179 protein-coding genes, 2 tRNA genes, 2 pseudogenes and 1 riboswitch are annotated in these 178,319 nt (G+C 61.7%); of the genes and pseudogenes, 89 read left to right on the forward strand and 94 right to left on the reverse strand.

What is annotated here, in order from left to right:
• Genes V8P77_RS26255 through metG form a run of 3 tightly spaced genes read right to left on the reverse strand, consistent with a single transcriptional unit; the run spans position 1 to position 3,161 of the window.
• Positions 1 to 819: an MBL fold metallo-hydrolase gene (locus tag V8P77_RS26255; RefSeq protein WP_335914915.1), complete on the reverse strand. Its 819-nt coding sequence runs from the start codon at positions 817 to 819 to the stop codon at positions 1 to 3.
• A 4-nt stretch (positions 820 to 823) separates the two neighbouring features.
• Positions 824 to 1,606, reverse strand: a complete 783-nt coding sequence (locus V8P77_RS26260) for a TatD family hydrolase (protein WP_335914916.1) — start codon at positions 1,604 to 1,606, stop codon at positions 824 to 826.
• Between the two features lie 4 nt (positions 1,607 to 1,610).
• Positions 1,611 to 3,161, reverse strand: coding sequence for a methionine--tRNA ligase (metG, locus tag V8P77_RS26265; RefSeq protein ID WP_335914917.1), 1,551 nt, complete (start codon positions 3,159 to 3,161; stop codon positions 1,611 to 1,613).
• A 234-nt stretch (positions 3,162 to 3,395) separates the two neighbouring features.
• On the opposite strand from metG, the gene V8P77_RS26270 reads away from it, so the two are divergent.
• Positions 3,396 to 4,184, forward strand: a complete 789-nt coding sequence (locus tag V8P77_RS26270) for a sulfite exporter TauE/SafE family protein (protein ID WP_335914918.1) — start codon at positions 3,396 to 3,398, stop codon at positions 4,182 to 4,184.
• Positions 4,185 to 4,264: 80 nt separating this feature from the next.
• Here V8P77_RS26270 and V8P77_RS26275 read toward each other — a convergent pair whose 3' ends face one another.
• The 4 genes from V8P77_RS26275 to V8P77_RS26290 all read right to left on the reverse strand — a co-directional run bounded on the left by V8P77_RS26275 (position 4,265) and on the right by V8P77_RS26290 (position 8,470).
• Positions 4,265 to 5,290: a DNA polymerase III subunit delta' gene (locus tag V8P77_RS26275; RefSeq protein ID WP_335914919.1), complete on the reverse strand. Its 1,026-nt coding sequence runs from the start codon at positions 5,288 to 5,290 to the stop codon at positions 4,265 to 4,267.
• 8 nt (positions 5,291 to 5,298) lie between these two features.
• Positions 5,299 to 5,979: a dTMP kinase gene (gene tmk / locus V8P77_RS26280; RefSeq protein WP_335914920.1), complete on the reverse strand. Its 681-nt coding sequence runs from the start codon at positions 5,977 to 5,979 to the stop codon at positions 5,299 to 5,301.
• Positions 5,980 to 6,110: 131 nt separating this feature from the next.
• Entirely contained in the window at positions 6,111 to 7,304 is a 1,194-nt protein-coding gene (locus tag V8P77_RS26285) for a D-alanyl-D-alanine carboxypeptidase family protein (RefSeq protein WP_335914921.1), read from the reverse strand.
• A gap of 71 nt (positions 7,305 to 7,375) precedes the next feature.
• Positions 7,376 to 8,470, reverse strand: a complete 1,095-nt coding sequence (locus tag V8P77_RS26290; protein ID WP_132609413.1) for a septal ring lytic transglycosylase RlpA family protein — start codon at positions 8,468 to 8,470, stop codon at positions 7,376 to 7,378.
• A gap of 403 nt (positions 8,471 to 8,873) precedes the next feature.
• Here V8P77_RS26290 and V8P77_RS26295 point away from each other — a divergent pair, with 403 nt between their 5' ends.
• Positions 8,874 to 9,077 (forward strand): hypothetical protein, encoded by a 204-nt coding sequence (locus V8P77_RS26295; RefSeq protein ID WP_221952143.1) that lies wholly within the window; start codon positions 8,874 to 8,876, stop codon positions 9,075 to 9,077.
• 98 nt (positions 9,078 to 9,175) lie between these two features.
• Here the strand turns inward: V8P77_RS26295 and V8P77_RS26300 are convergent, their stop codons facing one another.
• Positions 9,176 to 9,502, reverse strand: coding sequence for a GYD domain-containing protein (locus V8P77_RS26300; protein WP_335914927.1), 327 nt, complete (start codon positions 9,500 to 9,502; stop codon positions 9,176 to 9,178).
• A gap of 270 nt (positions 9,503 to 9,772) precedes the next feature.
• Here V8P77_RS26300 and V8P77_RS26305 point away from each other — a divergent pair.
• Positions 9,773 to 9,862 (forward strand) — tRNA-Ser (locus tag V8P77_RS26305).
• Positions 9,863 to 10,010: 148 nt separating this feature from the next.
• On the opposite strand, the gene V8P77_RS26310 is transcribed toward V8P77_RS26305, so the two are convergent.
• Both V8P77_RS26310 and V8P77_RS26315 read right to left on the reverse strand, forming a co-directional pair.
• Positions 10,011 to 10,325, reverse strand: a complete 315-nt coding sequence (locus tag V8P77_RS26310; RefSeq protein WP_151343389.1) for a hypothetical protein — start codon at positions 10,323 to 10,325, stop codon at positions 10,011 to 10,013.
• Positions 10,322 to 10,696 carry an HNH endonuclease gene (locus tag V8P77_RS26315; RefSeq protein ID WP_335914928.1) on the reverse strand — a complete coding sequence of 125 codons (375 nt, stop codon included), beginning with the start codon at positions 10,694 to 10,696 and terminating at the stop codon, positions 10,322 to 10,324. Before V8P77_RS26315 ends, V8P77_RS26310 begins: the two co-directional genes overlap by 4 nt.
• A 558-nt stretch (positions 10,697 to 11,254) precedes the next feature.
• Between V8P77_RS26315 and V8P77_RS26320 the strand changes: the two genes are divergently transcribed.
• Entirely contained in the window at positions 11,255 to 11,980 is a 726-nt protein-coding gene (locus V8P77_RS26320) for a 3-keto-5-aminohexanoate cleavage protein (RefSeq protein ID WP_335914930.1), read from the forward strand.
• Positions 11,981 to 12,464: 484 nt separating this feature from the next.
• Here the strand turns inward: V8P77_RS26320 and V8P77_RS26325 are convergent, their stop codons facing one another.
• Together V8P77_RS26325 and V8P77_RS34905 are read right to left on the reverse strand one after the other, a co-directional pair.
• Positions 12,465 to 13,607 (reverse strand): hypothetical protein, encoded by a 1,143-nt coding sequence (locus V8P77_RS26325; protein WP_335914932.1) that lies wholly within the window; start codon positions 13,605 to 13,607, stop codon positions 12,465 to 12,467.
• A gap of 67 nt (positions 13,608 to 13,674) precedes the next feature.
• On the reverse strand, positions 13,675 to 13,803 hold the full coding sequence (locus V8P77_RS34905) for a DUF3024 domain-containing protein (protein ID WP_444965443.1): 129 nt from the start codon (positions 13,801 to 13,803) through the stop codon (positions 13,675 to 13,677).
• Between the two features lie 352 nt (positions 13,804 to 14,155).
• Here V8P77_RS34905 and V8P77_RS26335 point away from each other — a divergent pair, with 352 nt between their 5' ends.
• Complete coding sequence (locus V8P77_RS26335) at positions 14,156 to 14,545, forward strand: hypothetical protein (RefSeq protein WP_335914934.1); 390 nt, start codon at positions 14,156 to 14,158, stop codon at positions 14,543 to 14,545.
• A 41-nt stretch (positions 14,546 to 14,586) separates the two neighbouring features.
• Here the strand turns inward: V8P77_RS26335 and V8P77_RS26340 are convergent, their stop codons facing one another.
• The gene (locus V8P77_RS26340) at positions 14,587 to 16,011 is read right to left on the reverse strand and encodes an MFS transporter (RefSeq protein WP_335914935.1); all 1,425 of its coding nucleotides are present in this window, start codon (positions 16,009 to 16,011) and stop codon (positions 14,587 to 14,589) included.
• A 145-nt stretch (positions 16,012 to 16,156) separates the two neighbouring features.
• Here V8P77_RS26340 and V8P77_RS26345 point away from each other — a divergent pair, with 145 nt between their 5' ends.
• Together V8P77_RS26345 and V8P77_RS26350 are read left to right on the forward strand one after the other, a co-directional pair.
• Positions 16,157 to 17,047, forward strand: coding sequence for a LysR family transcriptional regulator (locus V8P77_RS26345; protein ID WP_335914937.1), 891 nt, complete (start codon positions 16,157 to 16,159; stop codon positions 17,045 to 17,047).
• A 106-nt stretch (positions 17,048 to 17,153) separates the two neighbouring features.
• The gene (locus V8P77_RS26350; protein ID WP_335914939.1) at positions 17,154 to 17,375 is read left to right on the forward strand and encodes an alkylphosphonate utilization protein; all 222 of its coding nucleotides are present in this window, start codon (positions 17,154 to 17,156) and stop codon (positions 17,373 to 17,375) included.
• A gap of 55 nt (positions 17,376 to 17,430) precedes the next feature.
• On the opposite strand, the gene V8P77_RS26355 is transcribed toward V8P77_RS26350, so the two are convergent.
• The 3 genes from V8P77_RS26355 to V8P77_RS26365 form a co-directional block, all read right to left on the reverse strand.
• Positions 17,431 to 18,258 carry a transglutaminase-like domain-containing protein gene (locus V8P77_RS26355; protein ID WP_207158410.1) on the reverse strand — a complete coding sequence of 276 codons (828 nt, stop codon included), beginning with the start codon at positions 18,256 to 18,258 and terminating at the stop codon, positions 17,431 to 17,433.
• Between the two features lie 156 nt (positions 18,259 to 18,414).
• Positions 18,415 to 19,287: a transglutaminase family protein gene (locus V8P77_RS26360; protein WP_027667423.1), complete on the reverse strand. Its 873-nt coding sequence runs from the start codon at positions 19,285 to 19,287 to the stop codon at positions 18,415 to 18,417.
• Between the two features lie 480 nt (positions 19,288 to 19,767).
• Positions 19,768 to 19,923 carry a hypothetical protein gene (locus V8P77_RS26365; RefSeq protein WP_018445292.1) on the reverse strand — a complete coding sequence of 52 codons (156 nt, stop codon included), beginning with the start codon at positions 19,921 to 19,923 and terminating at the stop codon, positions 19,768 to 19,770.
• 785 nt (positions 19,924 to 20,708) lie between these two features.
• Between V8P77_RS26365 and V8P77_RS26370 the strand changes: the two genes are divergently transcribed.
• Positions 20,709 to 20,963 carry a GlsB/YeaQ/YmgE family stress response membrane protein gene (locus tag V8P77_RS26370; RefSeq protein ID WP_020050024.1) on the forward strand — a complete coding sequence of 85 codons (255 nt, stop codon included), beginning with the start codon at positions 20,709 to 20,711 and terminating at the stop codon, positions 20,961 to 20,963.
• 101 nt (positions 20,964 to 21,064) lie between these two features.
• Here V8P77_RS26370 and V8P77_RS26375 read toward each other — a convergent pair whose 3' ends face one another.
• Positions 21,065 to 21,346: a hypothetical protein gene (locus V8P77_RS26375; protein ID WP_025394620.1), complete on the reverse strand. Its 282-nt coding sequence runs from the start codon at positions 21,344 to 21,346 to the stop codon at positions 21,065 to 21,067.
• A 219-nt stretch (positions 21,347 to 21,565) separates the two neighbouring features.
• On the opposite strand from V8P77_RS26375, the gene V8P77_RS26380 reads away from it, so the two are divergent.
• Genes V8P77_RS26380 through V8P77_RS26400 form a run of 5 tightly spaced genes read left to right on the forward strand, consistent with a single transcriptional unit; the run spans position 21,566 to position 27,024 of the window.
• Positions 21,566 to 23,458: a peptidylprolyl isomerase gene (locus tag V8P77_RS26380; protein ID WP_335914949.1), complete on the forward strand. Its 1,893-nt coding sequence runs from the start codon at positions 21,566 to 21,568 to the stop codon at positions 23,456 to 23,458.
• 8 nt (positions 23,459 to 23,466) lie between these two features.
• On the forward strand, positions 23,467 to 24,483 hold the full coding sequence (gene trpD / locus V8P77_RS26385; RefSeq protein ID WP_335914950.1) for an anthranilate phosphoribosyltransferase: 1,017 nt from the start codon (positions 23,467 to 23,469) through the stop codon (positions 24,481 to 24,483).
• Positions 24,484 to 24,492: 9 nt separating this feature from the next.
• Positions 24,493 to 25,305, forward strand: a complete 813-nt coding sequence (gene trpC, locus V8P77_RS26390; protein WP_335914951.1) for an indole-3-glycerol phosphate synthase TrpC — start codon at positions 24,493 to 24,495, stop codon at positions 25,303 to 25,305.
• 1 nt (position 25,306) lies between these two features.
• Positions 25,307 to 25,804, forward strand: coding sequence for a cyclic pyranopterin monophosphate synthase MoaC (moaC, locus tag V8P77_RS26395; RefSeq protein ID WP_335914952.1), 498 nt, complete (start codon positions 25,307 to 25,309; stop codon positions 25,802 to 25,804).
• The gene (locus V8P77_RS26400) at positions 25,801 to 27,024 is read left to right on the forward strand and encodes a molybdopterin molybdotransferase MoeA (RefSeq protein ID WP_335914953.1); all 1,224 of its coding nucleotides are present in this window, start codon (positions 25,801 to 25,803) and stop codon (positions 27,022 to 27,024) included. The genes moaC and V8P77_RS26400 overlap by 4 nt, the downstream gene beginning before the upstream one ends.
• Before the next feature lie 9 nt (positions 27,025 to 27,033).
• On the opposite strand, the gene V8P77_RS26405 is transcribed toward V8P77_RS26400, so the two are convergent.
• The 6 genes from V8P77_RS26405 to V8P77_RS26430 form a co-directional block, all read right to left on the reverse strand.
• Positions 27,034 to 27,699 (reverse strand): class I SAM-dependent methyltransferase, encoded by a 666-nt coding sequence (locus tag V8P77_RS26405; protein ID WP_335914954.1) that lies wholly within the window; start codon positions 27,697 to 27,699, stop codon positions 27,034 to 27,036.
• A 25-nt stretch (positions 27,700 to 27,724) separates the two neighbouring features.
• A complete protein-coding gene (locus V8P77_RS26410) occupies positions 27,725 to 28,159 on the reverse strand; it encodes a GNAT family N-acetyltransferase (protein ID WP_335914955.1) in 435 nt (144 codons plus the stop codon).
• Positions 28,160 to 28,224: 65 nt separating this feature from the next.
• Positions 28,225 to 30,165, reverse strand: a complete 1,941-nt coding sequence (locus V8P77_RS26415; protein WP_335914956.1) for a DEAD/DEAH box helicase — start codon at positions 30,163 to 30,165, stop codon at positions 28,225 to 28,227.
• A gap of 99 nt (positions 30,166 to 30,264) precedes the next feature.
• On the reverse strand, positions 30,265 to 32,121 hold the full coding sequence (locus V8P77_RS26420) for a CHASE2 domain-containing protein (RefSeq protein WP_335914958.1): 1,857 nt from the start codon (positions 32,119 to 32,121) through the stop codon (positions 30,265 to 30,267).
• Between the two features lie 5 nt (positions 32,122 to 32,126).
• Positions 32,127 to 32,645, reverse strand: a complete 519-nt coding sequence (locus V8P77_RS26425) for a FecR domain-containing protein (RefSeq protein WP_335914959.1) — start codon at positions 32,643 to 32,645, stop codon at positions 32,127 to 32,129.
• Positions 32,646 to 32,798: 153 nt separating this feature from the next.
• Positions 32,799 to 33,944 carry a citrate synthase gene (locus V8P77_RS26430; RefSeq protein WP_335914961.1) on the reverse strand — a complete coding sequence of 382 codons (1,146 nt, stop codon included), beginning with the start codon at positions 33,942 to 33,944 and terminating at the stop codon, positions 32,799 to 32,801.
• Positions 33,945 to 34,028: 84 nt separating this feature from the next.
• On the opposite strand from V8P77_RS26430, the gene V8P77_RS26435 reads away from it, so the two are divergent.
• Positions 34,029 to 35,117, forward strand: a complete 1,089-nt coding sequence (locus tag V8P77_RS26435) for a citrate synthase/methylcitrate synthase (RefSeq protein WP_335914963.1) — start codon at positions 34,029 to 34,031, stop codon at positions 35,115 to 35,117.
• Positions 35,118 to 35,159: 42 nt separating this feature from the next.
• Here V8P77_RS26435 and V8P77_RS26440 read toward each other — a convergent pair whose 3' ends face one another.
• The 5 genes from V8P77_RS26440 to V8P77_RS26460 form a co-directional block, all read right to left on the reverse strand.
• Positions 35,160 to 35,630: an SRPBCC family protein gene (locus V8P77_RS26440; protein WP_335914965.1), complete on the reverse strand. Its 471-nt coding sequence runs from the start codon at positions 35,628 to 35,630 to the stop codon at positions 35,160 to 35,162.
• Positions 35,631 to 35,802: 172 nt separating this feature from the next.
• Complete coding sequence (gene pyrG / locus V8P77_RS26445; RefSeq protein ID WP_335914967.1) at positions 35,803 to 37,431, reverse strand: CTP synthase; 1,629 nt, start codon at positions 37,429 to 37,431, stop codon at positions 35,803 to 35,805.
• A 143-nt stretch (positions 37,432 to 37,574) separates the two neighbouring features.
• The gene (gene secG / locus V8P77_RS26450) at positions 37,575 to 38,117 is read right to left on the reverse strand and encodes a preprotein translocase subunit SecG (RefSeq protein ID WP_335914969.1); all 543 of its coding nucleotides are present in this window, start codon (positions 38,115 to 38,117) and stop codon (positions 37,575 to 37,577) included.
• Between the two features lie 131 nt (positions 38,118 to 38,248).
• Positions 38,249 to 39,019, reverse strand: coding sequence for a triose-phosphate isomerase (tpiA, locus tag V8P77_RS26455; protein ID WP_132609359.1), 771 nt, complete (start codon positions 39,017 to 39,019; stop codon positions 38,249 to 38,251).
• Between the two features lie 126 nt (positions 39,020 to 39,145).
• Complete coding sequence (locus V8P77_RS26460; protein ID WP_335914974.1) at positions 39,146 to 40,045, reverse strand: alpha/beta hydrolase; 900 nt, start codon at positions 40,043 to 40,045, stop codon at positions 39,146 to 39,148.
• A 219-nt stretch (positions 40,046 to 40,264) separates the two neighbouring features.
• On the opposite strand from V8P77_RS26460, the gene parE reads away from it, so the two are divergent.
• The 3 genes from parE (at position 40,265) to V8P77_RS26475 (ending at position 45,053) form a co-directional block, all read left to right on the forward strand.
• Positions 40,265 to 42,367: a DNA topoisomerase IV subunit B gene (parE, locus tag V8P77_RS26465; protein WP_335914976.1), complete on the forward strand. Its 2,103-nt coding sequence runs from the start codon at positions 40,265 to 40,267 to the stop codon at positions 42,365 to 42,367.
• Between the two features lie 197 nt (positions 42,368 to 42,564).
• Positions 42,565 to 43,719, forward strand: a complete 1,155-nt coding sequence (locus tag V8P77_RS26470) for an esterase-like activity of phytase family protein (protein WP_335914978.1) — start codon at positions 42,565 to 42,567, stop codon at positions 43,717 to 43,719.
• A gap of 116 nt (positions 43,720 to 43,835) precedes the next feature.
• Positions 43,836 to 45,053 (forward strand): AI-2E family transporter, encoded by a 1,218-nt coding sequence (locus V8P77_RS26475; protein WP_335914979.1) that lies wholly within the window; start codon positions 43,836 to 43,838, stop codon positions 45,051 to 45,053.
• 19 nt (positions 45,054 to 45,072) lie between these two features.
• Here V8P77_RS26475 and V8P77_RS26480 read toward each other — a convergent pair whose 3' ends face one another.
• On the reverse strand, positions 45,073 to 45,531 hold the full coding sequence (locus V8P77_RS26480) for a GNAT family N-acetyltransferase (RefSeq protein WP_335914981.1): 459 nt from the start codon (positions 45,529 to 45,531) through the stop codon (positions 45,073 to 45,075).
• Positions 45,532 to 45,660: 129 nt separating this feature from the next.
• On the opposite strand from V8P77_RS26480, the gene V8P77_RS26485 reads away from it, so the two are divergent.
• Positions 45,661 to 46,080, forward strand: coding sequence for a hypothetical protein (locus V8P77_RS26485; RefSeq protein WP_335914982.1), 420 nt, complete (start codon positions 45,661 to 45,663; stop codon positions 46,078 to 46,080).
• A gap of 57 nt (positions 46,081 to 46,137) precedes the next feature.
• Here the strand turns inward: V8P77_RS26485 and V8P77_RS26490 are convergent, their stop codons facing one another.
• The 5 genes from V8P77_RS26490 to V8P77_RS26510 form a co-directional block, all read right to left on the reverse strand.
• On the reverse strand, positions 46,138 to 46,431 hold the full coding sequence (locus V8P77_RS26490; protein ID WP_335914984.1) for a type II toxin-antitoxin system RelE/ParE family toxin: 294 nt from the start codon (positions 46,429 to 46,431) through the stop codon (positions 46,138 to 46,140).
• A complete protein-coding gene (locus tag V8P77_RS26495; protein WP_335914986.1) occupies positions 46,428 to 46,736 on the reverse strand; it encodes a type II toxin-antitoxin system RelB/DinJ family antitoxin in 309 nt (102 codons plus the stop codon). The genes V8P77_RS26490 and V8P77_RS26495 overlap by 4 nt, the downstream gene beginning before the upstream one ends.
• Before the next feature lie 135 nt (positions 46,737 to 46,871).
• Positions 46,872 to 47,999 (reverse strand): DUF2336 domain-containing protein, encoded by a 1,128-nt coding sequence (locus V8P77_RS26500; protein ID WP_335914987.1) that lies wholly within the window; start codon positions 47,997 to 47,999, stop codon positions 46,872 to 46,874.
• Between the two features lie 131 nt (positions 48,000 to 48,130).
• A complete protein-coding gene (locus V8P77_RS26505; RefSeq protein ID WP_335914988.1) occupies positions 48,131 to 48,742 on the reverse strand; it encodes a flavin reductase family protein in 612 nt (203 codons plus the stop codon).
• Entirely contained in the window at positions 48,742 to 49,326 is a 585-nt protein-coding gene (locus tag V8P77_RS26510) for a nitroreductase family protein (protein ID WP_335914989.1), read from the reverse strand. Before V8P77_RS26510 ends, V8P77_RS26505 begins: the two co-directional genes overlap by 1 nt.
• 113 nt (positions 49,327 to 49,439) lie before the next feature.
• Between V8P77_RS26510 and V8P77_RS26515 the strand changes: the two genes are divergently transcribed.
• Positions 49,440 to 50,537 (forward strand): RgsD C-terminal domain-containing protein, encoded by a 1,098-nt coding sequence (locus tag V8P77_RS26515; protein WP_335914990.1) that lies wholly within the window; start codon positions 49,440 to 49,442, stop codon positions 50,535 to 50,537.
• 3 nt (positions 50,538 to 50,540) lie between these two features.
• Here the strand turns inward: V8P77_RS26515 and V8P77_RS26520 are convergent, their stop codons facing one another.
• The 5 genes from V8P77_RS26520 to V8P77_RS26540 all read right to left on the reverse strand — a co-directional run bounded on the left by V8P77_RS26520 (position 50,541) and on the right by V8P77_RS26540 (position 55,004).
• Complete coding sequence (locus V8P77_RS26520) at positions 50,541 to 51,398, reverse strand: lysophospholipid acyltransferase family protein (protein WP_335914991.1); 858 nt, start codon at positions 51,396 to 51,398, stop codon at positions 50,541 to 50,543.
• Positions 51,399 to 51,504: 106 nt separating this feature from the next.
• A complete protein-coding gene (gene thrS, locus V8P77_RS26525; RefSeq protein WP_335914992.1) occupies positions 51,505 to 53,490 on the reverse strand; it encodes a threonine--tRNA ligase in 1,986 nt (661 codons plus the stop codon).
• A gap of 124 nt (positions 53,491 to 53,614) precedes the next feature.
• On the reverse strand, positions 53,615 to 54,142 hold the full coding sequence (locus V8P77_RS26530; protein WP_062944392.1) for a DUF1697 domain-containing protein: 528 nt from the start codon (positions 54,140 to 54,142) through the stop codon (positions 53,615 to 53,617).
• A gap of 5 nt (positions 54,143 to 54,147) precedes the next feature.
• Positions 54,148 to 54,552: a membrane protein insertion efficiency factor YidD gene (yidD, locus tag V8P77_RS26535; RefSeq protein WP_335914994.1), complete on the reverse strand. Its 405-nt coding sequence runs from the start codon at positions 54,550 to 54,552 to the stop codon at positions 54,148 to 54,150.
• 5 nt (positions 54,553 to 54,557) lie between these two features.
• Positions 54,558 to 55,004: an iron-sulfur cluster assembly scaffold protein gene (locus tag V8P77_RS26540; RefSeq protein WP_180695080.1), complete on the reverse strand. Its 447-nt coding sequence runs from the start codon at positions 55,002 to 55,004 to the stop codon at positions 54,558 to 54,560.
• A 309-nt stretch (positions 55,005 to 55,313) separates the two neighbouring features.
• Between V8P77_RS26540 and folE the strand changes: the two genes are divergently transcribed.
• From folE to V8P77_RS26555, 3 genes are all read left to right on the forward strand, one after another.
• A complete protein-coding gene (folE, locus tag V8P77_RS26545; protein WP_335914996.1) occupies positions 55,314 to 55,928 on the forward strand; it encodes a GTP cyclohydrolase I FolE in 615 nt (204 codons plus the stop codon).
• Between the two features lie 25 nt (positions 55,929 to 55,953).
• Entirely contained in the window at positions 55,954 to 56,406 is a 453-nt protein-coding gene (gene hisI / locus V8P77_RS26550) for a phosphoribosyl-AMP cyclohydrolase (RefSeq protein WP_168290180.1), read from the forward strand.
• A gap of 117 nt (positions 56,407 to 56,523) precedes the next feature.
• Positions 56,524 to 57,486: a patatin-like phospholipase family protein gene (locus tag V8P77_RS26555; RefSeq protein WP_335914998.1), complete on the forward strand. Its 963-nt coding sequence runs from the start codon at positions 56,524 to 56,526 to the stop codon at positions 57,484 to 57,486.
• A gap of 30 nt (positions 57,487 to 57,516) precedes the next feature.
• Here V8P77_RS26555 and V8P77_RS26560 read toward each other — a convergent pair whose 3' ends face one another.
• Entirely contained in the window at positions 57,517 to 57,978 is a 462-nt protein-coding gene (locus V8P77_RS26560) for a MarR family winged helix-turn-helix transcriptional regulator (RefSeq protein ID WP_335914999.1), read from the reverse strand.
• Positions 57,979 to 58,174: 196 nt separating this feature from the next.
• On the opposite strand from V8P77_RS26560, the gene V8P77_RS26565 reads away from it, so the two are divergent.
• From V8P77_RS26565 to V8P77_RS26580, 4 genes and pseudogenes are all read left to right on the forward strand, one after another.
• The gene (locus tag V8P77_RS26565; RefSeq protein ID WP_335915000.1) at positions 58,175 to 59,005 is read left to right on the forward strand and encodes a p-hydroxycinnamoyl CoA hydratase/lyase; all 831 of its coding nucleotides are present in this window, start codon (positions 58,175 to 58,177) and stop codon (positions 59,003 to 59,005) included.
• Positions 59,006 to 59,059: 54 nt separating this feature from the next.
• Positions 59,060 to 60,652: an AMP-binding protein gene (locus tag V8P77_RS26570; RefSeq protein ID WP_335915002.1), complete on the forward strand. Its 1,593-nt coding sequence runs from the start codon at positions 59,060 to 59,062 to the stop codon at positions 60,650 to 60,652.
• A gap of 94 nt (positions 60,653 to 60,746) precedes the next feature.
• On the forward strand, positions 60,747 to 62,030 hold the full coding sequence (gene mhpT, locus V8P77_RS26575; protein WP_335915003.1) for a 3-(3-hydroxy-phenyl)propionate transporter MhpT: 1,284 nt from the start codon (positions 60,747 to 60,749) through the stop codon (positions 62,028 to 62,030).
• A gap of 210 nt (positions 62,031 to 62,240) precedes the next feature.
• Positions 62,241 to 62,453 (forward strand): annotated as a pseudogene (locus tag V8P77_RS26580) (aldehyde dehydrogenase family protein); the annotation flags it as partial.
• A gap of 121 nt (positions 62,454 to 62,574) precedes the next feature.
• On the opposite strand, the gene V8P77_RS26585 reads toward V8P77_RS26580, so the two are convergent.
• Complete coding sequence (locus V8P77_RS26585) at positions 62,575 to 63,009, reverse strand: CBS domain-containing protein (RefSeq protein WP_025394659.1); 435 nt, start codon at positions 63,007 to 63,009, stop codon at positions 62,575 to 62,577.
• 93 nt (positions 63,010 to 63,102) lie between these two features.
• Positions 63,103 to 63,891 carry a rhomboid family intramembrane serine protease gene (locus V8P77_RS26590; protein ID WP_335915005.1) on the reverse strand — a complete coding sequence of 263 codons (789 nt, stop codon included), beginning with the start codon at positions 63,889 to 63,891 and terminating at the stop codon, positions 63,103 to 63,105.
• Positions 63,892 to 64,156: 265 nt separating this feature from the next.
• On the opposite strand from V8P77_RS26590, the gene V8P77_RS26595 reads away from it, so the two are divergent.
• The 7 genes from V8P77_RS26595 to V8P77_RS26625 all read left to right on the forward strand — a co-directional run bounded on the left by V8P77_RS26595 (position 64,157) and on the right by V8P77_RS26625 (position 70,861).
• Positions 64,157 to 64,801 (forward strand): PAS domain-containing protein, encoded by a 645-nt coding sequence (locus V8P77_RS26595; protein WP_335915006.1) that lies wholly within the window; start codon positions 64,157 to 64,159, stop codon positions 64,799 to 64,801.
• A gap of 123 nt (positions 64,802 to 64,924) precedes the next feature.
• A complete protein-coding gene (locus tag V8P77_RS26600) occupies positions 64,925 to 65,536 on the forward strand; it encodes a PilZ domain-containing protein (RefSeq protein WP_003539887.1) in 612 nt (203 codons plus the stop codon).
• A 283-nt stretch (positions 65,537 to 65,819) separates the two neighbouring features.
• The gene (gene pip / locus V8P77_RS26605; RefSeq protein ID WP_335915007.1) at positions 65,820 to 66,785 is read left to right on the forward strand and encodes a prolyl aminopeptidase; all 966 of its coding nucleotides are present in this window, start codon (positions 65,820 to 65,822) and stop codon (positions 66,783 to 66,785) included.
• Positions 66,786 to 67,169: 384 nt separating this feature from the next.
• Complete coding sequence (locus V8P77_RS26610; protein ID WP_221943432.1) at positions 67,170 to 67,775, forward strand: transglutaminase-like cysteine peptidase; 606 nt, start codon at positions 67,170 to 67,172, stop codon at positions 67,773 to 67,775.
• 202 nt (positions 67,776 to 67,977) lie between these two features.
• Entirely contained in the window at positions 67,978 to 68,763 is a 786-nt protein-coding gene (locus V8P77_RS26615) for a hypothetical protein (protein WP_335915009.1), read from the forward strand.
• 134 nt (positions 68,764 to 68,897) lie between these two features.
• The gene (locus tag V8P77_RS26620) at positions 68,898 to 70,472 is read left to right on the forward strand and encodes a serine hydrolase (protein ID WP_335915010.1); all 1,575 of its coding nucleotides are present in this window, start codon (positions 68,898 to 68,900) and stop codon (positions 70,470 to 70,472) included.
• A gap of 113 nt (positions 70,473 to 70,585) precedes the next feature.
• On the forward strand, positions 70,586 to 70,861 hold the full coding sequence (locus V8P77_RS26625; RefSeq protein WP_003539905.1) for a hypothetical protein: 276 nt from the start codon (positions 70,586 to 70,588) through the stop codon (positions 70,859 to 70,861).
• 89 nt (positions 70,862 to 70,950) lie between these two features.
• On the opposite strand, the gene V8P77_RS26630 is transcribed toward V8P77_RS26625, so the two are convergent.
• Positions 70,951 to 71,388 carry a DUF1489 family protein gene (locus tag V8P77_RS26630; protein ID WP_335915011.1) on the reverse strand — a complete coding sequence of 146 codons (438 nt, stop codon included), beginning with the start codon at positions 71,386 to 71,388 and terminating at the stop codon, positions 70,951 to 70,953.
• Positions 71,389 to 71,449: 61 nt separating this feature from the next.
• Positions 71,450 to 72,853 (reverse strand): L-serine ammonia-lyase, encoded by a 1,404-nt coding sequence (locus V8P77_RS26635; RefSeq protein ID WP_335915013.1) that lies wholly within the window; start codon positions 72,851 to 72,853, stop codon positions 71,450 to 71,452.
• Positions 72,854 to 73,202: 349 nt separating this feature from the next.
• On the opposite strand from V8P77_RS26635, the gene V8P77_RS26640 reads away from it, so the two are divergent.
• Positions 73,203 to 73,640, forward strand: a complete 438-nt coding sequence (locus V8P77_RS26640; protein WP_335915014.1) for a VOC family protein — start codon at positions 73,203 to 73,205, stop codon at positions 73,638 to 73,640.
• 1 nt (position 73,641) lies between these two features.
• Here the strand turns inward: V8P77_RS26640 and V8P77_RS26645 are convergent, their stop codons facing one another.
• The 6 genes from V8P77_RS26645 to V8P77_RS26670 all read right to left on the reverse strand — a co-directional run bounded on the left by V8P77_RS26645 (position 73,642) and on the right by V8P77_RS26670 (position 80,611).
• Positions 73,642 to 74,841, reverse strand: coding sequence for an acyltransferase family protein (locus V8P77_RS26645; protein ID WP_335915016.1), 1,200 nt, complete (start codon positions 74,839 to 74,841; stop codon positions 73,642 to 73,644).
• A gap of 146 nt (positions 74,842 to 74,987) precedes the next feature.
• A complete protein-coding gene (locus tag V8P77_RS26650; RefSeq protein ID WP_335915018.1) occupies positions 74,988 to 76,622 on the reverse strand; it encodes an FGGY-family carbohydrate kinase in 1,635 nt (544 codons plus the stop codon).
• A 52-nt stretch (positions 76,623 to 76,674) separates the two neighbouring features.
• Positions 76,675 to 77,403, reverse strand: coding sequence for an SDR family oxidoreductase (locus V8P77_RS26655; protein ID WP_335915020.1), 729 nt, complete (start codon positions 77,401 to 77,403; stop codon positions 76,675 to 76,677).
• Positions 77,404 to 77,424: 21 nt separating this feature from the next.
• Entirely contained in the window at positions 77,425 to 78,675 is a 1,251-nt protein-coding gene (locus V8P77_RS26660; RefSeq protein WP_335915021.1) for a sugar ABC transporter permease, read from the reverse strand.
• Positions 78,672 to 79,490 carry an ATP-binding cassette domain-containing protein gene (locus V8P77_RS26665; RefSeq protein ID WP_335915022.1) on the reverse strand — a complete coding sequence of 273 codons (819 nt, stop codon included), beginning with the start codon at positions 79,488 to 79,490 and terminating at the stop codon, positions 78,672 to 78,674. The genes V8P77_RS26660 and V8P77_RS26665 overlap by 4 nt, the downstream gene beginning before the upstream one ends.
• A 74-nt stretch (positions 79,491 to 79,564) precedes the next feature.
• The gene (locus V8P77_RS26670; protein WP_025394674.1) at positions 79,565 to 80,611 is read right to left on the reverse strand and encodes an ABC transporter substrate-binding protein; all 1,047 of its coding nucleotides are present in this window, start codon (positions 80,609 to 80,611) and stop codon (positions 79,565 to 79,567) included.
• A gap of 283 nt (positions 80,612 to 80,894) precedes the next feature.
• On the opposite strand from V8P77_RS26670, the gene V8P77_RS26675 reads away from it, so the two are divergent.
• From V8P77_RS26675 to V8P77_RS26685, 3 genes are all read left to right on the forward strand, one after another.
• Positions 80,895 to 81,941 carry a LacI family DNA-binding transcriptional regulator gene (locus tag V8P77_RS26675; RefSeq protein WP_335915023.1) on the forward strand — a complete coding sequence of 349 codons (1,047 nt, stop codon included), beginning with the start codon at positions 80,895 to 80,897 and terminating at the stop codon, positions 81,939 to 81,941.
• 191 nt (positions 81,942 to 82,132) lie between these two features.
• Positions 82,133 to 82,897: a DUF599 domain-containing protein gene (locus V8P77_RS26680; RefSeq protein WP_335915024.1), complete on the forward strand. Its 765-nt coding sequence runs from the start codon at positions 82,133 to 82,135 to the stop codon at positions 82,895 to 82,897.
• On the forward strand, positions 82,897 to 83,886 hold the full coding sequence (locus tag V8P77_RS26685; RefSeq protein WP_335915025.1) for a heparan-alpha-glucosaminide N-acetyltransferase: 990 nt from the start codon (positions 82,897 to 82,899) through the stop codon (positions 83,884 to 83,886). The genes V8P77_RS26680 and V8P77_RS26685 overlap by 1 nt, the downstream gene beginning before the upstream one ends.
• Before the next feature lie 24 nt (positions 83,887 to 83,910).
• On the opposite strand, the gene V8P77_RS26690 is transcribed toward V8P77_RS26685, so the two are convergent.
• Both V8P77_RS26690 and mgtE read right to left on the reverse strand, forming a co-directional pair.
• A complete protein-coding gene (locus tag V8P77_RS26690; protein ID WP_129422434.1) occupies positions 83,911 to 84,303 on the reverse strand; it encodes a MerR family transcriptional regulator in 393 nt (130 codons plus the stop codon).
• Positions 84,304 to 84,367: 64 nt separating this feature from the next.
• Entirely contained in the window at positions 84,368 to 85,783 is a 1,416-nt protein-coding gene (gene mgtE, locus V8P77_RS26695) for a magnesium transporter (protein ID WP_335915027.1), read from the reverse strand.
• A gap of 244 nt (positions 85,784 to 86,027) precedes the next feature.
• On the opposite strand from mgtE, the gene V8P77_RS26700 reads away from it, so the two are divergent.
• The 3 genes from V8P77_RS26700 to V8P77_RS26710 all read left to right on the forward strand — a co-directional run bounded on the left by V8P77_RS26700 (position 86,028) and on the right by V8P77_RS26710 (position 87,817).
• Positions 86,028 to 86,522, forward strand: coding sequence for a peptide deformylase (locus V8P77_RS26700; RefSeq protein ID WP_335915028.1), 495 nt, complete (start codon positions 86,028 to 86,030; stop codon positions 86,520 to 86,522).
• Between the two features lie 96 nt (positions 86,523 to 86,618).
• Positions 86,619 to 87,137, forward strand: a complete 519-nt coding sequence (locus tag V8P77_RS26705) for a BON domain-containing protein (RefSeq protein ID WP_132609323.1) — start codon at positions 86,619 to 86,621, stop codon at positions 87,135 to 87,137.
• 314 nt (positions 87,138 to 87,451) lie between these two features.
• The gene (locus V8P77_RS26710) at positions 87,452 to 87,817 is read left to right on the forward strand and encodes a hypothetical protein (protein WP_025394680.1); all 366 of its coding nucleotides are present in this window, start codon (positions 87,452 to 87,454) and stop codon (positions 87,815 to 87,817) included.
• Between the two features lie 93 nt (positions 87,818 to 87,910).
• Here V8P77_RS26710 and lipB read toward each other — a convergent pair whose 3' ends face one another.
• Complete coding sequence (gene lipB / locus V8P77_RS26715) at positions 87,911 to 88,630, reverse strand: lipoyl(octanoyl) transferase LipB (protein WP_335915030.1); 720 nt, start codon at positions 88,628 to 88,630, stop codon at positions 87,911 to 87,913.
• 181 nt (positions 88,631 to 88,811) lie between these two features.
• Between lipB and V8P77_RS26720 the strand changes: the two genes are divergently transcribed.
• The 8 genes from V8P77_RS26720 to sugE all read left to right on the forward strand — a co-directional run bounded on the left by V8P77_RS26720 (position 88,812) and on the right by sugE (position 94,795).
• Positions 88,812 to 88,896 (forward strand) — tRNA-Leu (locus V8P77_RS26720).
• Positions 88,897 to 88,993: 97 nt separating this feature from the next.
• Complete coding sequence (locus V8P77_RS26725; RefSeq protein ID WP_335915031.1) at positions 88,994 to 89,944, forward strand: DMT family transporter; 951 nt, start codon at positions 88,994 to 88,996, stop codon at positions 89,942 to 89,944.
• Between the two features lie 97 nt (positions 89,945 to 90,041).
• Positions 90,042 to 90,746 (forward strand): hypothetical protein, encoded by a 705-nt coding sequence (locus V8P77_RS26730; RefSeq protein ID WP_335915032.1) that lies wholly within the window; start codon positions 90,042 to 90,044, stop codon positions 90,744 to 90,746.
• A gap of 75 nt (positions 90,747 to 90,821) precedes the next feature.
• Positions 90,822 to 92,843 (forward strand): acetyl-CoA carboxylase biotin carboxylase subunit, encoded by a 2,022-nt coding sequence (locus tag V8P77_RS26735; protein ID WP_335915033.1) that lies wholly within the window; start codon positions 90,822 to 90,824, stop codon positions 92,841 to 92,843.
• Positions 92,844 to 93,008: 165 nt separating this feature from the next.
• Complete coding sequence (locus V8P77_RS26740) at positions 93,009 to 93,242, forward strand: hypothetical protein (protein WP_197569382.1); 234 nt, start codon at positions 93,009 to 93,011, stop codon at positions 93,240 to 93,242.
• Between the two features lie 118 nt (positions 93,243 to 93,360).
• Positions 93,361 to 93,834: a GNAT family N-acetyltransferase gene (locus V8P77_RS26745; RefSeq protein WP_077978240.1), complete on the forward strand. Its 474-nt coding sequence runs from the start codon at positions 93,361 to 93,363 to the stop codon at positions 93,832 to 93,834.
• Between the two features lie 10 nt (positions 93,835 to 93,844).
• Positions 93,845 to 94,312: a YaiI/YqxD family protein gene (locus tag V8P77_RS26750; protein WP_025394687.1), complete on the forward strand. Its 468-nt coding sequence runs from the start codon at positions 93,845 to 93,847 to the stop codon at positions 94,310 to 94,312.
• A 168-nt stretch (positions 94,313 to 94,480) separates the two neighbouring features.
• Positions 94,481 to 94,795, forward strand: a complete 315-nt coding sequence (sugE, locus tag V8P77_RS26755) for a quaternary ammonium compound efflux SMR transporter SugE (RefSeq protein ID WP_025394688.1) — start codon at positions 94,481 to 94,483, stop codon at positions 94,793 to 94,795.
• Positions 94,796 to 94,837: 42 nt separating this feature from the next.
• On the opposite strand, the gene V8P77_RS26760 is transcribed toward sugE, so the two are convergent.
• From V8P77_RS26760 to crcB, 7 genes are all read right to left on the reverse strand, one after another.
• Positions 94,838 to 95,230 (reverse strand): DoxX family protein, encoded by a 393-nt coding sequence (locus tag V8P77_RS26760; protein WP_335915036.1) that lies wholly within the window; start codon positions 95,228 to 95,230, stop codon positions 94,838 to 94,840.
• 139 nt (positions 95,231 to 95,369) lie between these two features.
• Positions 95,370 to 96,902: an acyl-CoA carboxylase subunit beta gene (locus tag V8P77_RS26765; RefSeq protein WP_335915037.1), complete on the reverse strand. Its 1,533-nt coding sequence runs from the start codon at positions 96,900 to 96,902 to the stop codon at positions 95,370 to 95,372.
• 50 nt (positions 96,903 to 96,952) lie between these two features.
• Positions 96,953 to 97,411 carry a calponin homology domain-containing protein gene (locus V8P77_RS26770; protein WP_129422445.1) on the reverse strand — a complete coding sequence of 153 codons (459 nt, stop codon included), beginning with the start codon at positions 97,409 to 97,411 and terminating at the stop codon, positions 96,953 to 96,955.
• A 67-nt stretch (positions 97,412 to 97,478) separates the two neighbouring features.
• On the reverse strand, positions 97,479 to 98,264 hold the full coding sequence (locus V8P77_RS26775) for an ATP12 family chaperone protein (protein WP_335915038.1): 786 nt from the start codon (positions 98,262 to 98,264) through the stop codon (positions 97,479 to 97,481).
• A 9-nt stretch (positions 98,265 to 98,273) separates the two neighbouring features.
• Positions 98,274 to 98,927 (reverse strand): HAD-IA family hydrolase, encoded by a 654-nt coding sequence (locus tag V8P77_RS26780; RefSeq protein WP_335915039.1) that lies wholly within the window; start codon positions 98,925 to 98,927, stop codon positions 98,274 to 98,276.
• Positions 98,924 to 99,916 (reverse strand): RluA family pseudouridine synthase, encoded by a 993-nt coding sequence (locus tag V8P77_RS26785; protein WP_020050085.1) that lies wholly within the window; start codon positions 99,914 to 99,916, stop codon positions 98,924 to 98,926. Before V8P77_RS26785 ends, V8P77_RS26780 begins: the two co-directional genes overlap by 4 nt.
• Before the next feature lie 94 nt (positions 99,917 to 100,010).
• Positions 100,011 to 100,388, reverse strand: a complete 378-nt coding sequence (gene crcB, locus V8P77_RS26790; RefSeq protein WP_003539962.1) for a fluoride efflux transporter CrcB — start codon at positions 100,386 to 100,388, stop codon at positions 100,011 to 100,013.
• A gap of 121 nt (positions 100,389 to 100,509) precedes the next feature.
• Between crcB and V8P77_RS26795 the strand changes: the two genes are divergently transcribed.
• Positions 100,510 to 100,776 (forward strand): hypothetical protein, encoded by a 267-nt coding sequence (locus tag V8P77_RS26795; protein WP_017960595.1) that lies wholly within the window; start codon positions 100,510 to 100,512, stop codon positions 100,774 to 100,776.
• Between the two features lie 72 nt (positions 100,777 to 100,848).
• Here the strand turns inward: V8P77_RS26795 and V8P77_RS26800 are convergent, their stop codons facing one another.
• Together V8P77_RS26800 and V8P77_RS26805 are read right to left on the reverse strand one after the other, a co-directional pair.
• Positions 100,849 to 101,862: a copper chaperone PCu(A)C domain-containing protein gene (locus tag V8P77_RS26800; RefSeq protein WP_335915040.1), complete on the reverse strand. Its 1,014-nt coding sequence runs from the start codon at positions 101,860 to 101,862 to the stop codon at positions 100,849 to 100,851.
• 72 nt (positions 101,863 to 101,934) lie between these two features.
• Positions 101,935 to 102,315 (reverse strand): hypothetical protein, encoded by a 381-nt coding sequence (locus V8P77_RS26805; RefSeq protein ID WP_335915041.1) that lies wholly within the window; start codon positions 102,313 to 102,315, stop codon positions 101,935 to 101,937.
• Between the two features lie 156 nt (positions 102,316 to 102,471).
• A riboswitch (glycine riboswitch) is annotated at positions 102,472 to 102,564 on the forward strand.
• Positions 102,565 to 102,720: 156 nt separating this feature from the next.
• On the opposite strand from V8P77_RS26805, the gene gcvT reads away from it, so the two are divergent.
• The 3 genes from gcvT to gcvP are packed head-to-tail and all read left to right on the forward strand — an operon-like array spanning position 102,721 to position 107,107.
• The gene (gcvT, locus tag V8P77_RS26810) at positions 102,721 to 103,857 is read left to right on the forward strand and encodes a glycine cleavage system aminomethyltransferase GcvT (RefSeq protein WP_335915042.1); all 1,137 of its coding nucleotides are present in this window, start codon (positions 102,721 to 102,723) and stop codon (positions 103,855 to 103,857) included.
• Between the two features lie 23 nt (positions 103,858 to 103,880).
• Positions 103,881 to 104,243, forward strand: coding sequence for a glycine cleavage system protein GcvH (gene gcvH / locus V8P77_RS26815; RefSeq protein ID WP_003539971.1), 363 nt, complete (start codon positions 103,881 to 103,883; stop codon positions 104,241 to 104,243).
• Positions 104,243 to 107,107: an aminomethyl-transferring glycine dehydrogenase gene (gene gcvP / locus V8P77_RS26820; RefSeq protein WP_335915045.1), complete on the forward strand. Its 2,865-nt coding sequence runs from the start codon at positions 104,243 to 104,245 to the stop codon at positions 107,105 to 107,107. Before gcvH ends, gcvP begins: the two co-directional genes overlap by 1 nt.
• Before the next feature lie 263 nt (positions 107,108 to 107,370).
• Here gcvP and V8P77_RS26825 read toward each other — a convergent pair whose 3' ends face one another.
• On the reverse strand, positions 107,371 to 108,339 hold the full coding sequence (locus tag V8P77_RS26825; protein WP_335915047.1) for an SDR family NAD(P)-dependent oxidoreductase: 969 nt from the start codon (positions 108,337 to 108,339) through the stop codon (positions 107,371 to 107,373).
• A gap of 95 nt (positions 108,340 to 108,434) precedes the next feature.
• Between V8P77_RS26825 and V8P77_RS26830 the strand changes: the two genes are divergently transcribed.
• The 3 genes from V8P77_RS26830 to V8P77_RS26840 all read left to right on the forward strand — a co-directional run bounded on the left by V8P77_RS26830 (position 108,435) and on the right by V8P77_RS26840 (position 110,735).
• Positions 108,435 to 109,058 (forward strand): TetR/AcrR family transcriptional regulator, encoded by a 624-nt coding sequence (locus V8P77_RS26830; protein WP_335915048.1) that lies wholly within the window; start codon positions 108,435 to 108,437, stop codon positions 109,056 to 109,058.
• A gap of 166 nt (positions 109,059 to 109,224) precedes the next feature.
• Positions 109,225 to 110,265, forward strand: coding sequence for a glycoside hydrolase family 25 protein (locus V8P77_RS26835; protein WP_335915050.1), 1,041 nt, complete (start codon positions 109,225 to 109,227; stop codon positions 110,263 to 110,265).
• Positions 110,266 to 110,429: 164 nt separating this feature from the next.
• Complete coding sequence (locus V8P77_RS26840) at positions 110,430 to 110,735, forward strand: flagellar basal body rod protein FlgC (protein WP_335915052.1); 306 nt, start codon at positions 110,430 to 110,432, stop codon at positions 110,733 to 110,735.
• 58 nt (positions 110,736 to 110,793) lie between these two features.
• Here V8P77_RS26840 and sufA read toward each other — a convergent pair whose 3' ends face one another.
• The 8 genes from sufA to V8P77_RS26880 all read right to left on the reverse strand — a co-directional run bounded on the left by sufA (position 110,794) and on the right by V8P77_RS26880 (position 118,317).
• Entirely contained in the window at positions 110,794 to 111,186 is a 393-nt protein-coding gene (gene sufA, locus V8P77_RS26845) for a Fe-S cluster assembly scaffold SufA (protein WP_025394706.1), read from the reverse strand.
• Between the two features lie 93 nt (positions 111,187 to 111,279).
• Positions 111,280 to 111,660, reverse strand: coding sequence for an SUF system Fe-S cluster assembly protein (locus V8P77_RS26850; RefSeq protein WP_003559708.1), 381 nt, complete (start codon positions 111,658 to 111,660; stop codon positions 111,280 to 111,282).
• 12 nt (positions 111,661 to 111,672) lie between these two features.
• Positions 111,673 to 112,914, reverse strand: coding sequence for a cysteine desulfurase (locus V8P77_RS26855; protein WP_335915068.1), 1,242 nt, complete (start codon positions 112,912 to 112,914; stop codon positions 111,673 to 111,675).
• Between the two features lie 12 nt (positions 112,915 to 112,926).
• Entirely contained in the window at positions 112,927 to 114,201 is a 1,275-nt protein-coding gene (gene sufD, locus V8P77_RS26860) for a Fe-S cluster assembly protein SufD (RefSeq protein WP_335915070.1), read from the reverse strand.
• A gap of 25 nt (positions 114,202 to 114,226) precedes the next feature.
• Positions 114,227 to 114,982: a Fe-S cluster assembly ATPase SufC gene (sufC, locus tag V8P77_RS26865; protein ID WP_335915072.1), complete on the reverse strand. Its 756-nt coding sequence runs from the start codon at positions 114,980 to 114,982 to the stop codon at positions 114,227 to 114,229.
• A gap of 102 nt (positions 114,983 to 115,084) precedes the next feature.
• Positions 115,085 to 115,426 (reverse strand): GIY-YIG nuclease family protein, encoded by a 342-nt coding sequence (locus tag V8P77_RS26870; protein ID WP_335915074.1) that lies wholly within the window; start codon positions 115,424 to 115,426, stop codon positions 115,085 to 115,087.
• Between the two features lie 62 nt (positions 115,427 to 115,488).
• The gene (gene sufB, locus V8P77_RS26875; RefSeq protein WP_335915076.1) at positions 115,489 to 116,958 is read right to left on the reverse strand and encodes a Fe-S cluster assembly protein SufB; all 1,470 of its coding nucleotides are present in this window, start codon (positions 116,956 to 116,958) and stop codon (positions 115,489 to 115,491) included.
• 192 nt (positions 116,959 to 117,150) lie between these two features.
• The gene (locus V8P77_RS26880; protein ID WP_335915078.1) at positions 117,151 to 118,317 is read right to left on the reverse strand and encodes a cysteine desulfurase family protein; all 1,167 of its coding nucleotides are present in this window, start codon (positions 118,315 to 118,317) and stop codon (positions 117,151 to 117,153) included.
• A 217-nt stretch (positions 118,318 to 118,534) separates the two neighbouring features.
• Here V8P77_RS26880 and V8P77_RS26885 point away from each other — a divergent pair, with 217 nt between their 5' ends.
• Both V8P77_RS26885 and V8P77_RS26890 read left to right on the forward strand, forming a co-directional pair.
• Positions 118,535 to 119,212: an alpha/beta hydrolase gene (locus tag V8P77_RS26885; RefSeq protein ID WP_003559715.1), complete on the forward strand. Its 678-nt coding sequence runs from the start codon at positions 118,535 to 118,537 to the stop codon at positions 119,210 to 119,212.
• A 143-nt stretch (positions 119,213 to 119,355) separates the two neighbouring features.
• Positions 119,356 to 120,531: an acyltransferase family protein gene (locus V8P77_RS26890; protein WP_335915082.1), complete on the forward strand. Its 1,176-nt coding sequence runs from the start codon at positions 119,356 to 119,358 to the stop codon at positions 120,529 to 120,531.
• Here V8P77_RS26890 and V8P77_RS26895 read toward each other — a convergent pair.
• Together V8P77_RS26895 and V8P77_RS26900 are read right to left on the reverse strand one after the other, a co-directional pair.
• Positions 120,528 to 121,052 carry a GNAT family N-acetyltransferase gene (locus V8P77_RS26895; protein WP_335915084.1) on the reverse strand — a complete coding sequence of 175 codons (525 nt, stop codon included), beginning with the start codon at positions 121,050 to 121,052 and terminating at the stop codon, positions 120,528 to 120,530. The two genes, V8P77_RS26890 and V8P77_RS26895, sit on opposite strands and share 4 nt — an antisense overlap.
• Entirely contained in the window at positions 121,049 to 122,167 is a 1,119-nt protein-coding gene (locus V8P77_RS26900; RefSeq protein WP_335915085.1) for an anhydro-N-acetylmuramic acid kinase, read from the reverse strand. The genes V8P77_RS26895 and V8P77_RS26900 overlap by 4 nt, the downstream gene beginning before the upstream one ends.
• A gap of 134 nt (positions 122,168 to 122,301) precedes the next feature.
• Between V8P77_RS26900 and tyrS the strand changes: the two genes are divergently transcribed.
• Complete coding sequence (gene tyrS, locus V8P77_RS26905) at positions 122,302 to 123,558, forward strand: tyrosine--tRNA ligase (RefSeq protein WP_335915142.1); 1,257 nt, start codon at positions 122,302 to 122,304, stop codon at positions 123,556 to 123,558.
• 60 nt (positions 123,559 to 123,618) lie between these two features.
• Here tyrS and V8P77_RS26910 read toward each other — a convergent pair whose 3' ends face one another.
• Entirely contained in the window at positions 123,619 to 123,939 is a 321-nt protein-coding gene (locus V8P77_RS26910) for a hypothetical protein (protein WP_335915086.1), read from the reverse strand.
• Between the two features lie 222 nt (positions 123,940 to 124,161).
• Between V8P77_RS26910 and V8P77_RS26915 the strand changes: the two genes are divergently transcribed.
• Positions 124,162 to 125,823, forward strand: a complete 1,662-nt coding sequence (locus tag V8P77_RS26915) for an alpha-amylase family protein (protein WP_335915088.1) — start codon at positions 124,162 to 124,164, stop codon at positions 125,821 to 125,823.
• A 47-nt stretch (positions 125,824 to 125,870) separates the two neighbouring features.
• Here V8P77_RS26915 and V8P77_RS26920 read toward each other — a convergent pair whose 3' ends face one another.
• Positions 125,871 to 129,269 (reverse strand): YhdP family protein, encoded by a 3,399-nt coding sequence (locus V8P77_RS26920; protein ID WP_335915090.1) that lies wholly within the window; start codon positions 129,267 to 129,269, stop codon positions 125,871 to 125,873.
• Between the two features lie 125 nt (positions 129,270 to 129,394).
• Between V8P77_RS26920 and V8P77_RS26925 the strand changes: the two genes are divergently transcribed.
• The 5 genes from V8P77_RS26925 (at position 129,395) to V8P77_RS26945 (ending at position 134,252) form a co-directional block, all read left to right on the forward strand.
• A complete protein-coding gene (locus V8P77_RS26925; RefSeq protein WP_012757610.1) occupies positions 129,395 to 129,868 on the forward strand; it encodes a peroxiredoxin in 474 nt (157 codons plus the stop codon).
• Positions 129,865 to 130,692, forward strand: coding sequence for a ferritin-like domain-containing protein (locus tag V8P77_RS26930; protein WP_335915094.1), 828 nt, complete (start codon positions 129,865 to 129,867; stop codon positions 130,690 to 130,692). The genes V8P77_RS26925 and V8P77_RS26930 overlap by 4 nt, the downstream gene beginning before the upstream one ends.
• Positions 130,693 to 130,796: 104 nt before the next feature.
• The gene (locus V8P77_RS26935) at positions 130,797 to 132,116 is read left to right on the forward strand and encodes a peptidoglycan DD-metalloendopeptidase family protein (RefSeq protein ID WP_335915096.1); all 1,320 of its coding nucleotides are present in this window, start codon (positions 130,797 to 130,799) and stop codon (positions 132,114 to 132,116) included.
• 138 nt (positions 132,117 to 132,254) lie between these two features.
• Positions 132,255 to 133,820, forward strand: a complete 1,566-nt coding sequence (locus V8P77_RS26940) for a DEAD/DEAH box helicase (RefSeq protein ID WP_222029916.1) — start codon at positions 132,255 to 132,257, stop codon at positions 133,818 to 133,820.
• 6 nt (positions 133,821 to 133,826) lie between these two features.
• Entirely contained in the window at positions 133,827 to 134,252 is a 426-nt protein-coding gene (locus V8P77_RS26945) for an NUDIX domain-containing protein (protein WP_335915099.1), read from the forward strand.
• Here V8P77_RS26945 and V8P77_RS26950 read toward each other — a convergent pair whose 3' ends face one another.
• Together V8P77_RS26950 and V8P77_RS26955 are read right to left on the reverse strand one after the other, a co-directional pair.
• Positions 134,253 to 134,570 (reverse strand): TfoX/Sxy family protein, encoded by a 318-nt coding sequence (locus V8P77_RS26950; protein ID WP_335915100.1) that lies wholly within the window; start codon positions 134,568 to 134,570, stop codon positions 134,253 to 134,255.
• 46 nt (positions 134,571 to 134,616) lie between these two features.
• Positions 134,617 to 135,111: a flavin reductase gene (locus V8P77_RS26955; protein ID WP_335915101.1), complete on the reverse strand. Its 495-nt coding sequence runs from the start codon at positions 135,109 to 135,111 to the stop codon at positions 134,617 to 134,619.
• A 182-nt stretch (positions 135,112 to 135,293) separates the two neighbouring features.
• Here V8P77_RS26955 and V8P77_RS26960 point away from each other — a divergent pair, with 182 nt between their 5' ends.
• The 5 genes from V8P77_RS26960 (at position 135,294) to purB (ending at position 139,751) form a co-directional block, all read left to right on the forward strand.
• Complete coding sequence (locus V8P77_RS26960; protein ID WP_335915102.1) at positions 135,294 to 136,376, forward strand: ABC transporter substrate-binding protein; 1,083 nt, start codon at positions 135,294 to 135,296, stop codon at positions 136,374 to 136,376.
• A gap of 61 nt (positions 136,377 to 136,437) precedes the next feature.
• Positions 136,438 to 137,115 carry a ribulose-phosphate 3-epimerase gene (rpe, locus tag V8P77_RS26965; RefSeq protein ID WP_335915104.1) on the forward strand — a complete coding sequence of 226 codons (678 nt, stop codon included), beginning with the start codon at positions 136,438 to 136,440 and terminating at the stop codon, positions 137,113 to 137,115.
• Positions 137,112 to 137,837, forward strand: coding sequence for a DUF2259 domain-containing protein (locus V8P77_RS26970; protein ID WP_335915105.1), 726 nt, complete (start codon positions 137,112 to 137,114; stop codon positions 137,835 to 137,837). The genes rpe and V8P77_RS26970 overlap by 4 nt, the downstream gene beginning before the upstream one ends.
• Positions 137,838 to 137,884: 47 nt before the next feature.
• On the forward strand, positions 137,885 to 138,370 hold the full coding sequence (locus V8P77_RS26975; RefSeq protein ID WP_335915106.1) for a hypothetical protein: 486 nt from the start codon (positions 137,885 to 137,887) through the stop codon (positions 138,368 to 138,370).
• Positions 138,371 to 138,443: 73 nt separating this feature from the next.
• Positions 138,444 to 139,751, forward strand: a complete 1,308-nt coding sequence (purB, locus tag V8P77_RS26980; RefSeq protein ID WP_018072252.1) for an adenylosuccinate lyase — start codon at positions 138,444 to 138,446, stop codon at positions 139,749 to 139,751.
• Positions 139,752 to 139,834: 83 nt separating this feature from the next.
• On the opposite strand, the gene V8P77_RS26985 is transcribed toward purB, so the two are convergent.
• Both V8P77_RS26985 and V8P77_RS26990 read right to left on the reverse strand, forming a co-directional pair.
• Complete coding sequence (locus tag V8P77_RS26985) at positions 139,835 to 140,314, reverse strand: low affinity iron permease family protein (protein ID WP_335915143.1); 480 nt, start codon at positions 140,312 to 140,314, stop codon at positions 139,835 to 139,837.
• Between the two features lie 120 nt (positions 140,315 to 140,434).
• Complete coding sequence (locus tag V8P77_RS26990; RefSeq protein WP_335915107.1) at positions 140,435 to 141,241, reverse strand: DUF2189 domain-containing protein; 807 nt, start codon at positions 141,239 to 141,241, stop codon at positions 140,435 to 140,437.
• Between the two features lie 176 nt (positions 141,242 to 141,417).
• Here V8P77_RS26990 and V8P77_RS26995 point away from each other — a divergent pair, with 176 nt between their 5' ends.
• The 6 genes from V8P77_RS26995 to V8P77_RS27020 all read left to right on the forward strand — a co-directional run bounded on the left by V8P77_RS26995 (position 141,418) and on the right by V8P77_RS27020 (position 146,925).
• Positions 141,418 to 141,975 (forward strand): RBBP9/YdeN family alpha/beta hydrolase, encoded by a 558-nt coding sequence (locus V8P77_RS26995; protein WP_026265268.1) that lies wholly within the window; start codon positions 141,418 to 141,420, stop codon positions 141,973 to 141,975.
• Positions 141,976 to 142,067: 92 nt separating this feature from the next.
• Positions 142,068 to 144,365: a bifunctional diguanylate cyclase/phosphodiesterase gene (locus V8P77_RS27000; RefSeq protein WP_335915109.1), complete on the forward strand. Its 2,298-nt coding sequence runs from the start codon at positions 142,068 to 142,070 to the stop codon at positions 144,363 to 144,365.
• Positions 144,366 to 144,659: 294 nt separating this feature from the next.
• Positions 144,660 to 145,424 (forward strand): phosphoribosylaminoimidazolesuccinocarboxamide synthase, encoded by a 765-nt coding sequence (gene purC, locus V8P77_RS27005; protein WP_003540062.1) that lies wholly within the window; start codon positions 144,660 to 144,662, stop codon positions 145,422 to 145,424.
• A 15-nt stretch (positions 145,425 to 145,439) separates the two neighbouring features.
• Positions 145,440 to 145,682, forward strand: a complete 243-nt coding sequence (gene purS, locus V8P77_RS27010) for a phosphoribosylformylglycinamidine synthase subunit PurS (RefSeq protein ID WP_335915110.1) — start codon at positions 145,440 to 145,442, stop codon at positions 145,680 to 145,682.
• Between the two features lie 92 nt (positions 145,683 to 145,774).
• A complete protein-coding gene (gene purQ, locus V8P77_RS27015) occupies positions 145,775 to 146,446 on the forward strand; it encodes a phosphoribosylformylglycinamidine synthase subunit PurQ (RefSeq protein ID WP_335915112.1) in 672 nt (223 codons plus the stop codon).
• An 83-nt stretch (positions 146,447 to 146,529) separates the two neighbouring features.
• Positions 146,530 to 146,925, forward strand: coding sequence for a hypothetical protein (locus tag V8P77_RS27020; protein ID WP_335915146.1), 396 nt, complete (start codon positions 146,530 to 146,532; stop codon positions 146,923 to 146,925).
• Between the two features lie 124 nt (positions 146,926 to 147,049).
• On the opposite strand, the gene V8P77_RS27025 is transcribed toward V8P77_RS27020, so the two are convergent.
• Positions 147,050 to 147,307: a DUF1127 domain-containing protein gene (locus V8P77_RS27025; RefSeq protein ID WP_335915113.1), complete on the reverse strand. Its 258-nt coding sequence runs from the start codon at positions 147,305 to 147,307 to the stop codon at positions 147,050 to 147,052.
• Positions 147,308 to 147,388: 81 nt separating this feature from the next.
• Here V8P77_RS27025 and V8P77_RS27030 point away from each other — a divergent pair, with 81 nt between their 5' ends.
• The 4 genes from V8P77_RS27030 to V8P77_RS27045 all read left to right on the forward strand — a co-directional run bounded on the left by V8P77_RS27030 (position 147,389) and on the right by V8P77_RS27045 (position 152,094).
• A complete protein-coding gene (locus V8P77_RS27030; protein ID WP_335915114.1) occupies positions 147,389 to 148,807 on the forward strand; it encodes an aminotransferase-like domain-containing protein in 1,419 nt (472 codons plus the stop codon).
• A 121-nt stretch (positions 148,808 to 148,928) separates the two neighbouring features.
• Positions 148,929 to 149,489 (forward strand): acyloxyacyl hydrolase, encoded by a 561-nt coding sequence (locus V8P77_RS27035; protein ID WP_335915115.1) that lies wholly within the window; start codon positions 148,929 to 148,931, stop codon positions 149,487 to 149,489.
• 117 nt (positions 149,490 to 149,606) lie between these two features.
• A complete protein-coding gene (gene purL / locus V8P77_RS27040; RefSeq protein WP_335915116.1) occupies positions 149,607 to 151,841 on the forward strand; it encodes a phosphoribosylformylglycinamidine synthase subunit PurL in 2,235 nt (744 codons plus the stop codon).
• Positions 151,842 to 151,860: 19 nt separating this feature from the next.
• Positions 151,861 to 152,094: a BolA/IbaG family iron-sulfur metabolism protein gene (locus V8P77_RS27045; protein WP_003540079.1), complete on the forward strand. Its 234-nt coding sequence runs from the start codon at positions 151,861 to 151,863 to the stop codon at positions 152,092 to 152,094.
• A gap of 36 nt (positions 152,095 to 152,130) precedes the next feature.
• Here V8P77_RS27045 and V8P77_RS27050 read toward each other — a convergent pair whose 3' ends face one another.
• The gene (locus tag V8P77_RS27050; RefSeq protein WP_335915147.1) at positions 152,131 to 153,312 is read right to left on the reverse strand and encodes a hypothetical protein; all 1,182 of its coding nucleotides are present in this window, start codon (positions 153,310 to 153,312) and stop codon (positions 152,131 to 152,133) included.
• Between the two features lie 164 nt (positions 153,313 to 153,476).
• On the opposite strand from V8P77_RS27050, the gene V8P77_RS27055 reads away from it, so the two are divergent.
• From V8P77_RS27055 to V8P77_RS27070, 4 genes are all read left to right on the forward strand, one after another.
• Positions 153,477 to 153,710 (forward strand): hypothetical protein, encoded by a 234-nt coding sequence (locus tag V8P77_RS27055; protein WP_335915119.1) that lies wholly within the window; start codon positions 153,477 to 153,479, stop codon positions 153,708 to 153,710.
• Positions 153,711 to 153,961: 251 nt separating this feature from the next.
• A complete protein-coding gene (gene grxD / locus V8P77_RS27060) occupies positions 153,962 to 154,297 on the forward strand; it encodes a Grx4 family monothiol glutaredoxin (protein WP_017960646.1) in 336 nt (111 codons plus the stop codon).
• Positions 154,298 to 154,434: 137 nt separating this feature from the next.
• Complete coding sequence (locus V8P77_RS27065) at positions 154,435 to 155,640, forward strand: multidrug effflux MFS transporter (RefSeq protein ID WP_032991645.1); 1,206 nt, start codon at positions 154,435 to 154,437, stop codon at positions 155,638 to 155,640.
• A gap of 35 nt (positions 155,641 to 155,675) precedes the next feature.
• A complete protein-coding gene (locus V8P77_RS27070; protein ID WP_335915120.1) occupies positions 155,676 to 156,956 on the forward strand; it encodes a multidrug effflux MFS transporter in 1,281 nt (426 codons plus the stop codon).
• A gap of 189 nt (positions 156,957 to 157,145) precedes the next feature.
• On the opposite strand, the gene V8P77_RS27075 is transcribed toward V8P77_RS27070, so the two are convergent.
• The 10 genes from V8P77_RS27075 to V8P77_RS27120 form a co-directional block, all read right to left on the reverse strand.
• Complete coding sequence (locus V8P77_RS27075) at positions 157,146 to 157,970, reverse strand: inositol monophosphatase family protein (protein ID WP_335915122.1); 825 nt, start codon at positions 157,968 to 157,970, stop codon at positions 157,146 to 157,148.
• A gap of 40 nt (positions 157,971 to 158,010) precedes the next feature.
• On the reverse strand, positions 158,011 to 158,838 hold the full coding sequence (locus V8P77_RS27080; RefSeq protein ID WP_335915123.1) for an inositol monophosphatase family protein: 828 nt from the start codon (positions 158,836 to 158,838) through the stop codon (positions 158,011 to 158,013).
• Positions 158,839 to 158,885: 47 nt separating this feature from the next.
• The gene (gene ttcA, locus V8P77_RS27085) at positions 158,886 to 159,755 is read right to left on the reverse strand and encodes a tRNA 2-thiocytidine(32) synthetase TtcA (protein WP_335915124.1); all 870 of its coding nucleotides are present in this window, start codon (positions 159,753 to 159,755) and stop codon (positions 158,886 to 158,888) included.
• Between the two features lie 60 nt (positions 159,756 to 159,815).
• On the reverse strand, positions 159,816 to 160,745 hold the full coding sequence (locus tag V8P77_RS27090) for a glutaminase (RefSeq protein WP_335915125.1): 930 nt from the start codon (positions 160,743 to 160,745) through the stop codon (positions 159,816 to 159,818).
• Between the two features lie 102 nt (positions 160,746 to 160,847).
• Positions 160,848 to 161,465: a 30S ribosomal protein S4 gene (gene rpsD, locus V8P77_RS27095; protein WP_003540107.1), complete on the reverse strand. Its 618-nt coding sequence runs from the start codon at positions 161,463 to 161,465 to the stop codon at positions 160,848 to 160,850.
• A 224-nt stretch (positions 161,466 to 161,689) separates the two neighbouring features.
• A complete protein-coding gene (locus V8P77_RS27100; protein WP_335915127.1) occupies positions 161,690 to 163,204 on the reverse strand; it encodes a helicase HerA domain-containing protein in 1,515 nt (504 codons plus the stop codon).
• A gap of 180 nt (positions 163,205 to 163,384) precedes the next feature.
• Positions 163,385 to 164,185, reverse strand: a complete 801-nt coding sequence (murI, locus tag V8P77_RS27105) for a glutamate racemase (RefSeq protein WP_335915129.1) — start codon at positions 164,183 to 164,185, stop codon at positions 163,385 to 163,387.
• Positions 164,166 to 164,996 carry an RNA methyltransferase gene (locus V8P77_RS27110; RefSeq protein ID WP_335915130.1) on the reverse strand — a complete coding sequence of 277 codons (831 nt, stop codon included), beginning with the start codon at positions 164,994 to 164,996 and terminating at the stop codon, positions 164,166 to 164,168. The genes murI and V8P77_RS27110 overlap by 20 nt, the downstream gene beginning before the upstream one ends.
• 4 nt (positions 164,997 to 165,000) lie before the next feature.
• A complete protein-coding gene (locus V8P77_RS27115) occupies positions 165,001 to 167,040 on the reverse strand; it encodes an FUSC family protein (RefSeq protein ID WP_335915148.1) in 2,040 nt (679 codons plus the stop codon).
• 107 nt (positions 167,041 to 167,147) lie between these two features.
• Positions 167,148 to 167,675 carry a hypothetical protein gene (locus tag V8P77_RS27120; RefSeq protein WP_335915131.1) on the reverse strand — a complete coding sequence of 176 codons (528 nt, stop codon included), beginning with the start codon at positions 167,673 to 167,675 and terminating at the stop codon, positions 167,148 to 167,150.
• A gap of 298 nt (positions 167,676 to 167,973) precedes the next feature.
• Here V8P77_RS27120 and V8P77_RS27125 point away from each other — a divergent pair, with 298 nt between their 5' ends.
• From V8P77_RS27125 to V8P77_RS27135, 3 genes are all read left to right on the forward strand, one after another.
• On the forward strand, positions 167,974 to 169,185 hold the full coding sequence (locus V8P77_RS27125) for an NADP-dependent isocitrate dehydrogenase (protein ID WP_003540122.1): 1,212 nt from the start codon (positions 167,974 to 167,976) through the stop codon (positions 169,183 to 169,185).
• Positions 169,186 to 169,256: 71 nt separating this feature from the next.
• The gene (locus V8P77_RS27130; protein WP_025394756.1) at positions 169,257 to 169,703 is read left to right on the forward strand and encodes a GNAT family N-acetyltransferase; all 447 of its coding nucleotides are present in this window, start codon (positions 169,257 to 169,259) and stop codon (positions 169,701 to 169,703) included.
• 76 nt (positions 169,704 to 169,779) lie between these two features.
• Positions 169,780 to 170,406, forward strand: coding sequence for a glutathione S-transferase family protein (locus tag V8P77_RS27135; RefSeq protein WP_335915132.1), 627 nt, complete (start codon positions 169,780 to 169,782; stop codon positions 170,404 to 170,406).
• Between the two features lie 72 nt (positions 170,407 to 170,478).
• Here the strand turns inward: V8P77_RS27135 and V8P77_RS27140 are convergent, their stop codons facing one another.
• Positions 170,479 to 171,330, reverse strand: a complete 852-nt coding sequence (locus V8P77_RS27140; RefSeq protein ID WP_335915133.1) for an AraC family transcriptional regulator — start codon at positions 171,328 to 171,330, stop codon at positions 170,479 to 170,481.
• Positions 171,331 to 171,458: 128 nt separating this feature from the next.
• On the opposite strand from V8P77_RS27140, the pseudogene V8P77_RS27145 reads away from it, so the two are divergent.
• Positions 171,459 to 172,080, forward strand: a pseudogene (locus tag V8P77_RS27145) (LysE family translocator).
• Between the two features lie 94 nt (positions 172,081 to 172,174).
• Here the strand turns inward: V8P77_RS27145 and alaS are convergent.
• Positions 172,175 to 174,829 (reverse strand): alanine--tRNA ligase, encoded by a 2,655-nt coding sequence (gene alaS, locus V8P77_RS27150; RefSeq protein WP_335915134.1) that lies wholly within the window; start codon positions 174,827 to 174,829, stop codon positions 172,175 to 172,177.
• Positions 174,830 to 174,983: 154 nt separating this feature from the next.
• Positions 174,984 to 176,078, reverse strand: coding sequence for a recombinase RecA (gene recA / locus V8P77_RS27155; protein WP_003540131.1), 1,095 nt, complete (start codon positions 176,076 to 176,078; stop codon positions 174,984 to 174,986).
• Between the two features lie 229 nt (positions 176,079 to 176,307).
• On the opposite strand from recA, the gene V8P77_RS27160 reads away from it, so the two are divergent.
• Both V8P77_RS27160 and V8P77_RS27165 read left to right on the forward strand, forming a co-directional pair.
• Complete coding sequence (locus V8P77_RS27160; protein ID WP_335915138.1) at positions 176,308 to 177,252, forward strand: carbohydrate kinase family protein; 945 nt, start codon at positions 176,308 to 176,310, stop codon at positions 177,250 to 177,252.
• Between the two features lie 87 nt (positions 177,253 to 177,339).
• A complete protein-coding gene (locus tag V8P77_RS27165) occupies positions 177,340 to 178,266 on the forward strand; it encodes a pseudouridine-5'-phosphate glycosidase (protein WP_335915140.1) in 927 nt (308 codons plus the stop codon).
• Positions 178,267 to 178,319: the final 53 nt, after the last annotated feature.

The raw sequence follows: 178,319 nt of genomic DNA on the forward strand, positions 1-178,319 counted from the left end.
TTAGAGCCTGACCTCGGTCTCGAAGCTCATCTGGTCATACGCCGGCACCACATGGTCCGGCGTCTCAGCCATCACCACGTCGTAGTCGAGCGGCGTGTGCATGTGGGTGAGGATCGCCTGTTTCGGCTTCAGCCGGCCGATCCAGTCGAGCGACTGTTCCAGCGACAGATGGCTCGGATGGTAGGTATATTGCAGCGCGTCGATGATCAGCATGTCGAGGTTCTGAAGCTTCTCGACGGTCTGCGGCGGGAAATCGCTGATATCGCTGCAATAAGCCACATCGCCGATGCGGAAGCCGAGCGAGTGGATATCCCCGTGCTGCTGGATATGCGGATGGAAGGCGATCGTTCCGCCAGGACCATGGATTTCGACGGGCGCGTCTAGGTTTTCGATGACGATCGGCAGCACGATCGGCGGGTAATTGCTGCCCGGCGGCGTTTCCAGGCAATAGCCGAAGGCTTCCCGCAGCCTGTCCATGGTAAATTGGTCGGCAAAGATCGGCACCCGCCGGCGTGTATTGTGAAAATAGCCGCGCAGATCGTCGATGCCGTGAATATGATCGGCATGCGGATGGCTGTAGAGCACGGCATCGACATGGTCGGCCCCTGCCCTGATCATCTGCTCGCGAAAATCCGGCCCAGTGTCGATGACGACGGTGGTGACACCGCCATTGGGTGCGAATTGCTGCACCATGAAGGCAGCGCGCGTGCGCCGGTTCTTCGGATTGTCGGGATTGCAGGCACCCCAGTCGCCGGTGATGCGTGGCACGCCCGGTGACGACGAACAGCCGAGAATGGTGAAACGCCGCCGGTAGAGCACGCCGCTAGATCCTCGGCATCTTTGAGAACAGGCGGAAAGCGTTCTCCGTCGTGATCCGCGCGACCTCTTCGGTGGCAAGGCCGATCGTATCGGCGAGCACTTCGGCCGTGTTGACGACATAGGACGGCTCATTGCGCTTGCCGCGCCAGCGCTTCGGCGCCAGATAGGGCGCGTCCGTTTCCACCAGCAGTCGATCAAGCGGGATCGTCTTGGCGATCTCGCGCAGCTCTTCCGACTTCGGGAAGGTCAGGATGCCCGAGAAGGAGATATAGCCGCCGAGTGCGACGCCGGTCTTGGCAAGTTCCGGGCCTGCGGAGAAGCAGTGGAGAATGAAGGGGAAGGCCCCCTTCCCGCTTTCCTCGGTCAGGATGTCTGCCATGTCCTCGTCGGCGCTGCGGCTGTGGATGACGAGCGGCAGCTGGGTCTCGCGCGCCGCCGCGATGTGGCGGCGAAAGCCGGTCTGTTGATCCTCAGGCTTTTGTGTGTCGTAGAAATAGTCGAGACCGGCCTCGCCGATCGCGACTACCTTCTCATGGGCATTGGCGAGACGCACCAGTTCATCCGTCTCAATATCCAGCTCTTCGTCGGCATTGTTCGGATGCGTGCCGACCGAGCAGAACACCGAAGGATATTTCTCCGTGATGGCAAGCAGCGCGCCGAGCTTGCGCACCCGCGTCGAGATCGTCACCATCTGCGCGACGCCAGCCCGATGGGCGCGCGAGACGATCTCGTCCCGCTCCGCCTCGAAGTCGGCGAAATCAAGATGGCAATGCGTATCGATCAGCACGGCCTCAAGCCTCCGGAGCCACGTAGCGCGGGAAGACCGGCGCCGGCGCTTCGAGCGCCGTTCCGGCAATGAGACGTCCGGCTTGCCCAAGAGCGGCGAAATCGCGCTTGTCGGCAGGTGCCGCGACCAGATCGAGCAGCTTGGCCGATGATTCCGGCATGAAGGGCTGCAGCAGAATCGCGATCTGGCGCACGACTTCGGCAGTCACATAAAGCACCGTGCCCATACGCTCCGGATCGGTCTTCTTCAGCGCCCACGGCGCCTGGCCGGCGAAATAACGGTCGGTTTCGGAGACGGCCGAAATAATCGAGGCAAGCGCCCGGTGGATCTGCTGCTTGCCCATATCCTCGCGGGTCGAGGCATGCAGCGCGTCGACCTCAGCCAGCATCGCCTTGTCCTCGTCGCTGAGCGCGCCGCATTCCGGGATCTTGCCGTCGCAATTCTTGACGATCATCGACAGCGAGCGGCTGGCGAGATTGCCGATGCCGTTGGCGAGGTCGGAATTGATGCGGGTGCCGATCGCCTCTTCGCTATAGCTGCCGTCCTGGCCGAAGGAGACTTCACGCAGGAAGAAGTAGCGCACCTGGTCGAGGCCGAAATGGTTCACCAAATTGACCGGATCGACGACGTTGCCGAGCGACTTCGACATCTTCTCGCCCTTATTGAGCAGGAAGCCATGGGCAAAGACCCGCTTCGGCAGCGGCAGCTTCGCCGACATCAGGAAAGCCGGCCAGTAGACGGCGTGGAAGCGGATGATGTCCTTACCGATGATGTGCACGTCGGCCGGCCAGTATTTCGCCCGCGGGCCGTTCCTGTCCTCGATATAGCCAGTCGCGGTGATGTAGTTGGTCAGCGCGTCGACCCAGACATACATGACGTGGGCCGGATCGTCCGGCACCTTGATACCCCAGTCGAAGGTCGTGCGCGAGACCGAGAGGTCCTTGAGCCCCGACTTGACGAAGGAGATCACCTCGTTGCGGCGCTCTGCCGGGCCGATGAAGTCGGGGTTCGCCTCGTAATGCGCAAGCAGCTTCTCCTGATATTCGGAGAGCTTGAAGAAATAGCTTGCCTCTTCCACCCACTCGACCGGCGTGCCCTGCGGCCCGTAGCGCACGCCGTCGGCGCGCAGTTCTGTCTCGTTCTCCTGGTAATAGGCCTCGTCGCGCACCGAATACCAGCCGGCATAGCTGTCCTTGTAGATGTCGCCATTGTCGGCCATCATCTTCCAGATGTTGCGCGACGTCTCGTGATGACGCTCCTGCGTGGTGCGGATGAAATCATCGTTCGAGGCGTTGAGCAGCGTCGCCATCGTCTGGAATTCGCCAGAGTTGCGGTCGGCAAGCGCTTGCGCAGTGATCCCCTCGGCGCGCGCCGTCTGCTGCATCTTCTGGCCGTGTTCGTCGGTGCCGGTCAGGAAGAACACATCCTTGCCGTCGAGGCGCTGGTAGCGCGCCATCGCATCCGTGGCGATCAGTTCATAGGCATGGCCGATATGCGGCTTGCCGTTGGGGTAGGAAATCGCGGTGGTGATGTAGAAGGGTGTCTTGTCTGTCATGGCGGCCAATGTCCGGCTAACTCTATAAAAATGGTCAGCCGCTCTTAGCGCATGTCACCGTCAAGCGAAACCTCAACTTTCCAGTTGTCGATGATTTACGGCACGATAGCGTCGTGAACTTGACTCAGCTTCTCACCCCATCTACCCGTCATGGGACAGAGGGCGGGACAAGAACAAAGTGCCAGTTTTCATCTACCGGAATGGTCGTGGCCGCGCGCCGTCGGGGGCGCTTGCTTGACATTCGAGCCGCTCTATTCACTGTCCGGCCTGTTCGTCGGCGCCCTCGTCGGCATCACCGGCGTTGGCGGCGGTTCGCTGATGACGCCGCTGCTGGTGCTGCTCTTCGGCGTCCATCCCGCCACCGCCGTCGGCACCGATCTTCTCTATGCGGCGATCACCAAGACGGCAGGTACCGCCGTTCACGGCATGCACGGGCGCGTCAACTGGAAGATCGTCGGCAGCCTCGCGGCCGGCAGCCTGCCGGCCGCCCTGCTGATGCTCTGGCTGCTGGCCGGCGTCGATCGCAAGAGCATCGGCGTGACCAATACCATCACCACCGCGCTTGGCTGGCTTCTCGTCATGACTGCGATCATGCTGGTCTTCCGGGGCCAGATCCTGGAATTGGCGCGCCGCGCCATGGGCGATCGCACGCCGCCAAAGCCGACGACCATTCTCGCCCTCACCGTCATTCTCGGATTCGTTCTCGGCGTCCTCGTCACCTTGACCTCGGTCGGCGCCGGTGCGCTGGGGGTGACGATCCTGCTGGTCCTCTATCCCAGGCTCAATGTGCGCGAGATCGTCGGTTCCGACATCGTCCATGCGGTACCGCTGACCTTGATCGGTGGCACGGGCTATTGGCTGATCGGCGAGATCGACTGGCCGATGCTGTTTGCCCTGCTGATCGGCTCTATCCCCGGCATCATCATCGGCAGCCTTCTGGCGCCGAAGCTGCATGAACGCACCATCCGCATCGTACTTGCCGCCACGCTTGCCGTCGTCGCACTGAAGCTGCTGACCGGCTGACAATGCATGTCGCCCAAAAGTGTTCGGCGGTTTTGGGATAACGACATGCATAGATCAGAGAATTAAAGCGCGTTCGCGCTTTAAAAGCCTGGCTGCTTGATATCGGCAAGAATGCTGATGATCGTCTGCTTTCGATCAAGGTTGTAGCCATCGGAAATGGTCAGCCGCTCGGTGATCTCGGAATAGAGCCGCGCCAGCCGCTCCGCCGCGGCGATCTGTCCCTCGCCCGCTGCCGCGCGCGCCCGGTTCATGATGTCGTCGCCGACATGGCTGACGAAGAAGTCGAAGATCGTGTCGCTTTCCCGGCCGGAAAGCGCATCGGCCAGCCGATGCATCGCCTTGCGGGCTGTCGGCCCCTCGGCGGAAAGCATCTCGTCATAAGCGGCAATGATCTCGCCGCCGCCGTAGTTCAGGAGTTTCAGCGCCTCGCCGACGCTGCCCTTGGCGGCCGAAAGCACCGCCCCGCCCTCGCCTGAAATGCCGAGATGGGCAAGGGCCGCGACGAGTTCATCATCGACAAGCGACGCCAGTTTCAGCGGCAGGCAACGCGAGCGGATCGTCGGCAGTAGCCGTCCCGGCGCATGCGAGAGCACCAGGAATAGCGCTCGCTTCGGGGGTTCTTCCAGGATCTTCAGGATGGCGTTGGCCGCATTGCGGTTCATGTCGTCGGCCGGATCGATGATGACGATCCGCCAGTTGCCGGTGCCTGATGTCTGCGAGAAGAACTTGCCGGCGCGGCGCACCTCGTCGACGGTGATCGCCGATTTCACCTTGCCGGTCTTTTCGTCCACCGGCCGGGCAAGGTGCAGCAGATTATGCGAGGCGCCCGACGCGATCTGCCGGCTGACGGGCGAGGCAGGATCCGGATCGCCGATCGTCTCTGGCGCTCCATCGGGATCGGGATGCGAGAGCACGTGATTGGCAAAGCGGAAGGCGAGCGTCGCCTTGCCGATGCCTTCCGGCCCCTCGATCAGGATGGCGTGGTGGCCCTTGCCGGACCGGTAGGATTGCGCAAGGAAGGCTTCCGCCTCCGCATGACCGAACAGCCTGGTATTTTCCCCCGGCCAGATGGCGCCGTCGAGCAGTCCGGGCCTTTCCTCACTCATGATGGGCTTCACTCATGATGGGCGGCTTCCGGCATTCGGGCACGGCCTGCCGGCGACAGCAGCTGTTGGACGATCGCCAGGATCTCGGCGGCGATCGCCTCCTCGCTCTGCATGGCGTTGACCACGTGGCAGCGCTCCGGTTCGCGGGCGGCGATATCGAGAAAGGCCTCGCGCCGTTTCTCGTGCGTCTCCAGCCGCTCCTTCTCGAATCGATCGGGAGCATCGGCCGCGGCGCGCTTCTGCGCCCGTTCCAGCCCGACCTTGGCGGGGATATCGAGGATCACGGTGCAATCCGGCATGACGCCGTTGATGGCGATGCGCTGCAGCGTCTCGACGAAATCGGGCTCGAGATTGCCGGTGATGCCCTGGTAGACGCGGGAGGAATCCATGAAGCGGTCGCAGAGCACAACCTTGCCTGATGCGAGCGCCGGCCGTATCACCTCTTCGACATGGTCGTTGCGGGCCGCGGCAAAGAGGATCGCCTCCATCCGCGTGCCGAAGGCTTCGGCAGCCCCCGACAGCAGCACATGGCGCACGGCCTCCGCGCCCGGCGATCCACCCGGTTCGCGCGTCATCAGCACATCGTGACCTTCGCCCTTCAGCGCCTCGGCGAGGCGGCGGATCTGCGTGGATTTCCCAGCACCTTCCCCGCCTTCAAACGTAACGAACAATCCCGTACCGGATGACAATGACAATTTCCCGCATTCCAGGCGCCGCACGCGCCCCGCTCCTTCTATCTATCCGAAGATATCAGGGAGGAAAACCTTTCGCCGCGGCGACATATTCACCTTTCCCGCCAAATTGCGTTGGAAACGGCTCGTCAGACGGGCGCGGGCTTGTCCCAGAGCCAGGAGAAGAACAGTGATTCGCCGAGTTCCAGCATGGCGTCGACCGCCCGGCTGCTGAGCGAGCCTTCGCCGACCGCCTGCACGGTATAGAGCGGCACTTCCCTGAGCAGCCGGCTGCCGGCGAAAATCCTCAGCGTGCCTGCCTGGGTATCCGCCTTGACCGGCGCCGTCAGCGGCCAGCGATAGATGATGCGCGCCGACAGCCGGTCGGGATTGCTGATCGGAATATAGACGCTGACCGGCGCCTTGGCGACGAGATCGACGGTGCGCGTCGTGCCGCCATAGACGCTGGCAGCACCGATCACTTCCTTCTCGCCGAAGATCTGCCGGTTCTCGAAGGCCGTCAGTCCCCATTCGAGCACCCGCTTGGCCTCCTCCGTCCGCTCTTTGTCGGAAGCGATGCCGGCAAGCGCCACAAACAGCCGCCTGCCGTCGCGCTCAACCGAAGCGACGATCGAATAGCCCTCGCCCTCGGTAAAGCCGGTCGCAAGCCCATCGGCGCCGAGATCGAGCCCGAGCAGCGGATTGCGGTTGCGCTGGAAGATCTTGTTCCATTCGAAATCCGGCTGCGCGAAATAGGGATAGAGGTTCGGATAGGTCTGCTGGAGGGCGGCGGCGAGCGTCACCATCTCACGTGCCGTCACCTTGCTCTTGCCGTCGGGAAGGCCGGTGGAATTGCCGAACTCGGCCTTCTCCATGCCGAGTTCGCGGGCGCGGCGCGTCATCGACACGGCAAATTGCTGCTCGCTTCCGGCCATGCCCTCGGCGAGGATGATGCAGCTGTCATTGGCGCCCTGGATGGCGACACCTTTGATCAGGTCCTCGACGCGGACGCGCGATTTGAGGCTGGCAAACATCGTCGCCGTCCGCGACGGCGCGCCACCCGTCCGCCAGGCATATTCGGAAACGGGATATTCGGTGTCGAGCGTGATCTGGCCCTTGGTCAGCGCCTCGAAAACGAGGTCCATCGTCATCAGCTTGGCGAGCGAGGCCGGCGAAAAGCCCTGATCCTCGTTCTTGGCGAGAAGCACCGTGCCGGTGGTAGCCTCGATCATATAGGCCTGCGCCGCCTTGGTGGCGAAGCCGGCGGCACCGCCATCGGCTGCAAAGGCGCCGGTGGCGAACGGCATCAGGCATGCAAGCAGGCGAAGCGCGGGCTTCAGCATCGCAATTTCCATTGATCGAGCGGCGTATTTCAGGAGGTTAGAACGCGAGGAAATCCGATGCAATTGCCAGTTCAGCGCGCGGCGACGTTTGTCTGCCGGCGCTTGGCCGAGGCCAGGATGGACGCTTGGGTCAGCCCGTCATTGCGCACCATCACCGCGTCGAAGGCGAGATCGACGGTCACCGTCTTCACCTCTTCGTTCTGGTAGCCGAGCGCCAGCGAATTCTGGGGCCGCTCGTAGGGCATCGGACCGATCTCCGGCAGCACGACCATCTGGTCCATCGCCTGCGTGCCATTGTTGAAGGACGGTGCCGATGGCGCGACCAGAACATGGGCCGCTGGTGCAGGGGCCGGTGCCGCATTGTTGCGGGCGCTCGGCGTCGAGCCGGCATAGGAGGTGGCCGACCTCGGCACCGGCACGTTGGCCGGCGTCTCGTAGTCTTCCGAGCTCTGCAGCTGGTCGCGGGTGATCTTGCGGCTGTTGGAGGCGACCATCACGCCGGTTGCGATCTGGCCTTCAGGATTGACGCCGGGAATACGGCTGCCCTTCGGCGCGTAGGAGGCCATCAGATAGGGCATGTCATGGCCGTCCATGCGGGCGCGGCCGACATATTGCACACGCACTTTGCCGGTGCCGCTGTGCTGCAGGTCCAGCATGTCGGCCGTCTTGTTGGAAAGATCGATGATGCGGCCTTCGTGATAGGGACCGCGATCGTTGACGCGCACGATGACGGAAGAACCGCTTTCGAGATTGGTAACGCGCGCATAGCTTGGCAGCGGGAAGGTGGGATGGGCGGCGGAAAGATGCATCTGGTCGTAGACTTCGCCGTTCGCCGTCAGGCGCCCATGAAAGGCCGAGCCATACCAGGAGGCGACGCCGACCTTGTTATAAGCGAAATCTTCCTTCGGGTAATACCGCTTGCCCTTCACCTCGTAGGGCTTGCCGACGATGTAGCGGCCGCCGCCCTTGGGAATGTTGTTGCCGGTGGCGACCCGCGGGCTCGCCTTCACGCCATATTCGGATTCTGAGAAATATTCTTTGCCGTGGGCTTTTTTCTTCGGCACCGCCTGCGTCGTGCCGCAAGCCGCAACCGTCGCACACATCGCCGAGATCGCCAGCCACCGTGCTGCCGTTGCGAAAGACGCCGCCCCGTAATCCAGTTTCATATGCCCCACGCCGCTCAAAGATCGTTATGGTTAAGGAACCCTGCCCCATACTGGAGCAATAGCGCCTTATTCCCGCCCGCCTAACGAGGCTTTAATCTTGTTAAGTTCGTGGCAAATTTACGAACGATTTCGCAGCGATAGCGACAATTCTAATGATTATGGTTTATAAATCACTAACGATAGCCCTTTCCGCCCGCCCTTCTGCCACCGCAATGAGCCCCGAAGTCATCGTGCCGATGCGGGGCATATGGTGAACATCCGGGTACTTCCGGACGCCCCAAAAGCTCCATATTGAAACATGGTCTGCGCGTATTTGATGAGCGGCAGCGGACGGCGCTTCCTTCTGTATGGGAACGAATTGTCCGCCGCGGGCTTTGATGGTTTAGACCTTTGGAGGATCACCATGAACGATGAAACCCTGACGCAGCTCGACACGGTCAGCCAGCAGTTGCACGCTCGATCTCGCGCACTTTCCCAGCCGGATAAAGACAACGACATCGCAATCCTGATGTCGGCCCTCGCCGTGACGATGGAGGCGGTTCGATCTCTCGGCGAGGATATGAACCAACTCAACGGTCCGAAGGGCCTTGGATCTGACGGAAGCTAAGTCTGTCATGTCTCTGGCGCAATTCACAGAAAGCTTGCGCCGGAACGAGAAGCGCAAAGCGCTCATCTCGACGTGGATGGGGAGCCGTGGGCCGCCGCCTATGCTGCCGGTGGACGATAGTGTACCGACTTCGCCTTTTCCAAGGCTTCGATCGTATCCTCGACGCTGAGAAGGACAGTGGTCTCCATGGAGCTGAGCGCGCCTCCTGCGCCGATCGCCAGTGCGACCGCCGCCATCGATACGTTATCAGGCGCCTCCCACAGATTCCAACCATCATGCTCGCCGAAGGCATACCAGAACCCATGCAGCTTTCCGCCCACCGATTCAATGTAACTGCGTGCCGCCTCTCGGCGATCCTCGGGGTTTTCGATCATCCGCGCCCAGGTCTCGGGCGTGTAGCTGAATCGTGTGAGATACATGGCCATGGTTTGTTTCCTCCGCCAGAACAACACAGTAAACGCTCAAGCCTGGGAGAACGCGAGTCATTTCGAATGTGCGGAATAGGCCTGCCTCGCTCACGCTCGAATTCGTTCGCACGTCATGCAAAGGATACCGGCAAATGCTGCAGAGCAAGTTGACGCTGCTATCAAAGCTGCTAAAAAGCCAGCCATCGAGCGATTGGGTAGCAAATCGGTAGCAATGGCCGGTTCGTAGACATCGACAGAATGTTGATGTCTCAACCTTTTCAATCAGATGGAAGAGTGTCCGAGTGGTTTAAGGAACCGGTCTTGAAAACCGGCGTGCGGGAAACCGTACCGTGGGTTCGAATCCCACCTCTTCCGCCATATTATATTGATTTTGTCGCACAATTTCCGCTTTCCGCGCGAGAATTGCACGCTTATCGTAACCCCGCTTCTGGTATAAAAACCGCCGGCAGGTGAGGCCGGCGGCGCATTTGTTGATCACCAAGGTTGGTTTCCGTGGCACTGCCGGCTAAAAATCGAAATAGACGGTCACACCTGACCGACGACGATAGGGTTGATAGTCGCGATAGCCGTAATAGTCGCGACTGCCGTAATACCGCGGACGATAGCACGAGCCGTAATACCGACAGTCGCGGTAAGCGTACCGGTGTTTCTTCCGGTGGCCATACGCATGTCCATTACCGTGGCGACGGTGTTTGACCTGCTCGACGTCGGGGGTGTGCATATGTACTGCGTTCGGCACGACGATCGGCGCGGCGTTCAGCGGCAGGGCGAAAGATGCAGACAAGATCATGGCTGCAAGTGAGGAAAAAAGCATCTTCATCGGCGCATCCTTTCAGGCTGCGATTCTGGGTTAATAAGCATTAACCTCCGATGAACGGCTGCGAGCATCCCAGAAAACACCGGCTGGCGCGCCGCTGGTGTGGTTGCTTGTGGTGATCGCGCCGGCCTATGGTGTTGGTCCCGCCGCCGATGCGCACAGGGCGGCGCGTATTCGATTAGTTCCCAAATCTCGCCGCGTCGGTAGCTCGTATACAGGAGCCAGTCCATGCCGCCGCGCTCTTCGTTGCAACGCTTGCACGCCAAAGCGATGTTGTCTCGATTGTTGCTGCCGCCATCAGAGCGGCCCCGCAGGTGCACAAGGGTTTCGGCATTCCGCGGCTGCTTATGTGGCGGTTTGTCACTCAGAACCATAGGCTGGAGGCAGTAGCAGCAGCGGCCGCCCTGTTTCTCGCGTATCTTGATGCGGTTCTGAATGTGGCGGGTCAGGATCAGCCGGTGATGGGTTCGATGGCCGGGCCAACGACTGTTCGCCGCTGCCTGCGGTGAGCTGAGCTAAGAATTTCGATGTCGTAGAGTTCGCAACGCTACCGCCATCCGTCGTTTTCCGAAAATTGCGGTTTTGTACCTCAAGAAGGTTGGCCTTCCCCGAGGGCAATAGATGAGGTTTCGCGCCTCCTCCTTTGCGTTGACGATAAGATGATATACAGGCAGCAACAGGACGCGACCGCCATTAACTTAAGAATGGGGTCGGGCGGCAGATTGACGTCACGTCGCTGCCACGAGATCACGTGGCCGTCCTCTGGTCGGCGTGCGCGCAGCTTGACCCTGCACGAGAGCGGCAGTCGCCTATCTCGACTGATTTGATATTATTGGGCTGCAACGGCAAGGGAAATGACTTTGTCGGCAGCGCCCCTAAGTTTTCAGGTTTCCAAATGTGGTATGCGGCCCAACAAACGCTAGGCTCCTTTTATGATCGTTCAAGCTTGCATCAACGGCGCGCGGCCGAGCGATTTCCATCCCCTCCTTCCCCTGGCGATCGATGCCATGGTGCGTGATGCCACGGCTTCGGTCGCTGCCGGCGCTGCGGAGCTCCACGTCCATCCGCGCGGAGCCGATGGCAAGGAAAGCCTTGCCGCCGTCGACGGCACTGTCGGCGCGATCCGCCGTGTCTGTCCGGGAACGCTGATCGGTGTGTCCACCGGCGTCTGGATCGAAGGTGATCGGGAGAAAACGCGGGAAGCCATAAGCCACTGGGATGTCCTGCCGGATTATGCCTCGGTGAACCTGTCGGAAGACGATGCGCCTGGTGTCATGCAGCTGCTGCGGCAGAAGGGTGTCGGCGTTGAAGTCGGACTGGCATCGGTCGCCGATGCGGACCGCTACATCGGCCTCGATGATCATGAGCGGGTCTTTCGCGTGCTCATCGAGCTCGATAATGAACAGGATTTGCAGCGCGCATGCGGCATCGCGGACGGCATTATCAAGGTGCTCAGGGATAGCCGGGTCAATCGGCCCATTCTTCTGCACGGTTTCGACGACACCGTGTGGCCCTTCGTCAGGTTGGCGCGTGAGCGGCGCTACTCCACCCGTATCGGCCTGGAAGATGGAAAGCACCTCCCGGATGGGACACTTGCCAACGACAATGCCGAGTTGGTCACTGCGGCCGTTGCGATCTTCCGTGGCCACTCGATCTGATCCCGATGTGTCGGCTGCCAGACGGCAGTTCGGAATCTCTGCGGCGCCATCGGCCGGCATCGTCAAGGCGCAGAATGTTTCGAAATGCGGGCTCGGCGATGCGGCCAAGTGCACGAAGATATGGAAGCGCGCCGAGCGCGCGCGGTTCAATCATTCTCATTCCATGATGCCAATGCAGCCCCATGAAGCCGGATGCCCTGGTCGAAATCTTGACCGTCGCTCATATCGGTAGATAAGCGGGTCGCGGCCGACCTCAGTCGGTAATTGCCGAACAGCCATCACGAGAAGTACGCGTATATCAGGACGCCAATAGAGCCCCAGAAAACAAGCGGCGCCAGGATCATCCCCGCAACGATCATTTTAGTCACAGCAAAACTCCGACACCTCCACGCATGCCGAAGCAACCTATTGCATCGATTGGAAGTTGCCATGGGCACGAAGTCCGGGATGGATCGGACCTTGGTCTGAGCTGCGCTGGCACCGACTAACCGAAAACGTTCAGCCGCTCGATGAAGCGCCCCTTCTGAGCGTGGCGTTCACGGATCGAATGCAGGCGGCGGGTGAAATCGGCCGTGCCGCCATTTTGTTCGGCGATCGTCTTCAGGTCGGCGAGCAGGCTGGCGGCCTTGTCATAGCCGGAAGCGTTGCGGCGCTCGATCTCGGCCTCGATCTCGCGCCAGACAGCCTCGCCCCGCTGGATGATGGCGTTGAGCCGTGTGCGGCGGGCGCGGGCCTCTTCCGCCTCCTGCTTTTTTCGTTCCGCCGCCAGCCGCTCGTTTTCCTTGCGCTCGCGGACATCGCGAATCGCGCCGGCATGGGCTTGCAGTTCCGCGACCGTGGGCGGGGCGGCGGCCGGCTTGGCTGCGGAGGCCATAGCCGAGAAGCTCCGGGCGCTTTTCTGCAACTCGCCGGCCACATACGGATCGCCCTCGATCAGACGCATGAGCATCTCCGTCTTCTCGCCGTTGGACATGGAAGCGATGAAGCTTCGGACGGCATCCGATGCCATCGAGCCGGCCAATGTCGTTTCGGCCGGGCGTTCGGCGGCGGCCGCAACGAGGTCGGCATCGAGACGGAAGAATTGTGCGAAGGCTTCAAGCTCATCGGTCATCGGGCCTATCCCGGGCAGTGGCGCCACCACCTCCGGCCCGAGCGTTTCCGCCTGGACCGCCATCAGCCACAGCAGATAGAAGAGCCTGAGATCACCGCCGAGCACCGCCGCGCGCAATGGCGTCAGCGCCGCGAGCCAGCCCGGCCCCTCTTCCCAATCATCCTCGGATTCCACTTCCTCGCATATGATATCGAGGATCAGGTTTTCACCTGAGGTGGTGAGTTCGGCGCCATCGACCGCGCTGAGAAATCCGTCGAGGCGTTGCCGGTCGACGAGCCGCTTCGGAAAGCGGATCATCAGGCGCCTCGTTCCCCAATTGGCGAGATAGAGGTGCAAGTCGAACCAGCGCCCAATGAGCTCGGCCGGATCACCTTTGAAATCGCCCCATTCGTAGGAATTGGTGAAGCTCGTGGAGGTGATCCGCGCCCGGGTCGATAACTCCCGGAGGGAGCGGCGATCCGCGTCGCTGAGGGGGCGGTCGATCGCTTGAAATTCGTAATATTGATATTCGCTCATGGCCGTGGTGGTCGAGATGTCATCGTGGACGAAGGCGGTTCCAGTCTGCCGCGCCGTTCTGTCTTGATCAGACCGGATGCAGCATGCCGTCAGTTTCGAGGATTCGCAGCGCCTCGGCAAGCGTCACCCCGGAATGGAGCCGCCACCATTTGCCTGTGTGCCGCATCCAATAGATATCGAACCGGTCTGGTCCCATGCGGTCGATGCGGGCGAAGGGGGCATCGAACTCCTCGCCGTGATGTCCTCAAAGCCGGATCTGTAGCGCTGCATGAACCGATATCGATTTCCCGCCCACGAGCCTCTGATATCGACGACGTAGTTCCACTCGGTCGGCCGGATTTCAGGCAGGAAACGCGGCTTCAGAATATCGCGAATGAAGGCCTCGCAGGCTGCGATAATCGCCTGCTTCTCAAGATTGTCGACCGGAGCCGGCTTCTCGCTCCGTGTCATGATCCATTGTCTCTTGCTCGCCATATGCTCACCGAACTTTACCCCACGAATTAGGCTGGATAATAGAATAGCAAACCACTGAAAAGCGAGCAGCGACAATGAAATTAGGCTGGCAACCACGGAAATGGCTCGAGAAAAAGAGCAAGCGCGGTAACCGCGGCTACCCCATGGGTACGATCGCATATTATGGGCCTGACAACCGCCGCGCCAGCAAGGCTGCCGTCAGCATCATCCCGGCGCTGCATGCGGATCCGGCCGATCTGCGCCGATGGTTTGCCGAAACCGGCGATCTCAGGATGGACGAGACCGTGATCGCCGAGATCGCCGCATTCCTGCGCGAGAATGAGGTGAAGTCGGTAGTGATGGTGGACGCAATCATCGGCTGCCCTCACGAGGAGGGAATCGACTATCCGAGCGGCGAGGCGTGCCCGGAGTGCTCATACTGGAAGGGACGAAACCGCTGGACCGGCAAACTCGAGTCCAGTTGAATTCTCGGCGGCTTTGCTCGCATGTCCATACCGGGCGCTGATCATGCTTCGGAATTGGTTCGGCGTCGATAAATCCCGGCCGCGATGGCGAGCGCGGCGATAACCAGTGCTGCCGCGACGGCAAAGGTCATCCGCATGCCTGAGGCAATGGCCTCGGGATGCGCCGCCGTGATATCGGGTGTTCCCGAAGAGAACGCGAAGACGGCGCCCATCACGGATGCGCCGGTAATCAGCCCGAGATTGCGCGACAGGTTGAGCATGCCCGAGATGACGCCCCGCTGGTCCGGGTGGACGTCCGCCATGACGGCAGTGTTGTTGGCCGCCTGGAACAGCTGATAGCCGGGTGTCAGCATGGCAATGGCGGCGATGTAGCCTGATATCCCGGGAAGTACGGCCATGGCGACGGAGGCTGCCGCCATGGCGAGGAGCCCTGCGACGACCACGAATGGTGCGTCCAGACGGTCGACCAGGCGACCGGCCGGGACCCCGCTCAAGATGGAGATCACGGGGCCGATCGACATGACGATGCCGACGAAAGTTTGATTGAGCCCCAGCGCATGGGAGAGGTAGAACGGCGCCACGACCAGCGTCGCCATCATCACAGTCGAAACCAGCATGTTCATCGCCAGGCTGGCGGCGAGCACGCGATTGCGGAACACCGTCAACTGGATCAGCGGCGATGCCGCTCTCGCCTCGGCGAAGACGAGCAAACCGGTGCCGAAGACGGCAGCCAGCAGCAGGGCGACGTTCAGCAGGCCAAAGCGGTCGTGCCCGATCGTCATCGCCAGCGCATAGGCCGAAAGCGTCAGCGCAAGCAGCAGTGTGCCCGCCATGTCGAAGCCCTTCCGATCCGTCTTCCCCTTGCCGATATCGGCGGGCAGATGGCGATAGGCGAGAACGAAGGTCAGAACGCCGAGCGGCACGTTGACGAGAAAGATTGCCGGCCAGCCGAGCCCGGCGATCAGCAGGCCACCGAGCGAGGGCCCAAGAGCGGTACCGATCGCCGACATCGTTCCGAGCAGCCCCATGGCGCTTCCGGTTCGTTCTTTCGGCACGGTTTCGCCGACAAAGGCCATGGTGAGCGCCATCATGATGGCCGCACCCAGGCCCTGCACAGCGCGCGCGGCAATCAACAGCCATAACGTCGGCGCGACGCCGCAGAGGACCGAGGCCAGCGTGAAAAGCAGGATGCCGATGAGCAGCAGCCGGCGCCGACCGGTGATGTCGCCAAGCCGTCCGACGCTGACGATCAGGGTGGTGATGGCAAGGAGGTAAGCGAGAACGATCCACTGCACATCCTGGAAGGTGGCATCGAACGCCTGCGCCAGGCTCGGCAGGGCAACGTTGGCGATGCTGGTGCCGAGCGACGGCAGCAACATCGAGAGGGAAAGACTGGCAAGCGCCCATCGTACGGAGGGTGGCTGTTCGGCGATGGCCTCGTTTCGCTCTGCAATGATCGATTTCAACCCGTGAACTCCGTTTTCTCTTAGTTCCCCCGAATGGAACTGGTGAAAACCTAGTCCTCTGCTTGATATGGCGGAAGGCGCATGGTTTGCACTTCATTCATGCGTCTGACGCCACATCACGATGAAAGCGTGTTATACTTGATGCATGTCGACACCCGATCTCAACCTCCTCGTCACCCTCGATGTGCTGCTTGCCGAAGGCAGCGTTGCGCGTGCGGCGCAAAGGCTGCGGCTCAGCCCGTCGGCGATGAGCCGGGCCTTAGCGCGATTGCGCGAAACGACGGGCGATCCGCTGCTGGTGCGGGCCGGCCGCGGCCTCGTCCCCACGCCGCGCGCGCTCGAACTGCGCGAGCGGGTCGGCCGGACTGTCGAGGACGCGCAGGCGATCCTGCGTCCTGCCGAGGCGCTTGACCTTCAACGCTTGGTCCGGACGTTCACGCTGCGCACCAGCGAAGGCTTTGCCGAGAGCTTCGGGCCGGATCTCATCGCCCGCCTCGGTCGGCAAGCGCCCGGTGTGCGGCTACGCTTCGTGCAGAAACCGGATAGGGACAGCGCCCCGCTTCGCGACAGGACCGTCGATCTGGAAACCGGCGTCGTCGGCGGGACGACCGGGCCGGAGGTGCGGGCGCAGGCCTTGTTCCGCGATCGTTTCATCGGCGTCATGCGCTTGGGGCATCCGTTTTGCGAGCGCGAGATGACGCCCTCCCTTTATGCCGGCGGCCAACACATCTACGTCTCGCGGCGCGGGCTCGACAAGGGACCGATCGATGAAGCCTTGAACGCGCTCGGGCTGGAACGGCAGATCGCCACCATCGTCAGCGGCTTTTCCACAGCGCTGCAACTCGCCCGGAACTCCGATCTGATCGCCAGCGTGCCCGAACGGCACACGGGAGCCTTGCGCGTGGGAATGCACAGTTTTCCCCTCCCCGTCCCGACGCCTGAGATCACGGTGTCATTGCTCTGGCACCCCAGGATGGATGCCGATCCGGCGCATCGCTGGCTGCGCGGCTGCGTGCGGGACGCCTGCGCGAGTTGATTGAAGGCCTGTGTAGGATTTTTGAGGTCAGGCGATTGATCCATTCGTATGGTTGACTATTCCGCGTCGCCATGATTTCCCGTCCCGATCACCAAACGGGGACGTTATGAGCGACATCATTGTAAAAGACAGCAACGGAAGCCAGCTTCACGACGGCGATTCCGTGACGCTCATCAAGGACCTCAAGGTCAAGGGAACTTCCGAGACGCTGAAGCGTGGAACGCTGGTCAAGGGCATTCGTCTGACGGACGATCCAGGCGAGATCGAGTGCAGCACCAAGCAGGTCAAAGGCCTCGTGTTGAAAACCGAGTTTTTGAAGAAGGCATAGGACCCGCCTCGCCCGCGATGCTGGGTGTCGATGCAACGTAAGGCCGGCCCCTGGATCAATCGGCTTTCATCGCCTCCTGCGGCACTTCCTCGGTGATCACCTCGAAACGGGAGAGCGTTGCCGGACCGAAGGCCGTCGACATGGCGACGTCGGTGGCGTCGCGGCCGGTTCCCATCAGAATCCGGCCGATGCGCGGCGTGTTGTGGCGGGCGTCGACCGTATGCCAGTGGCCGCCGAGAAAGACCTCGAACCAGGCGCTGAAATCCATCGGATTGGGATCGATCGGAACGCCGATATCGCCGAGATAGCCAGTGCAATATCGTGCCGGGATATTCATGCATCGGCAAAGCGCAATGGCGAGATGGGCAAAGTCGCGGCAGACGCCCGTCTTGTCGGTGAAGCCGCCATGCGCGGTCCTGAGCACGTCGGCCTTCAGGTAATCGAAGGTGATGTGGTCATGGACGAAATCGCAGATCGCCTGGACACGCGCCCAGCCGAGCGGCGTCGACGAGAACCTGGCCCAGGCGAAATCCGCAAGCCTGTCGGTGTCGCAATAGCGGCTGCCGAGCAGGAAGACCAACACATCGTCCGGCAGGTCATTGATCGCGTGCTGGACGGCATCGTCGGGAACGATGTCGGGTTGGCCGCTGTCGTAGATCTCGAATTCCGTGGAGATCGTCGTCAGCCCCGGCGGGGCGACGATCCGGCTGCAGGCATTGCCAAACACATCGGTATAGCTCCAGGCCTCGATCGGCCGGTCGAATGTCAGGGTCTGATCGCTGAGAAGATCGGCGCGACGGGAGGGATGGATATTGAGGACGAGCAGCATCGGCGTCGGCTGCGTGCATTCATAGCCCAGATGAAACCCGGCGCGTATCTTCATGGTGGCTTCCTTATCGCGTCTCCGCAGAGGTGGAGGTGAGTATGGAACGTTGATCGCGCTACCCGGTTCCGTGGCCGCGGGACTGTCACTGCGCGGCCGGCTCGGGGTAATCAAGATTACCCGAGAAACCCAAGATTACTTCGGAGGTAATCGAGATTACCTCGTGGTGACGTTGACCTGCACCGTCATGCTGTCGAAATCCTTCCCGTCCCCGTCGTAGCTGCCGCTCAACGGGACTGCCTGGCGCGGATCGCGGGCAACCGCGACACGAATGAGATCGCGGTTACCGACGATGCCGTTGGTCGGGTCGAACTCCGTCCAGCCGGCGCCTGGAAGATAGATCTGGCACCATGCATGCGTGGAACCGCCGCCGAGAACGGTGGAACCGTCCCGGTCGGGAACATAGACATAACCCGTAACGAACCGCGCCGCGAGGCCGAGGATGCGCGCCGCCTCCATCATCAGAAGCGCAAAATCCCGGCAGGTGCCGGAGCGAAGCCGCAAGGTTTGCACCGGCGTCTGCGTTCCATGTTCATGGCGCCGCGCATAGACGAAGCTTTCGCGGACGGCGTAACAGAGCGTCATCAGCAGATGCCCGGTCTCCGTCGGACGCCCCTGGCGGACGAATTGGCGTGCCCAGCGTCCGACCTCGTCGTTCGGGTCGGGGTAATGGCGCTGCATCGCCGGCGTCAGATCGGCAATCTCGTCCTTGTCGTAGGAGAATGGATAGGTCAGGGCCGCGTCATCGACCTTGAGATCCAGGGCGACCTGGGGCGTATGATCGAGCGTGATCCAGGTTTCGAAACGAAGTTCGGACGCCGGCCTCGAAAAATCGACGAGCGCCACGCAATTGCCGAAAACATCATGGATCCAGCGCACATGACTTTCCTCGGGATAGATCGTCAACGACGCTTCGATCAGCCGCTGGTCGAAACTGTCGCGCGGCCGGAACATCAATCGATGCTCGCCGAAATCGACGTCCCTGACGTAACGATAGGACGTGATGTGGCGGACGGAGAAAATCGTCATAAGCCACCGTGTAATCTGTTCACTTTGCTGCTCCAAGGCGGCAAGGCCGCCTCTCCTCTGCGGAAGCGCCCTGCCGGCCTTCCCGCTCATCCCGATTTCTTGTCATATAAGGACGTTCGAAAGATTGCTATTGTATCTTCACCGATCGACGGCAGGGCCGTCCAACCTAAGAGGATAACATGCATATCATCTGGGACGTTCTGACGCTTCTGCTGACAATCGGCTCGCTCTATGGCGGTCGCGAATACCGGATTATTCGCGCTCGTGCCCGCGCTCAGAACTGGGGCAACTTCTGATTCGATCCGGATATCTCTTATTCGATTCCGAATCATGGCCGCATCGGTCGCGTTACGTCGAATGACGTAAAGTCATGCGCTTAAGAAAATGCTGTATTAATTGAGGCGGAGCCTATCCGTCCATTCTCCCTGTTAATCCTAAGCCCGCCTCACCCCAGGCGGGCTTTTTATTCAATCGCCAGCATTACTTCTTGGCGCCGGCCGAAAGCACCCGATGGGTCGCATTGTCCATGGCGTGGCTCGCTTCCTGTCCATCCTTCTTCAGCCCGTATGCGGTATTGCCGCAGCCGGAAAGCGTGAGCAGGCAGATGCAGGCGATAGCGATTGCAGCTTTTGGCATCAAGTGTTCCCCTGGTTGAATGGCGATTCGTAAAATGATGCAGTCCGCACCAAAATCAATCCGCAGGCGATGACGGCGAACGGCGGCTTGGAACTCGGTGACGCCACAGGCGTTTACAGGAGCCATCCAACTGGGGTTAGCGAACATGGATTATCAGATTGCCTTCGCCGCGACTGTCGCAACGGCGTCCTTCCTCGTCTTCATGCTGATCGTCCACCGGACCTAATTGCCGCAGCAAATGGATTGGCCCTTAAGGCGCGCGATCACTGGAACCGGTGCCGACCGCGTTCCGCGGCCTCATTGCTTGTGACCCGGAGAGATAGCAGCACCACTTTCCGCCTCGACGACAAGGCGGGAGATCGGAAGGTCTGGAGCGCATGGATCGCAGATGATCCGTCAACAACACGGGAAAGGTGCAAAACAAAACTTTCAACATTCGCAAGTATTTTTTTACGCCAATCGGTGTATTGAAATTTAATTAATTGCTAAGCTTAACTATTCGTTAACAATATTGTTGCGCTCCGTCCGCTTCCGCTTATGCTTTACGCAAAAGGGGAGAGGAAAGATGTTTAGCAAGAGCCTGATTATGCCGTTCGGCTTCGCATTGCTCGCCATTGCCGGCCTGCTGTTCCAGATTGTCGCCCACGCGCTGCACTCTCCGGTCACCCTGCTGCAGCCGTGAATCACATAAGTTGCTGAACCCGCACGCGATCCCAGTAACTGGGAGTGGAACTTCCTTTCGTTTCGTGCATTCTGTGACTCGTTTTGCCAGGAGGGAGATAACCATGGAAAACGCAGGCGTGGGTTGGATTGCAGCCATCATCATCGGCGGCATCGCCGGATGGCTGGCGGAAAAGGTCATGAGCAGCAGCATGGGCTTGCTCATGAACATATTGCTCGGCATCGTCGGCGCCATCGTCGCCAACTGGATCCTGGGTCTGTTGAACATCCAGCCGCTCGCCGGTTGGCTGGGCTATCTGATCACCGGCTTCATCGGTGCCTGCATCCTGATTGCGATCGGGCGCGTCATCCGCCGCTGACTAGGTCGCGATAGCTGGCCTCCGGCGCTTTTGCCGGTCGTCGGAAATGTCAAAAGCCGGGCGTTCATGACGTCCGGCTTTTCCTTACCCTGAATTCGCGTTCAGCGACGGCTGAGCAGGCCGAACACGTAGGCAATGCCTGCCGTCACGGCGAGTGCCACGAGCGGTTCTTCGCGCACCTTGTCGCGCAGCCGTTCCGTCATCAGCGAAGCCTCGTCGGTCACCGCCGACTTCGCCCCCTGCCCCAGCGCGACCACGCTTTCCGTCAGTCGGGAGAGATCGTTGCGAAGGGCTGCGACCTGCGCCGACAGATCGTCTGCTGCAATATCAGCCTTGACGCGCGCAGCGGTGGATTCGGCGGAAGCGGTTTTCAATTCTGCCATGGTCTGCTCCTGTTTCATGGGATGCCGCTTCAACGAAATGGCGGCCCGAAAGGTTCCGCCGCGACCGATCTTTTGTTCGCCGCAAAGCCGCCGTGGTTGAGCAGCCGCCTTGTGCAGCTTTTCGCGCGACAAACCCTTCATTTCCTGTCGGGTTTGTTTTAAGGAACGTCGAATGTCCGCCCGCGCGCGGGTCAATGATACTGCGAGGTTTGCGTTTCTATGTTCCATATCCTGAGAAGAGCTGCTCAGACCTGGGTTGCCAAGCTCCTCCTGCTTCTGCTCGTCGCGTCCTTCGGCGTCTGGGGCGTGTCGCATGAGCTGCTGTCAGGCGGCAACAGCACCGCGGTCGTGACCGTCGGCGATCAGCATGTGGACGTCAACGAATTCCACCTCGCCTATCAGCGCCAGGTGGCAAGCCTCAGCCAGCAGTTCGGCACGCGCCTCACCCCCGAGCAGGCCCGCGCCTTCGGCGTCGAGCAGCAGGTGCTCGCCCAGCTCGTCGCCGGCGCCTCGCTCGACCAGCTCGCCGAAGACATGAACCTCGGCCTTTCCGAAGATCGCCTCGCCCAGTTGATCGCTGACGATCCGGCTTTCAAGGCCGTCAACGGCCGGTTCGACCGCGAGCTCTTCATTTCGCGCCTGAGCAATGCCGGCATCCGCCAGGATGATTACATCAAGGAGCGCAGCAAGGTCGCTATCCGCAGCCAGGTGGTCGATGCCATCTCCAATGGCTTCACGGCACCGAAGACGCTGGTCGACGCTCTGAAGCTCTATGGTGACGAAAGCCGCAGCGTCGAATACCTGCTGCTCACCAACGCCAATATCGAGCCGATCAAGGCACCTGCCGACGACGTGCTGGCGACGTGGTTCGAAGGTGTCAAGCAGCGCTACCGGGCGCCCGAATACCGCAAGCTCGTCTATCTCAAGCTGCAGCCTGGCGATATTGCCGATGCCGCGACCGTCACCGACGACCAGATCCACGAAGCCTTCGACAAGAGCAAGGATACCTATCGCACGCCGGAAAGCCGCACCATCGAACAGCTGACCTTTGCCAGCAAGGATCTCGCCGCCGCCGCCGAAACGGCGCTGAAGAGCGGCACCAGCTTCGATCAGCTGGTCTCCGACCAGGGCAAGACGGCAAGCGACGTGCTGCTCGGCGAGTTCACCAAGGACAAGGTTCCCGACCAGGCCGTTGCCGATGCGGCCTTTGCGGTTTCGCGCGATGGCGGCACGACGCCTGTCGTCGATGGCTCCTTCGGCCCCGTCATCCTGCGCGTCACCAACATCAAGTCGGAAACGGCGAAGAATTTCGACGAGGTGAAGGAGGATATCCGCAAGCAGCTGGCGCTCTCCAACGCCTCCCAGGAAGTGATCAATGTTCATGACCGCATCGAGGACCTGCGCGCTGGCGGTTCGGCGCTCGAGGACATCGCCGGCCAGCTGAATCTCAAGGCCGTGACCGTCGATGCCGTCGATATGACCGGCGCCGACAAGGATGGCAAAGAGGTCAAGGATATCCCAGCCAGGCAGCAGCTGCTCGGCGAAGCCTTCAAGACCGAGGTCGGCGTCGATGCGCCGCCGCTGCCGATCGGCAATGACGGCTATGTCTGGTTCAACGTCCGCGAAATCACGCCGGACCGCGACCGCCCGGTCGCCGAAGTGCGCGAAAAGGCCGTCGAGGATTGGACGGCGGAGCAGCAGAAGGCCGAGCTCGCCAAGAAGGCCGAGGCATTGAAGGCCGAGGCGCAGAAAGGCACTGCCCTTGCCGATATCGCAACGCCGCTCGGCATTGCCGTCGAAAGCAAGAGCGGTGTCACCCGCTCCACCGATGATGCAGTCCTCGGCCGCGCCGGCGTCACCGCCGCCTTCTCGGGTCCGGTCGACACGGTCGCGAGCGCTGTCGGCGCCGATCCCTCGACGCAGATCCTGCTGAAAGTCACCGAGGTCAACACCGAGCCGACCGCCGACGTGCTGAACAATCGCGATGCCCAGATCACCGCCATGGCCAATGCCGCCGGCGACGATATTCTCGATCAGATGGTGAACCTGCTGCAGACGCAGTACGGCGCTCAGATCAACCAGACGCTCGCTGAACAGGCGACGGTCCGCTAGGAGGCTTTATGACCGATCTGAAGCCGTTCCTGGCCAAGGCTGCAAGCCGCGAGCCGCTGACGCGTGACGAGGCCCGCGCCGCCTTCGACATCCTGATGTCGGGCCAGGCGACGCCCTCGCAGATCGGCGGTTTCCTGATGGCGCTGCGCGTGCGCGGCGAAACCGTCGATGAGATCGTCGGCGCCGTCACCGCGATGCGCTCGAAGATGCTGACCGTCGAGGCGCCGGCCGATGCGATCGACATCGTCGGCACCGGCGGCGATGCCAGCGGCACCTACAATATCTCGACGCTGGCGGCGCTGATCGTCGCCGGCGCCGGTGTTCCCGTCGCCAAGCATGGCAACCGGGCGCTGAGTTCGAAATCGGGCGCAGCCGACAATTTGGCCGCACTCGGCGTCAAGCTCGACGTCGGTCCGGAGATCATCTCCCGCTGCATTGCTGAAGCCGGCGTCGGCTTCATGTTCGCGCAGCTGCATCATTCCGCCATGCGCCATGTAGGCCCATCGAGGGTCGAGCTCGGCACGCGCACGATCTTCAACCTTCTCGGGCCGCTCTCCAATCCGGCCGGCGTCCGTCGCCAGCTGCTCGGCGTCTTCTCGCCACAATGGCTGGTGCCGCTTGCCGAAGTCATGCGCGATCTCGGCTCCGAATGTGTCTGGGTGGTCCATGGCGACGGGCTCGACGAGATCACCACCACCGGCATCACAAAAGTTGCAGTACTCGAAGACGGCAAGATCCGTACCTTCGAGCTTTCGCCTGCCGATTTCGGCGTCAGCCCCTGCGTGCTCGCCGACATCAAGGGCGGCGATGGTGTCGCCAACGCCGCAGCGCTTCGCGAAGTGCTCGGCGGCGCCAAGAATGCCTATCGCGATGTCTCGCTGGCCAATGCCGCCGCCTCGCTCGTCATCGCCGGCAAGGTCGAGACGATCCGCGACGGCATGACGCTGGCCACGCAGTCGCTGGATAGTGGCTCCACCGCGCTCGCCCTCGACAAACTCATCGCCGTTTCCAACGATATCGACTAGGATTGCCCGATGACCGATATCCTGAAGAAGATCGAACTCTACAAGCGCGAGGAGATCGCCGCTGCCAAGGCGGCAGTGTCGCTTGCCGATCTCAAGGCAATGCAGGCCGGCCAGTCCGCGCCGCGCGGCTTCCACAAGGCGCTCATTGCCAAGCGTGATGCCGGCCGCTTCGGCCTGATCGCCGAGATCAAGAAGGCGAGCCCCTCCAAGGGTCTCATTCGCCCGGATTTCGATCCGCCGTCGCTGGCGAGCGCCTATGAGGCCGGCGGTGCCGCCTGCCTTTCGGTGCTGACCGACAGGCCGAGCTTCCAAGGCGCGCCGGAATTTCTGACAGCCGCCCGCGCTGCCTGCACGCTGCCGGCGCTGCGCAAGGATTTCATGTTCGAGACCTATCAGGTGCACGAGGCCCGTGCCTGGGGCGCCGATTGCATCCTGCTGATCATGGCCTCGCTATCGGACGGTGAAGCCGAACGCCTGCAGGACGAGGCCTTCGCCCTCGGCATGGACGTGCTGGTCGAGGTCCACGACGCCGAGGAGATGGAGCGGGCGCTGAAACTCTCCTCGCCGCTCATCGGCATCAACAACCGCAATCTGCGTACCTTCGAGGTTAGCCTCACCGTCAGCGAGGCGCTTGCTCCCATGGTGCCTGACGATCGGCTCCTGGTCGGCGAAAGCGGCATCTTCACCCATGCCGATTGCACGCGCCTGCAGGCCGTCGACATCAATACCTTCCTTGTCGGCGAAAGCCTGATGCGCAAGGACGACGTGGCGGCCGCCACCCGCGCGCTGCTCTTTGGCGAAGCCGCCATCGCGGCCGAATGATATGAGCGGCGCAAAGCCCGGTCTGACCCATATCGATGCCTCCGGCGAGGCGCATATGGTCGATGTGTCCGACAAGGCTGAGACGGTGCGCATCGCCACTGCCGAGGGCCATGTGAAAATGGCGCCGGAAACGCTTGCTCTCATACAGCAAGGGAATGCCAAGAAGGGCGATGTGATCGGCACGGCGCGCCTTGCCGGCATCATGGCGGCAAAACGCACCGCCGATCTCATTCCGCTCTGCCATCCGCTGATGCTGACGAAGGTCACGGTCGAGATCGCCGAAGATGCTGCCCTGCCCGGTCTGCGCGTTACGGCAACCGCCAAGCTCACCGGCAAGACCGGTGTGGAGATGGAGGCGCTGACCGCCGTCTCGGTCGCTTGTCTGACGATCTACGACATGGCCAAGGCGGCCGATAAGGCAATGGAGATCGGCGGCATCAGACTTCTTGAAAAGTCCGGCGGCAAATCCGGCGATTTCCGTCATCCGGAGGCAAGATGAACCTTCTCCCGGTTGCCGAGGCCCTGAACCGCTTACTCTCTCGCGCGAAGCCCATTGCTGCGTCCGAGACGCTGCCGCTTGCCGAGGCTGAGGGCCGTGTCCTGGCCGTCGATCTGACGGCAGGCCTGACCCAGCCGCCCTTCAATGCCTCCGCCATGGATGGTTATGCGCTACGCCGCGAAGACGCGCCGGAGCCGGGCGCCGTGCTGAAGGTCATCGGCATGTCTTCCGCCGGCCACGGCTTCGAGGGAAGCGTCGGCCAGGGAGAGACCGTCCGCATCTTCACCGGTGCGCCTGTTCCGCCAGGTGCAGACAGCGTCCTGCTGCAGGAGGATGCGGAGAGGGTCGAGGGTGGCATCAGAACCAATTTCCCTGTGCGGCAGGGCCAGCATGTGCGTCCCCGCGGCCAGGATTTCGCCGAAGGCGAAGCCGTGCTGTCGGCCGGCACCGTGCTCGATTTCTCGCGGCTGACGGTTGCTGCCGGCATGAACCGGCCTGATGTCGAGGTGCTGCGGCGCCCGCTGATCGCCATCCTCGCAACCGGCGACGAACTGCTGCCGCCCGGAAGCACGCCCGGCCCTTCGCAGATCATCGCATCCAACACGTTTGGTATTGCAGCCCTTGCCCGCAAAGCCGGCGCCGATGTGCTCGATCTCGGCATCGTGCCTGACGACAAGGCCAGGATCACCGCGGCGGTCGACACGGCGCGGCGCGCCAAGGTCGATGTGATCGTCACGCTCGGCGGCGCTTCGGTCGGCGACCATGATCTGGTGCGGGCCACGCTGATCGAGGCCGGCATGCAGCTCGATTTCTGGCGCATCGCCATGCGCCCCGGCAAACCGCTGATGGTCGGCAGCTTCGGCGAGACGCATGTGCTCGGCCTGCCCGGCAATCCGGTCTCCAGCCTTGTCTGCAGTCTGCTCTTCCTGGAACCACTGATCCGCCGGCTCGCCTTCCTGCCGCCGATCCGGCGCGAGATGACCGCCGAGACAGCCGTGCCGCTGCGGGCCAATGACCATCGCCAGGATTATATCCGCGCCAGGCTGGTAAAATCCGCCACCGGCGGCTGGCTCGCCGAACCTTTCGGCAAGCAAGATTCCTCGATGATGAAGGTCTTCGCTGCAGCCGATTGCCTCGTCATCCGCCCGCCGAATGCGCCGGAACTACCCCCCGGAGCGCCCTGCCCTGTCATGCTGTTGCGGCCGGACCTTCTGGCATAGCTCGTCATTTCAACGATCGCCGGAGAGCGAAAAGACGCCCGCCTGTACAGCCTTGGCGCCCGTGCCCGCGCCAAAGTCCGCAACTGCGTGGGTAGCGATTCGGCTGAGTTCGCCCTGTGGCAGGTAGCCCCGTTCGGGATCGCCGATCAGCACCTCGATGCCGGAGGCCTGGCAACGCCGCAGGAAGGCCATTACCCGAAAGGCGAGCGCTGGGTCGTAGAACAGGTCGCCGACCACGAGAAGGTCAGTCGCTGGTGGCTGATCCTCGATGATATCGGCGGCCCAGGCCACGATGTTCACACCGTTGATCGCTGCGTTGAGCTCGATTGCGGCAATGGCATTGGTATCGATATCGACAGCGGTCACCGTGGCTGCTCCGGCCTTCGCCGCGGCAATGGCGACGAGCCCGGAGCCGGCGCCGAGATCGAGCACTCGGCGACCGGTCAGCATTTCCGGTCGATCGAGCAGATGGCGGGCAAGCACGGCGCCGCCGGCCCAGGGATAGGCCCAGTAGGGCGGCGGATCGGCCTCTCTGCTACCGGCAAGCCGCCAGAGCCCGCTCGCGGGCCCTGCCGTATGGAGCAGGATCTCGGGGATGGAGGGAACCGGTGATATCGGCAGGTTGGCCTTGATGAAGGCGGCCGGATCGGGATTCGGCATAGCGGGGCGTTTCATCGAGGTCTGCTCCTGCCGACGAAGCTCAGTAATTCTTCATGGCAAGATGCGGCATGCCACCGTCAAGAAATTCCGCGCCATAGGCGACGAAGCCGAAACGCTCGTAAAGCGGCAGCTTGTCCGCCTGCGCGGTGAGATAGAAGCGGTTGTCGCGGGCAGCGCGATGCAGTTCCATCGCTCGTCCGATCATTGCGACTGCAATGCCTTGGCCGCGCCATTGGCCGGCAACGGCGACCCGGCCAATCTTCACGTGTTCCTCGGCGTAAATGACCCGCAGCGTGCCCGAGACCTCGCCCGCCGTGACGGCGACAAGATGATGGGCGTTGAGATCGTCGGCATCGAATTCCTCGGCTTCGGGAACCTTCTGCTCATGCACGAAAATAGCGCGCCGCAGCCGGAAGGCCTCATTGCAGAGCGTACTGAAAACCGGGACGCTGAGGATCGCCGTTTCCATCACCATCCTTGCCTCCCTCAGGGATACGGCCCAAAGCCCTCCGCCGGACCAGCGAAGGGCTGCCGGCAAAATCAGCCGGGCTTCTTCTTTGAAAACTTATTCTTCGGTGCGCCGCCGCCCTTGCCTTCATATTTGGGGCCTTCGAATTTCGGCTTGTCGGACTTCGGGCCATCGAAAGGGGGTTTGCCCGGCTTCTTGCTCCAGGGCTTGTTATCCCGTCTTTCCCCGCTGGCATTGTCGGCGGCAGCATATCCGCCGCCCGGACCCTTGCCGAACTTGTTCTTCGACCGCTCGCTGCGGAACGAATCATCCGGCCGCTCGTCGCTGGATGGCTTGCCGGCATAAGGCTTCGGCGCAGGCGCCCGGCTGAAATCCGGCGTGCCGGAAAGCCTGGTCACGCGGATGCCGCGTTCGAGCGCCTTGTTCGGACCGATGGCCGCCAGGAAGCTTTCGGCGCTCGCCGCGGCGATCTCCACAAAAGTTTCCTCGGGCTGCATCTTGATCGCGCCGATCTCGCGCTTCGTCACATTGCCGTTGCGGCAAAGCATCGGGATCAGCCAGCGCGGCTCGGCATTCTGCTTGCGTCCGACCGAGACGGAGAACCAGACGCTGGCGCCGAAATCTTCGCGCGGTCCCTTCTGCGCCGGCTCGTACGGCTCGGCATTGTCGCGGCGCTTGCGGCTGCGTTCGTCCTGCACGGTAACCTCGAGCAGATCCTCCGGCGCCGAATGATTGGTGCGATAAAGACGTAAGAAAGCGGCGGCAAGCTTTTCGGCGCCGTGGCTGGCGAGAAGCTGCTGTACCAGGCCCTGCTCTTCCTCCTGCGGCGTTTCGTTGAAGATCGGATCGGCGAGCAGCCGCTCGTCGTCGCGCTCGCTTACTTCCTCGGCCGAAGGCGGGCGCGCCCAGGCAGCCGAAATACCGGCATTCTCGAGCAGGCGCTCTGCCTTGCGCCGTGCATTCAGCGGCACGATCATGGCACTGATGCCCTTGCGTCCGGCCCGGCCGGTTCGGCCGCTGCGGTGCAGCAGCGTGTCCGGATTGGTCGGCAGGTCGGCATGGATGACGAGATCGAGCCCCGGCAAGTCGATGCCGCGGGCGGCAACGTCGGTCGCGATGCAGACACGGGCGCGCCCGTCGCGCATCGCCTGCAGCGCGTGGGTGCGCTCGTTCTGCGTCAGCTCGCCGGACAGCGCCACCACGGCGAAATTGCGGTTGTTGAACCGCGCCGTCAGATGATTGACGGCCGCGCGCGTCGAGCAGAAGACGATGGCATTGGTCGCCTCGTAATAGCGCAGTACGTTGATGATCGCATTCTCGCGGTCGCTCGGGGCGACCATCAGTGCGCGATATTCAATGTCGATATGCTGCTTTTCCTCGGCCGCGGTGCTGATGCGCACGGCATTGCGCTGGTAGCTCTTGGCCAGCTTGGCGATCGCAGCCGGCACCGTTGCCGAAAACATCAGGGTCCGGCGTTCGTCCGGCGCCGCATCGAGGATGAATTCGAGATCCTCACGGAAACCGAGATCGAGCATCTCGTCGGCCTCGTCGAGCACGGCGGCCTTCAGTTCCGACATGTCGAGCGCCCTGCGGCGGATATGGTCGCAAAGCCGGCCGGGCGTGCCGACGACGATATGGGCGCCACGCTCGAGCGACCGGCGTTCGCTGCGGATGTCCATGCCGCCGACGCAACTGACGATCACCGCGCCGGTCATCTCGAAGAGCCAGTCGAGCTCGCGCTTGACCTGCAGGGCAAGCTCGCGCGTCGGGGCGATGACGAGGGCGAGCGGTGCGCCGGCATTGCCGAAGCGCTCCCTGCCTTCAAGCAGCGTCGGCGCCAGCGCCAGTCCGAAGGCGACGGTCTTGCCGGAACCGGTCTGGGCCGAGACCAGCGCGTCGGAAGCGGCGAGCGCCGGATCGAGCATCGCCTTCTGCACCGGGGTGAGTTCGGCGTAACCGCGCTTCTGCAACGCCTTGGCGATCGCCGGAACGACGCCGTTAAATTCTGTCATGAGTTCGATCTTTCGGAGCTGTCAGGCGCGTTGCTGCGCCATGGCCGGAGCCAGCCGGCGGGGTATTTGCGCCGTTCCTAGCCGCTCCCGCGGCGATTGTCAAAGCGTGCGGCTACGCCACAGCCAGGCGTCGATGCGACTTGCCCGGCCGCGCAGCGCCGTTTCCAACGGTCCCTCCATCCGGCCGGACTGCGCGAGCACGCTGTCGGGACCTGCAGCGCGAACGATTTCGGCGCTCAGCGCCAATTCGACGCCATGGCGGGCGGCCACCTCCATCAGCCGGCTGCCGACATTGATGGTGTCGCCCGCCGCGGTAATCTGCTGCCGGTCGCCGGTGCCCAATCGCGAGGCGACGATCGGGCCGCAATGGGCGCCGACCTTGAAGCCGATCTTCTTTTGGGCAAAGCCCGCATGCGCTTGAAGCCAGGCCCTTGTGCGCTCGCACAGACTGACTGCGCAAGCGGCGGCTCGGGCGGCATCGTCATCGGCAGGCTCCGGCAGGCCGAACAGGATCATTGCCCCGTCGCCCATGAAGCTGGTGATGGCGCCGCCATGGGCGCGCGCCTCCTCGTCGACCAATTCGAAGAAGCCGCTCAACATCTCGCTCACCGCCACCGGCCCGACATTTTCGCTGAGGCCGGTGAAGCCCGAGAGATCGATGAAGATGACAGCGGCATTCTGGCGCACTGGCGCGGCGAGGAAATTCGGATCGCGCGCCAGCCACTCGCCGAGGCCAGGTGCCTCGATGCGCTGCAGGCGCGCGCTTTGCTCGGCATAATGGCGGGCGCGGCCGCGGTCGAGCCAGAGTTCGGCCGCGCCATAAGCCAACGCCGGCGGCAGCGCCGCGGCGATCGGCAGCGCCGCACTCAGCCAGTAGCCATGTGCGAAGGCCGACAGATTGAGCATCGCCCAGACGATCAGCGTCAGCACGATAATGACATAGCCTGCCGCACTCCGCCGCCAGGCGACCAGCGACACGAGCACGATCGGCAGTCCGATGGCGGTGGCTGCATCGATCAGCCGCATCCTGCGGTCGCGCACCATGCCGTCGCCGGTGACGAGATGGGTGATCGCCGTCGACATCACCTCGACGCCGGGCATGACGGGATCGAACGGCGTCGGGAAGACGTCGCCGCCGCCGGTGACAGTCGAACCGATGACGACGATGCGGCCTGCCACCGCATCCGCCGAAAGCTTGCCATCAAGCGCATCGGCGGCGCTGAAGGTGGCGATGCTGCCGTGCCGGCCATAGAAGGTCACCGGCAGACGCTGGCCGATATCTGTGGGAATACGCAGCTTTCCGAGCATGATGGCGTCGCGTTCGATCGTAGGATCGACGCCGAGCGCCACCGACGCGGCACGCAACGGAAAAGCCGGATCCAGCCGGTCTGCGGCACGCGAGATTAACGGAATAAAGCGCGGCGTGCCGGTCTGGTCGGTTGCGACGTTGACGATGCCGACCGCGGCGGCCTCGGCAAAGCGGGGGAGTGGCAACAGCAGCTGGTTTGCCTCCGGGATGGCGGCAAACGGATCTTCGGCCGCATCGGTGACCCGCTGGCTGCTTTGCGCAAAAGTGGCTGCGGCCGCAATCACGCTTGGCCCCTGGCGAAGAGCGGCAGTCAGCGCCGCATCACCCGCCTCCGGCCCCGGATCGACCAGCAGAATATCGATCGCCAGGGCTTTCGGCTTCAACGCGGTGATCACGTTGGCGAGGCGCGCAAGTGTCGCCCGATCGAGCGGATAGCCGTGTGCCCTAGCGGTACGGTCGTCGATCGCGACGATCGAGACGACGGGAGGCGGTGTCTTCGCCCCGACGATGGCGCTGCGGATATCGGCAAGCGAGGCCTCCATCCGGTCGAGAAGGCCGCTTCCGGCATTGAGATTGACATAGCCGAGCGCAGCTCCCCAAAGACCGGCGAGCAGCAGCGCGATCACTGTCAGCAGGCGATGATTCATGGGACTTATTGGCCGAGACGGGCAAGAAGGGCAGCGGCGCGCGGCGCCGGCCAGCGACGCACGACGAGGGGTTCTGTTCCGGCAGTAACGTCGACGCCCTCGCCCGGCGACAGCACCACCGGCTCGCCGGCCGGCCGGCGAACCGCGACGCTGCCTCTGACGACCAGCACCGAGGTCTGACCGCCTGCGACATCGACAGCCCATTGGGTGCCGCGCACGGCCGCGATCGCCTGCGGCGTCACGACCTGGAAACCGCCGGCTTGCTGGGTGTCATCGACATCGACGAGAATGGCCTTGCGGCGCAGCGATGCCGAATCGGGACTGCCGTCACGGTTGCGGTCGACGAGGCTGTAGGCCGCGCCGGCCTCTGCCGTCACAGTGACGCCGCCGGGACAACTGAGCACCTGGCGGGCGCCGGCATCACGCGATACCGTGCAGCCGGCAGACTGCGCAAAGGCCGCCCCATGCGGAATGAGGCCGGCAGCGAGTGCGGCGGCAAAAAGGTTGCGAAGCATCGTATTCATGGAAAGTCCCCTTGACCGTGCGGACAGGTCTTTTCGAAAGCGCCCGCCAACCGTCTTCTTCCCAACTGTCTTCCTCGATCTGAGGCATGATAGCCGAATTCAAATATTTCCCTAGGCAAAAAAAGCAAATCGGCGCAATCGCCTGCGAAATTCTTACGCTCTACTATCCGTTTCAGGCGCCGGTCCGGTATAACGCGCCCGCGGCCGAATCAATTCACCGCTGTCGATCTGTTCCATTGCATGGGCAAGCCAACCGACTGAACGGGCAAGCGAGAAAATGATGATCGGCGCCTCCCTCGGGAGATCGAAGGCGGCGCCCATTGCGGCAAGCGCAAAATCGACGTTGACCTTCTCGCCGACCATCTCCTCGCCCACTTCCCGGACTTCGGCAAATTGCGGCGGCAGCGGGAAGTGCGAAAGCAGCGCCAAGGCCCTGGCATCGCCATCGGGATAGAGCGGATGGCCGAAGGCCGAAAGGCGATTGCCCTGGGCAAGCGTACGGCGGATCGCCTGCTCCGCCCCAAGGGCGGAAGCGGTCTCGATCAAGGCGTCGACGCCTTGCCAGGCGGCACCATGCAACGGCCCTGTCAGCGTCGCCAGACCGGACAGCACGGCGGCCGAAAGGGCTGCACCCGCCGATGCCGTGACCCGCGCCGCAAAGGTCGAGGCGTTGAGTTCGTGATCGGCAAGCAGCACCAGCGCGCGGCGCAGACAATCGGCGGCATTCGGCCGCTGCCAGCTTGCCGCAAGCCTGAGATGCAGCGGCCGGTCGGAAGGCCCCGGCGCCAACGCATCGGCGACCGTGCAAAGAACCCGGCTTGCTTCACGGCGAAGTGCTGCCTGCGAGCGGCCGAGCGACGGCAGATCCGATGTCACCCGCCCTGCCAGCGCCTGGAATGCCGCCTGAAGCGACGGAGAGGCCTGGCGGGTCTCGTTGCCCCCAGAGAGTGTTTCCGCGTCGTTCCAGAGCAGTGTCGCCGTCTGCTCGAGCGTCGCGACTTCCGCGAAACCGGCCGTATCTTTTCCACGATAGAAAAGCCGTCCGCCGATGATGGTGGAGATTGCCGACGACAGAACCGGATCGCCCCAGCGGATCGCCTCGGCGGCGACCGTTTCGGTCTTGCGGCGGCCGGCATGGCGTTCGGCAAGCCGCTGTACGTCGGTAGCTTGATACAGGCTGCGGCGCGGGTCGGCGGGATCCGCCTTGGCGCGGATGCGCCCGCGACTGACATTGGCGTAGAGCGTCTGCGGCTTGGTCTTCAGCGCCCGCAACGCCTCCTCGGCAGTCAGCCACGACATCGGAACCTCACATTGATCAATTGCATCAAGATTGACGTCAATGAGACTAGGTTCGATCATCCCGGTCGTAAAGGAGAAAACAACATGAAAAACGGCTTGGAAGATGTCATTGCTGCCGAAACGCAGCTTTCGGATGTCGATGGCGAAGCGGGACGACTGGTCATCCGCGGCGTATCGCTGGATCATCTGGTTGCAGACGGCACCTATGAAGGCGTCGCCGCCCTGTTGCTCGATGGGCTGATGGAAAAGAGCTTCGACGAAGCGGAATTGCGCGCCTGGCTGGCGCAGGCGCGAACGAGGGTTTTCGACCATATCAAGGCCGCTGACGCCGCCCTGCTCGCTTTGCCTCCTGTTGATGCGATGCGGGCGCTGATTGCCCGGCTGCCCGACGGCGAGGATTTCGATACCGCGCTCAGCCTTCTGGCAGCGCCCGCAGTTTTCCTGCCGGCGATCCTTCGCAAGCAACGCGGCAAAAGACCGATCGCGCCCGACGCCTCGCTGTCGCAGGCGGCCGATATCCTGCGCATGCTGACCGGAAAATTGCCGACCAGGGAGCAGACAGCGGCACTCGATACCTATCTCGTGACGATATCGGACCATGGCCTCAATGCCTCGACCTTCGCATCGCGCGTCATCGCCTCGACGCAGGCGGGCCTCACTTCGTCCGTGCTCGCTGCACTGAGCGCGCTGAAAGGGCCGCTGCATGGCGGCGCGCCCGGTCCTGTACTCGACATGCTAGATGCGATCGGAACCACGGAGAATGCCGGCCACTGGCTCGGTGAAGCGCTTGATCGCGGCGACAGGTTGATGGGCTTCGGCCACCGTATCTATCGCGTCCGCGATCCGCGCGCCGATGCGCTGAAGGGTGCGCTGAAGCCGCTGATATCAACCGGACAGGTAAACAACGCCCGTGGCGCCTTGGCGGAAGCCGTGGAGACCGCTGCATTGGCGATCCTGAAGGCGCGCAAGCCGAACCGGCCGCTTGACGTCAATGTCGAATTTTATACCGCGCTGCTGCTCGAAGCGCTCGGCTTTCCCCGCGGGGCCTTCACAGGCGTCTTCGCGATCGGCCGCACCGTCGGATGGCTGGCGCATGCGCGCGAACAGGCGCTCGACGGCCGGTTGATCCGGCCACGCTCGGTCTATATCGGGCCGCTGCCGGCGGCTGCGTGAAGATTGAATTCGGCGGCAGGGCTATATTCCTGCCGTCGATCCTCAGCCGCCGACGAAAGCGGCAAGCTTGTCGAGCGTCGAGCGACACCCTTCCTCATTGTCTTCGAGGCGGATCCCGGACGGAATATTGTCACAGACCATCGCAACATCGGTGCCTCCATCCGCAGGCGACAACATCGTGCTGACGGTCATCTCGCCGGAAAAGCCTTCATCGTCGGAATCGAAGATCGTTGCCCAGACGATGCTTTCGTCCGGCACGAGCTTGGCAAAGCGGCCCTGGAACTTGTCGGTCTTGTCGGAGGTCTTGCCCGACTGCGATGTCTCGTCGTCGGGATAGACGAGCGACATGCTGAAGGCGCCGCCTTCCCTGCCCTCGAAGGCATGGACGATGCCCTTCATCGTATCAGGCGGAAGCCAGGTGGCGACCGCGTCAGCATCGAGGAAGGCGCGGTAGATGCGCTCGCGTGGTGCCGCGATGAAGCGTGAGACGGTCGTGCTGCGTGAAGAGGTCATGCCGGCAAGTTAGCGCAGGCATGGATGTTATCCAGATCGCGCCCAGAGCAATTCCAGCAAAAGTGTGCAGCGGTTTTGCGTCCGGAATTGCATGAAAACAAAGAGATAGAGCATTTCCGTGATTCGAAGAAAACGGAAATGCTCTATCCTCGCGATCTGGTGCTGTCAGTCGTCAGACGAGACGGCTCTGTTCCGTCGCCGCTTCGATGAAGCTGGCAAACAGCGGATGCGGGTCGAGCGGTCGGCTCTTCAGTTCCGGGTGGTACTGTACGCCGATGAACCAGGGATGATCGGGATATTCGATCGTCTCCGGTAGCACGCCGTCCGGTGACATGCCGGAGAAGACGAGGCCGCAGTTTTCGAGCCGGTCCTTGTAGTCGACATTGACCTCGTAGCGGTGGCGGTGACGCTCGGAAATATCGGTGGAACCGTAGATATCCGAGATCTTCGTGCCCTTCTTCAGCGCCGCCTTGTAGGCGCCGAGGCGCATCGTGCCGCCGAGATCCCCGGCTGCCGTGCGCTTCTGCAACTCGTTGCCCTTGACCCATTCGGTCATCAGGCCGACTACCGGCTCTTTCGTCGGACCGAATTCGGTCGAGGAGGCACCGGACACGTCGGCGAGATTGCGCGCCGCCTCGATGACCGCCATCTGCATACCGAAGCAGATGCCGAAATACGGCACCTTGCGCTCGCGGGCAAAGCGGGCAGCGTGGATCTTGCCTTCCGAACCGCGTTCACCGAAGCCGCCGGGCACGAGGATGCCGTGCACCTTTTCGAGATAGGGCGCCGGATCTTCCTTTTCGAAGACTTCCGACTCGATCCATTCAAGATTGACCTTGACGCGATTGGCGATGCCGCCGTGATGCAGCGCCTCGATCAGCGACTTATAGGCATCCTTGAGGCCGGTATATTTGCCGACGATCGCGATCGTCACCTCGCCCTCCGGCGTGCGGATGCGGTTGCAGACCTCTTCCCACGGGTCGAGCCTCGGCTTCGGCGCCGGCTCGATACCGAAGGCCGCGAGCACTTCGTCGTCGAGGCCTTCCTTGTGGTAGGCTATCGGCACGTCATAGATGTTGGCGACGTCGAGCGCCTGGATAACGGCGGACGGGCGAACGTTGCAGAACAGCGACAGCTTGCGGCGTTCGGCTTCCGGAATTTCGCGGTCGGCCCGCACCAGCAGGATATCGGGATGAATGCCGAGCGCCTGCAGTTCCTTCACCGAATGCTGCGTCGGCTTGGTCTTGAGCTCGCCGGCCGCCGGAATATAGGGCATGAGCGTCAGGTGAACGTAGACGGCGGTGCCGCGCGGCAGGTCGTTGCCGAGCTGGCGGATCGCCTCCATGAACGGCATCGCTTCGATGTCGCCGACCGTGCCACCGATCTCGCAGATGACGAAGTCGTAGTCGCCATTACCCTCGGTGACGAAATCCTTGATCTCGTTGGTGACGTGCGGAATGACCTGCACCGTCGCGCCGAGATAGTCGCCGCGCCGTTCTTTGTCGATGATGTTCTTGTAGATGCGGCCGGTGGTGATGTTGTCGGTCTTGGTCGCCGAGCGCCCCGTGAAGCGTTCGTAGTGACCGAGATCGAGATCGGTTTCCGCCCCGTCGTCGGTGACGAAGACCTCGCCGTGCTGGGTCGGGCTCATCGTGCCCGGATCCACGTTCAGATAGGGGTCGAGCTTGCGAAGCCGAACCCGATATCCACGGGCCTGCAGCAACGCTCCGAGAGCCGCGGCCGCAATTCCTTTTCCGAGAGAGGAAACCACGCCGCCAGTGATGAATACGTATCGCGCCATGGGATTCACCGGATACCTTTTCAAAAACGATTCCACCAGCCCAAAAATTCTTTTCCAGAACTTTCGATGCGTGGCGCAGGAATCTGAACAAAAGAAAACCGGCAGACCCGAGGGCCTGCCGGCGGTTTATGTCGAAGACCGGTTTACTGTCCCGTCGGGACGCCGGAGGGCTGAGCCGGTGCTGGTGCCGGCGCGGCCGGAGCTGCGGGCGTTGCCGGGGCAGTCGTTGCCGGAGCGGTCGTTGAAGGCGCGGTGGCCGCCGGGGCCTGAGTGCCAGTTGCCGGCGCCCCAGTTGCTGGAGCTTGAGCGGCGGGAGCCTGCGGTGCGGGTGCTGCCGCGCCGCTGCTCGGAACGCCGTTGCCGGCCGGCGGGGTTGCCGGAGCCTGCGCGCCGCCGAGCGAATCGAGAATACCGTTGCCCTGGCCGCCTGTTGCCGGAATGCGGTCGAGAATGTCGCTCGGACGGCCCTCGTAACGCGTCAGGATGCCGAGGCCGAGCGAAGTCAGGAAAAACAGGGTCGCAAGGATCGCGGTCGTGCGCGTCAGCGCATTGGCCGTGCCGCGGGCCGACATGAAGCCGGAACCGCCGCCGATACCGAGGCCGCCGCCTTCCGAGCGCTGGATGAGCACGACGCCGACAAGGGCGAGCACGATCATGAGATGGATGACAATCAATACGGTCTGCATGGGTCCAGTCCTGCCCGCCTGGAGACGGACAAAGTTAAGAATTCTGGCGGCTCTTTACATGAGGCTTTCATCTATTCCAAGCCCTTCGGCCCGGAATAAACCCGGGAATAAACCCAGGAATAAAAAATGCCTCAGGCGAGCAGCGCTTCATAGGCCCGGTAGATGGCGAGGAAGTCGGCCGCTTTCAAGCTCGCTCCGCCGATCAGCGCGCCGTCGACATTGGCAATGCCCATCAGCTCATGGGCATTGGCCGGCTTGACCGAGCCGCCATAGAGAAGACGCATCTTGCGGCCTTCATCGCCGAAGCGGGCCGCAAGCTCTGCCCGCATGAAGGCATGCGCCTTTTCGACATCACCTGATGTCGGCGTCACGCCGGTGCCGATCGCCCAGATCGGCTCGTAGGCGATGACCGTGCTCTCAGCGGTGGCGCCGTCCGGAACCGAGGCGGAAAGCTGGCGCTTGATGACGTCGAGCGCCTGGCCTGTCCGGCGTTCATCCGCCGTCTCGCCGATGCAGATGATCGCGGTCAGCCCTGCGGCGAAGGCAGCCTCCGCCTTGGCGCGCACCAGATGATCCGTTTCGGCATGGTCGGTGCGCCGCTCGGAATGGCCGACGATAACATAGGTGCCGAAACAATCGGCAATCATCTCGGCCGAGATGTCGCCGGTATGGGCACCTGATGGGTTCTGATGGCAGTCCTGCGCGCCGATCGCCAGCGGGCTGTCGGTGCACAGCGCCGTCGCCACATAGAGCAGCGTCGCCGGCGGGCAGATCAGCGCTTCGACCTTGTCGGCCAGCGGCGGGCGAACACCCTCGGCGATCGTCTTGATCTGATCCAGGGAGGCACGCATGCCATTCATTTTCCAATTTCCCGCCACAAGCGGGCGCACGTCAGGGGTCATGCCGGCCTTCCACAATCTGCTTATGCCTTGGGCAATATCAAAAGCTTGCAGCAAAGAAAAGCATCATGCCCTTGACGTAAGGGGAATCTCTGCAATCCCGCGCATATTTCTGCCGAAAATCGTCCGCTAAGCAGCCAGAATCCAGTTCAACACCTTACGCCAGTCGATCATCCGGATCGGCGTCCCGTGATTGCCGGTCTGAAACAGCGTGAAACGGGCCGGATAGTTTGCCTTGTGCAGGCTTTCGAACAGCGCCTGCTGGTTAGCGGCGGCATAGACCGGGTCGCGGCTGCCATGGGCGAACCAGAGCGGCAGCTTCACCTTGTAGAAGGCGCTTCTGGTGAAATCGGGATCGGTGACCCCGCTCATAACAAGCATGCCCGTCAGCCGCCTGACGCTATCACCATCGCGCGCAATCCCCCAGCAGACCTGGCTGCCCATCGAGGCGCAGGAAAGGATGATCGGCCGGCCGGGCGATTGCGCGTTGGCATAGCGGATGAGGCCGGCGATCGCCGCAACCCCACTGCTGTCGAAACTCCTGACCGTCGGTGAATAATAAACTCCGCCATTGCCGGCGACGAGGTTCTTGAGGCGGTTGAAATTGCCGCCGAAGCTGTAGTCGTTGGCCCCGAGCCGCCGGTCGCCATCGCGCCCATGGATGAAAATCACCGTAAAGGCGGCATTCCCGACCGGTCCCACCCTGGTGACATCGAGCTTGATGCCGTCGAGAGACAGCGTCTCGTCTGCCTGCGCCTTGCGGATGCCGAGCGCCACATATTTCTGCTGCACCCGCTTTTGCGGGATCTGGTCGCGGCCGTTGATATCGCGCATCTCGTCATAGCCGATGACCTCGAAGGCGCCGCCGTCACCTGTCTGCAAGACGGACTGCTTGGAAAACAGATCGTCCTTGAACGGCGGCAAAGCGTCGGCCGCCTCTGCCGGACCAACAGCGGACAGGATGGCCGCGGATAAGAAAAACGCCGCAATTGCGGTGATGATGGTGCAATGACTTGTGGACATTCGCATTCGGATGGTTCCTGAAGCCCGCCACCGCTTGCCATTCTGCGCCCGGCAACGCAAATCATTTGGGAAAAGCCCGCCAAATCAGGCGGTGTCGCGTATAGAGGTGCTTTCTGGCAAAATCTGCCTGATTCGCAAACGTGGCATGAAATGCGGTGATTTTGGGTCGGCGGCGGATGCCCGCCCAAGCCCGACCTAAGACAGGATGAAGATCTGAACGGCTCCATGGACGATAGCAATGACCTCTTTTCCGGAATGCCCCTCTCTGAAAAACGCGAGGAGGCGCAGAAGCCTGCGGCGCCCGCCGAACGGCCGCCGGTGACGGCTGCGCCCGCCGCAGCGGCAGCACCCCCGGCTGCCGGAGCCTCCGCACGCCCGGCGCCCGCTGCCTCGAACTCCGATGATTACGGCGCCTCGTCGATCCGCGTCCTCGAAGGCCTCGAGCCGGTGCGCATGCGCCCGGGCATGTATATCGGCGGCACCGATGAAAAGGCGCTGCACCACCTCTTTGCCGAAGTCATCGACAATGCGATGGACGAGGCGGTCGCCGGGCATGCCAATTTCATCGAGGTCTATCTCGACCTCGAGGGTTATCTCACCGTCTCCGACAACGGCCGCGGCATCCCGGTCGAGAACCATCCGCAGGTGCCGGGCAAGTCGACGCTCGAAGTCATCATGACCAAGCTGCATGCCGGCGGTAAATTCGACGGCAAGGCCTATGAGACCTCGGGCGGCCTGCACGGCGTCGGCGTTTCGGTCGTCAACGCGCTCTCCGACGACCTCGAGGTCGAGGTGGCGCGAAACCGGAAGCTCTACCGCCAGCGTTTCTCCCGCGGCCTGCCGCAGGGCGGTCTCGAAGAGTTGGGCGACGTCCACAATCGCCGCGGCACCCGCGTGCGCTTCCATCCCGACCCCCAGATCTTTGGGGATCACATGAAGTTCGATGCCGCCCGCGTCTTCCGCATGGCGCGCTCGAAAGCCTATCTGTTCGGCGGGGTCGAGATCCGCTGGAGCTGCGAGGCGGGCGTGCTGCCCGAAGGTTCCGAGGTCCCTGACAAGGCCGTTTTCCACTTCCCCGGCGGCCTGAAGGACTATCTCCAGGCGACGATGGGCAAGGAGTTTACCGTCACCCGCGAGATCTTTGCCGGCAAGACCGAGAAGACCAGCGGCCACGGCTCGATGGAATGGGCGATCACCTGGTATGGCGGCGATCCGCAGGTGCATTCCTATTGCAACACCATCCCGACGCCCGAAGGCGGCACGCATGAAGCCGGCCTCCGCATCGCACTGACCAAGGGCCTGAAGGCCTATGCCGAGCTGACGCAGAACAAGCGCGCCGCGCAGATCACCACCGACGACGTGATGATTTCGGCCGTCGGCATGCTGTCGGTCTTCATTCGCGAGCCGGAATTCGTCGGCCAGACCAAAGACAAGCTTGCGACCGTCGAGGCCCAGCGCATCGTCGAGAACGCACTGCGCGATCCCTTCGACCATTACCTTGCCGACAATCCGAACGAGTCGGCCAAGCTGCTCGACTGGGTGATCGAGCGCGCCGAGGAGCGCCTGCGCCGCCGCAAGGAAAAGGAAGTCAACCGCAAGAGCGCGGTGCGCAAATTGCGCCTGCCCGGCAAGCTCGCCGACTGCTCGCAGAACACTGCAGAGGGCGCCGAACTCTTCATCGTCGAGGGTGATTCGGCAGGCGGTTCGGCCAAGCAGGCGCGCAACCGCGCCAACCAGGCAATTCTGCCGCTGCGCGGCAAGATCCTCAACGTTGCCAGCGCCGGCCGCGAAAAACTCGGCGCCAACCAGCAGCTCGCCGATCTCGTCCAGGCGCTCGGCTGCGGCACCCGCTCGAAATACCGCGACGAGGACCTGCGCTACGAACGCATCATCGTCATGACCGATGCCGACGTCGACGGCGCCCACATCGCCTCGCTGCTCATCACCTTCTTCTATCAGGAGATGCCGGAGCTGGTGCGCGGCGGCCATCTCTTCCTTGCCGTGCCGCCGCTTTACAAGATCACCCAAGGCTCGAAATCCGCCTATGCCCGCGACGACAATCATCGCGCCGAGCTGATGCAGACGGAGTTCAAGGGCAAGGCCAAGGTCGAGATCAGCCGCTTCAAAGGCCTCGGCGAAATGATGCCCGCCCAGCTCAAGGAAACCACCATGGATCCGTCCAAGCGCACCCTGCTCAAGGTGCTGATCGACGAGGTGGATTTCGAAGGCACGCGCGCCGCCGTCGACGATCTGATGGGCACCAAACCGGAAGCCCGCTTCCGCTTCATCCAGGATCGCGCTGCCTTCGCCGAAAACCTCGATATCTAGAATATACCATCGAGCGCGCCGAACGGTCGGATAGACACGGGTTCGGCGCGCCGCATTTTAGCACTCACGATTTCACGGAACTGACGAAGAACCGTAACAACTCCGTCAAACAACCGGCGCATGAAGCGGTCGGCGCGCCTCCCCCAGGGAGCATTGGCGCCGGTCGAACCGTTTTCAACCCTTGCCGGATATTTGTCATGACCAAGCGTTTTCTCGCGGCTGCCGCTTTCGTTCTCCTGTCCAGCACCATCACCGCCAGCACCACAGATATTGGGGCCACCGATATCGGCGCCACCTTCGAGACCGCCTGCCCCTTTGGCGATTGCGCCGCCGGCATCTCGCTCTCCTATCTCGGTGAATTCGTCATCCCGACTGGTCATATGGAAAACGGCGTCGAATTCGGCGGCATTTCCGGCCTCGATTTCGATACGGCCACCGGCCACTATATCGCCATCAGCGACGACCGCTCGGAAAGAGGCCCCGCCCGTTTCTATGAACTCGACGTCGATCTCGACGCGTCGGGCCTCAAGGGCGTTTCGGTCGTCAAGCAGGTAACGCTGAAGGACAAGAACGGCGAGCCCTTCGCTGCCCGGACCGTCGATCCGGAATCGATCCGCCTCGGCAAGGACGGCATCTATTGGGGCAGCGAAGGCGACGGCAAGGCACTGCTGGCGCCCTTCGTCCGCGTTGCTGCGCCGGACGGTTCCTTCGTCCGCGAATTCAAGCTTCCGGAGGGCTTTGCGCCGACCGCGGACAAGTCGACCGGCATCCGTGACAACCTCGCCTTCGAAGATCTTGCCATCGCGCTCTCCGGCGATGTTTTCGTCGGTGTCGAAGCCGCCCTTTACCAGGATGGTCCGAAATCCTCGCTGACATCAGGCAGCCTGTCGCGCATTGTCCGCTATGACGGCGCCACCGGTGAGCCGAAAGCTCAATACGCCTATCCGGTCTCGCCGATCCCGCAGGCCGCCACCAAGGCCGACGGCGGCAATGACAACGGCATGTCCGAGATTCTTGCCCTCGACGATCACCGCCTGCTCGCAGTCGAACGCAGCTATGCCCAGGGCTTCGGCAACAACATCAAGATCATGATGATGGATCTGACTGATGCCACCGATGTATCCGCCATCGCTTCGCTCTCCAAGAACGACCAGCGCGTCGTCCCCGTCCGCAAGAGCCAGGTCCTCGATTTGAGGGCGATCGGCCTCGTTCCCGACAATATCGAGGCCATGTCGCTCGGCAAGGCCAAGGACGGCTCCGATGTTCTCATTCTCGGCTCCGACAATAATTTCTCGGCTAGCCAGAAGACGCAATTCTATGCCTTCAAGGTTCTCAACCGCCCGCAGCAGTAAGACGCCCGGGTCTGAAGGTCGAATAGGCACGCTTTGTATACGCTTTCACGGTGCCGACCTTGAAACCGTCGGGATCATGGCCCATAACCAGAGTACAAGAAAAAGAAGAGGCGCGCGTGGGTGTGTTCGACCGTCAGAAAAGCAATCATGAACCGCGATGGCTCGGATCGTCGGCGCAGACGCGCACGCCGCTGATTCCCTCCATTTCGGCGGCGCGCTGGCTGCTGGTCCTGGTCGTCGCTGCCGGCGTCTATTTCTTCTACGGCTTCCTCGTGCCGGTGCTCGCAGCCCTCGTCATCGGCTTTGCCAGCTGGCCGCTCTACCGCAAGCTTCTTGCCCGCGTCGGCGGCAATACGACGATCGCCGCGACCATCGCCATCATCCTGATCATCACCTTCCTGGTCATCCCGATCGGGCTTGCGGTGACCTATACGACGGGCGAAGTTCGCAGCTGGGTCGCCTGGGCAATCCATGCCAACCGCGCCGGCGCCCCCACACCCAACTGGATCGTCGCGCTGCCCTGGGCGGGCGCCTATCTCGATGAAGTCTGGACAAAATATATCGGCAGTCCCGGCGCGCTCGGCGAGGTCATCCAGGCGGTCAGCGGCGCCAATATCGGCAACATATACCGTGCCGTGCTGGCGGCCGGCGGCGGCGCCTTTCACCTGCTGCTGACGCTGCTCTTCATGCTGATCGCGCTGTTCTTCGTCTATCGCGACGGCTTCTCCTTCTCCAAGCAGATCGACATGCTGGGCGAGCGCATCCTGCCGAACCGCTGGGAGCGCATTTCCCGCGTCGTGCCGGCGACGATCAGCTCCACCGTCATGGGCATGACGCTGATCGCGATCGGTGAAGGCATCGTGCTCGGCCTTGCCTACTGGATCGCCGGCGTGCCGTCGCCGGTGACGCTCGGCGTGCTGACCGGCGTGATGGCGCTGATACCGGGCGGTGCGCCGCTCTCCTTCACGCTGGTCTCCATCTATCTGCTGGCGAGCGGCTCGCATGTCGCCGGCATCAGTCTTTTCGTCTGGGGGACTGTCGAGCTCTTCATCGTCGACAAGACGCTGCGGCCGAAGCTCGTTGGCGGTCCGATCAAGCTGCCCTTCCTGCCGACCTTCTTCGGCCTCGTCGGCGGCGTCAAGACGATGGGTTTCCTCGGCCTCTTCATCGGCCCGGTGCTGATGGCGCTGATCGTCGCCATCTGGCGCGAATGGATCCATGAGGCCCGCAACGCCGACAAGAGCGAAACCGGACCGCAGATCATCATCGACGAACAGGCGCCGCCGCCGGTCCCCGGTTCGCCGAAAACCATGCCGCGCGTCGCCGAAGGCTGAACATGGCGTCGCAGACCGGCTACCCCAGCCGCTTTTCCATGAACAGGCTGAGCGGGTCCGGCAGATAGCTGCCGAAGGGCTCGATTTCCCGGTATCCGTATTTGCGGTAGAGAGCGATCGCCTCGGGCTGGTAGATGCCGGTTTCGAGCCGGATCGCCGTCAGCCCCTTTTCTCTTGCGATCGCTTCGAGCGCATTCATCAGGCCGCTGGCGATCCTCAGCCCCCTCGCCTCGGGATCGACGAACATGCGCTTGATCTCCGCCGTGCCGTCCCCGGCCTCGACCAGCGCGCAGCAGCCGACGATCGCATCGCCATTGCGCGCGACCAGAAAGCTCACCGAAGGCTTTTCCAGCACGGAAAGGTCGACCAGATGGTTGCTTTCAGCCGGATAGAGCGATTGTGCATAGGCATCGGAGAGATCGAGAAGCCGGATGACGCCCTCCTGGCGTGGCGGTTCAAGAGCGATGGTGACGGACATGTTGGCTCCCTCTGCCGGCGCGGGACAAAATTTTCCCCGATATGACGAAGAGTTAATGTCCTTGCCTTCATTCGGTTGGAATTGCGCCCTCTAAGACGATGAGGTGCTCAATAATCAAGGAAGCAGAATATGCAAGCGGTGCTGATCGCGATGACCATTCTCGGCTGCGACGATTCCATCAGCCAGTGCAATTATGTCGCGACGGTCGATAAACGCTGGGAAACCGTTGCCGCCTGCGATGCCGAAGCCGAACGACGGCTGAAGACCTATGTGAATGTCAACTATCCCTCGGTGATCGCGGTGTGCGAGGCGCCGAAAGCCATCGCTGCCGCCGAGCCGCCGAAACCGGCGCCCGTGCCTGCCGCCGCGCCCGAGATCGCTGTCGCAGCGCCCCAGCCCGCAGGAAGGATTGCCGGTTTTGCTGAAGGCATCGCCGGACAGGTCCGCGCCCACCTGCCCTCGGGCAGAAGTGTCAAGGACACACTGACCAAACCGGTGCACTTCGTCTCCGCCAGCTATTCATGGGTGGTGACGCGGCTGGCTGACTAGGCGGCCGCGCACTTGACGCATAAAGAAGGCCCTGCTTCTTTTAATGTGATAGAAAATTCAATCGGCTGGTATGGCGTCAGGCCAAATCTGGGCGCCGTGGAGGACGCGAAGAATACGGATTCGGTCTTCATGCACCGCATACGCGGCGATGTAAGGCGTGCTTGGGATTACCAGCTCCCGTGTGCCCGCAATTCTTCCCGGCCTTCCGCTTTCCGGGAATTCGACGAGGCGGCGAACAGCAAGAACGATTTTCTGGTCAACATGGACCGCCGCCCTCGGATTCTCGATCTCAATATATGTGAAAATATTCTCTCGGTCGGATAAGGCGTACCTCGCCCAGACAAGCCTCACGATCGAGCCACCTGGCTCTTCCGAAGTGCCGCCGCGCGCCTCTTCTCAAAACCGGTCTCGACCTCGGTATCTTCAACGTCCGGTCGCGTGTCATGGAGAGCTTCCAGGACTTTCCCGCGAAACCACGCATCGTAAGCGTCACTGTTGCTGATAAGCTCCAGGGGAAGAACTCCCTCATTCGCGGTGCGGGTCAACAGAATACGGACGACATCCGAGACGGTCAGGCCCATGTTTTCCAGAACAGCCGTGGCGCGATCCTTGACCGCAGCATCTATGCGAGTTTGAACGAGTGCGTTTGACGCCATGTCGGCCTCCTTGAACAAGATGCAATGTAATGCAATTGAATGACGACTTCCAGCGTGATCGGCTACAACGCGCGCAAATCCTCGCCGCCGATCTGCGGGATGAGATTCACGAATCGGGCGATAACTAATTTCGGGCTAGGCGGCCGCAAGCGCCGCATAGACGCGGGCCGATTGTCGCTGCTCATTAACGTGCAGCTTTTCCACCATGTCGAGCAACTCGCCGATCGCGCCATGCGCGTCGTGATGGCGGAATTTTTCGAGAAGACGGCCGCAGACATTGCCGAGCACGCTGCCCGGCGCTTTTCTGGCGGCGTCGCGCCAAAGCATCGTCGCTTCGACGAAGATCACGCTGATATCCCGCGGCAAGCCGGCGGACTCATAGAGCGCGCGCACGGCATGCATGCGCCCGGTTGCCAGGATCGAGCGCACGCGGCGCTCGCCACAGCCCGTCAGATCGACGATCGCGCCGGCGAAGAAATCCACTTTGCCGGCGCAGAGCGCATGCATCAGGAAGGACGGCGTCAGCCGGCCGTTGACGCGCAGATGCTGGACGAGGTCGGGTATCTCGCGCGGGACGATATCGCCGGCGATCGAAACGATGGCAGCCTCGGTCGCCTCGCGGCTGATGCGCTGAAGCCGCTGCAGGCCGATCGCCGCCTGCGCCAGCGGCAGGCCGACCAGCGCATTGCTGACATGCTGGGTGAGCAGTTGCCGGGCATCGGCGGGAAGATCGCAGCGGTCGAGAAGCAGATTGCGAATATCGCAGCAGTCGCCGAGCCGTTCGGCGATGCGTTTCAATGATAGGCTGGAGATCACCGCGCCGTCATTCTCGAGCAGGCAGAGCAGTTCTTCCTCATCGCCGACCTCGGCAAGGGCGGCGGAGACCGGCCGCGTCACATGCGCTCGGGCGGCGATCAGCATGCGGGTGGCGCCATTGCCGCGCGCGGCAAGGTCAACGAGATCGGCGTCACTCAAAAGCGGTGAGCAGGTCACCGCGTGGCAGGCGACCTCGGGCTGGTCTTCGGCAAGCGAAAGGATAAGGTTGCGCGGCGCATCGGGCGACCAGGCGATCGCCTCGGCAAGCGCAAGCCGCACGCGCGGCGACGGATCGTCGAGAAGAAAAGTCATCGCCATTTCGGCCGCCGCCCGCTCGTCGGTAGACATTTCGGACTGCAGATAGGCGCGCCCGAGAGCATTTGCGGCCCGGGCCCGGTCGCCTGTTTTGGCCGTTTCGACCCAACGAAGGAAAGCTTCTACGATCACGCGGCGCGCCCCAGCACTTGAACGCGATTCCCTCGCGCTCCATTCACTGCTGCGACCGTAGCGGCAAAAGGTTTAAGATTGGTTCACCATATTTCTTAAGTCTTTATGCGCCTTTGCGGTTGACGCCCCGCTTAGCCCTGCGGCGGCTTCGGCCGGATCATCTCGAAAACATCGCTGCCTTCGCTGTAATCCATGTAGCCCATGCGGGCCAAAGGTCGGGCGATCGACATGTCGAGGCGGCCGTCCCTGACGATCGCTTCGTCGATGCGGATGCCGACCACTTCGCCGAAGACGAGGACGTTTTCGGATGGTTCATCCGACAGCGTTTTCGGCTCGATGATCTCGGTCACCCTGCATTCGAGCACTGCGAAAGCCTCGCCGACATAGGGCGCGTCGATCAATTCGGCCGGCTTCGCCGTCAGCCCGGCGAAGTCGAATTCGCTGTCGCCGTAGGGCAGCGCCGCCGAGGAGAGGTTCATCTTCTCGGCAAGATCGCGGCTGACGAAATTGCAGGTGAAGACGCCGGTCTCGGCCGCATTGCGCTGGCTGTGCTTGCGCCCGGCGGAAGAGAACATCACCAGCTTCGGCCGGTCGGCAACGGCATTGAAGAAGGAATAGGGCGCCAGATTGATCGATCCGTCCCTGCCCTTGCTGCCGATCCAGCCGATCGGGCGCGGCGACACGATCGCCTTGAAAGGATCATGCGCGAGCCCGTGTCGGTTGCTGTCGGTGGTGTAGAACATCAGTCGTCTCCGCCGACCCAGGTCACGGTATCGGCAAGCTCCGGCCGCGGCCGCTCGATTGCCGGAAATGTCGTCGAACCGATATGGATGAAGCCCGCCACTTTTTCATCAGGCCCGACGCCTAGCAGTGGATAGGCGCGCTCGTCATAGGCGAACCACTCCGTCAGCCAGTTGGCGACATAACCATTGGCGTTGGCGGCGAGGATGACGTTGAAGCAAAGCGCGCCTGCCGACATCAGCTGCTCCCATTCCGGGATCTTGATATGCGGCCCCGCCTTGCTGACGACGGCGACCACCACGGGCGCGCGGGTAAAACGGCTGCGCTCGACCTGGATCATCTCTTCGGAAAGATCGGGCTTTGTCTGAAGCGCCAGCGCCAGAAGCTCCTCGCCGAGACGCACGCGCTGTTCTCCGCGATAGACGATGAAGCGCCAGGGCGCAATCTTGCCGTGATCGGGAACACGCGAGGCAAGACGCAGGATCTCCTCGATCTCGGCCTTCTCGGGGCCTGGTTCACACATCTGGAAAGCGGGGATGGAGCGGCGCACGGCGAGGTAGTCGATCAGCTTGATATCGGATTTCATACGGGAGAAACTCTCATTTTTATGCTGCTGCAAAGGGTGGGTCTTGAATTTGCCATCGCGTTGGTCTTGAAGTGACCTTTGCTATTTCAGAAGTCAATCGGTTCACGAAACAGATGTTTGGCATTTTGCCTTTTGCACGCATCGGCCTTGCCATTGCCCTGATGGTATTGATGCCCCTCGGCGCCGGCGCTCAGGATGCCTTCAAGGAATTCAAACAGCTTGAATCGACGCCGAAGATGCCGAAGCTCGATGCCTTCATCGCGCCCGGGACGGTGCCCGAAGGGGTCAAGCTGCGCGACGTCCCGATGGAAGCCAAGCTGACGGCGGATGGCACACCGATTGAGGAAGGCCTCTCCTGGTATGTCTTCAGCCCGATCGCCGGATCCGACGGCAAGCTGCCGTTGATCGCCAGCGCCAAGGGCGGACCTGCCGCCTTCCAGCTCGCTGCCGGCGATTATTTCGTCAACGTCTCTTTCGGCCGCGCCGGCGTCACCAAGAAACTGACCGTGCCCGCCGAAGGCGAGGTCGAAAAACAGGTGATGGTGCTCGATGCGGGCGGCCTGCTGCTCAATGCCGTCTCCGGCACCGATTCCCGCATCCGCCCCGACCAGTTGAGCTTCTCGATATATTCCTCGGAAGTGCGCGACGACGGCGAGCGCGGCCTTGTCATGGCCGATGTCTCGCCGAATACCGTCGTCCGCCTCAATGCCGGCACCTATCACATCGTTTCCGAATATGGCAACGTCAACGCCGTGATCCGCGCCGATATCCAGGTCGAGGCCGGCAAGCTGACCGAGGCGACGATCCAGCATCGTGCCGCGCAGATCACCTTCAAGCTGGTCTCCGACGCCGGCGGCGAGGCGATCGCCGATACCGCATGGTCGATCCTGACGGCCGCCGGCGACAGCGTCGGCGAAAGCGTCAGCGCCTTCCCGACCATGGTTCTCGCCGAAGGCGGATATTCCGCCGTCGCCCGCAATAAGGACAAGATCTACCAGCGCGATTTCACCGTCGTCGCCGGCAGGAACACCGATGTCGAGGTTCTGATGAAGGACCAGCAGCCGCAGCAGCCACTGGATGCCGCCCGCACGGTGCAGCAGGTGCCGGTGGGCACACCGCCGCCGCCAGGCATCCAGCCAGCCCCGGTGGCGCCGCTGCCCTCCTACGAACAGCTCGTGCCGCAGGGCGGCGACGGCGCCAGCCTCGATTGACTTTTACCGCGAGCGGCTTCGGCTCGACCGAGACGTTTGAAAGGCGCGCTTCGGCGGAGCCATCGAGAACACGGCCTCATACAGACGGGCGAGCAGCCCCTTGCGGTCGCCGCCGCAGCTCAGCGCCTCCCAGGTCAACACCTCGCCGACATGCGCCGTGATCGTGCTGCCGGACAGCCGGCGGAACTCGCCGATCAGCAGCGACAGCCGCAGCGTCATCGACACCCGGCTCGCCAGATGGAACAGCCGGCCGTTCTGGCCCTCGAAATAGATCGGCAGCACGCTGGCGCGCGTCGCCTGGATGAGCTTTGCCGGAAACATCTTCCACGGCAGGTCCTCGGCGCGACCGAAGCCTCGCTTGGCGGTCGCAACCCCGCCCGCCGGAAAGACGATAATGGTGGTACCTTCCTTGAGCAGCCGCACCGCCTCGTGCCGGCTCTTCATGTTGATGGCCATCGCCTCCTTGGTCTCCTCGAAGGAGATCGGCAGCGAATAGGGCTCCATCTCCGGCACCTTCAAGAGGTCGTTATGGATCAGCACCTTGAAGGGACGGCCGAGCTGTTCGGCAAGCGCCAGCACGGCGATGCCGTCGCCGATCCCGAACGGGTGGTTGGCGACGATGACGATCGGCTCGGCTGGAATAGGTTCGAGCGGCCAGCTGCCCTTGACCTCGACCTCAACGTCGATGAGATCGAGTGTCCTGGCGAACACGCGGTCGCACTTGCCGATAATGTCGCTGCGCCAGATATCGTAGAGCCTGACATAGCGGTCGCGGCCCGACAGCCCCTCGATCGAGCGGATCAACCAGCGCTTCAGGCGTGGATCGCGATCATTGGCATAGGATAATTCTTTGAAGCGCACTCCGGCCTCGGGATGACCCGCTCCCCGTTCGTGGCGACAATATTGCAGTTACATATCAGATTTCCGACAGCGCCGGGTTCGGCGCTGTCGGATACCGGCCATTTGTTCAGGCCGCCTTGGCTTTTTTTGCTTCGGCCTTGCGGCGGATGTCGGGTGGTGTCGCTTCGAGGGTAAGGCTCTCGACGGCGACCTCGAGCCCCATCGAAACCTGGTCCTGGCTGCCGAGGCGGCGGATATTGACCGTGCGCTCCTCGGCCTCCTTCCTGCCGCAGACGATGATGACAGGAACCTTGGTGACCGAATGCTCGCGGATCTTGTAGTTGATCTTCTCGTTGCGGAAGTCGGTCTCGACGTTGAGGCCGGCCTCGCGCAGCGCCTCCGCCACCTCAAGCCCGTAGGCGTCGGCTTCCGAGGTGATCGTTGCGACCACCACCTGCAGCGGCGATACCCAGAGCGGCATGTGGCCGGCGAAGTTCTCGATCAGGATGCCGAGGAAGCGCTCCATCGAACCGCAGATGGCGCGATGGATCATCACCGGCTGCGTCTTTTCCGAGTTGCTGTCGATGTAGAAGGCGCCGAACCGTTCCGGCAGGTTGAAATCGACCTGCGTCGTCCCGCACTGCCATTCGCGGCCGATCGCATCCTTGAGCGTATATTCGAACTTCGGACCGTAGAAGGCGCCCTCGCCCGGCAGGATGCCGGTCTTGATATTGTTGGACTGCTGCTGGATCGTCTCCAGTACGCCCATCATCACGCTTTCGGCGCGGTCCCAGAGCTCGTCCGAACCGACGCGCTTTTCCGGCCGGGTCGACAGCTTGATGGTGACCTCGTCGAAGCCGAAATCCTTATAGACCGAAAGGATCAGATCGTTGATCTTCAGGCATTCGGCGGCCATCTGCTCGTCGGTGCAGAAGATGTGCGCATCGTCCTGCGTGAAGCCGCGCACGCGCATCAGCCCGTGCAGCGCGCCCGACGGCTCGTAGCGGTGGACATTGCCGAATTCGGCGAGCCGGATCGGCAGCTCGCGGTAGGATTTCAGCCCGTGCTTGAAGATCTGGATATGGCCGGGGCAGTTCATCGGCTTCAGCGCAAAGACGCGGTCGTCATCGGTGTCGTCGCCGGCAACCGTTACCTTGAACATGTTGTCGCGATACCAGCCCCAGTGACCGGAGGTTTCCCACAGCGACTTGTCGAGCACCTGCGGCGCATTGACTTCCTGATAATCGCCGGCAAGCCGGCGGCGCATATAGGCGACCAGCGTCTGGAAGACGCGCCAGCCCTTGCCGTGCCAGAAGACGACGCCGGGACCCTCTTCCTGGAAATGGAAGAGATCCATCTCGCGGCCGAGGCGGCGATGATCGCGCTTTTCGGCTTCGGCAAGCATATGCAGGTAGTTGTCGAGTTCCGACTGCTCGGCGAAGGCCGTGCCGTAGATGCGGCTCAGCATCGGATTGTTGCTGTCGCCGCGCCAATAGGCGCCGGCTACCTTCAAGAGCTTGAAGGCGGAACCGATCTGGCCGGTCGAGGCCATGTGCGGGCCGCGGCAGAGGTCGAACCAGTCGCCCTGGTAATAGATCTTGAGATCCTGCCCTTCCGGAATCGCGTCGACGAGTTCGACCTTGTACTGCTCGCCCTTGTCGGCGAAGACCTGCTTCGCCTTCTCGCGCGACCAGACCTGCTTTGTGAAGGCGGCGTTACGGGCGATGATCTCCTTCATCTTCTTTTCGATCTTCGGCAGATCGTCGAGTGTGAAGGGCTCGTTCTTGGCGAAGTCGTAATAGAAGCCGTTTTCGATGACCGGGCCGATCGTCACCTGGGTGCCGGGCCAGATTTCCTGCACCGCTTCGGCCATGACATGCGCCGCGTCATGGCGGATGAGTTCCAGCGCGCGGTCGTCATTGCGGGTGATGATCTCGATTCTGCCCGTCGTCACGGGATCGGAAAGGTCGCGCACGGTGCCGTCGATTGCAACGGCCACTGCCTTCTTGGCGAGCGACTTGGAAATGGATTCGGCGACATCCCGGCCGGTTGCGCCGGCGTCATAGCCGCGCACGGAACCATCGGGAAATGTCAGGGAAATAGCTTGGGACATCGAAATTCTCCTTGTCCAGTCCCGCCAACGAATGCGGGTGGTTGACACGAAAGCGCCTCCGCGGAGCTGAATGCGCAGCCGCCTGATAGCCAGATTTCCTGTCTGAGTAAAGAAAAAGCGGGGGTTATATAATCATTTCAGTGAGCCCGCGCACGGTGTTCCAGTTGCGCATCGTACCGACGCCGAGCCGCTTGGTCGTCAGCGCCGAAAGCAGCTTGGATTGGCTCGGCTTGCCGGCGAAATCGATCCAGAGATCGCCGCCGACGACGGCGATGCGCTGTCCCTCCGTCATCAGCGGTTTCAGTGCCTCCACCTTCTTGGGATCGACCGGCAGGCGCATTACCCGGACGATGACCTGGTCGCCATTGCCGTCCTTGAAGGGATTGGTGCTGCACAGCGCCATCCAGGTGCAGTCGCTGCGCACGATGATATCGACATGTTTGCCGAACTTTTCTTCAAAACCCTCTTCCAGATGGGTCTCGACTTCGTGCGGCCGCATCTCGTCGGCCTCGAAGACAAGATTGCCTGTAGAAACCAGCGTGCGCGGCTCGCGATAACCGAGTTCTTCGGCAAGTGCGCGCAAATCCTGCATGATGACACGGCGGTCGGGCGTCAGGACAATGCTGTGTAGAAGGGCGATGAAGGTGCTCACGGCGCTCACCCTTTCTTCCGCCCGAGGGCGAGATAACGCCAAGGGGTCCACCAGCGGAAGCCGTCGCCGAGCATCTCCGGCACCTGGTCGAGGCCGCTGGTGCCGCCCGGGCCGCAGCGGCCGACGCGAAACAATGTCATCCAGCCGCCGGCCCAAAGGCCATGGCGGGCGATCGACTCGTAGCCATATTCGGAGCAGGTCGGGACATGGCGGCAGGAATTGCCGACAAAGCCGGAAAGCGTCAGCTGATAGAGGCGGATCAGCCCCATGCCGAGCAGGCGGTCGGGCGTCTTGCGGAACGGACCGCTATAGTTGCGGGAAGTGCGTGCGGCCTTTTCGCGCGGCTTTGCTGATCCGGCGGCACCGCCGTCGTCCTCATCATCGGCCTGCCGAACGCAGAACTCGCACATGTCAGTTACGCCTCGACAACTTCCGCCCGTTTCGCCTCGATCTGCCCGATCGCATCGACGACGGCATCGAAGGTCAGCATCGTCGAGGCATGGCGGGCCTTGTAGTCCCGCACCGGCAGCAGATAGCGCATGTCTTCGAATCGTCCATGAGGCCCCGCCCCGTCCGCCTTCAACATGGCGAGCATGTCCTGGCGGGCCTGCCGCAATTCGTCCGATGTGGCGCCGACGACATGGCGGGCCATAATCGAGGACGAGGCCTGGCCGAGCGCGCAGGCCTTCACGTCATGAGCAAAACCGGTCACGGTGTCGCCATCCATCTTCAGCCAGATCCGCACCTTCGAGCCGCAGAGCTTGGAATGGGCCTGGGCGCTCGCATCGGCATCATCAAGCATACCGGTCAGCGGAATATTGCCGGCGAATTCGAGGATTTTGCTGTTGTAGATATCGTCCATGCTGGATTTCCGCTCCAAAATCGCTGCGGATCGGCCTCTCTGAGGGCGTTATTGTCGTCAAAACAAAAAACACACCGTGTCGTGTGAGGATACTTACATACGATGGCCGTCTTCCTATATGTATGTCGTTCGAAGGCCATGAAAATGCAATGGTCTGGTGTAAGTTTGATTGGGAAACCGTGCCGGACGGGCGTTGAAATTGCCCTGAAAGCCCCGGAGCCTGCCAAAGGTGCATGAATTCCCGCATGGGATTGACCAGTGGCGATTCCGACAGATCGGTCCGCGGTGCGGACCAGGAGACCATTGTTCATGGACGCCATCGTAAAGAACTTTCCGCAGACGAACCGAGATTCGGATCGCCCCTCCCAGCAGGAGGCGGAGGAAGCCGTTCGCGTCCTGCTGCGCTGGGCCGGTGACGACCCGACACGTGAAGGCCTGCTCGAAACGCCGGCCCGCGTCGTCAAATCGTACCGCGAGCTTTTTTCCGGTTACGACATGGCGGCGGAAGACGTGCTCGGCCGCACCTTCGAGGAAGTCGCCGGTTATGACGACATGGTCCTCGTCAAGGATATTCCGTTCTACTCGCATTGCGAACACCACATGGTGCCGATCATCGGCAAGGCCCACATTGCCTACATGCCGGACGGGCGTGTGCTCGGCCTGTCGAAGATTGCCCGTGTCGTCGAGATCTATGGCCGCCGCCTGCAGACGCAGGAAACGATGACCGCGCAGATCGCCCGGGCAATCGACGATACGTTGCATCCGCGCGGTGTCGCCGTGTTGATCGAGGCCGAACATATGTGCATGGCGATGCGCGGCGTTCAGAAGCAGGGCTCGACCACGTTGACGACGACGTTTACGGGAACGTTCAAGACTGAGCCGGCCGATCAGGCCCGCTTCATGACCATGGTGCGGAGCCGCTGATACCGGCTCCCTCAGGAGGGCCGCGATGAGTCAACTGATCTTCAATCAACCATCCGAGGACAAGTCGGCGTTGGAAGACGCCGGCGATTTCACGCCGCGTTTCGACGACCGCGGCCTGATCACCGCGATCGTCACCGACGCCGGCGACGGCGAGTTGCTGATGGTGGCGCACATGAATGCCCAGGCATTGGCGCTGACCATCCAGACCGGCACCGCGCACTATTTCAGCCGTTCGCGCGGCAAGCTCTGGAAGAAGGGCGAGACCTCGGGTAATCTCCAGACGGTGAAGGAAATCCGCACCGATTGCGATCAGGACGCCATCTGGTTGAAGGTCGAGGTCGCCGGCCACGACGCCACCTGTCACACCGGCCGCCGCTCCTGCTTCTACCGGACGATCACGCTGCGGGACGGAAAGCCGATGCTTGATATCGTTGACGACGAGCTTCATTTCGATCCGCAGAATGTCTACGGAAAATAGCCTGAAATTCCCCGGCATTTGCTCCTTTTTGCGCCAGAAACCGCATCTATATACCATTTGGAAACTGATCGGGCACACTATCGAAAATCAAGTGTTCTGCTGGGAGGGGAGAGCGCCATGCTCAGCTGGAGTCTGCATCGTCAAAGCTCTGAAGGCGAGGGTTCCGGTCCCGGCATGTCAACCACACTCGAGATACTCCCGCCTCCTGCGCCTCAAAAGAAAATCAAGATTGCGCTCGCACTCGGCGGCGGCGCTGCCCGCGGCTGGGCCCATATCGGTGTGCTGCGCGCCCTCGACGAGGCAAAGGTCGAGATCGGCATGATTGCCGGCACCTCGATCGGCGCGCTGGTCGGCGGCTGCTATCTCGCCGGCAAGCTCGATGAACTCGAAAGCTTCGCACGCTCGCTGACGATGCGCCGCATCGCAAGTCTCCTCGATCTCACCATCGGCGGCAGCGGCCTGTTCGGCGGCATGCGGCTGACCAAGCGCATGCAGGAGCATCTCGAAGGCCTCAACGTCGAGGATCTCGACCGGCCGTTCGTCGCGGTCGCGGCCGAGGTCAATACCGGTCATGAGGTCTGGATCGCCAATGGTTCGCTGATCACGGCGCTGCGCGCCTCCTATGCCCTGCCCGGCATTTTCGAGCCGGTGCGCAGTAATCACCGCACGCTGGTCGACGGCGCGCTGGTCAATCCCGTCCCCGTCTCCGTCTGCCGCGCCTATGAGCAGCCGCTCGTCGTCGCCGTCAATCTCAATTACGATCTCTACGGCCGGTCGGCAGTCGTCCGGCACAATGCCAGCCTGTCGGCTCAGGAAGTGCAGAAACAGGAAGAGGCGCCTTATGCGCGCCTCGGCATGACCGGCGTCATGGTGCAGGCCTTCAACATCATCCAGGACAGGATCGCCCGCGCCCGCCTTGCCGGCGACCCGCCGGATATTTCGCTGCAGCCGCGCCTCAGCTATATCGGCCTTTCCGAATTCCACCGGGCCGGCGAGGCGATCGAACGCGGCTACGAGGAAGCCAGGGCGCGGCTCCCAGAGATCAAGCGCATGCAGGAAGTCTACGCCAGCAATCCCTGATGCATGTCGCCCAAAAGTGCGCAGTCGCTTTCAGTTCCAGATCTTGACCAGCAATTCCCGAAGCGTTTCTCGCTCCGACGGCGACAGCTTGGCAAGGACGCGTTCTTCGTGACTGAGAACGAGTTCATGCCAGGTTTCGAGAGCGTCATATCCCGCGTCGGTTAGATAGAGGCGCTGAACGCGTTTATCCCTCTCGTCGTCGACCCGGCCGATATATCCAGCGCCTGAAAGTTCATCGAGCAGCGGTACGATGTTCGCACGCTGCAGCCCCAGTGTCCGGCAGATATCCGCCGACGTTATCCCGGGTTGCTCGTTGATGATGCAAGCAACGCTGAAGCCGCTCGGTCGTTGTCCGACCGTTGCCAGGGCATTGGTGACGTCCTGCATGTTGAGAGCCGAAGCACGCCTCAAATGGTAGCCGACAAAGTCCTCCAGCTGCCGCGGTAGTTGTCTTTTTGTCGGCTTCGCCTTGATCTTCGTCGTTCCCGTCACCTGAATCCGCCTTGTTTCTTGCAATTTCAATATTGCTATGTCATATAGCAATCATGGCGCCGGTAAAACCCCGACGCGATGGGGATGAATAGCATGACTGCTATCAGAATATCACTCCGTATTGCCGGATCTGTAGCCTGACGGTCGGGCAGATCTCGCGCAAATTAGACACGGCATTTGGATACAGGAGAAGAAAATGCGCCTGGCAGATGATCCCGTCGCCTTCGACGTCGTCGATAATATTGCATGGGTGCGCTTCAATCGCCCCGAGAAGCGCAATTGCATGAACCCCACGCTCAACCGTCGCATGATGGAAGTCCTGGCGGATCTCGAATATCGCGACGACGTCGGCGTGCTCGTGCTCTCCGGTGAGGGAACCGCCTGGTCGGCAGGGATGGATCTCAAGGAATACTTCCGCGAAAGCGAGGAGAAGGGCCTTGGCGCCGTGCGGAAATCCCAGCAGGAGGCCTATGGATGGTGGCGCCGGCTGCGGTGGTATCAGAAACCGACGATCGCCATGGTCAATGGCTGGTGTTTCGGTGGTGGTTACGGGCCGCTTTTCTCCTGCGATCTCGCCTTCGCCTCGCACGAAGCGCAGTTTGCCCTGTCGGAAATCAATTGGGGAATCCTGCCCGGAGGCGGCGCGACGAAAGTGGTCGCTGATCTTCTCTCGATGCGCGACGCCATGTATCACGCTCTGACCGGCGAGTTGATTGACGGCAAAAAGGCTGCCGAATGGAAACTCGTCAACGAGAGCGTTCCGCTGGCCGAGTTGAAAACCCGTGTAAAACAGGTTGCGGACGTGTTGCTGAGCAAGAACCCGGTTGCCCTGAAGGCCACCAAGGATGCGCTGCGCCGTGTCGCCGAGATGACCTACGACAGCGCCGAGGATTATTTGGTGCGGGCGCAGGAGGCGGCGAATTCTTTCGACAATGAGGGTCGCAAGCAAGGTATCCACCAGTTCATCGATGAGAAGACCTACAAACCCGGTCTAGGTGCCTACGACAAGGCGCGGCAAGCATCATGATCGCTCGCTGAAATATCCGGCGCCAGGGAAAGCGCATGGATGGGAGGAGTATCTATGAGGGAGTGGAAAGCACCGAATCCGGTCCGTCTGCACGCCAGTTTGCGCCCTGGTGCGCTCGCCTGCGTTGATTTATCGACCGGCCGCCGATGGACCTACGCCGAGCTCGATGATGCAGTCGGCAAGGCAGCTTCCGTGCTGTCGTCGGACGTCCATGCAGTTGCACGCGGGGAGCGTATCGCTGCGGTCGCCAGGAACAGCGCCGATTTCATCATTCTTCAGCAGGCGGCAATGCGCCTCGGCGCCATCTTCGTGCCGATCAACTGGCGTCTTTCGACGATGGAGCAGGAGCAGATCCTGCTTGATTGCAAACCCTCGTTGATTTTTACCGATGCTGACGCTTCGCAGATATCGGTAAAGGGAGCGCGCGCGCTCGCAATGGCCGACTTCATCGCTGCGGTCGCGCAAGCGAAACCGAAGACGGCCTGGCCGACGATCTCTGCCGACGCTCCGGCAGTTCTCCTCTATACCTCAGGAACATCCGGGCACCCGAAAGGCGTGATGTTGTCGGCCCGAAATATGTTCGCGACGGCTGTCAATTTCGGCGTGCTCGGCGAGGTCTCCCAGGAAAGCGTCTTTCTCTGCGACACGCCGATGTTTCATGTCATCGGGTTGGTCACAAGCATACAGGCGCCCTTCCTGCAGGGCGCCACCGTGCTGATCTCCGGAGGGTTCGACCCCGTCGCGACCAATGATCGCCTGGCGGATGCAGCCTTCGCGGTGACGCACTATTTCTGCGTCCCGCAAATGGCCGATGCATTGCGAAAGGCGGAGAATTTTCATCCGGAGCGGTGGGCAAGCCTCAAGGCGCTGTTTACCGGCGGTGCGCCCAATCCTCCGGCAAATATCCGCTGGTGGCTCGACCGGAATATCCTGATGGTCGATGGTTACGGCATGAGCGAAGCTGGAACTTTGCTCGGGATGCCGCTGGACCGGGCCATCATTGCCGAGAAGGCCGGATCGGTGGGATTGCCGCCTCCCGACATGTCGCTTCGGATCGTCGCGGAGAACGGCGTCGATGCTGAGGCCGGCGAAGTCGGTGAAGTTCTGGTCTGCGGCCCAAACGTCAGCGCAGGCTATTGGGCGTGCCCGGACGAAAACGCACGCGCCTTCACCGAAGATGGCTGGTTGAGGACCGGCGATCTCGCAAGAGCCGATGCCGACGGTTACGTGACGGTTGTCGATCGCCGCAAAGACCTGTTCATTTCAGGTGGCGAGAATGTCTATCCGGCTGAGGTCGAAGCCGCCCTTCGGGAACACCCAAGCGTCAGCGAGGCAGCGGTCGTCGGCATTCCCGATGAACGCTGGGGCGAGGTCGGGCGGGCCTATGTCGTCCTCCACGGTGGGGCAACTGCACAGGCAGTCGATCTCGCCGCCCACTGCTCCGCTTTGATCGCCCGGTTCAAGGTCCCGAAAGAGTTCGTCCTGATCGATGCGCTTCCGCGCAACGGAGCCGGCAAGATCTTGAAACGCGAATTGCGGCAACTGGCGCTTGGGAAAAACCAAGAACCGGATCGGATCGCCGACACCCCGAATCCCGCGAGTATGAGTACGAGCGCGAAGTCGGAAGAGCTGGCTGCGGAAAGTTAACGGAACACGAAACCATTGTTCGACCTTGGCTGAACCGGGCTGTTCAGACGGAGGATCACTCATGCCCGCTTGGTACTTTCTCAGGGAGGATAAAATGGGAAATTCTGCGAGTGGACTAAATCTCCAAACCGGCGGCCAGAAGGCGCTGATATTGTGTTTCTGCGCCGCGATGATCGAGGGTTTCGACATCCAGGCCGCAGGCGTCGCGGCGCCGAAACTCGGCCCGGCGCTTGGACTAGCACCGGGACAGATGGCGTTTTTCTTTTCTTCCGCCACATTCGGCCTGATCTTCGGCGCCATCGCCGGTGGGCGAATTGCCGATCGGTTCGGCAGACGTGCCGGGTTGAGCCTGTCGCTGCTGGCATTCGGCATCTTCTCGTTGGGCACCGCCTTCGCCGACTCGTTTTCCACACTGGCCCTCATGCGCTTTCTCACGGGCGTGGGCCTGGGCGGAGCACTTCCGAATCTCGTCGCAATTGCGTCCGAGGCGCTGACACGCGAACGGCGCGGCATGGCCGTCGGGCTGATGTATGCCGGTATTCCGATCGGCGGCGCGGTCGCGAGTGCGGTCTCAATCCTCGGCATCCATGACAGCTGGGAATCCATTTTCGTCATAGGCGGCATTCTGCCCATCGCCCTCGTGCCAGTGCTTCTGTTGTCCCTGCCGGATCTCAAAGTCGCTCGCGATCATGGCGAAAAGCCCAGTATCCGCGCTGCGTGCCGGTCCATTTTCGGCCCTTCCAACTGGCAGACCACGCTGCTCCTTTGGGCCGGCTTTTTCTTCTCGCTCCTCGTTCTCTACCTCCTGCTGAACTGGCTGCCGGCATTGATGGTCGCCAAGGGCTTCAGCAAATATGATGCCGGTGTCGTCCAGATCGTGTTCAACATCGGCGGTGCGGTCGGAAGCCTGATGGTCGGCAGGGCGCTCGACGGCATTCATCGTCGCCGCGCGGTCATTCTCAGCTACGGCCTGCTTGTCCTCGCACTGGTCAGCGTTGCCGTTCTGCCGAACAACCTCGCCATGGCCATCGTCTCGGGCGTGCTTCTGGGGGCGACTATCATCGGTGTGCAGGCAATTCTCTATGGTCTTGCGCCGCAAAACTATAGCCAGGACGTGCGCGGCACTGCGGTAGGGCTTGCGGTCGCGGCCGGACGTCTTGGATCCGTCGCCGGTCCGCTTCTCGCCGGCGCGCTCGTTGCCGGAGGAAAATCCTCGACAGAAGTTCTTCTGGGCATCGTGCCGATCGCTATTCTCGGCGGTCTGGCGAGCCTCCTGCTTGTCAGCCGCCTGGCGAAGGCGCAAAACGCTGGAAACCGTGATGCAGCGGCAGAGTATGGAAGCGCCGCGGAAGTGAAAGGCGGGGCGGTTGGCACTTGAACTCAGACGAAACTCCTTGAGAGCTGTTTCGCAGACATCTGCCGGGATCAGCAATTTCAATGTCGAGCAGGAAGCTGACATGAACGTTCCCCTTCTCATCAACGGCGCGGATTGCCCTACCGCAAGCGGCAGAACCTACGATCATTTCGATCCCTTTACGGAACGGCTTGCAAGCCGTGCATCCGCCGGCGGACTTGAAGATGTCGCTGCCGCGGTCGAAGCCGCCTCATGGCCGTTGCGGCCCGCATGGAATCGGGCATGTGCCACATCAACGGACCGACGGTCCATGACGAGGCACAGATGCCCTTTAGTGGTGTGAAGGGCAGCGGCTATGGACGCTTCGGAGGTAAAGCCGCCATCGCCGAGTTTACCAATTTACGCTGGATAACCATCGAGTACGCTGCCCAGCACTATCCGTTCTAACGGATCAGGTGCCTGCAGCCCAAACCGATCCTTCAGATCGCGCGGGGACAATCCCGCGCGGCTCCCGGTCGGCAACGTCATGGCCGATGCCGCCCGCGACAGCAGGCGGCAGCCGAAAACCTCAGCCGGCGATATAGGCCTTGATTTCCTCGGCCTCACGCTCGACTTCGGCGATGCGCGATTTCACCACGTCGCCGATCGAAATGATGCCGGCAAGCTTGCCGTTGCTTTCCACCGGTACGTGACGGAAACGGCGGCTGGTCATCAGCTCCATCAGCTCGTTGACGGTCGTTTCCTCATGGCAGCGATAGACCTTCGCGGTCATGACCTGGGCCAGCGGTTGGTCGAGGCCTTCCTTACCGTGTTTGGCGATCGCATGCACGAGATCGCGCTCGGTGAACATGCCCGAAATCCGGTTCTCCATGCCGACGACGACGATGGCGCCGATCTTCTTTTTGCTGAGGATGGCGGCCGCCTCGGCAACGGTTGCGTTCGGCCCGGCGGTGACGACGTCCCTGCCCTTCAGGTCGAGGATTGCTTTGACTGAACTGGTCATTCGAACCTCCTATGTCCGTGAAACACTTGTCACAGGCATCCGCGGCGGTTTCTCCCCCCGGCACGGATATAGGTCGATCGTGCACTGACCGGCTCAGGATTGCAACACATCCTTCTCGGTTCGGTCAGGTTCCATCACCGGCGGGCGCGGCGCCCGGTCGAACAGCGAAAACAACAGGAAGCCGAAGACGAAGCCGCCGATATGCGCGTCCCAGGCAATCGCCTGGTCGCTGTCGCCGACGAGCGGGATGCCGACGGCGATCAACGCATTGCCGACCAGCCAGAGCAGCATGAAGATGATGACGGTACGGCTCTTCAGCGCCGCGAAGATGGAAAGCCGAGGGTTGAGATGCGCAGGCAGCATCGGCCGCCGTTCGGCTGGAAAGGCGAATCGGCAGGCGGCGCCCATCAGCCCGGAGATGACACCCGATGCGCCGATCAGCAGCGTCAGGTCTCCCCAGTTCAGGACCGCGTGCAGTATGGCGGACGCGACAGCGGAAAAAAACCAGAAGAGCACGAAACGCAGCGTCCCGATGCGGCGTACGACCGGCGCGCCGAAGGCCATCAGCCAGAACGCGTTGAAGACGATATGCTGGAGGCTGCCGTGTAGCAGCGAATAGGTAACGGGCGTCCAGAACAGCTCCAGCCCCTGCTGCGATAGCGGAATCACATAGCGGGCGGGAACGAAGCCGAAGGTGAAGAACAGCCAGTTCTGCGCATCGTCGGACAGCAAGAGCTCCTGCACTGCATAGATGACACCAAGCAGGCAAAGGCTGAAGAACAACGCCGGCGGAAGGTTGAAGACCGGTTCACGCGGTCGTGCCGGCGGCTGGACCTCGGGAGGTTCGGGCGCCTTGTGCGGCTCGGCCGTCTGCTCATTCATCTGTGTTTTGCCTCGTTGAGGCCACAGCCATACAGGAGCGACTGTCAAAAAAAAAGCCGTCCGAAGTGCCGGACGGCGTGACCCAGAGCTCCAGGAAAAGACCTCGGCCCGGGCAGGTTGTGCTGAACTTCGAAAGTCGAAGCGATGGCAGGACAGTGTCACGACGGGCATCGCATCTCAACCGAAACCATCTCTTAACCTTAACCGCCGCGATCTGGCATGAAATCCGCAAGGTAGAGCCTGTACGGGCAATGACTGCCCGAAAATGCTCCGGAATGGGACAGGTTGGTGTGAAATGCGTGTGCAAACGACCATCGAAATTTTTGACTATTGGAACCGTATACGCGGCGCTGCCGATGCGCCGCTGAAATCACAGGTCGAACCCTCCGCCGTCCCGCATCTTCTCCAGAGTCTGTTCATTCTTGAGAAGCGCGAGGGCGGAGACATCGGTTTCCGGCTCGCGGGCACCCGCATCTGTGATCTCTTCGGGCGTGACCTGCGCGGCGAACGTTTTTCGTCTCTCTGGGCAAATGGCCAGCTCGCGGACATCGAACGCACGGCGATGGGCGTCATGGACCATGCCATGCCGGCCCTGTTCAACGCCACCGGTTACAGCACCGTCGGTCATCAGGCCCCCTTCGAGATTATCATGATGCCGCTGCGTTCGCCGGACGGCGCCTGCGACAGGTTGCTCGGCGCGATCGCGCCGGCAGCGGCCGCGAGCTGGCTGGAGATCGTACCGCTCGAATTCCTGGCGCTCGACCGCAGCCGCCTGCTGCCCGGAAAATTCGACAAGGCAGCACCGGCCGAACCGCGCCCCATCAACAGGATCGTCGCTGGCAAAAGCATCCATTTCGGCCAGGTGATGCGCCGCATGGTGTCGCAGCTGCTGAGCGCGGAGGCGCGCTGACGATCCCATTTTAGGACAGCGGGTATACTCGTTTTCCGCTACATGGCGACCGGGCAAAACAACCTTCTGTTAATGGATTGTGGGTAAAGATCGGTCTCTGTGATTTTCATGAAGAAGCCCTTGATGCACTCGTTCCAGCCAGCTCAGACGCAACGACCTGCGCCGCGCCCTGAACAGGGCGTTTTTCAGCGCGTGCCCATCAATATGCAGGGCCGGCTGATGCTTGCGAACTACGAGGAATTCGAATGCATGGTGATCGACATGTCGCCTGGCGATATGTACGTCACCTGCCTCGGCCGGCCGCGTGCCAACGAACGCGTCGTCGCCTATATCGACCATCTCGGCCGCGTCGAAGGTTATGTCCAGACGATCGATGGCCGCGGCTTCACCATGTCGATCAACGCCACAGACCGGAAGCGCGAGAAGCTCGCCGCCCAGCTCACCTGGCTTGCCAACAAGCACGAACTCGGCCTGCCCGAGGATCGCCGCCATGATCGTTTGACGCCACGCGACACGAAGACCGAGCTGACGCTCGAGGACGGCACGCGTTATTCCTGCCGCATCATGGACCTTTCGCTGTCGGGCGCTGCCGTCGACGTCGAGATGCGCCCTTCGATCGGAACGGCCGTGCGTCTCGGTAACATGCGCGGCCGCGTCGTGCGCCACTTCGTCGAAGGTGTGGCGATCGAATTCCTGTCGATCCAGTCCCGCGAGACGCTGCGCGAATTCCTGTAACAGCTGCTGAAATGACGCTGCCCTCCGGTGCGCACCCGGTCAGGTCGCGTTGAAAAGCCTGCACTTCACGGCAGGAGCTTTGCAAGCGGCAACGAATCTAGCTTTGGAAAGCAAGCGCGAAACCTGTCGCAAGTCGTTCCACCCAGTCGGTAGCTAATATTATGAGTGGAACAAGCTGCGACACCGATCTTACCCAATGAGAGCGCTGTGCCTTGCCCTCGCCCGTTTATCCCTTCGTCACGGATATAGCGGATAAGGCCCGCTTCAATTCGAGAGGCCGCCGATGTCAGCTCTTTATCCCGAAATCGAACCCTGTGATCATGGTCATCTCGATACGGGCGACGGCAACCTGATCTATTGGGAGGCCTGCGGCAATCCGGCGGGCCGACCGGCACTGGTGCTGCATGGCGGGCCTGGCTCCGGCTGTTCGACTGCGGCGCGGCGCTATTTCGATCCCGATACCTACCGAATCATTCTGTTCGATCAGCGCAATTGCGGCCGCAGCCTGCCGAGTGCTGCCGATCCTGAAACCGATCTCTCCCTCAACACCACCTGGCATCTCGTTGCCGATATCGAGCGGCTGCGGGCCTATCTCGGCATCGACAGTTGGCTCCTTTTCGGCAATTCCTGGGGTTCGACGCTGGCGCTCGCCTATGCCGAAACCCATCCGGAGCGCGTCGCGGCGATCGTCGTGTCAGGCGTGACCACCACCCGGCAGTCGGAAATCGACTGGCTTTATCGTGGCATGGCGCCGCTCTTTCCGGAAGAATGGCACCGTTTCCGCCAGGCGGTCCCTCCATGCAGCCAGGGACGAGACGAGGACATGGTTGCCGCCTATCATCGTCTCCTCAACGATCCGGACCCGGAAACGCGCCTCCAGGCGGCGCGCGACTGGCATGACTGGGAGGCGGCCTCGATCCTGCTCGCCGATCCTCAAGGCCGGCCGCGCCGTTGGGCCGATCCGGCCTATTTGCTGACGCGCGCCCGCATCATCACCCACTACTTCAGCAACGGCGCCTGGCTGGAGGACGGCCAGCTTTTGAAGAATGCCGCGCGGCTCACCGGCATCCCCGGTATCCTGCTGCAGGGAAGGTTCGATATCGAGGCGCCGCTCGTCACGGCTTGGGAACTCGCCCGCGCCTGGCCGCAAAGCGAGCTCAGCATCCTTCCGCATGCTGCCCATTCCATCGCAAATCCGGATATGAGCGCGTCGATTGTGACTGCCACCGATCGATTTCGCGATATCTAGCAAAAATAATCTCCCCGCCGGAATCGGCGATCTGAGTGATATTCTGCTTTTGAACCGGCCGAATCGGCCCATTCCGGCGGCATCGCCGGCCGCCGGCACCCCGCCGCAGATCGCTTATCGGCCGGCGGAATTTATCCGGCTCAACGAAAATCCTTAACATCAGGACGACAACGCAACCTTTTCGCGGGCGAAAGCCTTGTTGTGTGCATTAAAATTTTAAACGAATTCACGACAAATCTGCATCGAATTTTATGCGCATTCGAATCTGTTTTTAGCCAAGCTTTATCGGTATTTGAATCAACTAAGCCTTTAATTCTATTGCGTAATTTTGCGTGAGATAAAAACGTCTGTGCCATTGTCACCTCAACTTACGGGGAGGCGGCAATGACAACTGCGAATATCCTGAAAGGCGGCCTCCTGGCCGGTGCGATCATGATGGCAATGGCGGGTTCGGGACAGGCGATGCCCGCCAGCATGGCGCTGGCAGGCAATGCCAGCCCGCCGATCGGACACTACGAATTCTGCAAGGCCAACCCGACCGAATGTGTCGAGGTCGGCGGCGATGCCGGACCGGCCATCCTCACCGAGGATCGCTGGAAGGAAATTCTCAAGGTCAATTACGCCGTCAATTCGACGATCCAGCCGATGACGGATGAGCAGATCTACGGTGTCGAGGAGCGCTGGACCTATCCGCGCACCGTCGGCGACTGCGAGGATTACGCCCTGCTGAAGCGCAAGATGCTGATCGATGACGGTTTCTCGCCGTCCGACACGCTGATCACCGTCGTGCTGCAGCCGAATGGCGAAGGCCATGCCGTGCTGACTGTTCGTACCGATCATGGCGACTTCATCCTCGACAACATGCGCAACAAGGTGCTGCTGTGGTCGGACACCGAATACACCTATCTGAAGCGCCAGTCCGCCGACGATCCGGCCCGCTGGTCGAAGCTTCAGGATGGCCGCGCCGTCGCGGTCGGTAGCGTCAAGTAAGAACAGCCTGCCGGCCATTGCCGGTTGCTGCCTGCGGCCCGGTCAGTCCCCGCATCCCGTCCCCGACCGGTGCCCAAGAGCCGTTCCCGCTGTCCCGGGAGCGGCTCGCCCCTTTTTAGGTTTACCCATCAGTGCATTAGCGGATTATTAACCATGCCGGTTCGATCATGGCGATGAGATTCATCATCGGCACCGGCGGCTCATGTTCTTCCTGTGGCGGACCGAAACGCGAAGAACCGCCATGAGCCATGCCGCGCACAGCGCACCCGACGAGCAGCCGTTTCTTTCCATGGGGTTTCTCCTCCGAACGATGGCGGTGATCTCAGTCCTGGCGGTCCTGACCGTTGCCATCAGCATCGGCGGCCGTTGGTTCGGCCGGCATATCTCGCTCGCCGGCAACACCGACAGCACGGTTGAAATCCAGCTGGCCATCGGCCGCGACACCGTGAAACTCCCCGAGAATGCCATCCGTTTCCCGAGTCAAAGGCATGAAGGCGCCGCCGAGCGCGTCGATCTCTATCTCGCCTGGCCGGAAATGCAGGGTTACGGCAAGGAAAATCATCTTCGATTCGACGACATCGCCCAATCCTCCGGGCTGATCTTTCTGCAGATCACCCAGAGCACCATGTCGCGCGACATGTCCGGGCGGCTGGAGCCGATCTATTCGCATCTGCTCGAAGGACCGGCCGAGCCCTTCCGCGACGGGCTGACGTTGCACCGTCTTCGCGCCGATGCGGGTTACGGCGACGAGGTGCTGCTGACGGCGCCCGTCAAGGGCGGGCCGGATTATGTCGTGCGCTGCATCTTGCCGTCAGCCCCGGATAAGGCGGCGGGCGGAGATTGTCAGCGCGATATCAAGGTCGGTCGGGATCTCAGCGTTCTTTACCGCTTCTCAAGCAGCCATCTCGACGACTGGGAACATATTGATGCCGCTATCCGCACCTTTGTAGACACGCGTCTTGTGAACCGTTCTGCGACAACACCCTAAAATGCTCCCCGGACAGCGAAATAAACGATTCATCATAAACGGATTGGTAACGCCCAACCGGTAATTTTAGAAGACGAGCTGTGCGGCGGGAGGTGTGCGGTTCCTGCCAAAATCTGAAGTGCCAAATATCTGAAATGCAAGCGAAGAGTGGAATAGTGTCAAGGTCAGTCTCCTCCGTATCATCGTCCCGATCCGGCAGTTTTTTCGCAAGGCTGCTGGCGATCCTTTCGGTGGCCGTCACGATCGTCATGGTCGATTCGGTGAATGCCGACGCGGAAGCGGCAAATCCGAAATATGCAGGCATCGTCGTCGACGCCAAGACTGGCAACGTTCTCTACAGTGAGAACGCCGACAGGCTGCAATACCCCGCCTCCCTGACCAAGATGATGACCCTCTACATGACCTTCGAGGCATTGGAGCAGGGTCGCATCCGCCTCGATACGCCGGTTCCCTTCTCCGCCCATGCGTCAGCCCAGGCGCCGACCAAGCTCGGCGTACGCGCCGGCGGTACGATCACCGTCGAACAAGGCATTCTTGGTCTCGTCACCCTGTCAGCCAATGATGCCGCAACCGCACTCGGCGAAATGCTGGCTGGCGGCAGCGAGGATCGCTTCGCCCAGCTGATGACCGCCAAGGCGCACGCGCTCGGCATGACGCGCACCACCTATCGCAATGCCAACGGCCTGCCGAATACGGCGCAGATGACGACGGCGCGTGACCAGGCCCGCCTCGGCATCGCCCTTCGCCAGCATTTCCCGCAATATTACGGCTACTTCTCTACACGCGCCTTCAAGTTCGGCAGCCGCACGATCCGCAGCCACAACCGCCTGGTCGGCTCAGTGCGCGGCGTCGACGGCATCAAGACCGGTTACACCCGCGCTGCCGGCTTCAACCTGGTAAGCTCGGTACAGGTCGATGGCAAATCGATTGTCGGCGTCGTGATGGGTGGCGCCTCGACGCCCGCCCGCGATGCCCAGATGCGCAATCTGATCGCCACCTACCTGCCGAAGGCATCGAGCCGTGGCGGATCGTCGGCGCTGATCGCCCAGGCAGCCCCTGCCCCGGCGATGATCGTGACGCCCGCTCCGGTCCAGCCGAAGAAGGCTCAGCAGCAGGTCGCAAGGACGATCACCGCAGCGCAGCCGCCGGTTTCAGCCGCCGCTGCCGATCTCAGCCTGCCGCACAAAGGCCCGCTGCCGGATGCGCGCTATCAGGTCGCCGAGACCGAGGTCGCCTATACCGAGACCGCTGCACCGAAATCCGACAATCCGCTGGTAGCACAGCCGATGCCGGCGCCGACCAAGGTCAAGACCATGACCTTCAAGCAGCAGGCAGCGGTCGCCGCACCAAAGCCGACGCCCGCATCTATGCCGTCGGAACAGGGCGATACGTCGGTCGATAGCGTCACCACGGCCTCGACCACTCCCTCCCCGACTCGCGCTGCTTCAACTAGCACCGGTCCGACCGGCTGGGTGGTGCAGGTCGGCGTCTCGCCGAGCCGGCAGATGGCCCTGGATCTCCTGGAGGGCGCCAAGAGCAAGGGCGGCAAGGCATTAGCCTCAGCAAAGCCTTTCGCGGTCGCCTACGCCGCTGGTGGTGATCAGCTTTACCGCGCCCGCTTCGGCGGCTTCGACGATCAGCGCGACGCCGTCAACGCCTGCAAGGCCTTGAAGAAGGCCGGCATCAAGTGCTGGGCGGCTGCCCAATGAGCTATTCGATGCCGCCTGCAAGATGGCCGGCGGCATTGGTGACGGCCGGAATCGGTGTTTGCGTTTCCGGCCACCGTTCTTGAACTCGATCAGTACTGCGTACGAGGAAAACAATGGCGATCAATGAGAATGTTCCGGGAATGCCTTCAGACCGCCGCATGGCGGCCAAGGGGCGCTCATCCCTCCATCCGCTGCACGAGGCGGCTTTGCGCCTCGCCGAGATCGGCCTGCAGCGGCCGAAGGCGAAGTCTCCGAAGACCCGGGATCTCATCAATCTGCTGCTGTGCCATGGTGCGCGCGCCTGGCGCTATTCCCAGCCCGAAGCCCGCATCCATCTGCATGTAACCTCGCCGGACGGCAGTGCGCCGGTGCAACTGCGCCTGCGCTGAACTGCACAGGACCGCGCGCCCGAAAGGCCGCGCGGAGGACGTTCAATCCACGCATGAACCATTCCGGAAATCGCTTCGATTTTCAGGGATTAGAGCAGACCAAGGTCCGTAAGCTCGCGGCGAAGATCCGCGGGCATTTCGGCAATGCCGGCGCCAAGGCTTGTCAGGTCGCGCGGCACGTCGTCCTCAGTGTAATAACGCCAGCCCTGGAAGGGACGTTTCGGCTGCACAGCAGTCTCGATGACCTCAGGGCCGAGCATCAGGCGGCAGCGCGAAATGCCTTCGCCGTCGGTGAAGGCCTCGATGTCGAGCAGCTTCTGCCTCGCCTGCACCTGCCCCTTGATCACCCAGTAGAGCGAGCCGCCGTCAAGCAGTTCCTCCATACGTTTCGGCGCCATGCGCGTCGTATGCACCGAATGCGGCTCGAGCCCGGCGGCGATGGCGCGCAGCGAGCGTTCCGCCACCCATTCGCGCAGATCGTCTATCGAGTCGGCGCCGACGCAGAGTTTGATGAGATGCAATGCCATGCTGCCGTTGAAATCCTTTTGGCAGCGAGCGTCAAGCTTCAAGCACCTGATGTCCACAAACTCAGCATTCGACGACGTTGACGGCAAGGCCGCCGGTCGAGGTTTCCTTGTATTTCTCGCTCATGTCGTGGCCGGTCTGGCGCATCGTCTCGATACAGGCATCGAGCGGCACGAAATGCTGGCCGTCGCCCTTGATGGCGAGCGAGGCCGCCGTGACGGCCTTGACGGCACCGAGCGCGTTACGTTCGATGCAGGGAACCTGCACCAGGCCGGCGATCGGATCGCAGGTCATGCCGAGATGATGTTCGAGCGCGATTTCGGCGGCGTTTTCAATCTGTTCCGGCGTGCCGCCCATGACGGCGGCCAGGCCCGCGGCCGCCATCGCCGCCGCCGAGCCGACCTCGCCCTGACAGCCGACCTCAGCGCCAGAGATCGAGGCATTATGCTTGATGATGCCGCCGATGGCGGCGGCCGTCAGCAGGTAATCGCGGATGCCGTTCTGGTCCCAGTCCTCGTGGAAATGCTCGTAATAGCGGATCGTCGCCGGAATGACGCCGGCAGCACCATTGGTCGGCGCCGTGACGACGCGCCCGCCGGCTGCATTCTCCTCGTTGACGGCCATCGCATAGACGCTCAGCCAGTCATTGGCGAGCAGCGGGTTGATGCGGTTGCTGCGCCACTCCTCCTCCAGCTTGTCGTGAATCCTGCGGGCGCGACGCTTGACGTTGAGGCCGCCCGGCATGATGCCGTCGACCTTGAGGCCGCGCTCGATGCAGGAGCGCATTGCCTCCCAGATACGGTCAAGCCCCTGGTCGAGCTCCTCTTGGCTGCGCTGGCTCTCCTCGTTCGCCCGCTTCATCTGGGCGATCGACAACCCTGAGCGTTCCGCCATCTCGAGCATCTGCTTGGCGGTGGAGAAGGGATAGGGCACACGCGTGCCGCCGGGCGCGTTCTTCTTCGCGCGCATCTGCTCGAGCTCGGTGTCGGTGACGACGAAGCCGCCGCCGACCGAATAATAGATGCGCTTGACGAGAAGCCGACCGTCCCTGTCATAGGCGGAAAAGACCATGCCGTTGGCATGGCCGGGCAGCGGCTGTTTTTTGTCGAAGATCAGGTCGGTCTTCGGCTGGAATTGATAGGCGGGATGGCCCTCCGGCGTGATGCGGCCAGTGCGCTCCACGGTGTCGACGATGCCGTCCATTCTGTCGGGGTCGACGCTGTCGGGCGCTTCGCCCATTAGCCCGAGAATGACAGCCCTGCCCGTGCCGTGGCCGATCCCGGTATGGGCGAGCGAGCCGTGCAGGCTGACCTTGATGGCTGTGACCTGCGCGCCCGATGACGGGCGCGGCCATTCGTTCGAGAGGATCAGCTCGAGAAACCGGTTGGCCGCCGACATCGGACCCATCGTGTGTGAGCTCGACGGCCCGACACCGATCTTGAAGACATCGAATACCGAGAGAAACATGGGTGCGCCTTCTGAATACGAGGATGCAAGCTTAAGCGAGGTCGGTTTCGAATCCGTGCGAGCCACCGACATCGCATGGAGCCGGTGCGACATTCCGGCTGCACACTGGAGCGCCGCGTGTCCAATAGGATGCGCAGGCACTTTGAGTGTGCGCATAATCCTTGCCGAAAATCGAATCCGATTTTCGGGGTCATGCCCAAACCGAGCGGTCCGCCTTGGCACTCATTGCTGCATTCAAAGCCTATGCGGCGGAAGAACTGGTAGCCTTATCTTGACAGTCTGCCCCGACTCCCAATGTCCTGCTGACGTCGATGCTAGACGACACCTTGCAGATTGGGAGATTGGACACATGGCGCTCAAACGGATGGATAACGTGGGAATCGTCGTCGATGACCTCGAAGAGACGATTGATTTCTTTCGCGACCTCGGCCTCGAGCTCGAAGGGCGGGCCATGATCGAAGGAGAATGGGCTGGACGTGTGACTGGACTGGGCGATCAGCACGTCGAGATTGCCATGATGCGCACGCCTGATGGCCACAGCCGGCTCGAGCTCTCCCGCTTCCTCAGGCCGCCTACCGTTGCGGATCACCGCAATGCCCCGGTGAACGCTCTAGGCTACCTCCGCGTCATGTTCGCCCTTGATGACATCGACGAGACGCTTGAAAGGCTCCGCAAGCGCGGCGCGCAGCTCGTTGGTGATGTCGTGGATTATCAGGATACCTATCGGCTCTGCTACATCCGCGGGCCTGGAGGGCTTCTCATCGGACTCGCCCAAGAACTTAGCTGAGCTATGCGCGAAGCTTCTCGTCGGGATCATCTTGAATGACCGTGTCGTCGGCTCCATCCCAGGGCTCGGCCGTTGTCGAGATTTGTCGTTGATCGGCCATGGCTGACGTTGCGCCGTTCCCCAGGCGCTTTTCGAGCTCCTGCAGGCCGAGAATTGCGCGGTCCATTTGGTCGGCCGGAGTTTCGCGCGAAACCAGACGCCAGCGATTGTCCTGCCATATCAGGACCAGTAGCCGCCGGCCGGGAACCTCTATCGTCTCGTGGATGAACCATGCCCCGGCTACCGCAATGCAAAGCGTCACCACGATGAGCGCCGGTTCGGGCATCAAGGCATCAAAGGTCAAACGCGCCAAAAACATGATAGGGACATGGAAAAGGTAAAGTGAAAAACTGATCTTTCCCAGAAACCGTACCGGTGGAGCTGCCAGGATACGGGCTGCGACGGGAGGCTGTCGAGCGACGAGCCCGACAATGACGGCCGCGGCCACCGCACTTTGCAGGCTCCAAAATTCAGGGGAAAAACCGGGCAAGATATGCCTGTAAGTGAAGAACACCGCCAGAAGGAAAAGCGTTAAAATTCCTGTGAGGGCAGATGGAATCCATCTAGTCCAGTAGGAATGCATGATCCCGGCAAGTGCGCCGAAAAGAAAGTAAGGAAGCTTAGAGACGAGCACTATTCCCGGGCCTGGCAATTCAACGAGGCCATCCACGACGACGGCCACGGTGAGGCCCACAATCATGCCGCTATAGCGGTGCGGCTGGGCCAAGCAAAGCCACAGGGCAGGAAAGAGCAGATAGAATTGGATCTCGGGCGGTATCGACCAGAAAACACCACTCGAGCCGAGAAGAAAGACATGTCGGACAAAATCCGTGCCGCCAGCGATCGGCTGAATAAAATCCAGATTTGGCATGCTCGACAGCATCGCTACGAGAACGACGGCCGCCAGGTAAACCGGATAGATGCGGGCAAACCGGCTCACAAGAAAATCCAGCACGTTTTCTCTCGTGACCGGCCGTGAGCCGTAGAGATGAGCCATCAGGAAGCCACTGAGAGCAAAAAACAAACCGACAGCTTCGTCGCCCATCGTCACCAGATGCGGAGCTGTGATCGGAAAGATAAGGCCAATATGGGCTCCAACGACGAGAAGCGCAGCGACACCGCGCAGGCCATCAAGACTCGGGATGTAATCCGGCCGACTCATGGGTCACTTTTGAATCAGGTGTTCAGGTTCAGTCCTGAACAATTGGCCGTCGCGACTTTACAAGCAGTTAACGCGGAGCGCGACCTAGTCGGTGAATTTGCCGACGGCGACTTCGCGACCGCTGGCAGCCGGGCGGCTCTGAAAGCTCAACTATCTTTCAGCTCTCTGGCCAGCTTCTGTAGTGCAGCAAAGGCCGAGTAGCGTTTGGCATGAATCTCCGCCAACGCGCCCACCGCCGGCCTATAAACATGCGCGGGACTGCACAACCGCTTCATCGCCGAGACCACGTCCGGAAAGGCGCCGCCTGCGACCGCTCCAAGGATAGCCGAACCAAGCAGCACCGGCTCTTCCGATACGGTCCCCACCACCGGCGCGCCACAGGCGTCGGCAAGTATCTGTCGGACCAGTTCATGCTGCCCCGCACCGCCGCTGATGACGACGCTTTCGATATGCGCACCGGCTTGAGCCTGGGTCTCGATGATCTGTCGCAGACCGTAGCCGATGCCACAGAGCCCTGCCACATACAGCGCCACGAGACTGTCGAAGTCGCGCTTCATTCCAAGGCCTGCGATCACCGCTCGGGCATGCGGATCGGCAAAAGGTGCGCGATTGCCAAGAAATTCGGGAACGACATGCAGGCCCGCCGCCAGGCGTACGGCCTCCGACATGGCGCCGGCTTTTTCAGCGGCGGCATTTGCGATCAGGACCGGCAGCGGCACATGTCGTTGTTCTGCCAGCCCATGCGCTTCGACTGCGGCGGGATGAAAGGCCAGCAGTTGATCAATCGCGGCACCGGCAGCACTTTGTCCCCCTTCATTGAGCCACATACCAGGGACCATGGCTGAATAATACGGTCCCCAAACGCCAGGCACGAAGACCGGCTCGGCGGTGGATGTCATGGTACAGGACGAGGTTCCGAAGACATAGGCGAGATTGGCACCCGGACGGCCACCGATACCAACGGTGCCGATGCCGCCAGCATGAGCGTCGATCATACCAGCGGCGACAGCAGTTCCTGACTGCAATCCCATGGCCTTCGCGGCCTCCGCCGTCAGCCCCTGCCCTAGCGGCGTTCCTGGCTCGACGATGCGCGTGCCGATCCGGGCGAAGCCTTCGTCGGCAAGCGACCCGAGGCCGATCTCTTGGAAATAGGTTGGGTCCCATCTTTGCTCGTGGGCAAGGTAGGTCCATTTGCAGGTCACGGTGCAGGTGGAGCGCGCAAGGTCGCCGGTTGCCTTCCAAGTGAGGAAATCGGCGAGGTCGAAAAACTGCCACGCCGCATCAAAGGTTTCCAGACGATTCTCCTTTAGCCAAAGGATCTTCGGCGTCTCCATCTCCGGCGAAATCCGTCCGCCCACATATCGCAGGACATCGTGCCCCATATCGTTGATCCGTTCCGCCTGGGCGACAGCGCGGTGGTCCATCCAGACGATGATGTCGCGGTTGGGATCCTCCGACGAACCGACAGCGAGAGGGCGCCCGCCCCCGCCAAGCACGACCAGCGAGCACGTCGCATCAAAACCAAGACCAATGATCGCCGTCGTATCCACCCCGGCAGCCATGACCACCTCGCGGATAACAGTACAGACGGCGTCCCAGATTTCGGTACTCGACTGCTCGGCAATGGTGCCGGCTTCCCGGAAGAGGGAAATGTCGCGCTTGGCCACCGCCAGCAGCCGGCCCGCCAGATCAAAGAGCCCGGCACGCGCGCTTCCAGTGCCGACATCGACGCCGATGAGATAGCGTGAGGCGGGCGCTGTGGTGTTCGCTGCGTCGATCATGATGTTGGCTCTTGCATATCTTGGGATGTTGGGAAGGTGCCGTCGGCGTCGATCAGAGATCGACGCTGTTGGGCAGGATGACGAGGTCGCGAATGGTGACGTTGCGAGGGCGCGTCAGCATGAAGAGCACGGCATCCGCTACTTCCTTCGGCTGCATCAGACTGCCATTGGCTAGCGCTTCCTCCATCTTGGCCTTCGGCCAGTCGTCGAGCAGAGCGGTGACCACCGGACCAGGCAGGATTGCGCCCACGCGCACCCCATCTTTTGCGACCTGTCGGCGGGTCGAATGAACAAAAGCCTGAACCGCGAATTTCGACGCCGTGTAGATCGGCTCCCAGACAACCGGCACGACACCGGCAATCGAACTGGTGAACAGGATGTCGCCCGACTTTTGCGCAATCATGTGCGGCAGCACTGCGTGAACCGAGCGGAAGGCAGCGTTGATATTGAGGTTGAGCATCCGGTCCCAGGCATCCGGATCGCCTTCTACGACCGGACCGCCAATATAGCCACCGGCATTGGCATGGAAGATATCGAGACTGCCGGCGACCTCGAGAATGCGCGGCAGAATGCCGGACAATTCCTTACCGTCGAGCAGATCGACCACCAGCGGCTTGGCTCGGTCTCCGAGTTCCGAGCACAGCGTTTCGAGCTTGTCCTTGGCCCGGTCGATCAGCACCACGGTTGCGCCTTCCGCCAGCAAGGTACGGGCGCATTCCAGACCGATGCCCGATGCGGCGCCGGTGATTGCGGCAACTTTGCCCTTCATCAGTTCAGCCATGAGATTTCCTCCAGTTTATTGTTAGGCACGGCCATGGCTGACACGCGAACGGCGCGCAAGCGAGTCGACGATGACAGCAATCGCCAGCACCGCGCCGGTGATCATGTAGCGCAGGGACGAACTAAGATTGAGCAGGGTAAGGCCATTGGAGATCGCCTGGATGACAATGATGCCGAGCAGGGCCGAATAAGCGCTGCCACGGCCGCCAAACAGGCTTGTCCCGCCGATGACGGCTGCCGCGATCGCATTCAGATTGACATCGCCGGTGCCGGCCTGCTGGCTGGATGATGCCAGGCGAGATGCCGAGAGGATGCCACCGAGGGCGCCCAAGGTCGAGCACAGCATGAAGGCGCTCAGATAGATGCGACGGACGTTGATGCCCGAGCGGCGGGCCGCTTCACGGTTTCCGCCGACGGCGAACATCGACCGCCCCCACTGCGTCTTCGTCAGCGCATAGTTCAAGATGACGGCCAGCGCGACGAAGAGGCCGAACATCCACGGCACGCCGCGGCCGAGGTTCAGATAATAAACAGCGAATTCCAGAGCGACCGTCAGCACGGCCACCTTGACCAGGAGATTGCTCAATGGTCGCGAGGAGAGATTGACCGATTGCCTGCGCTTGCGAATGGCAAAGCCGGCAATGATCATGACGAGACCCGGCACCAATGCCAGAATATGCGACATCCAATCCGGCATCACCAGGATCTGACCGAAGCGCACCAGGGGTGAGGCATAGGGAAGATTGATGCTTCCGGTCGCGCCAAGGATATAGAGCTGCAACCCGAGAAGTGCGAGTAGGCCGGCAAGCGTGGCAACGAAGCTCGGCATGCCCAGCCGATTGTACATCAGGGCGTAGAGCGCGCCGACAAAAGCGCCGGTGGCGAGGGCCGCGAAGATCGCGACGAAGACAGGCAGACCCGAGTTGACCCAGAGCACGCCGATGATAGCCGATGACAGGCCGCTCATTGAGCCGACCGACAGGTCGATCTCGCCCAACAGAAGGACGCAGACGATGCCGAGCGAGATGATGCCCACGGTCGCGCAATCGAACAGCAGATTCACGAGATTGTTCGGCGCCAGGAAGATCGGGTTGAGAATGCTGAAGACCGTCGAGATGACGATCAGCCCCACCGCCACCGGCAGCATGCCGAGATCGCCGGAGCGCACGCGATTGACGAAACTCCTGAACATACCGGCCAGGCCATCATCATGTTTGACCCTGATGTCGCCACGGTCCAGAGCCTGATCGCTGTTTGACATATTCTCGCTCATGCGACGCTCCCGCTGCTTTCGTTGTGGCCCGTCTTGCGATCCAGGCGGCGCGACACGGAGTTTTCTGTGGCTCCGGTGATGGATGCGACGAGTTCCTGATTGGATGCGTCGGGGCTGAAGATGCCGTTGTTGCGCCCGAGGCGCAGGACAACGATGCGGTCGGCAACCGCGCGCACATCTTCCATGTTGTGGCTGATGATGATGACGCCCAACCCGCGATCACGGACGCGTTCGATGAGGTTCAGCACCTCGGCTGTCTGCGCCACGCCGAGCGCCGCGGTCGGTTCGTCGAGCATGATAATTTTTGGGTCGAGAAGCAGGGATCGCGCGATGGCAACTGTCTGGCGCTGGCCACCCGACAGCGAAGCAATCGGCTCTCTTACCGATGGAATGCGCGCCGCCAGCTCTTTCAAGAGCGTCCAGGCGCGGACCTCCATGGCGATTTCATCGAGATTCCACGGCGACAATTCATGGCCCAGGAAGAGATTGGCGACGACGTCGAGATTCTCGCAGAGGGCCAGATCCTGGAACACGGTGGCGATGCCGAGTTCAAGGGCACGGCTTGGACTGTCGAGCGACACTTCCTGGCCGCAGAACTCGATTTTTCCGGACGACGGCTGGTGCACACCTGCCAGAACCTTGATCAGGGTCGACTTGCCGGCGCCATTGTCTCCGACGAGAGCAACGACTTCGCCGGCACGCACTTCCAGATCAATATCGGTCAGCGCCGACACCGCACCAAAATTCTTTGAGATATTGGTGAGCCGGAGAATGGGACTACCTTTCTCCGGGTTCGCCCTGTGTTCTTGCACCATGGTTTGACGCTCTTTTTAGGTTCGGGGGTATCTCCGGCCACGCCTTGGCGCGGCCGGAGATCTCGGGAGAATTATTACTTGGTAATGCCGAGCTTCTTGCAGCCTTCGGCGTATTCACCGGTGCAGACCTCCTCAGGAGTCTGGATCTTCTTGTCGAAGATTTCTGCCTTGATGTTGTCTGCCGTCACGACGGCCGGCACGAAGAGTTCGGACGGCGTGTCGTAAAGCGAGGTCTTCGCTTCCGGCTTTTCGCCCTTCAGAAGCTGTACCGCCACCTTGGCGGCAGCGGCAGCCACGATTTCCGACGGTTTGGAAATGGTGTTGTACTGGTCGCCGGAGATGATCAGCTGCAAGGCCGCGATCGTCGCGTCATTGCCGGTGATCGGCGGAACAGGGTCTACGCCTGCAGCCTTGAAGGCAGCGATCGCGCCGCCACCCGTGCCGTCATTGGCGGCGACAACGCCCTTGATATCTGCACCAAAGCGGGTGATCTGACCGGCGGCCCATTCCTGGGCTTTCGGCGGCGCCCATTCCGGCGTGTCGAATTCCGCAAGTGTCTTGTAGCCGGAATCCTTCAGGCCGCGATGGATACCGTCACGGATAAGTCCAGCCGCCGCGTCCGTCGGAGAGCCATTGATCTGCAGCAGGCCGGCGCCTTCTGCAACGCCGCTTGCCTTGAGATGCTGAACCAGCGACTCGGCGATGGCATGGCCGATGCCTTCATTGTCGAAGGACACATAGAAATCCGCCGGCTTGGTGGGGATCGGACGGTCATAGGCTATGACCTTGACGTCCTGGGACTGTGCGATCTCGACAAGCGCGGCCGCAGCCGCCGAGTCAACCGGGTCGATCACGACAACCTTGGCGCCCTGGGCGATGACCGAATTGAACTGCTGCTGCTGAAGCGCCGTATCGGCATTGGCATTTTGGTAGATGACCGTGCATTTCGCGCACAGCTTCTCCATCTCCGCCTTGAACCCCGGATAGTCATGCTGCTCGTAGCGCGTCGACGCCTGGTCCGGCATCAGGAATGCAACAGTAGCGGCGTCTTGCGCATAGGCCGAACCGGCAAACATGGCAGCGGCAGCAACCGACACCATCATCATTGAACGGAATTCCATGGTTTCCTCCTTTTGAATGCATAAACACGTGCCGAAAGGCGTGTTCCGGTTTCATGCCCAAGCCTCTCCTCAAGCCTTGCTGCAGAGACAGCAAAGCGTGCGTATCACCGCCCTCGCCGACCAGGTCGACGCGGGTCATGATCGTGGATTTTCCCGGACACCTCCCCGGTCGACCCTCCACGGCCAACCAATTTCATCGATTGAGCAACACTGCTCAATCGATGAAGCAACAATTGCCACCTTCTTCTAATAATGTCAAGTTGCGATCGAAGTGGAGATATAAGTGAATCAGGACAGGCCGACAAAAAAGACCACGATCTATGATTTAGCCGAGCTTGCCGGAACGTCGGCGAGTGCTGTCAGCGCCGTGCTGAACGGGAATTGGAAGAAGCGTAGAATCAGCAGTCAATTGGCGGAGAAAATCACCCGGCTCGCGGAGGAGCAGGGTTATGCCATCAACATGCAGGCCAGCCTGCTTCGGCGGGAGAAGTCGAAAATCATCGGCATGATCGTGCCCAAATATGACAACCGCTATTTCGGATCGATCGTCGAGACCTTCGAGACCATGGCACGCGAGCGAGGTCTTTTCCCGATCATCACCTGCACACGCCGCGACCCTGAACTGGAGGTCGAAGCGGCCAGGACGATGCTTTCCTATCAGGTCGAATGGCTGGTCTCGACCGGCGCCACGGATCCCGACCGCATCAGTGATATCTGCGGAGCCGCGGGCGTCGGAAGCCTCAACCTCGATCTGCCCGGCACCAAAGCCCCTTCTGTCATTTCCGACAATTTCACCGGCGCCCGAGAATTGACGCGGCGCATTCTCGTCAACAGCGAGCGCAAGCTGGGCGCGGCTCGCCCGCTTCTCTTCATCGGTGGCCGCGGCAGCGATCACAACACCGCGGAGCGCGTGCGCGGCTTTCGCGCGGCCCATGCCGATATCGGTATACCGGTCGACGAGAGACATATCCTGACCTGCGGATACGCACCGGAAAAAGCCGAGATGTCTCTTCAGGCGCTGGCCATGGCAGAGCGTGAGGTGCCGAGCGGCATGTTCGTGAATTCCACCATTTCGCTCGAAGGCGTCATGCGTTGGATCAAGCGCTCCGGCCACTATGTCGATCACAGCCCAGTCATGGGCTGCTTCGACTGGGACCCCTTCGCGGCACTACTCGGCGACGAGATCGAGATGGTGCGGCAGGACGTCCAGGGCATGCTGAACGCCGTATTCGAGGTCATCGACCATGGAGCCAGAGGCGCCTCGCTCATCGAGATTCCGCCTGTCTTCGTGGATAGCAACTATGCCCTCATCAATGATCCAATGGTGTGAGAGGAATCGGGCCGATCCCACCGGCGTCAGAAACCTGGTGCCGTCTGCTACCCACCAAGCCTTGTCGTTTCCCGACGGCTCGATTATGCCGAACTGCCGCATGGCCAAAAGCCCGCGTAACGCGCCCAACTCGGCTGTGCGGCATAATCCGACTTGCGGCGTAGTAGCCGCGCTCATGCGGAGGCTCACTGATGACGACGGCGGATTATATTGCTCTGGCCTTCTTTGCTTGTGTCTGGATGGGCTATTCCCGGCTGCTGCACGGCCGCACCTTCTTCGGACGCACCAGCCTGACCCATGCGATGACCGAACGGCGTCGGGAGTGGATCTATAATTCGCTGCGCCGCGACCTGAAGATGATCGACACGCAGATCATGGCCGGCCTGCAGAACGGCACCGCTTTCTTTGCCTCGACCTCGATCTTCGCGATCGGCAGCTGTTTCGCTTTGCTCGGCGCGACTGAGAAGGTCGACGCCGTCTTCGCCGACCTGCCCTTCGTCTTCCACGGCGGCCATGCCGTGTTCGAGATGAAGGTCGGCGGGCTGGCAGCGCTTTTCGGCTACGCCTTCTTCAAATTCGGCTGGTCCTACCGGCTGTTCAACTACTGCACCATCCTCTTCGGCTCGATCCCGATGATGCGCGACACCGAGCGCGACGTCATCGCCGCCGAGCGGGCCGCCGAACGCGTCATCCGCATGAACGTCATTGCCGGCAGCAATTTCAACGAGGGCCTCAGGGCGATCTTCCTGTCGATCGGCTATCTCGGCTGGTTCATCAACCCCTATGTCTTCATGTTGACGACGGCGATCGTCATCGTCGTGCTCACACGCCGGCAATTCTTCTCGCAAGCGCGACTGGCGATCATGGATACCGGCCCGCCATCAAATCTCCACCTTTCTGCTATTCGCCGCGATATGCCGTCGAGCGGCGGAAATGATTTGTCCGAGGGACTTTGATGACATTGCCGGCAAGTAAAACCGATGCGGCCGCAAGACCGCCGCGCATCGGTCTATTGGATACGGCGCGCGGCGTCGCGCTGATCGCGATGGCGACGTACCATTTCAGCTGGGACATGGAGTTCATGGGCTATCTCGCGCCGGGCACGGCCGAAACCGGCTGGCTGAAGATCTATGCCCGGGCGATCGCCACGACCTTTCTCTTCATCGTCGGCATCAGCCTGGTGCTGTCGAGCAGGCCTGAGATTCGCTGGCCGTCCTTCTGGAAGCGCTTCGGCATGATCGCCGCGGCTGCCGCGGTGATCTCGATCGCCACGCGCATCGCGATGCCGAACGAGTGGATCTATTTCGGCATCCTGCATTGTATCGCGGTGCTCACGCTCATCGGCGTCGTTTTCTTGAGACTGCCGCTCGCCTTCACGCTCATCGCCACGCTCGCGCTCTTTGCCGCCTGGATCACCGATAATTTCGGGCCACCCGGCCTGCTTCGCTCATCCTTCTTCGATCCGCGATATCTCGCCTGGATCGGCCTTGCCGTGGCGCCGGAACGATCCAACGACTATGTGCCGCTGTTTCCCTGGGCGACACCCTTCTTCGCTGGATTGAGTATCGCCTCGATCGCTATCAGAACCAGGCTGCTGCACCGGCTTGCCGCCGTCGGCACCGGCTCCTGGTGGCCGGCAAGGCTCGGCCGCCACAGCCTTGCCTTCTATCTCATCCACCAGCCGGTGTTGATCGGCATCGCCTATGGGATTTCCCTCGTCATCCCGCCGCAAGCCCCGGATCCGGTCGCAACTTACCTAAGGCAATGCAACGCCTCTTGCGTCATGCAGCAAGGCGAAGCGCTCTGCCACAGCTTCTGCCAGTGCACGCTGGGGAAATTGCAGGCGCAAGCCCTGTTCACGCCGCTGCAGGAGGGCGCGATCGATATACAGAACGACGAGCGGGTCCAGACGATCGCCGCCGAATGCAGCGCCGAGGCGCAATAAAGGCCGGCAACCATTAGCCGCTTTTCAGGTGTTGACGCCGATTTCGGCGAGGCGGCCGAGGCAAGTCTCTTCGATAGAGTCGAGTTCCGCCAGCGTGTCGTCGATATCCTTGCGCTTCTGGCGCAGGTCGTCGCGCTTCTCGTCGACGCGCTTCATCAGGAGTTTCAGCTGGCCGAGTTCGCCCGGCGGCTCCTTGTAAACCTGGATGATCTCGCGAATCTCCGCGATGGTGAAGCCGATGCGCCGGCCGCGCAGGATTTCCCCGATCAGCCGCCGGTCGGCTTGCCGGAACAGACGCGTGCGCCCGCGCCGCTCCGGATGGATCAGTCCCTCGTCCTCGTAGAAGCGCAGCGTGCGCGTCGAGACCCCGAATTCGCGCGTCAGTTCCGTTATGCTATAATATTTGTTCACCGGCATGTGTTCCCCGTCGTCGGACAGACGATAATATTGACTTTTACGTAATAGTCAATTTTTGGGCGGTTCAGATGCCGAACCACCATGTGGCGATACCAAGAAAGGCGAAGAAGCCGGTGCAGTCCGTCACCGTCGTGACGAAGACGGAAGAGGCGATCGCCGGGTCAGCCCCCATCTTGTCGAGCAGCAGCGGCAGCAGGATGCCGGCAAGGGCTGCCGCCATCAGGTTGATGACCATCGCCGCCGCAATCACCCCGCCGAGCTGGTAGTCGTGGAACCAGGTCCCGGCGATCGCGCCCATGATCGTCGCGAAGACGATGCCGTTGAGGATGCCGACGCCCGCCTCCCTGCGGATGATGCGGCCGGCATTATAGATGTCGAGATCGCGGGTGGCGAGCGCGCGCACCGTCACCGTCATCGTCTGCGTGCCGGCATTGCCGCCCATCGAGGCGACGATCGGCATCAGCACCGCAAGCGCGATCATCTTCTCGATCGAGGCGTCGAACAGGCCGATAACGCTGGCCGATAGCATCGCCGTGCCGAGGTTGATCAAAAGCCACAGGAAACGCGACCGCGCCGTCGAAAGCACATTGTCCGACAGCTCTTCGTCGCCGACGCCGCCGAGGCGCTTGATGTCCTCGTCCGCCTCCTCGTGGATGACGTCGACGACGTCGTCGATGGTCAGTACCCCGACCAGCCGGCCGTTTTCGTCGACGACGGCGGCCGAGAGAAGGTCGTACTGCTCGAAGAGCTGGGCCGCCTCCTCCTGGTCCATCTCGGCCGGAACCGGATGGTTGGTCTCGCGCATGATCTGCTCGATCTTGGTCTGCCGCTTGGTGCGCAGGATCTGGTCCAGATCGACGGCGCCGAGCAGCTTGAAGGTGGGATCGATGACGAAGATCTGCGAGAAGGAATAGGGCAGATCCTCTTCGTCGCGCATGTAGTCGATCGTCTGGCCGACCGTCCAGAATGGCGGCACGGCGACGAATTCCGTCTGCATGCGGCGCCCGGCCGAGCTTTCGGGATAGTCGAGCGCCCGGCGCAGCCGCACCCGCTCGGTGAACGGCAGCTGCGCGAGAATTTCTTCGCGGTCCTCCTTGTCGAGGTCTTCGAGAATGTAGACGGCATCGTCCGAATCGAGCTCGCCGATCGCGGCGGCGATCTGCGCGTTCGGCATCTGGTCGACGATTTCGCGGCGGATCGCCTCGTCGACCTCGGTCAGCGCCGTCATGTCGAAATCGTCGCCGAGCAGGCGCACCAGCGCCAGGCGCTGATCCGGCTGGATCGATTCCAGCAGGTCGCCTATTTCGGATTCATGCAGGCGGGCAACGTTCTGGCGCAGGAACAGCGTGTCGCGGTCGGCGATCGCAGCACCGACGAGCGCCAGGAAATCGCCGCGGACATTGCCGTCCTCGTCGTAGATATCGGCTTCCTCGTCATCGGGACGCCTGCGAATGCGGTCTTCGCCATCGGTCGTCGTCATCTGCCGCCCTCGCATCTGGTTCGAATTTCAACGACTGCCGCGCCGCATTCGAAAAATGTCGGCCGAAAACACATTGTCAACAAGCGGATAAGCAAATCCCGCGCGAGGCTCCCGCAACCGGAATTCTTGGCCCCTGCTAGCCCAAAGCATCCGTGTCGTAAAGCGGCAAACCGTGGTTCGTGATGACAATGCACGCGGCCGGCGATAGTTTTCCTCACCCGTCCAAGCAGAGGAAGCCTGCCCCATGCCCATCCGTCCGATCCTGCGTTATCCGCATCCGGGCCTGAAGACTGTCTGCGCGCCGGTGACGGTCTTTGATTCCTCGCTCACAGCGCTTGCCGAGGACCTGCTGGCGACGATGCGCGCAGCCCCCGGTGTCGGCATCACCGCCGCCCATATTGGCGTCTTCAGCCGTGTCACGGTGCTGGAACTCGACAAGGCCGACGGCGTGCGCCTTTACGTCAATCCTCATATCACCTGGTTTTCGAAGGAGACGATGAACCATACCGAGGGCAGCGTCTCGATGCCCGGCGCGACAGACGAGGTCACCCGCCCGCGGGCGATCCGCTTCCGCTATCAGGATACCGAGGGCGCCGTGCACGAGGACGGTGCCGAAGATTTCCTCGCCATCTGCATCCAGCACGAAGTCGACCAGCTTGAAGGCATTTTCTGGCTGCAGCGCCTCTCGCGGCTGAAGCGCGACCGTCTCGTGAAGAAATGGGAGAAGGCCCAGGGCTAACAATGGCAGCTGACAATCACAGCTGACAAATTGCCGTCCACACCGAACCATTCGCCGCTGCCGGCGTTTCCAGCAAAGAAACAAGGAGCAAATGCAATGGCAAGGATCGGTGACAAGACCCAGTTTTCCCGGGAAAAGCCTGAGCTTTCCCGGGAAGAAGATTACCGCGACCTCGAAGAGCGCAATCTCGACGACGGCTGGCCCTATGCCGATGGCAGCGGCGCCGGAACCGGCGGTCCGGACAATCGTCCTTACGGCGAAACCGCCGCCAATTTCGACAGCGATCCCAACAAGGGCTTCCGGATAGATGGCACGGATGAAGACGGAAACGAGAATCGCCTGAAGGATTCGCTGCGCGCCGATACGATCGACCGCGATGAAAGCGACGATCTCGAAGCGCGGGTGAACGACAATCTCGAAAACATTCCCGAGGTCGATATCGACAGCGTCGAGGTTCATGCTGACGGTCACGTTGTTACCCTGGAAGGCTCGGTGGAAACGATCGGCATCGCCCGCAAGGTCGAACTCGGCGCGCTTTCGGTCGACGGCGTCCATCATGTCCGCAACAAGCTGCAGCTGACCGGTGTCGACGCGCATATCCCGAATGAGGACTAACCATTAGCGCAGTGCAGATCATCAACGGGAGGCTGCCGCCTTCCTTTGATGATCGTTCTCAACATTACCAAAAGTTAACAATTTAAGATTGTAGCAACACTGTCTTATTCATGAGACCAATTGCCGATTTCTGTTAGGCGGCTTCCGTCACGAGAATGTCAATTCCGTTGACAACACAGTGATTTCATTAGGACAAATGGTCGCGGCTGCGCCGCCATGTTATCACAAAATTGCCTGAATTGGGGCGCGAACTCGGATGTGCCGAGGGTTAGTTTATGTTGTGGAATTCAACAGCAGATTGAGGAGATAGACCCATGCGCATCAAATTTGCCCTTGCCGCGTCCCTGTTCGCCGTCAGCCTTGCAGGCGCTGCCTTCGCCCAGCCGACCTATTCCAGCGACTACACCAACGACAGCGATGGTTTCGCGCCGAGCCCGATGGCAAAGCCGGCCCCAGTCCACTATAGCAGCCATAAGGCGCCAGCCTATTCCAGCGACTACACCAATGACAGTGACGGCTTCGCCCCAAGCGCCATGGCGACTCCTGTCGTCGACAAGACCGCAACGGCCGGTATCAACCGCCTGCCCCCATGCCACAGCATGATTGGCCCGAAAGGCTCCCACACCAAGGGTGCAGACAGCGGCGCCTCCCGCACCGAAGCATGCCGCGCGACGCATTGATCCAATAAAGGTTGGTATCCGATAAAAGAGAGGGCCGGAAATCGGCCCTCTCTTTTTCAATCCATCTCTACGCCGGCGAATGTTCCCTAAACGTCAGATTTCGCCCGTCGTTTCGCCGAAAACCGTCTCGAAGGCGGTGCGCAGCCGCATATCGACATCAGCCATCATCACAGGCAAGCCAAGATCGACGAGGCTGGTCACGCCATAGGCCGAAATCCCGCAGGGCACGATGCCGCCGAAATGATCGAGATCGGGATCGACGTTGAGCGACAGCCCGTGGAAGGTCACCCATTTCCGCAGTCTTATGCCGAGGGCGGCGATCTTGTCCTCGGCCATCGTCCCATCGGCCAGCAATGGCTTTTCCGGCCGGCGCACCCAGACGCCGACGCGATCTTCACGTCGCTCGCCGCGCACATTCATCATGTCGAGCGTACGAATGACGACATCTTCGAGGGCGGCGACGAAGGCGCGCACGTCCTGACGTCGCCTCTTCAGATCGAGCATGACGTAAGCGACGCGCTGGCCGGGTCCATGATAGGTGTATTCACCGCCACGCCCGGTCGCAAAGACTGGAAACCGGTTCGGCTGGACGAGGTCCCTCGCATTGGCGCTGGTGCCGGCAGTATAGAGAGGCGGATGTTCGACGAGCCAGACGAGTTCATCACCGCCATCGGCGATGATCGCCACCTCGCGCTCCATCGTCTCCACCGCTTCCTCATAGGGTACGAGGCCATCGGCAATGCGCCAGCGTACCGGCGGGGTCCCGAGTTGGGGAAGCATGGAGAATTCGAGATCGGTGCGAAGCATGGCCATTCCTTGCCGCTCTCCCCGAAATGCCTGAAAAAAGGGGCGGCAGCACAGCTATATGGACCCGTTTCGAGGCCAATTCAAATGCTGTGAGCGGTTTTCAAAAAAACTGTCATATCGCCCTTGTGCACCCCAGATGCTTTTGCTACATGCTGCCCCGCCGACGCAAATCGGCACCTACCACGATGCGGTCGTGGCGGAATTGGTAGACGCGCAGCGTTGAGGTCGCTGTGGGGCAACCCGTGGAAGTTCGAGTCTTCTCGACCGCACCATTTCCCTTCAGGGAAACGCTCTCTAAGCGACGATTTCGTTTTCACTTCGAAGCCATTTGCGATTGCTCAGCTTGAATGCCCGGCCTTCTCATGGTTGATGGCGTCATCCTCGCAAGAATCAGCAGCCATGTCAGAGCCCCATCAAAATTCCCTGCAGGGCATGGCCATCATGTCCGGCGCCATGTTCATCCTGCCGACCATGGATGCGATCGCCAAATACATGGCGACCTTCGAGGCGATGTCGCCGGGTCAGGTGACCTTCTACCGATTCTTCTTCCAGATCGCGTGCACCCTGCCGATTCTTTTCGCCCTGTTCGGGCTGAAGGCACTCTCGGCCAAACGGCCGTGGATGAACCTGCTGCGCGGGGCGCTGCATGGTGGTGCGAGCCTGCTGTTCTTCGTCGCCGTCAAATACATGCCGCTTGCCGATGTCTTCGCCATCTATTTCGTCGAGCCCTTCATGCTGACCGCTCTGTCGGCGCTGTTTCTCGGTGACAAAGTCGGCTGGCGGCGTTGGACGGCGATCGTCGTCGGTTTCGGCGGCGCGATGATCGTCATTCAGCCGAGCTACGAAATCTTCGGCGTGAAGGCGCTGCTGCCGGTCGCCTGTGCCTTTCTGTTCTCGCTCTATCTCTTCCTCAATCGCGCCATCGGCGAGGCCGATTCGCCGCTGACCATGCAGACGATGGCCGGCATCGGCGGAACGGTCTTCATGGCGGCCGCTCTTTTCCTCGGCAACAGGTCCGGCAATGCCGATTTTGCTGTCTCCCTGCCCTCCTCCAGCCTCGGCCTTATTCTGCTTCTCGCCCTTGGCTCGATCTCGGGATATGCGCATATGCTCGTGGTCCGGGCTTTCCGCCTCGCGCCGCTGTCGCTGCTTGCGCCGTTCCAGTACTTCGAGATCATCTCGGCGACCGTTCTCGGCTATGCGCTTTTCAACGATTTCCCGAGCTTTTCCAAATGGATCGGCATCTTCATCATCGTTGCGTCAGGCCTCTTCATCATCTGGCGTGAGCGGCTGCAGGCGCAATCGTTAAAATCTTCCTGACACGGGGAATATCGGGTTAACTCCGCTTCTTGAGGGATCGTCAATTCGCAGGCGGTAAAACCGTTTCCGGCTTCATGATGAAGCCTGGAGTTAAAACATGAGCGAATTTCGTCTCGCTTTTCCGGCCTGTGTCGTGGCCGGCAAGCATCGGCTGACGGCCGAAGATATAGTACTGCTGCGCAAACATAGTTTTCCGGAGGGTATCCGGACATCCGACGATGTCGTGGCGATGTTGGCGCTCAACAATTCCTGCCCTGAAAAATGTGCCGACTGGAACGCTTTCTTCGTGGAGCAGCTCGCCGGTTTCATCGTCCATTACACCTATCCGCAGGGCTCGCTGGATGAAATCAACGTCGCCTGGATCATGCGCATGTTCACGACCGATGGTGTCGTCAACTCGGCGCTCGAGCTCGAACTCATTCTCCACGTCATCGAGATTTCGGCCGATGTCCCAGTCGAGTTGAGAGCGCTCGCCCTTGATCAGCTTCGCCTGGCGATCACCGACAATATCGGTGGCTACAAGCTGTCGCGCGCCATCGACCGCCGGGGCATCACCCGCCAGGACGTCGACTATGCGATGCGCATCTTCAGAAGCGTCGCAGAAGGCGGCGTCATCCCCGTCTCGTCGGTCGAATACGGCGTTCTCCAGCAGATCGAGCAGGCAACGCTGCGCGGCGCCAATCATCCGCAATGGGCGGGGATCATGGCTGCCATCGAGCTGCGCGACTATGCCGAGCCGCGGCGCAGCCGCTGGCTGCGCATCGTCGATGAGGAACCCGTCGCAGAAGCTGCCGTCGCCTGACGCTCCGTAAGCCTGATTGTGCGTTCCGGTGTTTTGTGCATAAAACTCCGGGATGCATTTCTGGGTGGAGTCTCGATGTTCAAGAAAATCCTGATCGCGAATCGCGGCGAAATCGCCTGCCGCGTGATCAAGACTGCGCGCCGCATCGGTATTTTGACCGTCGCGGTCTATTCGGATGCGGATCGGGACGCGCTGCATGTCGAGATGGCCGACGAGGCCGTTCATATCGGCCCGGCCGCGGCGTCGGAGAGTTATCTGGTTGCCGAAAAGATCATTGCCGCCTGCAAGGCAACCGGCGCCGAGGCGGTGCATCCCGGCTACGGCTTCCTGTCCGAACGCGCCTCCTTCTGCGCTGAATTGGAAAAGCAGGGCATCGTCTTCATCGGCCCGAAGCCGAAAGCCATCATGGCGATGGGCGACAAGATCGAATCGAAGAAATTCGCCAATGCCGCCGGTGTCTCCACCGTGCCCGGCCATCTCGGCATCATCGAGGATGCCGCCCATGCGGAAGTAATATCAGGCGGGATCGGTTATCCCGTCATGATCAAGGCCTCGGCCGGTGGCGGCGGCAAGGGCATGCGTATTGCCTGGAACGAGGCGGAAGTGCGCGACGGCTTCGAGCGCGCCCGCTCGGAGGCGAAAAGCTCGTTCGGCGACGACCGCGTCTTTATCGAGAAGTTCGTCGTCGAGCCGCGCCATATCGAGATCCAGGTCCTGGCCGACGCGCATGGCAACGTCGTCTATCTCGGCGAGCGCGAATGCTCGATCCAGCGGCGGAACCAGAAGGTGGCGGAAGAGGCGCCCTCGCCCTTCCTCGACGAAGCGACCCGCAAGGCGATGGGCGAACAATCGGTGGCGCTGGCGAGAGCCGTCGATTACCAGAGCGCCGGCACCGTCGAATTCATCGTCGACCGGGACCGCAAATTCTATTTCCTCGAAATGAACACCCGCCTGCAGGTCGAGCATCCCGTGACCGAACTCGTCACCGGCATCGATCTCGTCGAGCAGATGATCCGTGTCGCAGCGGGAGAGCCCCTTCCCTTTGCTCAAGGAGATATCAGGCTTGACGGCTGGGCGGTCGAGAGCCGGCTCTATGCCGAGGATCCCTATCGCAACTTCCTGCCCTCGATCGGCCGCCTGACGCGCTACCGGCCGCCGGCGGAAGGCAGGACCGGCAATGTCGTCGTCCGCAACGACACCGGCGTCTTCGAAGGCGCGGAGATCTCGATGTATTACGATCCGATGATCGCCAAGCTCTGCACCTGGGCGCCGACGCGGCTGGAAGCGATCGAGGCCATGGGGCAAGCGCTCGACGGCTTCGTCGTCGATGGTATCGAGCACAATGTTCCTTTCCTGTCGGCGCTGATGAAACATCCGCGCTGGCGCGAGGGCCGGCTTTCCACAGGCTTCATCGCCGAGGAATATCCCGATGGCTTTGCGCCGATGAAACCGGACCCGGCGCAAGAAGCCGTGCTTGCCGGCATCGCGCTTTCCGCCTCGCTGATCGAGACGAACCGCCGCGAACGTTTCGCCGATCGTCTGCGCGCCGCAGCGGGCGCGCTGCGCGAGGATTGGGTGGTCAAGATCGGCGACAATCACGTCGCGGCAAGATTGCTCGACGGCCTCGTCACCATCCCCTTCGATATGGATATCGCGATCGATGGGGCGACAGAGGGCGAGAGCCGGAATGTTGTCACCGATTGGAGACCGGGCGACCATGTCTGGAACGGCAAGGTCGGCGGTCGCGACGTCACCGCGCAGATCCGCCCCGTTCTGAACGGCTTGCGTATCGACTGGCAGGGACTTTCAGTGACGGCCAAGGTCTTTTCGCCGCGTCATGCCGAGCTCGACAGGCTGATGCCGGTGAAGCTGCCGCCCGATACGTCCAAGCTCCTGCTCTGCCCAATGCCCGGCCTCGTCGTCGCCATCGCGGTGGCCGAGGGCCAGGAGGTCAAGGCCGGTGAGACGCTTGCGATCGTTGAAGCGATGAAGATGGAAAACGTGCTGCGCGCGGACCGCGATCTCGTCGTCTCGAAGATTAATGCCGCAGCCGGCGAAAGCCTGGCCGTCGATGCCGTGATCATGGAATTCGCCTGAGGCTGATGGCGGACTTCGAGCTGATGCAAATTCGGACCTCTGCTCGCAGCGTAAAACTCGTTTTGAATGCGTATGGATTTGCTAAAGAACTGGAAATTGAAACTGCGATACGGGAAGCTGAAAACGGCTTTCCGCCATTTCACCGTAATCGCAGACGGAGAGGTCATGATCTCCAACCCGGATTTCGACACCACGGCGGGCTCGGCAGCCTTCTTTTCGATACAGGCTTGGGCGAGCGACAATGACGAGGCTATCGACATGGTCGTGACGATTGGTCGGAATGTGGGATTTAATGCGTCCGGGCGAATCTATGTTTACTCGACCGAGCCGCAGCAGCCTCCGCCAGACGCTCCTCATGCGTACGGTTTGAACTTTCACCAGTACGTTCGCGAAGGTTAGGCGGATTCCCGAAATGGGAGCAGCTATTTCCTCGCTTGAAGTCATCGGTCCCGTCGTACATATACGGAAAACCTAGACCTCAGCATTCCGGCGAGGCATCTAAGCGTGGTTTCTATTCATGGCTTCGACGACTTACACGACCGATCTCAAGGGTTTCGATGAGTTTTCCGCGCGGGAACTCTATGATGTCCTGAGAATGCGCGTCGACGTTTTCATCGTCGAGCAGAACTGCCCGTATCCCGAACTCGACGGCAAGGATATCGATGCGCTGCATCTGCGGCTGCTGGAGGGTAGCGAACTGCTGGCCTCGGCGCGGATTCTGAAACCGCATGAACCGCGGGATGCGTCGAAGATAGGCCGCGTGGTCGTCTCCCCTGCCCATCGCGGCAAGCGTCTGGGCGACGCGCTGATGAGCGAAGCGATCGCCGCTTGCGAGCGGCTTTATCCGGAAAACCCGATCGCCTTGTCGGCGCAGGCTCATCTGCGCCGCTTCTATGAATCCTTCGGCTTTATCGGGACATCGCAGGAATATCTGGAAGACGGCATCCCTCATATCGATATGGTCCGCCAGCCGGCCACTCAGCCGGCATGAGGATATTGCCATGATCTATGTTGACGCCGATGCCTGCCCGGTAAAGCCGGAAGTCCTAAAGGTGGCCGAACGTCACGGCCTCGAAGTCACCTTCGTTGCCAATTCCGGCCTGCGCCCCTCGCGCGATCCGATGATCCACAATGTCATCGTCTCCAACGCCTTCGACGCTGCCGACAACTGGATCGCCGAACGCGCCGGCGCGGGCGATGTCGTCGTCACCGCCGATGTGCCACTTGCCGTGCGCTGTGTCGCGACCGGCGCCTTCGTCAGCGGCCCCACGGGGCGCGTCTTCGACGAGACCAATATCGGCATGGCGAGCGCCATGCGCGATCTCGGCGCGCACCTGCGCGAAACCGGCGAGAGCAAGGGCTACAACGCCGCCTTCAGCCCGAAGGACCGCTCACGCTTCCTCGAAACCTTCGATCGCCTCTGCCGTCGCGCCAAGAGCCTTGCCGCGGAGGCTGGCGGGCAAAATTGATGTGGCTCGCACAGGCTCGCAAGAAACGGGTGGCATGGCAGGCATGCCGATTCCAACCTTGAAGTCGGCCGTTTCCTCACGCATATAGGCACTATCGCAGACGACTGCGGCATCCTCCGGGATGCAACTGTCGCGGGGACGGCCTCGCTCTTGAACAAGGAGAGTCGCATGGCCTGGTTTCTGCTTTTTCTCGCCGGTCTTTTTGAATGTGGCTGGGCGATCGGCCTTAAATATACCGAAGGCTTCACACGGCCGATACCGACGGCGCTGACCGTCATATCGATGGTGATCAGCATCGTGCTGCTCGGCCTGGCGGTGAAGCATCTGCCGATCGGCACCGCCTATGCGGTCTGGACCGGCATCGGCACGGTCGGCACCGTCTTTCTCGGCATCTGGCTGCTTGGCGATGAGGCAAGTGTCTCCCGCCTTGCCTGCATCACGCTGATCGTCGCCGGCATCGCCGGCCTCAAGCTTACCGCCTGATATGAGATCGAGGGGCGCCGCTGACGCCCCTCGGCTTATAGTTCAAACCGTCTTGCGGGTATCGACGGCAAAAGCGCCGGGACCGGAAAAGACCAGATACAGGAAGACGAAGCAGAACAGGATCGCGGCATCGCCCTGGTTGACGGCCGGGAAGAAGCTGCTCGGGGCATGCGCCATGAAATAGGCGACGGCCATTTCACCGGCCAGCAGGAAGGCGACAGGGCGCGTCAGCAGGCCGACAAGAATGAGGATGCCGCCGATCAGCTCAAGAAGGGCGGCGAACAGCATCAGCGGCGACAGCGCGCCGGACATCTGCGAAGCCGGGAAACCGAAAAGCTTCATCGTCCCGTGTTCGATGAACAGCAGTGCGGTGATGATCCTGAGAGTAGCCAGCCCATAGGGCTGATAGACGGAAAGACGGTCGAAAATCGACATTAAAACCCCTCGTTAACAAGAAACAACCGAGCGTTAGCCTGTCCTCGGCAAGGATTGAACACACGGATCGCTGACATTCGGTCACTTTTTCGATAGCAGGTAAACGTTTGACCGGACAGTTTTATTCACCAGCCAGCCGTCAAAGCGGAATGTTGTCGTGTTTCTTCCACGGATTGGCGAGATCCTTGTTGCGCAGCATCTTCAAACCGCGCGCCAGCCGCCGCCGGGTCGAATGCGGCATGATCACCTCGTCGATATAACCGCGCTCGGCGGCGACGAAGGGCGAGAGGAACCGGTCCTCATACATCTTGGTATGAGCGGCGATCTTCTCCGGATCGGCAATATCCTTGCGGAAGATGATCTCGACGGCGCCCCTGGCGCCCATCACGGCGATCTGCGCCGTCGGCCAGGCATAGTTGAGGTCGCCGCGCAGGTGTTTCGACGCCATCACGTCATAGGCGCCGCCGAAGGCCTTGCGGGTGATGACGGTAAGCTTCGGCACCGTCGCCTCGGCATAGGCGAAGAGCAGCTTGGCGCCGTGCTTGATGAGGCCGCCATATTCCTGCGCCGTACCCGGCAGGAAGCCCGGCACGTCGACGAAAGTGACGATCGGAATATTGAAGCAGTCGCAGAAGCGGACGAAACGGGCCGCCTTGCGCGAGGCGTCGCTGTCGAGAACGCCGGCCAGCACCATCGGCTGGTTGGCGACAAAACCGACGGTCGAGCCTTCGACGCGGCCGAAGCCGCAGACGATGTTTTTGGCAAAGCTCGCCTGGATCTCGAAGAAATCCCCCTCGTCCGCCACCTTCCGGATCAGTTCCTTGATGTCGTAAGGTTTGTTGGAACTCGCCGGCACCAGCGTATCGAGCGAGGCATCGATATCTGTCACCGACTGGTAACATTCGATCTCCGGTAGCGGCGCCGTGTTCGAAAGCGGCAGGAAATCGATCAGCCGGCGCACCTGCAGCAGCGTTTCGACATCATTCTCATAGGCGCCGTCGGCAATCGACGAGCGCACCGTATGCACCACGGCGCCGCCGAGTTCTTCTGCCGTCACCGTCTCGTTGGTGACGGTTTTCACCACGTCCGGCCCGGTGACGAACATGTAGGAAGTATCCCGCACCATGAAGATGAAATCGGTCATCGCAGGCGAATAGACGTCGCCGCCGGCGCAGGGACCCATGATCACCGAGATCTGCGGAATTACGCCGGAGGCGAGCACATTGCGCTGGAACACCTCGGCATAACCGCCGAGAGCCGCCACGCCCTCCTGGATACGGGCGCCGCCTGCATCATAGATACCGACGATCGGCGCGCGGTTCTTCAGCGCCATGTCCTGCACCTTCATGATCTTCTCGGCATGCGCTTCAGACAGCGAGCCGCCGAAGACGGTGAAGTCCTTGGCGAAGACGAACACGGTGCGGCCATTGACCGTGCCCCAGCCGGTGACGACGCCGTCGCCGGCAATACGGCTCTTGTCCATGCCGAAATCGGTGGAGCGGTGTTCGACGAACATGTCGAACTCCTCGAACGAGCCTTCGTCAAGGAAGAGATCGATGCGCTCGCGCGCCGTCAGCTTGCCGCGCTTGTGCTGGGCGGCGACGCGCGCCTCGCCGCCGCCGAGGCGGGCGACGTCGCGGCGCCGTTCCAGTTCTTCGAGAATTTCCTTCATGCGATCTCCCTCGCCGCTGCGGGCGGCAATCCGGCGGTTAGGGCGTCGCGCTATTGAGCGCGCCCGCTGAGTGAGAAAACCGAGCGTATCCTTGCCGCGGCGTCCTCGGCCAGGATCTCGTCGGCAAGCTTGGGATCGGCAGCGATGCTGGTGACGTCGAAGGCGCTAACGGCGATGACCGAGCCGTCCTCGACCGAGGCCGCGTCGATGCTGATCTTGGCGACGTTGCGGTCCTTCTGGAAGCCGAGGCCCTTCTGGACGGAAACCACGCGGATCGTCAGCACCACCCGCGGCAGCACGGTGTCGCGCACGGTGGCGTTGATCGCCGCGTTGACGCGGTCGTTGATGCCGGAAAGCAGCTCGGCCGGCATGTTCGGACCGGAGAGAACGACGGCGCTGCGCACATCATAGACCGGCGCCGCCGGCTTGGTGGCCGAGAGGCTGCCGCAGGCCGTGAGCGCGACACAGACGAGTGTCGCCCGGCAAAAACACGACCTCAGCCAATTCATTGCAAAATCCCGCACCACCCCGTTGGAGTCGCAGACTTCGTCATAATGCATTGGAAGGCAATATGTTTCAGGCGCTTAGGGCGAAAAAAACATCGGCTGCGGCTTTGAACTCGGCAAAGCGCTTGGCCCGCCGCTCCTCGGCTTCCTCGTCGCTGCCCCAATGCTCGATCGTCCAATCCTCGTCGAGATGGGCAAGCGACCAGGCCTCCTCCACCGTCACCCGGCCCTCGGCAAAGGCGAGCGCCAGGATTGCCGAGCCGGTCAGCGTGGTGACTGTGTGGAGGGCGGCAAGCGCCATCGGGCTATCATATCTCGCGAGTGTGACGGCGAAGGCGGCAATGGCCTCGCGCGGCTGCTCATGAGGCATCACTCCTTCGACGAGGATGAAGCGGGCGCCGAGATCGGTCGCCGCCCAGTCGATCACCGGATCCCAGCGTTCGGCCTGGCGTTCGACCAGCAGTTCCGGCTCCTCGGCGCGGTAGCAGATGAGGTCGCTGGATGAAAAGCGCAATATATCCTCGAAGATCGCCTGCGCGTTGGCGGCAACGCCGTCGAGTGCGGTGTTGACCAGCCGGGTCACCGGCATGCTCACGGGATTGATCTCATCGCCCTGCGCCTGCCATTCGGCGGCGACAAGCTGTGCGAGGGCCTCAGTTGGCACGGCCAGAACTTGGCGCGCCGGCGTGCGCACCATCTTGCCGTCGAGCGTGATCGCAAAACCGCCCTCGTGCTCGGCTATGGAGACATCGGTATAGAAACGCTTCGGCAGCGGCTTCTTCATCTGGATCTGCGCGCGGCGGATGGGATCGGGATGGCTCAGGCCTTCGGAAAGGTCGTTCAGCAGATCGCGCATGGGCTCACCTCAGGAAAAATGACGCAATATCTCGTTCGGATGGTAGGCGATCGCATCAGCGCCGTTGGCGATCAGCTCATCCACGCTGGCATAGCCCCATGCAACGCCGATCGCCTTGGCGCCGGCAGCCTTGGCCATCTGCATATCGTAAACCGCATCGCCGATGACAATGGTGTCAGTGGCATTCATGCCGGTTTCATCGCAGCATTCCGTCACCATGGCCGGATGCGGCTTGGAGGGGCAATCGTCGGCGGTGCGCGCGACGATGAAATGCTTGTCGAAACCATGCGTCTCCATCACCAGATTGAGTCCGCGCCTGGATTTCCCCGTCACCGCGCCGATCAGCAGGTCTTCTCGCCCAGTCAGTAGATCGATCATTTCGCGGATGCCGGGAAACAGCGGTTCCTTGTAATCGAGATCCTGACGCACGATCGAGAACAGCGATTTGTAATGCGCTGTCATGTCGATGTCTTGCTGCTCGACATGCGGCCTGCCCTGCATGCGGGCGATCGCGATATCGAGGGACAGGCCGATAATGGCCTTGGTGTCTTCAAACCGCGGTTCCGGCCTGCCGAACTTGTCGAAGGTCCTGCGCATGGTTTCGTGGATCAGCGCAGCACTGTCGACCAGCGTGCCGTCGCAATCGAAAAGGGCAAGTTTCATTCGCTGTCCCTTTCAGCGCCGGCAAGGTCGAGACCGAGAAGGTTCCAGGTCTGCACCATATGCGCCGGCAGCGGCGCGCTGACACGCAGGCGGCCACCGGAGGGGTGCGGAATGTCGATGTGACGCGCGTGCAGATGCAGCTTCTTCTGGACGCCACCTGGAAAATCCCAATTCGGATCGTCGTCGAAATATTTCGGATCGCCGATGATCGGATGGCCGATATGCAGGGCATGGACGCGCAACTGGTGGGTACGGCCGGTATAGGGCTCCATCTCCAGCCATGCGAGGTTCTGTGCCGCCGTCTCCAGCACGCGGTAGAAGGAAATCGCATGATCGGCGCCGTCCTCGCCGTGCTTGGCGATGCGCATGCGGTCACCATCGATCGTGGGCTCCTTGACGAGCCAGGTCGAGATCTTGTCCTCGTGCTTGCGCGGCACACCCTTGACAAGCGCCCAGTAGGTCTTCTTGGTGTCGCGTTCGCGGAACGCCGCGGTCAGCTTCTGCGCTGCACCACGGGTGCGGGCGATGACGAGAACGCCCGAAGTGTCGCGGTCGAGGCGATGGACGAGCCGCGGCTTCTCGCCCTTCGGGCTGGTCCAGGCTTCGAGCATCTGGTCGATATGCCTGGCCACACCCGAGCCACCCTGTACCGCAAGACCAGGGGGTTTGTTGAGCACGATTACCTTTTCGTCCTCGTGCAGCACCATGCGGGACAAGAGTTGGAAATCCGTCGAATGTTTGAGATCCTTGCCAGCGATCGGTCCGGATTTCAGCTTGGCATCGACATCCATCGGCGGCACGCGCACCGTCTGGCCGGGCTGCACGCGCGCATCCGATTTGACACGTCCACCGTCGACGCGCACCTGGCCGGAGCGCAAGAGCTTCTGCAGCGGACCGAAGCCGAGCCCGGGAAAGTGCACCTTGAACCAGCGATCGAGCCGCATGCCGGCTTCGTCGGGTTCAACCTTGATATGTTCTATGCCAGCCATAAAAAATCTTTCGGAAATTGCAGCGCAGGCCGAGCCGGCGTTCTTGCCGCAGCCTTTAGAGCATTTTCATGCAAAACGGAAACCGGAAAAGAAATCAGGCCAAAGCGCGCATGACGGCAAGCCCGGCGATGACGGCCGCCATCGAAAGCCCGACGCTCGCAGCGATATAAATACCACCGGCGACGGCCTCGCCGCGCTCGAATAGCGAGATGGCATCCAGCGAGAAGGCCGAGAAGGTGGTGAAGCCGCCGAGGAAGCCGGTGATCAGCAGGAGGCGCAGCTCCACCGAGGCGTTGAACTTCCGCGCGATCAGCTCGGCGAAGACGCCGATGACGAAGCAGCCGACGACATTGACGGCGAGCGTGCCCCAGGGAAATGCCGGACCCATGAGTCTCAGCGCCCACTGGCCGACATAATATCTGAGAAGAGAACCGATGGCGCCGCCGACGGCGACGAGAAGAGCCTGGATCATCGGCCGGATTTATCGCAACTCTGCAGCGATTCCAATCGGGAAGGAATGAATTCTTACCATCCGGTAAAATGCCGATGATTTTTTTATAATGGCGCCAAGGTCGTACCGATACCCTGACAGCATGACCCAGCTCCTGTCCATATCGGCGAGCACCGCCGCCATTGCCTTCGACTCGCTCCGAATTCCGCAGCGTGTCGCAACGAGCACCGCCGCCCGCGATGCGCGCCGCGTTGCCGACCGGCAGTTGAAGGCCGAAGGCACTCAGGAAATAGACGAGCCCTCCAGCATCATCCAGTCGACCGAAGTGGCCCTCGACCTGATGGCCAAAGGCAACCGCCAGCCGCAGGCCGGCCTGAAACAGGCGCTGCGATCCTACGAAGACTTCTGAGGTCATCGTCTTCCAGATGAAAGCCTGCGACTGCCGTTACAGTCGCAGGCTTTTCTGTTTAATCAGTCTACTTCATTTGCCTTGGGCGGACAGCACCCGCAGGACCAGATCGACCTTGCCGGCCTTTTCGAAGGTCAGCGTCACCGGCACCGTATCGCCCTGCTTGAACGGCGTCTTCACTTTCTGGAACATCAGGTGCAGGTTGCCGGGCTCGAGCTTGACCATCTCGCCGGCACCGATGGCGATACCGTCCTTCAGCTGGCGCATCCGCATGACATTGTCCTTCGTCACCATCTCGTGGATCTGAACCTCACCAGCTGCGGGCGAGCTGACGGACACCAGGCGATCGTCCGTCTGGCCGTTATTCTTCACCGTGAAAAAGCCGCCGCCGACCGGCTGGCCGGGCAGCATTGCCTTGGCGAACCCGCCGGAGATGTCGAGATCACCCGCCTTGACCGTTTCGCCGGCCGGTGCGGCCCCCTTGCCTGACATGTCCGCGCCCGCCATAGCAGACATGTCCATGCCGGCCATATCGTCATGATCGTGACCATGATCTTCGCCGGCAACGACCTTCAAAAGCGGCGCCGGGCTTTTCAGTCCATGAGCGTCGCCCCCTTCCTTGGCCACCTGATCCCAGGCCTCGACCGTGTCGCCGCACATCTGCGTCACCGGAAAGGCGAGCGAGGTGCCGGCTTCGACGCCCGATACCTTACCCTGGATGACGAAGGTGTCGTAGAAATCGTCGGAGAGATTGCCGTTCTTCCAACGCATTTCGATTGCGCCCGTCTTCACCTTGTCGCCGTGATTGTCGTAGGTCTTCTGGTAGTCGCCTTTGATCACCTCGAGCTCCCAGCCGGCCTTCGGCTGCGGCTTGGCGAAGACGAAGCCTTCGGGCAGCTTGACCCGCACTTCCGTGGTCGCCTTGCCGTCGCAGCCGTGCGGCAGCTGCAGCGTCGCGAGAATGGTGCTTTCCTGTGTGGCCTCCCTGTCGAGGAAGGTCACATGGGCCTCGGCGCTGGCAAAGGCGGTCGCGGAAAGAAGGGCGGCAAACCCGAATGTCTTGCCAAATGTGTTGATGGTTTTCATCGGATATCTCCTCGCCGGTCGCGGACGTCTCTCGGGCGGACCGGCATGCTGCATCTGGATTGCGAAGGCAGATCAGGCGAGGATGGGAGGCGCGCGGGAATTCGCCCGGCTGACAGCGCTTGCGCTGGCAACGGCTAAGGTTTCGATCGGCGCGTTGATCAGTGAGGCGAATTTGCGCTCGAGCCAGGAGCCCGCATCCGGCATCGGCAGGATGACGGAGGCCGACAGTCGGCAGGCTTCGCAATTCGGCTTGAAGGCGAAGGTCTTACCGTCGGCGTCCTTCACGGTGACGCAGAGCGAGGCGAAAGTGCCATCGGGCAGCACATAGGCCGCGGCATCGTAGCCTTCGGAGGCGACGGCCTGCGGCGCCTGATGGGCAAGGCCGAGCAAAAGCAGGCTCAATGCGCAAAGCATGCGCAGGAAGAGCGTCGCTTTCAGTCCGGTCTGCCGCATAAGATCCCCTTCAACAGCATGTCGCGATAGCCGGTTTCCCCGCGAAATGCAAAAGCAGATTGCCGTAGATCAGGGCTCAGCCGTTATATGGCGACAAAAAATTGTCCGGTCACGACATTTGGCCTTGCCAAGCGCCGCACCCGCCGGATAATTGCGCCAACCTTGTTGGGAGAAGCCGGTGCTTTCGCCACCGGTGCCGAAGGAGCAACCGCCCCGGAAACTCTCAGGCAAAAGGACCAGCAAGGGGCAGACGGAACTCTGGAGAGAAGCGTTTTCGAAACGCTCGCCGAAGGGATAACAATCTCAGGCAAAGGGACAGAGGGGGCTCAGGAGAGAAGTGCGCAGCCGCGCCTTCAGATTTGAGCCCGCGCCTTCGCGACAAGGCGCAAACCCCGGAGGCGTCTTTTGGACGATACTGCTGCCCTGAAGAAAACCCCGCTGCATGCCCTGCATCTTTCGCTCGGCGCCCGCATGGTACCGTTCGCCGGTTACGATATGCCGGTGCAATATCCCGCAGGCGTGATGAAGGAGCATCTTCATACCCGCGCCGAAGCCGGCCTCTTCGATGTCTCCCACATGGGTCAGGTCATCGTGAAGGCGAAGTCGGGCAGCTACGAGGATGCGGCGCTGGCGCTCGAAAGCCTGGTGCCCGTCGATATCCTAGGCCTTGCCGAAGGCCGCCAGCGCTACGGCTTTTTCACCGACGACACCGGCTGCATTCTCGACGACCTGATGATCGCCCATCTCGACGACCACCTCTTCGTCGTCGTCAACGCTGCCTGCAAGGAGGCCGATCTCGCCCATCTGCAGACCCATATCGGCGACCAGTGCGACATCACGCTTCTAGATCGCGCCCTGATCGCGCTGCAGGGGCCGCGTGCGGTTGCGGTTCTTGCCGAACTCTGGGCCGACGTTGCGGCGATGAAATTCATGGATGTGCGCCACTGCCGCCTGCACGACGTTTCCTGTCTGGTCTCGCGCTCCGGCTATAGCGGCGAAGACGGCTTCGAGATTTCGATTCCATCAGACAAGGCCGTGGATGTCACCATGCGGTTGCTCGAACATCCCGACGTCCAGGCGATCGGCCTCGGCGCCCGCGATTCGCTGCGCCTCGAAGCCGGCCTCTGCCTCTACGGCAACGATATCGACACGACCACCTCGCCGGTCGAGGCGGCGCTGGAATGGGCCATGCCGAAGGCACGACGCGGCAACGGCGCGCGCGCCGGTGGGTTCCCTGGCTCCGGCCGCATCCTGTCCGAACTCGAAAACGGCGCCGCACGCCGCCGCGTCGGCCTGAAGCCGGAAGGCAAGGCGCCGGTGCGCGGCCATGCCAAGCTCTATGCCGATGCCGAGGGCAAGGTCGAAATCGGCGAAGTCACCTCGGGTGGCTTCGGCCCCAGCGTCGAAGGTCCCGTCGCCATGGGTTACGTGCCGCTCTCCCATGCTGCGGCAGGCACGCTCGTCTATGCCGAGGTGCGCGGCAAATATCTGCCGACCACCGTTAGCGCCCTGCCCTTCGTTACACCGACCTACAAACGCTAAACCTTTTCCAGAGAGGACGAACAATGCTGAAATTTACCGAAGAACACGAATGGCTGAAGATCGAAGGCGGCGTTGCGACGGTCGGCATCACCACCTATGCCGTCGAGCAGCTCGGCGACCTGGTTTTCGTCGAACTGCCGGAAGTCGGCGCGACCTTCTCCAAGAACGGCAATGCCGCGACCGTTGAATCCGTCAAGGCTGCTTCCGACGTCTATTGTCCGCTGGATGGCGAGATCACCGAGGTCAATCCGGCCATCGTTGCAGATCCGTCGCTCGTCAATTCCGATCCTCAGGGCGCCGGCTGGTTCTTCAAGCTGAAGCTTGCAAATGCTGCGGACGCCGATGGCCTGCTCGACGAGGCGGCCTACAAGGAGCTCACTGCGTAATGACGACGCCGACAGAATTCCAGTTCACCGACTATCAGCCCTACGATTTCGCCAATCGCCGCCATATCGGCCCCTCGCCGGCCGAGATGACCGATATGCTGAAGGTGATCGGCTATAACAGCCTCGATGGCCTGATCGACGCGACGCTGCCGCCCTCGATCCGCCAGAAGGCGCCGCTCGTCTGGGGCGCGCCGATGACCGAGCGCGAGGCACTCGACAAGCTGCGCGAGACCGCCAACAAGAACAAGGTGCTGGTCTCGCTGATCGGCCAGGGTTACTACGGCACGATTACGCCGCCGGTCATCCAGCGCAACATCCTGGAAAACCCGGCCTGGTACACCGCCTATACGCCCTACCAGCCGGAGATCAGCCAGGGCCGCCTGGAAGCGCTGCTGAACTACCAGACGATGATCTGCGACCTCACCGGCCTCGACGTCGCCAACGCCTCGCTGCTCGACGAGGCGACCGCCGCCGCCGAAGGCATGGCGATCGCCGAACGCGTCGCCAAGTCGAAGGCGAAGGCTTTCTTCGTCGATGCCGACTGCCATCCGCAGACTATCGCCCTCATCCGCACCCGCGCCGAGCCGCTCGGCTGGAGCGTCATCGTCGGCAATCCCTTCACCGATCTCGATCCTGTCGACGTCTTTGGCGCGATCTTCCAGTATCCCGGCACGCACGGTCACGTGCATGATTTTACCGGCCTGATCTCGCGCCTGCATCAGACCGGCGCCATAGCGATCGTCGCCGCCGATATCCTGGCGCTGACGTTGCTGAAATCGCCCGGCGAAATGGGTGCCGACATTGCCGTCGGATCCTCGCAGCGGTTCGGTGTCCCGGTCGGTTACGGCGGCCCGCATGCCGCCTATATGTCGGTCAAGGATGCCATCAAGCGCTCCATGCCCGGCCGCCTCGTCGGCGTCTCCGTCGATGCCCGCGGCAACCGCGCCTATCGCCTGTCGCTGCAGACCCGCGAACAGCATATCCGCCGCGAAAAGGCGACGTCGAACATCTGCACCGCCCAGGTGCTGCTGGCCGTCATGGCCTCCATGTACGCCGTTTTCCACGGCCCGAAGGGCATCAAGGCGATCGCCCAGCAGGTACACCAGAAAGCCGTGCTGATGGCCAAGGGCCTGGAAAAGCTTGGCTACAAGGTTGAGCCTGATGCCTTCTTCGACACGATCACCGTCGAAGTCGGCCATATGCAGGGCCTCATCCTGCGAGCCGCCGTTGCCGAAGGCGTCAATCTGCGCAAGGTCGGCGAAACCAAAATCGGCATGAGCCTCGACGAACGCACCCGGCCGGCGACGCTCGAAGCCGTCTGGCGCGCCTTCGGCGGCAATTTCACCATTGCCGATTTCGAGCCTTCCTACCGCTTGCCGAAGGGTCTGCTCAGAACCAGCGATTACCTCACCCATCCGATCTTTCACATGAACCGCGCCGAAAGCGAGATGACGCGTTACATCCGCCGGCTTTCCGACCGGGATCTGGCACTGGACCGCTCGATGATCCCGCTCGGCTCCTGCACGATGAAGCTCAACGCGACGGCGGAAATGCTTCCCATCACCTGGCCGGAATTTTCCGACATCCATCCCTTCGTGCCAGCCGACCAGGCGCTCGGCTACCGCGAGATGATCGACGACCTGATCGAAAAGCTCTGCGCCGTCACCGGCTACGACGCCTTCTCCATGCAGCCGAATTCCGGTGCGCAAGGCGAATATGCCGGCCTGCTGACGATCCGCAACTTTCATATCGCCAATGGCGACGGTCATCGCGACGTCTGCCTGATCCCGACCTCGGCGCACGGTACCAACCCGGCCTCGGCCCAGATGGTCGGCATGAAGGTGGTGGTCGTCAAGGTGCGTGATAACGGCGATATCGATCTCGACGATTTCCGCGCCAAGGCGGAGCAGCATGCGGCAAACCTCTCCTGCTGCATGATCACCTACCCTTCGACGCACGGCGTCTTTGAGGAGACCGTCAAGGAAATCTGCGATCTGGTGCATGAGCATGGCGGCCAAGTCTATCTAGACGGCGCCAACATGAATGCCATGGTCGGCCTGTCCCGCCCCGGTGACATCGGCTCCGACGTTTCACATCTCAACCTGCACAAGACCTTCTGCATTCCGCATGGCGGCGGCGGACCCGGCATGGGCCCGATCGGCGTCAAGGCGCATCTGGCTCCCTATCTGCCCGGCCATCCGGAAACCGACGGCCGCTCGGGTGCGGTCTCGGCCGCCGCCTTCGGCTCCGCCTCGATCCTGCCGATCTCCTGGAGCTATTGCCTGATGATGGGCGGCGAAGGCCTGACGCAGGCGACCAAGGTGGCGATCCTCAACGCCAACTATATCGCCACCCGGCTGAAGGGTGCCTATGACGTGCTCTACAAGTCGGAGGCCGGCCGTGTCGCGCATGAATGCATCATCGACACCCGTCCGCTGGTCGACAGCTCAGGCGTCACCGTCGACGACGTCGCCAAGCGGCTGATCGATTGCGGCTTCCATGCCCCGACCATGAGCTGGCCGGTCGCCGGCACGCTAATGATCGAGCCGACGGAAAGCGAGACCAAGGCCGAACTCGACCGTTTCTGCGAAGCGATGCTGGCGATCCGCGAGGAAGCCCGCGCCATCGAGGATGGTCGTATGGATAAGGTGAACAACCCGCTGAAGAACGCCCCGCACACGGTGGAAGATCTCGTCGGCGAATGGGACCGGCCCTATTCGCGCGAACAAGCCTGCTTCCCGCCCGGCGCCTTCCGCGTCGACAAATACTGGTCCCCGGTCAACCGCGTCGACAATGTCTACGGCGACCGCAACCTGATCTGCACCTGCCCGCCGGTGGAAAGCTACGCCGAGGCCGCCGAATAGCGGTCAAGCCTGATGCTGTAGCGAAGGGCCGAGCAATCCAAGCCCCTTCCATCATGGGAGGGGCTTTCCTAATTCTGATGGACATGTGCGGATAACCTGTCTGGTTAGCAGCCGATCCAGGTTCAGCGTCGAAGCGTGCCGGTTTGCGGCCTAGAACAGGATGATTTTAGGCCGGGTCGGCCTAAAATCTGAATCCTGTTCTACATTATATAGTTAGAGCATGATGTCGTCCGAAAACCGCTTACACTTTTCGGCATCATGCTCTAAAAGCGCTCGCCGACCATATCCTCGCTTTTGGCCCACAATGCCCTGGCCGTCTCGGGATCGAGCGCGTAGGTGCGCACGCCTTCGGAAATCGGGCTGATCTCCGCATCCGTCACTTCGGAGACGTGGCAATTCTCGCAATATCTGCCGCCGACCACGTCTGCCGGGGCGACGAAACCTGCCCAGACGGAGGTAGCCGCACCCTGAGGAATCGTCTTCCACTGGAAGGGCGGCTTGCCCTCGGCGGCGAGTGCTGCGTTGATCTGCGTTATCATGCCTTCAATCATATCAGGGTCGAGATGACGGTCGAGTTCGGTCTGGATGCCGCCGGGATGCAGTGCCGTTGCACGGATGCCGCGCTCCTTGAGGCGCCGGTCGAGTTCCACCGCAAACAGGATATTTGCGGTTTTCGACTGGGCATAGGCCGCCCAGGGCTCATAGGTCTTGCTCTCGAAATTGAGGTCATCGAGGCTGAAAGGTGCCATGCGATGGCCCGAGGATGCGACGATCACCACTCGGCCGCCCGATTTGACGAGCGGTGCGATGCGGTTGACCAGCACGAAATGGCCGAGATGGTTGGTGCCGAACTGCGTTTCGAAGCCATCGGCGGTGCGGCCGAAGGGAGCGGCCATCACGCCGGCATTGGCAATGACGACATCGAAGGGGCGGCCATCCGAAATGAGCGCATCGGCGCAGGCGCGCACGCTTGCCAGAGAGGCAAGATCAAGCTCGACGATATCAACGCTGCCGCCATTGGCCGCACCGGCGCGCACGACTTCCGTTGCCGCCCTCGCCTTTGCAAGGTCGCGTGCCGTACCCGTCACCTGCGCACCATGGGCTGCCAGCACGCGCGCGGTTTCCACGCCGAGGCCGGCCGAAACACCCGTCACCAGAACACGCTTGCCCTTGAGATCGACGTCGGCGAGCACCTCATCGGTGGTTGATGTCGCGCCAAAAGGTCCACTCATGATTATCTCCTTGACTATGGACGCACCGCTCCAGGCTGGTGGACCATTGCCCGCCGGCCTCAAATGAAATAAAAGGAGGATGCCTCCAGATAAATATGGAGGCATCCTCCGTTTATCAAGGGGACTTCTCGGAAATGGCCGAAAAAAGTGACGAGCCCACCGTCCGAAAGCCGCGTGCGGATGCCGAACGCAATCGTCTTCTGCTGATGGAAACGGCAAAGACCATCTTTGCCGACAAGGGTTCCAGCGCCAGCCTGGAGGAAATCGCCCGCATCGCCGGCGTCGGCATCGGCACGCTCTATCGCCATTTCCCGACGCGCGATGCATTGGTTTCCGCCATCTACCGCAACGAGACGGCGCAGCTTGCCGCTGCCGCCAAAAGCCTTGCCGAGATACATCCGCCTGTCGAAGCGCTTCGCCTGTGGCTGGTGCAGTTCGTGGATTATGTCGTGACCAAACACGGCATGTCCGAAGTGCTGGATTCTTTGGTCGGCGGCACCTCCGAGCTCTATGCCGGTTCTGCCGATTTGATCATAGGTGCCGTCAATCTGCTGGTGGATCGCGCAGTCGCCACCGGTGAAATCCGTCTGGCGATGGACCCGCTCGATATCCTGCGCGCCCTGGCGGGCGGCGCGAGCATCAGCAGTGGCCCCGCCTGGCGGGATGCGGCAAGGCAACTCATCGATATTCTGATTGCGGGTATGAGAGCCAGTCGCTGAGGCTGTTTCGGATGGAGGTGCGCGAGAATGGCGACATCGACATGGAGGATTTCCGCGCACAAGGATCAAATTTAACCTTTCTTAGCAAGTCTCTGTTAGCAATTCACAAAGGCGGCTTCCATGAACATGGATCTCCGTCGATCCCTTGTTCTGCGTGCAGGTTCCTATGCGTCCATCGGCAGTGCCAGCAATCCTCCTCGCCGCCCTGATCCTGTCGGGATGCGCTGCCAGTTCGGGCGCCGAAGATGTGCTGGGCAACGTGCCGTCACCGGAAACGACCAATGCCATCGCCCAGCCGAGCGGCCCGATTCCTGCCACCGCCGTTGGTGATCCTGCGCCGCAGGCAAGCCCGCCGCAGCAGGCGTTGCGCTGGGCGGGAGAGGTTCCGCAGGCGCTCGTGCCCGCCGACAGGCCGGTCGGGATGCCGCTGCCGACAGATAAGCCGGTCGCGCTGCTGATGCCGTCCAATCCCGCCGGTAATGCAATGCCCGATGTCGGCACGAGATCGCCGACACGCGGACAAATTTACGGCCACCGCTTCCGCGATGCCAAGCCGATCAACTTCGGTTCCACTTCGCCGAGAAAGCTTGCCGTGCACGGCGTCGACGTGTCGCGCTGGCAGGGCGAAATCGACTGGGAGACGTTGCGGCGGCAAGGTGCGAACTTCGTCTATATCAAGGCGACCGACGGCGGCGATCACCTAGATCCGATGTTCAAGAAGAACTGGCGCCGGGCCAAGGAAGCCGGCCTGAAACACGGCGCCTATCACTTCTTCTACTGGTGCCGGACAGCCGGTGAGCAGGCCGACTGGTTCATCCGCAACGTGCCAAGGGAAGCCAACGCTCTTCCGCCCGTCATCGACGTCGAATGGAACGGCGAATCGAGCTGCAAGAGGCGCATCTCTCCCGCACGTGTCCGGGAAAAGATGCAGGTTTTCATGGACAAGCTGGAGCGCCATTACGGTCAGCGCCCGATCATCTATACCGCGCCGGATTTCTACCGCGACAATTTGAAGGGTCAGCTGCTCAACTATCCCTTCTGGCTGCGCTCGGTGGCCGCTCATCCCTCCAAGGTCTACCCCGGCCGCAAGTGGGTCTTCTGGCAGTATTCCGGCTCCGGCCTTTCCGAAGGCGTCGACGGCAAGATCGACCTCAACGTCTTCAACGGCGACGAAAGCGATTGGCACGACTGGGTGGCGTCGCGATAACGAAGCTGGCCATGGCTCCGCGCGCCCGACCCCATTCCGTGCCAATCCGGAACAGATGGATGCGAAGATGCGCGAACCTATAGGTCTTTGCTAACGCAACGCCTTCAACATTCCCTAAGCCCTTGCATGTACAAGAATTTCATCCAGTTCTGGGGAAACGGCTGATGAGCATATCGGGTATTACGAGCACTGCTCTTTCGGGAATGCGGGCACAGACGACGCGGGTTAGCGCGATTGCCAGCAACATCGCAAATAGCAGCACGCCGGGTTATGCCAGGCTGAACACCAGCCTCACCTCCGTTGCGTCAGGCGGCGTGCAGGCCGTCGTCAATCCGACTGCGTCAGATGTCGATCCGGCCACCGAACTGACCGACCTGATTGAAACCGAACAGAGCTATAAGGCAAACGCCGTTGTCTTCGAGACTGGCGCCGACATGTGGGAAATGCTGATGAGCATCAAGCGCGACTGAGCACGCCCGGTTTCATCGGAGAGTTGCTGGCGGAGAATTTTCCGCCGCTCTGAAGCTATCAGGAATGCGCCGGCTCGCTTTGACGCTGTGCGGCAAGAGCCGCGAGATCGGCAGGCTTCAGCTCGACGGATTCGCCGCAGCCGCAGGCCGATGTCTGGTTCGGATTGGTGAAGGTGAAGCCGGAGCGGAGCGTCGTCGTCTCGAACCCCATCTCTGTGCCGAGGAGATAGAGAGCTGCCGACGGTTCGACCCAGACTTTGGCACCGTCGCGCTCGATCAGATCGTCCTTGGCGTTGGGCTCGGTCACCAGGTCGATGGTATATTCCATCCCGGCGCAGCCGCCCTTCTTGATGCCGACGCGCACGCCCTTGGCATCAGGCCCAGAATTCTCGACGATCGCTTTGACGCGGGCCGCAGCACCGTCCGTCATGCTCATGATTGCAAAGCCCATCGGCTCATTCTCCTTCCGCAACCGGGGTTAAGATCCGGTGCATCGTGATTCAAATGTAGTCGTCCGAGGTAAACGGATCAATACCGCGGGACGTCAATACCAGCCAACGGCGACCTGCGCCTCTTCGGACATGCGATCCGGCGTCCACGGCGGATCGAAGGTCATGGCAACCTCGACGCCCGACACGCCTTCGACGGCGCCGACGGCGTTTTCGACCCAACCGGGCATCTCGCCGGCCACCGGGCAGCCGGGTGCGGTCAGCGTCATCATGATCTTCACCATCCGGTCGTCCTCGATGTCGATCTTGTAGATCAGACCGAGCTCGAAGATGTCGGCAGGAATTTCAGGATCGTAGACGGTCTTCAGCGCGCTGATAACGTCGTCGCTCAACCGCGCCAGCTCATCGGCCGGAATGCTGGAATGCACGATGCCTTCGCGCACGTCGATCTTCTGTTCGCTTTCGTCCAGGCTCATCACGGACACTCCTCAAGCAAAAAACTTGCGCGCATATTCAAGCGCATCGGCGAGCGCATCGACCTCGGCGCGGGTATTATACATGCCGAAGGATGCACGGCATGTGGAGGTGACGCCGAAGCGTTTCAAGAGCGGCATGGCGCAATGCGTGCCGGCCCTGACCGCAACACCTTGCCGGTCGATCACCATCGAGACGTCGTGGGCATGAATGCCGGCAAGCTCGAAGGAAAAGATGCTGCCCTTGTCGGGCGCCGTCCCGAAGACGCGCAGCGAGTTGACGGATTTCAGCCGCTCGACTGCATAGGCGGCAAGATCGGCCTCATGGCGGGCGATCGCCTCGCGGCCGATCTTCTCCATATAATCGAGCGCATAACCCAGCCCGATCGCCTGCACGATCGGCGGCGTGCCGGCCTCGAAACGATGCGGCGGATCATTATAAGTAACCACGTCCTCGGCGACTTCGAAGATCATCTCGCCGCCACCCTGGAACGGCCGCATCTCGAAAAGCCGCTCCTTCTTGCCGTAGAGCACGCCGATGCCGGACGGGCCGTAGAGCTTGTGGCCGGTCATCACGTACCAGTCGCAATCGATATCCTGCACGTCAACAGGCAGATGCACGGCGCCCTGGCTGCCGTCGATCAGAACCGGGATGCCGCGCTCATGCGCGATCCGGCAAACTTCCTTGACGGGAACGATCGTGCCGAGCGCATTCGACATATGGGTGATGGCGACGAGCTTGGTGCGCTCCGTCAGGCTCTTTTCGAAATCCTCGATATGGAAGGCGCCCTCGTCGTCGACGGGCACCCAGACGAGATTGGCCCCCTGCCGCTCGCGGATGAAGTGCCAGGGCACGATGTTGGAATGGTGCTCCATGATCGTCAGCACGATCTCGTCGCCTTCACCAATCTTCGGCATGCCCCAGCCATAGGCGACGGTGTTGATCGCTTCCGTCGAATTCTTGGTGAAGACTATGTCGTTGACCGAGGGCGCATTGAGGAAGCGCCGGACCTTTTCGCGTGCGGCCTCATAGGCGTCCGTCGCCGCATTCGAGAGATAATGCAGGCCGCGATGCACATTGGCATATTCATGGCTATAGGCATGCGAGATGGCGTCGATCACCACCTCCGGCTTCTGCGCCGAGGCGCCATTGTCGAGATAGACCAGCGGCTTGCCGTGCACCTTCTCCGCCAGGATCGGAAAATCCCGGCGGATGGCTTCGACGTCGTATTGCGTGGCCGGCGCTATCTTGTCCATTGGTATATCCGATCAGGCGTGCTTTTCGAGCCAGGCCGAAATCACGCCTTCCAGCGCCTCGACCAGGGCTTCGTCTTCCAGTTCCTCGACGATTTCGGCGACGAAGGCGTTGACGAGCATCGCACGCGCTTTGTTCTCCGGAATGCCACGCGCCATCATGTAATAGAGATGGTTGGCGTCGATATCGGTCACCGTGGCGCCGTGGCCGCACTGCACGTCGTCAGCGAAGATTTCCAGCTCGGGCTTGACCGAGAATTCGGCATCGTCGGACATCAACAGCGTGTTGCAGGCCATCTTGGCATCGGTCTTCTGCGCATCGGGCGCCACCCGGATCATGCCCTGGAAGACGCCCTTGGCGCGGTCGAAGACGACGTTGCGGATCACTTCGGTCGAGCCGGTATTCGGCACGTCGTGGCCGAGCACCATCGTCACGTCGGTATGGCTTTCTGCTCCGAGCAGGTTGATGCCGCGCAGGGTCAGATCGGCGCCCTCGCCCGTCACCTTTATATGCAGCTCCTGGCGCACCAGCCTGCCGCCGGCATTGATGACGAAAAGCCGGAGCTTGGCGTCAGCGCCCAGATCGATGCGGATCTGCCCGAGATGCGTATCGTCAGCCCCCTGCTGCTGCAGGATGATCCAGGTCAGTTCGGCCCCTTCGCGAACGGTAATGTCGCTGACATGGGACACCAGCGCTGCATCGCCGGTCACCGTGCGGTGACGCTCGATGACGGTCGCCTTGACGCCGGCGCCGAAGGACACAGGCAGGCGCGTGTGTGTCTGCCCACCGGCATGGATGAACTGGATTTCAAGGGGGTTTTCAAGCTCGGTATCAGCAGGCACGTCGACGACATAGCCATCGCGCACGAAGCTGCCATTGATGCGGCCGACCGCGTCGTCGCTGCCGAGCGCATCGAGCCCGCCTGCGGCAGAGCCGTCAAGCAGACGTTCGGAATAGGCCGAAACGCCAAGACCGTCGACCGTAGCCTTCTGGTTGGAATGGCCCTGGATCACTGCCAACACCGTCGAGTCGGCAACGAGCGGCTCCAAAGCCTGCGAGCCGGCATCGCCCGCCTGCTGCGGGACAGTGCGCAGCAGGTTCTTGAGGTCGCTATAGTGCCAGGCCTCGATGCGGCGCGTCGGCAGGCCGGCTTTCTTCAGGTCGTCGAGAAGCCGGTCGCGCAGTGCCGTCACCGCGCCATTGCCCGGCAGCTCGCCGATCTGCTGGTTGAAAGCCTCGATCAGCGCCGTCTCAGCCGCAGTCAGGCGGCTCGTCGTCTGCATGTTCATGGACGTCGTCCTTTCCACCCGAAACTCAGGCCGCCGTGCCGATGATGTCGGCATAGCCGTTGGCTTCCAACTCATGCGCCAGCGTCTTGTCGCCCGACTTGATCACCTGGCCCTTGTAGAGCACGTGGACGGTATCCGGCACGATGTAGTCGAGCAGGCGCTGGTAGTGGGTGATGACCACGACCGCACGGTCTGGCGAGCGCAGCGCGTTGACGCCGTCGGCGACGATCTTCAGCGCATCGATGTCAAGGCCGGAATCGGTCTCGTCGAGCACGCAGAGCTTCGGTTCGAGCAGCGCCATCTGCAGGATCTCGGCGCGCTTCTTCTCGCCGCCGGAGAAGCCGACATTCAGCGGCCGCTTCAGCATCTCGGTGTTGATCTGCAGCTTGCCGGCGGCATCCTTGACGCGGCGCATGAAGTCCGGCGTCGTCAGCTCGTCCTCGCCGCGCGCCTTGCGCTGCTCGTTCATCGCCACCTTCAGGAACTGCATGGTGGCGACGCCCGGAATTTCGACCGGGTACTGGAAGGCAAGGAAGATGCCCTTGGCGGCGCGTCCGGCCGGATCAAGCTCGAGGATGCTCTCGCCATTGTAGAGAATGTCACCCTCGGTGACTTCGTAGTCGCTGCGGCCGGACAGCACATAGGAGAGCGTCGACTTGCCGGAGCCGTTCGGCCCCATGATCGCGGCAACTTCGCCGGCCTTCACCGTCAGGTTCAGACCACGAATGATCTCGGTGCCGTCTTCGGCGATGCGGGCATGAAGGTTTCTGATTTCAAGCATTTCGTTCTTCCTGTTCATAAAGCGGATTCAAGTGCCGCCTGATAGACCGTTCGCACCGGTCTCGATCCGTCATCCTCGGGCTTGTCCCGAGGATCTAAGCCGTCAATTATAATCGCTCCACTCCCGCGTATTCGGATGCGGTCGATAGATATTCTCGATTTCATCGATCCGCTCGTAGAGATCCATCCAGGTCGGATTGAGCTCCTCTACGAGCTTGATTTTCCAGTCACGCATATAGCGCTTCAGAGATTTTTCCCGCTGGATCGCCAACACGATGTTCGGATGGTGCTCAAACCAGACGAGATTCTTTGCTCTGTATTTCTGCGTAAAACCCTTCTGGATTTCGTTGCGGTGTTCCCAAATGCGTCCGTGCAAATCGCTCGTTACGCCGATGTAGATCACGCCTCGTGGTTTGTCGGACATCATGTAGACGAAACCACTCATCCCACTTTCCGGATACGTGCGTAGATCCTCGGGACAAGCCCGAGGATGACGGAAAACTGCGGCTAACCGACGCTGCCTTCCAGCGAAATGCTGATCAGCTTCTGCGCCTCGACGGCAAATTCCATCGGCAGTTCCTGCAGCACTTCCTTGACGAAACCGTTGACGATCAGCGCAATCGCCGCTTCGGTCGGGATACCGCGCTGCAGGCAGTAGAACAGCTGGTCCTCGGAGATCTTCGAGGTTGTCGCCTCATGTTCGAACTGCGCCGTCGAATTCTTCGCCTCGATGTAGGGCACGGTATGGGCACCGCACTTGTCGCCAATCAGCAGCGAATCGCACTGGGTGAAGTTGCGCGCATTCGACGCCTTGCGGTGAGCCGAGACCTGGCCGCGATAGGTGTTGTTAGAAACGCCGGCCGCGATGCCCTTGGAGACGATGCGGCTCGACGTGTTCTTGCCGAGATGGATCATCTTGGTGCCGCTGTCGATCTGCTGATGGCCATTCGAAACGGCGATTGAGTAGAATTCGCCGCGGCTGTCGTCGCCGCGCAGGATGCAGGACGGATATTTCCAGGTGATCGCCGAGCCGGTTTCGACCTGCGTCCAGGAAATCTTCGAACGGTCGCCGCGGCAATCGCCGCGCTTGGTGACGAAGTTGTAAATGCCACCCTTTCCGTTCTTGTCGCCGGGATACCAGTTCTGCACCGTCGAATATTTGATCTCGGCATCGTCGAGCGCAACCAGTTCGACCACGGCGGCATGCAACTGGTTTTCGTCGCGCTGCGGCGCCGTGCAACCTTCAAGATAGGAGACGTAGGCGCCCTCTTCCGCGATAATCAGCGTGCGCTCGAACTGGCCGGTGCCCTTCTCATTGATGCGGAAATAGGTGGAAAGCTCCATCGGGCAGCGAACGCCCTTCGGCACGAAGACGAAGGAGCCGTCGGTAAAGACTGCCGAATTCAGCGTCGCGTAATAATTGTCCGAGGTCGGCACGACCGAACCGAGATATTTCCGGACGAGATCGGGATGCTCGCGGATGGCTTCCGAAATCGACATGAAGATCACGCCGGCCTTCTTCAGCTCTGCCTTGAAGGTGGTAACGACCGAGACGCTGTCGAAAACGGCATCGACGGCGATCTTCGGCTTCTCGACGCCGGCAAGGATCTCCTGCTCACGCAGCGGGATGCCGAGCTTCTCATAGACCTTCAACAGCTCCGGATCGACGTCGTCGAGCGACTTTGGACCCGGCGTGCTCTTCGGCGCGGCGTAATAATAGATGCCGTTGAAATCGATCTTCGGATAGTCGACGCGCGCCCAGGTCGGCTCTTCCAGCGTCAGCCAGCGACGATAGGCCTCGAGACGCCATTCCAGCATCCACTCCGGCTCCTGCTTCTTCGCCGAAATGAAGCGGATGATATCTTCAGACAGGCCCTTCGGCGCCTTGTCCATCTCGATGACGGTCTCGAAACCGTATTTATACTGGTCCACATCGATCAAGCGCACCTGGTCGATTGTTTCCTGCACCGCAGCCATCTCATTCTCCAATCTCGCCGGATACAAGGTCCGGCAGCTTGTAGCGTTTGGGCAATTGTCTTGCCCCTCATGTCGGGCAATTGTCCTGCCCTTCGTGTCGGGCAATTACTTGCCCTGATGTAGGAGGCCAAAAGGGACTTTTCAGCCCGATTGGCAAGCGGAAATTTGCATTTCCGCAAGTTTTGCCGCGGCTCAAGCCGCCTCGCCAGCCGATCTTCGCCGGCAGGCGATCTTGGCAAAAGCCGCAATCGCCCTGTCGATATCCTCTTCCGTCGTCGAAAAACCGAGCGAGATGCGCAGAGCTCCGAGCTTGGCGTCACGTCCCATCGCCGTCAGCACATGGCTTTCGCCAAGCCGGCCCGACGAGCAGGCCGAGCCTGCGGAAAGTGCAACGCCTTCGAGATCGAAGGCGATCTGTCCTGTCTCGGCCTTCAGCCCCGGCAGGGTGAAGAAGATCGTATTGGCGACGCGCCCGCCACCCTCGCCGTGGATCATCACATCGGCTGCCGCCTGACGCATGCCGGCTTCGAGCCGCTCGCGCAACGCGCCGATTGCCGCATTGCGTGCCGCGAGTTCGTCGACCGCCGCTTCAGCTGCCGCGCCGAAGCCGATCAACGCCAGCGAATTCTGTGTCCCTGAGCGGTGACCCCGCTCCTGCCCGCCGCCCTGAATCAGCGGCCTGGGCATCAGCGCTTCGCCCTGCGCGATGAGCGCACCGGCACCCTTCGGCCCGCCGATCTTGTGCGAGGAAACGATCATGAAGTCCGCGCCGATCCGATTGATATCGAGCGCGATGCGGCCGGCCGCCTGCACGGCGTCGACGACGAAGAGCCCGCCATGGGCGTGGACGATCTTTGCCGCCTCCTCGACCGGCTGAACGATGCCCGTCTCGTTATTGACAAGCATGATGGCGACCATCGGCAGGCCGGCGGCCTTGTCATGCGCATCGAGCAGGCGGCCGAGCGCATCGAGATCGACGATGCCGGCTTCCGTCACCGGGATCTCCGTCATCTTCTCTCTGGTGAAGCGGCCGCCTTCGCGCACAGCCGGATGCTCGATGGCCGAAAAATAGAGATGGCCAAGGCGAAGCGGCGTGCGGCCCATGCGGAAATCCGACGTCAGCACCAGATTCGCGGCCTCGGTCGCGCCGCTGGTAAAGACCACATTGCCGGCATCGGTGCCGGCAAGTGCTGCCACCTTGCGTCGTGCGCCTTCGATGGCAGCGCGCGCGGCGCGGCCCTCTCCATGCACGCTGTTCGGATTGCCAAATACGTCGATGGCGCGCATGATCGCCGCGCGTGCTGCGGGGTGCAGCGGCGCTGTGGCATTCCAGTCGAGATAAAGGCGTGGCGGCGCCATGATCTTCAGTCCTGCGCTTGACGAGCTTGCTTCAGCGGCCGCGGTTCATTTTTCTTGAAATTTCCGCCGGGCTTGCCTTATGACACGTTCCACGATGCGTGGATCGCCATGCAAGTTTCGAATTGTTCTAAACTGCGTTTTAGAAAAGCTGACAACACTAGTCAAGTCATGTTGTCATCCAACGCAGCGCGAACGCGAAATAAAACCCGGAGTACCAATGCCCGAAGTTATTTTCAACGGCCCAGCCGGCCGTCTTGAAGGCCGCTACCAGCCCTCCAAGGAAAAAAGCGCGCCCATCGCGCTCATTCTGCATCCGCATCCGCAGTTCGGCGGCACGATGAACAATCAGATCGTCTATCAGCTCTTCTACATGTTCCAGAAGCGCGGGTTCACGACGCTGCGCTTCAATTTCCGGGGAATCGGCCGCAGCCAGGGCGAATTCGACCACGGCGCCGGCGAGCTCTCGGATGCCGCCTCGGCGCTCGACTGGGTACAGAGCCTGCATCCCGATTCCAAGACCTGTTGGGTCGCCGGTTATTCCTTCGGCTCCTGGATCGGCATGCAGCTCCTGATGCGCCGGCCGGAGATCGAAGGCTTCATGTCGATCGCGCCGCAGCCGAACACCTACGACTTTTCCTTCCTGGCGCCCTGCCCGTCTTCCGGCCTGATCATCAACGGCGAGGCCGACAAGGTCGCGCCGGAGAAGGATGTCAACGGCCTCGTGGAGAAGCTGAAGACCCAGAAGGGCATCCTGATTACCCATCGCACAGTCGCCAATGCCAACCACTTCTTCAACGGCCAGGTGGAAACGCTGATGGGCGAATGCGAGGACTATCTCGACCGTCGCCTCAACGGCGAACTGGTGCCGGAACCGGCCGCCAAGCGGATTCGCTGACACTACAAATCTCGGCCTTATCAATGCCTTGACGGTCCGGAACACAACCGGGCCGGCTGTGCCGGAACAGATCACCTATCGTGTTGCAATCCATGTTGCAGTGCGGTAGGGTCCTCGCGATCCTAACAAAAGCGAGGTCCGCAATGACCAAGTCGTTCGGGGAAGTCCTGGATGAGTATAGGGGAATTGGTCCGGGGTTCGATTTCCTTCGAATAGGGCTCGCCTTTTCCATCGTATTGACCCATTCCTTTTTATTAACCGACAACAATGACTTCATCAGGGGGTCAGTATTCTGGTTTACTGAATACGCTCTTGTTCCGATGTTCTTCGCTTTGAGCGGATTTCTGATCGCCGGCAGCGCCCAGCGCCTGAGCCTCCGGAATTTTCTGATCAACCGAGGCTTGCGCATTGTCCCGGCCCTTGCCGTCGATATCGTCGTTTGTTCGCTGATCATCGGGCCGATCATCACGGTCGTTTACCACTCCGAATATTTTACCGATCAGCGGTTTTTCAAATACTTCCTGAATATCGTCGGCTGGATCCATTACGAGCTGCCGGGCGTCTTCCAGGATAATCCGAGCCAGCGCGTCAACGGCGCTCTGTGGACGGTTCCCTGGGAAATCTTCTGCTACATCATCATGTCGTTCCTGATGATCACCGCCATCGTCAAGACACGCTACAAGCTGCTGGCGGTGACGATCGCCTACATCGTCATCGGCCTTATCGTGCAGAAGATGCCCTATCTGTTGCCGGGCTCGATCAAGCCTATCGCGCGCTTCCTGTTCATGAGCCGAGGCTCGCAGCTGATCACGGCCTTCATGATGGGCATCGTCGTCTTTCAGTTCAAAGCGGTCATTCCGCATTCCCGCTGGCTGTTCGCCGCTGCCTGCCTGATTTGCGTCATCGCCATTCTCACCCTCGACAGCCAAGCGACGGAGTCGGTGCTGAACCGGCCTTTGGTTATCACCTCTCTCGTTTACATCACCGTCTTCATCGGCCTGTCCGAGGTGCCCATCCCGGCCTTTTTCAGGAAAGGCGACTATTCCTACGGCGTCTATCTCTATCACGACCCGTTTTTGCAGATCTGGATCAGCTCGTTCCCGTCGGTTTTCCTCTATCCGAAATATGGTGCGCTGGCGCTCTATCTCGTCGGCCTGCCATCGGCTCTCGCCGTCGCGGTGCTGTCCTGGCATTTTATCGAGAAGCCGATCCTCGGCCTGCGCAAGAAGTTCTCCTTCATCGCCCAGGTCAGGGGCGTCGAGGAGGGCAATCAGGCTGGACGCGAATCCAACGTCCGGCCGGTCGCCGTAAAGAGTTAGAGCTTTGCCGGCCGCATATCAGCGGTCAGTTCGAAAGCCGTGTCCAGCACTCCATCGATCAGGATCGGCGCGCGTTCGCGCATGCCGATCTTTCGGAGGACACGTTGCGAGGCGATGTTTTCGGGATGCGTGAAGGCGATGAAGCCCGATGCAAGCTCCCTTTCGAAGAACCAGTCGGCGAGCACGCTTGCTGCCTCGGTTGCCAGGCCTTGGCCCCACACTTCCTCCCGTAGGGAATAGCCGAGTTCGAATTGCTCGTTGAACTTCGAAATCCCCGCGCGACCGACGAAGCTGCCGTCCTCGGCGAGGAGCTTGTATTTGGTCGTGCCGTCACGTGCCTGTTCCTCGAACCAGCCGCGCAGCCGTTCCTCAGCCTTTTGGAGGCTCCACGGCACGTTGCCGGGCAGGTATCGGGTCGTCGCCATCGTCGTATGCAGCTGTTGCACCAGGATCGCATCGCCTTCGTCCCACATGACGAAGGTCAGCCGTGGCGTCTTCAGTATGATCCTTTGCTCTTTCACGGCGTTGCCAGCACCCCGCCGCTGACCGGGGCGCCCACCCCCGTCGTGCCGGGAAATGTCAGCGGCAGCCCGTCCAGCGATCGGACGGCGAGATAGGCCCAGGCCTCGGCTTCCATCGCATCGCCGTCGAAGCCCGCCTCCTCGGCCGTCAACACCCTCGAGCCCAACCTTTCGGCCATGACCGAGAACTCTGCCATGAGAGTGGCGTTCAGCCGCCCGCCGCCGCAGACGATGTAGATCGCTGGGGTCTCCGGTAGGAAGCTGGCGGATTTGATGATCGAGGCGGCGGCGACATGCGCCAGCGTCCGGGCGCCGTCTTCAAGGCTCGCCTCCTCCGGCTGAAGCGGCGCGAAATCGCCGCGGTCGAGCGAACGGCGGATATTGCCGCGGAAGAACGGGCTTTGCAGATAACGCTCCGCCAAGGCGGGGACGACCTTGCCGCGTCCGCCGATCTCGCCGCCGGGGTCATAGGTTTTGCCTGTTTGCATCTCCACCCACTGGTCGATCAGCGTATTGCCCGGCCCGCTGTCGAACGCCGATATCCGGCCGTCGGTGCCGATAAAGGTGAGATTGGAGATGCCGCCGATATTGACGAAACACACCGCCTGTCCCGCCTGCTGGAATTTTCCCGCAAGTGCTGCGTGATAGGCCGGCACCAGCGGCGCGCCCTGCCCGCCATGAACCATGTCATTGGCGCGCATGTCGTAGACCACAGATATGCCGGTTCTCTTCGCCAGTTCCCCGCCATCGCCGATCTGGATCGTCAGTCCCTCATCAGGGCGATGAAGCACCGTCTGGCCGTGGAAGCCGAGAACATCGACGCCATCGGCAGAAAGCCTGAAATGTTCCAGAAATGCCGTAACGGCAATTGCATGCCGCAACGTCAGTTCAAGCTCGATATCGCGAAGCTCAGCGGGTCGTTCGCTCCTGTCGCTCAGTGGACGGGCGATTTCCAGCGCGCGTTTGAGTCGACCGCGAAAATCCGCATCATAGGGCACACCCATGAAGGGTCCGCGCTCGATGAAGCCGCGGCCGTCGGTCCTGATCAACGCGACGTCGATTCCGTCCATCGACGTGCCACTCATCAGCCCGATCGCGGTCCTGATGACATCCATGAGGCTTGCCTCCCATGCGATTCCCGGATGCACTTTTATAAAAACAGTGCTAAACGCGCCGCGACAGATCAACAACAACGAACTTGCGCGAGGCCCGGATGGGCGCGCGCAGATATCAAGAGACGAAGGCGGCCATGTACGAGTTCAAGTCCGATTTCCTCCGTACGCTGAAAGAGCGCGGCTTCATTCATCAGGTCTCCGATGAAAGCGGCCTCGACGACCTGTTCGCGAAGAAAACCGTGACGGCCTATATTGGCTTCGATCCGACCGCGCCCAGCCTGCATGCCGGTTCGCTGATCCAGATCATGATGCTGCACTGGATGCAGAAGACCGGCCATCGCGCCATCTCGCTGATGGGCGGCGGCACCGGCATGGTCGGCGACCCCTCCTTCAAGGAAGAGGCGCGCCAGCTCATGACCGTCGATGCGATCGAAGGCAACATCGCCTCGATCAAGCGCGTCTTCTCCAATTACCTGAACTACGGCGACGGTCCCAAGGACGCGCTGATGATCAACAATGCCGAATGGCTGCGCTCGCTGAACTACCTCGAATTCCTGCGCGACGTCGGCAAGCACTTCTCGGTCAACCGTATGCTGTCCTTCGACAGCGTCAAGACGCGTCTCGACCGCGAACAATCCCTGTCCTTCCTGGAATTCAACTACATGATCCTCCAGGCCTACGACTTCGTCGAGCTTGCCAAACGCTACGATTGCCGCTTGCAGATGGGCGGTTCGGACCAGTGGGGCAATATCGTCAACGGTATCGATCTCGGTCACCGTATGGGGACACCGCAGCTCTATGCATTGACATCGCCACTGCTGACGACATCGTCGGGTGCCAAGATGGGCAAGTCGGCGACGGGCGCTATCTGGCTGAACGCCGACATGCTCTCTGCCTATGATTTCTGGCAGTACTGGCGCAACACCGAGGATGCCGACGTCTCACGCTTCCTGAAGCTCTACACGACGCTGCCGATGGATGAAATCGCCCGGCTCTCGGCGCTCGGCGGTTCGGAGATCAACGAGGTCAAGAAGATCCTTGCAACCGAGGTAACGGCGATCCTGCACGGCCGCGAGGCCGCTGAACAAGCCGCCGAAACCGCACGCAAGACCTTCGAGGAAGGCGGCCTTTCGGAAAATCTGCCCTCGGTCGATATCCCCGCCACCGAACTCGACGGCGGCATCGGCCTGCTGTCGCTGATCGTTCGTGCCGGCCTTGCCTCGTCGAACGGCGAAGCTCGGCGTCACGTCCAGGGCGGCGCGGTCCGCATCAACGACGAGGCGGTCAGCGACGAACGCAAGATGATCGGCAGCGGCGAAATCACCGCCGACGGCATCATCAAGCTCTCGCTCGGCAAGAAGAAACACATCCTGATCCGCCGCGCGGCGTAAGCGGCTTCAATTCCGTACAGATATCGAAGCCGGCGTCCTCGCCGGCTTTTCCTCGCCTCGCTATTCGGATCGGCGAGCAAGATCACTCGGCTCCCCATCGGTATTCTTCGTCATTTCGTCTGGTCTCTTAAGAAGGTAACCAGGCGGATCGACGCTGGAAGCGGACTGCACCCGCGACCACCAACTGATCGAGAAAATCGGCGGCGTCATCATCGCGTCCAGAGGAACCGTCAGGACGTGGTTGGAACGGATGACCGCCTCTTGCGAGTTCAACCGCGCGCTCTTTTCCGCAGAAAGCGACACGTCGGCAATCGTAACCGCCATCACGGCGGCCGATGAAAAAGAAACTGCCCGCACGCACTGCATCGCATCCTCCGACATTGCACCGGCCGTTGCTTCCTGGTCGGGACACTATAGTACATCAGATTTCACTAAAATAGGCAAAGCATCACTGCCGGATTTGTCAGCCTGGCTGAATGCGGTTTGTCGAGGATGAGCCCGCGCAGTCTCTACCGCGAAGCTTAGCGACCCACATAGCGAATGCTTTATCGGAACCTTTTCCGCCCGCCGGGATTTGCGACCAGATTGGATTGGAGCCCCGGCATGATCAACGACCTCTGGTATAAGAACGCTGTCATTTACTGCCTGTCCGTCGAAACATTCATGGATGCGAACGGTGACGGCGTCGGTGATTTTCAGGGCCTGATGCGGCGCCTCGATTATCTCTCCGGCCTCGGCGTGACGGCGATCTGGCTCATGCCGTTCCAGGCGTCGCCCGGTCGCGACGACGGTTACGACGTTTCCGATTATTACAATGTCGACCGGCGCTATGGCTCGCTCGGCGATTTCGTCGAGTTCACCCACGGCGCCAAGCAACGCGGTATCCGGGTGCTGATCGACCTGGTGATCAATCATACATCCAGGGATCATCCCTGGTTCCAGGACGCCAGGAGCGATCCACGCTCGCGCTATCGCGACTGGTACGTCTGGTCGGATAAAAAACCTGATAATGCCGATCAGGGCATGGTCTTCCCGGGCGTCCAGAAGACGACCTGGACCTATGACGACAAGGCAAAGGCTTATTATTTTCACCGCTTCTACGATCATCAGCCCGATCTCAATACATCGAACCCCGAGGTGCAGGCGGAAATCCTCAAGATCATGGGCTTCTGGATCCAGCTCGGTGTCTCCGGCTTCAGGATGGATGCCGCCCCTTTCATCATCGCGACGAAAGGCGCCGACGTTGCCAAGCCTGTCGAACAATTCGATATGCTGAGGAAATTTCGCGAATTCCTGCAGTGGCGCCTGGGCGATTCCATCATTTTGGCGGAGGCCAATATCCTGCCGAAGGACAATTTCGAATATTTCGGCGATGATGGCGACCGCATGCAGATGATGTTCAATTTCCAGGTCAATCAGGCGCTGTTTTACGCTTTCGCCAGCGCCGACACGCGGCCGCTCAAGAAGGCCATGGAGGCGACGAAACCGCGCCCGGCGACCGCGCAATGGGGCCTCTTCCTCCGCAACCATGATGAACTGGACCTCGGCCGGCTGACGGAAAAGCAGCGCAATGCGGTATTTGCCGCTTTCGGGGCCGACAAGAACATGCAGCTTTACGACAGGGGCATTCGTCGTCGCCTGGCGCCGATGCTCGGCGGCGACCACCGCAGGATCGAAATGGCCTACAGCCTGCTGTTTTCGCTGCCCGGAACGCCTGTCATACGCTACGGCGACGAAATCGGCATGGGCGACGATCTGTGCCTGCCCGAGCGAAATTGCGCACGCACGCCGATGCAGTGGTCGACCGAACCGGAGGGCGGATTCACCAAAAGTAAAAAGCCCATCTCGCCTGTCATCAAGGACGGCCCCTATGGCTTCCAGCATATCAACGTTGCCGAGCAGCGGCGTGACCCGAACTCGTTGCTGAACTGGACCGAGCGAATGATCCGGATGCGCAAGGAAGCTCCTGAGATCGGCTGGGGCGACTTTTCCGTGATCGACACCGGTGACGACGGCGTGCTGGCGCTTCGTTACGACTGGCGCGGCAATTCCGTATTGATCCTGCACAATCTGCATGCGCGGCCGGCGGAAGTGACTTTCGACACCGACTTAGGCGAACACGGCCGACAACTGATTGATATCGCCGATGGCGAAAGCAGCAAGGCAGATGAAAAAGGACTTCATACCGTCATGCTCGACGCATACGGCTATCGCTGGTATCGCGTCGGCGGTCTCGATTATCTTCTGAGGCGAAAGGAGATTTAGCCCAGAGGAGATCACGGGCCGTCCATGGTCGGTTCCAGTCTTCCCTTCTACTGGAACTCAAAAATCTGCCGGAAGACGCCCGGTGCGATGATCGACAGCGGGTTGATCTGCAGGCTCGGCTGATCGAACTTGCCGGTGAGTTTGAAGGTGATGCCGATCAGGCCGCGGTCGCTGCCATTGCCGAGGATGACGCCGATCAGCGGCAGTTCGGCAAAAAGGCGGTTGAGGCCGTAAGCCGGCATGAAGGTGCCGGTCATGTCCATGTTGCCCTTGCGGTCGCGCACGATGCCCTGGAAGGTTGCGCCGATCTGGTCGCCGCGCAGCACGCCGTTCTCGATGCCGACCATGCCATTACGCGAGACGACGCGGGCAAAGCCGCGCTGGAAGCGCTGCGACGAAGTATCGATGTCGCGCTTGACCGCCTCGTTGAGACTGCGCTGCTCATTTCCGACCGGTGTCGAGACGATCGAGCGCAGGCGTTGTTCGTTGACGATCGCGAAGCGGCGCACGTCGAGTGAGCCGTCCCAGCCGCCCTCTGCTCCGAGCCGGATCGCCAGATTGAGAAGGCCGCCCTGCATGTGCTGGTAGAGGTCAGCGAAACGCGATACCGCGCCGGCATCGCCGCTGGTGATGTTGATGACGCCGCCGTCCTTCATCTGGCTGACCACGGCCTCGCCGCTGTCGGTAACGGCGGAAAAATTGAGCGCCTGCAGCTTGTCGCCGCGCAGTGATATTTGCGCCTGGAAATTGCCGACCTTCTCGTCGTTGAAGCCAATGACGTTTTTCAGTCTGGCGCGCACCGATACACCGGTGGTGCCGGCATCCCCATCGCCATCGCCGTCCGAGCCCGCTTTCAACCGCTGGATGACCGGCCGCGCATCGGCGCTGTCGCCGGAGACCGAGACGTCGAAATTGCCTTTGCTGCGCTTGACCGACAGGGCGAAATCGTCGAGCGAGGAGAGCTTGACGCTGTCGAAATCGGCCGAGATCAGCCCGCCCTTGCCGATGTTCAGCGATCCATTGGCGCCGAAACCGTCGCCCTTCAGCCGGAAGTTCTTGATCTGGGTATTGTCGGCCGGCCCGGACGTTTCGAATTCCGCCGTGGCGGCAATGCCGCTGCCCTTCGCCCAACCGATCCAGGGCAGTTCGAGCAGCGACTTGGTGAGATCGAGCTGGACGTCCTGTCGGTCGTCATCGATCCGCGTCAGCACCATCTTCACGCTGCCGCCGACGATGCCGGAAAGGCCGGGTATCAGTTTGTTGCGCTGGTCCTCGGAAAGGGTCGCAGTGATCACCCGTTGTTTGGCCGCTGTGTCGGATGCCTCGACCGGTTCGGTAAGATCGATATCGGCCGGGACGCCGTCGATCTGAGCTTTGGCGTCAAGCGTGATTCGCTTCGGATTGCCGTTCAGCGTGCCGTCGAGATTACTGATCATCCTGCCGGAAAACGGCTTGGCAAGATCGATATCGGTGAGCTTCATTGCCGCCGTCCATTCGGCTGGCGGCGGGTTTTGCGAGGAGAGCAGGCCGAAATGGGCCTTTACATTCGCCTCGATCCGGCCCTTGAGATCGTCGGGCGTAAAGCCGGCGCGCTGCAGCACCCGGATCGGCCGGTAGGTCAGAAGCTCGCCGACGGCGTCCGCCGCCCCGGAGACCGCGAGATCGATATCGGCCATCAGCGGTTTATCGTAGGTGGCGGGCAAGATGAACGTCCCCTGCCCGAGGCCGACCGACCGGCCGGAGGGGAAATAGGACGTACCGTTCTTGATCGCGATCGTCGCAACCGGGCCGGTCAGGTCGAAATGTGCTGACGTGTCGCGGATCGGCGGAATGTCGCCGGCGACGTTCATCCGCGCCTCCGCGATGTCGAAGCCGATGCGGATCTGGTTGGCGTCGAGCTTTAGGCCCTTGCCGCCGGCTGCCTCGTCCAGCCTGCCGAAAGGAATGAAGACGGATATGGTGGCGTTGGTGACGGTGCCGCCGAAGAGATTGCCGTGCACCCAGGTGCGCACCTTGGGCGCCATCCAGAACGGCCAGAGCTGCTTGATCGCTGTCGTCTGCAGCTGCGCTGACTGGCCGGCGAAGCTAATCTCCGGCGATTTGTCGCCGAGCTTGACATCAAGTGATCCGTAGAGCGCGCCGAGCGGGCTGGAGACGGTCATGTTGGGAAACTGGAATTCGCGGCCGGCGACCATGTAGCGCCCGGTCGCCTGGATGTCGAAGGAGAGCGGCTGCTCGCCGGAGCCGCCGGGGGCTGCCGTGCCGCCGCTGACGAGTAGGTCGATGCCGAAGCCTTTGCCCGCCTGCGGGTCGAGCTTATCGAGATCGATCAGCGCACCATTGATGGGAAGCGTGGTCGCACCGAACCGAGCGTTCGACCGGGCGATCTCGATCGTCTGCTTGGCGAAATCATAGACGAGATTGATTTGCCCGCCCGACAGCTGCTGCGGATCGCCATCCGCATAGATCTGGCCGGGATCGATATCGATCGTCGCCGCCAGCGCCGGCTGCACGCCATCGCGCGCTCGGGTGGCCGACACTGTCAGATCGGCAAAGGCGCTCAGTCCTTGCCGGATCATGCCCTGATCGTTGCGTTTCAGCGCGAACGGGGTGAGGTCGGCATGCTTGAGCGTCGCCACGACCTTGGACACGTGGCTGTCTTCCTTCTCGGCCAGCACGTCGAGCTCCGCCACTTCGCCATTGAGCGCGACTTCGCCGGTCAATTGCAGCGAGGACGGACCGGCATGGGCAAAGACGAGATTGTCGATGACCAGCGACAGCGGGCCGTTGGCGGTATCGGCAAGCTTGATGTCGATGCCGGAGATGCGCACCGAATTCGTCGAGCCGCGCGTCACGATGCTGTCGAACATGTCGAACTGCGAGAAGATCTTCTCCATCGCCGCCGGCATGGCGTCGATGCGCAGATCGTCGAGCTTGACGGCATTGCCGGAGGGCAGAAGCGCGGTATCGAGCGCGATATCCTTCGCCTCGATGTCCGCGACGGCGATGCGGCCGCGGAAAAGCTGCAGCGGATCGAGCCCCAGGCGCACCGAACCCGTCGTCGACAGGTGCTGGCCGCTCTCCTGGTCGATCATGTTGACGTTGCGCGCTTCCAGCGCCAGCCGGAAATCCGAGGTGAAACGGATGACGGTGGAGCCGACCTCGGCGCGGTAGCGCGGTCCGGCCACGCCATTCAGCGCCGCCTGCGCCTGCTGCGAGAGCGGCTTGTCGAACATGCCGCTCTCGACGGTGAAAACGATGCCAGCGAGAATAACGAGGATCAGTCCCAGAAATCCGCAGGTTAGCTTCGCCGTCCGGCGCATCGGCGAACGCGGCGGCGGGCAATGGACGATGATCGGATCCTCGGCCTGGGCGGACGGCAAGCGGTCCAGCGCAACGATATCCTTCTTGCGAAACGTGACCTTTTCGCCGCGGATGGCTGACATGCGCCCTCGGGCTCTCCCTTTAACTGAAGAATTGAACCCGGCCATGCTGGACGGGTATCCGTCCACTATATAATTCGGGGAGAGAAAGTGTCATCCACAAACCCGGCAAAAGAAAGGTTTTCCCAATGGCGGTTCCCGGCATCGGCGTTTCGGCCCCTGATTTCAACCTTCCCCGCGACGGCGGCGGCCGCGTTTCGCTGGCCGAATTCCACGGCAAGCCGCTCGTGTTGTTCTTCTATCCCAAGGACGACACGACGGGCTGCACCGCCGAATCACTGGCTTTCACCGCGTTAGCAGCCGAGTTCGAAGCGGCGGGTGCTGCCGTCATCGGTATGTCGCCCGATTCGGCCGCCTGCCATGACAAGTTCATCAAGAAGCACCGTCTTTCGGTGGCGCTCGCCTCGGACGAGGAAAAGACGACGCTGCAGGCCTATGGCGTCTGGAAGGAAAAAAGCATGTACGGCCGCAACTTCATGGGTGTTGAGCGTACTACCTTCCTGATCCGCCAGGACGGCACGATCGCCACCATCTGGCAGAAGGTGAAGGTGCAGGGCCATGCCGAAACCGTGCTCGAGGCCGTGAGGAATCTGGCGGCGTGACTGGCGATCTCACGATAACCTCGCTGCGCGGCGGCGCCATCGATGCGATCTCCTCCGCCGATCTCGACCGCAAGACGGCGCTTGCGCAGGAAAGCGCCACCCGCTGGTTCGCCCGCCGGGTGTCGCTGCGCTCGCCGCTCGATGCCGCCCTGCCCGACAGGCCCGGCCGTCCTGACAAACCGGTGCTGACGCCGCCGACCCAGGTGGAGAAGCGCTCGCTGCATACGCTCAAAGGGCGGATCGCGCTGCTGCACGCCATCGCCCATATCGAGCTCAACGCCGTCGATCTGGCGCTCGATATCGTCGCGCGATTCGCAACCGAGCAGGTGCCGAATTCCTTTTTCGACGGCTGGATGCAGGTCGCCTTCGAGGAGGCGAAGCATTTCCGCATGGTGCGCGCCAGGCTCAACGATCTCGGCGCTGATTACGGCGATCTTCCCGCCCATGACGGGCTCTGGCAGGCCGCCCATTCGACGCGCAACGATCTGACGGCAAGGCTCGCCGTCGTGCCGTTGATTTTGGAAGCCCGCGGCCTCGACGTCACGCCGTCGCTGCAGGCGAAGATGCGCCAGACCGGCGATCTCGAAAGTGCAGCGGTGCTCGACGTCATCTACAATGACGAGAAAGGCCATGTCGCCGTCGGCGCCAAATGGTTCCGCTTCCTCTGCGCCCGCGAGAAGCGCGATCCGGCAAAAGCCTTCCAGGAGCTGGTGCGCGCCAATTTCCGTGGACCGCTGAAGCCGCCCTTCAACGACCTTGCCCGCGCCGAAGCCGGATTGACGCCGTCCTTCTACCGCTCGCTGGCATCGATCAGCAACGCGTAAGGTGCCTGAAATGTCTGATGCAATGGCGGCAACGAAAGCATTCATTAACCATAACGGTGTCTAATTTCCGAAAGAGGCGTAGAGCATCAATCGGGAGAGCCTGCGTGAACAGCGGACATCAGCACCGGGTATTCGGCAGGCGGGCGCAGGAACATATCCTCATCCTCGCAAGCGGCGACAAAGTCCGCCATATGACGGTCCGGCCGTGGATGGCAGCGCTGGCTTTCTGCTTCGTCGGCGTCTTCTCGATCGGCTACCTCCTGGCCACGTCCTATCTCGTGCTGCGCGACGACCTGATCGGCGCCACCATGGCCCGCCAGGCCCGCATGCAGCATGATTACGAAGATCGCATCGCCGCCCTTCGCGCCCAGGTCGACCGCATCACCTCCCGCCAGCTTCTCGACCAGCAGGTGGTGGAAGACAAGGTCGACAAGCTGATGGAGCAGCAGATGGCGCTGACCTCGCGCCATGGCAAGCTCGACACTCTGCTCGACCGCGCCGAAAGCTCCGGCCTGACGGAAAAGGACGGCGCCCCGCCTACGCCGTCTTCGCCCGTTCAGTCCTATGCACCCGATGCCAAGGACAAGCGCGCTTCGCTTAACCGTAGCGGCATCGAGGCGATCGAGAACCAGCTGGCGAGTGGCGCGCCCGCCGATGCGACGCCCGACAATTCGACGCTTGCCTATGTGCCGGCCACCGACACGGTCGGCGACCGTGCCGACCGCATCTTCTCCAAGGTGACGCTGTCGCTCAAAGATGTCGAACAGGATCAGCGCAGCCGTGTCGAACAGCTGACGAGCGATGCCGGCAATGCCGCCAATGCCATCGAGACGGTGCTGACCCGCTTCAAGATTCCGATGCCCGAGACCGCTGCCAGGAAAGACGACGACGATGCTGTCGGTGGCCCCTATGTCGAGCCGGAAAGCAACGACGGCTTCAACAATTCGCTGGCAGCGCTCGACGGCGCGCTGACCCGGCTCGAAGCTGTGCGCAGTACCGCGGAATCCCTACCCTTCCGCAATCCCGCTATTGGCAAGGACGTGACCAGCCCGTTCGGCAACCGCCGCGACCCTTTCCTTGGCCGCCTCGCGCTCCATTCCGGCATCGATTTCCGCTTTTCGCCCGGCGAAAGGATCCGCCCGACGGCGCCCGGCAAGGTCATTTCGGCCGGCTGGACCGGCGGCTACGGCAACATGGTCGAGATCGATCACGGCAACGGCATCTCAACGCGCTACGGGCATATGTCGGAGGTTCTGGTCAAGGTCGGCGACACGGTCGACCGTAACGACGTCATAGGCCTTGCCGGCAGCACCGGCCGCTCGACGGGCACGCACCTGCATTATGAAGTGCGCCAGGACGGCCATGCCGTCGATCCAGTATATTTCATGAATGCCGGCCTTAAACTCGCCACCTATATCAAGTAACTCCTGCCCGGTAACCAACGCTTCACTCTGCAATGGGTGCGGCGTCTCTATTTCTTGACTTGCCGGCCATTCGGGGCTATGTCGCGCTGCATTGCGGCATGCAATCCCGCCGACTCGTTCAGAGCTCGGCCGAACGGAATGGAAACAGTTTTCCCTTTGACGACATTTGCTGACCTTGGCTTGAGCCAAAAAGTGCTATCCGCTGTTACGGATGCGGGCTACACGATCCCCACGCCCATTCAGGCGGGCGCCATCCCGTTTGCGCTCGAGCGCCGCGATATTTGCGGCATCGCGCAGACCGGCACTGGCAAGACGGCATCCTTCGTGCTGCCGATGCTGTCGCTTCTGGAAAAGGGCCGTGCGCGTGCGCGCATGCCCCGCACGCTGATTCTCGAACCGACCCGCGAACTCGCTGCCCAGGTCGCCGAGAATTTCGAGAAATACGGCAAGAACCACCGCCTCAACGTCGCCCTTCTGATCGGCGGCGTTTCCTTCGAGGACCAGGACCGCAAGCTCGAACGCGGCGCCGACGTGCTGATCTGCACCCCCGGTCGCCTTCTCGACCATTTCGAGCGTGGCAAGCTCCTGATGAGCGGCGTCGAGATCCTCGTCATCGACGAGGCCGACCGCATGCTCGACATGGGCTTCATCCCCGATATCGAACGCATCGCCAAGATGATCCCGTTCACCCGTCAAACGCTGTTCTTCTCGGCAACCATGCCGTCGGAGATCCAGAAGCTTGCGGACCGCTTCCTGCAGAATCCCGAGCGTATCGAGGTCGCAAAGCCGGCTTCCGCCGCAGCGACTGTGACGCAGCGTTTCGTTGCTTCGCACGGGAAGGATTACGAGAAGCGAGCGGTTCTGCGCGAACTCGTCCGCGCCCAGACCGAGCTCAAGAACGCCATCGTCTTCTGCAACCGCAAGAAGGATGTCGCCGATCTGTTCCGGTCGCTCGAGCGCCACGGCTTCTCGGTCGGCGCCCTGCATGGCGACATGGACCAGCGTTCCCGCACGATGACGCTGCAGAGCTTCCGTGACGGCAATCTCCAGCTTCTGGTCGCCTCCGACGTCGCGGCCCGCGGCCTCGACATTCCCGATGTCAGCCACGTCTTCAATTTCGACGTGCCGATCCATTCCGAGGATTACGTCCACCGCATCGGCCGCACCGGCCGTGCCGGCCGCTCGGGTGCCGCCTTCACGCTCGTTACCAAGCGCGACACTAAGTTCGTCGATGCCATCGAGAAGCTGATCGGGGAAAAGGTCGAATGGCTGAGCGGTGACCTGACGTCGCTGCCGCCGCCGGCTGAAGACAGCCGGGACAGCGAACGCCCGCGCCGCAACAGCCGCGAGCGTGGCGCCAGAGATGGCGCAACCCGAGATCGTGCGCCGAGAGAAAATGGCGACAGGGATCGTAGCCGCGGACGCGGCAGTCGCAGCGCTGCGAGTCATAAATCTGACAACGACATACAGGATAATGGCGTAGACGTGATTGAAGCAGCACCAGTAAAGGCCGACATCGTGAAGAACGAGCGCAAAGCAGAGCAAAAGCCGCAGAACAATGCGCGCAACAGTCGGCCTTACCCGGCAAACGACGACAGCCGCGACCGCCGCCGTCATCGCGACCACGACGACGGCCCCACCCCGGTCGGCTTCGGCGACGATATCCCGGCCTTCATGCTGATCGCCGGCAGCGCTAAGGTCTGACTTCCAATGGGCAGGCCCGGTCTCGATTTTCCGGGCTTCGGCGTCGGCCTGGTAATTCTGCGCGACGCCAAAATCCTTCTCTACAAGCGCTTGCGTGCACCTGAAGCCGGCTACTGGAATATTGTCGGCGGCAAGGTCGACCATATGGAGCCGGCCGAGCAAGCCGCGCGCCGCGAGGCTGAGGAAGAAACCGGCCTCGTGATCGGCCGTATCAAACGGCTCGGCATGACCGAGCAGATGATCGACGCCGATCGCCAGCACTGGATCTCTCTGCTCTATCTCACCCACGACATCGAGGGCGAGCCGCAACTGACCGAACCGGACAAACTTTCGGATTTCGGCTGGTTTCCCTTGACGGATCTGCCCGAGCCGCTGTCGGCCTTCACCAAGGCGGCGATCGCAGCTTTGCCGGCTGCAGCGCAGGGCGAATAGCTATTCGGCGCGAAGGGACGCCTCATAGGCAAGCCGCACCCATTTCGCCATCAGATCGGGATCGTCGTAGGCCTCGTCGGGGATCGACCAGTAGGGCATTTTTACCGGCTTGCCCTTCTTGCCCTCATAGGTCCATTGCGTGCCCCCGGCGGCGGCAAATTCAGGAGCGCTCGTCTCATCGGCCTTCAACAGCATTTCGTCGCGCACTTCGAGCGCAATGATCCGTCCGAGATGATAGATTCCTTTGCCGCCGAACATGCGCTTGATCGTGACGGGGCCGATCCCCTGAAACATTTCCTCGATCCCGGCATTGTCCATTCTTTATTCCCTCGAAATGCTTCCGAAAGGACACACGGCGCTCTAATCACAGCGCGTGATAATCCCGGTTCATATAGATGAGCGCCGGGTGCTTTTCGCTGAAGCGGACGGCGGCGACCTCGCCGAAGACGACATTGTGCGTCGGCATTTCCTTGATGTCGGTCACCCGGCAATCGAAGGCGGCGAGCGCATCGAAGAGAACCGGCGCGCCGGTGACGAGTGTGTCGAAACGGGCGCTGGCGAAGCGGTCGTCATCGGTAAGCGCGGTGCGCCCGGAGAAAGCGTCAGCAATGGCCTGGTGATGGGCGCCAAGCGTGTTGAGCACGAAGACGCCGCTGCGGAAGAAGATTTCGTTCTTCGGATTGGTGTTGTTGAGGCAGATCAGCACCGAGGCCGGATTGTCGGAGACCGAGCAGGCGGCAGTGATGGTGACGCCGCGGCGCAGTTCGCCCATCGCCGTCGTCACGAGTTGCACATGGCCGGCATAACGGCTCATGGCATCGCGATAAAGGCCGGGGTCGATATGCTGCCTGTTCAACACCTGCTTCTCCCGTGCGCGCTTCTATGCCTGGATCGACTTGTTATCGCGCCAATATGGCGAGCATCAGTTACCTTTTCTACAATAGGACCGGCGAAAAGCGCTGCGTTGCGCTTGTTTTTCTTTGACGATCGCGGCCTTGCGGATAAAAGGGCATGGACGATGGCTAGGGATCTCCGCCTTTCATGATCAACCTGCGTGGCATAGCAGCTTTTCTGGCGCTGCTGGGAGCGGCGGCTGAAAGCCATGCGGCCGGCGTGACGATCGGTGTCGTCGCCCCTCAGAACGGACCGCTCGCCCTCCTGGGCGCCCAGATTGCCGCCGGCGCCGGTTTCGAGATCCAGCAATCCGGAAATACGCTCGTCGCCATCAACGAGACCTGCGAGGAGAATAGTGGTGCCGCGGTCGCAGATGCGCTTGTCAACGCCAAGGTCCAGGTCGCGGTCGGCTTTCTCTGCAGCGAGACGCTGGAAGGCGCGCTGCCGAAGCTGAAGGACGCCAATATTCCGGCGATCACCGTCTCCGTGCGCTCCCGCATCCTGATGGAGGATGCCCGGAAGAACGGCTGGCCGCTCTTCCGGGCGGCGCCCGCCGACGGCGCCGAGGCGGCAAAGGTCATCGAGGTGATCCTGAAAGACTGGGCCGCCGATCCGATCGCCCTGATCGAGGACGGCACCATCCATGGCCGCGAACTGACGGAAGCGGTACGCAATGCGCTGGAGCAGAACGGCCTGAAGCCGGTCTTTACCGACACCTACCGGCCGGGACAGGAACAGCAGATCGCCCTCGTCCGCCGCCTGAAACGGGCCGGCGCCACCAGAGTCTTCATCGGCGGCGACCGCAACGACGTCGCTGTCATCTCCCGCGACGCCAAAGCGGAGAACATCCCGCTGTCCATCCTTGGCGGCGATGCGATGCGCGCCGCCAATCAGCCGCTGCCGCTCGCAGATGGCGTGCGCGCGGTCGCTCTGCCCGAATACGCCCTTCTGCCGGAAGGCGCAGCTGCAGCCGATGCGCTGCGCGCCAAAGGCGTCGAGCCGGAAGGTTATGTCCTGCCGTCGCTGACAGCAGCCCTCATTGCCGGCCAGGCGGGACAAGCCGCCGCTGCGGCGGGCAAGCCTCTGCAAGAGACGCTTGTCGGCACGACATTCCAGACGCCGGTCGGCGCCGTCGGCTTCACCAGCGCGCATGAACTTTCGCAAAATCCCTACCGCCTGCTCGAATGGCGGGGCAACGGCTTTTTTCCACCTGCCGCGCCGACGCAATGAGCGTCGCGCCAGCCTTGAATTCAGGCCCCGCGCTCTGGCGGCCCATACGGAGTAAGATTTGATGCAGCTGCCCATTCGCATTGCCCCCTCGATCCTCGCAGCGGATTTCGCCAGGCTCGGCGAGGAGGTCCGCGACGTGACGGCCGCCGGCGCCGACTGGATCCATCTCGACGTGATGGACGGGCATTTCGTGCCGAACATCTCCTTCGGCCCCGATGTCATCAAGTCGCTGCGCTCCTATACATCAGCCACCTTCGACTGCCACCTGATGATCTCCCCGGTCGACGACTATCTCGAAGCCTTCGCCAAGGCCGGCTGCGACCGTATCACCGTCCATGCCGAAGCCGGGCCGCATCTGCACCGCTCGCTGCAGACCATCCGCAATCTCGGCAAGAAGGTCGGGGTGACGATCAATCCGGCGACACCGCTCAGCGCCATCGAGAACGTGCTCGACGATGTTGACCTCATCCTGATCATGTCGGTCAATCCCGGCTTCGGTGGGCAGAAGTTCATTCCGGCGATGGCGAAGAAGATCGCGGCGGCGAAGTCACTGATCGGTGATCGGCCGATCGAACTCGAGGTCGACGGCGGCGTCACGGTGGAAACGGCGCCTGATATCGCGCGGGCGGGCGGCAACGTCCTCGTCGCCGGCTCGGCAATTTTCAAGGGTGACACGGTCGAGGATTACCGCCGGACCATCGCCGATCTGCGTCAGGCAGCCGAAGGGGCACAAGCATGAAGAAACGTCTGATTATGAGTGGCATGCTTGCCGTCGTTTTTGCCGGCCTGCCCGGCTTATCACTTGCCGGAGACATCGCTAATATCCAGCCGATCGGCTTTTCCGCCGACGGCAAGGTCTTCGGATTTCAGGAGTTCGGCATCGAGGAGAGCGGCAACCTTCCCTACTCCAATACCTATTTCATCGATACCCAAGACGGCCACTATCTCGAGGGCACGCCCTTTCATACCGAGCTGACCGACAAGGACGCCAATCTCTCCAAGGCGCGGCGGCAGAACCTGACGGCGGCGCGCAGCCAGATGGATAAATACGATCTGCTGACCAATCCCGGCCTGATCGCCGCCTTCAATCCGCCGACCGAACTCGGCTCCCCTTCGAAGACGCTTCGCTACACGACGCTTGCAACCGATGGTCCGCCGAAAGCGCCTTATACGCTCTCGCTCGGCGAGATGCCGGTGCCGACGCCGAAGGATTGCGCTGCGGTCGACAAGCGGGTCATCGGCTTCAGCCTGCAGATGATCGAGAAAGAAGGCGCTCCGAACCGGCAGGCGGCGCGCCAGGCGACCGCGGTTCCCGCCGAGCGCGTATGTTCCGTCGAATACCGGATCGGCGGCGCCGTGGTCTATCAGCCGGAAGGCGGAAACCAGGTTCACATCGCCCTCGTTCTGGCCTTCGATGCCGACAGGAACGGACGCTGGATCGCCGTTCCGGTTCATCCCTGAGCATGGATCGCCCGAGCACTGATCACCCGAGGACGGATCGCCCCCGGATGGATCGTCTAAGAGCTGCACGGCCGCCCTACCCCGATCTGATTGCCGGCGCGTTGCTTTGGGGCATGCAGATGCTCGCCGCCGCCATGCTCGGCCTTTACCTGCGCAATGGCCTGCAGACGAGCCGACTGACCGAGATCGCCGCACTTTATTTCGCCGGCGGTCTGTTCGCCTGGCCTTTCGCCCTGCCGGTTGCCCGCTTCCTTGCCTATGGCAGGCCGCTGGAAACGCGTTTTGCCGCTTTTTTCGTGACGCTGACGGCGGCCACGATCCTGATGACCGCTTTCCTCTTCGCCATGGAATACCGGATGTTCTATTCGCGCTGGCATGCGCCCTTCGGCAGTATCGTCTGGGCCTTCCAGTTCGTCTTCACCAGTATCAGCGCCGTCTATCAGTTCCTGGTGATCGGCCTGCGTCTCTTCCTGCCACTCGGCCTCGTCTGTCTTGTCGCAAGCAGCTATCATCTTGCCAAACGCATGCGTTGAGATTGCCGCCCGTCTTTGCTACAGGGGCGCTAACCTCGATAAAGCAAACCTCTTGAAGTGAAGGCAGCCGCCCATGATCCCGCGTTATTCCCGGCCCGAAATGGTCGCCATCTGGTCTCCCGAAACCAAGTTCCGCATCTGGTTTGAGATCGAGGCGCATGCCTGCGACGCGCTGGCCGAACTCGGCGTGATCCCGAAATCGGCGGCAAAGACGATCTGGGAGAAAGGCGGCGCCGCCACCTTCGACGTCGACCGCATCGACGAGATCGAGGCCGTCACCAAGCATGACGTCATCGCCTTCCTCACCCACCTCGCCGAGATCGTCGGCCCGGATGCGCGCTTCGTCCACCAGGGCATGACTTCGTCCGACGTGCTCGACACCTGCTTCAACGTTCAGCTGGTCCGCGCCACCGACATCCTGCTTGCCGATATCGACCGGCTGCTCGAAGCGTTGAAAAGCCGCGCCTTCGAACATAAGGACACCGTCACCATCGGCCGTTCGCACGGCATCCATGCCGAGCCCACCACCTTCGGCGTCAAGCTGGCGCTCGCCTATGCCGAATTCGAGCGCTGCCGCCAGCGCCTCGTCGCCGCGCGCGAGGAAGTCGCGACCTGCGCCATATCGGGCGCCGTCGGCACTTTCGCCAATATCGATCCGCGCGTCGAGGAACATGTGGCAGAAGCCCTCGGCCTGAAGGCCGAGCCGGTCTCGACGCAGGTCATCCCGCGTGACCGCCATGCGATGTATTTCGCCACGCTTGGCGTCGTCGCCTCGTCGATCGAGCGGCTGGCGACCGAGATCCGCCACCTGCAGCGCACCGAGGTGCTGGAAGCCGAGGAATATTTCTCGCCCGGCCAGAAGGGTTCCTCGGCCATGCCGCATAAGCGCAACCCGGTTCTGACCGAAAACCTGACCGGCCTTGCCCGCATGGTCCGCTCCTACGCCATGCCTGCAATGGAAAACGTCGCCCTCTGGCACGAGCGCGATATCTCCCACTCCTCGGTCGAACGCATGATCGGGCCCGATGCCACCGTGACGCTCGATTTCGCCCTCTCGCGTCTCGCCGGCGTCATCGAAAAGCTGCTGGTTTACCCCGAGAACATGGAAAAGAACCTCAACAAGTTCCGCGGCCTCGTCCATTCGCAGCGCGTCCTCTTGGCGCTCACCCAGGCCGGCACCTCCCGCGAAGATGCCTACCGCCTCGTCCAGCGCAACGCCATGAAGGTCTGGGAACAGGGTAAGGATTTCTTGGAGGAGCTGCTCGCCGACGCAGAGGTCCGCGCGGCGCTCTCCGAGGAGGATATTCGGGAGAAGTTCGACCTCGGCTATCATACCAAGCATGTCGATACGATCTTCCGGCGGGTGTTTGGCAACGCCTGAACGATCTGCCATCACGATATTAGCGGCGCCCTTGCAGGCGCCGTTTTCATATCTGCTCCCAATCTCTCGATGATTGTTGATTTTTAACTTTTCTCAAGCGGCCGTTGTTTTTGCTTCGACGCTTTGGCGGCCACGGCCCGTTTCCTCGTCTCCCCCTTTTTCGACGGTGCCGCATTCGCTGCCTCCGATGTCCTGCAGGCCTCCGTCTCGCCCCTGCCCTTTGCGGCCTTGGCGACCAGCTCGTTGAGACGTTTCAGTTCTTCCTCGTCGAGATTCTCGATGCCGATGAAACGGTTTTCGGCATGGCTGGTCAGAATGATCTCGTTGAGCTTGGCCTGAATCGCCCGCGTGTCGCGCGTCTGGGCGTTCTGCAGCACGAAGACCATCAGGAAAGTGATGATCGTCGTGCCGGTATTGATGATCAGCTGCCATGTTTCAGAATAGTCGAAGAAAGGGCCGAGCGCCGCCCAGATGACGACAACCGTCAGCGCCAGGATGAAAGCAACGGGTTTGCCCGCCCATTCCGATGTCTTGGTTGCGAAGCGGGCAAACAGATGCTTCATCGTCACCTCTGAAATCCTCCCTTGAAGTCTCCGGAGCATGGTGTCGGCGACGTCATGCTCCGCGCTAAACAAACTCCGAGGCAGGACCGAGGTTCCCCGAGGAACGAGGTTTCTTGGCGACTACGCGGCGGCTTCCCGCGCAATCAGCTTGCGATAGAGATGCCACGTCGCATGGCCGAGAATCGGGATGACGAGTGCAAGACCGGCAAAGATCGGGATCGTGCCGATCACGAGCAGCGCGGCGACGATCAGACCCCAGAGCAGCACCGGCACCGGATTGAGAATCGTTGCGCGGATCGACGCCGTGACGGCGGCCACCGCCCCGACATCGCGGTCGAGCAGCAGCGGAAAGGTGATGACGGTTATCGCCAGCACGACGAGCGCAAAGACGAAGCCGATGAGGTTGCCCCAGATGATCAGCTGCATGCCCTCCGACGTGCCGAAGACCTGGCGGAAGAAATCCCCCATGCTGCGCGGAAAGACCTCGCCGAGCAGATTGCTGTAGAGCGTCTGCGCCGTCACCAGCCAGACGACGAAGAGGCCGCAGAGCATCAAGCCGACCGCGACAATCGACGGCAGTGCCGGCGAATGGCGCACATCGAGCGCATGCGTCCAGGACGCATCGAGGCCGGCCTCGCGCCGGCGGCTGATTTCATAGAGGCCAATCGCTGCGATCGGGCCGATCAGCACGAAACCCGCCATCAGCGGGAAGACCATCGGCAAAAGGTTGGCGCCGGAGGTCCACAGCGTCAGGAAGACGCCGGCGATCGGATACATCAGGCACAGGAACACATAGTGGGACGGTTTCTCCATGAAATCGTCGTATCCGCGCTTCAGCGCGTCGAAGACGTCGGCGATACCGATGCGATTGACGACGGGCCGCGCTAAGCTTTCGCTTGCACCCGTCATGATGTGAAATGCCGCCATGGCTTTCTCCTCCTCAGCCGAGACCTGATCGGCGGCGGACAGCATCGGCGGGCAAGCCGATACGAAATCCGCAACCGGCACTGGAGGAATATAGCAACTTTCAGAGCCCGTGTCGCTCTCTCCCTTGACATCCCCCTCTTGACATCTTGGACAAGCTTTCTCACATCGGCGGCACTATGAAAGCCTCAGACGCAGATATCCTCATCATCCCCGGTTACACCAATTCCGGCCCGAGCCACTGGCAAAGCCGCTGGGAGGCAAAGCTCAGCACGGCGCGGCGTGTCGAACAGGCCGAATGGACGAAGCCGGTCCGCGAGGACTGGATCGCCCGCATCGCCGAGGAGGTGAACGCCTCGACCCGCCCGGTCGTTCTCGTCGCCCATTCGCTGGGCGTGCCCTCGGTGATCCATGCCATCCCGCATTTCCGCAACCGGGTGGCGGGCGCTTTCCTCGTCGCCCCGCCCGATGTCGCCAATCCCGACATCCGCCCGAAGCACCTGATGACCTTCGGACCCTATCCGCGCGATCCGCTGCCATTCCCGTCGATCACGGTGGCCAGCCGCAACGATCCGTTCGGCAGCTACGAGCACGCCGACGATGTCGCCAGCAGCTGGGGCTCCTTCCTCGTCGATGCCGGCGAGGCCGGCCACATCAATGCCGATTCCGGTCATGGCCCCTGGCCCGAAGGCACTATGGTTTTTGCCCAGTTCCTCGGCCGGCTTTCCGCTGATTGAGGAAAACCCGCATTCTCGCTTGTTGAGCAGGTGCTTTCTAAGTCTTTCTTAATGGAATGACAGCAGACTGCGCCGAGGTGAGATAAGCGAGAATGCCCGTGAAGAAAGCCCATCCAGAGGCCGGTGCTCCGCATGGCGATGCCGCAGCGGTTGAGGCAGGCATCGGCAATGGGGCAACCGACGATTCCGACCTCACCGAGCGGGAGAGCCGCTGGAATTATGCGCTCGTCGGCTCTGGCCTCGGCGTATGGGATCACAATTACCGGCTCGACCGGCGATATTACTCGCCGACGTGGAAAACCATCCGCGGCATGGCGCCCGAGGAGGAAGCCGACGGCGACTACGAGGCCTGGCTGCAGCTCGTTCATCCCGACGATCGCGATTTCGTCGTCCATGCGATCGACCGGCAGAACGCTGGCGATCCCAATTACCAGGTCTTCGAATATCGCGAGCGCCACAAGAACGGCCACTGGGTCTGGATCGAGTGCCGCGGCGCCTGCGTCGAATGGGACGAGAACGGCGTGCCGACGCGCATCATCGGCACGGATACGGATATCACTGCCCGCAAGCAGGCCGAAGAGACGCTGTCGCGTTTGTCGCGCCGCCTGGATCTGGCGTTAGAGATCTCCCGCATCGGCGTATTTGAAGCCGATATCGAGCACGATAGCGTCGAATGGGACGACCGCCTCATCGCCATTTACGGGCTGCAGGGCGCCTCGCGCCAGATCGCCGGCGATGCCTGGGCGAAAAGTCTGCATCCCGATGACCGCGAGCGCGTGCTCGGCCTGGCCGACCGCAGCGTCGAAAGCGGCCGCGATTTCCAGCAGGAATACCGCATCATCCGCGGCGACGGCGCCGAACGCGTCATCCGCGCCCGCTCGGCCTTCTTCGTCGACGGCAACGGCCACCGCAAACTGATCGGCGCCAACTGGGACGTCACCGAAGAAGTCGCGCTCCGCAACGAACTGCAGCGCGCCAAGGATCTGGCCGAGGCACGCAACCGCGAGCTCGAAGCCACCAAGGAGAGCATCGAGCACCTGGCACTACACGATTACCTCACCGGCCTGCCGAACCGCCGCTATCTCGACAAGATGCTGGACGAGCGTGCGGCGGAATGCCGGGCCAAGGACCTGGCTCTGGCGATCCTGCATATCGATCTCGACCGCTTCAAGCAGATCAACGACACGCTCGGCCACCGAGCCGGCGATGCCATGCTGCAGCATGCCGCAAGCGTGCTGAGGAATTCCGTCCGCGCCGTCGATTTCGTGGCCCGCATCGGCGGCGACGAATTCGTCATCCTCTGCATTGTCGATCCCGCATCGAAGAAGATCGCCGGCCTCGCCGAACGTGTCATCCGCGAATTGCGCAAACCCGTCAGATATGAGGGGCACGATTGTCGTTTCGGCGCCAGCATCGGCATCGCCATCGACAGCGGAGCGAAGCTTGACGCCAAGCAGATGCTGCTCGACGCCGATATCGCCCTCTACCGTGCCAAGGGCCTCGGCCGCAACCGCTTCGAATTTTTCTCGGCTTCTGCCCGCCGCGACATCATCTCCGCCAAGCACCTTGCAGACGAGATCCTGATCGGCCTCGAACGCAATGAATTCGTGCCCTTCTATCAGTTGCAGTTCGATGCCCGCACGCTCGATGTCGCAGGTGTCGAAACACTTGCCCGCTGGCAGCACCCGGTGCACGGGCTGCTGACGCCCGACCGCTTCCTCGACATCGCCGAGGATCTCGACGTCGTCTCGACCATCGACGCCTTGATCCTGGAGCGCGCCATTGCAGACCGGAAGGTGTGGCTGAAGGACGGGCTGCCGATCCCGAAGATATCGGTCAACGTCTCCGCCAGGCGGCTCGCCGATCCCGATCTCGGCAAGAAGCTCCGCGCCTTGAAGATCGAGCCCGGCACGTTCTCCTTCGAACTGCTGGAATCGATCTCGCTCGACGATTGCGACGAGGCGGTGGCCGCCAACCTGAAAAAGCTGCGCAAGCTCGGCATCGACATCCAGATCGACGATTTCGGCACCGGCCATGCCTCGATCGTCAGCCTGTTGCGCCTGAGCCCGAAGACGCTGAAGATCGACCGCGAGTTGATCCGCATGCTGCCGCAATCGGCCGAGCAGCGCAAACTCGTCGGCTCGATCATCGATATCGGCCGCTCGCTGAACATCCTCGTCATCGCCGAGGGCGTCGAAACGACAGAGCATATCCGCATTCTCGAAGAACTCGACTGTGACACGCTGCAGGGCTACGCGCTCGCCCGGCCGATGCCGGCCATGCAGATCCCCTCCTTCATCCGCTCCGGAAGCTGGCGCCACGGGCAAATCGCCGCTCGCGCCTTGCAGGCGCAGCTTCGCCGCGCCCTGCCAAGCAGAGCCGCCAAATAAAAACCTGCATAAACGGCTCGCCGTTTCGCCTTCATTCCACCGTAGAGGAAAAGGCGCTAAACTCCTCTTGCGAATTCATTCGATTCTCTTGGCGGTATTCCGTAAAATTGGAAACCAGGGCCGCGAAATCCGGAAACCGGGGCCATAGAATCTTGAAACCGGGGCCACAGAATCGTCAAACCGGGGAAGGAGCGACAGGCGGATTGTGAAACCCTCCCTTTTCCTTTAAGGGGACGCCACGAGATCGATCCACTCGCGCTATCCCAAGAGCGCCAACAATAGAGAATGACCACGATGAACCGTCGCCGCCGTATCTACGAGGGCAAGGCAAAGATTCTGTATGAGGGCCCGGAACCGGGCACCTTGATCCAGTTCTTCAAGGACGATGCCACTGCCTTCAACAAGAAGAAACACGAAGTCATCGATGGCAAGGGCGTCCTCAACAACCGCATCTGCGAATATATCTTCAGCCATCTGAACAAGATCGGCATCCCCACTCATTTCATCCGCCGGCTCAACATGCGCGAGCAGTTGATCAAGGAAGTGGAGATGATCCCGCTGGAGATCGTCGTGCGCAATGTCGCCGCCGGTTCTCTCGCCAAGCGCCTCGGCATCGACGAAGGCGTCGTGCTGCCGCGCTCGATCATCGAATTCTATTACAAGTCCGACGCGCTTGACGATCCGATGGTCTCCGAAGAGCACATCACCGCCTTCGGCTGGGCAAACCCCGCCGAACTCGATGACATCATGGCGCTTGCCATCCGCGTCAACGACTTCATGACCGGCCTTTTCCTCGGCGTCGGCATCCAGCTCGTCGATTTCAAGATCGAATGCGGCCGTCTCTTCGAAGGCGATATGATGCGCATCATCCTCGCCGACGAGATCTCGCCGGACAGCTGCCGGCTCTGGGATATCGAAACCCATGAGAAGATGGACAAGGACCGCTTCCGCCGTGACCTTGGCGGGTTGCTCGAAGCCTATTCCGAAGTCGCGCGCCGTCTCGGCATCATCAATGAAAACGAGCCTGTGCGCGGCACCGGCCCGGTTCTCGTCAAGTAAGGCAGGAAAGACAAAGTGATCAAGGCTCGTGTCACCGTCACGCTGAAAAACGGCGTTCTCGATCCGCAGGGCAAGGCTATCGAGGGTGCGCTCAGTGCCCTCGGCTTCTCGGGCGTCGGCCATGTAAGACAAGGCAAGGTCTTCGACCTGGAGCTTGATGGCACCGACAAGGGCAAGGCTGAGGCCGACCTCAGGGCCATGTGCGAAAAACTGCTCGCCAACACGGTGATCGAGAACTACGCAATCGCGATCGACTGAACATTGCGAAATTGGCAATGCCCGAAGCACATCGAAACACTGTCGCCGCTTCGGGAACTGGCACAAACACAAGCAAGGTTTGAACAGCACCCATGAAATCAGCCGTCGTTCAACTTCCGGGCCTCAACCGCGACCGCGACATGATCGCCGCCTTGACCAAGATCTCCGGCCAGCCGCCGGTGACGATCTGGCAGACGGAAACCGAGATCCCCGATGTCGATCTGATCGTCATCCCCGGCGGCTTTTCCTATGGCGATTATCTGCGTTGCGGCGCGATCGCCGCCCGCATGCCGGTCATGCAGGCGATCATCGACAAGGCGGCAAAGGGCGTGAAAGTCCTCGGCGTCTGCAACGGCTTCCAGATCCTCGTCGAGGCCGGTCTGCTGCCCGGCGCGCTGATGCGCAATTCCTCGCTGAAATTCGTCTGCCGCGAGATCAAGCTCGAAGTCGTCAATGCCGAGACGGATTTCACCCGCGCCTATGCGCAGGGCCAGGTCATTCGCTGCCCGGTCGCCCATCATGACGGCAATTATTTCGCCGACGATGCGACGCTCGCTGCGATCGAAGGCAATGGCCAGGTGGTGTTCCGTTATGCCGAAGGCACCAACCCGAACGGCTCGATCAACGATATCGCCGCCATCATGAACGAAAAGGGCAACGTGCTCGGCATGATGCCGCATCCTGAGAACCTAATCGAGGCAGCCCATGGCGGTTCGGACGGCCGCGGCCTCTTCGCCTCGGCGCTCGACGTCATCGCCGCCTGAACCTGCACGTCGCTCAAGCGCGCGTAGCGGTCTTGGGCAACGGGATGCACACGAAAATCCTTCTGTTCGATCTGGAGCAATCGATGCGCCCTCGCCTCTCCGTCGCAAACGCCGCCCTGTTGACCGCTCTCGCAGCCATGGTGGCAGGCTGCCAGACGCCGGCGCCGACAGGCCCGAACCGCGCCGCACTGCCGACGATGGAACGCGTAGCGCTTGGCGCCAATGCCTGCTGGTTCAAATCCGGCGATCCGGCCTTTGCAGCCTACAAGCTCGCGCCGGAGCTCAATTCCTTCTCCGGCCGTCCGCGCATCCTGCTCGTCCATAAGGGCAGCCCGGAAAGCCGGCCGCTGCTCGTCGTGCAGGCTGAGGGAAGCCCTTCGCGCCTGCAGGCCTTTGGTCCGATGATGCAGGAACCGGTCGCCGGCCGCATCACCACCGACGTCAATCGCTGGTCCGGCGGCAACAAGGCCTGCAGCTGATCGCGGCGATGACAGCGCCACGCGTCTTTTCAGACGCGCCAAAGGCGCTGTAACGCTCTGAATGCTGGATATGTTCCTGAAATCGCTTCCGATTTAGGAATGATCCCGCAGCCAGAAAACATGATCAGTCCCAGAAAAACGACTTGCTGACTTCGCGCGCGGCATCGGACTGCGACACTCCGATATCCTTGAGTTCGGTCGCTGTCAGCTCCCTCAGCGCGCGCCGGCCTTCCCGCTTTTGATGCCAGAGAAGAATGGTGGCCCAGATTCGGCCCAAACGCGTCGTCACCTCGGCAGGCGCGTCGCGGAGGATGATTTGTCTCCTGTCATCGCAAGAGACAATCGGTACAATCGGCATTTTGATCTCAGGCAAGGCAGACATTCCAGGAATCCTCTCGGTTTGCCATTGGAATTGACTCATACGCTTGACGGGTACAATGTGCCAATATATACAATTGTCACCATGACAAATTGGCTTCCCGATATTTCCCGCGGTTCCGGGCCGGTCTATCTCCGGCTTGCCGACAGCATCGAATCCGCCATATCAAGCGGCGCCCTGCCCGCCGGCAGCAAGCTGCCGCCGCAGCGCAACCTCGCCTACGATATCGGCGTGACGATCGGCACGATCGGCCGCGCCTATGCGCTGGTGCATGAGCGCGGCCTGGTCGCCGGCGAAGTGGGGCGCGGCACCTATGTGCTGAACCGCTCCGAAACGCCGCCCGGGGAACAAATCGATCCGCTGACCGTCTCGCTCGGCGGCACCCGCATCCAGGATGCACCTGCCAACAAGATCCGCTTCGACACGACGGCCGCGCCCGACCTCGGCCAAGGCAAGGTCATCGCGGGCATCCTCGCCGAGATCGGCGAGCAGCATCTTGCCGAAATTTCCTCCTATTCCCGCAGTTTCCCGCGCAACTGGTTCGAGGCCGGCCGCCTGTGGCTTGCCCGCAGCGGCTGGACGCCGGAGGTCGAAAACATCGTGCCGACGCTCGGCGCCCATGCGGCAGCAATATCAGTCATCGCCGCAGTCTCGGCGCCGGGCGACAAGATCGTCTTCGAGGATCTCACCTATACCCAGGTCAGCCGCAGCGCCCGCCTGCTCGGCCGCCGCACGCTGACGGTCGATTCCGATGAACTCGGCGTGATCCCGGAGGATTTCGAGCGGCTCTGTCAGCAGCAGCATCCGAAGATCGCCTTCCTGATGCCGACCGTCCACAATCCGACGCTGGCGATCATGCCCTATGAGCGGCGCGCGGCAATCGCCGCAATCGCCAGGAAACACAGTGTCTGGCTGATCGAGGACGACCTCTACGGCGGCATGGCCGACGACGATACGCCGCTGCTCGCCTCCATCGCGCCCGATCGCACCTTCCTCGTCAACGGTCTGTCGAAATCGGTCGCCGCCGGCGTGCGCGGCGGCTGGGTCGCCTGCCCGCCGCATTTTGCCCAGCGCATCAAGGTGACGCACAGGATGATCACCGGCGGCCTGCCCTTCATCCTGGCGGAGACCTGTGCGCGCCTCGTCGAAAGCGGCATGGCGCACGAGATCCGCAAGGCAAGTGTCGAGGAACTCTCCCGGCGCGTCCGGCTCGCCCGCGAGCAGTTACAGGGCTTCGATTTCGAATCGCACATACACGCGCCCTTCCTCTGGCTGAAACTGCCGGAACCCTGGATGTCCGGCACCTTCAAGAATGCCGCCTTCCGCGACGGCGTGCTCGTCGACGACGAGGACGAGTTCAAGTCGGCGCGCGGAGAGCGACCCTATCATCGCGTTCGCATCGGTTTTTCCTCGCCGAAGACGGGGCAGGAACTGATCTCGGGCCTGATGATCCTCCGCCGGCTGCTGGAAAATGGCGGCTCCGCCTATGATGGCGAAATATGACCTGTTGCAAATACACGTCATAGTCTAAAAAAACATCGCACCCGGGTCGCGCCGCTTTACCCCCCGAACCGTCATGCTACCTCTTTGTCATCCGCCCGGTGAGGGAATCAAAGGACAGCATATGACGATCGACTTCGGAAGAGTCGCTCTGCTATTGTTGGGTATAGCGTCAGTGGCAGCGGTGGCCGGCTCGGCAAGTGCAGGCGAGCATATATTTGATGAATTGCGCTTCGGCGCTTCGGCCTCGGTGCAATCGGGCCACTCCAGGGAAGACGGCCTCTTTCCCGAAATTACCGCTCTCTTCGATCCTTTCGGTTACGACACGGCGGTCGGCTGGCAGCAGCTGCTGCACCCTCGTGTCCATCTCGGCACCTCGATCGGCACGTCGGGCGAAGCCACCCAGTTCTTCACCGGTTTCACCTGGACAGTCGATTTCAACGAGAAGCTCTTTGCCGAAGCCGGCTTCGGCGGCGTCATCCACACCGGCGATCTCGAGGGCAATGAGGACGGCCCGGAACTCGGCTGTCGCGTCCTCTTCCACGAATATGTCGGCGCTGGTTATCGTTTCAACGCCCACTGGAATGTGATGGCCCAGGTCGCCCACTCCTCGCATGCCAATCTCTGTGATGGGCCGAACGACGGCATGACGCGCGCCGGCCTGCAAATCGGCTATAAGTTCTGATCGTTTGCTCTTTTGCAAAAGTCTGCCCGCCCTCTGTTGACGGCGGGCATTTTCCTGTCGCGCGTCGCCGCTACATAAGCTAAAGACAGCGCAAAACGCGCCAGGGATTTTCCGCTCATGACCATTCCAAATACCATCCCGATCACGCCCGAACTCATTGCAAGGCACGGCCTGAAGCCGGACGAGTATCAGCGTATTCTGGATCTGATCGGCCGCGAACCGACCTTCACCGAGCTCGGCATCTTCTCGGCTATGTGGAACGAGCACTGCTCCTACAAATCCTCGAAGAAGTGGCTGCGCACGCTGCCGACCAAGGGGCCGCGCGTCATCCAGGGCCCGGGCGAAAATGCCGGCGTGGTCGACATCGACGACGGCGATTGCGTCGTCTTCAAGATGGAGAGCCACAACCATCCCTCCTATATCGAGCCTTATCAGGGCGCGGCGACCGGCGTCGGCGGCATCCTGCGCGACGTCTTCACCATGGGTGCCCGCCCGATCGCGGCAATGAACGCACTCCGCTTCGGTGAGCCGGATCACCCCAAGACCCGCCATCTCGTTTCCGGCGTCGTCTCCGGCGTCGGCGGCTATGGCAATTCCTTCGGCGTGCCGACGGTCGGCGGCGAGGTCGAGTTCGACGCCCGCTACAACGGCAACATCCTCGTCAACGCCTTTGCCGCCGGCATTGCGAAGTCCAACGCCATCTTCCTGTCCGAAGCCAAGGGCGTCGGTCTCCCGGTCGTCTATCTCGGCGCCAAGACCGGCCGCGACGGCGTCGGCGGCGCGACGATGGCATCGGCCGAATTCGACGAATCGATCGAAGAGAAGCGCCCGACCGTTCAGGTCGGAGACCCCTTCACCGAAAAATGCCTGCTCGAAGCCTGCCTCGAGCTGATGCAGACCGGCGCTGTCATCGCCATCCAGGACATGGGTGCGGCCGGCCTCACCTGCTCGGCCGTGGAAATGGGCGCCAAGGGCGATCTCGGCATCCTGCTCGAACTCGACAAGGTGCCGGTCCGCGAAGAGAGGATGACGGCCTACGAGATGATGCTGTCGGAAAGCCAGGAGCGCATGCTCATGGTGCTGCAGCCGGAGAAGGAAGAGGAAGCCAAGGCGATCTTCGTCAAGTGGGGTCTCGATTTTGCCATCGTCGGCTGGACGACCGACGATCTGCGCTTCCGCGTCATGCACCAGGGTGAGGAAGTCGCCAACCTGCCGATCAAGGATCTCGGCGACCAGGCGCCGGAGTATGATCGCCCTTGGCGCGAATCCGGCAAGCACGCCCAGCTGCCCGCCAATCTCGTCGCCGCACCCGAGGATTACGGCCAGGCGCTGCTGCAACTCGTCGGCTCCGCCAACCAGTCGAGCCGCCGCTGGGTCTATGAGCAGTATGACACGCTGATCCAGGGCAATTCGCTGCAGCTTCCGGGCGGCGATGCCGGCGTCGTACGTGTCGACGGCCATCCCTCCAAGGCGCTTGCCTTCTCCTCCGACGTCACTCCGCGTTATGTCGAGGCCGACCCCTTCGAAGGCGGCAAGCAGGCGGTCGCCGAATGCTGGCGCAACATCACCGCGACAGGCGCCGAACCGCTCGCCGCCACCGACAATCTGAACTTCGGCAATCCCGAAAAGCCGGAAATCATGGGCCAGTTCGTTCAGGCGGTGAAGGGCATAGGCGAGGCCTGCCGCGCGCTGGATTTCCCGATCGTGTCAGGCAACGTTTCGCTCTACAACGAGACCAACGGCGTCGCCATCCTGCCGACCCCGACGATCGCGGGCGTCGGCCTGTTGCCGGACTGGCGCAAGATGGTCCGCATCGGCAGCGCCAACGATGGCGATAAGGTGATCATGATCGGCGTCGACGGCAGCCATCTCGGCCAGTCCGTCTATCTCCGCGACGTGCTTTCCAGCAGCGAAGGTCCGCCGCCTGAAGTGGATCTGTTCGCCGAAAGACGCAATGGCGATTTTGTCCGCTCCGTCATCCGCAACGGCCAGGCGACTGCCTGCCACGACATCTCCTCGGGCGGCCTTGCCGTGACGCTTGCCGAAATGGCGATGGCCTCGGGCAAAGGCCTGACGATCGATCTCGGCGAAGGCAAGGGTGCACCGCATGCGCTGCTCTTCGGTGAGGATCAGGCCCGCTACGTGTTGACCTTGCCCGCCGATGTCGCCGATTTCGTCTGCGTCAATGCGGAAGGTGGCGGCGTTCCCTTCCGCCGTCTCGGCACGGTCGGAGGAACGGCGCTCGTCGTCGGCGATCTGATCTCGCTGCCGATTCAGCAATTGCGCGATGCCCATGAATCATGGTTCCCTGATTTCATGGAAGGCCGCGGCGAACTTGCCGCTGCGGAATGATGCGCAAGGAGTAACGATCATGGCCATGAAACCCGGCGATATCGAAGACATGATCAAGGCTGGGATTCCCGGTGCCAAGGTGACGATCCGCGATCTGGCGGGCGACGGCGATCACTACGCCGCCGAAGTCGTCGCCGAAGCCTTTCGCGGCAAGAGCCGCGTTCAGCAGCACCAGATGGTCTACGAGGCGCTCAAGGGCAATATGGGCGGCGTCCTGCACGCTCTGGCCCTGCAGACCTCCGCGCCGGAATAGAAGCCCGACGCAATCCGAATGGACGATGCCCGGCCCTCAGCCGGGCATTCTCTTTTCGTCGGGATCGGCAAAGACTGAGGCCGGCATCGGCCCGGATGTCAAAAGCGTGAAGTCGAAGGGCGCTTGCAGATCGGGCCCAAGCACATATTGCCGGTGGACGCGCAGCTGGTCCTTGCGGATCTTGCGATAGTGCTCGCGCGTCAGCATCTGCTTGACGCGGATCAGGATCATCTTCGCCTGAGGCGCATCCGCATGGCTGGAGACGGCAACGACCGGCACCTTGTAGAAATTGATCGAATCCGTCAGGCACTGCACATCGAGCCAGGAAATCTCGGGACAGCGGGCGATCAGCCCGACGCGGGCGCGAAGCAGTGTTGCCGATGACATCAGCGCGCATTGCAGGATGGCGCTGCCGAGTGTGGCAAACACCACGCGCTTGCCCTTGAAGATCTCCGGCTCCCTTTCCAGCAATATGCCGATGACATGGGCGGCGACGCTCGATCCCATGCTGTGCGAGGAGATCACATATTCGTCTGCCTCCTCCTCAAGCGCCTTACGCACCGCAATGGCCTGGTCTTCCAGCCAGTCGTTGAAGTCGGCCCGGTCCATGCGGCCGAGCGCCACGGCCATTTCCCAATCGGCAAAGAGATGCAGCGTGTGGAAGCGTTCGGAAAACGGCAGGAAGACGAAGATGAAGAAACAGAGCGCCAGCGGCCCGCTCCAGAGCATGTGCCACGGCGAAAAGCCGACAGCATAGGGTAGGATGGCGATCTGCGCGGTCAGCGCGATCGCTATCGCTGCCAGCAGGAACGGAAAGAGGAAGAACAGACCGAAGCGCCAGGCGTGGCGGAAATATCCCCGCATCCCGCCTTCGAGCATGATCTCGGCGCAGCTTCGGAAGCCTGCAATGATCTGGCTCAGCGTGTTGCCGGCACGCAGCTTGCGCACCAGTATATCGTGATCCACCATATGGATGCGGCTCTTCGTCTGCCAGCCGGGGGAACCGGTCCCTGCCTCGGGCGCCGCTATCCTCTCAGCCGTCCTGACCTCAAAACTGACCGGATCGCTCCCCTCGTCCACTGGCCCCGTCTCTATCGAATAGCCCCAGACGGCGGCACTCTGCCTGGCCGAACGCTCGTAGCGTGCCCTGTGGGCAACGCCGTCGAGCGGCTCGAAGCCCGTGAAATGCAGGACGACCCGCTTCTCGATCAGTTTCATTCCACTCTTCCGGCCGGGCGAATGGCCGGCATGTTGCTGCGATCCGGCTGCTGCGCCACTGATATCGGCAAAAAGCAGCCATGGTCTCGAAGCCGTCTTGCTAACCGAACTCTTCCGGAATTCAATAGCATCCATGTCGTTTCCATCACGAACGGAGGGGTTTTGTGGCCGATCTAGTCAAAGAATTAATATCAGGCGTCATCGACAGCGTGCTGAAGGAGATCCTGAAGAAAACCACCGGCCGCGTCACGACGAAGCGCAGGAGGCGTAAGACACGTCCCGCCGCAACGACGACGAAGGTTGCGCGCAAGGCAATCCCGGCCAAGCCCAAGCCCGCCCGCAAACAGGTCAGCAAGCGCCGCACCGCCGCTGGCCGCAGCCGTCAGCGACGCAGCTAAGGCGCGATGAAAATGTGAGCGGTTTTCGGACGAATTCTGCTCCGCTGCAGCGCCGCGCGTCTTTTGAGGACGCGCAAAGGACGCTGTTGCACTGTGATGTGCAGTAGCGCGGCGGCAACAACCCATTCAACGGCCTGCCCGAATTGGTATTTTTTTGGTCGGGCGGCTGGAATTCCTGTTGTCGCATGCTATCTAAAGGCAACGATTGAAACGGTGGGCCTTTAACCCGCCTGTTGAAAGGATTAGGTCCCATGAGCGGCATTCACGAATTCATCGACAACGAAATCAAGAGCAACGACGTCGTCCTCTTCATGAAGGGCACGCCGCAGTTTCCGCAGTGCGGTTTCTCCGGCCAGGTCGTGCAGATTCTCGATTACATCGGCGTCGATTACAAGGGCGTCAACGTGCTCGCCGATTCGGAAATCCGCCAGGGCATCAAGGAATATTCCAACTGGCCGACGATCCCGCAGCTCTACGTAAAGGGCGAGTTCGTCGGCGGCTGCGACATCGTCCGGGAAATGTTCCAGGCTGGTGAGCTGCAGCAGCACCTCCAGGAAAACGGCATCACGGTTCGCGGCGCCGCCTGACCGGTCACCGGACGTCCGCCCGGTTTCCAAATCTGTTTCTTGAGTTCGAGGCGCTGCGGCCAGCAGCGCCTTGACCTGTTTATGGGAATTTCATTGTGACAGATTCATCACAAGCCGTGTCCGCGGGCCGCCTGCCCATGGGCAAGCGTGAATTCATCGCGCTTGCAGCCTTCCTGATGGCCATCAACTCGCTGGCAATCGACATCATGCTTCCGGCCTTGCAGCAGATCGGCGCGAGCCTCGGCGTCGAGAGCGAGAACCACCGGCAATTCGTCGTCTCCTCCTATCTGCTCGGCTTCGGCTGCGCCCAGCTTTTCTACGGACCGCTTTCCGATCGATTCGGCCGCCGCGCGCCGCTGTTGTTCGGCCTCGTCGTCTATATCGTTTCGGCCATCGGCATCGTCTTCGTTCCCTCCTTCGCCGGCTTGCTGGTGCTGCGCTTCGTCCAGGGCATCGGCTCGGCGGCCACCCGCGTCATCACCATCTCGATCGTCCGCGATATCTATGGCGGACGACAGATGGCCGAAGTCATGTCACTGATCATGATGGTCTTCATGATCGTGCCGGTGATTGCGCCCGGCACCGGTCAGATCGTTATGTTCTTCGGCAACTGGCACCTGATCTTCCTCTTCATCGCCACCATGGCGACTGCTATCGCCGTCTGGGCCTATCTACGCCTGCCGGAAACGCTGCATCCCGCCAATGTCAGGCCCTTCACCGCCCGCTCGATCTTCGGCGCCTTCAAGCTGGTGCTGACCAATCGCGTCGCGCTCTGCTACACCATCGCCAGCACCTTCATCTTCGGCGCGCTGTTCGGCTTCATCAATTCCGCCCAGCAGGTCTATGTCGGCATCTACGATCTTGGCGTCTATTTCCCCGTCGCCTTTGCCGGCGTGGCGATCTTCATGTCGCTGTCGTCCTTCTTCAATTCGCGCTTCGTCGGCAAGCTCGGCATGCGCCGCCTGTCGCATGGCTCGCTCATAGGCTTCATCGCCATCAACACCATCTGGCTGATCGTCCAGATGGCGAGCACCGAGCCGATGCCCTTCGCTCTGTTCATCTCCTTCTTCGGCCTTTCCATGTTTCAGTTCGGCTGGATCGGCTCGAACTTCAATTCACTCGCAATGGAGCCGCTCGGCCACGTCGCCGGCACCGCCTCCTCCGTCCTCGGTTTCATGAGCACGGTCGGCGGCGCCATCATCGGTGCCGGCATCGGCCAAGCCTTCGACGGCACTGCACTGCCGATGGTCGCCGGTTATTTCACCGTGTCGATCATCGGGCTCGTCTTCGTGCTGATCGCCGAGAAGGGCCGCCTCTTTCAATCGCAGAACCCAGCCGTCTGAACGGCGGGCCCCATTTACATCCGGGATTTCACCACATGACGCCGCCGCATAAACCGCACCAGGAAAACCAGGGCTCCCGCCGCATCGGCATGGGCTTTGGCGAATTCGTCGTTACCATCGCCATCATGACCGCCAGCGTTGCTATGGCGATCGACAGCATGCTGCCGGCATTGCCCAATATCGGCCATTCCCTCGGCGTCACCAATACCAACGACGCCCAGTTGATCATCGGCGTGTTCTTCTTAGGATTCGGCGTCTCGCAGATCTTCTTCGGCAGCCTTTCGGATACGTTCGGCCGCCGCAACATCCTGCTCGGCGGCTTGGCCTGCTATATTGTCGGAATGTTTGCCGCCGCAGCGACCGGCAGCTTTGAAATGCTGCTCGTTATGCGTTTTATCCAGGGTATTGGCGGTGCGGCCGTGCGCATTACCACCATGGCCATGGTGCGCGATTGCTTCGGTGGCCGCGAAATGGCCCGTGTTATGTCCTATGTGATGATCGTCTTCATGATCGTGCCGATCGTTGCCCCATCCGTCGGCCAGCTCATCATCCTCTATGCCAACTGGCACTGGATCTTCATCCTGCTCGGCATCATCGCCACCGTCCTGTTCGTCTGGGCTCTCCTGCGGCTGAAGGAATCGCTGCCGCCGGAAGAGCGGCTGCCACTGTCGGTCGCCTCTGTCGTCGATGGCTTCAAGACCGTGCTCACCAACCGCATCACCTGCGGCTACATGATCGGCCTCACCATGTTCACCGGCGTCATCAGCGCCTATGTGATCTCGGTGCAGCAGGTCTTCGGCGAGGTCTATGGCCTTGGCGACTGGCTGCCGATCGCCTTTGCGGCGACCGCCGGCGGCATCGCCGTCGCCAATTTCGCCAACGGCTTCTTCGTGCGCAAATTCGGCATGCGCCGCATCTCGCACACCGCCCTGCTGATCTTCACGGCGCTGTCGGCTGCCGGCTTTTTCTATTCGCTGGCCGGCAAGCCGGATTTCGCCATCGCCTACGGCATCTTCACCATCGTACTGATGATGTTTGCCGTGATCGCCACCAATTTCACCGCCATCAGCCTCGAACCGATGGGCAATCTCGCCGGCACGGCGACCGCCATCACCGGCTTCGTCTCGACGACGGCCGGCGCCATCCTCGGCGGCCTGGTCGGCCAGATGTTCAATGGCACGGTGCAGCCGCTCTTCGGCGGCTTCGCGCTCTTCGGCGCGGTAACGATCGCAGCCACCCTTTGGGCCGAAAACGGCAAGCTCTTCACCCACCCCGGCGACAGCCCGCAGCTCGATCCGGGTGCTGCGCATTTTTGAATGCGAAGAGTACCGGACCCGGACACTTCCGTTTGTTGACAAACGTTCTTCACTCGACGTCATCCTCGGCCTTGTGCCGAGGATCTGCTGCATATCAACGAATTGCAGATGCTCGGGACAAGCCCGAGCATGACGAAAGAGGAGTTGGACAACTGTCTCAGCAGTCTGAAGCTCACCGGAACGGCGGGTTCAGACCGTGAAAACCTCACGCCGCAACACCTCCCACGAGGCCTTGTCGGGGGTAATCAGCAGCCCGCCGTCGAGATGATGCGGCAGGTAGGGTGAGCCGTCGAAGCGCGCCGCATAGGCGCCTGCCTCCTGCGAGATCAATGTACCTGCAAGGTGATCCCAGGGCATCAGCTTGTTGTACATCAGGTAATGCACATGTCCGCCGGCAAAGGTGCGGTATTCATGGGCCGCGCAACGGTAGTTGGTGAGGAAACGCACCTTGGCGAGATTGCCGAGAATCTCGGCCCGCTTCTCCTGCGGCAGGTAGCCGGTCGAGGCCATGCCGACCATATGCTCCAGCCCCACAGGAGCTGCGACCGAGAGCCGCTCGCCGCCGCCATCCGACCGCCGCAGCCAGGCGCCACCGCCCTTTTCGGCCATCACCCAGTCGTCGCCCATCGGATCGTAGATGATGCCGGCAATCGTCTCGCCGGCCGAGATAACGGACGCCATGACGCCGAAGGCCGGGATGCCGGCGGCGAAATTGAACGTGCCGTCGACCGGATCGACGACGATCGCGAGATCGGCATGTTCGAGGCTGCCGAGCAAATCGGGATCGGCCGCGACCGATTCTTCGCCAAGGAACAGTGCGCTCGGCCAGAGTTGCGCAGCTTCCGCCTTGATCATCCGTTCCGCCTGCTCATCAGCCTCGGTGACGAGATCGGTCGCCTCGCTCTTGGCGCGCACGTCGTGCTGGCCGAGCCGGCGAAAGCGCGGCAGGATCTCCGCCTTCGCCGCGCGGCGCAGCAGATCGGCAAGAACGGTCACGTCGACAGTCACTCTCATGTCAATTCCTCGCACTTAGCTCTCTCAGGAAAACCTTGAATCAGATGCCGACGATCTCGCGCCGGATGAGCTGCCAGCTCTCCCGGTCAGGCGCGGAGATGATGCCACCCGTGGTTTCGCCGGGGCGATAGGGCGTGCCGTCGAATTTCGCCGTATGACCGCCGGCCTCCTGATGCGCGAGCACGCCGGCCAGGTGATCCCAGGGCATCAGCTTCGCATGGCCGATGAAATGCATCTTGCCGGAGGCGACCATCCAGTATTCGTAGGCCGAGCAGTTGAAGGCGAAGGTCATCCGGATCTTCGCCATGTTGGCGCAGATACGCGCACGATCCGGTTCGTCCATGTGGCTCCATGACAGGCCACCGACCATCTGGTTCAGGCTAGCAGGCTCAGCGACTTTCAGCTTTGTCGATTGCCCGTCCCGCCGCGTCAGAAAGGCGCCTGCCCCCCTGATCGCGGTCACTGTATCGCCGAGAACGGGATCATGAATGATGCCGGCGACCGTCTCGCCCCTGACGGTCACAGCCAACATGGTCCCGAAGACAGGAAGCCCGGCGGCGAAATTGAACGTCCCGTCGACAGGGTCGATGACGAAGGCGAGCTCGGCATCGGCAAGTGCCGGCACGACGGACCGGTCGGCGTCATAAGCCTCCTCGCCGACGATGAGTGCTGCGGGAAAGCGCTCTCTCAGCGCCACGGTGATCCGGTGTTCGGCAAGCAGGTCAGCCTGCGTCACCAGATCGATTGCCGAAGTCTTTTCCGAAACATCGGCATCGCCGAGATTGCGGAAACGCGGCATGATTTCGGCGCGGGCCGCCTCTCGGACGCAATCGCCGAGAAAGAGAATATCCTTGTCAGAAATAGTCATGCGAAATCCTGTCCGTCATATAATGAGCAGCCTGCTTACCCGGCCTTTCATGAAGGATCGGTGACACCAAGGGTGGAAAAGTCGAAGAGTTTCGGGTCGAGCAGATGTGACGGGTTCACATGCGAAAGCGCCCGCAGCATCGTGTCCTTGCGGCCCGGCATGCGCCGCTCGATATCGGCGAGCATGTCCTTCATCGCATTGCGCTGCAGCCCGTCCTGCGAGCCGCAGAGATCGCAGGGGATGATCGGAAACTGCATAGCGACGGCAAACTTCGCGAGGTCGTCCTCAGCGGCATAGGCGAGCGGACGGAGCACCATCAGATCACCCTCGTCGTTCAGAAGCTTCGCCGGCATCGAGGCGAGCCGGCCGCCATGGAAGAAGTTCATGAAGAAGGTTTCGAGAATATCCTCGCGGTGGTGGCCGAGTACCAGCGCATCGCAGCCCTCTTCCCGCGCGACACGGTAGAGATTGCCGCGCCGCAGCCGCGAACAGAGCGAACAATAGGTAGCGCCTTCAGGCACCTTCTCCTTCACGATCGAATAGGTGTCCCGATACTCGATCCGGTGGCGGACGCCGATCTTGGTGAGATAATCCGGCAGCACGTGCTTCGGAAAATTCGGCTGTCCCTGGTCGAGATTGCAGGCGATGAGTTCGACCGGCAGCAGGCCGCGCCACTTGAGATCGAGCAGCAGCGCCAGCAGCCCGTAGGAATCCTTGCCGCCGGAAAGGCCGACCAGCCAGCGCTTCTGGCCCTTCAGCATGTCGAAATCGTCGAAGGCCTGGCGCACCTGCCGGAGCAGGCGTTTGCGCAGTTTGTTGAAAGAGACGGAACGCGGCGCGTCGGCAAACAGCGCATGGCCGGTGGTGTCGGCTTCGCCGGTTTCCAAATCATCAGCGATGTTGGCTGCGATATTCATTGCTTCGTCCTACAGAAATTCCACATTTGCTCTAGCAGAAACCCGCCTGGCAACACAGCGTCAATCGCCGAAAACCGACCAGCCGGTACGCGCCGCAAGCATCTCCAATGCCGCAGCGCCGAGCTGTGAATTGCCGACCTTGTTCAGCCCCGGCGACCACACCGCGATGGAGGCGATGCCCGGCGCCACCGCGAAGATGCCGCCGCCGACGCCGCTCTTGCCGGGCAGGCCGACATGATAGGCGAAGTCACCCGAGCCGTCGTAATGGCCGCAGGTCAGCATCAGCGCATTGATGCGACGCGCCCGCTTCGGCGAGACCACCGAATGGCCGGTCGTCGGATTGCTGCCGCGCGCCGCCAGGAACAGCCCGGCCCGGGCGAGTTGCTCGCAGCTCATCGACAGCGCGCATTGATGGAAATAGACGCCGAGCACGTGGTCGACGGGATGGTCGAGATTGCGATAGGCGCGCATGAAGTTGGCGAGCGCGAAATTGCGGTATCCCGTCTGCGTTTCCGAGCGCGCCACCTTGTCGTCGATGGTGATCGACTCGTCATCTGCAAGATAACGCACGAACCGCAGCAGCTCGCCGATCGCTTCGCGCGGCGCATGGCCGGCCATGACGACGTCGCTGACGGCGATCGCGCCGGCATTGATGAAAGGGTTGCGAGGAATGCCGCTCTCATGCTCCAGCTGGACGATAGAGTTGAAAGCCGACCCCGAGGGTTCGCGCCCGACCCGCTTCCACAGCCCCTCGCCGACCTTGCCGAGCGCCAGCGTCAGCATGAACACCTTCGATATGCTCTGGATCGAGAAGGCGGTATCGGCATTGCCGACGCGGTAGACCCTGCCGTCGACGGTGACGATCGCCATGCCGAACTGCTTCGGGTCGACCTTGGCGAGCTCGGGAATATAATCCGCGACCTTGCCCTCGCCGATCCGCGGCTGGATATCGGCGTAGATGCTATCGAGGGTCGCCTGCAAATCTGCCATTGCTTCTCTCCAGATCGCAAAAAAGCCGCTCGAAAGAGCGGCTTTCCGTATATCGGCGCATGCTGTTGTCTCGCAATCGGTTTCGACTGCGAGACGAAGGCATTAACGCGAATAGAATTCGACGACTAGGTGCGGTTCCATGACGACCGGGAACGGAACGTCGCTGAGTGTCGGAACGCGGCCGAAGGTTGCGACCATCTTGTTGTGATCGACTTCGATGTAATCGGGAACGTCGCGCTCGGCGAGGCTGACGGCTTCCAGAACGATCACCAGCTGCTTCGACTTTTCGCGAACTTCGATGACGTCGCCGGCCTTGCAGCGGTAGGAACCGATGTTGACGCGCACGCCGTTGACCGAGACGTGGCCATGGTTGACGAACTGACGGGCAGCAAAGACCGTCGGAACGAACTTGGCGCGATAGACGATCGCGTCGAGGCGCGATTCCAAGAGGCCGATCAGGTTTTCAGACGTGTCGCCCTTGCGGCGGTCGGCTTCGGCGAAGATCGCGCGGAACTGCTTTTCGCGCAGGTCACCGTAGTAGCCCTTAAGCTTCTGCTTGGCGCGCAGCTGCACACCGAAATCCGAAAGCTTGCCCTTGCGGCGCTGGCCATGCTGGCCCGGGCCGTATTCGCGGCGGTTCACCGGGGACTTCGGACGGCCCCAGATGTTTTCGCCCATACGGCGGTCAATTTTGTACTTGGACGATTCGCGCTTGCTCATCGTATTTCCTTTCAAAGGTTTAAGACGGTTTGTTGCCAAACCGCACGAAGGAAACACGCCCTCCTCTGATCTCTGCCGAGATCCGACAGGATGTTCCGGTTAGCGAACAGGAACGATCCACGGGACATGTCAAATGAAACACCGGACATTGCTGCCCGGTGCTTGCGGCGGTCTTTAGAGGGCCGTCATGAAAATGTCAACAGCGGCAAACCCCGAAAGCGCCACTATTCCGCCGCCAGCGGCTGGTCGCCGCCAGCATCAGGTGCGTTGGCGTCGCCCGGCGCCGTCTGGCAGTCCATATCAGGGAAAGCGACGATACGCTTGCCGGAAAAATCGGCATGCACGACGATGATGCCCTGCTCCTCGAAATAGCCAAGCAGGCGCCGCGCGCGGCGGGCGGAATGGGTGCCGTAGGCGCGGGCGATGCGGGCGTCCGACGGACACGGCTCGCCGCAGACGGCGGCTTTGGCGAGCATCAGGAAGACGCCTTGCAGGTCGTCGGTGACACCTGAAGACAGCGACAGCGCCGTCGCCCAGGCATCGGTCGCGGCCGTTGCCGTATCAACGCCGGAACGCGAGATCGCCACGCGCCGGCGGAAATCCGGCAGCGCGATCGGCGGTCCCGGCACCCGGCGCATGCGCAGCCTCACCAGAAAATCCTGGTAGAGCACCGAATCGGTGCGGAAGGCGGATGCCGGATCGTCCAGTATCTCGGCCAGCACACCGGCAAGGCGCTCCTCCCGCTCCTCGGCGGAGACTTCCACCTGGCTCGCCCTCGCCTCGGCAGGCACGGCCGATGCCGCTGGCGTCGAGCGCGAGAGTTCGGCCAGAATATCGGTCGTCGGCCGCGGCGCCGGCGGGGCGCGGCGCACCAGCGGGCGCTGGAATTCCTCCGGATCCGGCGTGAAGATCAGGTCTTCGACATCCTGAGGCGCATCCGGCAGCGGCATCAGCTTCGGGCTGGAAGAGCGCGCCGAGGTCTCCACCGCGCCGATCTGGATCGGCAGCGGCCGGCGCGACAGCGCCGGCCCGAGGGCAACGAAATTGCCGCGCTTCAGGTCGCGGAACATCTCGGCCTGGCGCCGGTCCATGCCGAGCAAGTCGGCAGCACGCGCCATGTCGATATCGAGGAAGGTCCGGCCCATCAGGAAGTTCGAGGCCTCGGCCGCGACGTTCTTGGCAAGCTTGGCAAGCCGCTGCGTCGCGATCACGCCGGCAAGCCCGCGCTTACGCCCGCGGCACATCAGATTGGTCATCGCGCCGAGCGACATCTTGCGCGCATCTTCCGAGACATCGCCACCGACCGACGGCGCAAACATCTGCGCCTCGTCGACCACGACGAGAACCGGATACCAGTATTCGCGATCGGCATCGAACATGCCGTTGAGGAAGGCGGCGGCGGCGCGCATCTGGTCTTCGAGATCGAGGCCTTCGAGCGTCAGCACGCAGGAAACGCGATGCTGGCGGATGCGGTTGGCAATGCCCGCCAACTCCGCCTCTGTACGCTCACCGTCGACGACGACGTGGCCAAACCTGTCGCTGAGCGTGACGAAATCACCCTCGGGATCGATGATGACCTGCTGTACCCATTGCGCCGACTGTTCGAGCAGGCGCCGCAGCAGATGCGACTTGCCCGATCCGGAATTGCCCTGCACGAGCAGACGGGTCGCCAGCAGCTCCTCGATATCGAGCGTCGCCGGGCTGCCGGACGCCAATCCCATATCGATGCCAACCTGCAATGCACATCCTCGCGGCGAAAAGACTCACATGAACGAAGCGCCATTCTTCCGAAACGGCAGCGCCCCGTCTATCAAAGAATGCATCGTCTTTCAGGATCGGTTTTCGCCAACCCACAGGACAATTCCCGGCGTCATGCGAGAACTTGATCTATCGCCGTGATCCTGCATCTCTTCGCCGAGCTACGCCCTCAATCCGAATCCCTGCATCAGCCGCCGGGTCGCAAAATCGGGATTGCCCGAGGTGAGCACCGCGAAGTCGAAATTGTCGGGATGCACAGCGTCTGCGATCAGCGGCACCAGCGTGCGGGCGCGGCGCGCGATCGCTTCAGCCGGGTCGAGCCAGTCGACCGGCCAAGGTGCCAGTCTGCGGAATAGATTGGCCATGAAGGGATAATGCGTGCAGGCGAGCACGACGATATCGGTCTTGCGGCCTTCCTTCTCGACGAAACATTGGTCGATCTCCGCAAGCACGGCGTCGTCGGAGACGGCGTCGCCGCGAATATAAGCCTCCGCCATGCGCGCCAGGTTCTCAGAGCCGACGAGCCGCACATGACATTGCTGGGCGAAGGACTGGATGAGATCGCGCGTATAGGCGCGCCTGACCGTGCCCGGCGTCGCGAGCACCGAGACGAGGCCGGACCGCGTACGCTCCGCTGCCGGTTTGATCGCCGGCACAGTGCCGACGAAGGTCATCTGCGGAAAGGCGGCGCGCAGATCGGCACCAACAAGCGTGAAGGCCGTGTTGCAGGCGATGATGCAGACTTCGGGGTCGTGCTCTTCGAGCAGTCGGCCGAAGAGACCGATCACCCGCTCCTTCAGCGCCTGCTCCTCCCAGCCGCCATAGGGAAAGCCGGCATCGTCGGCCACATAGATGAAGCCGCGTTCCGGCATCAGCACGCGCGCCTCGCGCAAGACGGTCAGCCCGCCGATGCCGGAATCGAAGACGAGGACGGATTTCAGCTCATGCGTCGGCGCTGTCATCGGACGGTGTTTCCTTGGCCGCTGTCGGGAACCTGCCGCCGCGCGGGCTCTTGCGCGAGAAGCGGTCGAGGGAGGAGATGACGCCGCGCAACACGCTGATTTCCTGCTCCGTGAAAGCCCGGCGGGATAAGACAGCGCGCAGATTGTCGACCATTTTCGGCTTTTTCCCGGCAGGATGGAAATAACCGCGCGCATCGAGCGCCTCTTCCAGCTGGTCGAACAGGCCGAACAGCTGTTCTTTGGTCGAAGGTGTTTGCCCCATCGCCTGGAAGGGCACGGCGCCGAGATCCTCCATGCCGGATTTCATCCATTCATAGGACATCAGCAGCACCGCCTGAGCGATGTTCAGCGAGGCGAAGGCAGGATTGACGGGAAAGGTGACGATCTCGTCGGAAAGCGCCACCTCCTCGTTGGTCAACCCCCAGCGCTCGCGCCCGAAGAGGATGCCGGTGCCTTCGCCGGCGCGAAACCTCGCCCGGAGCGTCTCGGCGGCGATGACGGGCGAACGGACCGGCTTATAGCCATCACGCTCGCGCGCCGTCGTCGCATAGACGAAATTAAGATCGGCGACCGCCTGTTCCAGCGTGTCGTAGACCTTGGTCGCCTCGATGACGTGATCGGCCTTGGAGGCGGTCGCCAGGGCTTTCTCGTTCGGCCAGCCGTCGCGCGGATTGACGAGGCGCAGTTCAGCAAGGCCGAAATTCGCCATGGCGCGCGCCACCATGCCGATATTCTCGCCCATCTGCGGCTCGACCAGAATGATGGCCGGCCCTTCGGCCAGAAGTTGACGCTCGCTGTTCGTGCCTGCCATCGTTCTATCCCTGTTTCGAGCGCGCAATAACCTCGCCCGGCGCAAACGGCAAGACATCAGCCTGCGGATAGAGCCTTTCCAGTGCCGAACCGATCATTTCGAGCCCGAGTCTGGCGCCCTCGCGCGACAGCGGCAGGTGCCGCCCTGTCGTCCGCGACGCCTTGCGCTCGATGAAGAAACAGGTCGAGCCGCGCGGGGCCGCATCCTTCATCAGCGCCAGATCCGACGCGATCAGCCTTTTCAGCTCATCGGCCTCGGCCGGCGCTGTGGAACTCTTCGCCAGGATGCGCGCCCAATAGGTGCAGGAGAGGAAGATCGCCAGCGTCTGGCGGATCTGGCCCGGCCGCGTCACCACCGACCAGGACGAGCCGAGCGGCTTGGCAGCAACCGTCACGTCGCGGTAGCAGGCATCGATCTTCTGCGACAGCGCGATCAGCGCAAAACCGCTCTTGCCTTCGCCGATCGCGCTCAACAACTCGTCCAGCGCCTGAAACCAACGGGCGAGTGCCGCATCAAGCGCGCCGCGCGTGCGTGCCGGAAAGACCAGGAAGGCGACCGCCGTTCCGGCCACCGCGCCGATCAAGGTCTCCCCGATGCGCAGCTGCAGGAGATCGAGCGTCAGCACCCCGGTCATGCCGTAGACCAAGCAGAGCACGATCGAGATGAAGAAGGTCATCGTCGCGTAGGAGACCTGCAGGAAATAGAAGGCGAGGAAAATGCAGATGCCGGCGACCGGAATGGCGATCACAGGCTCACCCGAAATCAGCGTCGCCAGCAGGAGGCCGATGGCGATCCCGAACACCGTGCCGAGCGAGCGCGACAGCGCTTTCATTGCCGTGTCGCCGCGCGAATTGGTGTTGGTGAAGACGAGGAAGGCGGCAAGCACCGCCCAGAACCAGCGGTCGCGCGACAGAAGCAGGCCGAAGCCCATGGCGAGCGCCGAGGCGAGCGTGATCTGCAGTGCCGAGCGCAGCAGCGGATTGGCAAAGGAAAAGTCGATCCTTTCAGGCTGCGCAGTGTCCTTGACGGCATCGATGCCGGCAAAGCCGGAGGCCTGCCCTTCGCCGATCGCCTGCGTCAGCTGCTGCCGCGCCTCGCCTAGCCAGAGAAGCGCCCGCACGGTTTCGCCCTGAGGCTCGTCCTTGATGGCTTCAGCCATGGCACTATAGGGTGCAAGTTGGGTTGCATCCGCCTCGATCACCGCATGGACGAGCGCAAAGGGCGGCGGGCTCTGGAAGCCCAGCACGATCGCGCTCTCGGCGGCGAGATGCGCATCGAAGAGCCGGATCGCCAGCTCTGCGGCAGGATCGGCGGCGGCATCGAAAACCCCTCCGGCCGGGCGTGGAATGAAGGTTTCGGCCATCAGCACCACTTCCTTCAGCCGGTCTTCCAGCTGGCGCAGCTCCTGCCGGTCGGCTTCGCCGATCTCGGCGCCACCGGCAAGGGCGGCGAGCTTGAAAAGGATCTGGTTGATCCGGCCGCGCACGCTTTCGAGCGAGCGCAGCAGGTCGCGCCGCCAGTCGTCCGGCAGAAGCACGGCTCTCACCAGGTGGCCAACGAGCACCGAGACGACGGGGCCAATCGCCACCGCTGGCAGCTCGGCAAGAGAAGGCCGGAAATAGGACCCCATGAAATAGGAGGTGAAGGCGAACATGCCGATCGCAAAACCGCGCGGCCCGAACACGCGGCCCGCCGATGCGAGCGCGATCACCACCAGGAAGACGAGATCGGAGAGAAAACGGCGATCCTCGAGGCCCGCCGCGATGGCGACGACGCCGAGGCTTGCGACGCAACCGAAGAGCCGCGTCACCAATTGTCGCGTATTGCCCTTGTCGCGAACCGCCACCCCGCCCTCTATCGACAGCACGATGCCAAGACCGAAGGCCGCCGTCGGCAACGGCAGGATGAACATCTGGATGGCAAGGAGGACCAAGAAGGAGAAAACGATCGTCAGCGTTACCCGCGAAGCCATGCGCAGGCGCGAAAGCGCCGGATCGTTGGCAAGCAGCCAGTCGCGGAACTGAAAACCGGAAAACAAATGCAAGCCCCTCATGCCGCCCTGAGATCGACAGATACCGCCGCACGAGCGGAAATCAAACCGCCAGAGAACAAGATCACGACCGAATCCCGATGCTCTCGAATGTCGCGCGCCTATTGACCCTTGGCAATCAGCGCCATTGTCGTCTTCAGAGAATCGCGCGCCTGCGTCTCGATATTCTCGGTGACGATATCGTCGATGACGGGCTTGCCGCCTTCTTCGACCACCAGGAAACGAACGGTCGTATAGTCCTTGGCATCGGGCGCATCCGAGCAGGCGGATTTTCGGAAGCGCACCGTCACCTCGGCCACGCCGTCGACTACAGGCGCTGCCGCCATCGCCAGATCCTCCAGCGGGCAGGCATCCTGGCCGTTGACGATGACGTCGTAGTCGAAGGGCGAAATGCCGTCGTCGTCGACGGCAGGAAACTGCGCCGCCGCCTGGTATCTCGCGACGAAATCGCGGCTGTAGAGATGGTCGAGCCGGCTCGCATCGAAGATGTCGGTCCAGTCGCTGTTATTGTCGGCCCAGTTGCTCTTGGTCGCCTCCATGATCTCCTTCACGGGAGCGGTAATGTCGGCGGCATGGCCGATGCCGGAAAAGGCGATAAGGCTTGCGATAACAACGGCGAATATCTTCATGGTCGAATGTCCGGGGCGGCAGATCGAGGCGGACACTAGAGCATGATGCCGAAAAGTGTGAGCGGTTTTCGGACGACATCATGCTCTATTTTTTGATTCAGATCCGGATTCAGATTTTAGGCCGACGGGCCTAAAATCATCCGGATCCAGCCAATTTCCGGCGCTTGGCAATGGCGGCAAAAACGCATTGTCGAGCCCCTTGCAGCTTTGCGTTCCCTGATCACAATGCTATAGCGCTCCTCATCACATCACCCACCCGGGACGCCGGTCCCCATTGAAGCTCGAACGAGGCAGATACATGAACAAGATCAAGGTCGCCAATCCCGTCGCCGATCTCGACGGCGATGAAATGACGCGCATCATCTGGCAGCTCATCAAGGATAAGCTGATCCATCCGTATCTCGACCTCGACATCGACTATTTCGACCTCTCTGTCGAAAACCGCGACGCCACTAACGACCAGGTCACCGTCGACGCCGCCAACGCCATCAAGAAGTACGGCGTCGGCATCAAGTGCGCGACGATCACGCCGGATGAGGCCCGCGTCAAGGAATTCAACCTCAAGGAAATGTGGAAGAGCCCGAACGGCACGATCCGCAACATCCTCGGCGGCGTTATCTTCCGCGAGCCGATCATCTGCAAGAACGTGCCGCGCCTCGTTCCCGGTTGGACCAAGCCGATCGTCGTCGGCCGCCACGCCTTCGGCGACCAGTACCGCGCCACCGATTTCAAGTTCCCCGGCAAGGGCAAGCTGACGATCAAGTTCGTCGGCGAGGACGGCACCGTCATCGAGAGGGAAGTCTTCAACGCACCGGGCGCCGGCGTTGCCATGGCCATGTACAATCTCGACGAATCGATCCGCGAATTCGCCCGCGCCTCGATGATGTACGGTCTGATGCGCAAGTGGCCGGTCTATCTGTCGACCAAGAACACCATCCTCAAGGCCTATGACGGCCGCTTCAAGGACATCTTCGAGGAAGTCTACGAGACCGAATTCAAGGATCAGTTCAAGGAAGCCGGCATCACCTACGAACACCGCCTGATCGACGACATGGTCGCCTCGGCGCTCAAGTGGTCGGGCGGTTATGTCTGGGCCTGCAAGAACTATGACGGCGACGTCCAGTCCGATACCGTTGCCCAGGGCTTCGGCTCTCTCGGCCTGATGACCTCGGTTCTGCTCACGCCCGACGGCAAGACGGTCGAAGCCGAAGCCGCTCACGGCACGGTCACCCGCCACTACCGCCAGCACCAGAAGGGTCAGGAAACCTCGACGAACTCGATCGCCTCGATCTTCGCCTGGACCCGCGGCCTAGCGCACCGCGCCAAGCTCGACGACAATGCCGAGCTCGCCCGCTTCGCCGCAACGCTCGAAAAGGTCTGCGTCGACACCGTCGAATCCGGCTTCATGACCAAGGACCTGGCGCTCTTGATCGGCCCCGACCAGCCGTGGCTCTCGACCACTGCCTTCCTCGACAAGATCGACCAGAACCTGCAGAAGGCCATGGCGTAGGCCGGTCTTTCCAAGATAACATCGAAGCGGCGGGGATTTCCCCGCCGTTTTCATTTTGGGAGAATGAACCGATGACGGCCATCCTGCGACCGCTTGAACCCTCGGACCGCGCCGTTTGGGAACCCCTATGGGAGGCCTATCAGCGCTTCTACGAAGTGGTCATCCCGCCCGAAACTACAGATCTCACCTGGGCTCGCTTCCACGATCCTGACGAACCGATGCACGCGCTCGGCGCCTTCGACGAAGACGGCCGTCTCGTCGGCATCGTCCATGCCATCTTTCACCGTTCCTGCTGGCTGCCGCAATGGACCTGCTATCTGCAGGATCTCTATGTCGACAACAGCCAGCGCGGGCTCGGCACCGGGGCCGCTTTGATCGAGGCCGTCGCCGACCTCGCCCGCGCCAACGGCGCAGGCAGGCTCTACTGGATGACCCACGAGACCAATGCAACGGCCCGGCGGCTCTATGACAGGATCGCCGAGCGCTCGGGCTTCATCCAATATCGCAAGGCGCTCTAGCGGCGGGGACTTGCAGGCGGCCATCGCTGCGCTATTGATTCCGTGGGATCAATAACGGCAACACGAGGAGGACGTCATGACCGAAGAATTGGTATTCTATACGAACCCGATGTCGCGCGGCCGCATCGCGCGCTGGATGCTGGAGGAGATCGGCCAGCCCTATCGCACCGAATTCCTGACCTTCGGCGAAACCATGAAGGCGCCGGAATATCTCGCCGTCAATCCGATGGGCAAGGTGCCGGCAATCCGCCACGGCGACACCATCGTCACCGAATGCGCGGCGATCTGCGCCTATCTGGCCGAGACCTTTCCCGAAAAAGCGCTGGCGCCGATGCCGGAGGAGCGCGCCCGCTATTACCGCTGGATGTTTTTTGCCGCCGGTCCGCTCGAATCGGCGGTGACGATGAAGGCTCTCGGCTTCGAAATTCCGAAGGAACGCCTGCGCATGGCCGGCTGCGGCAGTTTCGGCGACGTCATGAACACACTCGAGAAAGCCGTCTCCGCTTCGACCTACATCACCGGCGAGCGTTTCACCGCCGCCGACGTCTATGTCGGCTCCCATATCGGCTGGGGCATCGGCTTCGGCGGCATCGAAAGACGCCAGGCATTCCTCGACTATGTCGGCCGCATCAGCGAACGCGAGGCTTACAAACGGGCGAACGCCCTTGATGACGAAGCCATCAAGACCATGCAGGCCGCTTGAAAATTCCAGGACGCGGAAGGTCGCCTGACCGTCCAGGGACGCGGCAGATCCGCCGCGCCCCGATCGACGACTTTAGACAAGCGGCATGTGAATATCCGTCAGAAGCTCGGTCGGCGGCACCTCGCGCGGATTATTGAGATATTCCTCGAACATGACCCTGTCCTTCAACTGCCGGCCGGATTTCGGCAGCCATTCGGCAAAGAGCCATTGATAGGACCTGGACATGTCGGCATAGGGACCCTTGTGGCGCAGCACAGCATAATCGCCGCCGTCGATCGTGCGCCGCTCGAAGGGTGCCGCCGCCGGCACTTCGGCAGCGCCGGTGACGCAGGCTATCGAGCGCAGCTTTTCCTCCGGCACAAGATCGGGATCGTCGAGATAGACGCCGATCATCCGCATGTCGGGCTTGGCGAGGCCGCGGGCATAAAGCGTGCCGAACAGCGTCTCGAAGGCCTTGTCGATCTGCATGTAGGAACCGGTATGGGCAACGCCGATCAACTCGATCGGCCCGATCTCGCGTATGGTAACGTCTAACATGGCTTTGGTCTTTCCGTTAGGTGAGGGTTCGAAGGCTGTGTGGCTTCCCTCTTTCCGATAGCGGGCCGGCGGCATGCCGTAGACCGACTTGAAGATACGATTGAAGGATTGGAGATTGGGATAGCCTGATCGCTTCGCAATTTCGCTGACGGCAAGCTCCGTGCGGACGATCTCGCCCGCCGCGCGATGCAGCCTGAGCCGCTTGACGGTGGCCGCCAGCGTCTCGCCGTAAATCGCCCGGTAGATCCTGTGCCAGTGATAGCTCGACATGCAGGCGATCTCGGCAAGACGCTCCATATCCAGCTCCTCGTCGAGGTGGTCGTGAATATAGGCCGAAACCCGTCTCAGACGGTTTTCATAAAGTGCCCATGCCGTTTCGCCATTCATGTCGGAACCTCGTGCAAATCGATCGACCGCAGAGAACCATAACCCGATTTGACAAATCCTGCTGACTTGAACCTTCGGCGAATCCTACGTAGACCGGAATTCCGGCTCGAACCCAAAAGGAATGATAGATGCCGGATTTTTCAACATTAATGCTCTTTGCCGCCGCAGCGCTGGTGCTGACCGCCACGCCCGGTCCCGACATGCTGCAGATCGCCTCTCGCAGCATCAGCCAGGGACGCGCTGCCGGTTTCCTGACCTATGCCGGCATCGCGCTCGGCACCTATTGCCGCAGCCTTCGGGCTGTCGCAGCTCTTCATGACCGTGCCGGCCGCTTATGAAACGGTGCGCTGGGCCGGCTGTTGCTATCTTCTCTATCTCGCCTGCAAGACGGTCCGCTCGGAAGGCGCCGCCTTTCAGCCGGCATCGACGCTGAAGCGGCTGTCGGGCCGGCGTATCTTCTTTGCGGGCCTTGCCACCAATCTGCTCAATCCGAAGATGGCGCTCTTCGTCATGGCGCTCTTTCCGCAATTCGTGAATGCGTCAGCCGGATCGCTGACGGTGCAGATGCTGATACTTGCAAGTATCCTGAACGGCATCGGCCTCGTCGTGAATGGCGCCGTGATTTTCCTCGGAAGCACGATCCGTTCGAGACTCCAATCGGCGAACCGTTTCCCGAAGTTGCCGCAATACATTCTGGCAACGGCCTTCACCGGGCTCGCCTGCCGCCTGGCGTTGCAGCCGCGAAACTGAACATTGAGTGACCACGGCCGCTGAAAACAAAACCGGCTGCGAAATCGATGATCTCGCAGCCGGTTTGAATTTCAAACTGTTGTCAGGCGGCAGCTCAGCCGGCTAGTGCCACGGCAACCGCCTCGATCGCTTCATCGGCCTTCGATCCGTCGGGGCCGCCGGCCTGCGCCATGTCGGGGCGGCCGCCGCCGCCCTTGCCGCCGAGGGCGGCAGATGCGATGCGGACGAGATCGACGGCGCTGTAGCGCTGCACGAGGTCCGGTGTCACCGCCACCACAGCACTTGCCTTGCCGTCGTCGGACACGCCGACGAGGGCAACGACGCCGGAACCGATGCTGGTCTTGCCGTCATCGGCAAGTCCCTTCAAATCCTTGGGATCGACTCCCGAAATCGCCTTGCCGAGGAACTTGACGCCGGCGACTTCGCGCACGGCATCGATCGAGCCGCCCTGCCCGCCACCCATGGCGAGTTTGCGCTTGGCGTCAGCCAGTTCCTTTTCGAGCTTGCGGCGCTCGTCCATCAGCGCTTCGACACGCGACAGCACTTCGCCCGGCTGCACCTTGAGCGAGGCGGCAAGCGTCTTCACGCGTTCGTCCTGCTCGGCCAGATATTCGCGCGCCGATTCGCCGGTGACGGCCTCGATACGGCGAACGCCGGCGCCGACCGCACTTTCGCCGAGAACGCGGATCAAGCCGATCTGGCCGGTGGCCCCGACATGCGTGCCGCCGCAGAGTTCGATCGAATAAGGCTTGCCGGTCTTGGCGCCACGCACGCCCTCGCCCATCGCCACGACCCGGACTTCATCGCCATATTTTTCACCGAACAGCGCCATCGCGCCTTCGGCGATCGCATCGTCGACGCTCATCAGCCGCGTTGTAACCGGCGAATTCTGCAGCACGATCTCGTTTGCCATATCCTCGACGATCTTCAGTTCCTCGGCCGACATCGGCTTCGGATGCGAAACGTCGAAGCGCAGGCGCTCGGGTGCCACCAGCGACCCCTTCTGGGCCACATGGGTGCCGAGCACTTCGCGCAAAGCCTCGTGCAGCAGGTGGGTAGCAGAATGGTTGGCGCGCAGCCGCGAACGGCGGGCGTGATCGACCGTCAGCACGACCGCATCGCCGTCCTTGACCACGCCGTCGACGACCGTACCCTGATGCACGAACAGGCCTTCGCCCCTCTTCTGCGTATCTGAAATCTCGATCTTGCCGTGGTCGGACGAGATCACGCCGGTATCGCCCATCTGGCCGCCGGATTCGCCGTAGAACGGCGTCTGGCTGACGACGATCTGCACCTTGTCGCCGGCCTTGGCCTCGGTCGAAACCCCGCCTTCTTTGACGATCGCCTGCACGACGCCTTCAGCCGTTTCGGTGTCGTAGCCCAGGAATTCGGTTGCACCGTGCTTTTCCCTAAGCTCGAACCAGACGGTTTCCGTCGCCTTCTCGCCGGAACCGGCCCAGTGCGAGCGGGCTTCGGCCTTCTGGCGCTGCATCGCATCGGTAAAGCCCGAGATGTCGACGCCGATCTCACGGGCACGCAGTGCATCCTGCGTCAGATCGAGCGGGAAGCCGTAGGTGTCGTAGAGTTTGAATGCGGTCTCACCATCCAGCATATCGCCCTTGGAAAGATCGCTCGTCGCGTCCGACAGAAGCGACAGGCCGCGCTCCAGCGTCTTGCGGAAGCGGTTTTCCTCCAGCTTCAGCGTTTCCGAGATCAACGCCTCGGCACGCACCAGTTCCGGATAGGCGCGGCCCATCTGCTGCACCAGCGTCGGCAGCAGCTTGTAGACCAGCGGTTCCTTGGCGCCCAGCAGCTGCGCATGGCGCATGGCGCGGCGCATGATGCGGCGCAGCACATAACCGCGCCCCTCATTCGACGGAAGCACGCCGTCGGCGATCAGGAAGGCCGAGGAGCGCAGATGGTCGGCGATGACGCGGTGGCTGGCGCTGCCTTCCGCCTTGACGCCCATCGTGTCCTCGATGGTGCCGATCAGGGTGCGGAAGAGATCGGTGTCGAACACGCTCTGAACGCCCTGCAGAATGCAGGCCATGCGCTCCAACCCCATGCCGGTATCGATCGACGGGCGGGGCAGCGGGTTGCGAACGCCAGGTTCGGTCTGCTCGAACTGCATGAAGACAAGGTTCCAGAATTCCAGGAACCGGTCGCCATCTTCCTCCGGCGAGCCCGGAGGGCCGCCCCTAATATTCTCACCCTGGTCGATGAAGATTTCCGAGCACGGGCCGCAGGGGCCGGTATCGCCCATCTGCCAGAAATTGTCAGAGGTCGGGATGCGGATGATCTTGTCGTCGGAAAAGCCGGCGATCTTCTTCCACAGCGTCGCAGCTTCTTCATCCTCGGAATAGACGGTCACCAGCAGGCGGTTCTTCGGAAGGTCGAAGCCTTCGGTGACGAGCTTCCAGGCAAGCTCGATCGCATTCTCCTTGAAATAGTCGCCGAAGGAGAAGTTGCCGAGCATCTCGAAGAAGGTCAGGTGGCGGGCAGTATAGCCGACATTGTCGAGGTCGTTGTGCTTGCCGCCGGCGCGCACGCATTTCTGCGAAGACGTCGCCGTCGAATAGGGACGCTTTTCGAGGCCGGTGAAGACGTTCTTGAACTGCACCATGCCGGCATTGGTAAACATCAGCGTCGGGTCGTTGCGCGGCACGAGCGGGCTCGACGGAACGATCTCATGGCCGTTCTTCTTGAAATAGTCGAGGAAGGTCGACCTGATATCGTTCACACCGCTCATGCTATGCCCTTCAATGCTGCCGGAGGCAGGTAAATTTAAATTCATCGGCTTTTAGCGTTCACCCCCGCCACTGTCCAGCAGACAAACAAAACCGGCCGCATTCTCATCAGGAATGCGGCCGGTTGGAACTGTCCGATGAGTTTAGGCGCGAAAATTACATTTCTGCAGTGGCATCGCCATCGCCGTCATCGGGGTCCGGTCCGCCATTCTGCAGGAAGCGGTCGGCGATCAGGCCGGCATTCTGGCGCAGCGACAGTTCGATCTCGCGGGCGAGATCCGGATTGTCGCGCAGGAAGGTCTTGGCGTTTTCGCGGCCCTGGCCGAGACGCTGGCTGTTATAGGAGAACCAGGCACCCGACTTTTCGACGATGCCGGCCTTGACGCCGAGATCGACCAGTTCGCCAGTCTTGGAAACACCCTCGCCATACATGATGTCGAACTCGACCTGTTTGAAGGGCGGCGCCATCTTGTTCTTGACGACCTTGACGCGGGTCTGGTTGCCAATCACCTCTTCGCGCTCCTTGACCGCGCCGATGCGGCGGATGTCGAGGCGCACGGAGGCGTAGAATTTCAGCGCATTGCCGCCCGTCGTCGTTTCCGGCGAGCCGAACATGACGCCGATCTTCATGCGGATCTGGTTGATGAAGATCACCATGGTGTTCGACTTCGAGATCGAAGCGGTGAGTTTGCGCAGCGCCTGGCTCATCAGTCGCGCCTGCAGGCCGGGAAGGCTGTCGCCCATCTCGCCTTCGATTTCGGCGCGCGGCGTCAGTGCCGCGACCGAGTCGACGACGAGAACGTCGACGGCGCCGGAGCGCACCAGCGTATCGGTGATTTCGAGCGCCTGCTCGCCGGTATCGGGCTGCGAGATCAGAAGGTTCTGCAGGTCGACGCCAAGCTTGCGGGCATAGACGGGATCGAGCGCATGTTCGGCATCGACGAAGGCGCAGATGCCACCCTTCTTCTGCGCTTCGGCAATCGTCTGCAGTGCAAGCGTCGTCTTACCGGAGCTTTCCGGCCCGTAGATTTCGATGATGCGGCCCCTCGGCAGGCCACCAACACCGAGTGCAATATCGAGACCAAGCGAGCCGGTCGAGATCGTCTCGATCTCGACAACATTCTCGTTGGAGCCGAGTTTCATGATCGAGCCCTTGCCGAACGACCGCTCTATCTGTGAGAGTGCCGCTTCAAGCGCCTTGCTTTTGTCCACCGATTTGTCCTCTACCAGCCGCAATGAATTCTGAGACATCCGATCCACCTTTAGGTTATTGAAGCCGCTCAAGCAATGTCGAGTTTGTACCCTATTTGTTCCATTCCCGCAATAGGCGATCAAACAGTTGAAAGAAAAAGGTAAAACGGCACGTGTTCTGTATTTGTTTTATCGATGAAAAGCAACGGCTTAGACCAAAAGTGCCGACTCGGCAGCGGCAGGGCGCACCGTATCGATTCGTCCTTCGGGCATCAGGAGAGCGGATCGGATGAAGAAAAAGATTCTTGTTCTCGGCGGTGCCCATATCGATCGGCGCGGCCGTATCTCCGGCGAGACGGCGCCTGGCGCCAGCAATCCCGGCACATGGTTCGAGGAGCCGGGCGGCGGTGGCTTCAATGCAGCACGCAACCTGGCAAGGCTCGGTTTTCAGGTGACGATGATCTCGCCGCGCGGTGGCGATCCGATGGGCGAGACGGTCGGAGAAGCTGCCGATTTCGCCGGCATCGACGATCGGCCCTTCGTCTTCCTCGACCGCAAGACGCCGAGCTACACGGCGATCATCGAGAAGGACGGCAATCTGGTGATCGCCCTTGCCGACATGGATCTTTACCGCTTCTTCGTGCCACGGCGTCTCTCCATCCGCTGGGTGCGGGAGGCCTTTGCCGCGCATGATTTCATCCTCTTCGACGCCAACCTGCCGGAAGAGACGATCGCGGCGATCGTCGCAAAGGCACGCTCGCTGAGCAAGCCCGTTGCGGCAATTGCCATCTCGCCGGCCAAGGTCGTCAGGCTGAAGTCCTGCATCGGAGATATCGACTACCTGTTCCTGAATGAGGCTGAAGCTGCCGCCCTTGCCGGTGAGCGGCCGGAAGACGCCGCCGGCTGGCTACCTTTGCTGAATGAGATCGGCATCCGGAACGCCGTCGTCACCCGCGGCCGGCGTGAGCTCGTCGTGCTTTGCGAGGGCCGCACCGTGACGCTGCAGCCGCCGATTGCCGACACCGTCGCTGATGTTACGGGTGCCGGCGATTCACTTGCGGCCGGCACGCTCGCCGCATTGATGTCAGGCCTGCCGCTCGAAGAAGCCGTTCGTCACGGCACCGCAGCCGCCATACTGACCGTGCAGTCGCGGCATGCCGTCAACGAAAATCTGACGCCCGATCTGCTGAATGAGGCGCTTGCCCTTGTTCCCAAGGTCAGAATTCTGCATTGAAGCGGCTGATTAAATAGTTTGAGCATGATGTCGTCGGAAAGCCGCTCGCACTTCGGCATCATGCTCTGTCGATCACAGGACAAGACCATGACCAAGCCCATCTCCCCTCTTCTGCCGATCGCCTATTCGAAGGAAGTCGCCAGCGCCAAGCAGCGCGGCGCGCCGCTGGTGGCGCTTGAATCGACCATCATCACCCACGGCATGCCCTATCCCGGCAATATCGAGATGGCCCGCAGCGTCGAGGCGATCATCCGCGAACAGGGTGCGGTGCCGGCAACGATTGCCGTCATTCACGGCACGCTGCATATCGGCCTTGAAGCTGCGGAACTGGAGCAACTCGCCAAGGCGACCGAGGTGATGAAGGTGTCGCGCGCCGATCTCGCCTTCGCCATCGCCGAGCGCCGCACCGGCGCCACCACGGTTGCGGCGACGATGATTGCGACGGCGCGCGCCGGCATCCGCGTCTTTGCCACAGGCGGCATCGGCGGTGTGCATCGCGGTGCCGAGGAAAGCTTCGACATATCAGCCGATATCGAGGAACTCGCTCGCACCGGCGTCATCGTCGTCTGCGCCGGCGCCAAGGCAATCCTCGACATTCCGAAGACGCTGGAAGTGCTGGAAACCCGCGGCGTGCCTGTCGTCACCTATGAGAGCGAGGAATTTCCCGCCTTCTGGTCGCGCTCCTCGGGCATCCGCAGCCCGCTGTCGCTGAACAGCCCGGCCGCCATCGCCAATTTCCAGACAGTGCGCGAACAACTCGGCATCGACGGCGGCATGCTCGTCGCCAACCCCGTGCCCGAGGCCGACGAGATCGCGCGCGAGGAGATGGAAATCTACATCGAGCGGGCACTCGACAGCGCCGAGCGCGACGAAATCACCGGCAAGGCGGTAACGCCCTATCTTCTGTCGACCATATTCGACCTGACGGACGGCCAGAGCCTCAAGACCAACATCGCGCTGGTCGAAAACAATGCGCGGCTTGCGGCTGAAATTGCGGTGGCGCTGGGTGAATGAGGATTGACGGGGCCGGCCGGAATCGCCTTGCCAGATAGGTGGTGCCGCTCCAG

Source organism: Rhizobium aouanii (genome assembly GCF_037002925.1).
Classification (GTDB): Bacteria; Pseudomonadota; Alphaproteobacteria; order Rhizobiales; family Rhizobiaceae; genus Rhizobium; species Rhizobium aouanii.

Bases quoted from the DNA above. Each gene is read 5' to 3' on its own strand.
- metG (WP_335914917.1), bottom strand. From the start codon at position 3,161: ATGACAGACAAGACACCCTTCTACATCACCACCGCGATTTCCTACCCC.
- V8P77_RS26275 (WP_335914919.1), bottom strand. From the start codon at position 5,290: ATGAGTGAGGAAAGGCCCGGACTGCTCGACGGCGCCATCTGGCCGGGG.
- V8P77_RS26285 (WP_335914921.1), bottom strand. From the start codon at position 7,304: ATGCTGAAGCCCGCGCTTCGCCTGCTTGCATGCCTGATGCCGTTCGCC.
- V8P77_RS26290 (WP_132609413.1), bottom strand. From the start codon at position 8,470: ATGAAACTGGATTACGGGGCGGCGTCTTTCGCAACGGCAGCACGGTGG.
- V8P77_RS26295 (WP_221952143.1), top strand. From the start codon at position 8,874: ATGAACGATGAAACCCTGACGCAGCTCGACACGGTCAGCCAGCAGTTG.
- V8P77_RS26300 (WP_335914927.1), bottom strand. From the start codon at position 9,502: ATGGCCATGTATCTCACACGATTCAGCTACACGCCCGAGACCTGGGCG.
- V8P77_RS26310 (WP_151343389.1), bottom strand. From the start codon at position 10,325: ATGAAGATGCTTTTTTCCTCACTTGCAGCCATGATCTTGTCTGCATCT.
- V8P77_RS26315 (WP_335914928.1), bottom strand. From the start codon at position 10,696: ATGGTTCTGAGTGACAAACCGCCACATAAGCAGCCGCGGAATGCCGAA.
- V8P77_RS26320 (WP_335914930.1), top strand. From the start codon at position 11,255: ATGATCGTTCAAGCTTGCATCAACGGCGCGCGGCCGAGCGATTTCCAT.
- V8P77_RS26325 (WP_335914932.1), bottom strand. From the start codon at position 13,607: ATGAGCGAATATCAATATTACGAATTTCAAGCGATCGACCGCCCCCTC.
- V8P77_RS34905 (WP_444965443.1), bottom strand. From the start codon at position 13,803: ATGGGACCAGACCGGTTCGATATCTATTGGATGCGGCACACAGGCAAA.
- V8P77_RS26335 (WP_335914934.1), top strand. From the start codon at position 14,156: ATGAAATTAGGCTGGCAACCACGGAAATGGCTCGAGAAAAAGAGCAAG.
- V8P77_RS26345 (WP_335914937.1), top strand. From the start codon at position 16,157: ATGTCGACACCCGATCTCAACCTCCTCGTCACCCTCGATGTGCTGCTT.
- V8P77_RS26350 (WP_335914939.1), top strand. From the start codon at position 17,154: ATGAGCGACATCATTGTAAAAGACAGCAACGGAAGCCAGCTTCACGAC.
- V8P77_RS26355 (WP_207158410.1), bottom strand. From the start codon at position 18,258: ATGAAGATACGCGCCGGGTTTCATCTGGGCTATGAATGCACGCAGCCG.
- V8P77_RS26360 (WP_027667423.1), bottom strand. From the start codon at position 19,287: ATGACGATTTTCTCCGTCCGCCACATCACGTCCTATCGTTACGTCAGG.
- V8P77_RS26365 (WP_018445292.1), bottom strand. From the start codon at position 19,923: ATGCCAAAAGCTGCAATCGCTATCGCCTGCATCTGCCTGCTCACGCTT.
- V8P77_RS26370 (WP_020050024.1), top strand. From the start codon at position 20,709: ATGGAAAACGCAGGCGTGGGTTGGATTGCAGCCATCATCATCGGCGGC.
- V8P77_RS26375 (WP_025394620.1), bottom strand. From the start codon at position 21,346: ATGGCAGAATTGAAAACCGCTTCCGCCGAATCCACCGCTGCGCGCGTC.
- V8P77_RS26380 (WP_335914949.1), top strand. From the start codon at position 21,566: ATGTTCCATATCCTGAGAAGAGCTGCTCAGACCTGGGTTGCCAAGCTC.
- trpD (WP_335914950.1), top strand. From the start codon at position 23,467: ATGACCGATCTGAAGCCGTTCCTGGCCAAGGCTGCAAGCCGCGAGCCG.
- trpC (WP_335914951.1), top strand. From the start codon at position 24,493: ATGACCGATATCCTGAAGAAGATCGAACTCTACAAGCGCGAGGAGATC.
- moaC (WP_335914952.1), top strand. From the start codon at position 25,307: ATGAGCGGCGCAAAGCCCGGTCTGACCCATATCGATGCCTCCGGCGAG.
- V8P77_RS26400 (WP_335914953.1), top strand. From the start codon at position 25,801: ATGAACCTTCTCCCGGTTGCCGAGGCCCTGAACCGCTTACTCTCTCGC.
- V8P77_RS26405 (WP_335914954.1), bottom strand. From the start codon at position 27,699: ATGAAACGCCCCGCTATGCCGAATCCCGATCCGGCCGCCTTCATCAAG.
- V8P77_RS26410 (WP_335914955.1), bottom strand. From the start codon at position 28,159: ATGGTGATGGAAACGGCGATCCTCAGCGTCCCGGTTTTCAGTACGCTC.
- V8P77_RS26415 (WP_335914956.1), bottom strand. From the start codon at position 30,165: ATGACAGAATTTAACGGCGTCGTTCCGGCGATCGCCAAGGCGTTGCAG.
- V8P77_RS26420 (WP_335914958.1), bottom strand. From the start codon at position 32,121: ATGAATCATCGCCTGCTGACAGTGATCGCGCTGCTGCTCGCCGGTCTT.
- V8P77_RS26425 (WP_335914959.1), bottom strand. From the start codon at position 32,645: ATGAATACGATGCTTCGCAACCTTTTTGCCGCCGCACTCGCTGCCGGC.
- V8P77_RS26430 (WP_335914961.1), bottom strand. From the start codon at position 33,944: ATGTCGTGGCTGACTGCCGAGGAGGCGTTGCGGGCGCTGAAGACCAAG.
- V8P77_RS26435 (WP_335914963.1), top strand. From the start codon at position 34,029: ATGAAAAACGGCTTGGAAGATGTCATTGCTGCCGAAACGCAGCTTTCG.
- V8P77_RS26440 (WP_335914965.1), bottom strand. From the start codon at position 35,630: ATGACCTCTTCACGCAGCACGACCGTCTCACGCTTCATCGCGGCACCA.
- pyrG (WP_335914967.1), bottom strand. From the start codon at position 37,431: ATGGCGCGATACGTATTCATCACTGGCGGCGTGGTTTCCTCTCTCGGA.
- secG (WP_335914969.1), bottom strand. From the start codon at position 38,117: ATGCAGACCGTATTGATTGTCATCCATCTCATGATCGTGCTCGCCCTT.
- tpiA (WP_132609359.1), bottom strand. From the start codon at position 39,019: ATGACCCCTGACGTGCGCCCGCTTGTGGCGGGAAATTGGAAAATGAAT.
- V8P77_RS26460 (WP_335914974.1), bottom strand. From the start codon at position 40,045: ATGCGAATGTCCACAAGTCATTGCACCATCATCACCGCAATTGCGGCG.
- parE (WP_335914976.1), top strand. From the start codon at position 40,265: ATGGACGATAGCAATGACCTCTTTTCCGGAATGCCCCTCTCTGAAAAA.
- V8P77_RS26470 (WP_335914978.1), top strand. From the start codon at position 42,565: ATGACCAAGCGTTTTCTCGCGGCTGCCGCTTTCGTTCTCCTGTCCAGC.
- V8P77_RS26480 (WP_335914981.1), bottom strand. From the start codon at position 45,531: ATGTCCGTCACCATCGCTCTTGAACCGCCACGCCAGGAGGGCGTCATC.
- V8P77_RS26485 (WP_335914982.1), top strand. From the start codon at position 45,661: ATGCAAGCGGTGCTGATCGCGATGACCATTCTCGGCTGCGACGATTCC.
- V8P77_RS26495 (WP_335914986.1), bottom strand. From the start codon at position 46,736: ATGGCGTCAAACGCACTCGTTCAAACTCGCATAGATGCTGCGGTCAAG.
- V8P77_RS26505 (WP_335914988.1), bottom strand. From the start codon at position 48,742: ATGTTCTACACCACCGACAGCAACCGACACGGGCTCGCGCATGATCCT.
- V8P77_RS26510 (WP_335914989.1), bottom strand. From the start codon at position 49,326: ATGAAATCCGATATCAAGCTGATCGACTACCTCGCCGTGCGCCGCTCC.
- V8P77_RS26515 (WP_335914990.1), top strand. From the start codon at position 49,440: ATGTTTGGCATTTTGCCTTTTGCACGCATCGGCCTTGCCATTGCCCTG.
- thrS (WP_335914992.1), bottom strand. From the start codon at position 53,490: ATGTCCCAAGCTATTTCCCTGACATTTCCCGATGGTTCCGTGCGCGGC.
- yidD (WP_335914994.1), bottom strand. From the start codon at position 54,552: ATGTGCGAGTTCTGCGTTCGGCAGGCCGATGATGAGGACGACGGCGGT.
- V8P77_RS26540 (WP_180695080.1), bottom strand. From the start codon at position 55,004: ATGGACGATATCTACAACAGCAAAATCCTCGAATTCGCCGGCAATATT.
- folE (WP_335914996.1), top strand. From the start codon at position 55,314: ATGGACGCCATCGTAAAGAACTTTCCGCAGACGAACCGAGATTCGGAT.
- hisI (WP_168290180.1), top strand. From the start codon at position 55,954: ATGAGTCAACTGATCTTCAATCAACCATCCGAGGACAAGTCGGCGTTG.
- V8P77_RS26555 (WP_335914998.1), top strand. From the start codon at position 56,524: ATGCTCAGCTGGAGTCTGCATCGTCAAAGCTCTGAAGGCGAGGGTTCC.
- V8P77_RS26565 (WP_335915000.1), top strand. From the start codon at position 58,175: ATGCGCCTGGCAGATGATCCCGTCGCCTTCGACGTCGTCGATAATATT.
- V8P77_RS26570 (WP_335915002.1), top strand. From the start codon at position 59,060: ATGAGGGAGTGGAAAGCACCGAATCCGGTCCGTCTGCACGCCAGTTTG.
- mhpT (WP_335915003.1), top strand. From the start codon at position 60,747: ATGGGAAATTCTGCGAGTGGACTAAATCTCCAAACCGGCGGCCAGAAG.
- V8P77_RS26585 (WP_025394659.1), bottom strand. From the start codon at position 63,009: ATGACCAGTTCAGTCAAAGCAATCCTCGACCTGAAGGGCAGGGACGTC.
- V8P77_RS26590 (WP_335915005.1), bottom strand. From the start codon at position 63,891: ATGAATGAGCAGACGGCCGAGCCGCACAAGGCGCCCGAACCTCCCGAG.
- V8P77_RS26595 (WP_335915006.1), top strand. From the start codon at position 64,157: ATGCTCCGGAATGGGACAGGTTGGTGTGAAATGCGTGTGCAAACGACC.
- V8P77_RS26600 (WP_003539887.1), top strand. From the start codon at position 64,925: ATGCACTCGTTCCAGCCAGCTCAGACGCAACGACCTGCGCCGCGCCCT.
- pip (WP_335915007.1), top strand. From the start codon at position 65,820: ATGTCAGCTCTTTATCCCGAAATCGAACCCTGTGATCATGGTCATCTC.
- V8P77_RS26610 (WP_221943432.1), top strand. From the start codon at position 67,170: ATGACAACTGCGAATATCCTGAAAGGCGGCCTCCTGGCCGGTGCGATC.
- V8P77_RS26615 (WP_335915009.1), top strand. From the start codon at position 67,978: ATGTTCTTCCTGTGGCGGACCGAAACGCGAAGAACCGCCATGAGCCAT.
- V8P77_RS26620 (WP_335915010.1), top strand. From the start codon at position 68,898: ATGCAAGCGAAGAGTGGAATAGTGTCAAGGTCAGTCTCCTCCGTATCA.
- V8P77_RS26625 (WP_003539905.1), top strand. From the start codon at position 70,586: ATGGCGATCAATGAGAATGTTCCGGGAATGCCTTCAGACCGCCGCATG.
- V8P77_RS26630 (WP_335915011.1), bottom strand. From the start codon at position 71,388: ATGGCATTGCATCTCATCAAACTCTGCGTCGGCGCCGACTCGATAGAC.
- V8P77_RS26635 (WP_335915013.1), bottom strand. From the start codon at position 72,853: ATGTTTCTCTCGGTATTCGATGTCTTCAAGATCGGTGTCGGGCCGTCG.
- V8P77_RS26640 (WP_335915014.1), top strand. From the start codon at position 73,203: ATGGCGCTCAAACGGATGGATAACGTGGGAATCGTCGTCGATGACCTC.
- V8P77_RS26645 (WP_335915016.1), bottom strand. From the start codon at position 74,841: ATGAGTCGGCCGGATTACATCCCGAGTCTTGATGGCCTGCGCGGTGTC.
- V8P77_RS26650 (WP_335915018.1), bottom strand. From the start codon at position 76,622: ATGATCGACGCAGCGAACACCACAGCGCCCGCCTCACGCTATCTCATC.
- V8P77_RS26655 (WP_335915020.1), bottom strand. From the start codon at position 77,403: ATGGCTGAACTGATGAAGGGCAAAGTTGCCGCAATCACCGGCGCCGCA.
- V8P77_RS26660 (WP_335915021.1), bottom strand. From the start codon at position 78,675: ATGAGCGAGAATATGTCAAACAGCGATCAGGCTCTGGACCGTGGCGAC.
- V8P77_RS26665 (WP_335915022.1), bottom strand. From the start codon at position 79,490: ATGGTGCAAGAACACAGGGCGAACCCGGAGAAAGGTAGTCCCATTCTC.
- V8P77_RS26670 (WP_025394674.1), bottom strand. From the start codon at position 80,611: ATGGAATTCCGTTCAATGATGATGGTGTCGGTTGCTGCCGCTGCCATG.
- V8P77_RS26680 (WP_335915024.1), top strand. From the start codon at position 82,133: ATGACGACGGCGGATTATATTGCTCTGGCCTTCTTTGCTTGTGTCTGG.
- V8P77_RS26685 (WP_335915025.1), top strand. From the start codon at position 82,897: ATGACATTGCCGGCAAGTAAAACCGATGCGGCCGCAAGACCGCCGCGC.
- V8P77_RS26690 (WP_129422434.1), bottom strand. From the start codon at position 84,303: ATGCCGGTGAACAAATATTATAGCATAACGGAACTGACGCGCGAATTC.
- mgtE (WP_335915027.1), bottom strand. From the start codon at position 85,783: ATGACGACGACCGATGGCGAAGACCGCATTCGCAGGCGTCCCGATGAC.
- V8P77_RS26700 (WP_335915028.1), top strand. From the start codon at position 86,028: ATGCCCATCCGTCCGATCCTGCGTTATCCGCATCCGGGCCTGAAGACT.
- V8P77_RS26705 (WP_132609323.1), top strand. From the start codon at position 86,619: ATGGCAAGGATCGGTGACAAGACCCAGTTTTCCCGGGAAAAGCCTGAG.
- V8P77_RS26710 (WP_025394680.1), top strand. From the start codon at position 87,452: ATGCGCATCAAATTTGCCCTTGCCGCGTCCCTGTTCGCCGTCAGCCTT.
- lipB (WP_335915030.1), bottom strand. From the start codon at position 88,630: ATGGCCATGCTTCGCACCGATCTCGAATTCTCCATGCTTCCCCAACTC.
- V8P77_RS26725 (WP_335915031.1), top strand. From the start codon at position 88,994: ATGGCGTCATCCTCGCAAGAATCAGCAGCCATGTCAGAGCCCCATCAA.
- V8P77_RS26730 (WP_335915032.1), top strand. From the start codon at position 90,042: ATGAGCGAATTTCGTCTCGCTTTTCCGGCCTGTGTCGTGGCCGGCAAG.
- V8P77_RS26735 (WP_335915033.1), top strand. From the start codon at position 90,822: ATGTTCAAGAAAATCCTGATCGCGAATCGCGGCGAAATCGCCTGCCGC.
- V8P77_RS26740 (WP_197569382.1), top strand. From the start codon at position 93,009: ATGATCTCCAACCCGGATTTCGACACCACGGCGGGCTCGGCAGCCTTC.
- V8P77_RS26745 (WP_077978240.1), top strand. From the start codon at position 93,361: ATGGCTTCGACGACTTACACGACCGATCTCAAGGGTTTCGATGAGTTT.
- V8P77_RS26750 (WP_025394687.1), top strand. From the start codon at position 93,845: ATGATCTATGTTGACGCCGATGCCTGCCCGGTAAAGCCGGAAGTCCTA.
- sugE (WP_025394688.1), top strand. From the start codon at position 94,481: ATGGCCTGGTTTCTGCTTTTTCTCGCCGGTCTTTTTGAATGTGGCTGG.
- V8P77_RS26760 (WP_335915036.1), bottom strand. From the start codon at position 95,230: ATGTCGATTTTCGACCGTCTTTCCGTCTATCAGCCCTATGGGCTGGCT.
- V8P77_RS26765 (WP_335915037.1), bottom strand. From the start codon at position 96,902: ATGAAGGAAATTCTCGAAGAACTGGAACGGCGCCGCGACGTCGCCCGC.
- V8P77_RS26770 (WP_129422445.1), bottom strand. From the start codon at position 97,411: ATGAATTGGCTGAGGTCGTGTTTTTGCCGGGCGACACTCGTCTGTGTC.
- V8P77_RS26775 (WP_335915038.1), bottom strand. From the start codon at position 98,264: ATGCGCGATCTGCTGAACGACCTTTCCGAAGGCCTGAGCCATCCCGAT.
- V8P77_RS26780 (WP_335915039.1), bottom strand. From the start codon at position 98,927: ATGAAACTTGCCCTTTTCGATTGCGACGGCACGCTGGTCGACAGTGCT.
- V8P77_RS26785 (WP_020050085.1), bottom strand. From the start codon at position 99,916: ATGGCTGGCATAGAACATATCAAGGTTGAACCCGACGAAGCCGGCATG.
- crcB (WP_003539962.1), bottom strand. From the start codon at position 100,388: ATGATCCAGGCTCTTCTCGTCGCCGTCGGCGGCGCCATCGGTTCTCTT.
- V8P77_RS26795 (WP_017960595.1), top strand. From the start codon at position 100,510: ATGACCCAGCTCCTGTCCATATCGGCGAGCACCGCCGCCATTGCCTTC.
- V8P77_RS26800 (WP_335915040.1), bottom strand. From the start codon at position 101,862: ATGAAAACCATCAACACATTTGGCAAGACATTCGGGTTTGCCGCCCTT.
- V8P77_RS26805 (WP_335915041.1), bottom strand. From the start codon at position 102,315: ATGCGGCAGACCGGACTGAAAGCGACGCTCTTCCTGCGCATGCTTTGC.
- gcvH (WP_003539971.1), top strand. From the start codon at position 103,881: ATGCTGAAATTTACCGAAGAACACGAATGGCTGAAGATCGAAGGCGGC.
- gcvP (WP_335915045.1), top strand. From the start codon at position 104,243: ATGACGACGCCGACAGAATTCCAGTTCACCGACTATCAGCCCTACGAT.
- V8P77_RS26825 (WP_335915047.1), bottom strand. From the start codon at position 108,339: ATGAGTGGACCTTTTGGCGCGACATCAACCACCGATGAGGTGCTCGCC.
- V8P77_RS26830 (WP_335915048.1), top strand. From the start codon at position 108,435: ATGGAGGCATCCTCCGTTTATCAAGGGGACTTCTCGGAAATGGCCGAA.
- V8P77_RS26835 (WP_335915050.1), top strand. From the start codon at position 109,225: ATGCGTCCATCGGCAGTGCCAGCAATCCTCCTCGCCGCCCTGATCCTG.
- V8P77_RS26840 (WP_335915052.1), top strand. From the start codon at position 110,430: ATGAGCATATCGGGTATTACGAGCACTGCTCTTTCGGGAATGCGGGCA.
- sufA (WP_025394706.1), bottom strand. From the start codon at position 111,186: ATGGGCTTTGCAATCATGAGCATGACGGACGGTGCTGCGGCCCGCGTC.
- V8P77_RS26850 (WP_003559708.1), bottom strand. From the start codon at position 111,660: ATGAGCCTGGACGAAAGCGAACAGAAGATCGACGTGCGCGAAGGCATC.
- V8P77_RS26855 (WP_335915068.1), bottom strand. From the start codon at position 112,914: ATGGACAAGATAGCGCCGGCCACGCAATACGACGTCGAAGCCATCCGC.
- sufD (WP_335915070.1), bottom strand. From the start codon at position 114,201: ATGAACATGCAGACGACGAGCCGCCTGACTGCGGCTGAGACGGCGCTG.
- sufC (WP_335915072.1), bottom strand. From the start codon at position 114,982: ATGCTTGAAATCAGAAACCTTCATGCCCGCATCGCCGAAGACGGCACC.
- V8P77_RS26870 (WP_335915074.1), bottom strand. From the start codon at position 115,426: ATGAGTGGTTTCGTCTACATGATGTCCGACAAACCACGAGGCGTGATC.
- sufB (WP_335915076.1), bottom strand. From the start codon at position 116,958: ATGGCTGCGGTGCAGGAAACAATCGACCAGGTGCGCTTGATCGATGTG.
- V8P77_RS26880 (WP_335915078.1), bottom strand. From the start codon at position 118,317: ATGGCGCCGCCACGCCTTTATCTCGACTGGAATGCCACAGCGCCGCTG.
- V8P77_RS26885 (WP_003559715.1), top strand. From the start codon at position 118,535: ATGCCCGAAGTTATTTTCAACGGCCCAGCCGGCCGTCTTGAAGGCCGC.
- V8P77_RS26890 (WP_335915082.1), top strand. From the start codon at position 119,356: ATGACCAAGTCGTTCGGGGAAGTCCTGGATGAGTATAGGGGAATTGGT.
- V8P77_RS26900 (WP_335915085.1), bottom strand. From the start codon at position 122,167: ATGGATGTCATCAGGACCGCGATCGGGCTGATGAGTGGCACGTCGATG.
- tyrS (WP_335915142.1), top strand. From the start codon at position 122,302: ATGTACGAGTTCAAGTCCGATTTCCTCCGTACGCTGAAAGAGCGCGGC.
- V8P77_RS26910 (WP_335915086.1), bottom strand. From the start codon at position 123,939: ATGTCGGAGGATGCGATGCAGTGCGTGCGGGCAGTTTCTTTTTCATCG.
- V8P77_RS26915 (WP_335915088.1), top strand. From the start codon at position 124,162: ATGATCAACGACCTCTGGTATAAGAACGCTGTCATTTACTGCCTGTCC.
- V8P77_RS26920 (WP_335915090.1), bottom strand. From the start codon at position 129,269: ATGTCAGCCATCCGCGGCGAAAAGGTCACGTTTCGCAAGAAGGATATC.
- V8P77_RS26925 (WP_012757610.1), top strand. From the start codon at position 129,395: ATGGCGGTTCCCGGCATCGGCGTTTCGGCCCCTGATTTCAACCTTCCC.
- V8P77_RS26940 (WP_222029916.1), top strand. From the start codon at position 132,255: ATGGAAACAGTTTTCCCTTTGACGACATTTGCTGACCTTGGCTTGAGC.
- V8P77_RS26945 (WP_335915099.1), top strand. From the start codon at position 133,827: ATGGGCAGGCCCGGTCTCGATTTTCCGGGCTTCGGCGTCGGCCTGGTA.
- V8P77_RS26950 (WP_335915100.1), bottom strand. From the start codon at position 134,570: ATGGACAATGCCGGGATCGAGGAAATGTTTCAGGGGATCGGCCCCGTC.
- V8P77_RS26960 (WP_335915102.1), top strand. From the start codon at position 135,294: ATGATCAACCTGCGTGGCATAGCAGCTTTTCTGGCGCTGCTGGGAGCG.
- rpe (WP_335915104.1), top strand. From the start codon at position 136,438: ATGCAGCTGCCCATTCGCATTGCCCCCTCGATCCTCGCAGCGGATTTC.
- V8P77_RS26970 (WP_335915105.1), top strand. From the start codon at position 137,112: ATGAAGAAACGTCTGATTATGAGTGGCATGCTTGCCGTCGTTTTTGCC.
- V8P77_RS26975 (WP_335915106.1), top strand. From the start codon at position 137,885: ATGGATCGTCTAAGAGCTGCACGGCCGCCCTACCCCGATCTGATTGCC.
- purB (WP_018072252.1), top strand. From the start codon at position 138,444: ATGATCCCGCGTTATTCCCGGCCCGAAATGGTCGCCATCTGGTCTCCC.
- V8P77_RS26985 (WP_335915143.1), bottom strand. From the start codon at position 140,314: ATGAAGCATCTGTTTGCCCGCTTCGCAACCAAGACATCGGAATGGGCG.
- V8P77_RS26990 (WP_335915107.1), bottom strand. From the start codon at position 141,241: ATGGCGGCATTTCACATCATGACGGGTGCAAGCGAAAGCTTAGCGCGG.
- V8P77_RS26995 (WP_026265268.1), top strand. From the start codon at position 141,418: ATGAAAGCCTCAGACGCAGATATCCTCATCATCCCCGGTTACACCAAT.
- V8P77_RS27000 (WP_335915109.1), top strand. From the start codon at position 142,068: ATGCCCGTGAAGAAAGCCCATCCAGAGGCCGGTGCTCCGCATGGCGAT.
- purC (WP_003540062.1), top strand. From the start codon at position 144,660: ATGAACCGTCGCCGCCGTATCTACGAGGGCAAGGCAAAGATTCTGTAT.
- purQ (WP_335915112.1), top strand. From the start codon at position 145,775: ATGAAATCAGCCGTCGTTCAACTTCCGGGCCTCAACCGCGACCGCGAC.
- V8P77_RS27020 (WP_335915146.1), top strand. From the start codon at position 146,530: ATGCGCCCTCGCCTCTCCGTCGCAAACGCCGCCCTGTTGACCGCTCTC.
- V8P77_RS27025 (WP_335915113.1), bottom strand. From the start codon at position 147,307: ATGTCTGCCTTGCCTGAGATCAAAATGCCGATTGTACCGATTGTCTCT.
- V8P77_RS27030 (WP_335915114.1), top strand. From the start codon at position 147,389: ATGACAAATTGGCTTCCCGATATTTCCCGCGGTTCCGGGCCGGTCTAT.
- V8P77_RS27035 (WP_335915115.1), top strand. From the start codon at position 148,929: ATGACGATCGACTTCGGAAGAGTCGCTCTGCTATTGTTGGGTATAGCG.
- purL (WP_335915116.1), top strand. From the start codon at position 149,607: ATGACCATTCCAAATACCATCCCGATCACGCCCGAACTCATTGCAAGG.
- V8P77_RS27045 (WP_003540079.1), top strand. From the start codon at position 151,861: ATGGCCATGAAACCCGGCGATATCGAAGACATGATCAAGGCTGGGATT.
- V8P77_RS27050 (WP_335915147.1), bottom strand. From the start codon at position 153,312: ATGAAACTGATCGAGAAGCGGGTCGTCCTGCATTTCACGGGCTTCGAG.
- grxD (WP_017960646.1), top strand. From the start codon at position 153,962: ATGAGCGGCATTCACGAATTCATCGACAACGAAATCAAGAGCAACGAC.
- V8P77_RS27065 (WP_032991645.1), top strand. From the start codon at position 154,435: ATGGGCAAGCGTGAATTCATCGCGCTTGCAGCCTTCCTGATGGCCATC.
- V8P77_RS27070 (WP_335915120.1), top strand. From the start codon at position 155,676: ATGACGCCGCCGCATAAACCGCACCAGGAAAACCAGGGCTCCCGCCGC.
- V8P77_RS27075 (WP_335915122.1), bottom strand. From the start codon at position 157,970: ATGAGAGTGACTGTCGACGTGACCGTTCTTGCCGATCTGCTGCGCCGC.
- V8P77_RS27080 (WP_335915123.1), bottom strand. From the start codon at position 158,838: ATGACTATTTCTGACAAGGATATTCTCTTTCTCGGCGATTGCGTCCGA.
- ttcA (WP_335915124.1), bottom strand. From the start codon at position 159,755: ATGAATATCGCAGCCAACATCGCTGATGATTTGGAAACCGGCGAAGCC.
- V8P77_RS27090 (WP_335915125.1), bottom strand. From the start codon at position 160,745: ATGGCAGATTTGCAGGCGACCCTCGATAGCATCTACGCCGATATCCAG.
- rpsD (WP_003540107.1), bottom strand. From the start codon at position 161,465: ATGAGCAAGCGCGAATCGTCCAAGTACAAAATTGACCGCCGTATGGGC.
- murI (WP_335915129.1), bottom strand. From the start codon at position 164,185: ATGACAGCGCCGACGCATGAGCTGAAATCCGTCCTCGTCTTCGATTCC.
- V8P77_RS27110 (WP_335915130.1), bottom strand. From the start codon at position 164,996: ATGGCAGGCACGAACAGCGAGCGTCAACTTCTGGCCGAAGGGCCGGCC.
- V8P77_RS27120 (WP_335915131.1), bottom strand. From the start codon at position 167,675: ATGAAGATATTCGCCGTTGTTATCGCAAGCCTTATCGCCTTTTCCGGC.
- V8P77_RS27125 (WP_003540122.1), top strand. From the start codon at position 167,974: ATGAACAAGATCAAGGTCGCCAATCCCGTCGCCGATCTCGACGGCGAT.
- V8P77_RS27130 (WP_025394756.1), top strand. From the start codon at position 169,257: ATGACGGCCATCCTGCGACCGCTTGAACCCTCGGACCGCGCCGTTTGG.
- V8P77_RS27135 (WP_335915132.1), top strand. From the start codon at position 169,780: ATGACCGAAGAATTGGTATTCTATACGAACCCGATGTCGCGCGGCCGC.
- V8P77_RS27140 (WP_335915133.1), bottom strand. From the start codon at position 171,330: ATGAATGGCGAAACGGCATGGGCACTTTATGAAAACCGTCTGAGACGG.
- alaS (WP_335915134.1), bottom strand. From the start codon at position 174,829: ATGAGCGGTGTGAACGATATCAGGTCGACCTTCCTCGACTATTTCAAG.
- recA (WP_003540131.1), bottom strand. From the start codon at position 176,078: ATGTCTCAGAATTCATTGCGGCTGGTAGAGGACAAATCGGTGGACAAA.
- V8P77_RS27160 (WP_335915138.1), top strand. From the start codon at position 176,308: ATGAAGAAAAAGATTCTTGTTCTCGGCGGTGCCCATATCGATCGGCGC.
- V8P77_RS27165 (WP_335915140.1), top strand. From the start codon at position 177,340: ATGACCAAGCCCATCTCCCCTCTTCTGCCGATCGCCTATTCGAAGGAA.